203 protein-coding genes and 1 riboswitch (2 of these 204 only partly in view) are annotated in these 230,686 nt (G+C 45.7%); of the genes, 103 read left to right on the forward strand and 100 right to left on the reverse strand.

Going from position 1 to position 230,686, the window contains the following annotated elements; all coding sequences use genetic code 11:
• Positions 1–226, forward strand: the 3' end of a protein-coding gene (gene lldD, locus CBX98_RS11090; RefSeq protein ID WP_005383962.1) for an FMN-dependent L-lactate dehydrogenase LldD. 914 nt of this gene lie to the left of the window's left edge; the window shows 226 of its 1,140 coding nt (coding positions 915–1,140); its start codon lies beyond the left edge, outside the window; its stop codon occupies positions 224–226.
• 91 nt (positions 227–317) lie between these two features.
• On the opposite strand, the gene CBX98_RS11095 is transcribed toward lldD, so the two are convergent.
• Positions 318–665, reverse strand: coding sequence for a helix-turn-helix transcriptional regulator (locus tag CBX98_RS11095; RefSeq protein ID WP_005375109.1), 348 nt, complete (start codon positions 663–665; stop codon positions 318–320).
• Positions 666–965: 300 nt separating this feature from the next.
• Between CBX98_RS11095 and CBX98_RS11100 the strand changes: the two genes are divergently transcribed.
• Positions 966–2,069: a mechanosensitive ion channel family protein gene (locus tag CBX98_RS11100; RefSeq protein WP_046875767.1), complete on the forward strand. Its 1,104-nt coding sequence runs from the start codon at positions 966–968 to the stop codon at positions 2,067–2,069.
• Positions 2,070–2,141: 72 nt separating this feature from the next.
• Here CBX98_RS11100 and CBX98_RS11105 read toward each other — a convergent pair whose 3' ends face one another.
• From CBX98_RS11105 to CBX98_RS11155, 11 genes are all read right to left on the reverse strand, one after another.
• Complete coding sequence (locus tag CBX98_RS11105; protein WP_109169218.1) at positions 2,142–2,861, reverse strand: carbonic anhydrase; 720 nt, start codon at positions 2,859–2,861, stop codon at positions 2,142–2,144.
• A 141-nt stretch (positions 2,862–3,002) separates the two neighbouring features.
• Complete coding sequence (locus CBX98_RS11110) at positions 3,003–3,974, reverse strand: spore coat U domain-containing protein (RefSeq protein WP_046875766.1); 972 nt, start codon at positions 3,972–3,974, stop codon at positions 3,003–3,005.
• Positions 3,971–6,346 (reverse strand): fimbria/pilus outer membrane usher protein, encoded by a 2,376-nt coding sequence (locus CBX98_RS11115; protein ID WP_172605964.1) that lies wholly within the window; start codon positions 6,344–6,346, stop codon positions 3,971–3,973. The genes CBX98_RS11110 and CBX98_RS11115 overlap by 4 nt, the downstream gene beginning before the upstream one ends.
• A gap of 31 nt (positions 6,347–6,377) precedes the next feature.
• On the reverse strand, positions 6,378–7,136 hold the full coding sequence (locus CBX98_RS11120; RefSeq protein WP_109169221.1) for a molecular chaperone: 759 nt from the start codon (positions 7,134–7,136) through the stop codon (positions 6,378–6,380).
• 39 nt (positions 7,137–7,175) lie between these two features.
• Entirely contained in the window at positions 7,176–7,712 is a 537-nt protein-coding gene (locus CBX98_RS11125; RefSeq protein WP_225461341.1) for a spore coat U domain-containing protein, read from the reverse strand.
• Complete coding sequence (locus CBX98_RS11130) at positions 7,713–8,246, reverse strand: spore coat protein U domain-containing protein (protein WP_233059815.1); 534 nt, start codon at positions 8,244–8,246, stop codon at positions 7,713–7,715.
• A 377-nt stretch (positions 8,247–8,623) separates the two neighbouring features.
• Positions 8,624–9,655, reverse strand: a complete 1,032-nt coding sequence (gene tdh / locus CBX98_RS11135) for an L-threonine 3-dehydrogenase (RefSeq protein WP_005394871.1) — start codon at positions 9,653–9,655, stop codon at positions 8,624–8,626.
• Between the two features lie 44 nt (positions 9,656–9,699).
• A complete protein-coding gene (locus CBX98_RS11140) occupies positions 9,700–10,893 on the reverse strand; it encodes a glycine C-acetyltransferase (protein ID WP_005394869.1) in 1,194 nt (397 codons plus the stop codon).
• 212 nt (positions 10,894–11,105) lie between these two features.
• Positions 11,106–13,436, reverse strand: a complete 2,331-nt coding sequence (locus CBX98_RS11145) for a bifunctional diguanylate cyclase/phosphodiesterase (protein WP_109169222.1) — start codon at positions 13,434–13,436, stop codon at positions 11,106–11,108.
• Positions 13,433–14,365, reverse strand: a complete 933-nt coding sequence (locus CBX98_RS11150) for a transporter substrate-binding domain-containing protein (RefSeq protein ID WP_005394865.1) — start codon at positions 14,363–14,365, stop codon at positions 13,433–13,435. Before CBX98_RS11150 ends, CBX98_RS11145 begins: the two co-directional genes overlap by 4 nt.
• A gap of 62 nt (positions 14,366–14,427) precedes the next feature.
• Positions 14,428–15,837 (reverse strand): aminotransferase class V-fold PLP-dependent enzyme, encoded by a 1,410-nt coding sequence (locus tag CBX98_RS11155; protein ID WP_085342558.1) that lies wholly within the window; start codon positions 15,835–15,837, stop codon positions 14,428–14,430.
• 541 nt (positions 15,838–16,378) lie between these two features.
• On the opposite strand from CBX98_RS11155, the gene CBX98_RS11160 reads away from it, so the two are divergent.
• Positions 16,379–16,894 (forward strand): superoxide dismutase family protein, encoded by a 516-nt coding sequence (locus CBX98_RS11160; RefSeq protein WP_005394862.1) that lies wholly within the window; start codon positions 16,379–16,381, stop codon positions 16,892–16,894.
• A gap of 30 nt (positions 16,895–16,924) precedes the next feature.
• On the opposite strand, the gene CBX98_RS11165 is transcribed toward CBX98_RS11160, so the two are convergent.
• The 4 genes from CBX98_RS11165 to CBX98_RS11180 form a co-directional block, all read right to left on the reverse strand.
• On the reverse strand, positions 16,925–18,298 hold the full coding sequence (locus tag CBX98_RS11165; protein ID WP_109169223.1) for a HAMP domain-containing sensor histidine kinase: 1,374 nt from the start codon (positions 18,296–18,298) through the stop codon (positions 16,925–16,927).
• A 116-nt stretch (positions 18,299–18,414) separates the two neighbouring features.
• Complete coding sequence (locus tag CBX98_RS11170) at positions 18,415–19,146, reverse strand: response regulator transcription factor (RefSeq protein WP_006741967.1); 732 nt, start codon at positions 19,144–19,146, stop codon at positions 18,415–18,417.
• 146 nt (positions 19,147–19,292) lie between these two features.
• Complete coding sequence (locus tag CBX98_RS11175) at positions 19,293–19,988, reverse strand: spondin domain-containing protein (RefSeq protein WP_109169224.1); 696 nt, start codon at positions 19,986–19,988, stop codon at positions 19,293–19,295.
• 9 nt (positions 19,989–19,997) lie between these two features.
• Positions 19,998–20,681 carry a spondin domain-containing protein gene (locus CBX98_RS11180; RefSeq protein ID WP_109169225.1) on the reverse strand — a complete coding sequence of 228 codons (684 nt, stop codon included), beginning with the start codon at positions 20,679–20,681 and terminating at the stop codon, positions 19,998–20,000.
• A 551-nt stretch (positions 20,682–21,232) separates the two neighbouring features.
• Here CBX98_RS11180 and CBX98_RS11185 point away from each other — a divergent pair.
• The 3 genes from CBX98_RS11185 (at position 21,233) to CBX98_RS11195 (ending at position 23,127) form a co-directional block, all read left to right on the forward strand.
• A complete protein-coding gene (locus CBX98_RS11185) occupies positions 21,233–21,706 on the forward strand; it encodes a hypothetical protein (RefSeq protein ID WP_053808288.1) in 474 nt (157 codons plus the stop codon).
• Positions 21,707–21,783: 77 nt separating this feature from the next.
• Complete coding sequence (locus tag CBX98_RS11190; protein WP_042601221.1) at positions 21,784–22,713, forward strand: LysR family transcriptional regulator; 930 nt, start codon at positions 21,784–21,786, stop codon at positions 22,711–22,713.
• A 30-nt stretch (positions 22,714–22,743) separates the two neighbouring features.
• Positions 22,744–23,127, forward strand: coding sequence for a VOC family protein (locus CBX98_RS11195; protein ID WP_048625392.1), 384 nt, complete (start codon positions 22,744–22,746; stop codon positions 23,125–23,127).
• On the opposite strand, the gene CBX98_RS11200 is transcribed toward CBX98_RS11195, so the two are convergent.
• From CBX98_RS11200 to CBX98_RS11220, 5 genes are all read right to left on the reverse strand, one after another.
• Positions 23,107–23,472, reverse strand: a complete 366-nt coding sequence (locus tag CBX98_RS11200) for a hypothetical protein (protein WP_080619260.1) — start codon at positions 23,470–23,472, stop codon at positions 23,107–23,109. The two genes, CBX98_RS11195 and CBX98_RS11200, sit on opposite strands and share 21 nt — an antisense overlap.
• A gap of 176 nt (positions 23,473–23,648) precedes the next feature.
• Positions 23,649–24,038: a cytochrome b562 gene (locus tag CBX98_RS11205; RefSeq protein WP_005394852.1), complete on the reverse strand. Its 390-nt coding sequence runs from the start codon at positions 24,036–24,038 to the stop codon at positions 23,649–23,651.
• 155 nt (positions 24,039–24,193) lie between these two features.
• A complete protein-coding gene (locus tag CBX98_RS11210; RefSeq protein WP_170902869.1) occupies positions 24,194–24,946 on the reverse strand; it encodes a phosphatase in 753 nt (250 codons plus the stop codon).
• Between the two features lie 83 nt (positions 24,947–25,029).
• The gene (locus CBX98_RS11215) at positions 25,030–25,476 is read right to left on the reverse strand and encodes an SRPBCC domain-containing protein (protein WP_109169227.1); all 447 of its coding nucleotides are present in this window, start codon (positions 25,474–25,476) and stop codon (positions 25,030–25,032) included.
• A gap of 99 nt (positions 25,477–25,575) precedes the next feature.
• Positions 25,576–26,499, reverse strand: coding sequence for a DMT family transporter (locus CBX98_RS11220; protein ID WP_109169228.1), 924 nt, complete (start codon positions 26,497–26,499; stop codon positions 25,576–25,578).
• Between the two features lie 129 nt (positions 26,500–26,628).
• On the opposite strand from CBX98_RS11220, the gene CBX98_RS11225 reads away from it, so the two are divergent.
• Positions 26,629–27,519, forward strand: coding sequence for a LysR substrate-binding domain-containing protein (locus tag CBX98_RS11225; protein ID WP_109169229.1), 891 nt, complete (start codon positions 26,629–26,631; stop codon positions 27,517–27,519).
• A 125-nt stretch (positions 27,520–27,644) separates the two neighbouring features.
• On the forward strand, positions 27,645–28,658 hold the full coding sequence (locus tag CBX98_RS11230; protein ID WP_242446585.1) for a serine protease: 1,014 nt from the start codon (positions 27,645–27,647) through the stop codon (positions 28,656–28,658).
• A 4-nt stretch (positions 28,659–28,662) separates the two neighbouring features.
• Here the strand turns inward: CBX98_RS11230 and fliJ are convergent, their stop codons facing one another.
• From fliJ to CBX98_RS11270, 8 genes are read right to left on the reverse strand one after another with little or no spacing between them, the layout of a single operon-like run.
• The gene (fliJ, locus tag CBX98_RS11235; protein ID WP_005394844.1) at positions 28,663–29,103 is read right to left on the reverse strand and encodes a flagellar export protein FliJ; all 441 of its coding nucleotides are present in this window, start codon (positions 29,101–29,103) and stop codon (positions 28,663–28,665) included.
• A gap of 24 nt (positions 29,104–29,127) precedes the next feature.
• Positions 29,128–30,474, reverse strand: coding sequence for a flagellar protein export ATPase FliI (gene fliI / locus CBX98_RS11240; RefSeq protein ID WP_005394843.1), 1,347 nt, complete (start codon positions 30,472–30,474; stop codon positions 29,128–29,130).
• Entirely contained in the window at positions 30,467–31,222 is a 756-nt protein-coding gene (gene fliH / locus CBX98_RS11245) for a flagellar assembly protein FliH (protein ID WP_005394841.1), read from the reverse strand. The genes fliI and fliH overlap by 8 nt, the downstream gene beginning before the upstream one ends.
• A gap of 4 nt (positions 31,223–31,226) precedes the next feature.
• Positions 31,227–32,240: a flagellar motor switch protein FliG gene (locus CBX98_RS11250; RefSeq protein WP_005394839.1), complete on the reverse strand. Its 1,014-nt coding sequence runs from the start codon at positions 32,238–32,240 to the stop codon at positions 31,227–31,229.
• Entirely contained in the window at positions 32,209–33,957 is a 1,749-nt protein-coding gene (fliF, locus tag CBX98_RS11255; RefSeq protein WP_109169231.1) for a flagellar basal-body MS-ring/collar protein FliF, read from the reverse strand. The genes CBX98_RS11250 and fliF overlap by 32 nt, the downstream gene beginning before the upstream one ends.
• Positions 33,958–33,960: 3 nt before the next feature.
• Positions 33,961–34,317 carry a flagellar hook-basal body complex protein FliE gene (gene fliE / locus CBX98_RS11260; RefSeq protein WP_005375045.1) on the reverse strand — a complete coding sequence of 119 codons (357 nt, stop codon included), beginning with the start codon at positions 34,315–34,317 and terminating at the stop codon, positions 33,961–33,963.
• A 15-nt stretch (positions 34,318–34,332) separates the two neighbouring features.
• The gene (locus CBX98_RS11265) at positions 34,333–35,664 is read right to left on the reverse strand and encodes a sigma-54 dependent transcriptional regulator (protein WP_006741978.1); all 1,332 of its coding nucleotides are present in this window, start codon (positions 35,662–35,664) and stop codon (positions 34,333–34,335) included.
• Positions 35,664–36,683: an OmpA family protein gene (locus tag CBX98_RS11270; protein ID WP_109169232.1), complete on the reverse strand. Its 1,020-nt coding sequence runs from the start codon at positions 36,681–36,683 to the stop codon at positions 35,664–35,666. Before CBX98_RS11270 ends, CBX98_RS11265 begins: the two co-directional genes overlap by 1 nt.
• Before the next feature lie 384 nt (positions 36,684–37,067).
• Between CBX98_RS11270 and CBX98_RS11275 the strand changes: the two genes are divergently transcribed.
• The 9 genes from CBX98_RS11275 (at position 37,068) to lafA (ending at position 45,285) form a co-directional block, all read left to right on the forward strand.
• The gene (locus tag CBX98_RS11275) at positions 37,068–37,886 is read left to right on the forward strand and encodes a flagellar motor switch protein FliM (protein WP_005398043.1); all 819 of its coding nucleotides are present in this window, start codon (positions 37,068–37,070) and stop codon (positions 37,884–37,886) included.
• The gene (fliN, locus tag CBX98_RS11280) at positions 37,883–38,254 is read left to right on the forward strand and encodes a flagellar motor switch protein FliN (protein ID WP_005398044.1); all 372 of its coding nucleotides are present in this window, start codon (positions 37,883–37,885) and stop codon (positions 38,252–38,254) included. Before CBX98_RS11275 ends, fliN begins: the two co-directional genes overlap by 4 nt.
• Positions 38,255–38,272: 18 nt before the next feature.
• Positions 38,273–39,031, forward strand: coding sequence for a flagellar type III secretion system pore protein FliP (gene fliP / locus CBX98_RS11285; RefSeq protein ID WP_005398045.1), 759 nt, complete (start codon positions 38,273–38,275; stop codon positions 39,029–39,031).
• A 13-nt stretch (positions 39,032–39,044) separates the two neighbouring features.
• Complete coding sequence (gene fliQ / locus CBX98_RS11290) at positions 39,045–39,314, forward strand: flagellar biosynthesis protein FliQ (protein WP_005375036.1); 270 nt, start codon at positions 39,045–39,047, stop codon at positions 39,312–39,314.
• A complete protein-coding gene (gene fliR / locus CBX98_RS11295) occupies positions 39,314–40,090 on the forward strand; it encodes a flagellar biosynthetic protein FliR (RefSeq protein ID WP_006741982.1) in 777 nt (258 codons plus the stop codon). Before fliQ ends, fliR begins: the two co-directional genes overlap by 1 nt.
• Complete coding sequence (gene flhB / locus CBX98_RS11300) at positions 40,087–41,214, forward strand: flagellar biosynthesis protein FlhB (RefSeq protein WP_006741983.1); 1,128 nt, start codon at positions 40,087–40,089, stop codon at positions 41,212–41,214. The genes fliR and flhB overlap by 4 nt, the downstream gene beginning before the upstream one ends.
• Before the next feature lie 31 nt (positions 41,215–41,245).
• Positions 41,246–43,336, forward strand: a complete 2,091-nt coding sequence (gene flhA / locus CBX98_RS11305; protein ID WP_006741984.1) for a flagellar biosynthesis protein FlhA — start codon at positions 41,246–41,248, stop codon at positions 43,334–43,336.
• Positions 43,337–43,355: 19 nt separating this feature from the next.
• Complete coding sequence (locus tag CBX98_RS11310) at positions 43,356–44,126, forward strand: EAL domain-containing protein (protein ID WP_046875750.1); 771 nt, start codon at positions 43,356–43,358, stop codon at positions 44,124–44,126.
• Between the two features lie 304 nt (positions 44,127–44,430).
• Entirely contained in the window at positions 44,431–45,285 is an 855-nt protein-coding gene (gene lafA / locus CBX98_RS11315; protein WP_053807553.1) for a lateral flagellin LafA, read from the forward strand.
• Positions 45,286–45,344: 59 nt separating this feature from the next.
• Here the strand turns inward: lafA and CBX98_RS11320 are convergent, their stop codons facing one another.
• Entirely contained in the window at positions 45,345–45,632 is a 288-nt protein-coding gene (locus tag CBX98_RS11320; RefSeq protein ID WP_053807552.1) for a hypothetical protein, read from the reverse strand.
• A gap of 414 nt (positions 45,633–46,046) precedes the next feature.
• Here CBX98_RS11320 and fliD point away from each other — a divergent pair, with 414 nt between their 5' ends.
• From fliD to CBX98_RS26575, 9 genes are all read left to right on the forward strand, one after another.
• Entirely contained in the window at positions 46,047–47,384 is a 1,338-nt protein-coding gene (fliD, locus tag CBX98_RS11325; protein ID WP_109169233.1) for a flagellar filament capping protein FliD, read from the forward strand.
• Positions 47,385–47,403: 19 nt separating this feature from the next.
• Positions 47,404–47,790 carry a flagellar export chaperone FliS gene (fliS, locus tag CBX98_RS11330; RefSeq protein WP_005375014.1) on the forward strand — a complete coding sequence of 129 codons (387 nt, stop codon included), beginning with the start codon at positions 47,404–47,406 and terminating at the stop codon, positions 47,788–47,790.
• Positions 47,774–48,094 (forward strand): hypothetical protein, encoded by a 321-nt coding sequence (locus CBX98_RS11335; RefSeq protein WP_005398525.1) that lies wholly within the window; start codon positions 47,774–47,776, stop codon positions 48,092–48,094. The genes fliS and CBX98_RS11335 overlap by 17 nt, the downstream gene beginning before the upstream one ends.
• Complete coding sequence (locus CBX98_RS11340) at positions 48,091–49,164, forward strand: flagellar hook-length control protein FliK (protein WP_109169234.1); 1,074 nt, start codon at positions 48,091–48,093, stop codon at positions 49,162–49,164. Before CBX98_RS11335 ends, CBX98_RS11340 begins: the two co-directional genes overlap by 4 nt.
• A gap of 22 nt (positions 49,165–49,186) precedes the next feature.
• Positions 49,187–49,687: a flagellar basal body-associated FliL family protein gene (locus CBX98_RS11345; protein ID WP_005398533.1), complete on the forward strand. Its 501-nt coding sequence runs from the start codon at positions 49,187–49,189 to the stop codon at positions 49,685–49,687.
• Between the two features lie 12 nt (positions 49,688–49,699).
• On the forward strand, positions 49,700–50,428 hold the full coding sequence (locus CBX98_RS11350; protein ID WP_005396579.1) for a FliA/WhiG family RNA polymerase sigma factor: 729 nt from the start codon (positions 49,700–49,702) through the stop codon (positions 50,426–50,428).
• A gap of 10 nt (positions 50,429–50,438) precedes the next feature.
• Positions 50,439–51,296: a flagellar motor stator protein MotA gene (gene motA, locus CBX98_RS11355; protein WP_005396580.1), complete on the forward strand. Its 858-nt coding sequence runs from the start codon at positions 50,439–50,441 to the stop codon at positions 51,294–51,296.
• Positions 51,296–52,288, forward strand: coding sequence for a flagellar motor protein MotB (locus tag CBX98_RS11360; protein ID WP_005396581.1), 993 nt, complete (start codon positions 51,296–51,298; stop codon positions 52,286–52,288). Before motA ends, CBX98_RS11360 begins: the two co-directional genes overlap by 1 nt.
• 78 nt (positions 52,289–52,366) lie before the next feature.
• On the forward strand, positions 52,367–52,654 hold the full coding sequence (locus tag CBX98_RS26575) for a hypothetical protein (RefSeq protein WP_031780567.1): 288 nt from the start codon (positions 52,367–52,369) through the stop codon (positions 52,652–52,654).
• On the opposite strand, the gene CBX98_RS11370 is transcribed toward CBX98_RS26575, so the two are convergent.
• The 4 genes from CBX98_RS11370 to CBX98_RS11385 form a co-directional block, all read right to left on the reverse strand.
• On the reverse strand, positions 52,651–52,869 hold the full coding sequence (locus tag CBX98_RS11370; RefSeq protein WP_109169235.1) for a DUF6500 family protein: 219 nt from the start codon (positions 52,867–52,869) through the stop codon (positions 52,651–52,653). The two genes, CBX98_RS26575 and CBX98_RS11370, sit on opposite strands and share 4 nt — an antisense overlap.
• 10 nt (positions 52,870–52,879) lie before the next feature.
• On the reverse strand, positions 52,880–53,257 hold the full coding sequence (locus tag CBX98_RS11375) for a PH domain-containing protein (protein WP_005396583.1): 378 nt from the start codon (positions 53,255–53,257) through the stop codon (positions 52,880–52,882).
• 117 nt (positions 53,258–53,374) lie between these two features.
• Positions 53,375–53,590, reverse strand: coding sequence for a TIGR02450 family Trp-rich protein (locus tag CBX98_RS11380; protein ID WP_005396585.1), 216 nt, complete (start codon positions 53,588–53,590; stop codon positions 53,375–53,377).
• Between the two features lie 139 nt (positions 53,591–53,729).
• Positions 53,730–54,203 carry an HPP family protein gene (locus tag CBX98_RS11385; RefSeq protein WP_005462762.1) on the reverse strand — a complete coding sequence of 158 codons (474 nt, stop codon included), beginning with the start codon at positions 54,201–54,203 and terminating at the stop codon, positions 53,730–53,732.
• A 98-nt stretch (positions 54,204–54,301) separates the two neighbouring features.
• Here CBX98_RS11385 and CBX98_RS11390 point away from each other — a divergent pair, with 98 nt between their 5' ends.
• From CBX98_RS11390 to CBX98_RS11410, 4 genes are all read left to right on the forward strand, one after another.
• A complete protein-coding gene (locus tag CBX98_RS11390; RefSeq protein WP_065646206.1) occupies positions 54,302–54,847 on the forward strand; it encodes a TetR/AcrR family transcriptional regulator in 546 nt (181 codons plus the stop codon).
• Positions 54,848–54,945: 98 nt separating this feature from the next.
• Positions 54,946–55,383, forward strand: a complete 438-nt coding sequence (locus CBX98_RS11395; RefSeq protein WP_109169236.1) for a MerR family DNA-binding transcriptional regulator — start codon at positions 54,946–54,948, stop codon at positions 55,381–55,383.
• Positions 55,384–55,636: 253 nt separating this feature from the next.
• Positions 55,637–56,581 (forward strand): SDR family oxidoreductase, encoded by a 945-nt coding sequence (locus CBX98_RS11405; RefSeq protein WP_109169237.1) that lies wholly within the window; start codon positions 55,637–55,639, stop codon positions 56,579–56,581.
• 24 nt (positions 56,582–56,605) lie between these two features.
• Positions 56,606–57,688: a saccharopine dehydrogenase NADP-binding domain-containing protein gene (locus CBX98_RS11410; RefSeq protein WP_109169238.1), complete on the forward strand. Its 1,083-nt coding sequence runs from the start codon at positions 56,606–56,608 to the stop codon at positions 57,686–57,688.
• Positions 57,689–57,737: 49 nt separating this feature from the next.
• Here CBX98_RS11410 and CBX98_RS11415 read toward each other — a convergent pair whose 3' ends face one another.
• Both CBX98_RS11415 and CBX98_RS11420 read right to left on the reverse strand, forming a co-directional pair.
• A complete protein-coding gene (locus tag CBX98_RS11415) occupies positions 57,738–60,161 on the reverse strand; it encodes a formate C-acetyltransferase/glycerol dehydratase family glycyl radical enzyme (RefSeq protein WP_109169239.1) in 2,424 nt (807 codons plus the stop codon).
• A 2-nt stretch (positions 60,162–60,163) separates the two neighbouring features.
• Positions 60,164–61,093 (reverse strand): glycyl-radical enzyme activating protein, encoded by a 930-nt coding sequence (locus CBX98_RS11420; protein ID WP_109169240.1) that lies wholly within the window; start codon positions 61,091–61,093, stop codon positions 60,164–60,166.
• Between the two features lie 214 nt (positions 61,094–61,307).
• Between CBX98_RS11420 and CBX98_RS11425 the strand changes: the two genes are divergently transcribed.
• Both CBX98_RS11425 and CBX98_RS11430 read left to right on the forward strand, forming a co-directional pair.
• A complete protein-coding gene (locus CBX98_RS11425; protein ID WP_109169241.1) occupies positions 61,308–61,982 on the forward strand; it encodes a fructose-6-phosphate aldolase in 675 nt (224 codons plus the stop codon).
• A gap of 343 nt (positions 61,983–62,325) precedes the next feature.
• Positions 62,326–62,838: a DUF2799 domain-containing protein gene (locus tag CBX98_RS11430; RefSeq protein WP_053808269.1), complete on the forward strand. Its 513-nt coding sequence runs from the start codon at positions 62,326–62,328 to the stop codon at positions 62,836–62,838.
• 10 nt (positions 62,839–62,848) lie between these two features.
• Here the strand turns inward: CBX98_RS11430 and CBX98_RS11435 are convergent, their stop codons facing one another.
• Both CBX98_RS11435 and CBX98_RS11440 read right to left on the reverse strand, forming a co-directional pair.
• Complete coding sequence (locus tag CBX98_RS11435) at positions 62,849–63,304, reverse strand: GNAT family N-acetyltransferase (RefSeq protein WP_104972930.1); 456 nt, start codon at positions 63,302–63,304, stop codon at positions 62,849–62,851.
• A gap of 25 nt (positions 63,305–63,329) precedes the next feature.
• Positions 63,330–63,800: a GNAT family N-acetyltransferase gene (locus CBX98_RS11440; protein WP_005499894.1), complete on the reverse strand. Its 471-nt coding sequence runs from the start codon at positions 63,798–63,800 to the stop codon at positions 63,330–63,332.
• Positions 63,801–63,932: 132 nt separating this feature from the next.
• On the opposite strand from CBX98_RS11440, the gene CBX98_RS11445 reads away from it, so the two are divergent.
• From CBX98_RS11445 to CBX98_RS11495, 10 genes are all read left to right on the forward strand, one after another.
• A complete protein-coding gene (locus tag CBX98_RS11445; RefSeq protein WP_109169242.1) occupies positions 63,933–65,123 on the forward strand; it encodes an MFS transporter in 1,191 nt (396 codons plus the stop codon).
• On the forward strand, positions 65,098–66,066 hold the full coding sequence (gene yidZ / locus CBX98_RS11450; protein WP_005484231.1) for an HTH-type transcriptional regulator YidZ: 969 nt from the start codon (positions 65,098–65,100) through the stop codon (positions 66,064–66,066). The genes CBX98_RS11445 and yidZ overlap by 26 nt, the downstream gene beginning before the upstream one ends.
• Before the next feature lie 141 nt (positions 66,067–66,207).
• The gene (locus CBX98_RS11455; RefSeq protein WP_025587794.1) at positions 66,208–67,077 is read left to right on the forward strand and encodes a DMT family transporter; all 870 of its coding nucleotides are present in this window, start codon (positions 66,208–66,210) and stop codon (positions 67,075–67,077) included.
• A 388-nt stretch (positions 67,078–67,465) separates the two neighbouring features.
• On the forward strand, positions 67,466–69,640 hold the full coding sequence (locus tag CBX98_RS11465) for an FUSC family protein (protein WP_045607758.1): 2,175 nt from the start codon (positions 67,466–67,468) through the stop codon (positions 69,638–69,640).
• Between the two features lie 10 nt (positions 69,641–69,650).
• On the forward strand, positions 69,651–71,294 hold the full coding sequence (locus tag CBX98_RS11470; protein WP_109169243.1) for a TolC family protein: 1,644 nt from the start codon (positions 69,651–69,653) through the stop codon (positions 71,292–71,294).
• The gene (locus CBX98_RS11475; protein WP_085342527.1) at positions 71,294–71,497 is read left to right on the forward strand and encodes a DUF1656 domain-containing protein; all 204 of its coding nucleotides are present in this window, start codon (positions 71,294–71,296) and stop codon (positions 71,495–71,497) included. Before CBX98_RS11470 ends, CBX98_RS11475 begins: the two co-directional genes overlap by 1 nt.
• A 12-nt stretch (positions 71,498–71,509) precedes the next feature.
• Positions 71,510–72,400 carry an HlyD family secretion protein gene (locus tag CBX98_RS11480; RefSeq protein WP_006740779.1) on the forward strand — a complete coding sequence of 297 codons (891 nt, stop codon included), beginning with the start codon at positions 71,510–71,512 and terminating at the stop codon, positions 72,398–72,400.
• 16 nt (positions 72,401–72,416) lie between these two features.
• Positions 72,417–73,103, forward strand: a complete 687-nt coding sequence (locus tag CBX98_RS11485) for a potassium channel family protein (protein WP_005396612.1) — start codon at positions 72,417–72,419, stop codon at positions 73,101–73,103.
• Positions 73,096–74,244 carry an AI-2E family transporter gene (locus tag CBX98_RS11490; protein WP_005396613.1) on the forward strand — a complete coding sequence of 383 codons (1,149 nt, stop codon included), beginning with the start codon at positions 73,096–73,098 and terminating at the stop codon, positions 74,242–74,244. The genes CBX98_RS11485 and CBX98_RS11490 overlap by 8 nt, the downstream gene beginning before the upstream one ends.
• Before the next feature lie 216 nt (positions 74,245–74,460).
• On the forward strand, positions 74,461–75,132 hold the full coding sequence (locus tag CBX98_RS11495; RefSeq protein ID WP_048625417.1) for a DUF2057 domain-containing protein: 672 nt from the start codon (positions 74,461–74,463) through the stop codon (positions 75,130–75,132).
• A gap of 134 nt (positions 75,133–75,266) precedes the next feature.
• Here the strand turns inward: CBX98_RS11495 and CBX98_RS11500 are convergent, their stop codons facing one another.
• Positions 75,267–76,031, reverse strand: coding sequence for a ferredoxin--NADP reductase (locus CBX98_RS11500; protein WP_006740782.1), 765 nt, complete (start codon positions 76,029–76,031; stop codon positions 75,267–75,269).
• 210 nt (positions 76,032–76,241) lie between these two features.
• On the opposite strand from CBX98_RS11500, the gene CBX98_RS11505 reads away from it, so the two are divergent.
• On the forward strand, positions 76,242–76,694 hold the full coding sequence (locus tag CBX98_RS11505; RefSeq protein ID WP_005374933.1) for a thioesterase family protein: 453 nt from the start codon (positions 76,242–76,244) through the stop codon (positions 76,692–76,694).
• A gap of 1,024 nt (positions 76,695–77,718) precedes the next feature.
• Here CBX98_RS11505 and CBX98_RS11510 read toward each other — a convergent pair.
• Positions 77,719–77,937, reverse strand: coding sequence for a VF530 family protein (locus tag CBX98_RS11510; protein ID WP_029803152.1), 219 nt, complete (start codon positions 77,935–77,937; stop codon positions 77,719–77,721).
• Positions 77,938–78,069: 132 nt separating this feature from the next.
• Here CBX98_RS11510 and CBX98_RS11515 point away from each other — a divergent pair, with 132 nt between their 5' ends.
• On the forward strand, positions 78,070–78,993 hold the full coding sequence (locus tag CBX98_RS11515; RefSeq protein WP_029803151.1) for a LysR family transcriptional regulator: 924 nt from the start codon (positions 78,070–78,072) through the stop codon (positions 78,991–78,993).
• Here CBX98_RS11515 and CBX98_RS11520 read toward each other — a convergent pair.
• Together CBX98_RS11520 and nfsB are read right to left on the reverse strand one after the other, a co-directional pair.
• On the reverse strand, positions 78,990–79,280 hold the full coding sequence (locus CBX98_RS11520) for a putative quinol monooxygenase (protein ID WP_021822050.1): 291 nt from the start codon (positions 79,278–79,280) through the stop codon (positions 78,990–78,992). The genes CBX98_RS11515 and CBX98_RS11520 overlap by 4 nt on opposite strands.
• Positions 79,281–79,348: 68 nt before the next feature.
• The gene (gene nfsB, locus CBX98_RS11525) at positions 79,349–80,002 is read right to left on the reverse strand and encodes an oxygen-insensitive NAD(P)H nitroreductase (RefSeq protein WP_109169244.1); all 654 of its coding nucleotides are present in this window, start codon (positions 80,000–80,002) and stop codon (positions 79,349–79,351) included.
• A gap of 167 nt (positions 80,003–80,169) precedes the next feature.
• Here nfsB and CBX98_RS11530 point away from each other — a divergent pair, with 167 nt between their 5' ends.
• Positions 80,170–81,633: a helix-turn-helix transcriptional regulator gene (locus CBX98_RS11530; RefSeq protein ID WP_172605958.1), complete on the forward strand. Its 1,464-nt coding sequence runs from the start codon at positions 80,170–80,172 to the stop codon at positions 81,631–81,633.
• A 129-nt stretch (positions 81,634–81,762) separates the two neighbouring features.
• Entirely contained in the window at positions 81,763–84,420 is a 2,658-nt protein-coding gene (locus CBX98_RS11535) for an alpha-amylase family glycosyl hydrolase (protein ID WP_172605959.1), read from the forward strand.
• Positions 84,421–84,505: 85 nt separating this feature from the next.
• Here the strand turns inward: CBX98_RS11535 and CBX98_RS11540 are convergent, their stop codons facing one another.
• A complete protein-coding gene (locus CBX98_RS11540; protein WP_109169245.1) occupies positions 84,506–85,663 on the reverse strand; it encodes a D-alanyl-D-alanine carboxypeptidase family protein in 1,158 nt (385 codons plus the stop codon).
• A 210-nt stretch (positions 85,664–85,873) separates the two neighbouring features.
• Here CBX98_RS11540 and CBX98_RS11545 point away from each other — a divergent pair, with 210 nt between their 5' ends.
• Positions 85,874–87,169 (forward strand): alpha/beta fold hydrolase, encoded by a 1,296-nt coding sequence (locus tag CBX98_RS11545; protein ID WP_109169246.1) that lies wholly within the window; start codon positions 85,874–85,876, stop codon positions 87,167–87,169.
• A gap of 57 nt (positions 87,170–87,226) precedes the next feature.
• Here CBX98_RS11545 and CBX98_RS11550 read toward each other — a convergent pair whose 3' ends face one another.
• Positions 87,227–87,718, reverse strand: coding sequence for a GNAT family N-acetyltransferase (locus tag CBX98_RS11550; protein WP_109169247.1), 492 nt, complete (start codon positions 87,716–87,718; stop codon positions 87,227–87,229).
• A gap of 323 nt (positions 87,719–88,041) precedes the next feature.
• On the opposite strand from CBX98_RS11550, the gene CBX98_RS11555 reads away from it, so the two are divergent.
• Positions 88,042–89,022 (forward strand): rhodanese-related sulfurtransferase, encoded by a 981-nt coding sequence (locus tag CBX98_RS11555; protein WP_109169248.1) that lies wholly within the window; start codon positions 88,042–88,044, stop codon positions 89,020–89,022.
• Positions 89,023–89,092: 70 nt separating this feature from the next.
• Here the strand turns inward: CBX98_RS11555 and CBX98_RS11560 are convergent, their stop codons facing one another.
• Positions 89,093–89,398, reverse strand: a complete 306-nt coding sequence (locus CBX98_RS11560; RefSeq protein WP_109169249.1) for a DUF6482 family protein — start codon at positions 89,396–89,398, stop codon at positions 89,093–89,095.
• A gap of 108 nt (positions 89,399–89,506) precedes the next feature.
• Between CBX98_RS11560 and CBX98_RS11565 the strand changes: the two genes are divergently transcribed.
• The 3 genes from CBX98_RS11565 (at position 89,507) to gbpA (ending at position 93,511) form a co-directional block, all read left to right on the forward strand.
• Entirely contained in the window at positions 89,507–90,988 is a 1,482-nt protein-coding gene (locus tag CBX98_RS11565) for a deoxyribodipyrimidine photo-lyase (RefSeq protein ID WP_109169250.1), read from the forward strand.
• Positions 90,989–91,068: 80 nt separating this feature from the next.
• The gene (locus tag CBX98_RS11570) at positions 91,069–91,569 is read left to right on the forward strand and encodes a fasciclin domain-containing protein (RefSeq protein ID WP_046875719.1); all 501 of its coding nucleotides are present in this window, start codon (positions 91,069–91,071) and stop codon (positions 91,567–91,569) included.
• 272 nt (positions 91,570–91,841) lie between these two features.
• A riboswitch (cyclic di-GMP riboswitch) is annotated at positions 91,842–91,942 on the forward strand.
• Positions 91,943–92,047: 105 nt separating this feature from the next.
• On the forward strand, positions 92,048–93,511 hold the full coding sequence (gene gbpA, locus CBX98_RS11575) for an N-acetylglucosamine-binding protein GbpA (protein ID WP_109169251.1): 1,464 nt from the start codon (positions 92,048–92,050) through the stop codon (positions 93,509–93,511).
• Between the two features lie 53 nt (positions 93,512–93,564).
• On the opposite strand, the gene CBX98_RS11580 is transcribed toward gbpA, so the two are convergent.
• Positions 93,565–94,437 (reverse strand): patatin family protein, encoded by an 873-nt coding sequence (locus CBX98_RS11580; protein ID WP_048625429.1) that lies wholly within the window; start codon positions 94,435–94,437, stop codon positions 93,565–93,567.
• Positions 94,438–94,615: 178 nt separating this feature from the next.
• Positions 94,616–95,257 carry a MarC family protein gene (locus tag CBX98_RS11585; protein WP_046875716.1) on the reverse strand — a complete coding sequence of 214 codons (642 nt, stop codon included), beginning with the start codon at positions 95,255–95,257 and terminating at the stop codon, positions 94,616–94,618.
• Positions 95,258–95,452: 195 nt separating this feature from the next.
• Here CBX98_RS11585 and nfsA point away from each other — a divergent pair, with 195 nt between their 5' ends.
• Positions 95,453–96,175, forward strand: a complete 723-nt coding sequence (gene nfsA / locus CBX98_RS11590) for an oxygen-insensitive NADPH nitroreductase (RefSeq protein WP_109169252.1) — start codon at positions 95,453–95,455, stop codon at positions 96,173–96,175.
• Positions 96,176–96,244: 69 nt separating this feature from the next.
• Here nfsA and CBX98_RS11595 read toward each other — a convergent pair whose 3' ends face one another.
• Entirely contained in the window at positions 96,245–97,144 is a 900-nt protein-coding gene (locus CBX98_RS11595; RefSeq protein WP_074190350.1) for a hypothetical protein, read from the reverse strand.
• A gap of 458 nt (positions 97,145–97,602) precedes the next feature.
• Here CBX98_RS11595 and CBX98_RS11600 point away from each other — a divergent pair, with 458 nt between their 5' ends.
• From CBX98_RS11600 to CBX98_RS11620, 5 genes are all read left to right on the forward strand, one after another.
• Complete coding sequence (locus tag CBX98_RS11600) at positions 97,603–98,721, forward strand: polysaccharide export protein (protein ID WP_006740798.1); 1,119 nt, start codon at positions 97,603–97,605, stop codon at positions 98,719–98,721.
• A 130-nt stretch (positions 98,722–98,851) separates the two neighbouring features.
• On the forward strand, positions 98,852–99,292 hold the full coding sequence (locus CBX98_RS11605; RefSeq protein ID WP_031780663.1) for a phosphotyrosine protein phosphatase: 441 nt from the start codon (positions 98,852–98,854) through the stop codon (positions 99,290–99,292).
• Positions 99,293–99,347: 55 nt separating this feature from the next.
• On the forward strand, positions 99,348–101,513 hold the full coding sequence (locus tag CBX98_RS11610; RefSeq protein ID WP_109169253.1) for a polysaccharide biosynthesis tyrosine autokinase: 2,166 nt from the start codon (positions 99,348–99,350) through the stop codon (positions 101,511–101,513).
• 366 nt (positions 101,514–101,879) lie between these two features.
• On the forward strand, positions 101,880–103,145 hold the full coding sequence (locus CBX98_RS11615) for a DUF1835 domain-containing protein (protein ID WP_109169254.1): 1,266 nt from the start codon (positions 101,880–101,882) through the stop codon (positions 103,143–103,145).
• Positions 103,146–103,547: 402 nt separating this feature from the next.
• Positions 103,548–104,852 carry a dicarboxylate/amino acid:cation symporter gene (locus CBX98_RS11620; RefSeq protein WP_005397791.1) on the forward strand — a complete coding sequence of 435 codons (1,305 nt, stop codon included), beginning with the start codon at positions 103,548–103,550 and terminating at the stop codon, positions 104,850–104,852.
• Between the two features lie 104 nt (positions 104,853–104,956).
• Here CBX98_RS11620 and CBX98_RS11625 read toward each other — a convergent pair whose 3' ends face one another.
• The 4 genes from CBX98_RS11625 to CBX98_RS11640 all read right to left on the reverse strand — a co-directional run bounded on the left by CBX98_RS11625 (position 104,957) and on the right by CBX98_RS11640 (position 107,841).
• Positions 104,957–105,331 carry a YkvA family protein gene (locus tag CBX98_RS11625; protein WP_047009638.1) on the reverse strand — a complete coding sequence of 125 codons (375 nt, stop codon included), beginning with the start codon at positions 105,329–105,331 and terminating at the stop codon, positions 104,957–104,959.
• 171 nt (positions 105,332–105,502) lie between these two features.
• Positions 105,503–106,627, reverse strand: coding sequence for a M20 family metallopeptidase (locus tag CBX98_RS11630; RefSeq protein ID WP_109169255.1), 1,125 nt, complete (start codon positions 106,625–106,627; stop codon positions 105,503–105,505).
• A 9-nt stretch (positions 106,628–106,636) separates the two neighbouring features.
• Positions 106,637–107,104, reverse strand: coding sequence for a YjiG family protein (locus tag CBX98_RS11635; RefSeq protein WP_005458317.1), 468 nt, complete (start codon positions 107,102–107,104; stop codon positions 106,637–106,639).
• Positions 107,104–107,841, reverse strand: coding sequence for a nucleoside recognition domain-containing protein (locus CBX98_RS11640; RefSeq protein WP_109169256.1), 738 nt, complete (start codon positions 107,839–107,841; stop codon positions 107,104–107,106). Before CBX98_RS11640 ends, CBX98_RS11635 begins: the two co-directional genes overlap by 1 nt.
• Positions 107,842–108,289: 448 nt before the next feature.
• Here CBX98_RS11640 and CBX98_RS11645 point away from each other — a divergent pair, with 448 nt between their 5' ends.
• Both CBX98_RS11645 and CBX98_RS11650 read left to right on the forward strand, forming a co-directional pair.
• Positions 108,290–108,577 (forward strand): hypothetical protein, encoded by a 288-nt coding sequence (locus CBX98_RS11645; RefSeq protein ID WP_054866868.1) that lies wholly within the window; start codon positions 108,290–108,292, stop codon positions 108,575–108,577.
• A 96-nt stretch (positions 108,578–108,673) separates the two neighbouring features.
• Positions 108,674–109,390 carry a DsbA family protein gene (locus tag CBX98_RS11650; protein ID WP_006740805.1) on the forward strand — a complete coding sequence of 239 codons (717 nt, stop codon included), beginning with the start codon at positions 108,674–108,676 and terminating at the stop codon, positions 109,388–109,390.
• A 67-nt stretch (positions 109,391–109,457) separates the two neighbouring features.
• Here CBX98_RS11650 and CBX98_RS11655 read toward each other — a convergent pair whose 3' ends face one another.
• The 5 genes from CBX98_RS11655 to CBX98_RS11675 form a co-directional block, all read right to left on the reverse strand.
• On the reverse strand, positions 109,458–111,518 hold the full coding sequence (locus tag CBX98_RS11655; protein ID WP_109169257.1) for an alpha-amylase: 2,061 nt from the start codon (positions 111,516–111,518) through the stop codon (positions 109,458–109,460).
• 180 nt (positions 111,519–111,698) lie between these two features.
• Complete coding sequence (gene mtgA / locus CBX98_RS11660) at positions 111,699–112,376, reverse strand: monofunctional biosynthetic peptidoglycan transglycosylase (protein WP_109169258.1); 678 nt, start codon at positions 112,374–112,376, stop codon at positions 111,699–111,701.
• A gap of 151 nt (positions 112,377–112,527) precedes the next feature.
• Positions 112,528–114,723: a 1,4-alpha-glucan branching protein GlgB gene (gene glgB / locus CBX98_RS11665; RefSeq protein ID WP_242446586.1), complete on the reverse strand. Its 2,196-nt coding sequence runs from the start codon at positions 114,721–114,723 to the stop codon at positions 112,528–112,530.
• Between the two features lie 282 nt (positions 114,724–115,005).
• Positions 115,006–117,186 carry a 4-alpha-glucanotransferase gene (gene malQ, locus CBX98_RS11670; protein WP_005396760.1) on the reverse strand — a complete coding sequence of 727 codons (2,181 nt, stop codon included), beginning with the start codon at positions 117,184–117,186 and terminating at the stop codon, positions 115,006–115,008.
• A gap of 117 nt (positions 117,187–117,303) precedes the next feature.
• Positions 117,304–119,757: a glycogen/starch/alpha-glucan phosphorylase gene (locus CBX98_RS11675; protein ID WP_005396762.1), complete on the reverse strand. Its 2,454-nt coding sequence runs from the start codon at positions 119,755–119,757 to the stop codon at positions 117,304–117,306.
• Between the two features lie 734 nt (positions 119,758–120,491).
• Here CBX98_RS11675 and malT point away from each other — a divergent pair.
• The 7 genes from malT to sstT all read left to right on the forward strand — a co-directional run bounded on the left by malT (position 120,492) and on the right by sstT (position 129,224).
• Positions 120,492–123,200: an HTH-type transcriptional regulator MalT gene (gene malT / locus CBX98_RS11685; RefSeq protein ID WP_109169259.1), complete on the forward strand. Its 2,709-nt coding sequence runs from the start codon at positions 120,492–120,494 to the stop codon at positions 123,198–123,200.
• A gap of 580 nt (positions 123,201–123,780) precedes the next feature.
• Positions 123,781–124,698, forward strand: coding sequence for a DUF368 domain-containing protein (locus tag CBX98_RS11690; RefSeq protein WP_031780580.1), 918 nt, complete (start codon positions 123,781–123,783; stop codon positions 124,696–124,698).
• Between the two features lie 251 nt (positions 124,699–124,949).
• On the forward strand, positions 124,950–125,375 hold the full coding sequence (locus CBX98_RS11695) for a hypothetical protein (RefSeq protein ID WP_048625440.1): 426 nt from the start codon (positions 124,950–124,952) through the stop codon (positions 125,373–125,375).
• A gap of 9 nt (positions 125,376–125,384) precedes the next feature.
• On the forward strand, positions 125,385–125,999 hold the full coding sequence (locus CBX98_RS11700; protein WP_109169260.1) for an SCO family protein: 615 nt from the start codon (positions 125,385–125,387) through the stop codon (positions 125,997–125,999).
• The gene (locus CBX98_RS11705) at positions 125,989–126,297 is read left to right on the forward strand and encodes a PTS transporter subunit EIIB (protein ID WP_006740813.1); all 309 of its coding nucleotides are present in this window, start codon (positions 125,989–125,991) and stop codon (positions 126,295–126,297) included. The genes CBX98_RS11700 and CBX98_RS11705 overlap by 11 nt, the downstream gene beginning before the upstream one ends.
• A 275-nt stretch (positions 126,298–126,572) precedes the next feature.
• Positions 126,573–127,649 carry a ribosome small subunit-dependent GTPase A gene (gene rsgA / locus CBX98_RS11710; RefSeq protein ID WP_109169261.1) on the forward strand — a complete coding sequence of 359 codons (1,077 nt, stop codon included), beginning with the start codon at positions 126,573–126,575 and terminating at the stop codon, positions 127,647–127,649.
• Between the two features lie 357 nt (positions 127,650–128,006).
• Positions 128,007–129,224, forward strand: coding sequence for a serine/threonine transporter SstT (gene sstT / locus CBX98_RS11715; protein WP_005396770.1), 1,218 nt, complete (start codon positions 128,007–128,009; stop codon positions 129,222–129,224).
• A 72-nt stretch (positions 129,225–129,296) separates the two neighbouring features.
• Here the strand turns inward: sstT and pdxY are convergent, their stop codons facing one another.
• From pdxY to CBX98_RS11745, 6 genes are all read right to left on the reverse strand, one after another.
• Positions 129,297–130,166 carry a pyridoxal kinase PdxY gene (pdxY, locus tag CBX98_RS11720; protein WP_109169262.1) on the reverse strand — a complete coding sequence of 290 codons (870 nt, stop codon included), beginning with the start codon at positions 130,164–130,166 and terminating at the stop codon, positions 129,297–129,299.
• A gap of 101 nt (positions 130,167–130,267) precedes the next feature.
• On the reverse strand, positions 130,268–130,456 hold the full coding sequence (locus tag CBX98_RS11725) for an AbrB/MazE/SpoVT family DNA-binding domain-containing protein (RefSeq protein ID WP_005396772.1): 189 nt from the start codon (positions 130,454–130,456) through the stop codon (positions 130,268–130,270).
• A 147-nt stretch (positions 130,457–130,603) separates the two neighbouring features.
• Positions 130,604–131,914, reverse strand: a complete 1,311-nt coding sequence (gene potE, locus CBX98_RS11730; RefSeq protein WP_005396773.1) for a putrescine-ornithine antiporter — start codon at positions 131,912–131,914, stop codon at positions 130,604–130,606.
• A gap of 61 nt (positions 131,915–131,975) precedes the next feature.
• Complete coding sequence (gene speF, locus CBX98_RS11735; protein WP_031780582.1) at positions 131,976–134,156, reverse strand: ornithine decarboxylase SpeF; 2,181 nt, start codon at positions 134,154–134,156, stop codon at positions 131,976–131,978.
• A gap of 409 nt (positions 134,157–134,565) precedes the next feature.
• Positions 134,566–135,012, reverse strand: a complete 447-nt coding sequence (locus tag CBX98_RS11740; RefSeq protein WP_031780583.1) for a helix-turn-helix transcriptional regulator — start codon at positions 135,010–135,012, stop codon at positions 134,566–134,568.
• A gap of 551 nt (positions 135,013–135,563) precedes the next feature.
• Positions 135,564–136,760, reverse strand: coding sequence for an SEL1-like repeat protein (locus tag CBX98_RS11745; protein ID WP_046875696.1), 1,197 nt, complete (start codon positions 136,758–136,760; stop codon positions 135,564–135,566).
• A 546-nt stretch (positions 136,761–137,306) separates the two neighbouring features.
• On the opposite strand from CBX98_RS11745, the gene pulA reads away from it, so the two are divergent.
• Entirely contained in the window at positions 137,307–141,296 is a 3,990-nt protein-coding gene (gene pulA, locus CBX98_RS11750) for a pullulanase-type alpha-1,6-glucosidase (RefSeq protein ID WP_109169263.1), read from the forward strand.
• Positions 141,297–141,401: 105 nt separating this feature from the next.
• On the opposite strand, the gene CBX98_RS11755 is transcribed toward pulA, so the two are convergent.
• The 5 genes from CBX98_RS11755 to CBX98_RS11775 all read right to left on the reverse strand — a co-directional run bounded on the left by CBX98_RS11755 (position 141,402) and on the right by CBX98_RS11775 (position 148,081).
• Positions 141,402–143,018, reverse strand: a complete 1,617-nt coding sequence (locus CBX98_RS11755) for an endonuclease (protein WP_109169264.1) — start codon at positions 143,016–143,018, stop codon at positions 141,402–141,404.
• Positions 143,019–143,349: 331 nt separating this feature from the next.
• A complete protein-coding gene (locus tag CBX98_RS11760) occupies positions 143,350–144,963 on the reverse strand; it encodes an alpha-amylase family glycosyl hydrolase (protein WP_109169265.1) in 1,614 nt (537 codons plus the stop codon).
• Positions 144,964–145,052: 89 nt separating this feature from the next.
• A complete protein-coding gene (locus CBX98_RS11765) occupies positions 145,053–145,559 on the reverse strand; it encodes a hypothetical protein (protein ID WP_006740821.1) in 507 nt (168 codons plus the stop codon).
• 340 nt (positions 145,560–145,899) lie between these two features.
• Positions 145,900–146,709 (reverse strand): MalM family protein, encoded by an 810-nt coding sequence (locus CBX98_RS11770; protein ID WP_005398230.1) that lies wholly within the window; start codon positions 146,707–146,709, stop codon positions 145,900–145,902.
• Positions 146,710–146,809: 100 nt separating this feature from the next.
• Complete coding sequence (locus CBX98_RS11775; RefSeq protein ID WP_006740823.1) at positions 146,810–148,081, reverse strand: maltoporin; 1,272 nt, start codon at positions 148,079–148,081, stop codon at positions 146,810–146,812.
• Positions 148,082–148,527: 446 nt separating this feature from the next.
• On the opposite strand from CBX98_RS11775, the gene glgX reads away from it, so the two are divergent.
• From glgX to CBX98_RS11795, 4 genes are all read left to right on the forward strand, one after another.
• The gene (gene glgX / locus CBX98_RS11780; RefSeq protein WP_109169266.1) at positions 148,528–150,498 is read left to right on the forward strand and encodes a glycogen debranching protein GlgX; all 1,971 of its coding nucleotides are present in this window, start codon (positions 148,528–148,530) and stop codon (positions 150,496–150,498) included.
• Positions 150,499–150,658: 160 nt separating this feature from the next.
• Entirely contained in the window at positions 150,659–151,303 is a 645-nt protein-coding gene (locus CBX98_RS11785; RefSeq protein WP_109169267.1) for a recombinase family protein, read from the forward strand.
• Positions 151,300–152,484 (forward strand): multidrug effflux MFS transporter, encoded by a 1,185-nt coding sequence (locus CBX98_RS11790; protein WP_109169268.1) that lies wholly within the window; start codon positions 151,300–151,302, stop codon positions 152,482–152,484. Before CBX98_RS11785 ends, CBX98_RS11790 begins: the two co-directional genes overlap by 4 nt.
• Before the next feature lie 79 nt (positions 152,485–152,563).
• Positions 152,564–153,208 carry an START domain-containing protein gene (locus CBX98_RS11795; protein ID WP_172605960.1) on the forward strand — a complete coding sequence of 215 codons (645 nt, stop codon included), beginning with the start codon at positions 152,564–152,566 and terminating at the stop codon, positions 153,206–153,208.
• A gap of 16 nt (positions 153,209–153,224) precedes the next feature.
• On the opposite strand, the gene CBX98_RS11800 is transcribed toward CBX98_RS11795, so the two are convergent.
• Positions 153,225–153,434: a DUF3955 domain-containing protein gene (locus CBX98_RS11800; RefSeq protein ID WP_006740828.1), complete on the reverse strand. Its 210-nt coding sequence runs from the start codon at positions 153,432–153,434 to the stop codon at positions 153,225–153,227.
• 506 nt (positions 153,435–153,940) lie between these two features.
• Here CBX98_RS11800 and CBX98_RS11805 point away from each other — a divergent pair.
• Positions 153,941–156,187, forward strand: coding sequence for a CehA/McbA family metallohydrolase (locus CBX98_RS11805; RefSeq protein WP_109169269.1), 2,247 nt, complete (start codon positions 153,941–153,943; stop codon positions 156,185–156,187).
• 91 nt (positions 156,188–156,278) lie between these two features.
• Here CBX98_RS11805 and CBX98_RS11810 read toward each other — a convergent pair whose 3' ends face one another.
• Positions 156,279–158,033 (reverse strand): hypothetical protein, encoded by a 1,755-nt coding sequence (locus tag CBX98_RS11810; RefSeq protein WP_172605961.1) that lies wholly within the window; start codon positions 158,031–158,033, stop codon positions 156,279–156,281.
• Between the two features lie 428 nt (positions 158,034–158,461).
• On the opposite strand from CBX98_RS11810, the gene CBX98_RS11815 reads away from it, so the two are divergent.
• Both CBX98_RS11815 and CBX98_RS11820 read left to right on the forward strand, forming a co-directional pair.
• Entirely contained in the window at positions 158,462–159,415 is a 954-nt protein-coding gene (locus CBX98_RS11815) for a M23 family metallopeptidase (RefSeq protein WP_005395595.1), read from the forward strand.
• Complete coding sequence (locus tag CBX98_RS11820) at positions 159,319–159,771, forward strand: polymer-forming cytoskeletal protein (RefSeq protein ID WP_074190324.1); 453 nt, start codon at positions 159,319–159,321, stop codon at positions 159,769–159,771. The genes CBX98_RS11815 and CBX98_RS11820 overlap by 97 nt, the downstream gene beginning before the upstream one ends.
• A gap of 88 nt (positions 159,772–159,859) precedes the next feature.
• On the opposite strand, the gene CBX98_RS11825 is transcribed toward CBX98_RS11820, so the two are convergent.
• Positions 159,860–162,610: a M16 family metallopeptidase gene (locus CBX98_RS11825; RefSeq protein ID WP_109169270.1), complete on the reverse strand. Its 2,751-nt coding sequence runs from the start codon at positions 162,608–162,610 to the stop codon at positions 159,860–159,862.
• Between the two features lie 364 nt (positions 162,611–162,974).
• On the opposite strand from CBX98_RS11825, the gene CBX98_RS11830 reads away from it, so the two are divergent.
• Positions 162,975–164,861 (forward strand): methyl-accepting chemotaxis protein, encoded by a 1,887-nt coding sequence (locus tag CBX98_RS11830; RefSeq protein WP_109169271.1) that lies wholly within the window; start codon positions 162,975–162,977, stop codon positions 164,859–164,861.
• A 113-nt stretch (positions 164,862–164,974) separates the two neighbouring features.
• On the opposite strand, the gene fecE is transcribed toward CBX98_RS11830, so the two are convergent.
• The 6 genes from fecE to CBX98_RS11860 form a co-directional block, all read right to left on the reverse strand.
• Complete coding sequence (gene fecE / locus CBX98_RS11835; protein WP_109169272.1) at positions 164,975–165,739, reverse strand: Fe(3+) dicitrate ABC transporter ATP-binding protein FecE; 765 nt, start codon at positions 165,737–165,739, stop codon at positions 164,975–164,977.
• Positions 165,740–165,741: 2 nt separating this feature from the next.
• Complete coding sequence (locus CBX98_RS11840) at positions 165,742–166,713, reverse strand: iron chelate uptake ABC transporter family permease subunit (protein WP_042762716.1); 972 nt, start codon at positions 166,711–166,713, stop codon at positions 165,742–165,744.
• On the reverse strand, positions 166,710–167,747 hold the full coding sequence (locus tag CBX98_RS11845; protein ID WP_109169273.1) for an iron chelate uptake ABC transporter family permease subunit: 1,038 nt from the start codon (positions 167,745–167,747) through the stop codon (positions 166,710–166,712). The genes CBX98_RS11840 and CBX98_RS11845 overlap by 4 nt, the downstream gene beginning before the upstream one ends.
• Complete coding sequence (locus CBX98_RS11850) at positions 167,744–168,667, reverse strand: Fe(3+) dicitrate ABC transporter substrate-binding protein FecB (protein ID WP_109169274.1); 924 nt, start codon at positions 168,665–168,667, stop codon at positions 167,744–167,746. The genes CBX98_RS11845 and CBX98_RS11850 overlap by 4 nt, the downstream gene beginning before the upstream one ends.
• A gap of 100 nt (positions 168,668–168,767) precedes the next feature.
• The gene (gene pvuA / locus CBX98_RS11855; protein WP_109169275.1) at positions 168,768–170,906 is read right to left on the reverse strand and encodes a TonB-dependent siderophore vibrioferrin receptor PvuA; all 2,139 of its coding nucleotides are present in this window, start codon (positions 170,904–170,906) and stop codon (positions 168,768–168,770) included.
• A 122-nt stretch (positions 170,907–171,028) separates the two neighbouring features.
• Entirely contained in the window at positions 171,029–173,065 is a 2,037-nt protein-coding gene (locus CBX98_RS11860; RefSeq protein ID WP_109169276.1) for a TonB-dependent siderophore receptor, read from the reverse strand.
• A 250-nt stretch (positions 173,066–173,315) separates the two neighbouring features.
• Here CBX98_RS11860 and CBX98_RS11865 point away from each other — a divergent pair, with 250 nt between their 5' ends.
• Genes CBX98_RS11865 through CBX98_RS11885 form a run of 5 tightly spaced genes read left to right on the forward strand, consistent with a single transcriptional unit; the run spans position 173,316 to position 180,564 of the window.
• Positions 173,316–174,527, forward strand: coding sequence for a hypothetical protein (locus CBX98_RS11865; protein WP_109169277.1), 1,212 nt, complete (start codon positions 173,316–173,318; stop codon positions 174,525–174,527).
• Positions 174,524–176,356 carry an IucA/IucC family protein gene (locus CBX98_RS11870; protein WP_109169278.1) on the forward strand — a complete coding sequence of 611 codons (1,833 nt, stop codon included), beginning with the start codon at positions 174,524–174,526 and terminating at the stop codon, positions 176,354–176,356. The genes CBX98_RS11865 and CBX98_RS11870 overlap by 4 nt, the downstream gene beginning before the upstream one ends.
• A 6-nt stretch (positions 176,357–176,362) precedes the next feature.
• The gene (locus CBX98_RS11875; protein WP_109169279.1) at positions 176,363–177,568 is read left to right on the forward strand and encodes an MFS transporter; all 1,206 of its coding nucleotides are present in this window, start codon (positions 176,363–176,365) and stop codon (positions 177,566–177,568) included.
• Positions 177,540–179,369, forward strand: coding sequence for an IucA/IucC family protein (locus CBX98_RS11880; RefSeq protein ID WP_109169280.1), 1,830 nt, complete (start codon positions 177,540–177,542; stop codon positions 179,367–179,369). Before CBX98_RS11875 ends, CBX98_RS11880 begins: the two co-directional genes overlap by 29 nt.
• The gene (locus tag CBX98_RS11885) at positions 179,362–180,564 is read left to right on the forward strand and encodes a type III PLP-dependent enzyme (RefSeq protein ID WP_109169281.1); all 1,203 of its coding nucleotides are present in this window, start codon (positions 179,362–179,364) and stop codon (positions 180,562–180,564) included. The genes CBX98_RS11880 and CBX98_RS11885 overlap by 8 nt, the downstream gene beginning before the upstream one ends.
• A gap of 73 nt (positions 180,565–180,637) precedes the next feature.
• Here the strand turns inward: CBX98_RS11885 and CBX98_RS11890 are convergent, their stop codons facing one another.
• From CBX98_RS11890 to CBX98_RS11900, 3 genes are read right to left on the reverse strand one after another with little or no spacing between them, the layout of a single operon-like run.
• Positions 180,638–181,882, reverse strand: a complete 1,245-nt coding sequence (locus CBX98_RS11890; protein ID WP_109169282.1) for an ABC transporter substrate-binding protein — start codon at positions 181,880–181,882, stop codon at positions 180,638–180,640.
• A gap of 2 nt (positions 181,883–181,884) precedes the next feature.
• The gene (locus tag CBX98_RS11895) at positions 181,885–183,315 is read right to left on the reverse strand and encodes a HAMP domain-containing sensor histidine kinase (protein WP_109169283.1); all 1,431 of its coding nucleotides are present in this window, start codon (positions 183,313–183,315) and stop codon (positions 181,885–181,887) included.
• A complete protein-coding gene (locus tag CBX98_RS11900; protein ID WP_109169284.1) occupies positions 183,305–184,012 on the reverse strand; it encodes a response regulator transcription factor in 708 nt (235 codons plus the stop codon). Before CBX98_RS11900 ends, CBX98_RS11895 begins: the two co-directional genes overlap by 11 nt.
• Before the next feature lie 253 nt (positions 184,013–184,265).
• Here CBX98_RS11900 and ptsG point away from each other — a divergent pair, with 253 nt between their 5' ends.
• Positions 184,266–185,708, forward strand: coding sequence for a glucose-specific PTS transporter subunit IIBC (gene ptsG / locus CBX98_RS11910; protein ID WP_109169285.1), 1,443 nt, complete (start codon positions 184,266–184,268; stop codon positions 185,706–185,708).
• 95 nt (positions 185,709–185,803) lie between these two features.
• Here the strand turns inward: ptsG and CBX98_RS11915 are convergent, their stop codons facing one another.
• Entirely contained in the window at positions 185,804–186,250 is a 447-nt protein-coding gene (locus CBX98_RS11915) for a DUF302 domain-containing protein (RefSeq protein ID WP_053808215.1), read from the reverse strand.
• Positions 186,251–186,477: 227 nt separating this feature from the next.
• Here CBX98_RS11915 and CBX98_RS11920 point away from each other — a divergent pair, with 227 nt between their 5' ends.
• The 3 genes from CBX98_RS11920 to CBX98_RS11930 all read left to right on the forward strand — a co-directional run bounded on the left by CBX98_RS11920 (position 186,478) and on the right by CBX98_RS11930 (position 190,140).
• Positions 186,478–188,469 carry a U32 family peptidase gene (locus CBX98_RS11920; protein ID WP_109169286.1) on the forward strand — a complete coding sequence of 664 codons (1,992 nt, stop codon included), beginning with the start codon at positions 186,478–186,480 and terminating at the stop codon, positions 188,467–188,469.
• Positions 188,470–188,621: 152 nt separating this feature from the next.
• A complete protein-coding gene (locus CBX98_RS11925; protein ID WP_053808213.1) occupies positions 188,622–189,266 on the forward strand; it encodes a class I SAM-dependent methyltransferase in 645 nt (214 codons plus the stop codon).
• Positions 189,256–190,140: a hypothetical protein gene (locus CBX98_RS11930; protein ID WP_006740853.1), complete on the forward strand. Its 885-nt coding sequence runs from the start codon at positions 189,256–189,258 to the stop codon at positions 190,138–190,140. The genes CBX98_RS11925 and CBX98_RS11930 overlap by 11 nt, the downstream gene beginning before the upstream one ends.
• Positions 190,141–190,160: 20 nt before the next feature.
• Here the strand turns inward: CBX98_RS11930 and CBX98_RS11935 are convergent, their stop codons facing one another.
• Both CBX98_RS11935 and CBX98_RS11940 read right to left on the reverse strand, forming a co-directional pair.
• On the reverse strand, positions 190,161–191,162 hold the full coding sequence (locus tag CBX98_RS11935) for a glycosyltransferase family 2 protein (protein ID WP_109169287.1): 1,002 nt from the start codon (positions 191,160–191,162) through the stop codon (positions 190,161–190,163).
• A 39-nt stretch (positions 191,163–191,201) separates the two neighbouring features.
• Positions 191,202–192,923 carry a glycosyltransferase family 39 protein gene (locus CBX98_RS11940; RefSeq protein WP_109169288.1) on the reverse strand — a complete coding sequence of 574 codons (1,722 nt, stop codon included), beginning with the start codon at positions 192,921–192,923 and terminating at the stop codon, positions 191,202–191,204.
• A 304-nt stretch (positions 192,924–193,227) separates the two neighbouring features.
• On the opposite strand from CBX98_RS11940, the gene CBX98_RS11950 reads away from it, so the two are divergent.
• The 5 genes from CBX98_RS11950 to CBX98_RS11970 all read left to right on the forward strand — a co-directional run bounded on the left by CBX98_RS11950 (position 193,228) and on the right by CBX98_RS11970 (position 199,118).
• Positions 193,228–193,473, forward strand: coding sequence for a DUF3297 family protein (locus tag CBX98_RS11950; protein WP_005374689.1), 246 nt, complete (start codon positions 193,228–193,230; stop codon positions 193,471–193,473).
• Between the two features lie 226 nt (positions 193,474–193,699).
• Entirely contained in the window at positions 193,700–194,434 is a 735-nt protein-coding gene (locus tag CBX98_RS11955; RefSeq protein WP_109169289.1) for an ABC transporter ATP-binding protein, read from the forward strand.
• Positions 194,421–196,931, forward strand: coding sequence for an ABC transporter permease (locus tag CBX98_RS11960; protein WP_109169290.1), 2,511 nt, complete (start codon positions 194,421–194,423; stop codon positions 196,929–196,931). Before CBX98_RS11955 ends, CBX98_RS11960 begins: the two co-directional genes overlap by 14 nt.
• A complete protein-coding gene (locus tag CBX98_RS11965; protein ID WP_109169291.1) occupies positions 196,931–198,040 on the forward strand; it encodes a lipocalin-like domain-containing protein in 1,110 nt (369 codons plus the stop codon). The genes CBX98_RS11960 and CBX98_RS11965 overlap by 1 nt, the downstream gene beginning before the upstream one ends.
• Positions 198,041–198,218: 178 nt before the next feature.
• On the forward strand, positions 198,219–199,118 hold the full coding sequence (locus CBX98_RS11970; protein ID WP_109169292.1) for an AraC family transcriptional regulator: 900 nt from the start codon (positions 198,219–198,221) through the stop codon (positions 199,116–199,118).
• A 59-nt stretch (positions 199,119–199,177) separates the two neighbouring features.
• On the opposite strand, the gene CBX98_RS11975 is transcribed toward CBX98_RS11970, so the two are convergent.
• Positions 199,178–199,600 (reverse strand): organic hydroperoxide resistance protein, encoded by a 423-nt coding sequence (locus CBX98_RS11975; protein ID WP_042600226.1) that lies wholly within the window; start codon positions 199,598–199,600, stop codon positions 199,178–199,180.
• A gap of 137 nt (positions 199,601–199,737) precedes the next feature.
• Here CBX98_RS11975 and CBX98_RS11980 point away from each other — a divergent pair, with 137 nt between their 5' ends.
• The 4 genes from CBX98_RS11980 (at position 199,738) to CBX98_RS11995 (ending at position 204,129) form a co-directional block, all read left to right on the forward strand.
• Positions 199,738–200,196: a MarR family transcriptional regulator gene (locus CBX98_RS11980; protein WP_005395543.1), complete on the forward strand. Its 459-nt coding sequence runs from the start codon at positions 199,738–199,740 to the stop codon at positions 200,194–200,196.
• Between the two features lie 303 nt (positions 200,197–200,499).
• A complete protein-coding gene (gene ahpC, locus CBX98_RS11985) occupies positions 200,500–201,057 on the forward strand; it encodes an alkyl hydroperoxide reductase subunit C (protein WP_005395542.1) in 558 nt (185 codons plus the stop codon).
• A gap of 157 nt (positions 201,058–201,214) precedes the next feature.
• The gene (ahpF, locus tag CBX98_RS11990) at positions 201,215–202,783 is read left to right on the forward strand and encodes an alkyl hydroperoxide reductase subunit F (RefSeq protein ID WP_109169293.1); all 1,569 of its coding nucleotides are present in this window, start codon (positions 201,215–201,217) and stop codon (positions 202,781–202,783) included.
• Between the two features lie 926 nt (positions 202,784–203,709).
• A complete protein-coding gene (locus CBX98_RS11995) occupies positions 203,710–204,129 on the forward strand; it encodes a VOC family protein (protein ID WP_109169294.1) in 420 nt (139 codons plus the stop codon).
• A 77-nt stretch (positions 204,130–204,206) separates the two neighbouring features.
• On the opposite strand, the gene CBX98_RS12000 is transcribed toward CBX98_RS11995, so the two are convergent.
• Together CBX98_RS12000 and CBX98_RS12005 are read right to left on the reverse strand one after the other, a co-directional pair.
• Positions 204,207–204,746, reverse strand: coding sequence for a CAP domain-containing protein (locus tag CBX98_RS12000; RefSeq protein ID WP_172605962.1), 540 nt, complete (start codon positions 204,744–204,746; stop codon positions 204,207–204,209).
• 127 nt (positions 204,747–204,873) lie between these two features.
• Positions 204,874–205,830, reverse strand: coding sequence for a LysR family transcriptional regulator (locus tag CBX98_RS12005; RefSeq protein ID WP_109169296.1), 957 nt, complete (start codon positions 205,828–205,830; stop codon positions 204,874–204,876).
• A gap of 126 nt (positions 205,831–205,956) precedes the next feature.
• Here CBX98_RS12005 and CBX98_RS12015 point away from each other — a divergent pair, with 126 nt between their 5' ends.
• The 3 genes from CBX98_RS12015 (at position 205,957) to CBX98_RS12025 (ending at position 208,077) form a co-directional block, all read left to right on the forward strand.
• On the forward strand, positions 205,957–206,643 hold the full coding sequence (locus tag CBX98_RS12015; protein WP_109169297.1) for a DJ-1/PfpI family protein: 687 nt from the start codon (positions 205,957–205,959) through the stop codon (positions 206,641–206,643).
• A gap of 84 nt (positions 206,644–206,727) precedes the next feature.
• Positions 206,728–207,213 (forward strand): sigma-70 family RNA polymerase sigma factor, encoded by a 486-nt coding sequence (locus tag CBX98_RS12020; protein WP_012842407.1) that lies wholly within the window; start codon positions 206,728–206,730, stop codon positions 207,211–207,213.
• 168 nt (positions 207,214–207,381) lie between these two features.
• Positions 207,382–208,077 carry a VC0807 family protein gene (locus CBX98_RS12025; RefSeq protein ID WP_046875662.1) on the forward strand — a complete coding sequence of 232 codons (696 nt, stop codon included), beginning with the start codon at positions 207,382–207,384 and terminating at the stop codon, positions 208,075–208,077.
• 73 nt (positions 208,078–208,150) lie between these two features.
• Here the strand turns inward: CBX98_RS12025 and CBX98_RS12030 are convergent, their stop codons facing one another.
• Together CBX98_RS12030 and CBX98_RS12035 are read right to left on the reverse strand one after the other, a co-directional pair.
• Positions 208,151–209,143, reverse strand: coding sequence for a zinc-dependent alcohol dehydrogenase family protein (locus CBX98_RS12030; RefSeq protein WP_109169298.1), 993 nt, complete (start codon positions 209,141–209,143; stop codon positions 208,151–208,153).
• A gap of 88 nt (positions 209,144–209,231) precedes the next feature.
• The gene (locus tag CBX98_RS12035) at positions 209,232–210,047 is read right to left on the reverse strand and encodes a helix-turn-helix transcriptional regulator (protein ID WP_046876128.1); all 816 of its coding nucleotides are present in this window, start codon (positions 210,045–210,047) and stop codon (positions 209,232–209,234) included.
• A gap of 111 nt (positions 210,048–210,158) precedes the next feature.
• Here CBX98_RS12035 and CBX98_RS12040 point away from each other — a divergent pair, with 111 nt between their 5' ends.
• Positions 210,159–210,851, forward strand: coding sequence for an MOSC domain-containing protein (locus tag CBX98_RS12040; protein WP_109169300.1), 693 nt, complete (start codon positions 210,159–210,161; stop codon positions 210,849–210,851).
• 48 nt (positions 210,852–210,899) lie between these two features.
• On the opposite strand, the gene CBX98_RS12045 is transcribed toward CBX98_RS12040, so the two are convergent.
• The 4 genes from CBX98_RS12045 to CBX98_RS12060 form a co-directional block, all read right to left on the reverse strand.
• The gene (locus tag CBX98_RS12045; RefSeq protein WP_109169301.1) at positions 210,900–211,400 is read right to left on the reverse strand and encodes a cupin domain-containing protein; all 501 of its coding nucleotides are present in this window, start codon (positions 211,398–211,400) and stop codon (positions 210,900–210,902) included.
• 43 nt (positions 211,401–211,443) lie between these two features.
• Positions 211,444–212,160, reverse strand: coding sequence for a carboxymuconolactone decarboxylase family protein (locus CBX98_RS12050; RefSeq protein ID WP_109169302.1), 717 nt, complete (start codon positions 212,158–212,160; stop codon positions 211,444–211,446).
• 106 nt (positions 212,161–212,266) lie between these two features.
• Positions 212,267–212,617 carry a cyclophilin-like fold protein gene (locus CBX98_RS12055; RefSeq protein WP_109169303.1) on the reverse strand — a complete coding sequence of 117 codons (351 nt, stop codon included), beginning with the start codon at positions 212,615–212,617 and terminating at the stop codon, positions 212,267–212,269.
• A gap of 152 nt (positions 212,618–212,769) precedes the next feature.
• A complete protein-coding gene (locus CBX98_RS12060; RefSeq protein ID WP_081442386.1) occupies positions 212,770–213,219 on the reverse strand; it encodes a cupin domain-containing protein in 450 nt (149 codons plus the stop codon).
• 466 nt (positions 213,220–213,685) lie between these two features.
• Here CBX98_RS12060 and CBX98_RS12065 point away from each other — a divergent pair, with 466 nt between their 5' ends.
• Positions 213,686–214,609: an AraC family transcriptional regulator gene (locus CBX98_RS12065; RefSeq protein WP_005392187.1), complete on the forward strand. Its 924-nt coding sequence runs from the start codon at positions 213,686–213,688 to the stop codon at positions 214,607–214,609.
• Positions 214,610–214,739: 130 nt separating this feature from the next.
• Here CBX98_RS12065 and CBX98_RS12070 read toward each other — a convergent pair whose 3' ends face one another.
• Positions 214,740–215,741 carry an arginine deiminase-related protein gene (locus tag CBX98_RS12070; protein ID WP_109169304.1) on the reverse strand — a complete coding sequence of 334 codons (1,002 nt, stop codon included), beginning with the start codon at positions 215,739–215,741 and terminating at the stop codon, positions 214,740–214,742.
• Positions 215,742–216,144: 403 nt separating this feature from the next.
• Here CBX98_RS12070 and CBX98_RS12075 point away from each other — a divergent pair, with 403 nt between their 5' ends.
• A complete protein-coding gene (locus tag CBX98_RS12075) occupies positions 216,145–217,995 on the forward strand; it encodes an ABC transporter ATP-binding protein (protein ID WP_104972120.1) in 1,851 nt (616 codons plus the stop codon).
• 591 nt (positions 217,996–218,586) lie between these two features.
• Positions 218,587–219,294: a hypothetical protein gene (locus CBX98_RS12080; protein ID WP_005392172.1), complete on the forward strand. Its 708-nt coding sequence runs from the start codon at positions 218,587–218,589 to the stop codon at positions 219,292–219,294.
• A 124-nt stretch (positions 219,295–219,418) separates the two neighbouring features.
• Here CBX98_RS12080 and CBX98_RS12085 read toward each other — a convergent pair whose 3' ends face one another.
• Both CBX98_RS12085 and CBX98_RS12090 read right to left on the reverse strand, forming a co-directional pair.
• A complete protein-coding gene (locus tag CBX98_RS12085) occupies positions 219,419–219,895 on the reverse strand; it encodes an Lrp/AsnC ligand binding domain-containing protein (RefSeq protein ID WP_006740877.1) in 477 nt (158 codons plus the stop codon).
• A 294-nt stretch (positions 219,896–220,189) separates the two neighbouring features.
• Entirely contained in the window at positions 220,190–220,438 is a 249-nt protein-coding gene (locus CBX98_RS12090; protein ID WP_012842405.1) for a hypothetical protein, read from the reverse strand.
• Positions 220,439–220,822: 384 nt separating this feature from the next.
• Between CBX98_RS12090 and CBX98_RS12095 the strand changes: the two genes are divergently transcribed.
• On the forward strand, positions 220,823–221,377 hold the full coding sequence (locus CBX98_RS12095) for a GNAT family N-acetyltransferase (RefSeq protein WP_065645217.1): 555 nt from the start codon (positions 220,823–220,825) through the stop codon (positions 221,375–221,377).
• 58 nt (positions 221,378–221,435) lie between these two features.
• On the opposite strand, the gene CBX98_RS12100 is transcribed toward CBX98_RS12095, so the two are convergent.
• A complete protein-coding gene (locus CBX98_RS12100) occupies positions 221,436–221,675 on the reverse strand; it encodes an RNA-binding protein (RefSeq protein ID WP_005392166.1) in 240 nt (79 codons plus the stop codon).
• Positions 221,676–221,857: 182 nt separating this feature from the next.
• Between CBX98_RS12100 and CBX98_RS12105 the strand changes: the two genes are divergently transcribed.
• On the forward strand, positions 221,858–222,391 hold the full coding sequence (locus tag CBX98_RS12105) for a GNAT family N-acetyltransferase (protein WP_109169305.1): 534 nt from the start codon (positions 221,858–221,860) through the stop codon (positions 222,389–222,391).
• A gap of 123 nt (positions 222,392–222,514) precedes the next feature.
• Here CBX98_RS12105 and putP read toward each other — a convergent pair whose 3' ends face one another.
• From putP to CBX98_RS12125, 4 genes are all read right to left on the reverse strand, one after another.
• On the reverse strand, positions 222,515–224,008 hold the full coding sequence (putP, locus tag CBX98_RS12110; RefSeq protein WP_109169306.1) for a sodium/proline symporter PutP: 1,494 nt from the start codon (positions 224,006–224,008) through the stop codon (positions 222,515–222,517).
• Positions 224,009–224,144: 136 nt separating this feature from the next.
• Complete coding sequence (locus tag CBX98_RS12115) at positions 224,145–224,852, reverse strand: 1-pyrroline-5-carboxylate dehydrogenase (RefSeq protein ID WP_006740880.1); 708 nt, start codon at positions 224,850–224,852, stop codon at positions 224,145–224,147.
• A gap of 11 nt (positions 224,853–224,863) precedes the next feature.
• Positions 224,864–227,995, reverse strand: coding sequence for a bifunctional proline dehydrogenase/L-glutamate gamma-semialdehyde dehydrogenase PutA (gene putA, locus CBX98_RS12120; protein WP_006740881.1), 3,132 nt, complete (start codon positions 227,993–227,995; stop codon positions 224,864–224,866).
• A 406-nt stretch (positions 227,996–228,401) separates the two neighbouring features.
• Positions 228,402–229,214, reverse strand: a complete 813-nt coding sequence (locus CBX98_RS12125) for an AraC family transcriptional regulator (protein WP_005392148.1) — start codon at positions 229,212–229,214, stop codon at positions 228,402–228,404.
• Positions 229,215–230,188: 974 nt separating this feature from the next.
• On the opposite strand from CBX98_RS12125, the gene CBX98_RS12130 reads away from it, so the two are divergent.
• Positions 230,189–230,686, forward strand: partial view of a helix-turn-helix transcriptional regulator gene (locus CBX98_RS12130; RefSeq protein WP_005392144.1) — the 5' portion only. It continues 222 nt past the right edge of the window; 498 of the gene's 720 nt are visible here — the first part of the coding sequence; the start codon lies at positions 230,189–230,191; the stop codon falls past the right edge of the window.

Here is a 230,686-nt window from a genome sequence, read left to right on the forward strand (position 1 = left end):
AGACTCTGGTATTCGTACTGGTCTTGATGTGGTTCGTATGCTCGCGCTGGGTGCTGACTGCACACTGCTTGGTCGTTCATTTGTGTACGCATTGGCTGCACAAGGCGGCGCAGGCGTTGAAAACCTACTGGATCTGTACGATAAAGAAATGCGTGTAGCTATGACGCTGACAGGCGCGAAGTCTATCGCGGATCTTTCTCGCGATTCGCTAGTGAAAATCCCATAATCTTTTCAGGCGATTAAAAACAGAAACGAAAAAACGAGCCACAATTGGCTCGTTTTTTATTGCTCTTCAACCCGATAATTTGACGAGCAAGCTAGCTTACTTGGTGAACGTACTCGATCACGACTTGGTTTCCGTCGATAAACACGTTACTGATATCGCCATCCACCGTCACACGATTTTGTAAATAAACGGTACCAGATGCAGATAGATCACGCTCCGTCAAAGACGGAATCACCTGACCAGGACGTACATGTAGCTGCTCGCATAGCTGTTTTACAAAACCTAGCGTCAGTGGAGAATTACCACGTAACAAGCCAGAAAACTCGTGTAGACTCAAACCAAGGCGCTTCGCCATTTCCATTTGAGTGATGTGCATTTTGGCTTTTTGTGACATCCAGATGTCGTAGAGCGCGTTTCGATCCAGCTCTGTAAATTCCATATCTGCCTCCGCTAATTCAAGAGCCAATACACTCTCACACTTACTTAAGATAAATGTTAGCGATAAGTCAGAGAAGTTATAATTGATCGTTCAAATATCAACGCATATCGGAGATGATGAAGCTCCGCGCACGAATGGAACGGCGGCTCATCACCCAGTTTCGACCACTCACTTTTCACCTCACGAACTAGCCTACCTCAGGCGATTTAAACATAAGTAAATGATTTAAAGGAAATCACTGGGGTGAAGGAGTAATATCTGCTACCTTTCCTTCCATGGTTCACTAGAAAGAAGTTACATATGTCACAGTGGTTTACCGATTTGCAAAGCTATATTGAAACATCTCATCAAGATTGGAGTGGGAGTGTCCTTTTCATTACACTCGCCAGCTTTATTGCTTGGATAGCTTGGCGACTGATCCGCTCTCGTCTCGCAGTACTAGTAGAGAAAACCCCTTTCCACTGGGATGACATGTTGCTTGACGCGCTAAAAGCGCCAGTCAGTACACTCATTTGGTGTTGGCCTGCAACCGTCTCTATCGGCATCATATTAGAGAGTGAGCTCAACGATAAAATAAACTGGTTAAGCACGCTGAAACTGATTTTGGTGATCAGTATCTTCGTCTGGACCGTTATGCGACTCATTACCAATGTTGAAGAGTACGTCCTAGAACAAAAAAACCGAGATGAAACCACAGTGCAAGCGATAGCTAAAGTCGCGCGCTTGTTCTTTATTACCGTCGGAATTCTCACTGTGATGCAGGCGTTTGGCTTGTCACTGTCAGGATTGCTCACCTTTGGTGGTGTCGGTGGTTTAATCGTTGGTTTAGCGGCGAAAGATCTGCTGTCAAACTTCTTTGGTGGCCTTATGATCTACTTCGATCGTCCGTTTAAAGTTGGCGACTGGATCCGCTCTCCAGATCGCCAAATTGAAGGTACGGTAGAGCGAATTGGCTGGAGAATGACCATCATACGAACTTTCGACAAGCGCCCTCTTTATGTGCCAAACTCTGTGTTTAGCAACATAGTCGTAGAAAACCCATCTCGCATGCTAAACCGACGCATCTACGAAAAAATTGGACTTCGTTACGACGACGCCGAAAAAATGCCGCAAATCATTACAGCGGTGAAAGAGATGCTTAAGAATCACAAAGATATTGATGCACGCCAAACGCTTATCGTCAACTTCGATACGTTCGGTCCATCGTCACTGCATTTCTTCATTTATACCTTCACAAAAACCGTGAATTGGGTGAGATACCATGAGGTTAAACAGGATGTTCTTCTTCAAGTAATTAACATCATTAAAGAACACGAAGCAGATATCGCCTTCCCAACTCAAACACTCAAGCTCGACCCAGTTCAAATGATAAAAGCTGAAGAGCAAGAAGATCACGGCTTCTAATTTCCACCAATACCCAATAACAAAGCCCGCTTTATTCAAGCGGGCTTTTTCATTTTTATTTGCTTGGATTGGTTAGTGTTGCATTAACACCATACGAGCATTCAATGGTTGGATAGGACGATTGTTTTTCCCCATCACTTTCGTAAACGCTTTAATCTGCTCAAGGGAAATGGTTTGTGCTTCTTTCATCACTAACCAACGTACCCCTTCAGAGCATGGTGGTGTCGTTAGTGAGCCATTAAAGCGATAATACGCTTTGTCTTTTGGAAGCAACGCATCCGCTTCAAATGGCAATTTAATCTCTACACCTTGATCTTTACTTGGTATGTTTGCTAGTAACTTCGCTAAATCTGGGTTCGCTTTTCCGGATTGAAAAAACACGGCCACAACCGCCAAATGGCCAGTTGTATCAGCATGCACAAAGTGCGCTTCTAATGGGTATTCTTTGCCATCCACATGGTTTTCTGACGGGGTATGGAAGTGGAACTGCTTTAACGTGAATGCATTGCCATCAATCAACAGTGTGTTGTCACCCTCTAGGCTGGTTTGCAGGGTGTGGCCGTTATTGAGCAATGAGATTGCTTTGCCATGGTAGTCGAACTGCAATTTGTCTAACTTCGCTTCTGCTGCGGAGACAATATTAATTGGACTTTGGTTTTGACCTTTGGAACATTCAGACGCAAACTCGCCCCAATGCTCAGGCCCGTGACTCCCCTCGTAACCCCAGCTTGCTGCGTAAGCTGTTCCTGTAAATACCAACGCCAAACCTAGTGCTGCCAGTGACTTCTTCATAGTTTTCCTTATTCCTTCAAGTTAAATGTTGTGAAAACAAAACCATACTAATCGCACAGAATTAAGCGGGAATAGAGTGAAAACTATGATTACAAAAGTTTTTTGGAATAGATGCCTCTAGTTATGCAATTGATATGATGCTCAAAATTGAACATCAACGATTATCGAGTCGGTATAAGTGCCAGCTGGTGGGGTGGTTTGGCTTGTTATTATCTCTGCGCGATAATTGAAGTTCTGCGGAGTGATGCCATCGGGAATGGTGTCACCCGTATCCACATCGCTCTGTTCACGACGTTCAGAACCAGTACCCCCCCACCGCTCAGTCGATGAGGATTTATAGATTTCATACTCCAAATAGTTACCGCCAGATGCCATGCGTCGTTGGCCTCCGGAGGCATTCACACCGTCGTTTAAACCAATGGTAAAAGCACTGTTCTTGGTGCAGGTTAATGATATAACCTGACTGACAGGGTCAAAACCTGCCACCAATGGTGATGAACCAAAATTAATATCTGGCGCCGTGATCATACAATCGGGAGTGACTTCCAACTCTACCGTAATCAAGCTTTGTGCATTGCCTGTTTCTCGCCCAAGACATACGCCTCCAACTCCAATTCCTGAGCAATAATTCCAAATCCAAGACACCGTAATTTGGTCTCGATAAGTCCCTGCTGAGAGATTACTACCAGCTCCTGTCCGGGCATAAAGCGGAAATTCAGCTTGAGTGCCAAATAAACCTAGTAAATCGAGCAGCCCAATTTCAAAAAAATTGTAAGTTTGGCCAAAAATGTACTCTTGCGAAAGGCTTGGGTCTCCAAAAATCTGATAGCTAAGTTCCGAGCTGATATCCGCCGCATTAAGCAACCGCCCATCGTTAGTGCTGTTAAACGTTGCAGACACATAATCGCCACTCAACAAAGAAACAAGTGTAGAAAAGTCACACGTTATCCCAGCATGAGGCTGGGCTGAGCTCTGTTGCTGAATAGTTGAAACGGTAAACGAGGAAACGCTTCCAAATTGAATCAAAGGCGTCGGCGCAGTGAGCTCACAAGCCATGTTACCGGACGATATAAAAAGAAGAAAAAACCAAAGATAACGAGAATACCGACTCATAATTGTACCTCTGCTTTTTGCTCTTTCGTGCAGACTTGTTTACCTAATGTCTGTATTTTCTCGCTCCGTGTTTGATAGAGTCCCGTTATAAATACTTTACATGGTGGAAAGCCTTCGGGGTAAAAGATAATGTACTCACCTACATTACGCCCCTCAAAATACGTTACTCCATCCCAACCAATTTGCCCAACCACTCCAGTATCTGATTGACCATAAGTTCCTAACGGCAAGTAGGCGTCATTTTCATCAACAACCTCCATACTTAACGCAACTTGCAAAGCTATTGGGAACTCGAGCAAATAGCCATACCCAGAATGTATCGACGCGTATTGTTCTGTTGTTGGGAAAAAAGCATTGGCAGGTAATCTAAGCGGATCAATTTCATATTTTGCGGTGTAATATGCCATTGCCCACGGTACAAGTAAGTAACCGTCATCATCAGTCAATCCAACGACTTGATTCTCATATTTGACGGGCACACCTTCAAAACCGCTAGTACTGACAACAGCGAAACTATCATACACATTATTTGCAGGGAATATTTCACCATCGAGTGACGCAACCGAACCCGACATTTCGGCAAAATAATCGTAATTACCACTCGTCCCGTTTAAGCCCGCTCGGAACTCCGCCCAAGAGGCTCGGTAAGTAACATCGGCCTGCTTTCTATTGTCAGGCTTTTCATTAATATCATGCGCTAAGTTGATTCCCCAACCACCTCGAATCGGCGCAAGTCGACTAACACTAGCACGGCCACTAAGATGACCATCGCTTTCACGCTTCATGGTTAATCCCGCGCTACCAGAGAAAGCGCTCAAAGGTAATGAGAATTGTGCTAACGTAACTGCCTCCCCACCTATGCTCCGATTAAACGATAATGACATGTTGATATCGAACGGAAGCGAGCGGCTGTAAGTTACATTAAGTATTCTCGATCGAGAGTCGGTTTGCTGAACATCAAAGTATCCCCCTGATAACGAACCCCACTCATTCAGCCGGGCGCCAACATTTATCTGAGAGACATGCCGAGACAAATTCTCTCGCTCGTTAGTGTTGTCACTTCTCAAGTTCTCTGGTGCTTGGGAAAGCGTGTAAAATCCCTCGCTCTCAACTTGGGTACGAGCGGAAAAGCTAAACATTCGAGATTGATAACTATAACCAACTGAATAGGAACTCGCTCTCTGCTCATAATTGCTAAACCTTACCGCCCCATCAATCGTTCCCATATTGAATAGGTTGGTAACAAAACCGACTCCCGCAACAATTAAGTCATCTTTCGCTTCGGTTTGTGCCTCCAACGTTAGCCAGTTTGTCATTCCGTGCCTCGCAGCTGCGACAACAGCACCATCGCCATAGTCATTTGAAGCGTTGCCATAGTTTCGGCGTAAAGCACCAAAACTAGCGTTGTAAGAGGTATAGTTAGCCTTCAGCAAGTTAGCTGAAAGGAAAAATGGACTGGTCATTGCAGTCCGCCTTCCCTGGGCATCCGTTGCAATCACTGTCGCTTCACCAGCTCCCGATACCATTGGAATATCATTGATAACAAACGGTCCCGGCCCCACAAACATTGAATCGGTTTTTAATCCGTTTACAAATAAATCTAACGTCGTGGGAGCAGTTACTTCGCCATAAAATGCAGGTAAAGGTGCGGTAACCACATCTGGACGCATAGAGAAGTCATGTGAGAGTTGAATACCAGCCATTCGAACTGGTTGACTCCACGCAAGGGGCCTCACAATGTAATCCCCTACTTCAAAGCGCAATCGACGACTTTGATCAACATATTCGTACCTCGTGTCGAAGCGTGTATATTTATTACTTTGTTGCGCTTGAACGTCTCGATGAAGGTTAGATTTAAATATTCCCGTCGTAGAAAGTACGCCGAATTCAGAAAAGGCTCTCAATTCGTGGTTAATAGATACTTCTTTTTGACTACTTTCGTGATCATAAACACCAAACATACTGTAATTAAATAACCCACCAGTTCCGAATTTAGCGGGGGAAAAACGCCTCCTGTTCTGCGCAGAAAAGCGTTGCATCGGCAACCAATTCGGAGGCACTGTGATTGATAATTGCAGTGACGATTGCAAATAATCGACCTCTACACCCGATATTGATGTTATGTCTAACTTCTCTTGCGTCCCAGGTAATACATCCGCGACCACGCCAGCAGACAGTAAATCGTCTCTATACACGAAGTAACGCTCGCCTTTACGTTCAACATCCGCGATTAAACCAGTCGGTCGTTGATTAATTACTAGTTCTAACGACAAATGAATATTTTCAAAGTTCTCATAAGAAAAGTTTTCAGGACTAGGTAACTGCGATAAATGGGTCACTACGTTGTCGCACCAACCCACGCCAGGCGTCATACTGGTAAATAAACAAGATAGATATAAAATCTTATTCATTTTGTTCGAGTGGAATAACGTAACGCTTACCTTCAATATCCGCCTTTACTTTTATATTTTTCATATTGGAGTAAGAAATAGGCCACGTTTTATATTGCTCAGGTAATATATACCCTGCTAACCCTTTCGAAACGATAAAAGGCGATTGGTTTGGCGCGGTCACTGCTAGGTTGACTAATCTGACATAGTGATTACTGGTGTTTTCTATATGAATAAGGTTCTTATCTTTACTCTTTATAATCTTTGCCTGTAGTCCGCTCCAAACTTCATTTGTTCCTTGGGATTGTCTTTTCATCCCTTTACCGTACATAAACAATGGTATGGAATATCTCATTCTCACTTTTACTGCCAGATCATTTTCTTTATTTTCATCTTGAGGCCCTTTAGCTGGCGGGAGTTCATCGATGATAATACGATATGCGTACTCTTTATTCGAAAGCGCTCCATCTTGATTTAATATACGAATAAGTTGCTTGGCACCAGGTGCAATTTTCACAAAAGGAGGCGTAGCTATCAGTTGTCGTTGCTGCGCATATGTATCCTGCCCATCCTTCTGCCCCCACTGAAAAATACGAACCTGCAAATAAAAATCTTCAGTGCCTTGATTAACCATCCAAATTGATGTCGCATTCGATTCAGAAGATATTTTAGGGTAAATAGGCCAAATAAGGAGAGAATTAGCATAGGCCTGTGAAGTTAACGTTGATAAGAAAATAGTGACGAAAACCAGTCTTTTTATTATTAAATCCATTTAATTTCTCCGAAGGTTATCATTTCTTCGAAACAGCGCTTACCACTCAAGCGTTAAGGTAAGAGTATCTGTATAAATACCAGCGATTTCATTTCCATTTAATATCGCCTTTGCCCAAATTGGCACCTGAATGTTGTCAGGGTCTTCATTAGTTCCAACAGAATAGGGGGTATCAATGTCTAATACTTGAGAGTGTTCTGCATCTTCAAATAATAAATAATCCACCGTACTCGACTTTTCTGTGTGCTTCAGCTTGCGTACCCCTAGCGAAGCGTTCAAACCACCGTCAATCTTAATATTCATGGCTATGCCAGGGGTACAACTTAACGTAAGCCCACCGTTGTAGGTGATGCTGCCTTCTACTTCCGCAGCATAAATAGCAGAATGTTCACCAAAGTTTAACTCTCCTATTGTTCCAATTTGAGTGTTACTCTCTTCTGTCAGCGCACCATTGATCAGACATCCCGTATCAATGGTCGCTGACACTTGGAAAGTTTCACTCTGCGCTGCAAAAATAGGATAGGAAAAAGTGGCACAGGCGGTGAATAAAAATGCTTTGAGTAATATAGAGTTCACTTACCAACTCAGAGTTACGTTTAGTGTATCAACATAATTTCCTGCGACGCTGCTGGTACCGTATGCCGTGGCGTACAAATTAATGGTCTCTGAATCAACACCATTAAATGTAGAGAGTGCTATAGGGTTACTCGAGGTAAACTGGGTAGAACGATCTGAATCAGTGAAGAGAGTGTAATCCACAAACTCGGATCCGTTGGTCATTGCGTGATTACCTGTCGTCGAACTGGGATCGTTGGCACCACTGACTAAAGAGAAAGTAGGCGTGACTCCATTGCTGCAAAGTATTTCGATCCCCGTACCACCTTCCCCAGTCAAGACTGCTTCTTGCTCAGTAAAAATGGCCGGAACGTCACCAAAATTTAATGAGCCAAAACCAATATTACTGGAACCGTTCACCGCATTGTTGCCATTAATGACACAGCCTTCCACTAAATTGATCGAAACGTCTATCGTACCGCTAATTGTCTCTGCCCTCGTTTGTAAGCTCAACACTGTAAATAACAAGGGAATAATCAAACAAAAAATTTTCATATGAAGCTCCATTTCTATCTCTGTGAACTCTATACAGATGATTGTATTATTAGTTATAGCTCAACAAATAAAACAAAGTGCATATCAAGATTAAAAAGATAAAAAGAAGTCAGTTCATTGTAGTTGTCAAAAGAAAAGCAGTGCTTTAAACCGAGATATTCTTTTAGGTTGGAATATAAAACCACCAATTAACCATATTAAATAAAAGGTCTTTAGTGTGTTCTGCATACGTTGAAACACGAAGAAGGCAGTTTTTTCTGAATTAGACAGCTTTTAGAAACGAAAAGAGACAGGGTGTGAGCTAAATAATAAAAAATCTAAGCGTTTAAAAAACGAAAAAAAACGCCCCTTTCGGAGCGCTTTCTTATTTGAGCAGATTATTCCCAATCAAGGATAACTTTGCCAGACATGCCTGAACGCATGACATCGAAGCCTTCTTGGAAGTCATCAATCTTGTAGTGGTGCGTGATAATTGGTGATAGATCCAAACCAGATTGAATCAGTGAAGCCATCTTGTACCATGTTTCGAACATTTCACGACCATAGATGCCTTTGATAACTAGGCCTTTGAAGATCACTTGGTTCCAATCAATGCCCATATCTGATGGTGGAATACCGAGTAATGCAATACGGCCACCGTGGTTCATTGTGGTTAGCATTGAGTTGAATGCCGCTGGGTTACCAGACATTTCTAGGCCTACGTCAAAGCCTTCTGTCATGCCTAGTTCAGCCATTACATCTTCAAGCTTCTCTTCAGCAACATTTACTGCGCGTGTTACACCCATTTTACGAGCTAGCTCTAAACGGTACTCGTTTACGTCTGTGATAACCACATGACGAGCGCCGACGTGTTTCGCAACTGCAGCGGCCATGATGCCGATTGGGCCAGCACCAGTGATGAGCACGTCTTCGCCGACTAGATCGAAAGAAAGCGCAGTGTGTACCGCGTTACCGAACGGGTCGAAGATCGATGCTAGATCGTCAGAAATCTCGTCAGGGATCTTAAACGCGTTAAATGCAGGAATCACTAGGTATTCTGCAAATGCGCCTTCACGGTTTACACCCACACCGATCGTGTTGCGACACAAGTGAGTACGACCGCCACGACAGTTACGGCAGTGACCACAAGTGATGTGACCTTCACCAGATACGCGGTCACCGATTTCAAAGCCACGAACTTCCTGACCAATCGCAACCACTTCACCCACGTATTCGTGACCGACAACCATAGGCACTGGAATTGTCTTTTGTGACCATTCGTCCCAGTTGTAGATGTGTACGTCTGTACCACAGATAGCGGTTTTCTTAATTTTGATCAGAATATCGTTATGGCCAACTTCAGGTTTATCAACCTCAGTCATCCAGATGCCTTCTTCAGGCTTTAGCTTTGATAATGCTTTAATTTTCATAATGTAACCTTAATTAAAGGCCCTATTATCTAGGACCTAGAGTCTTAAATAAGACCCATGTCCTTACCAACTTCGATGAACGCATCAATTGCACGATCTAGCTGCTCACGAGAATGCGCTGCTGACATTTGAGTACGGATACGCGCTTGGCCTTTTGGTACCACAGGGAATGAGAAGCCGATTACGTAGATGCCTTTCTCTAGTGCTCGCTCAGCAAATTCTGCTGCCACTTTCGCATCACCTAGCATGATTGGAATGATCGCATGGTCAGCGCCGCCCATTGTGAAACCAGCAGCTTCCATACGTGCGCGGAAGTGTGCTGCGTTTTCCCATAGACGGTCACGTAGGTCACCGCTCTCTTCTAGTAGATCTAGAACGCGGATAGAAGCGCTTACGATTGCTGGTGCAACAGAGTTAGAGAATAGGTATGGACGAGAACGCTGACGTAGCCAGTCAATCACTTCCGCTTTACCAGACGTGTAACCGCCTGAAGCGCCACCCATTGCTTTACCTAGCGTACCTGTAATGATGTCGATACGGTCAACCACGTTGTGGTATTCGTGCGTACCTGCACCCGTTTTACCCATGAAGCCAACCGCGTGAGAGTCATCAACCATGGTCAGTGCGCCGTATTTTTCAGCTAGGTCACAAATAGCCGGAAGGTTCGCCACTACGCCATCCATTGAGAACACACCGTCAGTAACGATAAGAATGTGGCGTGCGCCTGCTTCTTTCGCAGCAATCAGTTGTTGCTCTAGCTCTTCCATGTTGTTGTTTGAGTAACGGAAGCGCATTGCTTTACATAGACGAACACCGTCGATGATTGACGCGTGGTTTAGTGCGTCTGAAATAATTGCGTCTTCTTTACCGAGAATGGTTTCAAACAGACCTGCGTTTGCATCGAAGCAAGAGGTGTAAAGAATCGTATCTTCTTTACCTAGGAACTTAGACAACTTCTGCTCAAGCTCTTTGTGGATGTCTTGAGTACCACAGATGAAACGTACTGAAGCCATACCAAAGCCGTGTTCGTCCATACCCGCTTTACCCGCTTCAATTAGCGCAGGATGGTTAGCAAGACCAAGGTAGTTGTTTGCACAGAAGTTTAATACTTCTTCACCGGTAGAGATTTTAACAGCCGCTTGCTGCTGAGACGTGATTACGCGCTCTGATTTGTAAAGACCTTCAGCCTTCACTTCTTCAATTTGCTGCTGAATCTGTTGGTAGAATGCAGAAGACATTTAAAATTCCTTCCTGGTTATTTTGGCGAGTATTTACTCGTTTAGAATTAGGTTGAGCCTTTATGTGACGGGCATCACGGGCTATCACTCATCAATTAATTGTAGTGTAATTCAAGGAAGGAAGAAGGATTATCCCTTAAGGTGGAAAAGCATTAATGAATCCAAGGCACGAATTCAATTAATGCTTTCCTATAATATTGTAATAAAAGGAGTTATAGCCCAGTTGGTTGTTTAAGTAGTGCTTCAAAGTCTTTGGCTGGTAACGGGCGGCTATAGTGGAAACCTTGCCCGAACTCACAGTTTAAGTCTTTTAGATAATCGACATGACGCTGTTCTTCAATGCCTTCAGCAACAATCTTAAGGTTCAGCGCTTTCGCCATTGCAATGATCACGTTGACGAGCTCACGATCGGAGTCGTTTTCGAACATATTTTGCATAAAGCTGCGATCAATCTTAAGGCGATCGAACGGAAATTTCTGTAAGTAACTCAACGCAGAATAGCCAGTACCAAAGTCATCGATGGTAAGCTTAGTGCCTAACGCTCTTAAGTTATTGAGCATGTCTAATAGCTCTGAGTCGTGGTTAAAGAGAAGGCTCTCTGTCACCTCAATATCGAACTTATCTGATGGAAGACCAGATTCCTTAAGGCTGTTCTTAATAAACGCAAGTAAGCGATCACAATACCTAAATTGAACACTGGAGAAATTCACAGAAACAAACAGCGGCGTCAGACTTTGCCATTGCGCCGCTTGGCGGCACGCTTGCTGGATAGCGAATTCACCAATTTGATGAATCAAGCCATTTTTCTCAGCAATAGAGATAAACTCTTCAGGATTTACGAATCCGTACTTCTCATCATTCCAACGCATTAACGCTTCTGCGCCAACAATTTTACCACTGCTCAGATCAATAATAGGTTGATAATACAACTCTAGTAATTGGCTGGAGATGGCATTTCTTAGTCGATTTTCCAAATCCAAATAGCGTTGCAAGTCTTGGTTCATATTGTGGTTATAAAAGCAGAAGGCATCGCGTCCATCTTGCTTCACGCGATACATCGCCATGTCAGCACAGGCGAGGAGCTGCTCGGCATTATCTCCATCATCCGGAAATACAGACATTCCGACGCTGCTACTCAAGAAGAACTCATGGTTGTTCCATACAAATGGATCGTTAAACGCCGAAAGCACGCTTGAAGCAACGCGCTTCGCGGTGTCATTATCAGGCAAGTCAGGAATCACTAATAAAAACTCATCCCCACCAATTCTCGCCAATAAGTCTGTTTTTCTCGCGACTTGATGCAGTCGTTGAGCACTAAGTTTAAGGATCTCGTCGCCAACAAAGTGACCCATTGAATCGTTAATCTGCTTAAAGTGGTCTAAATCAATAAACATGACCAATACTTTTGAACCACTACGTGACGCTCTAATCAACTCCAAAGCCAGTCTCTCAGAACCGTAGCTGCGATTAGGCAAGTTAGTCAACGTATCGTATTTAGCTTGGAAGGCGAGTTCTTTTTCAGACGCTTTTCGGCGTTCAATTTCGTTAGTTAGTTTTTGGTTCTGTTGAGAAAGAATGTCTTTTCGCTTTTTCTCTTCTTCAAGTTTAATTTTCAATTCAATTCTATTATTGTTTGTAATGAACGCATAACACAGCGCAATAACAACCATAACAGCAAGAATACTCAAACCGAGAATGAAGATCCGTGATGTGAAAATATCTCGCTCACTCAAAGGCTCAAACCAAGCCATAAGTTTGAAGTGATGTTTTTCAACAGGCACTTCAAAATATATCTTTCCATCAACGGCTTCAGATATTAAATAATTCTCATCTTTATTATGAGAAGACGTTTTATTTATTGTATCCCATACGACCATCTCAACGTCTTTTATTTTGAGCACCAGCCGGCTATAACTGTCTTCGTGCTCTTGATTAGTGAGCTGATCAATAACAATGTTTTTATTGAGATCTGCAATTAGAAAGGCAACTGGCTTTCCAGAGAACTTAACTTGCTTAATGACTTGAATACGCACGTCGTCGTTATATCGAGTTGCACAAACCTCTTCGGGATGCCCATGTTGAGTCATTAAGGTTTGGATATCCATCTTATGCTCTATGTTGTCTTCAGAGCCCGTCGTGACAATCGTTGTGCCATCACTTCCTACCAGTGTGAGCTTTTTATAGATTTGGCTGTTATTAATTAACTTACCATCTATCTTTTCATCGAAACGACGCTTCAAGTTAATTAAACTCGCTCCTAATCCGTACTCCATTGACATGCCAGAGGCTAAATTAGCAAAGAAGGTTTGTACTGTTTTATCTGTAGATAAATTATCAACATCTTCACTAGCAATGGTAAATAAATTATCGAGTGTGCTTGCGTAGCTTTTTACTTTTAAACCGAGTTCCCTATGTTGGGATTCTTTTAATTTATTTTGCCCCAAACTTGTCACAACAATAAGCATAGCTAAATAAATAGAGACTAATATTGCGCTTATTGCAATAAATTTTTTACTGGATATTTTTTTAACGGCCTTTTTCATCGGGTTTTCTTACTATCTTCTATGAAGTAATCGTTATAAAAGTAGTAAATAGATGGATAGTATTTTTTTACTAATTTTTCGTAGGTTCCATCTTTCTTTATTGAATCTAAATAACGATCAAATGCTTTGCGTAATTCCGGCGAGTTTTTCCGGAATGCAACAGCCATTTTCTGATTTTCGGATACTGGACCAATGACTTTTATTTCACCTGGCCATTTTTCTAATGCAATTAACGTATCGGCGACGTCTAGTAATGTGCTTTCCGCATCATTTTTCATTATCGCTGGCACCATCTCATTCAGAAGACGAGCCCCATCAGGCAGTATGACTTTTGCGCCTGTGTCATATAAGTCATAAAGGTTAGGGTCCAAGCAAGAGTGCTCCAACGCCAACACTTCGCGACCATGAATAAGCTGCTTGACGGTTTTTACATCTTCATCAACCGACCCACTGGGTTTAATCGGACTCAGCGTGGAATCTGTTCTGGAAACTAACCAAACGCCTGACGGGAAGTAATCTTGTGAAAAGTCTAAAACTTCAGAACGCCAGTCAAGAATGGTAACGCCATTTGCGATCAAGTCCCCCTCGATTGGAACACTTTCTCCCACGACGGCTTGCTTATTATGGTATTGAACATCTTGGCCCGTCAGCTTACCGACCATATCGCTCCACTGAGCTGGAACATATTGGTACTTAACGCCCAACGACTTGGCAAAGCCTTTTACTATCTCTACATCTAAGCCAGTCAAGGTTTCCACTTCACCTTGTTCAATATAAGAAACGAAGTTAGCGTACGGCACACCAATATGGCGCAACACTCCGCGATCACGGATCTGTTGTAAGTCGTCTGACCAAGCGGAAGAGGACATAACAGAGGCCGCCATAAGCGCCATCGCCGCTAAAGTTCTTTTGAATGTTTTGACTGACATAATAATATCCTTACCTTTCACAAAGCGCCCAATCATGGGCGCTTGAGTGATAAACAACGATGTTAGAACGACGAGTAATACAAATTCGTCATCGCCACCACGAGCCCTTCAACATCCTGCTCGTCATGGAACAAGTGCGTGGAGATACGGAGTGCGTAAGTATCAAAGTCATCATCTTTATGCAGCTTAAAGCTGGTTGTTCGAATGATGTAGCCATATTCTTCACGCAGACGATCTCTGAATTCAGTCAATATGTCTTCATTCGTCACATCAGAGAATGGGTTAACTGTGGTTAAGCCACTCGTTAAACCTTCCACGTTTGGTGAGTACATTTGGGCTTGTGGCAAGTACTCTTGAAGTAAGGTTTTACACAAACTACCAAGACTTAGAACACGTTCCTCAATGCGGTCACGGCCAATCTCATCCCACATTTTACAGCTATCAACTAACGCTTGTTTCGCAGGATAGTTGTCGTTCCCGATGTACTGCATCTGTAACTGCTTGCCTAAGTAATCCGCATGAGAAAGTGAAGAGTTGATCAACCACAACGGGTTATCACGATCACTCCAATACTCATTCAAGCGATTGGCGTTATCACGTACGTACAAAATACCGGTTGCGCCAGGACCACACTGCCATTTGTGGCCAGAACCTGCATAGAAATCACAATCCATATCATGGAAATCGAGGTCAAACATACCGACAGTATGCGCTCCATCTACAAGCGTAGGCACACCATATTCTCTCGCTAAAGCACAAATGGCTTTGGCTGGTAACGCCGTTCCCGTTTTATAGGTGATATGAGAGAACATGATGAGGCGAACGTTTTGATGCGCATCAAGCGCGTCGCGGAAAGCTTGGATGTAATCTTGTTCAGAAACGTCTTCAGTACCGGTAAATACTGGTAGTTGAATTTCAACAACATCGACGCCAAAACGATGTTTTGCGACGTTCATCGGTGATGTTGCAGCCATATGCTCATGGTGCGTCGTTAGAATCACATCGCCTGGTTCAAAGTGTAAGCCGTTAATGATCGAACATAGACCATCAGTAGTATTGCGGCTGAGAATGATTTCTTCTGGGTTAGCACCAAAGCCAGGCGCTACTTCTTGAACCATCTCAGAGACATAAGGCCAAGAGCCAAATTTGCCCTTCATATCCCAAGGATACTTAGCCACCAACTTGTTGTTATGCTCATAATCTTGAAGAACTTGTCTTGGCATAGAACCCGTTGTGCCAATGTTCATGTAAGTCGTACGTTTATCCAAAACGAACTGTCGTTGCACTTTACGCCAAAAGCGCTTATCGTGTTTTCTACCTAGCCCGCGGCTGCTCCAATCAATTTTCTGTTCTCGTGCTTGAACTGCGCCCGAGAAAGCGGAAGCACTCACACCAGCAACAACAGCTCCTGTTGCGCCTTTCAGAAAATTACGGCGGCTGCTATTAGTCTGAATAGATTCCTTGTCTTTCATCTTTTTCAATCCTTGTCGGAAATTAGCCATATTATTAATTTTAAGTGCGTAACTATCTGTTACTAAAACATTATTACCCATTAAAACCAGAGTTTAATTTTTTCCTCTGCCATTAAGTGACTTTAGTTCCAATTTTTTATCTTATTTGATGATATAAGCAACAGTTTGACCACAAACCTATAAACAACCATATTCACATTAAAATATTCATTAAATTGATTATTTTTTATAGAAGACAATTCCGACAACTTCTTTATAAAACAATTATGAGCTTTGTTATAAAGTCATTAAAAATTTAACTTTGCGTTAATTTAAAAATATTCAGGCTATTTTTTGATTGACGTCTATTCTTTTTATATCTGAACAATCTCAATATGTTAAGTCTTAATAAAGGAGAACTGGTTTCGCAGATAGATACCAGTTTAAGACCATAGAGTGAGACACATCACTCTCTGACATAAACCCACCGCTCAACAGACATAAGGAAGAGAAGTTTTCACTAATATGTGCTTGAGCGTACAACCAAAAAGAAGGAAGTCCCATGTTAAAAGGATTGCTATGCATTTCAGTTGCTGCCACTCTCGTAGCCGCTCCTAACGTACTTGCGCAGACTGTCGCGATGACCGATCTCAACAGCAAGAAGAGCGCTGGCACCATTGAGATTTCACAAAGTGACTATGGCGTGGTATTTATGCCTCAGTTATCAGGTTTGTCATCAGGGGTGCACGGTTTCCATGTTCACACCAATCCATCGTGCGATAGCGCGGAGAAGAATGGCAAAACCGTCCTTGGCGGTGCAGCAGGTGGTCACTATGACCCCAGCAACACAGGGAAACATGGCTACCCTTGGACCGATGACAATCATTTAGGCGACCTGCCTCCACTCTACGTGGACATGGATGGCAATGCCAATCAGCCCGTTGTCGCGCCTCGCCTAAAATTATCAGATTTAAAAGGTCGAGCATTAATGATTCATGCTGGTGGTGACAATCATTCCGACCATCCTGCTAAATTAGGCGGCGGCGGTGCGCGCGTTGTATGTGGCGTTATTAAGTAGTCATTCGATAAGCCAAATTCGCGCTTCTCCTCAAGTAGCGAGAAGTGCGAATTTTTGTTGATACTCAGTGTCCGTCTCACACGTCTCTAAGTAGCTGTGGTGCAACATTAAAATTGACTGCACTATCTTTGTACCAATTCCTAATGCGCCCCCGACGGCATCTTTATCAATTCGATTGACAAAAGTGAACAGGATTCGCGACTTATCCTCACTCAAATGCGCTTGGCAATGCACTTCCGAGCCGATTGGGCTGTGGCGCAACGCATTTTCAAGCAGGTTCAATACCAACCGCTCTAAGAGTCCTTTGTCACCCACAGTTTGGATCTTGCTATCCATATCCACTTTCAACACCACTTCTTTACGAGAAAACTGGCTCTGCATCGTCTCGGCACATTCTGCCATCAATGCGCCAAGATCTATGGGGCGGTACTCGTAGTTTGGCATTGGTTCCTCTTTACGCGTGGCGTCTAATAAAGAATGTAATTGAGTTGAGAGCTTCTCACAATTTCGGAACGCGACATCAATCAGCAGATCGGATTCCGGATGCTGCAAACGCCACGTTTCCAAATAACCAAGCACACTCGATAACGGCGTTTTTAAATCATGACTGAGCTGCAACAAGCTCTGACGACGATGAGAAGACTGATACTCCAACTGTAAAAACTGCTGCTGAATGTGCTTCGCCATCATCTGATAAGAGTGCGCAATCGGCACGAGCTCCGGCACTTGGTGAGTAAAGTCAGGTTGCAGGTGAAAATCATGTTCAGCTTGCTGTTGAAGTTGCTTGGTCACACGCTCAATCGGGTTCAACAGGCTACGTTTGACCAGCACATAAGCCCCGAGAGCAAAGCCTAAAATGGACACTAAGACCAATCCTGCCAGCGCGATGTAAGGGGTATCGACTTGCGCATTGGCAATGGCGTCATGTCGGGTACTGCCAATCACCACATAGAGATAACCGACCGTAGAGCCTAATTCCTCTATCGCCGCAACAGAAAACACTTTGTGTTCACCGCGATTACGAGGATCTTCGCCTAAGATGGGAAGCGGTTCGTTATTTAAGAATTGCTGAATGGGGTTCAGATCCACCGAGTCCATAAGCTTTGCCCCATCTGGCGCAGCATGGGTGGTGATATTGCCTTGGCTATCGAGGAAATAGATTTCAAAATCAGGGCCGATCAGCATGAGGGTATGAAAGATCGACTTTAGCGCTTTAGGGTTGTAATCCGTCCCGATCATCAGCGGATTATCATCACGCATGTGGCTGGCTAGCTCTTTGTGCAAACTTTGCTTAGTGCGTAACTCGATGGTTTCTTTTTGCCAATTGTAAGTCAGTGCAATCACCACCGCCGCGAGGCAGAACCACAAGCTAGTAAATACTACCAAGCGAGATTTGAAGCTCATCTTATCGCCTCCTTAAACAGCGATGTTTTTGAAACACCCGTGATGATTAAAAAATGACGGTGAAAACAACTGCCAACCTACTGTCTTGGCTTGATGTTTTGACTTGCTTTTTTGCATTAGTGCCTTGGTTGAAACTTATACCCTACACCCCACACGGTTTGGATGAAGTGATGATCAGAATCAGACAAAGACAACTTGCTGCGTAAACGGTTTATGGTGCTACACACCGTGTGGTGATAACCAGAATGACTGGTGTTCCAAACGTGATCGAGCAATTCATCTTTACTGTAGACTCTGCCCGGACGAGTCGCGAGAAACTGCAGCAAAGTAAACTCTGTCGCGGTAAGAGTGACATCTTTGTCATTGAGGGATACTTGATGCAACTCCGGAATGATTCTCAGCGGGCCAAAATCCATCGCATCGTCGAGGACCTCATTTGCGACCTTTGCTTCTGCGGTTTGGCTGACTCGGCGTAGCACGTTTCGCACTCGTGCTTGGAATTCTAGTACGCTAAATGGCTTAGTGATGTAATCATCAACGCCCGCTTCTAAGCCGTCAACCTTGTCCATTTCACCGTCTCTGGCTGTCAGCATGAGCACTGGGCTCCAATCTTGTTGCTGACGCAAATAATGGCAGATATCTAGACCATCACCATCTGGTAAACCTCGGTCAAGGATCAATAAATCAAAGGGTTGTTGCTGATATTGCGCTTTAGCATCGGCGACATTTGTTGCTCGCGACACTTGGTGTCCTTGAAACTTAAGATGCATCTGAACCAGTTCTGCCAAATCATCGTCATCTTCCACCAACAAGATGTTAGCGACTAAATTGATTGCCTGTTGTTCCATGGTCCTTTCCTTGCCTTCGAGTATCCTCACTTTGCACATGACCGGAACAAATTAGAAATTCTTTCAAAAAAGGTTCCGATGACGCCATGAGGGATAAAGCGCTCGGCTACAAGCGCTTTGGAAAGGAGACGTCATCGGAGCCTGTGTTACTCGACTCGAGTGATGGTGACTTTCGCACCTGGGTTCAAGAAACGATGGTTCGCAGAGAGTGCTGAGTTTGCTAATCCGTCACCTTGGCTAACTACCCCCGCATGGAAGGCAACGACATCATTGCTGTCATTACGAGCGGCATTGAAGCCCTCACCGCCACCTGCTGGGCCCGGAATGGTTGCGGCAAGTTCATCGTTCAGTTCCGTGCCAGAATCCCAAACGTTCATGCTCATTTCGTAGCTTTCACCTACTGCGAGCGATTTGAGCGATAGCCCCGTTTCGCCAACAAAGGCATCGTTGGTATTCACGAACATAGACGCCACAGACAAGTAACCGTAACGACTTGGGTCAACCGTGATAGTGACTTCGTCCGATGCACCCGGCAACACCAATCCATTGCCCGAAATACCTTGGTAAATACTGTCATTGCTGTTCATCAACTCAATCAGCTCAGCGTTACTACCGCCTTCGGCAAGGTGCTCAAGTTCAACAGATGCGGCTTGTCCAATTTCAAACAATTGGTAGTCACCATTGTGAGTGAGTACCGCAAGCGGAGACATTGGTTGATTCGCAGTCAAGTTCGCCACGTTGACGGTGTAGCGGTACGATTTCACTATGTCGTTATCATCATCGCTTGGACAACCGGCGAGCAAACCGACTGAAGCTGCTACGAGTAAGATTCTGACTTTCATACATCCCCCTTACTTCACAACGATTGTGATGGTTGCAACTGGGTTTAACCAACGATGGCTGCTGCTATCTAGGTCACTGATGCCGCCGGTTGGATCGCTATCACCAAGGTTACCCGGATGCACGTGAACTTTGTCGTTAGTTACTGTTGCTTCAACGCCTGTGCCGCCAGTACCAAAGGTAATGAAAGGTGGGTTTGGCATGCTAGACGCAAGTTCATCGTTCGCTTCTGTACCAGCATCATAACTTCTTAGTGTTGCTCGGTATGTACCCGCTTCAGTTGGGATTTTCCAGCTGTCTAGCCCCACAAAACCATCATTGGTTGGCAGCAACATCGCGCTAAGAGAAAGATAACCATGGTCACCACTGTCCATGGTGAAAGTGGTTGCAACGCCTGGGTTTAAAATACCGCTTGCTGGGTTTTCTACCACAACCCCACCCGCATTACCGATGAGGCTTGCAAGGCCAGAGATATCACCACCTTCTGCCATTGCTTCTAGTTCTGGCGTTGCTGCTTGACCCGTTCTGAACATTTGAAGGTCGGAGCCATGTGCAGCAACAATAAGTGGCGTAAAGTAGATGCCTTTGGTTGCGTTTGTCACGGTGATTTCCAATTCCGCCGCATTCACTGATGCAGAGCCTAGTGCCATAGCGACTGAAGTCATGACGAGTCCGAGTTGGGTACGTTTTTTCATTGTGATTCCATCCTTTAATGAGGGTTGAACTACCCAAGCCCATCTGTACGGCTTTACTTCTTTGTTCGTGACTTGAGTAGGTTAAGCATTACGTTTCGAACGTTTTGCGTTCTTGCCTCTAAGAATGACGAGCAAATCTATCAGCAACTTCATCGAATTCTCATAAAATTCTCACAAGTTCTGTTCGAATTCTGTCAGCAGCACTTTTTTATTTATACTCAAGTAACCTCGAGATGCTTGGCTCAGCGAGAATGACTTGGTTTGAAGGCGAGGCAACAATTTGAAGATCTAGTGGTTCTAAATCGAAAATTGTTAACGAAGCATGCGAACCAAGGCAACTCGCCCTTCGGGAGCGTGTCACTGAAGCAATTTCTTCGTCAAACAACTTGGAAAGAGCTCGCTATTCCGCTTCGTTGTTTTCCTTAAACTTGAATCAGTGATAACGCTCTGAACCATGTATCTTGAAGTCACTTGAGTATATTCAGGTATTTACACTTCGCGCTTTCCCCTCCTACAATGCGATATTCCCTGTTTAAATCACGATTCTCACCATGATTCATAACGTTCTGTCTGCCTACTATGGCGAAATCTACGGCATCGCTTTTTTCAACCACTACTTGAGCCATTACGCCCAAAGTGAACAACAAACACTGTGGCAAACCTTGATTGAAGTGGAAGAACTCACCGCAGAAAAGCTCAAACCTGTACTGCTGACAAATGGCATGGATATCGAAAGTCGACACCAAGAGATGCTGGATAAAGGCTTGGCAGATGCAACCAAGTGGATTGGTTTACCATGGCAAGAGTTGGTGGCGACTCTTCTGAAATGGGTGGAGCCTTATGAGGTCAAATATCGAGAGTGGCATGAAGAAGTGAAAGCTTCAAAACAGTATTCAATCGCTGAGCGAGAAGCTATCGAATTGATTGCAGACCACGAAACGGCCATTTATCACTGTTGGCAGCAATACCATACTGGTGAATCTGGCTTGCCTGCACTCAATGCATTTTTGGCAAAATATCGTTAAAGCGAGACGGTGACACTTGAACCTCGTGAAACCGTACCAGACAATATCGTTATTCCGCTGCGCAGAACTGAACAATTATGGTTAATCCAAAACTCATTGCCCTACTTCCTGATCTTGCTTCGTTTATCTTGGTGGTAAACGAAGGCAGTTTTACCGCTGCAGCCAAACAACTCGGCGTGACGCCATCGGCTTTAAGTAAGTTGATCACACGGTTGGAACAAGCCCTCTCGGTCAAACTGTTTGAGCGCACGACTCGTAAGTTGATCATCACTCAAGCAGGACAAAAGGTTTACGACCAAAGCATCGCAATGGTGAATGCCGCCCAGCAAGCCGTTGAGCTATCTGCGGAAGATCATGCCGAGCCAACAGGCGCACTCACAGTGGCAGCCCCCGAAGCATTTCTTAATTCGGTGCTTCAACCGTTTGTGTTGCCATTCCTAGAACGTTATCCAAATATACAGCTTAAGCTGCGTGCAGCAGATGGTGAGATCGATCTGTTCCGCCAAGGTATTGATGTCGCGTTTAAGCTCACCGACAAACCCGATGAGAATTTGGTACTCAAAGAGATCAGCAAGACCAATCTTGTCTTATGTGCCTCTCCAGATTACCTCACCAAACACGGTATGCCTGAGCATCCGACTGAGCTTGAGCAGCACGATTGTATTTACCTTGCCGAAAACGACAAAGACAACATCTGGTCGTTCTTTAAAGAGGAAGCATTCCACTCCATTGCAGTGAGCGGGCGTTACGCCGTCAACCATTCTCAAATGCGCTTGAACGGGGTTAAGTCTGGCTTGGGAATTGGGATCTTCCATGACTTCGTGATCAAAGACGCGTTAGAGCAAGGAGAAGTGGTAGAGGTGCTACCGGACTGGATGATCAAGAGTAACTACCACGGTGCTATCGCGATGCAGTATGCGCAAACCAAATACATGCCTGCTCGTCTGCGCGTGTTTATCGACTTCGTTAAGGAGCATTTAGTCTCCGAGGACACTAACCATGCTTGAGGATACTAACCATGTTTGAAGAGGCTAACCATGTTTAATGCCATTCATCACGTCGCGATCATTTGCAGTGATTATCCAAGGTCAAAACGCTTTTACACCGAATTGTTAGGGCTAAAAGTCATTGCTGAAAATTATCGTGAAGCCAGAGACTCCTACAAGCTTGACCTCGCTTTACCTGACGGTAGCCAAGTTGAACTATTTAGCTTTCCGGACGCACCAGAGAGACCGAGCTTTCCTGAAGCTCAGGGGTTACGCCACCTTGCTTTTCAAGTGGATGATGTCGAGCATGTTAAAGAATATTTAGAGACGAGAGAAATTGAGGTAGAGCCCATTCGCATCGATGAATTTACAGGCAAAGCGTTTACCTTTTTCAAAGATCCAGATGGCTTGCCGCTAGAAGTTTATCAACGCTAACTTTGGTGGGGCACGAGGAACTGGCGTTTCAAATCGTACACTTAGAGCCAAAAAAGTGTAGCTTTCAGAAATGACCAAGCTCAGTTGTGGAAGTATTGGTGTAGTTGGAAGTGAATCATGATGAAAGGTCGAGAAGTGGCTAAAAGGACAAGGTTTGCCTTTATGGCTGACGGCATTGTCACTTTCTTCGATTTGAACCAATTCAAAACCATTAAGCGTACATAGCGTCGCCCACACGCCCATGCTGTTACCATGAGCATTGATAACAGGCATCAGCGTCACTAGCACCCAACTTAGAGCACTAGCAAATAGCATGGAGCGATAAAAAGGAATTAATCTACGCATAACGGTGACTTAACAAATTTAATTCAGCGTAACTAATTCTGAGTGCTAGCTCAAAAACAGGATCAATAAGTGGTTGCCACCTCACAGCTTTTCTTCAATAACGCAATTGACAGACACAAAAAAGCCCACCAAAACGGCAGGCTATTTTCATATTCTATTGTCAGCTTTTATCGCGATTAGCCGAACAGCTTACTCCAAATACTTGGGTTACGCTTGTCGTGGTATTCTTCACGTAGGCTATCAATTTCACGTAATTGTGCTTTCGCGTCTTGCAGGTTACCAGCGTCTAAGTCTGCCTCAATCTTGTCTAACGTTACCGTTAGTTTATTAAAGCCTTCTAAGTAGGTATCGAATTTCTCTGGTGGATAGTTGCCGCGCTTAGATTGCTCGACGATTGCTTGCAAGCTATCAATTGCAGACTTCATGGTTTCAACATCCGACGCTTCTGCCGCCTGTTTGAATTCCATCTTCATCTGCTTCATGTTTTGTTTTAAATCAACCGCTTCTGCCATTGCGTATGTTGAGCCAAACGCAATCGCACACCCTAGGACTAAAGGACGTAACATTTTCACTTCTCCATTTATAGTGCCGAATTCTGTGTCGGCTTTATTTACCCAAGTAACCCACGCCATAAAAGGCGACAAACTAGCTTAGTTGAGTATTTCCGGGTCGCAGTGTAAAGCAATCTTACGCCAGGTGCATACCTAAAATGTAATCAAGTTTATGCGTTGCGAATGTCGTCATACTCTGGAATTGGCTTACGGCCTCTCAGAGCTAAGAAAGACAAAAACTGCTGAGCGGTGTGAGTAATCACTTTTTTGCTATCGATACCCACTCTATCCATTAGCTCTCCAACCAAATCCAGATTACCAACATCATGACAGAAATGTGCATCACTTCCCGTTGTGAAGAAGACACCGAGATCTTTACCGATTTGTGCAATCTCGTGGCAACGGTCTACGCTACCCACTCGGCTATTCCCTTTTAGCGTGGTGTTATTGATTTCAATCGCAACATTATGCTCTTTCGCGCACGTTAAAACGGCCTGAAAATCAAAGTCGAAATTTGGATTCCCAAGATGGCCAAGCGCATCAATACGACCGTTTTGAATCACATTAATGAGCGCTTCCGTATGAGTTTCTTTGTTTGCAGGACGAAAAACAGGCTCATGGAAACTTGCAATAACCCAATCTAGGTTACGATCGACACTCAGCGGAATATCGATGTCGCCTTCGGTATTAAGAATGTTGGATTCCACACCCCGAATGATCGCGATACCGTCTAAAAATCGAGGCAGGATTTTTTGGTTGGAGAAAAACCAGTAATGCGGCGCGCCCGGCATTGATTCTGCGTGATCGGTCGTACAGAACATATCCAAGCCGTTCTCTTTCGCCAATTTTGCATTTTCAATCAAGGTGCTGTACGCATGACCACTGGCGTACGTATGTGTATGGGTATCAACTTTAAATTCCATCATCCACTCTCTTAGGTGCGCTATCTTGCGTGCTATTGTATACCTACACGTGACGTACCGTCAGCCTAAGATGAGTATTAGACTTAAGCTTGCTCCTCACTGATGGCTTTTATTAGGGGCAACGCTTTTTCCCATCCGTGATTAAACATAGAAACAAAGTCGCTGTGCGTATGAATGGTGACATTGAGTAACAAACGATCACTATTGGTGTCGATCTGATAGATCTCTCGTGATCCAATCCACTTAGATGCTAAATCCCCATCCAATTGCTGCCTATTATCCGGATTAAAAATGGCAATGTGATGAAATTCAAGACGCTGTTGCGGTTGCACGATATCGATAGTAGCTCGCGTTCCGCCCATATCGGGATCAAAAAAAGTGATGTCTTGCCCTTCTTCCCATATCCCATCAAATTGAGACTGGGGTGAGAAAACCTGTGCCCAGCGTTTGTATAACTCAGCATCGGTTAGCACTTCCCACACCCGTTGCGGTGTAGCTGAAATCTCAACGTAATAATTTAGCGTAAGCATTATTTCTCTCCCTGAACCTTTCTTGACGCTAGTTCATTGTCAGAAAAAATCAAACCACACCTCTGATTTGTCTAACTTAATCCTCTATTTTCCGACAGGCTAAGAAGTTCTCGCTTGTAACCTACCACCACGATGCGCCGTAAAGCGAACCCAACATGTGTTCAGTATGGTTGCGAGCACGATTAAACTCATCCCGATAATTTGGCTTTGAGTCATTTGGTCATCGAAAAACGCACTCTGCCAAACCGCGGTGAACAGTAGGTTAGTAAAAATAAGTGGTGCAAGTTGAGAGCCGCTGCTTGCCAGTTGATACGCTTTGGAGCGGAAAACTTGGGTGTTAATGATCATCAGGGACATCACACCGAGCCACAGCATATTAGAAGAAACAGTAGATTCCATCACATTGGCTTTGAGGAAAACATCGATGTCGTTAAACAACGTTAGCGGTAACAGAAATACGGCAGCAAACCCAAACGCCCAAAAGTTGATTTCTAATGGCGACATATCAGTTTTACTCACTTTATATAGCGTAAGCTGAGAGCCGGAATTGAAGAGTCCACCAGCTAGACCGAGTAATAAATCCGAGCGCCAAGTAAACTCCCCACCAACTCCCGCCAACATAACCACTCCAGTAAACGCCATTGCTAAAGCCGCCAATGTTGAAACGCGAATGTGGCCTCCCATAAACAGCTTTTCAACCAAAGGAATAAATAATGGGCCAGTGGCAAACAATACCACCCCTTCTACCAGCGTTAACGTTTGTAATGACGCGATGAAACACAACTGTGATAAGCCGATACAGAAGGCGCGAAGCAAAATCGGTTTTAACGTCCCAGCTTTAGGAAAGGTAAGATTTTTGAAACGAAGTAAGACAAGCAAAATAAGTGCAGGAGCCAAAAAGCGTAAGAAACTAAACAGTGTGACGGAAAGTTCACCTGTCAACTGCTTTGCTAACAACCCAGTAACAGATAAGCTTAACGTAGACATCAGCATGAAAAGGATAGATTTATTTACTGCATTCATTCGATACTCCTTAATATGTGAAGTATTTTATGAGATATCACTTATTGTAAATAGCGAGTAATATTAACCATTAATGTAAGAAAAACTTACAGGTTAACTTATCTCTCATCATGTTATGGTTTCTAAAATATGCGTAAATTAGTCCCTCTAAAATCCATCTATGCATTTGTCGCCGTGGCGGAATCTGGCAGCATGACAGAAGCAGCGCAGATATTAAGTGTGAGTCATTCGGCGGTGAGTCAGGCGATAAAATCACTGGAGACTCAGGTCAACAAACCTCTGTTTGATCGCGTAGGCAGACAAGTTCAACTTAATGCTGACGGTAAAAAATATTATCGAAAGGTTGCGCCAGCTTTAGAACAAATTGTCGATGCCACAGAAGCGCTAATCCAAGACCAAAACTTGCAACGTATTACGCTTAATATGGTGAATTCCTTGGCGCTGCATTGGTGGATTCCGCGAATGTCTAGTTTGCAGGACTTTGCTCCGCATTTAGACGTTCGTTTATCAAACCTGTCTGGCAGGTTTAATCTAGAGCAAGAAGGTATCGACGCAGCCCTCGTGCATGGAAACACCGAGGAATGGCAAGATTATTACTGTGAAAAGCTCAGTGAAGATGAACTGGTTTTGGTGTGTAGCCCTGAATTGATAGCTAAGACGAATGACTCAAATATCGCTCAACTGTTAAAGCAGTATCCCATCATTGAAGTCACTAACGAACGAAGAAAAAATGACTGGAACGTGTGGCAGAATGCGACTGGCATCCTGCGACCTAAAAGCAAAAAACCAATCACTTTTAATATGTCGATACAAGCCGTGCAGGCGACGACTCGTCGTTTAGGCTTATTGGTGACTCATCGCTTGTTTGTGAAAGATGACATCAAATATGGCCAGTTAATCGAGCTGGGTAAACCCGTCATTAATCCTAACCAACAGTTTTACTTTGTTTGCCCACCACACAAGCTAAAGCTGGAATCGTTTCACCTTCTGCGCTCGTGGTTGCAACAATCATTCAATTAAAGAAACCTTTTGTTAAGCACATTCATTGAAAAATTAGTATAAAGTTAGAAAGAGCACTTTTCATCCAAGGATGGTTTATGAAGCGGTATCAAATATGGTTAAGCGTACTCTGCCTCGCAGTACCCATGAGTGCAGTCGCTGAAAGTGAAGACGCTCATTCAGAGCAAGGTATATCAACGGCAATCATAGGCGGCCAGCAAGCCACTCAAAATCAATTGCCCTTTTTCGCACGACTCATTCTACACAAAACTGGCGCTAATCAATTTGCCAACATCTGTGGCGGAACTGTTGTTAATGACCGCTTCATTTTAACCGCCGCTCATTGTGTAGAGCCGAGTGTTTTTTCTGACGGATGGACAATCAATGATCTGCGAGTCTTAGTAAAAAACCCGACAATGAACGATGTGTTTGTTGATGAATTCAAAGATGTTCGCTCTATCACTATCCATCCAAATTACGAGCCTAGTGATTTATGGATTAATGATATCGCCGTACTTGAACTTACCCACCCGATCACCGACAACGTTCAATCTATTACGTTGCCGCAAGATTTTGGTGATTACAGCAGCAAATCGGTTTATCAGATATTCGGTTTAGGGCAAACCTCGACCAACGATGAAAATGGACCAAACTATTTGCGATGGGCGGAAGTAAAACCACTCACCGATGCGCAATGTGCTTCTTTAGTGACCGGGTTTAATGCTCAAGAAAGCTTATGTGCCAATGGGTTTCCTGAGCGCAGTTATACCGGTATTTGCAGCGGTGACTCTGGTGGCCCTCTCACCTATCAAGACAACAACGGAATGTATCAACAAATCGGTATTGTAAGCTATGGTTCTTCTGTTTGTGAATCCGCTGCGATTCCGAGTGTGTTTACTGAGGTTCTAAATTACACAACATGGATTGAAGCCCAAACCAGCTCGGGAGTGAAGACTCGTTACAATGCTCTCTTAGCAAGCACAGAAGATTATCATAGTGAAGGTGATTCCGGCTTTGAACCAGAAGATACCAACACATCTGGCTTTGAGGATAATGGCAGTAGTGGTGGCGCACTTGGCGCAGGGATGATCATACTTGGAGGCTGGTTTGGTTGGCTAAGACGCCGCAGAAATTATTCGCGCTCCAAAGAGCTTCGATAAGACATCATAATATCTTGCGCTTAACACGAGAGTTGATGATGTCTTCTATTATTTTTTGCTCTTTTTTCGCTTTTTCATAATTTTGCTTAGTACGCCATCGTTCGAGCACTTTTTCTAACCCTTGAACACGAGCGTGTTTGTGCTCCAGCGTTTTTTGTACAGACGCACATTCCGCTTGCATGACGGCTTGTTCATGCTCATGGTGGCGAAGCATTTTTTGCAGCATTTGATCGACACGATTAAAGTTCATCAGTGCTGCGCTTGTCAGTGTTGGAACAGTTCTGGTTGATTGTCCCGCATGGCCTTTCAATGCTGACAATTGTTCCAACTGCATTGAAAGATGGGAGTGACGTTGACGCATGGCATCAAGTTGTTGACCCACACGATCACGTTGCTTTTCTTCCATTTGTTGCAGCTTACCCACTGCTTTTAACTTGGATTTCATTTCAACGATACCACTCCCATTTGGTTAAGCACTTTGAAAAAGCTGCGCAAGCTCGGTCAAACTGGTTGGGTAATCCACTGACTCATTGGCGGCTTGTTGTAAATACGCACGTAAGTTTGGATACATAGCAACAGATTGATCTAATTCAGGATCTTGCCCCGGTTGATAGCCTCCTAACGGCAACAGTTCTTTCACCTGAAGATAGTTGGAGTACATCTGGCGGAAATTATTCGCGATCGTGCTATGCGCCTCCTGTGTACAGGTACTCATACAACGGCTAATAGACGCATTAATATCAATGGCAGGATAGTGCCCTTGCTCGGCAAGTTGACGCGATAATACAACATGCCCATCTAAGATAGCACGCGCAGAATCCACGACAGGATCTTGCTGGTCGTCCCCTTCCGCCAACACGGTATAAATTGCGGTTAGGCTGCCGTGCTGATTTTCACTGTTGCCCGCACGCTCGAGGAGTTGCGGTAACACGCTGAAGACAGAGGGCGGATAACCGCGAGATGCCGGGGGCTCGCCCAACGACAGAGCGATTTCACGCTGTGCCATGGCGTATCGAGTGAGAGAGTCCATCAACAACAGAACATCTTTGCCTTGGTCTCGAAAATACTCGGAAACGCGATGACAAAGCAGTGTCGCTCTTAACCTCATCAGCGGGGATTCATCAGCAGGAGCTGCGATGATAATCGCCTTCTTGCGCGCCTCTGGGGTTAAGTTTCGTTCGATGAACTCGCGTACCTCTCGGCCTCGCTCACCAATAAGACCGACCACAATCACATCGGCTTCGGTGTTTTTGGTGATCATCCCCATTAAAACACTTTTACCGACACCACTGCCCGCCATTAAGCCAATGCGTTGCCCTTTTCCGACGGTCAAGAGTCCATTGATTGCGCGCACCCCAACGTTGAGTGGGGTATCAACAGGACGTCGCTTCAATGGGTTAATCGGTTTTGGTTCAAGTGAAACACGATCTCCCCCTTTTAGCGGTGCCCCGTCGTCCAACGGCTCACCTAAACCATTCAGCACTCGCCCTAACCACTGAGCACTTAACTGCACGGTACTGTCACCGTCCAGAGGAATGACTTTCGCACCAGCAAATAAGCCACCTAAGCGCCGAATAGGCATTAAGTAAGCAATAGTGTGCTCAAAGCCCACCACTTGCGCTTCGATCATGTCGCCTTCTGCGGTTTCTACGAGACAGCGCTGCTCCAGTTTAAACCGGCACCCAACGGCTTGTAACATTAAGCCGTTTACTTTAATCAAACGCCCTGTCACGCGAGCAACAGGGATTGAATCGAGCGAAGCCAATGCTTCGCTCAAACGCTCACTCAATAGCTCATGGCTTAAGGTATTACTCATGCTCTGATTCTACCTGCGGAATACTAACTTCATCCAAAAGGTGTTGTTTTACATTGTCCATACAGGCTTCTAAACGAGAGTCGCAACTTGCATCCGCCTCTGCATCATCGGTCACTAGTTGGCAGCCACCAATCGGAAGTTCCGTATTAGCCACCAGTTTCCAAGATTGTGGTAGATCAGCATTAATGTGAGTAATTCGTTCTAAATCCTGCGGATTTAAATGCACGGTTACGGTTTCCGCTTTGCCTGGCATGGCAGACAATGTCTCATCCACCAAGGCAAGGATCTGTTGAGGCATTAAAGTGAGCTCAGCACGAATCACTTGCTGAGCCACTTTTTGTACCAGCTCACAAATCATATGACGTTGCTGTTGCTCTTTTTCGTCTTGCCAACGAGACAGCGCATGAAAGAGCTCGTTCACGGGTTTCGCCGCCTCTAGAAAGCTCTGTTTTCCTGACTGCTCACCAGACACAAAGCCTTTTTGGAAGCCTTCTTTTTGCCCATCTAACAGACCTTGTTGCTTACCCTGCTCGATACCTTGACGTAAGCCTTCTTCATGACCTTGTTGTAAACCTTGTTGAAAACCGGCTTCAAGCTGCTGTTGAATATCAACTTGCGGCTCTTGCCAACCTTGGTTATCTAGCCCGAATTCGTCTTCTATAGCCTTAGGCTGCGCCAAAGGCGGAAAACGGTGCAAACGGTATCCACTCGGCGGCAGTCGCATCGTACTTGATTTTGTCTCTACCATGACGTTACTCCACCGTTGGCTCTTCATAAAGAAGCAACTGAACTTCACCAGATTCATCCAACTCACGCACCATTTGCATGATGTCTTGACGCGCTTTTTGAACACGACTTAGCGCAACAGCCCCGCGCGCTTCCATATCGTCTTCCAGTGCTTTCACCATACGCTGAGGCATAGAACGTTTAATGGCTTGCTGTAACGTAATTTCTGAACCTTTAAGTGCAACCGCCCACAATTCTAGTGGGATCTGCTGCACCAGCATGTCCATGGTTTCTTCACGCTGACGACCAAGAACCATAAAGTCGAACATATTCTCTTCAATGGCATTAACGACATCTTCATCATGCAACTTCAGCATTTCCATCAACGACCCGCGATCACCTTCAAAGCGGTTAATGATGTCAGCAGCTTGCTTGACACCAGATAGCGGTGTGCTTTGGCTTGCAGATACTTTTTCAATGCAGCGCTCAACGAGCTCATGCAAATCAATAGCAACTTGATGATCGATGTCTTGCAGCTGAGCAATTCGGAACAAGATTTCGTCATGGTAATCTTGTGGCAGGTGCTTCAACACCGCTGAAGAGCTATCGGCTGGCAAATACGCAAGAAAAATCGCTTGCATTTGCGGGTGCTCATTCACAATGAAACGAGCAAGCGTTTCTGCTTCCACCCACTGTAAGCGCTGCATATTGTTGCGAATTTCATCACCATACAGCGTATTCAGCAGCCCTTTTGCCAAATCATTACCCAATGCTTTACGTAGCGTATTGGACAAATATTCTTTAGAAGCTCCACGAATGCCACTGTGCTCACGAAAGTCTTCAAAGAAAGTTTGAATAACGCCGCGAGCGGAATCGCTCTTAATGCCATTCAACTTCGCCATTGCACGAGTCACCCGCTGGGTTTCATCACGGCTAAAGTGCTGTAAAACCTTCGCAGCGGCATCCTCGCCCATGCCTAATAGCACGAGCGCGGTTTGTTCTACATAACTAAGCGTCTGCTTTGATGGAACTGTGTTCATTGATGTTTACCCATTGTTTCAGTATTTCGGCTACGCGCTCTGGCTCTTCATTGGCAATAAGCTGTAGGTGTTTCAATTGAATCTCTAGTGGCGAACCGGCTGGAGGCAGCATGTCGCTGTTTACATCTAAACCGGAAGAGGCTGAGATACCTTTTTCTGATAGACGACGATCAAGCACTTCTTCATGCTCACGCTCTTCACGCGTTTGCAGGTTGTCGTAATCAGGTTCTTCTTGCGGCTCTGCAAAGTCTAACTCTGGTACTGGCTTATCAACGCCAGTGAGGTGCATGATCAATGGGCGTAGTACGAAGAAGATCATCGCTAAGCCTAACAAACCACCGATAACGTAACGTATTGGCTGCTGTACTGTAGGGTCTTGCCACCACGGCAGAGCAGGAGGCGCATCAATTTCAATTGGAGTGAAGTTGAAACTCATCAAGCTTAAGCTGTCACCTCGTGCCGCAGAAATACCGACAGCATCCATGATCATATTTGAAATCTGCTCTTTATCTGCTTCACTCCAAGCAACACCATCCGGAGAGGCTTTCGAGTTCAACAGTACCGACACGCTCATTTTCTCAATTTGACCTTGTTGGTATTGAGTACGACGAACACTACTCCCCACTGCATACTGACGGTTTACTTCAGAGCGTGCGTTGGTGTTTTGGCTATCGTTCGTTTCTACTTCTTCACCAGTTACCGGCGGTTGGTTGCTTAGAGAACCTGGTACGCCTAGCGCGATTTGGTCAACTGAGTTGTTGTGAATGGTGTGCTCGTTACGTACGACAGGTGCGTTATCCAAAATCTCTTGCGTTTCTTCAACTTGGCTAAAGTCCATATCAGCAGCGACTTGCACACGGAAGTTACTCGGACCCACAATTGGCGTAAGCATGTCTGCTGCGCGTTGAATGATCTGCTTCTCAACGTTCTTTTGATATTCAAGGTATTTTGCATTGACTTTACCTGCTTCCGCCGAAGCAACATCTGCACTGAGTAAACGGCCATATTGGTCGATAACAGATACAAATTCAGGCTTCATCGCCGTCACGCTACCAACCACTAAGTTGATGATTGCTTCAACTTGCTCAGACTTGAGGTCTTCGCCAGGTTTCAGCTCAAGCATCACTGACGCTGAAGGGTTCTCGCTGTTTTGACGAACAAATAAGGTTTGACGAGGAATAGCTAAGTGAACACGCGCATTCGCCACAGAATTCAGAGACATGATAGTGCGTACTAACTCACCTTCTAAACCATGACGGTAACGCGCCGTTTCCATAAATTGGCTTGTACCGAGAGAGCTGTCTTCTTTAAGCGAATCCAAACCTGTCGGCAGTTTGGCTTTAACACCTTTTGACGCAAGCAACATGCGAACTTTCGCAACTTCGCCTTCTGGCACAAGAACTTGGCCATTTTGCTCTTGCATACGGTAGCTCACACCTTCACTTTCTAATACCGAGACAATCTCTCCGATATCAAAACGTTCTTGTTGGCTATACAGTGGACGGAAGCTTTGTGAGGAACTCCAAAGAGCGACCACAATGATTGCCGCAACAATCGCAGCGAGTACGGCAGATAACACTAGGTTTCTCTGGCTACTCGACCAGATTTGCTTCAGCTTCGTTGTTACATCGTCCATGCTATTCGCACTAGAAAATGTCTGTGCTGAGCCGGAGGTCATGGCTGTATTTCCGGCGACTTGGGGGGTTAGTTCTGACATGAATTACACCGGCATCTTCATAATATCTTCAAATGAGGTCACGACTTTGTTGCGCACTTGCATCAAAGCATTAAATGATAAGCTGGCTTTTTGGCTAGCGACCATCGCACCAACTAGGTCATCACTTTTTCCTGTTTCTACGGCCGTCATTTTTTGACTAGCCACTGATTGATGTTGATTCACTGTATCCAACACATTTGTCATCGCTTGTGAGAACGATAATGGTGCGTTTAGTGATTGTTGATCTAAAGGATTTGCACTCACGATAAACTCTGGCGGCTGCACTTGTGCCTGCATCGCCTGCATTTTTGACAACATAAGTTGCTCTGCCGAGACCGCATGAGTAGGTTGACTTGCCATCTATTTTTTCTCCTATTAGGCAGCCGAGCCTAGTGCCGACTGTAAATCAATACCATGTTCTCGCATGGCTGCGAGTTTGTAGCGTAGCGCTCGAGTAGAGACTCCAAGCGCGTTTGCGGTTTTCGTTCGGTTTCCACCAAACTGACGTAATTTTTCTAAAATAAATTGATATTCGGCCTGCTTCTTCGCTTCTACATGACCAAAGCTTGAAGCTGGCTCAGCGGATGGAACTGGCGCAACAAGTTCAATAGGCAGCATCAGATCATGGGCAGTAATGTAGTCACCATGACGCATGACCAATGCACGCTGAATGACATTTTCCAACTCGCGAATATTACCTGGCCAGTGATACTGACTCAGCGCACTGATCGCATCTTGGGATAGATGACAGCGACTGCTATCTTGATACTTTTCAATAAAGAATTGGCTGATCGGTAAAATGTCTTCTTTTCTTTCACGCAAAGGAGGCCAGTGCAGAGGCAAAACATCCAATCGGTAATAAAGGTCTTCACGGAATGTGCCTTTTTGAACTTCTTCCCGTAAGTCTTTATTGGTTGCCGCAATAACACGAATATCAAGCTTCACCGCCTTGTGGCTACCTACGCGTTCCACTTCACGCTCTTGAAGAACGCGTAATAACTTGGCTTGAACTGCAGGGGACATTTCTCCGATTTCATCTAGCAAAATCGTCCCGCCATTCGCTTCTTCAAACTTACCGCTTTGAGAGTTAGTCGCTCCTGTGAAGGCACCTTTTACATGACCAAATAGAACCGCTTCTAGCATCGACTCTGGAATGGCGGCGCAGTTAACCGCCACAAATGGACCATCAATACGTGGAGAGTGCTCATGCACATATCGAGCCAGCACTTCTTTACCCGTTCCCGATTCGCCTGTAATTAACACACTGGCGCTGGTGCAAGCGGCACGATGCGCCAATTGCAGTACCTGTTTGCTTCGCCAAGATTCCGCAACAATGTTGGCCATTGGCTTACCTAGCGCTTCAACGCGCTTCAGTAAATTGAGCAGCTGATTCGCTTCAAATGGGCGTAATAGATAATCGGTTGCTCCCGATTTCATCGTCTCAGCCGCCAAGATTCCCTGCTCTTGATCGACAATAGCGATAACAACACCAGAGTTACGTTGCTTTTGGTGGCAAGCAACAAACTCGCGGACACACATGTCCGGTAAAGTAGAGCTCACAAGAGTAATTTCTGCTCGCTCTTCAAGTAATGCGCCTCGGCCAGTACGAGTGTGTTTTGCGGTGTAACCTGCATTTTGCAACACATCCAATACTGGTTGAGCAAGAGCTTCATTCGGCTCAACCAACAAAATTTTCGTTTTCGTCATCATTGAACCTTAACTTTCGTTTGTTGATTTTGTTGTTGTACATCAGGGTGGTGTTTCACTGCCGTTCGCTCGTTATCTCTCACTAGGCGCAACGTTACGCGTCGATTTTTCGCTTGGCCCTTCGTCGAACTATTGCTGGCAATTGGGTAACGAGAACCATGCGCTCTTGTTTCGAGCATCGATTTATCAATACCAAGTTCAACTAAGGCCTCGGCAACTTGCTCTGCTCTAGTACGCGATACTGAAAGGTTCGCCAAACTAGAACCAACGTTATCGGTGTGGCCATCAATTAGAATCTTGGTCACACGATCATCAACAGATACATAGCTATTTAGCGCTGCGAGCGTTTCTTGCTGCTTACGACTGAGCGCCTTCTGACCAAAGTCAAAAGACAGAACAAGATTTCGTGCCTCTGAAAACGAAAGCTTAGGCAAACGCGCTCGACAGGCATTAAATGACTTGAGCGCGTTTTGAATTTGAATAGTCGGAATTACAATCTCTGACAAAGAGGAAGCATCACTTCCCTTTAGTGACAACGTCACCCAATTACCAGTAGCAATTAAATCCATGAGTTCATCAGCACCTTTGCTGAAGACAAATCGTTGGGATGGCTTAGTAAAATCAAGGGTGGCAAACTCTTTTCTATAAAGCTCACCAGACCAAGGAGCACTTTGACTTATTAGAGCAATCGTTTTCCATTTATTATTTTCATAATGTATATCGGAAATAAAATAAGTTTTATTGTTAGGTTCCGAACGGAAATAAAACTTCCCATACGGCGTGCTTGAGTGCAATAAGTTGCATTCAAAGTTGTTTCCTTTATATGTCCACTTTGAAAGGTCCATGGGGATGGTCACAACCTCACCTGAATATGTCACCTTAGACACTAGCAAACTGACAAAAATAAATATTTTACAATTTATTAAACCGTTAGGGTTCATGTATATCTTACAATTCCATGACCTTATCAATTTAATTAAATATGCCACTAAGCCGTGATAACTGGCATAGCTAATCATGTTAATTACCTATTCTGAATATTGAAACTGGTTACAAAATACTCACAAGAGCATGGCCAAACCTTTGAAATCAAGATTTAAGCTTTAAAAACAATGTCTTATATTTTAATTATCTAAATTAGCCGTTACACCATGAAGATGGTTTTAAAAAGTTAATAACAACTAAAAACGCTTAATATTTTTATATTTTCTTATTAAGCAATTTATAAAGGAAACTAACCCTTTTTAAATTTTATTAAAAGATTAAGACTATATGCTCAAGGCAACATGTGAACTAAAGTCACAATCTTAGAGTTTGAAACTAAAAGATCATTAAAATTTCTGTGTAGACTACACGCCATTAAGTTAAAACAGTTTCGATTGTTAACGCACGGTAAAATATAAATGGAAAATAGAGTTAGCGAGCCTATTTCTGATATTCAACTACTTGATGTAGAATTATTAGGCAAACCTATTCATATCATTCGTGAAAAGCTTGAAGGCTTGATTTCAGAGTCTTGTTCCAGCCTTACGATTGAATTACAAAATTGGCTCAGTACGAGTAAAGTGGAAGCTAGCTTAACCTCTGTAGACTTGCATCGCTTTACACCAATAAAAATGGATAAAGACCAAACGTCAACCTATCAACACCAAGAGGGCGGCATGGTATTTGTTCATGGAGATGCTCACACGTTAATAAAACTGGCGGATCGGTTCTATGGTGCCAGCACTGAGCGTTCAGCAACAACACTGACAGCAAGTGACCTCCGCCTACAAGAGAGAATCAGTCGTATCATTATTGGTTGGCTTGCACCAGGTGAGATGTGGGAAATGGGTGAGTACGAAGCGCCCCGAGGGATTGGGATTAACGTGCAGTTAAACATCGCGTTTGACGATCACCAAGGCTCAATTCATCTCAAACTAGATAGCCACCTTATTCAAACACTGATCGAGCAGCTTGAACTGCAGCCCGATACGGATTTGTACCAACCATTCTGTCGCTCTTTAGAGGCAACGCCTGTTCGACTGAATGTTGTTTTAAGTAAAAAGAAGATGCCGTTGAGCGACGTTGTAGGCTTACAACCTAACGATATTTTACCAATTGAGCTTCTTAATACGGTTCCAGTCAGCATTGGTAACCAATCTTTATTTACAGGTCGTATTGCTGAGCAAGACGGCCAACTTGTTTTGATCTTTAACCCTGATAAGGAACCGCAGCGATGAGCGAAGCGCCAGAAACGAATGCATTCGACGCAGAAGAATTGAACTTTGACGACTTTCAATTAGAAGACTTTGAAGCTGAAAGTACGCTCCAACAAGAACCAGCAACTGCGGAACGTGATCTTAGCTTTTTCAAAAGTATTCCCGTCACTGTCACGCTGGAAGTTGCAAGCAAAGAAATCCCACTTGGGGACTTAATGAAAGCCGGAGAAGGCACGGTTATCGAACTTGAAAAGCTCAATGGTGAGCCTTTAGACGTAAAGGTAAACGGCTCTCTAATGGGTCACGCTGAAGTCGTCGTTGTTAATGATAAGTACGGACTTCGTCTGATCGATGTACATGACTCTGCATTGAGTGGCGTTGGTCAATAATCTTAGGTAGGCATCACAATGAAAAATCTGAGCGCTTGGCACCGTTGGTTACCTCTTTTGGTACTGGTGTCACTTTTGTTTGCTTTCCCAACCATGGCGGCAGACAACGGCTTAACTATCTTGTCCGTTTCTGATGGCGACACACAGCAAGAATACAGCGTTAAATTGCAAATTCTGTTGTTGATGACGGCGCTCAGTTTTCTTCCAGCATTCATTCTGATGGCAACGAGCTTTACTCGGATTATCGTCGTCCTCGCGATTTTGCGCCAAGCCCTTGGTCTTCAACAAAGTCCTCCTAACCGCGTATTGGTTGGGATTGCTTTGGCATTGACCTTGCTGATCATGCGACCTGTTTGGAGCGATATTCATGAAAATGCATTTCAACCGTATGACAATGGTGAAATCACGCTAATACAAGCATTCTCTGTAGCAGAGAAACCAGTGAGAGAATTCATGCTGGCACAAACTCATCAAAGCTCTCTTGAGCAAATGCTGCGTATTGCCAATGAACCACTCGACCAAAACGTTGAGGATATTTCTTTTGCGGTTGTCTTGCCTGCGTTTGTCATCAGTGAACTAAAAACCGCCTTTCAAATTGGCTTTATGCTCTTCATCCCCTTCTTAGTTATCGACTTGGTTGTCGCCAGTGTGCTCATGGCAATGGGTATGATGATGCTATCGCCTTTGATTGTTTCACTCCCTTTTAAACTGGTAGTGTTTGTACTCGTGGATGGCTGGGCAATGACGGTTGGCACATTATCTGCCAGTTTCGGTTAAATAGGAGCATGCTATGACCCCTGAACTAACCGTAACGTTATTTTCCGATGCAGTATGGCTGATCATTTTAATGGTTGCGGTACTGGTTGTTCCTGGCTTAATTGTCGGTTTGTGTATCGCCGTTTTCCAGGCCGCCACACAAATCAACGAGCAAACACTCAGCTTTTTACCACGTTTGCTCGTTACGCTATTGATGGTGATTTTTGCGGGTCATTGGATGCTCCGAAAAATCATGGAACTGTTTGATTTCTTATTCCACAACATACCGGGGATGATTGGCTAATGGCCATCACATTTGCAGAGCTCTCAGCGATACTCGGTCAACTCTGGTGGCCGTTTTTTCGTGTGGGAGCTGTATTTATTTCGATGCCCTTCTTTGGTGATGCAATCATTCCCGTTTGGATCCGTACCTTACTGGCACTTTCGATCGTCGTGATTACCGCACCATTGATGCCACCAATGCCACAAGTCGAATTATTCTCCATGACGTCTCTATTCCTTGCTTTTGAGCAAGCGATTTGGGGCGTGATGTTTGGGCTAATTTTGCACATGCTCTTTAACGTTTTCACCATGCTTGGTCAGGTCGTTTCTCTGCAAATGGGATTGGGTATGGCAATGATGAATGATCCTATCAACGGACTTTCTGTCGCCATTTTGGGCCGTATATTTCTTATATTTTCAACCTTGTTATTTCTCGCGCTAGAAGGACACTTGCTCGTCATTGATATCGTGATTCAAAGTTTTGTCGTGTGGCCGGTCGGTTCTGGCATCACATCGCTTTCTCTGCAAGGCGTTGTAAATATTTTCGGTTGGATGTTTGCCTCAGCTTTAGCACTAGCGTTGCCTGCTATTGTTTCAATGCTCTTAGCCAACATCAGTTTTGGTGTGATGAATCGCGCCGCCCCCTCACTCAACGTGTATGCATTAGGTTTTCCAATGACGATGCTTCTTGGCCTGTTCAGCGTATTAATTTCAGTATCTGGTGTGCCGGGTCGCTACACCGCGCTTGTGCACGACACCATCAGACACTTGAGTAACTTTATGTTGGGGGGCGCATGAGCGATCAATCGTCTCAGGACAAAACTGAAAAAGCCTCGCCGCAGAAAGTAAAAAAAGCACGTCAGGAAGGACAAATTCCTCGTGCTAAAGAGTTTACTACTGCAGTGATATTTCTAGCGGTGGCGCTCTACTTTTACTCTCAGCTCAATAGCATTTGGGAAAGTATGTCAGGCATTTTTCGCTACAACATGATGCTGACGCGAGCCGACTTAGAAAACCCGAAACAGCTTGTCGAGCAATTGGGACAAAGTTTAGCGGTAATCATCGACATGCTATTGCCGTTGTTTACCGTCATTATTATCGTGACCTGTGGTAGCAGCCTTGTACTAGGCGGTTGGATGTTCCGTCCGGCGAACGTTATGCCAAAGCTGAGCAAAATTAATCCTTTAAGTGGGATAAAGCGCATTTTTTCGACACGCTCAGTGGTTGAGCTCTTAAAGTCCACATTCAAAGTAGCCGTTATTTTCGGCATCTTATATGGCTATTTAGACAACCACTTACAGCCTCTGCTAGGTATGCAAAACTTACCTTTAAGCCAAGGCTTTTCCCTCGTGATGTCTATTCTCTTTGAAGGCTTATTGTTGATGGGGTTTGCGTTGTTGTTATTTGGTGTTGTAGACATTCCCTACCAACGTTGGGAGCACCTAAAAGAGCTGCGTATGACCAAACAAGAGCTGAAGGAGGAATTCAAGAACAACGAAGGCCGCCCAGAAGTAAAGCAGCGAATCCGTCAAATTCAACAGCAGTTTGCACGCCGTAAAATCGATAAGATGGTACCAACGGCTGACGTGATCATCACTAACCCAACTCACTACGCTGTCGCTCTGAAGTACGAACCTTCACTTTCTGATGCTCCATTTGTGGTTGCAAAAGGCGTAGACGAAACAGCCATGCACATTCAACGAATCGCCCGAGAAAACAAGGTGGAGATCATCAACTCACCACCGTTGACTCGTTCGATCTATCACACCACGGCGATTGAACAAGCAATCCCAAGCCAACTGTACATTGCCGTGGCACATATTCTTACTTACGTTTTGCAATTGAAAGCCTTCCGTAAAGGTGAAGGAAAAGAGCCAACTCCTTTGCCTCATTTTTCGATTCCAAAACATTTGCAGCACTGATTAACCCGCGTTTATCCAAGGACACGAAAGTATGCTTAACCGGTTAAAACAACTTCAAACATCAACCAAAGGCTACATTGGCATTCCAATTGTCTTGCTAATGATTTTGGCAATGGTGATTTTACCTTTGCCTCCCCTGCTATTGGATGCGTTGTTTACCTTCAATATCGTCTTGGCAATCCTAGTATTGCTGGTCAGCACTACCGCAAAGCGACCATTAGACTTCTCAGTTTTTCCAACGATTTTGTTAGTCGCGACATTATTACGTCTTACACTGAACGTCGCTTCCACACGAATCGTACTCCTAGAAGGACATAATGGGGGGGATGCGGCAGGTAAAGTCATCCAAGCGTTCGGTGAAGTCGTTATTGGCGGTAACTACGTCGTTGGTATGGTGGTGTTTGTTATCTTGATGATCATCAACTTCGTCGTAATTACCAAAGGGGGCGAACGTATCTCTGAGGTGTCAGCGCGCTTTACTTTGGATGCCTTACCGGGCAAACAGATGGCGATTGATGCCGACTTAAATGCCGGTCTTATCGATCAGGAAACCGCTCGATTGCGTCGTAAAGAAGTCGCTAACGAAGCCGATTTCCATGGCTCGATGGACGGTGCCTCAAAGTTTGTGCGAGGCGATGCTATCGCTGGTTTGCTGATTCTGTTTATCAACATCATTGGTGGTATCAGCATCGGCGTCTTTGAGCATGGACTCGCAGCATCTGACGCCTTTAAAACATACGCACTACTTACAATCGGTGATGGCTTAGTAGCTCAAATTCCGTCACTTCTATTGGCAACGGCTGCAGCGATTATCGTTACGCGAATTAATGATAGCGATAATGGCATGTCGGAAACCATGCAAAAACAATTGCTGGCAACCCCGGCGACACTGTTTACCGTCGCAGGCATCATGGCTGTGATAGGCATGGTACCAGGCATGCCACATTTGGCCTTTTTTGCTTTCGCGGGTGCTTTAGCTTTCGCGGGTTGGCGTCAAACGAAAAAGCCCGTGCAAGACTCCCAAATCGAGGAGGTCGAAGCACTTTCACAAGCCATGCAAGAGGACGATACACCACTTACGTGGGAAGACATTCCTCATGTTCAAACGTTGTCGCTTTCCCTGGGTTACCGTCTCGTCCACCTAGTCAACAAAGAACAAGGTGCACCTTTATCACAGCGTATTCGCGGTGTGCGCCGTAACCTATCTGAACAAGTCGGCTTTTTATTACCAGAGGTGCGCATTCGAGACAACCTAAGCCTTAAGCCGAATCAGTATACAATTTCTCTCAATGGCGAAGTGATCGAACAAGGCTTTATCGAGCCAGAACGTTTGATGGCGATTGCAGTCGGCGAAACGTACGGTGAAGTAGATGGTATTTTGGGCAGTGATCCTGCTTACCAATTACCAGCAGTGTGGATTGAACATCAAGACAAAGCGAAAGCGCTGAACATGGGTTATCAAGTGGTCGATGATGGCACGGTCATCGCGACTCATATTAGCAAGATAATGAAAACAAACCTTGCTGAGTTGTTTACGCACGACGATGTTGAAGCCATGACGCAACGTTTGACACAGCAAGCACCGAAGTTAGCCGAAGCCCTAGCCGCGGCACTTAACCCTGCGCAGCAACTCAAAGTATATCGCCAGTTGTTACTAGACCAAGTGCCACTAAAAGATATTCGTACGATTGCTAACACGATGCTGGAGTCCGCGGAAAACACTAAAGACCCGATTTTACTGGCATCTGATGTGCGTTGCGCACTAAAACGCACGCTCGTAAACCTGATTGCGGGACAGAAAAACGAATTAAATGTCTATGCTCTCTCTGATGAACTAGAACAAATGCTACTGACTTCGCTACAACAAGCACAATCTTCTGGTACAGTAATGTTAGACAGCTTCCCAATTGAGCCAAATATTCTTGGTCAGTTCCAACAAAACTTGCCACTGATAAGACAACAGCTCAAACAACAGGGATTACCTCCGATTCTTCTCGTTATGCCTCAGTTACGTCCACTTCTGGCTCGTTACGCACGCACATTTACGCAAGGACTGGCAGTATTGTCTTACAACGAAATTCCAGAAAACAAACAAATCAATGTGGTAGGAAACCTTGGTTAATCTTATTTCAACACATGCGATGTACGAACATTTGGTTGGTCTCGCAGTACAACATATCGTCACGGATGACGATCAATTAGTATTTGATGCTTTAAAGCACAATGACATTCAACACGCGTGCCAAGCCATTCGCGAGACTCAATCAGGCGAGGTAGAATTCCAACACCTGACGTTGAGATTTGGCACGCGTGGCGAACAAAGCGTCTATCAATTCGAACTCTCTGAACAAATGCAGTACTGCCTAGATTTGTTCAGCCTTTATCTCGCATTGCGACAAACACAGTTTCAGCTAGAAGCCTTTCACCCCGACTTAATCAGTAACGTCGTCGTGCCGATAAGAATTGACGCATTACTATGGGAACCAGGCATATACTTTCTCGAACAGATGATTCAGTTTCACTCTTCCGCTTTTCAACATGTGATTCCTTCTCTTCAAGCAGACAAAACGCTATGCGCCTATGATAAAGTCTCAGCGCTGATAGAGAAGTTAAGAGAAAACGCCTACTCACTTTGGTTTGAAGTCGCGACATCACAAGTGAACTTCGAACGAGTCGCTGACTTTAGCCCCGACATGATCAAACTATCGGTCACATTAGAGGATAAAGAAGAAAGACATGCTTTCCTACCGATTGCTAAGTTCTTAAGAAAGCACAAATACCCTTGGGTAGCCGGGCGGGTAGCGAGCCAAACAGAGCTAAACCGCTATCGCTTGTTAGGGGCCAATTATTACTTTGGTTATTTCAGTGACATCCCGACCTCCCTCTCTTTTCAATCTTTTGGTGAGGAATGACAGAATTTTAACTATTAATCTTTATAAAACAGCGCGAATTATTCGCGCTGTTTTTTTATTTATAACGAAGAACGACAATATTGATAGATGACTGCTTCCCTGATTAAGTCAGGCTTATTCAGGTTATTTGATGTTATATCTGTATTTTCATGGAATACAAGTCACTAAAAATCATCAATTTTGATCTTTTTTAGGAATTTTTTAATTTTCAAATTAATCATTAAAGCTGACCGACCGCCTCTAGTTAGTGACTAGGGAATATCCCGAGGCCTGAAAGATATAGTGACTAACTAAGGAGACTAAGATGGCTTTATCAATGCACACTAACTACGCATCGCTTGTAACTCAAAACACTCTGAACAACACAAGCGGTCTTCTAAACACCGCAATGGAACGTCTAAGCACAGGCTACCGTGTAAACTCAGCTGCAGATGACGCTGCTGGTCTTCAAATTGCTAACCGTCTAGAAGCACAAACGCGTGGTATGTCAGTAGCAATGCGTAACGCTCAAGACGGCATCTCTATGATGCAAACAGCTGAAGGCGCAATGGATGAGATGACTAACATCACATACCGTATGAACGACCTAGCAACACAGTCTTTGAACGGTTCAAACAGCGATAAAGACCGCGCGGCAATGGACGCAGAATTTAAACAGCTTACAGCTGAACTAAAGAACATCGTGGACAACACCTCTTTTGGTGGCCAAAAACTACTAGCAACTGGTGGTGGTTTTGAAGCTGGTGCAGTTACCTTCCAAATCGGTGCTTCTTCTGCTGAAACTCTAGATGTTGACGCATCTGCAAGCATCCAGAAAGTTGCAGCGACTCTTGCTGACGCAGCAATCACAGACGGTATCGGTGATACAACTAAAGCGAAAGCAGCTCTTGATAAAATCAGTGGCGCAGCTGGTCTAGTGGAAGATATCGGTGCTACTCGTGCTCAATTTGGTGCGAACATCAACCGTCTTGAGCACACTATGACTAACCTGGGTAACATGGTTGAGAATACTTCTGCTGCTAAAGGCCGTATCATGGACGCAGATTTCGCTGTAGAATCTTCAAACATGACTAAGAACCAAATGCTAATGCAAGCTGGTACGACAGTTCTGTCTCAAACTAACCAGCTACCTGGTATGGCAATGTCTCTACTTCGTTAATAACGAACTAGAAATAAAATATACCAAAATAAAAAGCCTCCCTATGGGAGGCTTTTTTATCACCTGCGAATATAAATATAGCTTTTATTCCCACGTTGCTCTTCCGGTACTCTAAAACCTATTTTCCGCATTATATTATGAAGCACTTTATTAAATAGCTCCAACTCAACTGTCTCGCTTCCCTGTCCTTGCTGATATGTTTTCAACTCAGGGAACTTGGATATCGCTTCTTGTAGGATACTTGCTAGTTCATCTGAATTAATATTTTGTTTGCTCAGTAACTTAGCACTAATAAACGTTTCGTAAGATCGAGCACATTTCATCAGTCGCAAAACAAATTCATTCATTTCTGCCGTTCTTATCTAAGTGTTAAACTAACGTTGGAAAAATATCTTCAAACACCAAATACATACCAAGTTAAAGATACCAAAAAGCGACATCCCACTATGTAGGAATAGTCCCAATAAAATAGCAGGAAGAACCTAAAATACCGCACTATTGATAGTTTACTTAAACTCCCTCCCCCCTAAAGTGGATTAAATAATTTAGTTTTTTAGTCGCCTTGTCTTATAAGGAAACACTAGATGTTTTCTAGAGGAAGGCGGAACACACTAGGTGGAAAATCTACTTCCTCTCAAATCCAGATAACATCGTAAGCTTATGTTTTAAAAGCCCATTTCAATTGGGCACGTATCTTGCGATAAGACATATATTCCAGGCATAGAGTTACGCCAATTACCGATGAGAGAGGGAATAAGCTCGTGAGTTCATTAGATCCAATATCCATGGCAACTAAGTTGGCTACGTACGACGTTCAACCATTTAAACAGCGCTATCAGCTACAAGCCGATAAATACCAATCTCAGTTATCTGCCTTGGGCAAAGTTGAAAGTGCAATGCGTGAGTTCCGAACTGCTCTCAAAGAGATGAACAGCAGTACTAGCAGCATCATTAAAAACTCAACAAGCATTTCTCAAGAAGGTTACTTTACAGCTAATGCTGACGCAAAAGCGCTATCCGGTAGCTACCAGATTTTCGTTGAACAAGTTGCAACATCACATCAAGTCTCTACAGACATGCCTGCAGACCTTGACGCCACTACAGAGGTTCCGACTTCAGGAACTCTCGAATTCACCATCAACGGTGAAACGATGACACTTGATCTATCAACAGTCGATACCGACGGTGATGGTACAGCAACAATAAGTGACTTAGCGACTGCAATTAATAACGACAGCGATAACCCAGGTGTAAATGCAACCTTAGTGCGCTCAAACGGCCAGACTCACTTTATGCTTTCAAGCACTGAAACTGGTGTTGCTAACCAAATCAACGTATCGGCGTCTGGTACTGGCCAAGCCTGGTTTGAAGATGCATTCACAAACCTCAATCAGATAAGTGCTCCACAGGATGCTGTGATTTGGTTAGGAGCAGAAGGAACTGGGCTAAAACTAACAAACTCAAGCAATACGTTTGAAGGTGTTATCGATGGCGTAGATATTACCGTTACCAAGGCTCAAACCTCAGGAGAAACCGCTATTGGTTTAGGTATCGGAGCTGACGACGAAGCAACAAAAGAGCAGCTCAATAAGTTCGTAGAAGCCTACAACACATTGATATCTGCGATTGATGAGCACACGCAAATCGGCGGCGAAGATAAAAAGCGAGGCGCTCTGGCAAGCGATCCAACTATGCGTTCGATTGAAAGCCAGTTAACCAGCCTGGTTCGAGGTGAGCACGGCGGCATGCGCTTGAGCGAAATCGGTGTGACATTGGACCGCAATGGCAAAATGAAAGTGGACCAAGAAAAGTTTGCCGAGGCACAAAAAAACAACGGTGCGGGCTTGGAAGCGATGTTCAATGGCGACGGCGCTTTACTCGACTCTATTGATGCTATGGTCGAACCATTCCTCAAATTCTCTTCTGGAGCGTTCAAATCTCGTAAAGAATCGCTACAAGCAAACATTGATCGCATCTCAGATAAACAAACTACTTTAGAGCGTAAATACGACATGTCGTACAAGCGTTACCTAAAACAGTTCACTCAAATGAATACATTAATGACCCAAATGAACCAAACCATGTCAATGTTTGGCTAAGGCTTTAGGAGAATATCTCATGCTTATGGACTCTGGCTATGACTCGTACCAACAAGTCGATCTCGACGCGCAAGCGGCAGCAGCGAACCCACACCAATTAGTCATTATGTTGATCGATGGCTTACTTGATGAAGTTGAACGTATTCGTGGCCATTTGGCTGCGAATCGCTTGGCTGAGAAAGGTAACGGAATCAACAAATGCATGAACATCTTGATTGGGCTCACAAGCGCTCTAGATGATGAGAATGGTGGCGAAATTGCTGAAAATTTACGCCAGCTGTATGACTTCTGCCAAGTTGAGCTTTATTACGCCAGCGTGCAGAACGATGCGAATCGCTTGGTTAATGTCGAGCGTGTAATGGGTAATATTCGTGAAGGTTGGATGAATTTTGGACAACAAGCATAAAGTGTCGCCAGAGCGATTTCGTCATTTATCTCAGCTCATCCAATTCGCTACAAAAACAGCAGATTGGCATGCGCTTAAGCGCTATGACTTGCAGTTGCGAGAGCTATTGATCAGTCACAAACCTTTTTTGAAGGATCCTAAGCTTGCACCTGAAATTCAACGTGCCAAAACCGTTCATGCTGATGCATTCGCTAGATTAGAAAAGTCGAAGAACGAGTTAGAAAAAGAGATGAACATGGTCAATGACCATCAAGAGCGCGCTATGGCCTATCAATTAGCGATGACCATGGAGCTAACTCAATGATCGTATCTCCTTCAACTCAAATATCCGGCAATTCATCACCTGGCCATGAAGGCAACATAAAACAAGCAAGAGCTGTACACGGTTTTTCTCATAACCCTATGACTGAGCATAGCCAGTATGACGGCCAAGGTTTCGCCTCAGCTTCAACCGTGCCGAGTTTTCATCTTACCGCTCCAGCTTTGGACAGCGAAGAAAAGGCGTATGATCGTGGTTCGGATGCTGACGAACACTCGGCTTCTGAAGCAGATGCTCACCTGACAAGTACACTGGGTTCAACAGAATCACCTGATCTTGCTATGCAAGCTCAGGCTCTAACCCAGAGTATGCTCACTATGGCCGAAAAGCAGCCGGGTCAGTTCGGAAAAACTCCGCCTTTAGCGGTAGCTAACGACGTTAAGTCTACAACACAAGACTCAAATAACGCCTTGCTAAACACCTCTCCAAAGCAACAAGAGGTGCAACAAAGCCAACCGATGTCATCGAACTCGCGTCTATCAATCTCCAGTGCCGACTTTCAGACCCTATTGAGTCAACCAGCTCAAGGGCAACCAACGGCCTCACCACTCCAAGGACAAACACCAACGCCACAAGCCCCAAACACCGCCGTTGCCACGAGTCATATTCAAACTCAAGGCTCTGAGTGGGCGGCTGTGCGCGTTGACACCAGTGCTGGGAAATGGGGAGAGCAAATGATGCAAGTTCTGCATGACCGTGTGACTCTTCAAGCGCAACAAAATGTACAAGAAGCCAAAATCCGCCTCGACCCACCGGATTTAGGTAAGCTGGATTTACTTGTACGCGTTGAAGGCGACCGACTAAGCGTGCACATCAATGCCAATGCAGCCGCAACACGAGAAGCTTTAATGCAAGTGTCTGAGCGTCTACGCACAGAACTGCAAGAGCAGAACTTCGTCCATGTCGATGTCAACGTGGGCTCTGATCAAAGTCAGAGTCGCAATGACCAACATACAAATGAAGAAGACGCCACTATTTTCGCAGCACGAGAATCTGGTGCATTCCAAACTACAACAACAAACTATTCAGAACACTGGCTGAACACTCAAGCCTAGTTAATCCTCGAGGAAAAAGGTTATGACCAAACAACAAATGATCGCCCTGTTTATCGCCATGATCATCACCAGCGCCCTCGTTTCGGCCGCCACGATTATGGGCGGAATCTGGTACTTAAACAAACACGCTCAAGAGTCACCTGACTCTGGTTCCTTGATCGATGATTCTCCATTGTCATTTTTAGTCACAGAAGAACCGACAAGCAAAGGTCCTAGCTTCCATCCTTTAGACAAAGTCGTTTTAACCGTAAAAGGTAAAAAGCAAACTCACTTTGTCATGCTAGAACTAGCAATTGAAACACGCCGTCCTGAGCGTATCAAAGACATTGATGAATACATGCCAATGGTACAAAACTCATTATTAAAATTGTTTAGCGACAAAACATTTGATGAGTTACAGCAAGCGGGTGCCATTGATATTCTGCAAAACGAAGTAAAACAAACGCTTTTACTGGCTTTTGCTAAGACAGACATCGTTCGCGAAATCGACGATGTTTTGTTGACTAAATATGTTGTGCAATAACGGAGCACAACCATGTTAGACATGAATATACAAGACACCTATACCACAGAAGAGGAAGTGACGACGCCATCACGCCCAATTGACGAAAATGCACTGCTGCAACGTCATCAAGTTATGGTGAAACGCGTCGTTAACCAGCTACGTGTTCATGCAACTTCTCACTGTAGTATTGAAGATATGCAGCAAATTGGCCTTATCGCTCTAGTTGAAGCTGGACGCCGATACGGCGATGTTGACGATCCTCATTTCCCTGCCTTTGCCGTGTGTCGCGTTCGAGGTGCAATTTTAGACGAATTGCGCCGGCTAGATTGGCGCTCACGTAAAACTCGCCAACAGGCTCACGAACTCAACGACGTGACTCGAGATCTCACACGCTCTTTAGGTCGGATGCCTACGGATGCAGAAATCATCCAAGCCTTGGGGACGAATGAGCAGGACTATTACAACCGCCAAAATGCCGCCCTTGCGGGAGAGATGCAAAGCCTTGACCAACTGATGGAAAGCAGTGGTGATAGCTATATTGGCGGGCAATATGATGGCATGGAACATGAGCATATTCGTCGTAGTTTAGATAGCGCTTTAGGCAAATTGCCGAAGCGTGATCAATTGCTGCTTACTCTGTTCTATCAACATGAACTCAACTTACACGAAATAGCTCTGGTATTGGATCTGACACCACCTCGTATATGTCAGCTTCACAAACAAGCGCTGAAACAACTCAACCAATTAATGTCCTCTTAGGAGTCACAAGATGCAAAAGTTTTTTGGAGTCCTCACTATCCTGGTGTGCGTCTTCGGTGGATACATGTGGGCCGGCGGTAACTTAGGCGCTATCTGGCAACCAGCCGAATTCCTTATCATCATTGGCGCTGCTGCTGGTTCTTTGATCATCGGTAACCCACCTCACGTACTGAAAGAAATGCGTCGCCAAGTGCCTGCGACCATCAAAGGCCCGACAGAAGAGCATGAGTACTACATGGAATTAATGGCGCTGCTCAATAACTTGCTCGAGACAGCGCGCAACCGTGGTTATAAGTTCCTCGACTCTCACATTGAGTCGCCAGAACAGAGCTCTATGTTTCTCGCTTACCCGACGATTGCTGAGGATCATCGCCTAATTTCTTTCATTACTGATAATTTACGTTTAATGGCAATGGGACAAATGTCGCCTCATGAATTAGAGGGACTGCTAGAGCAAGAAATTGAAGCTATCCAAAACGAAATGCTTTTGCCTTCACGCTCATTACAGCGTACAGCAGAAGCACTACCTGGCTTCGGTATTCTTGCAGCAGTTGGTGGCATCATTATCACCATGCAGGCCATTGATGGCTCAATCGCTATGATTGGTTATCACGTTGCAGCAGCTCTCGTAGGTACATTCATTGGTATTTTCGGTTGTTACTGTGGTTTAGACCCACTAAGTAACGCCATGGCTCAGCGAGTAAAACGTAATATGACTGCTTTTGAATGCGTACGCGCAACCTTGGTTGCCTACGTAGCGAAGAAGCCGACATTGCTCGCCATCGACGCTGGTCGTAAACATATTCAGCTAGACATCAAACCAACATTCAACCAAATGGAGAAGTGGTTAGCTGAACAGGAGGGATAATGCAAAAACAAGAGCATGTAGTGTTCAAACGTGCCAAAGCACACAGCCATGATGAACCTCATGGCGGCGCGTGGAAAGTCGCGTTTGCTGACTTCATGATCGCCCTAATGGCGCTGTTTCTTGTGCTTTGGGTTATGCAGGTGGTAGACAAAGAAGAGCGTAAAGCAATTGTCGCCCACTTACATAGCTCAAGCGTATTCGACAAGAGTTACGGTAATCCATTTGATACTTCACAAAGTATCTCTCCTATTGACTTGGCACAGGACTCTTCTGTGCCAAGTAAACACAATTCCAACCACGTGGTAAGCTCATACTTTCGAGGTGACGGCGATGGGCCAGAAATCGACTCGTTGATTCCTGGTAACTTCGATACTCAGGAGCAACTTGCAGCGCTGGCGAAAGTCATTGAACGAATGACCGCTCAGATTAACGCACAAGGAAATGTCAACGTCACCGTGACCCCACAAGGCCTACGTATCGTCCTTCAAGATGATTACAAACAGCATATGTTCAGTCGTGGTGGCGCAGAGCTGACCCCTTTCTTCGAAGACTTATTACTTGCACTTGCGCCTGTATTTCAGCGTGTGAACAACCCACTGATCATCAGCGGACATACGGATGCGATTCCATTTAAAAAACGCTTTGGTCGTCAATCAAACTGGGCGTTATCTGCATCTCGAGCTGATGTCGCAAGAAATACGCTGGTTGAAGGTGGCATGCCGGATGATCGCGTCATGCAGGTCACAGGCATGTCGGATAGAGCACTGCTTAACCCTGATGAACCAGATTCAAGCGAAAACCGTCGTATCGAGCTGTTCGTTTTAACGACGCCAGCAGCCAAAGTACTCGAAACTCTTTTTGGTAACCACCAAGAAAGTGAACTGCAAAAAGCGAAAGATAAAGCCGAATTTAACCAACCAGTCATTCGACAAGAAGTCATCAATTACTCGGGTGATACGGCCACCAACGAAGTAAATATTCAAGAATTATAACCTCAAAAGGTCACCTCGCCTGATGGTGACCTTTCTAACTGAAACCTCTGTTACTGTGACTTTTTAGTTGAGTTCTATATGCACATAACACCATCCGAAAACAAAAAACGCGATCTGTTGAAGAAGGCCTTTTTATGGTTAATTGTCTTCGACTACCTTTTATTGGCGTTTTTCTTAACTCAGCTGTCCAGTTTAACGCTTAACAGTGGGACCATGATTAGTATGCTGCTCGTCGTCTACAACGTCTTACTCGTTTCTCTGTGCTTTCAAAGAACCAATAAACAGGATTCTTATATTATCTACCCTGTTTTATCCGCGACGTTGTTGGCATTTGTCTGCTTTCTTTATTTCTTTTTTTTAATTTAGATACCAGACTCCACCATTGACTTTATTTTTACTGCTTTTTCGAAGTGGTCGAGCCGATGGGTCTGAATCCACCACGTAGCCGCCTCCATCAACCGCTCTGGATCATCATTTTTGTTGGCGAAAAACGCATAAAATGAGAGCCCAACCTGCTCACCTTTGCTTGCGATCTTTTTGTCACAGACCTCTATTATTTTGTCTCTCAGTGAAGCTCTCATTTCTATTCCCTTACGCTAGTACATACTCACTAACCATACGGTTGAAAGAAATCAAATCAAACGAGCCTTTAATTTCAAAACGTACTCTTCCCACCTCACTCATGAAGAACTCAATTTCACAGTCTAAGTCAAAGGTACCAGACGTCTCGATAGAAAATGCATTGATCTTGCTATAAGGCAGCGACGTGTAATCCACTTTTGAGCCCGTAATCCCTTGCACATTCGCCGCAATCACTCGCTTGTTGGTAAACACCACTTGGTCGCGAACCGTTTTAAAGCCCGCAAATACCGACTCGCCATCAATAAGAAACTTGTGAAAATCTTCCCTAACTTTTGATACCTCAATGGGTTTAAGCTTAAACACTGATGAATTGTCGAAATCGATCATAGTCATTCCTTTTTAGTTGATAGCGAACAAACTCAACGTAGCAGATACACAGACCGTTGCCTATCAGCTAAGTACCATCTTTCGATTTCAAACCTAGGAAAAATTCAACAAAGTGCATTACTTCCAGCCCTGCCGCCATAGCTCTGGGTCTTTCAGCTCTTGCCAGTTCATCTCTTGCTCACGTTTACTCATGACTGCCTCAATGACACATTTCACAACATTACCTTCTTCATCCAGTTCCATTTCTGTTACGACAAAGTGCTTCTCTTTATTTTTAGGTGACGTCGCCGTCCATTTGCTGTGCAATAGCTTCTTGGGGTGAATTTTATTCATAGTGGTATACCAATTTAACTAGCATCTTTATGTATACGACTGAATACCAAGAGAGAATCAGATTTTATTTTTAAGCATCCACGAAAAGAAAAAGCCGCAAAAGAGGTCATCCCCCAATGCGGCCTTACTTGCAACCCAATTAGGTCTTTTGACCGTTCAAACGAGGGTTTAAGTACTGACTCTGTAGCAACTGCAACGCCTTACCAACCAGCACAATCACTACCGCGCCAATCAATACGGGCGTGAACAGAAAACTCCACCCCTGCCCAGATGCCATGATCAAGATAGGATTTGCGCCCGCAGGTGGATGCGTTGTCTTCGTAATCAGCATTGCTGACACTCCTAACCCAGTCGCAATCGCGAGGGTGATTGGCGTGATCTCAACATATTGGCTAAACGCAATACCGATAGATGCCGTAATGAAGTGACCAATGATCACATTTTTTGGTTGAGCGAGAGGGCTGCTAGGCACCCCAAACACCAACACCGCCGTAGCACCAAATGGCGCCATGAGAAGTACAACCTCAGTAAGAGACACCTCGGCGTAAGACAACACACCAATAGCCAATGTCGCACCAAGCCCCGCGACCAACGATAAAATTAAATTATTCATAAACACCTCAAAGTAGACCGAATTGTCTACAAATTAAAATAGACAAACCTGTCTACCTTTGTCAATATGTGTTTGTAGAACTTTTTGAGGACGTAGTTATGAACAAAAAGAAACAGTTATTGATCGACACCGCGTTGTCGCTGTTTTACAAACAGGGCATCAACTCCATTGGCATCAATGAAGTCCTTAAAGTATCTGGCGTGGCTAAACGCACGCTGTACAGCCATTTTGAAAGCAAAGAAGCGCTCATCCTTGCCGCACTAGAACAACGCCACCAAATCTTCATGGCGTGGCTAGAGGAGAAACTGTCATCAGCACAATCGAGCACAGACGTGATCGACCAGTTGTTTACCGCGCTTAACGGCTGGTTTCATGGTTCTGAGGAAAAATTGGGCGAGTTTCGCGGCTGTTTTTTCATCAACACGTCCGCCGAATTCAGTGACGACCGCGGCGAGATTGCAACGTATTGCCGCCACCATAAACAACAGGTTCGTGAGCTAATTCAACGCTATCTCAAATCAGACAACACATCATTACTCAATGCCATTTGCATCATGAAAGAAGGTGCCATCACCACCGCTTACATGACAAAAGAGTACGACGACGTCACAAAGAAATGCGTGGAAATTTTGCATAAGCTGTAACGGTAAGAAAGCAAGAAACGAATCGACCGAGCACCAAACTGGCGAGAATATTCAGAAATGGTAAGGTTATTTTATCCACCTAATGAGACACGCTTGATATGAAAATTGGCGAACTGGCGCAAAAAACTGGCCTTGCTCCCTCGCGTATTCGATTTTACGAGCGCATCGGGCTGCTAAAAACCGTGACCCGTAAAGCCAACGGGTACCGCGAGTATCCGCAAGAAGCATTAATGATTCTGGACATGATCACAACGGGTCAGCAAGCTGGATTCAGTTTGGATGAACTAAGTGCGTTACTGCCATCCGACCTTTCTAACTGGGATCATCATCAGTTATTGACAACCTTGCAGCAAAAAATCCAAGAGCTCGACGAGCTTGAGCGAAAAATTGCGCAGAGTAAAAGCAAGTTAAAAGAAGTACTTAAAGAGATTGAAGCTAAGCCAGATGACATGGACTGTGCAATGAATGCAAAACGCGTCATGTCTCAACTTGGTCAAACGATTCTGACCAAAGAAAATCCCTCAAATAAAAAATAAGACCGTCACCAAATCAAAGCAATGTTAACAAGCGAAGCTTTACTCTTGATGTTGGGTTAAAGATTCGCCAATTCCCCTGCCCGCCACTAAATTGAGTCTGTCAAAACCATTCGCCCTTAGCTCAGGTGTGCCATCTCCTTGTTTCTATACTCAATAAAAAATCAATCCAATTTATCCTCAAAATGTGGGTTGACCTTAAACCTAACTTTAACGTTAGGATGAATATCAAAGTAACACAGCAGGAGATTGGTGAATGCAAACGATATTGGGTGCAAGTGGGCAAATTGGCCGTGAGCTGGCATTAAGCCTAAAACGAGACTTTACGAGCGACATCCGATTGGTGAGCCGCAATCCGCATCGAGTCAACGAGACGGATCAACTGGTAAAAGCGGACTTGCTCGACGCGAAACAAACATCAGATGCCGTAAAAGGTTCTAGTATCGTTTACCTTACTGCAGGGCTACCAATGGATACTCAACTGTGGGTGGAACAGTGGCCAACAATGATGCGTAATGTCATCGCCGCATGTAAAACTCATCAAGCAAAGCTTGTTTACTTTGATAATACCTACATGTACCCGCAAACGGATACGCCTCAACAAGAAGATGCACCATTTCAACCCAATGGAGAAAAAGGTCGAATTCGTGCGGTCATTACTGACATGCTGCTAGAATCGATGAATCAAGGAGAAATCGAAGCCGTTATCTGTCGTGCTCCGGAGTTTTACGGCCCGGGGAAAACGCAAAGCATCACTAATTCCGCCATTATCGATAATCTACTTAACCAAAAGAGCGCAAAAGTGTTTTTACGTGATGACACCAAACGCAGCTTAATTTATACGCCAGACGCAAGCCGAGCCATGGCGCTAATTGGGAATACGCCCGATGCTTACGGACAAACTTGGCATTTGCCTTGCGATGATCGTCGACTGACGTATCGGGAGTTTATCGCTGTTGCAGCAAAGGTTTTTAACGTTCAGCCGAAATACAAAGTCATCAAGCGCTGGCAATTGTGGCTAGCTGGGCGATTTAATCAAACCATTCGAGATGCTGCCGAGCTTTTGCCTCGCTACGAATCTGACAACCTTTTTGTTTCGGATAAGTTTCAGACTCGTTTTCCAGATTTTCAAATCACCACATTCGAACAAGGCTTGACCACAATTCAACAAGAAAAAGCCAATGACCAGAAACCTCTTTAAGCAGGCATTGATAGGAGCTTTTTGATGAAAGATAACACACCGGCATCATCCCCAGATCGTTGGATCATATACGGAGCCAATGGTTATACAGGCGAGTTGATTGCGAGAGAGGCCGTAAAACGGGGTCACCACCCAATCCTTGCAGGTAGAAGTTTAGAGAAAGTACAAAGCCTAGCGGCTGAACTAGGGCTGCAAAGTCTTGCTTTTTCTCTTGAGGATAAAAGCAGCGCAGTCCAACACATTTCGGGTTCATCACTGGTATTAAACTGCGCAGGACCCTTTTCTTCGACGGCAAAACCGATGATGAAAGCGTGCCTAGAAGCAGGCGCACATTACCTCGATATTACAGGTGAGATCTCTGTATTTGAGTTTGCACAAACGCTGCAATCACAAGCAAAGGAAGCTGGTGTCGTATTGTGCTCCGGTGTTGGTTTTGATGTTATTCCAACGGATTGCATTGCAGCCACATTGAAAGCTGCGCTACCAGATGCAACACACTTGTCTCTCGGTTTTGACTCTCGCTCTGGTTTTTCTCCGGGCACGGCGAAAACGTCTGTCGAAGGTTTGGCTCAAGGCGGAAAAGTGCGACTTAACGGAAAAATCACCACCGTTCCGCTAGCGTATAAAGTTCGTAACATTGATTTTGGTGACGGCGAAAAACTTGCGATGACCATTCCGTGGGGCGATGTTTCAACCGCCTATTACACCACGGGGATTGAGAATATTGATGTTTTTATTCCCGGATCGCCGAACATGATAAAAAACGCTAAACGAGCGAATTGGGTTCGCCCCCTTCTCGGCATAACCTGGGTACAAAACCTCATAAAAAGCCGTATTGAAAGAATCGTAAAAGGACCAAATGAGGAGCAAAGAAACCAATTACCCACATGTGTGTGGGGTAAAGCAAGCAACAAACTCGGACAAAGCAAAACAGCACGAGTACAAACGGCCAATGGCTACAGCTTAACCGTAACGGGATCTCTGGCGATTGTAGAACACCTGCTACATACAAAGCCTGAAGCCGGTGTATACACCCCCTCTAAGCTCATGGGCTCCAATTTTGTGTCGCAGCTTCCCGGCTCTAGTGGCATAACCATTGAAGAGTAAACAAAAAGGCACCAATCGGTGCCTTCTGCATTAACAGGGGTTGAGACCATCACAACTCGTGTTCGGTACGGGCGATGATGTCATCCTGCGCGTCTGGTGACAGCGCGGTAAAGAAGGCTGAATAGCCCGCAACTCGTACGACAAGGTCACGATATTGCTCAGGGTTCTTCTTCGCTGCCAGCAAGGTTTTACGAGAGACGATGTTGTACTGCACGTGCCAACCTTTGTGGTGATTAAAGAAGGTACGAATCAGCATCGATAGCTTGAGCTTATCCCCTTCTGAAGCGACAGCCGCTGGGCTTAACTTCTGGTTAAGCAGCACACCACCCAAGATTTTATTGGCTTGAATTTTACCGACAGAGTTGTACACCGCCGTTGGTCCCAAACGGTCAGAGCCCGATGCTGGACTTGCGCCTTCCGCCAGTGGCGTTTTCGCTTTTCGACCATCTGGTGTTGCCATCGTGGATGCGCCAAATGGCACGTTGGCAGAGATGCTCGATGTTCCCGCGTAGTAGCCACCACCAATTGGTCCGCGCCCATGACGTGTGTTGACAAATTGCGCCAACTCATCGATATAAACTTGGTAAGCATCAGCCAGCAATTGGTCGACATAATCGTCGTCATTGCCGTATTTTGGAGCGAAGTTGATTAAGCGTTGGCGAAGTTGTTCGTTCTCAATACCATCGAAGTCTTCTTCTAATGCTTTTGCCAGTTCCGTTTGGCTGATTTGTGCTTCTTCAAACACCAAATGTTTGATCGCCGCCAAACTGTTACCCAAATTGGCGATACCCACTTGCAGGCCAGATACCCAATCGTATTTCGCTCCGCCTTCTTTTACTGTTTTACCACGCGCCAAACAGTCATCCACCAGCGATGAGCAGAAAATATCTTGCGCTTGCTGCTCAAGCACGCTGTCTACTACGGTATCGATCTCAATCGATTTACGTGTGTAGTAGCGAATTTGCTCCGCCCAAGAAGCGGTGACTTGCTCAAAGCTCTCGAAGTTACCTTTTGCTAGCGACTTATCATGCGGCAAGAAGGCTTTGCCCGTCGTTGCATCCACACCTTCGTTAAGCGCAGCCAGTAAAATACGCGCAAAGTTAATGAAGCTCATGCCCGTGCAACGGTAACCCCACTTGCCTGGAACAGCGGTTTCAATACAGCCAATAGACGCGTAGTTGTAAGCGTCTTCTTTCTCGACACCTAGCTTGATGAATTCTGGAATGACGATTTCATCGTTGTTGAATGCAGGCATACCGAATCCGCATTTGATCACTTCAATACAGCCCATCAAGAACTCTTGATTCAGACCTTCATGATAGCGAACACTCAAGTTCGGTTGCGTGGAACGTAGCTGACCACAAGACTCCAAAATCGCCCAAGATAGCGGATTTACGGCGTCTTCAGGTTCTCCATTCTCATTCAGCTTTTGTCCACCGATACAGACGTTTTGATACAACGGAGAACCTGCCGATGCTTTTGAGTGCGCACCAGAGCGAATCTTGTTTACTTCAAGCAATTTCAACCAACAGCTTTGCAATAACTCAAGGGCGAACGCTTTGTTCATCGTGCCACTTTCAAGATCACGCACGTAGTAGTCGTTTAGGAACTGGTCCATCCGACCGAATGAAACAGAGTGGCCATTCGATTCTATTTGCAGCATCAACTGCACAAAATAGCTCAGTTGCAGAGCTTGCCAGAAGTTGGTTGGCGCATGGAAAGCCACATGACGACAGTTTTCTGCGATTGTCTCCAGTTCTGCTTTCCTCTCTGGTCGAGTTTCGTTTTGTGCCATTTCCAGAGCGAGATCGGCGTAACTCACCATGTGCTCCTGAATCGCAAGCAAGACAATTTCGACGGACTTATAAAACTGCTCTTTCTTTAACCCTTCATACGTCGACACGTCGTTATTAGCGCGATGCTGGCGAACCTCATCCAATAGACCGTTCATACCGATCTTCAGGATTTTTTCGTTATCCACTGCAAGGTGCGCGTCGCCCGAAGTCATGTTGCCCTCGGCTTTAATGATAGTGCTGGCTAGGATCTCTTGTTGCTCGTCGGTAAAAAGTCCATAGCAGCGATCTTGAACCGTTTTACCGCGCCAGTATGGCGTAATGGCGTGAATGCTTTGTTTGTCTTCTTCACTTACCGCAAAACCAGCCCCAGGTCGGTCGGCCAGTTCGTCGATTTCCGCTTCAATCCAACGCACCGTGTATTCAGGGAAGATCGGCGCAGCGCGTACTTTGCTCGCTTGGTTACCGACAATCAGCTCGTCGTGCTTAATCCAAATGGTACGAGTGCGTAAGTGCTCTTGTAACGCCAACGCTCGTTGCACAATCACAGGTTTGTCTTCATTTGCCTGATACGCTCGAGTATAAGCCTCTGCGCGCTCAGTACAGATAGGCGGCGTTACGATGTTGACCAGTGCCGATTTGTGGGCTTTGATTCGCTCTGGAAGGGTATGTAGGTCCATGGTTAACCTCTAACAATCACGTTAAGTTGAGTATGTTCGCTTGCGTATTGCATTGCGTTTTCTAGCAGTTCTGGATTATTTAATGGTTTGTCAGAACACTCGTAAGGCATATCGAGCAAACGGTATTTATTGATGCCGAGGGTGTGATACGGCAGCAAGTGAAGTTCTTGGCAGCTTTCTAATGAAGCTGCGAAATCAATGATCGCTTTGAGCTCATCAATGGTGTCATTGAAGCCCGGCACAACCGGAATACGAATCACAATGCGTTTCGCAATCGGTGCCAGTTTTCTAAAATTGTCTTTGATGCGTTTTAACGATCCCTTCGCCCAGCAGAGAAACTTTTCTTCGTCGGTGTGTTTAAGATCCGCTAACCAGCAATCAATATACGGCGCGACTTTTTCTACGTTTTTCCACGGAACATGCATGCACGACTCCACCGCCGTAGACACATGGTTTTGATGCAAACGTTCGGCAAGTTCTGCCACAAGACTTGGCTGCATCAGCGGCTCTCCACCAGAAAATGTCACGCCACCTTGGCTTTGATCGTAGAAAGGTTTGTCTTTCATCAACACTTCAAACAGTTCGTCCGATTTCGCCGCTTCTCCACATATGCTGAGCGCTTGTGTTGGACATACGTTTCGCAGCGCAATGATCTGCGCTTCTCTCATGGCTTTTCGATTGATGATGATTTGATCGTCAATGCGTCGGATACCATCGCTTGCCATGTCGCCGTTTACGGTTTGCTTATAAGCCGACACACAAAGCTGGCAGTCCGCCATACAACTGCGCTCATCAAACAGCAGAGAGTGCTTTTCACTGCGGCTTTCTGGGTTTTGGCACCAAGGACAGGACAGACTGCATCCCTTCAGAAACAGAATGGTGCGAATACCATCACCATCGTGGGTCGAGAACCTCTGAATATTGAAATACATTACTGTCCGCCTCTTGGTTTGCTCTTCTACTTTTCACGCTTTTCTTTTGCTGAAAGCTTCACTTGATGATGAAATATTGACACTTAACTTTCACTTTGTGAAATTATTATAGTTTCAATTGAAATTACAATTGATCAAAATCAAGATCTCAGCGGATTGTCAGATCTATAGTGATCCCATCATCAAAACGAAGATTTTGTATAAGGTAGAACCCATGATCGAACTCTATTTAGATACTGCTGACGTGGCAGAAGTAAATCGCTTTAACCAATGCCTACCTCTGAAAGGGGTAACAACAAATCCAAGTATTTTGGCGAAATCAAAACAAGGCTTGAACCAAACCTTAGCTGACATGCAAGAAGCGTTAGGGGGCACACCCCGTTTCCATGCTCAAGTGGTGAGCACAACTGTAGAAGGCATGGTGGAAGAAGCACGCCAAATCCATGAATTACCCTATGATATGGTCGTCAAAGTGCCAGCAACCGAAACGGGCTTAGCGGCAATTAAGTTAATGAAAAAAGAGGGAATTCAAGTGCTCGCCACTGCTATTTACTCTGCTCAGCAAGGTTTCCTTGCGGCATTGTGCGGCGCTGACTATCTTGCGCCTTATGTGAACCGTATTGATGCGATGAACGGAAACGGTGTAGAAGTGGTCGCAGACCTGCAATTGCTACTGGATCACAACCAACTGCCTGCAAAAATTTTGGCAGCGAGTTTTAAAAATACCCAACAAGCGATGGAAGTGATGAAGTTGGGCATTGAAGCGATCACCTTGCCTGTCGATGTGGCCGCGCAGATGTTTTCTCATCCAGCAGTTCAGCCGGCTGTCGATCAATTTGATAAAGACTGGAAATCCGCGTTTGGCAACAAACTTTCATTTGAAAGTTAAGCATAAATTTATCGAAAGTCCCGTTCCTCCTCGATCGAGGGGCTTTTGATATGGGAATCTCTGAGAAAAAGTAACATTCGCGCAGGCAACTGTTTGTAGATGCGGCTTACGAAGAGATTCCCAGCCCACTAGTCTCACCTCTCCCTTCACGCAAAGCACTCTATTCGTAACATCACTACTGACGAACAACGCTCGTTCCACAAGCAAAAAATTTTTGCTTCAAGCCGATAAACTCACAAGCGCAACGCATCAATAACTCGGTAATTATTAATTTTATCTATTGGAAATGAACACTGTTCATTTATAATCAGCGAACCTAACGCAGTAACAAGGAATCCACTTCATGAAACGCATTGCGCTTCTCTTTGCCATATTTGCATTACTTTCTGGTTGTAGCAGCATGTCGCCAGAACAATGCCAAACCGCAGACTGGTATCGCGTCGGCTACCAAGATGGCCGCTCAGGCAACAACCCAAACATTTTGTACGAATACATTAAAGACTGTCGCGAAGCAGGCGTAACGCCAAATCACGTTGAGTGGCAAGACGGTTTTGATAAAGGCACCATTCTTTACTGTTCGCCAGACAATGGTTACACGGTGGGTGTAGAAGGAAAAACCTACTATGGCGTTTGCTCTAACGATCTTTTCCTTAAAAACTATCAGTTAGGTCATCAAGAATATCAGCGTCAACAACGCATTAACGCATTAGATGCGGAGATATCACGCCTTGATCATCAATTGGATGCAAACTTAGATAAAGACAACGCGAAGCGTATTAGAGAGAGAAGAAAACAACTGGCGCGTGAGCGTGCATCACTCATCTCGCCAGGAGCTAATTACTACTTTAACTTTTAGTCGCGACGGGCTACAACGCTAGGGTCATAAAGCGGCTGTTTGGATCAGGTTGATAGTCGCCAAACGGCTCGCAGTACGCGAAGCCATATTTTTCATATAGGCGATGCGCGGGTTCAAAAAATGCCATCGACCCAGTTTCTAAACTTAGACGTTGTATCCCCTGATGTTTCGCTTGCTCAATCACGTGATTGAGTAAGCGGGATGCCACGCCCTGTTTTCTCGCCGATGGCGTCGTACGCATCGATTTCAACTCTGCGTGACCATCTTCTAGTTGGCTCATTGCCACACATCCCAATAGCAGCTCACCATCCCAGCCCGTCCAAAACGTGATTGAAGGCAACTTCAACTTGCTTACATCTAACGCATGCACGCTCTCTGGTGGTGATGTAGCGTACATGTCCTGTAAATGCTCTTCCAACAACGCAAGCACCTGCGGCCGTTCTAAATCGTCAATTTCAATTCTCATATACCCATCCTTGGTGTTTTCCTAGTTAAAGCGGTTGTCTCATAATGTGCTGCGGTCCAACGGGGCCGCCGTGGTAAAGCTCATTGGTATCTTCAAACCCTGATTTTAAATAGCACTGATAAGCAGGTATGTTGCGGCAATTCACGGTGAGATAAAGCGCATCAAACTCGGGATAATGGCGTTTGGCGAAATCGGCAAACTGTTGAATGGCTTGCTTGGCGATGCCTTTGCCTTGATGACGGTGATCCACCAGCAAAGCACGCACGCCTAAACTGTTTTTCGGGCAAAAATCGTATTTCTCGCTGTAAGCTGCATCAAATAGAAAAAAGCCAACCACGTCATCGTCTGCCAAAATCAGATGCGGAAGCTCTGTGGGTTCAAGACGTGTAAGCATTTCACCCACATCCGCGACCGTAAACTGCGATTGCTCTTCTAGCACGCTAAGTTCGCAAGTTTGTTCATGTCGCTCAGGCGAATACTTTTCAATGGTAATCATAATCTTCCTTGTTGTTTTTATGCTCAATTCATACAGGGTATGTCGTAAATAGAAATACCTAGTGTCGTATTTCCCACTCGCAGGCAAACGTTTAGCACTCTATTATCCTCGCCATTCGATAGAGAGGTTTCCATGTCCCGTTTTTTACTTTGTAGTTTTGCACTCGTTTTACTCTACCCTACTGCCATTGATTTGTATCTTGTTGGTTTGCCTCAAATTGCGTCAGATCTCAACGCCAGTGAATCTCAGTTGCATATTGCGTTTTCGATCTATTTAGCTGGCATGGCTACCACCATGTTATTCGCGGGGAAAATTGCAGACTCTGTGGGACGAAAACCTGTTGCCGTCGTCGGCGCGATGATCTTCGTGCTCGCGTCTTTTCTCGGCGGGATGGCTGAGCAACCAAACGCTTTCTTGATTGCTCGCTTTTGCCAAGGCATCGGGGCTGGATCTTGCTATGTCGTCGCGTTCGCGATTTTACGCGACACGTTAGACGATGAACGCCGCGCGAAAGTATTGTCGATGCTCAATGGCATCACCTGTATCATTCCAGTGATCGCACCCGTGATTGGTCACTTGATTATGCTGAAATTTCCTTGGCCGAGTTTGTTTACCACGATGGCAGGAATGGGCATTCTCGTCAGTGTATTGGCCATTTTTGTTCTCAAGGAATCACTACCCAGCCAACAAAGTGAAGAACAGACAGCGCCAGAGAGCCATCAAGAGACTTTCTTCGAGCGATTTTTTATCAGTAGGCTGATCATTACTGCACTTGGAGTGACCACCATTCTGACCTTTGTTAACGCTTCACCAATTGTCGTGATGAGCATGCTTGGTTTTGATCGCGGTGGCTATTCTTCCATCATGGCAGGGACTGCGACGATCAGTATGTTGATTTCATTCTCGGCGCCATTGGCATTGGGGATTTTTAAGCAGCGAACTTTAATGATGACCTCTCAAGTATTGCTCGCTTGTGCAGCCATCGTGCTCAGTGCTGCCCATTTCCATGATGGACAATCTCATTACTATGTGTTCGGACTTGGGCTGATTTGCGCTGGCTTCGCTTGTGGCTTTGGCGTGGCCATGAGCCAAGCGCTCAGCCCATTCTCTCAACAAGCTGGCGTGGCGAGCTCACTACTGGGCATTGCTCAAGTTTGTAGTTCCGCGTTTTATATTTGGTTTATGGGTTTCATCGGCGTTAGTGCACTGAATATGTTGGTGTTTATCTTAGTGTTAGGTAGCGTAATCAGCCTTGCTCTAATACTATTGATTCCAAAGCCTGTTCACGATATCCATTATGAAGAAATCCCTAGCGCGACTTGATTTAAACTTACTGTTCACTCTGCAATTATTGCTGCAAGAGCAAAGCGTCTCGAAAGCCTCGAAAAAGCTGAACGTTACGCCCTCTACCGTAAGTAAGTCGCTCAACAAACTTCGTCATTGGTTCGATGATCCTTTGTTTGTCAAAACACCTAAAGGTCTTGCGCCAACGCCTTTGGCGCAAAGCATGGAGCAAGATCTAGCAGAATGGCTGCAAATTGGCAGCCAGATTGCAGAAAAACGCAGCGATATTACGCCTAAAGGAGTGCGTTTTGATATCACGATTGAGTCGCCATTAGTGCTCACGGTGCTGGACAGACTCATCGTCGCTATCCACCAGCGATACCCTGAAGCGAAAGTAAAAACCAGTAACTGGGATTACGATTCACTCGACGCCATCATTCGAGGCGAGGCGGATATCGGTTTTACCGGCCGAGAAAGTCACCCGAGATCGAAAGAGTCGTTGGATCTTCTGCCGTATTTCTTGGATTTTGAGATTCTATTTTATGACCTGCCGATGGTGTATTTACATAAAGATCATCCGGCATTACAGCAAGAGTGGAATCTCGAGACCTTTCTGAGCTACCAACACATCAATATTGTTTGGGAAAAAAGTGAAACTTGGGCGTTGGATGAAGTGTTAACGGAACTAGGGCTACAGCGCTCTATCGGGCTGACGATGTCCAACTTTGAGCAATCCCTTTTTATGGCAGCACAGCCGACGCATGGCATGATCACCACCGCGCCGCACTATTGCAAAAGCTACACAGAAAAGCTGCATCTCGATTTGGTGTGCTTGCCAATTCCGTTAGACCAAACTCAACAAGACAAGTTACTGATTCCATTTACCATGATTTGGCATAAACGCAATGCGTACAATCCCAAATTGCTATGGTTGAAAAACACCATCAAGTCATTGTACGAACAACCATCCCTACCACAGTAACACTCAGGCTAAGGTCAGGTTTTCTCTGGTGATTTTTGATGATTTTCTCGCTCTGATGGCTATAACTAATCACTTTATCAACTAATGAAAAAGGTCGTTTGACGCTACACTCAATCCATATTTCTGCGTTAAGGGCCAAGGATGTCGACCTTTTTACTCACTGCTATTACGATGCTGGCGTTCGCCGCCAATTCATTATTGTGCCGACTTGCATTGGCCGAAGGGTTGATTGATGCAGGAAGCTTCACTCTCGTTCGATTGATATCTGGCGCGATTACCTTAATCGCATTGCTTGTCGTGAGAGGTCAGTGGAAAACCGATCGGCCAACTTCTCGCTTTCGCTTTTTTGCTGGCGTGGCGTTATTTGGTTACGCTGCCCTTTTCTCTTTCGCGTACTTACAACTGGCGACAGGAACCGGTGCTTTGCTTTTGTTTGGTGCCGTGCAACTGACTTTACTGGCCATCTATTGGTGGCAAGGTGAGCGCTTTCAGTTTCTCGAAATCATCGGTATCGGCCTTTCGATTGTTGGCTTTGTTTGGTTAATGTTGCCATCTGCCACTCGCCCCGACATCAGTTCTGCACTTCTCATGTTGATTTCTGGCGTTTGTTGGGCTGCGTTTACTGCGCTCGGCAAACAAGCGCCTTCTCCAAGTAGTGGCATCACATGGGGGTTTATCGCTGCATCTATGATTGGCATACTCCTATCACCGTTGATGCTGTCCTCAATTTATCTCTCTTTGAGCGGAATCTTGCTCGCTATCACGTCTGGCGCCATTGCATCTGGCCTTGGGTATACGCTTTGGTATCAAGTCATGCGTAAGCTCTCTTTACTTCAAGCCGCCGTCAGCCAACTTTCCGTGCCAGCCATTGCTTTGCTACTAGGTACCGTCGTACTCCACGAACCTCTTTCGCTGCATACACTTTTAACCAGTGGCATCATTCTTGGTGGTATCGCTTTGGTTTTTTTATCTCGATCCAAAAAAACAAGCGAACAATCGGCAAGCCGATAAAAAATAATAACTTTCCCTCTCAAATACCCATTCATCATCTATGCTTTTTAAAGCAGCAAAGCTCATTGCAGATGGTACGAGTGGCCTGCTTTAGTATCAGGCGAAGGATATAAGGTGAGAATTGGCTCGCACAACACGACGATTTTGTTTCAAAAGTGAGAATTGTCACAGATCGCGATTTTGCTCGTTTTAGGCGTTTCGTCAATAACGCCAAGGGCTAGCACGAGATCGAGCCAAATACGCACTTTGTGTTTTGACAAAGGGTTTACAAAGCACACTTTTTCACCCGCTATATTCCGCCCCCCGAATTTATTCAGAACAAGATTCTGATTATTCACATAAGAAATTCATCAACTTATAACGATAAGCCTGAGCAAACTTTGACACTATGAACGACAAAATAAAATTCGCTATTAAAGTATCGCTTAGCCTGACTCTGGCTTATCTGATCCCGTTTGCCATGGGTTGGCCGCAAGCATCGACGGCCGCAACCACAGTGATGCTGATTGCATCCACAGGCAGTCGTCGTGAATCCCTCGCCAAAGGTACCTTACGTGTGTTCGGTACGTTGGTTGGCGCCGTCGTTGGCTTGTTACTGGTGGGATTATTTGCTCAAGACCGCTTGCTGTACATGCTGAGCGTGTCGGTTGTGGTCTCTTTCATTTTTTACTTCCGTAATGCCTACCAAAAAGATCCAACGCTACTCATGCTGACCGGCGTCATGACGCTGATGATGTCCAATGGCGGTGACGCAGAAGGTGCGTTTCTTTATGGCGTTGACCGCGCTTATATGACGGTGTTTGGGGTGGTGGTTTACACACTCGTGGGGACTTTCTTATTCCCGACCAAAACAGAACAAAACCTAAGACAACTCATCGAACAACTCAACCAAGCACAACGCGCGCTGTTCACCGCTGTCTTGCAAAATTTCGAGCAAAAATCGGCAGGGCAAGTTTCTCCTCAAGAAGAGGGAGAAGAAAACCCAGAAGCAGAAGAGCCACAACCTAACGTGGATTCTCTTATCGAACAGATGTTTGCCGCCCAAAATGCGCTCGAACAGCGTTTTGCCACAGTCAGTGTGGAATGCAGCGACGTGTCGGCCTACATGAAAGAGTGGCGCTTGGCGGTTCATTTGAACAAGCAAGTAACGCAACAATTGACCGTTGCGGCGCACAGCCACTTTAGCCACCAGCAAGACCGTGAAAGCATCAGCAACTTTGATCAAGCCGTTGCGGAAATTGACGCGCTGTTTGATACCTGCCAACAAGTCTGGGACGAAAAAGAGCCTGCTTTTCGTGCTCAAGAATTCAAAGTCGAATACAACCAAGCGTTACTTGAAGACGCGGCGCACCTAGAGAAAGGCTCTGCGCTTATGCTGGGGCACCTCTTGGGGCTCATGCATCAAAACTTGTCGCGTTTAGCGGAGAGCATTAGCTGCATTGACTCTGTGACGAACAATGTCTCCTTTGACGTGCCACTGCCGAAACCGAAAGGCAAGTTTCTATGGTGGGACGCAGAAAACTTTAAAACCGCGGTCAAAACCTTTGTCACTTATTGGGTTGCAGGACTGATTTGGATTTATTTCAATCCACCAGGCGGCTACTCGTTCGTGGTCTTCTCGACCATGTTTATGTCTTTACTGTCGTTCGTGCCTGTGCACCCGATTTTGCTGCTTGTGCTGTTCACTTTCGGCTTCTTGTTCGCGGTGCCTTCTTACGTCTTCATTCTTCCCCAATTGGATCTCGGGTTAGAGCTTGGCCTATTCATCTTTATCTACACCTTTATCGGCTTTTATCTGTTCAACGGGCCAGTGACGATTTTCTACATGGTGGGCTTGTTTGTTCTCGGTTTAGATAACAACATGTTCTATCACTTCGGGATCCTCATGACGATCATGCTGCTGTTCTACATGGTGGTATTCATGATCATTTTCGCGCACTACTTCCCGTTTAGCTCACGACCAGAACACCTCTTTTTGACCATAAAAGAGCGCTATTTTAGGCACACTCGGGATCTGTTTGACTCCTATCAGAAGCAGTCCAGCTCGATTATCACGCCGCTCAAACGGGCCTTGCACTTGGTGACGCTCAACGTTTCATCGAAAAAGCTCAAGGTGTGGGGTTCGAAAATCAACCACAAACACTTTGACAAAACCACGCCAGAAGCGATTGGCGCGTTTAGCAAAGCGTGTGATGTACTCAGTAATCACATCAACATCTTAATGGCCGCCGAGAAAAAGTTGATGACCAATCCGCTGATTACTCAGCTTCGCCAACAACACCGCGATTCCATCATTCCTTTGATGGCGGGCGCTTTAGCCAGCCACCAAGCAACACAAGAACTCGACTCCGTATTCGACCAATACAGTCAGGATTACCAAACATTCGAAGATAAACTGGAAGATTTTTTTAGTGAGTTGGATTTATCTGACTACGCTTATTCAGAGATAGCCGGTTTTTATATCTTGCTGAATTTAAAACGGAACGTGTTCGAAGCAATCAAGCATTGCAAGCAAACCTATGAGGATATCGATTGGGTGAACTTACAACAGAAGCGTTTTTAAAGGTGGGGATATGATGCTTCCAAAACTAACCAAACCAAGCCTCGCCATACTTTCTTTGCTCGGACTCAGTGCGTGTACCACCGTAGGACCAGACTATGTCCATCCACCGCAAACGCCATTGCCAAGTGACTGGTCGGTGCAAAAAGCAGCCAAAGATACGCAGCAATCAGAGCAACAGCTACAACAATGGTGGCAGCAATTTAATGACTCAACTCTTAATCACCTGGTTGAGTTGGCGAGCAAACAAAACCTCGATTTAGAAGCTGCAGGGCTACGAATTGTCCAAGCACGTTCATTGCTTGGCATTTCGACGGGCTTGCAATACCCACAAGTTCAAACCGTGTCAGGAAACCTAGCGCGTGCCTACGTAAATGATCAGGGCGTGAATAACGCCACTTTGTCGTTTGATGCAGCTTGGGAAATGGATGTTTGGGGCAAGTATGCTCGCGGTATTGAGTCAGCAGAAGCGGGTTATTACGCATCCATCGCATCGTATCACGACATAATGGTCACCATCACCGCAGAAGTGGCGCGTAACTACATTAACTATCGCACGTTCCAAGAGCGCATTTTGCTGTCTCGTCGCAACATCGAGATTCAAGAGCGTGTCGTCCGCATTACACAGGTGCAGTTCGACTCTGGCAACGTTACAGAATTGGACGTTCAACAGGCGAAAAACCAACTATATACCACCAAAGCGGCATTACCGAGTCTCGAAGTCGCGATGAAACAATCACGTACCGCGTTGGCGTTATTACTAGGTGCATTACCGGAAGAAGTAGACGAGCTGCTGCAATCAGATGGAATGCATAAGCAAATTGCTGACTACGAAAAACAGTTCAAATCGACAGGCAGAAAATCGGCGTTATCGGGCACCGACGAGCGCTCCATTGTGCCGCGTCCACCGCTGTTGGATACCCAAGTGGATGCGAACTTAGTGATGCGCCGCCCGGATTTACAAGTCTCTGAGATGCAAGCTCGCGCGCAGAGTGCGCAAATTGGCGTGGCGGAAACCGCTCTTTACCCAAGCTTTTCACTGTTCGGCTCCATCGGTATCGACAGTACGGTTCCCGATGGCAGCAGTTTCAGTTTTAGCGATTCGCTCACCATGGTGGTTGGCCCAACGTTCAGTTGGAATATTTTCCAATACGGACGCGTGAAAAATAACATTCGTTTCGAAGATGCTCGCTTCCAAGAAACGCTGACCAACTACAACAAAAAAGTGCTGCAAGCCGTTAATGAAGTCACCAATGCAATCGAAGCGTATGACCTGTATTTACAGCAAAAAGATTTACGCTTGCAATCAGTCAACTCTTCCATTCGTGCATTCAACATCTCCATGACGCAGTACGAAAACGGCCAAATCTCTTTTGAACGTCTGCTCAACTCGGTAGAGAAAATGACCCGTGCGGAAGACAGCTACGCAACGATCAAAGGGAACGTCGCGAACCAAGTTGTCGCGCTCTACAAAGCCCTCGGTGGAGGCTGGCAAACCCAAACAGGCAAACCCTTCCTCAGTGAATCTATTGCCAAGCCAATGACAGAACGTACTGACTGGGATGGTTATTTAAATGAAGAAAACCGCGTATTGCCGCCTTTGCGCCTCGAAACTCCGGCTGAGAACAGTGATGAAAACAAAACGGAGGATCTCTAATGCCTCATGAACTTTCTTTGGGAGACATTTACTTTTCTCCCACGTTACTGGTGCTCTTTCTCGCCGTCACGGCAACGTGGATAACGGTGATGATATTGAACAAGACACGTCTGTCTCGCTTCATTGCTTTTCCGTCTCTGACGTTTATTGCCATCATGGTCGGTTATGTGGTGGCCATCGACAGCTTTTATATTCAATTTTAGGTGCCAAACAAGATGAAAAAACTATTCGTAATCGCACTCAATCTTGTCATTCTTGGTGGCGCAGCTTGGCTCGGCTATCAAAAATTTGAAGAGTATTTTAATAACCCTTGGACACGCGACGGCCAAGTGCGCGCGAACGTCATCAAAGTAGCTCCTCGTGTATCAGGCCCAATTGTAAATGTCGCGGTGCAAGACAACCAAGAAGTGAAAACAGGCGATTTACTGTTTGAAATCGACCCTGCGACTTACGAAGTTGCTTTGTCTCAAGCCGAAGTGGCACTAGAACGCGCCATTGTTAGCTCTCGCGGTAAAAAAATCGAATACGACCGCCTTAAAGATATTCGCGCCAAAGACCGCGGCGCGGTTTCTCATAAGGATCTGATTCGTCGTGAAATCGCTTACGAAGAATCGCTACTGCAAATCAAATCTGCAGAAGAGCAATTAAAATCAGCGCGCCTTAACCTCAGCTTTACCAAAGTTTATGCGACCGTCGATGGTTTTGTGTCTAACCTCGATATTCGAAACGGTACGCAAGCGGTCGCAAACCAGCCACTGCTGGCGCTGATCGACAAGAACAGTTTCTGGGTGTTTGGTTTCTTCCGTGAAAACCAACTCGCGCAAATCGAACCTGGCAGCCAAGCACGCGTCACTTTGATGTCTCACCCAGACACGCCAATTGACGCAACGGTTGACTCTATCGGTTGGGGTATTGCGCCGAAAGACGGCACGGTCGGCTACAACCTTCTTCCAAACGTGAACCCTGTATTTCAGTGGATTCGCTTAGCACAACGTATTCCGGTGCGAATCTCAATCCAAGAACTTCCAGAAGATGTTGATCTTCGATTCGGGCTTTCTGCGTCCATCATGGTGATGAAAGATTCATCGGCAGAAAATGAACAGTAACTAAGTGAGAAGAACCATGGTCATTGGTAAAAAACTCAAAAACATTAATGAAGAAAACAACTTCTTCTATCTAACTTTAGCGCTGGTGATTTTGTTGCTAGGGAGTGCGATGGCACAAGTGGTGGGTGAAGGGACGATTGAACACATACTGCAGGCGTTCACGGTTCTCACGTTCATTGTCTGTTTTGCCAGCCTTCGCTTCGACAAAATGTGGTCTCGTTTCCTCTATACCCTGTTTGGCGTTTGGGTTCTTGTGATTGTTATCAAGACCGTTTTCAACATCCGAGAGATGAATGTAGTGATGCTTGCCCTCACCTTCGCATTCTTTTTCGGCACTTTTAAATCCATCGCAAGGCAGATTCTTTTCACTGGCCACGTCAATAGCAACAAAGTCATTGGCTCAGTCGCGCTTTTCTTACTGCTTGGTCTGATGTGGGCAATTGCCTATCTCATTCTTCTAGAGTTCTCGCCAACCTCATTCACTGGGATGGAAGCCATTTCTTGGGGGCAGAATTTCTCTAATGCGGCGTATTTTAGTTTCGTCACCTTAACCACGCTTGGTTATGGCGATATCAGCCCTCTAACGCCATTGGCTCAAGTCGTGGTGTATTTAGAGGCCATTACAGGTGTGTTCTATATGGCGATTGTTGTTTCAAGTCTCGTCAGTTCTAACATTGATCATCAGGTAAACAAAAATGGATAAACAATCGGTAAAAATCGACAGTAAGCTTTTCATCAGTAATATGGTGGAGTCAGCAATACGCATTGGCTTGATCTTCGTCTTGCTGATGTTTACGTACGACATCATCAAACCCTTCATTCTTCCCGTTATTTGGGGTGCAATTATAGCCGTCGCTTTAATGCCACTTACAAAAAAGCTGGAGCGTGCATATGGCGGTCGCAGAGGCCTGGCAGCCACGACGATTGCTTTACTTGGTATTGCACTCTTAGTCACACCACTTGTTATGGTGTCAGGTTCCATTGTGGATGGTGCAACGCATGCGCTTGAAGTATTGCAAAACGGGCAAGTGAAGATCCCAGGTCCAAAACCTTCCGTTGCGGATTGGCCTGTCGTAGGTGATAAGCTCTATGAGGTGTGGACCCTATTCGCGACTAACCTTGAACAAGCGATTCAAACCTTTATGCCGCAGATAAAGTCCGCGCTCACTTCTTTGCTAGGCACACTTGGCGGTGTATTGGGCAGTTTACTGCTTTCAATCTTGTCACTTGCGATTGCAGCAGGTTTTATGACGTACTCTGAATCTGCAGCATCAGGGCTAAGAACCATCGCTATTCGTACCGCTGGTGAAAACGCTAAAAGCTGGACCACGCTTATCGCAGCAACCATTAAAAGCGTACTGCTTGGCGTAGTCGGTGTCGCGGCGATTCAAGCCCTATTGATCGGTGCTGGTTTCTTTGTATTTGGCGTTCCAGCAGCTGGTTTGCTCACTCTGATTCTGATGATCTTGTGTATCGCTCAGCTACCAGCGCTGCTTGCCGTACTACCAGTGATCGGCTTTATGTACATGACTCAAGATACAACGACAGCCACCATGTTTACTGTCTGGGTAGTAGTTGCAGCTCTTTCTGAAAACCTGTTCAAACCAATGTTAATGGGACGTGGCGTCGACGTGCCAATGCCTGTGATTCTGCTCGGTGCCATCGGTGGTATGCTTTTCTACGGCATCGTTGGTCTGTTCTTAGGTGCTGTTATCCTGGCGATTTGGTATGAGTTATTTGTTTGGTGGTTGAGCATTGAGAAAGCACAACAGCAAGAAGAAATGGCAGAACAACAAGACGCTTCTGATGACCAATCAGAGCCTGGACACGGTGCTGGCATATAATAAATCAATAAGTTAGAAAGAAATTTAATCTATAACTTATGATATCAAACCGCTCTATTGCAGCGGTTTGATTCTATTTGGATCACAGTTTCCCCGTAATAAATGCGATAAAAATGACGTTCTTGTTAAATTTTCATACTTCTTACGCTTGGGAGTTGCAATCGGGCAATGAACGATGCACTCTCGATGACCACTAATTTGCTTAGGATAAAAACAATGAAATTGATCAAGCCTTTAACTTGTGCGCTTGCTCTCGCAATGAGTGGCATGGCATTCGCAGATGTAACCGTGAGTGTTCCTGACAACGTTTCAGTATTAGCGGCTAACGGTGAAAAAGCAGACCTTTCGGGTGGTTTTTTCGCCTCGGAAAGAACACTAACGTTACCTGATGGCGTTAACCAAGTCGTATTTCGCTTCGCCCCTTACTTTAACCAAGGCAATGACCGTTTAAGTGTTGAAAGCGATGTTATCGTTACACGATTTGACGCTGCCAATGCCGAGCTGACGCTACAAATGCCAGAATACCGCAACCTTCGCGATGCGGAAGAAAAGATCAAGGACTTAGATTGGAAACTGGTTGATGATTCAGGCAACACCGTCGCCGTTGAGCAAGACAAATTGATCAAACCGGGTATGCAAATCGGTCGTGATTACGTGCGTGAAGTGGAAAGCTACAACAAAACAGGCGGCGTTGCTGCTATCGCTGTTGCTGGTGCAGCCGTTGCTCAACCAGTCACACTACCAGCAAAGATTCCTGAAGATATGCAACAAGCAAGAGCGACTGCGGTTAAATCAGATTCGACAGCAGAAGAGATGCTGCACTTCTGGTACCAAAAAGCAGACGCAGAAACCAAAGCTCGCTTTAAAGCGTACGTTAATCAACAATAAGTCTGATTGACTCTATCGATATTAAAAAAGCCACTTCATGTGGCTTTTTTGATCGAACAAGCTAGGACGTTTGAACGACTTTGGTATTGGTGATCATCATGTGTTCAATATGGTTATATCAATTTAACCAAACGCTACCAGTAACGCTCATAGATGATATTGCCTCCTGTTTTAGGACGATACTTTTCCAACCCAAGATCTTGTAAGACTGGCAAGGTATCTTTGATCATCTGCGGGTTCCCACACATCATGACAAAACTACTTTGAGCAGAGAATGGCACATCAGCAGCGTTGGACAGTCTACCCGATTCGATGAGTTCGGGAATTCGACCTTGTAACTGGCCATCCACCACTTCCCTACTGACTATCGGGATGTACTTTAATCTGCCTTCATATCGTTGCTGTAGTTGCTCAATCAGATATTTGTAGACCAGATCTTTTTCGTAGCGAACCGCATGAACAAGCACAATTCGCTCATTATGGGGTGGTAAGTTTATATCATCCAGTAGCGATAAAAACGGTCCAATACCTGTACCTGTAGATAGCAGCCACAGATCATGAGCCTGTTTAGGAATAGAGTCGTGGATTAAGTCACCATGTGCGGTCTCACCAACATAAATACTATCACCAGATTTAAGCTTTTGGAGCCTTGGGGAAAGTTGTCCTTGAGGGTCCGCTACTATTAGGAACTCCAACCAATCGAACTGTTCGCTTGGTGCATTAACCACAGAGTAAGCACGGCTGATCGGCTTGCCCTCATCATCTAGCAAAGCAAGCTTGGTGAACTGGCCGGCTTTAAAGGTAAGAGGCGCGCCTGAGACCCTTAAACTGAACAGCTCGCCAGTCCAGTCAATGCGTTTTTCCACCTTGGCTAGATTGAAACCTTTCAGCTCAGTCATGAGACACCTCCTATTTGGTTACTCTTAGTTAAACTTACGCCTTCAACTCGATTATGTAAAGTTTCTAGTTTACATAATAAGATTGCCATTTCATTTCACATTTTAAAAACAATTTTATTACATATTAAATGATTACATCTAGAATAAATGCTCAAAGTGATAAGTCGCGTCGCAATTTGTGGCAAAGCAGATGAAAAAGGAGCACTAAAAATGGACACACTGTTAAAAGACTTTCCCGTTATCACAGAGATCAAAGTCGCATGGGGTGAAATGGATGCTCTGCAACACGTCAATAACGTGGTCTATTTTCGCTACTTCGAGACAGCGCGTTTAGATTACTTCAACAAAATTAATCTGCTAGTCGACCTGCAAACCTCGCAAATTGGACCAGTACTCAGCGAAACGCAATGCCGCTACAAGCTGCCTGTCACTTACCCAGACACGTTATTAGTCGGCTCGCGCGTGATCGACATGCAAGAAGATCGCATCACGATGGAATACCAAGTGCTGAGTAAGAAGTGGGGTAAGATTGCGACCATCGCGACCGCTACTGGTGTGATGTTTGATTTTAAGAACAACGTAAAAGCGGCGATTCCAGACCACGTTCGCCAGTCGATTTTAGACTTGGAGGGAACTGTGGGTAGCACGCATCATTTAGAGTAGCAAGAAACGAGAGATTAAAGGCGAGACTCCCCCGACAGCGCTTCTTCATCGCTGTCGGGAATAACGTAGGGCTAATCTTCTAGACTACGCGATAAGAGAACTAGCGTCATTCTAGCGAGCCAAAGCGAGACTAAGAATCTACTTACCGCTTGCTGCAGACCCTAGAGCGATGAATAAACTCAATACAATCTGAGAGTAGATTCTGAATCACGCTCGTTCCTCGCTGTTCAGAATGACGGTTCGAGTTTAGCTCTGACCTCTATAAAACCATCTAAAAAGCTATTCCAGAGAAGCCTAAGTGACCATCCGGAATCTCTCCTTAAATGTAACAGCAGAGCTACTCTTCCAGCCTACGCGATAAGAAAAGCTGCGTCATTCTAGCAAGCCAAAGCGCGACGAAGAATCTACATACCGCTTGCTGCAGGCCATAGAGCTATGAATAAACTCAATACAATCTGAGGGTAGATTCTGAATCACGCTCGTTCCTCTCTGTTCAGAATGACGAACCTCGTTTAGGTTCTGACTCTAAAACACTATCTAAAAAAACATCCCGGACGAGCACAAGCGAGTCATTCGGAATCTCGCTTTAGACGTAATAGCAGAGCTACTCTTCCAGCCCACACGATAAGAAAAGTGGCGTCATTCTAGCGAGCCAAGGCGAGACTAAGAATCTACTTACCGTTTGCTGCAGGCCATAGAGCTATGAATAAACTCAATACAATCTGAGGGTAGATTCTGAATCACGCTTTAGACGTAACAGCAGAGCCATTCTTAAAGCCCACACGATAAGAAAAGTGACGTCATTCTAGCGAGCCAAGGCGAGACTAAGAATCTACTTACCGTTTGCTGCAGGCCATAGAGCTATGAATAAACTCAATACAATCTGAGGGTAGATTCTGAATCACGCTTTAGACGTAACAGCAGAGCCACTCTTAAAGCCCACACGATAAGAAAAGTGACGTCATTCTAGCGAGCCAAGGCGAGACTAAGAATCTATTACCGCTTGCTGCAGGCCATAGAGTGATTAGCAGAACGTCTCGATGTATAGCGCTTCCACCTTATCTCTTGCCCATTGCGTTTTACGCAAAAACTTCAGCGAAGATTTGATCGACGGATCTTTCTTAAAACAGTTCACTCGAACGCGCTCATACATGCCATTCCAACCAAAGTGTTCAACTAGTCGGGTGACGATTTTTTCTAAACTCAACCCGTGAAGTGGGTTGTTCGGCTGCTGTTGGTTCATGCTATTGATCCGGTAAAGTGAAGTTGCGCGCTAATCTAACCCAAACTCGCCGTGCAACCTAATGTTTTAACCTTGAATTGCCGTGCGACTCTCCCCTATAGTAACCCAAACTTCTTAAAAACCCTTTTCATTATGAAAGCCCTCAACGACCTCAATATTTTTGTCGAAACAGCGCGCCAAGGCAGCTTTTCAAAAGCTGCTAATAGCATGGACATGACACCTGCCGCCATTAGCGCATCGATTAAGCGTCTTGAAGGGCAAATCGGTTTCCCGCTGTTTGTGCGTTCCACCCGAAGCCTGCGTTTAACCTCAGAGGGCGAACTATTTTTAGACAAAACCACGCAAGCGTTGGCAACATTGCAAGAGGGGTTGGATCAGATCTCAAGTGCACGTGGCGAGTTATCTGGTCAACTGCACATTACTGCGCCCTCCGATTTTGGTCGCAATATGTTGCTCGATTGGGTGGATGAGTTCATCGATCTCTACCCAAATGTTTCCATCAAACTAGAGCTGTCCGATAGCTTGACGGATATGTACACCAAGCCTGTCGATATTGCGATTCGCTATGGCGAACCGGCCGACTCCAATCTGGTCGTGTTGGCTTTGTGTGGGTCAAACGAGCGGATCTTATGTGCATCGCCAGAGTACGTCGCCACACATCCAGAACTCACCTCTCCTGCCGATTTAACGCAACACAACTGTTTGTGCTATATGGTCGCGGATTCGGTCTACAACAAATGGACGCTCACGCGTGACGGCGAGAAAGAACAAGTCGTGGTCAGCGGTAACTTGATGAGCAACGATAGTGACTTGCCACATCGGTTAGCGCTCAAAGGCAAAGGCATTGCGAATAAGTCGTTGATGGACATCAGCCGAGACTTAATCGAGGGAAGATTGGTGCGAGTGTTACCAGAGTGGGATTGCGGCCCAGTGCCGCTCTACATGGTGTGCGCCGATCGTCGATTATTGACGCCAACGATTCGGACTTTCCGCGACTTTATCCAACAAAAATGCTGCCAGCAACGCGCCAACGTGCTGGCAACTTTCTGTCATTAGGCGATAAATCGAAGAGGACGAATCTGGGTATATTCAACCCAATCGTTCTCTTCTAATGTTTCAAGAAACGTCGCCATGTGCGGACTTTGCAAATGCTTATCCAAGGCCTCTTGCGATGCCCAAATTTCTTGGAACATAAATAGGCCTTCAACTTTTTCGTCGAGATACAACTCGTATTGGCAACAGCCTTCTTCTTTGCGAGTTGGCTCTAGTAAACCAGCAAGCAAATTCACCACCTGATCCTTACTGTCTGGATAGGCTTTCACTTCTGCAACTAAGTGGATCATCGTTTTATCACTCTTTGCGATTTATATATTGATTGCGAGATTCTACATAACCTGCAAGTAAGCTCGAATTAGATCTCGGTGAATACGGTTTCTGCGTCCCAGCGAGACTTTGGCGTTTTCGCGTTGAAGTCATCTTCCGCGTGGTAGCCAAGCGGCACGATCACAACGCTGGTGTAACCTTTTTCACGCAAGCCAAATTCTTCATCCAGCACTTTGGGATCAAACCCTTCAATTGGCACTGCATCGATTTCTAGCGTCGAAGCACCCAGCAACAACGTACCCACGTTGAGGTAAACTTGTTTCTCCATCCAATGATTCGCATCTTTCAGATCAAAGCGGTGCATGTTCACAAAGTAGCCACGACCACCACGCACAGCCGCTTTCGCTTCTTCGGTTGGGAATCGGCCATCTTTTTCTTCTTGCGCCATTAGCGCTTCAATGTAGTCGTTATCAATGCCTGTTTTCGCACAAAACACCAATACGTGAGAAGCGTTGAGAATCTTCGCCGCGTTAAACGCGTAGTTCTCTTGCGCCGCTTTAGCGATGCGCTGTTTGCCTTCTTCTGTGCTTGCCAGAATGAAATGCCAAGGTTGAGAGTTCACACTCGATGGACTAAAACGAATCAGCTCTTTAACTGCGTCGATTTTTTCTTGAGGTAGCTTGCGCGTTGGGTCAAACACTTTCGTTGAGTAACGAGATTTTGCAGCTTGTACGATATCCATGAGGTTCTCCAATTAATGAGTTTAAGCTGAGTAACAGCATAAACTCATGAGATAAAGGGAAAAACCGATTTCGATTAAAAACATTTTCAAAATAAATTTGAAAATAAAACGATAAGAAAGGCTTTGAGCGTTCTCACTGAACTTCTTCATCCTTTCAGCAATAATGCATGTTTGCTCGCAACCGAACTCAACTCATGCTGCCTCAAGATAACGTTATTACATCCTTTCTGTGCAAAAAGCTTGGTCACAATCATCTGCGAATTGCCGGCGAATATTGGCACATTGAGAAGTTGGTTGCCTTGCAATGCATGATGTTGAAGGAAGCGCCTGACCTCCAAGAAGGGCTGCTTTGGTGGAGTAAAAGTGTCTCATTATTCGACCGCCGTTTGTACGTCACATTTCAACATGGTGATGCCCAAATCCATCTGCAAGTCGAATGCAGAACGGCCAATATGCCAAATTGGGCGGAGTCGGTGTTTGGCTTGCTCAAAATGCAATTGGAAATGCTTGAGCTAAGCGAATCAATACAGGTACAAGTTCACGCCAACAATCCACTCGCGGCCGATATTTTTCTAGAGGAAACGCGAGATTCTAAAACGAGTTCAAGCGTGTTTGAACTGGTGAAACATGTTTATTTGCTGCTTTCTCACCAGCCCATTGAGCAACCCGAATTGCTGAGTGTTTTGAACGCCTTGTTCATCAAAAACAGTAATTACGCGCTCAAATTAGAGCAAGCGGCAAGGCAACTGGGCGTCTCCAAACGCACCTTGCAACGTCGACTGCAAGAGAAGCAAATGAGCTACTCTCAATGCGTTGATTTCGCTAAAAGAAAGCAAGCACTCACTTTGCTTGCCGACACCCAACTCACAACGCAGCAAATAGCCTATCAACTTGGTTATGAAGAACCTTCGAACTTTCACCGCACTTTTCGTCGTTGGTATCCGTTTTCACCCATGCAGTATCGCCAACAATGTTTGGATAACCGAACTCAGCTAAATCAGCAACCGATCCGCTTGTACTACGCCAAAGCCAATACCTTCGACGATAACCATATCGACCAACCTGTCGGCAAAATCTGGATGGAAGTGGACAATATTGCTTTTGAGAAAGTGGTCTCGGTAGAATGCCGTGACCGTGATGGCGCATGGCGGCGCTATCCCGCCTTCTTCGAGCGTTTTTTAAGTCATGGCATCGAACTATGGGCAACGACTGAACTTCCGGTGGCGCATCCCCTTACCTTTCGCCTGTGTTATGAAGTCGATGGGGAACGTTACATTGAGAATAACCACCAGCGTGATTATGTGGTTTCTAAGGGGCTTTTAATTGGCGCAACGGAATACATTGTCCCGACTCGGCAGCTTATTAATATTGGGGCGCAATACACGCTCTTTATCGAACTGGCATGCCGACTTGAAAACGTTGCGAGGATTGACTGTTACGTCGATGATGACCCCACACCTCACGCGATGCGCTTGACCCAACACTCGCTACATTATGCTTGTTGGGTGCTGCAATTATCGCTCACTCAAACTGCAAAGCAGTGCCGTTTCCGCCTTTATGATGAATCCGACAACGAGCTCGCGAAAGAGCATTACCCGATACAATATCCTATTGTGCAACCGCTCAATTAAAACTGTCGGTCAGATCAAAATCGTCTCTTCGTGACATCATTCCACGTCTTTTTTGGCGTGAAATGACACTCTCAATTTCAAACCTTTGCTTTATCGTTTCTGCATTGCTGCATAACGGAGGCAAAAACTGTGTTTGAAACTCTACCTAACCCAATGAATAAAATAAAAATACTTCCTTTCGCGATCGCTCTTGCTCTTTCTGGCTGTGGAAGCGACGAAACCACACCAATCGATACAGGCAGCCACGTGGCATCTCCTGATTGGCAAGATCAAATCATTTACTTCCTGATGATCGACCGTTTTAACGACGGCGACAGCGCTCTTAATGATCAAGGGCAAAACGAATTCGATCCAACTTCGGATAAAAAATTCAGCGGCGGCGACCTCGTTGGCGTGAGTGATAAGTTAAGCTACATCGAAGATCTCGGTGCCACATCGATCTGGATTACTCCGCCAGTTGCTAACCAATGGTGGGATGCGGAGCAAAACTACGGCGGCTACCACGGGTACTGGGCGCGCGATTTCCAAAAAGTGGATGAGCACTTCGGCGACCTAGAAAGCTACCAAGCGTTAGCACGCGAAGTGCATGCGCGTAACATGTTCTTAATTCAGGACATCGTGACCAACCATGTAGGCAACTTCTTTACCTACGATGATCCTTACAGTTATGATCCAAGCCTACCTTGCCAAGGTTTCCGTTTGATTGAAAATGCACTACCCGCCGGGCAAGAGCTGCCGTCCCCCCTCAACATGAACGAGTGTAAAACAGACGGCACAGGCAGCTACCACTGGACGCCAACCATCACCGACCACAACGATCCGGTACAAGAAAAAACCTGGCAGCTCTCTGATTTGGATGACCTTAATACGTCCGGGCCTGAAGTACGCGCTTATCTAAAAGAGAGCTACCGAAAATGGATTCGCGAAGTCGGCGTCGACGGATTCCGTATCGATACGGTGAAGTTTGTTGAACACGATTTCTGGAACGATTTCCTACACGCCGACGATGGTGTGATGACGCAAGCGGTTGATACCGGTCGTGACAACTTCCTCACTTTTGGTGAAGTATTCGAAACATCTACGCCATACAACACCGAAGGCGAAGAGAAGATGCTGACTTACATCGGTGAAAGTGGCTCACCGAAACAGCTAACCTCGGTACTGAACTTCCCATTGCAAGCGACCATGACGCGCGTATTTGCATCAGGACAACCGACCGACTATTTACGTTTCCGTCTTGAGAAAATGATGGAGATGTTCCCAAATCCATACATCATGCCGAACTTCATTGATAATCACGACATGCCGCGTTTTCTGTCGCAAGGTAGCGTGAATGACATGAAACAAGCACTGATCACCATGATGAGCGTGCCGGGTATTCCTGTGATTTACCAAGGTACAGAACAGGCGATGTCAGCGGCGCGCGATGCGATGTTTGCTGGCGGCTACCGTGAAGACGGCGACTACGTAGACTCATTCGACCAAAACAGCGAGATGTACTTGTTCATCCAAGAGCTTGCTAAGTTACGTACCGAGAACAAAGTCATGACACGCGGCGAAATGAAAGTGATTGGCAGCGATAAAGCCGGCGCCGGTGTGTTCGCTTTTACCCGAACGTTGGATAACGACGAAGTCTTAGTGGTAATGAACACATCGAATTCCCCGATGTTGATGAACCAACTCGATGTAGAGCAAGCGGGCGGCACTGTTTTCCAACAACAAATCATGTCGAACTGGGCAGACGCTCCGGAGAAGCTAATCGCAGATGAAAACGGTCACATAACCCTTGAGCTACCAGCCAAATCTGCCGTGATTTACTCGAAAACTAACGACACCCAATCGGTAGATACACCAGACCTCAACATCCAACTAGCGCAGGATTGGGAAGGGCAAACCATCACAGATGACATCGTGATTGCTGGTACTGCTAATGCAAACGAGAAGTTGAACCTCGTCGTCGATGGTAACTTGGAAACAGCGCAAACCATTACTGTAGGTGCTGATGGTCAGTTTAGTGTCACGCTGTCGACTCGTCACTTTGCGATTGGCGAACAACAGCATCGCTTTGCAATTTATTCCACCGAGAAAAAAGCAGGCATCGAGGACGTGAATTTTGTCTCGAACCTAAGCTGGTCAAGCTCGCCGGATGACACCATTGATGATGCGGGCGATGCACAAGACGGCATGGGCGGTCCAAACGGTAACTACTCATTACCAACCGATCCAACGTTCGACAAAGACAACAGCCAACTCGCAATCAACAAGGCAGAAGTGTTTACCGTTGGCAGTAACGTACGTTTGACCTTCACTATGGACAAAATCACCGACACTTGGTTGCCACCAAACGGCTTCGACCACGTGGGTTTCACCATCTTTATTGATTTACCTGAAGAAACCGCAACCAACTTGTCTGAGCTACCGAAGATCAACGCTTCTATGCCAAACGGAACCTGGAGTCGCAATGCGGTTGTTTTTGGCTGGCAAAGCTCGATTTACAACACCAAAGGAGCAAATGCGACGACATGGGGAGAAGCCGTAACGCCAGCACCAACAGTGACAGTAGACAAAGCCAACAACACCATTTCGATGGACTTTGCTAGCGATGCACTAGGCCGCCCAGAGTCGCTCGATGGTATCCGCTTCTATGTCACGACTTGGGACTTAGACGGCCTTTCAGCAACTTACCGTCCGCTAGAACAAAACAAAGGCCCTTGGAACTTCTCCGGTGGCGCATCGGATGAAAGTAAGATTTGGGACGATTTACCAATCATCACCTTGTCGGAATAAACCGTTAAATAAGACACCGCCCAGCGTTTAGCTGGGCGGGTCATCAACCAAAGAATGCAGAAAGACACTTCTGCTCGTTTTTATTCTAGTTAAAGAATGATTTCACCCACAGCACCAAACTGTCCCAAAGCTGACCAAACCACGAGCCCTCTTCTACCGATTGGCTGCTGACCAAGGGATAACTCGCCACGGTACTGTCATCGCTTTTCCAAACGACCTTACCAATCTCATCTCCTTGCGCGAGCGGCGCAATCAACGGTTCATTTAACACCACACTCTTATCAAGCCCAGCCGTCATAGAACGAGGCAGAGTGAGATAGGTATCTTTGGCGAAGATCGCCTCAACTTGATTGGCATTTCCCTTCCAAACGCGAACTGTAGACTCAACCTGCCCTTGTTTGGCAACTTGTTTGGTGTCATAAAAACGAAAACCATAACTGAGTAAATTCTTGGATTGGCTCGTTCGAGCCTGCTTACTTGGCGTGCCCATCACTACCGAAATCAACCGCATTTTCCCTTCTTTGGCGGAGCTCACCAAACTGTATCCCGCATTGCTGGTGTAACCGGTTTTGCCCCCGTCGACATCAATGGAATTGTCCCACAGTAATTTATTGCGATTGTACTGCGTAATGTCGTTCCACTTGAAGACTTTCTCACTATATAGCGCATACACAGCGGGAACGTCGTTGATGATCGACTGCATGAGTTTTGCCATATCGGTGGGTGAGGTTTGGATGCCTTCACTATCGAGACCATGGGAGTTTACAAAATAAGTGTCTTGCAGCCCTAACTTCTCAGCCCAACCATTCATCAAGGCGACAAAGCCGCGTTCACTGCCAGCAACGTGCTCAGCCAGTGCAACGCACGCGTCATTACCCGATTGGATGATCACGCCGCGCATTAAGTTCGCAACACTAATTTCATCTTTCGGTTTGATGAACATTTTAGAAGAACCGGGAAACTTGGCCGACCACGCGTTTTCGCTCACGGTGACAACATCATCCCATTTCAAACGCCCCGCTTCGATTTCTTGTCCAACGACGTAAGCGGTCATCAACTTGGTTAAACTAGCCGGAGCAAGGCCTGCTCGCCCGTTATGCTCGGCAATAATGACACCGGATTGAAAGTCCATTAATACGTAGCCTTTTGCCTGTAACTGAGGTGGGTTGGGCGTAACAACGGCAAAAGTAGGTACGCTTATTAAACAAGTCACAATAATCCATCGAGCTAGTGACACTTTCATCCGACTTCCTCCATGCTCTCACTTTGTCGCAACTCTATTGAGCATAGCTCACTCAACCAGTTGCACCAGTCGCTAATCGTTTCATTTTCTTGAACTTACATTGATTTGACCAAGGTATAGAACTGACGAAGCGATTTGGAAATAGCATTGGTTCTTCACGCCATTCGCAGTAAAGTAGCGCTACCTCTCAATAAGGAAATAAAGATAACAATGAACGCTCAATCATTTATCGACGCAGGATTGCATTACACTCCCCACAGTTTTACCGTTCCTCTGGATTACCAAGACGTGAGTAAAGGCACCATTGAAGTCTTCGCTCGTGCGGTTTGCCTAGTTGGCGATGAAGAATCGACCAAACCTTGGTTGGTTTACTTTCAGGGCGGGCCAGGCTTTCCCTCTCCGCGTCAAAACGGCAATAACGGCTGGGTAAAACGCGCGCTGCAAGAGTACCGAGTTTTGCTTCTCGACCAGCGCGGTACGGGCAATAGTTCGGTGATTAATCATCAGACTCTGGCTCATTTCACGCCGCAGAAGCAGGCCGAGTACTTGAGCCACTTCCGAGCGGATAACATCGTGCGCGACGCGGAGTACATTCGTGAGCAATTTGGCGTCGAAAAATGGGCGATCTTAGGTCAAAGCTTTGGTGGTTTTTGCTCCCTCACCTATTTGTCTTTGTTCCCAGACAGCTTGCTACAAAGCTACATCACGGGTGGCGTGCCATCAGTCTCGCGTCATGCCGACGATGTGTATGACGCTACCTTCAAACGTACCATGGAGAAAAACCAAGCGTTCTTCCAGCAATTCCCAAAAGCGCAACAACTTTGCCAAAACATTGCGAATCACTTGCTGGAAAATGAAGAGTACCTACCAAATGGTCAACGCTTCACGGTGGAGCAATTTCAGCAAATCGGTATCAACTTTGGTGTGAGTGATACTTTCTTGCCAACTTACTATTGGCTAGAAAGTGCATTGATTGAAGTGAACGGCAAACAACAACTTCGTTATGAGTTCTTGAACGATATGTTGGCGCAGCAAAACTTCCAAACCAACCCGATTTACGCCATTTTGCATGAATCGATTTATTGCCAAGGCTTTGCGTCGAATTGGAGTGCTCACCGTGTTCGCCAAAGCCGTTCAGAGTTTAATTATGAACCTGGCAAGCCATTTTACTTTACGGGGGAAATGGTCTTCCCATGGATGTTCGACCAATACGTCAACCTCAAGCCACTAAAAGACGCCGCAGAAATATTAGCCGTGAAAGAAGATTGGGCTGCGCTGTACGATCAAACACAATTGGCTCAAAACAAAGTGCCTGTCAGTTGCGCCGTTTACGCCGATGATATGTTTGTTGAAATGGATATCAGCCGAGAGACGCTCGCGTTAATACCAAATTCAAAAGCGTGGATCACCAACGAGTACGAGCACAACGGTTTGCGTGCCGACGGTGAGCGCGTTTTAGATAAGTTAATTGCGATGGGGAATCAAACCGCCGCTAATTTGAAATAAATACTATAAAACGCCTCTTCTAGAGGTAAGAGGCGTTTTATTCCTACCATCTTGTTTTCACGAATCTTTTACGCGCTTGGTCATACGCTTCGTCATCACCCGGTAACCCATTTTATGATAGAAATCCTCACCTTCATGGTTAAATGACGCCACGGTTAAGCCGATTTCTTCTATTCCTTGAGCACACAAATCACTTTCCATCTTGTCCATCAGCGATAAACCTATTCCTAGGTTTCGATAGCTCTCTGAAACAATAAGCTCATTAATAAAGCCAACGCGTTTTTCTGGTGAAATCAGCGACTGAACGTTACGAACCGAGCCAGAGATAAAACCGACGACCTTTCTTTGCGAGCAAGCAATAAAAGCGCTCACGCTCCCATCAAAATACTTTTCGAAGGTGCCATATGATTCTCTTAGTTGCGCCAATTCCTTGGGTGGACGATAGAAGTTCGGTTCAGCTTCATAGTGCGATGTATCGAGTTCAACGAGTAATTGTTTGAGCAAGGGAGCATCTTCTTCCCTCAGCCGCCTGATATAAAACTGCTGCATGTCCTTTCCTTGCCAACTGATCCGATTATTATTTTGTAGCTCTTGCGCACAACTTTAATGAAGAGCCGAAGAAGGAATCACAGTACAAATTTAAACCAAAAGTGTCGAGTTCAACTTACCTTGTTCTCTACAATTTATGCTTATAATTTGAACACATAGCGATTTTACCCGCGTGACGCTTTGCCGCATCAAAACACCGCTACATCCTGCCTAGCCATAATATCCGCATAATTTGTCCGTATTTCCGACTAATTTAGTCAGGTATACTTCGTGCCGCTAAAATTTTAAGGTCGTTGACCACCTGTATTTTTAAAGGAAACCTCATGAGTCAGTATGTAGTTTGTGCGCTGTACAAGTTTGTTGAGCTGAATAACTATCAAGAACTACGCGAGCCATTACTTGCGTTGATGGAAAAACACCATATTCGCGGAACATTACTGCTGGCAAGTGAGGGCATCAACGGCACTGTTGCCTCTGATCGTGCAGGTATTGATACGCTACTGGAGTGGCTAAACAACGAGCCTCGTTTGACAGGCACCGTATACAAAGAGTCGTATTCTGAGACCCAGCCATTCAATCGCACCAAAGTGAAACTGAAAAAAGAGATCGTAACATTGGGTGTCGAAGGCATCGACCCTCGCCACGTAGTGGGTACTTACGTGAAACCTCAAGAGTGGAACGATCTTATTGCTGATCCTGAAGTGTTTGTTGTCGATACACGTAATGATTACGAAATCGAGATCGGCACATTCAAAGGCGCTGTAAACCCAAATACTGAAACCTTTCGTGAATTCCCAGACTATGTAAAAGAAAACATGGACCCGGAAAAGCATAAGAAAGTGGCGATGTTCTGTACCGGTGGCATCCGCTGTGAGAAATCAACTGCTTACATGAAAGAACAGGGCTTTGATGAGGTCTACCACTTAGAAGGCGGCATTCTTAAATATCTTGAAGAAGTTCCTCAAGAAGAGAGCATGTGGGAAGGTGACTGCTACGTTTTTGATGGCCGTGTTGCAGTAAACCACCAGCTAGAGAAAGCCGATTACGATTTGTGTAACGCTTGTCGATTACCGATCACAGAAGAAGACAAGCAGTCTGAATTGTTTGAGCAAGGCGTGAGCTGCCCGAAATGTCACGGCACGCACTCAGAAGAACAAATTGCTCGATTCCGCGAACGTGAAAAACAAATTGTTCTTGCAGAACAGCGAGGCGAGCAGCATGTTGGTGGCGAAAGTGCCAAGCAAAGAGAAGCTCGACGTGCCGCTAAGTACGCACAAAAAGACGCTCAGCGTAAACAAGACTAAGCTCGACTCTAATTCTATTTTAAGCGAGCTGCCGTAAGGTGGCTCGCTTTTACTATGCACCGACACTCTTTCAATACAGTTTTGTATCCCTCACCAAAACCTCTAGTCGATTGTCTCTTTTGCCTTCGGGTAGCCCCACCATCTCGTCATAAGCACTTTTATGTACTAAAACCTGCTTATTTGCTTTGATATTCTTGCACTTCTTTTGCATCTCGATAAGGGAATGAGCCCTCAAAAAGATACCGTTGTCATCAGTGATGAATTGCGCTTTCCCATCAACTACGACAGATGCTTGATACAATGCGAGATCAAGCGAGTGAATGATCAATTTATCTACGTAGAAGAACTTTTCTAACTTACTCAGTGGTATCGACATATCTCACCTCCTTGTGAGCAACCTCTACGTTTTAATGAACAAAACCGATCATTAGGTGAGATCTCTTCGGATCATTTGCGTACAACATCGGAAACAAAGAGGATTCCGATGCAAACAATCAATGTCGTGTGGTTAAAACGAGATTTAAGACTGACTGACCACCAGCCCTTAACACAAGCATTGTCGTCAAAGCACCCAACGGTACTTTTATATATTGTTGAACCGTTGCTGTTAAACAACCCTCACTATTCTGAGCGTCACTGGCGATTTGTTTGGCAATCATTGCAAGACATGAATAAGACGCTCAAAGCCTATGGACACCGCATCACGGTTCTGTTTGGCGATGCCTTAGCATGTTTTCAATCAATTCAAATGCAGTATCAAATCAACGCTGTGTTTTCTCATCAGGAAATAGGGCTCAATTGCACCTTTGAGCGAGATAAGCAAGTTGCCGCTTGGCTGCATGAGCAGAACATCACGTGGTTTGAGTTCGAGCACGGTGCTGTTATTAGAGGAGCAAAAGACCGGCAGGGTTGGGACAAACATTGGGATTTGGTCATGAGAGCCTCCATAAGCCCTCTTGAGCTGCAAACCAACTTGTTGCATTCATTGGATGCAGAATCACTCGGCTGCGCGTTTTCGCCACCTTCATCCTGGCTATCAAAATGCAAAGGAATGCAAACGGGAGGAAGCCAACTCGCTTGGAAAACACTGGAGGACTTTTTCAATCGTCGAGGTCGTGATTACTATCGAAGCATTTCTAGTCCCACAGCCTCACGTACAGCCTGTACTCGCCTTTCTCCATACCTCGCTTGGGGTAATATATCCTTGCGTGAAGTTTGTCAGTACCTATTGAAACACTGGCAAGTTGTTGGGTTTCGTCGCAGCTTAATTGCGTTGTCTTCACGGCTGCATTGGCACTGCCATTTCATACAGAAATTCGAGTCGGAATACGACATGGAGTTTTACTGTGTTAACCGGGCTTACGAATCGTTGATTAAACAAAGTAGCACTTTCGATGAAGAAAAGTTAGCAGCATGGAAATCTGGATATACTGGCATACCTTTGATCGATGCCTGTATGCGCTGTTTGCATCAGACTGGCTATATAAACTTTCGCATGCGCGCCATGCTGGTTAGTTTTCTCACTCATCACATGAACATGGATTGGCGAACTGGCGTGACGCATTTAGCGCAACTATTCCTCGACTTTGAGCCTGGTATTCATTACCCACAATTCCAAATGCAAGCCGGGGTAACTGGGACCAATACAATCCGGATTTACAACCCGGTTAAGCAAGCCCAAGAACATGACCCTGATGGCGCGTTCATCTATAAATGGGTGCCTGAATTGCAAATGGTCCCCACCCCACTATTGTTCGAGCCCTGGACAATGACACAGATGGAAACCGTCATGTACCACTTGAAACCGGATAGCCGTTACCTAGCGCCTATTGTCGACCTAAATAGCGCAGCTAAAGACGCAAGGGAGCGTCTATGGGCATGGCGGAAACGGGCCGATGTAAAACAAGAAGGCAAACGGATTTTAACGCGACACGTGAGGCCATCGAAAGAAAGCAGGGCTCGTTGATCATCTTTTCATTTAGATGCGTACAAACGAAGACATTCTCTAGGGAAACCGTTGTACCCCCAACTCGTAAGGAACACATTATGTTTAAACGTATCTTGGTTATCACGGCTACATTGATGGCGACTTTATCTTTTATGCTTCCCGTCAAGGCTCATGAGCATGGCATGATGAAGGCTGATATTGTCGACGTTGCCACTGAAAACGGCTCTTTCAATACACTTGTCGCTGCAGTGAAAGCGGCTGATCTAGTCGATACACTCAAAGGAGAAGGCCCATTTACTGTTTTTGCACCAACGGATGACGCTTTTGCAAAACTGCCTGACGGTACAATCGATATGCTCTTAATGCCGGAAAACAAAGACAAGTTAGTATCCATTTTGACTTATCACGTCGTCCCAGGGAAAGTAATGGCTGCCGATGTTGTTAAGCTGGACAAAGCAACTACGGTTCAGGGGCAAGACGTGATGATTAAAACCATGGGCGACAAAGTAATGGTCAACGATGCAAATGTAATGGCAACCGATGTGAAAGCTAAAAACGGCGTCATTCATGTTATTGATACCGTCATTATGCCTAAATAACATGATTCAGAGGGCGGTATATTCCGCCCTTTAAATGGTGCTTCTTCTATCCTTAATACTGCCCCTTCCCACCTTCGACCCAACAACCAATCACTCATTCACTCCAGCTATAGAAAAGACAAAAACAACATGAAAACCAATGCCTTAGAAACAAAACAGCACAATATCAATGAGGTTGGCGTACCGTTACCTTTCAATTTGAGAACATGATTCCATGTCAGTGTCGTTTACTTTTCCACATGTAAATTCTTGAGCTAAATTTTGGCTGCTCAATCACATTTCGGCAAACCACTCGAAAGGGTGGGACGCAAAGCTTCCGGTCTGTCAGCATTCCATCATCAAAAGTAATGCTCATGATAGCGGGGTTGCCATGTTGCAACACTACATTATCCAAAGTATGGATTCATGCAGCGTTGCTTCATGCTCAGCATGCGCCGAGGTGTGACATTAATTTGTCAGCCATAACAGAGGACATGTGATGAAATCCTTCCCAACCAAATCCGTACTTGCATTAGCACTTGCAAGCATTAGCTCAAGTGCTGCGGCTCACGGCTACGTATCAGAAACCAATGATGGTGTCGCTGCAAGTCGCGCGGCACTATGTAAGTATCCAACACCTGATACTAACGAAAAAAATAATAACTGCGGTGCCATTCAATACGAGCCACAAAGTGTTGAAGGTCCTGATGGTTTTCCACAAACAGGGCCTCGCGATGGAAAAATAGCAAGTGCTGAAACCGCTCTAGCTGCCGCTCTTGATGAACAAACTGCCGACCGCTGGATGAAACGTCCTATTCAATCAGGTACACAGACTTTTGAATGGACATTTACCGCTAACCATGTGACGCGTGACTGGAAATATTACATCACCAAACCTGATTGGAACCCAAATGCCTCACTATCACGCGACTCGTTTGATCTGACTCCTTTCTGTGTAGTCGATGGCAATATGGTTCAACCTCCAAAACAGGTGAGCCATCAATGTAATGTGCCTACGCGCGAGGGGTATCACGTCATTCTGGCGGTATGGGATGTTGGCGACACAGCGGCTTCATTTTATAACGTGATCGATGTGAAATTTGATGGCGACAGTCCAGTCATTCCAGATTGGACGCAAGGCGGTCAAATTATTCCGACGATGGGTTTAAATGTTGGAGATTCGGTTTATACGCGCGTATTTGATCAGGCGGGTGAAAACATAGCTTATCGAACCGAGCTAGAAATTACCGATGCAGTCATGGGCAAAGCGAAAAACTGGTCTTACGCTCTAGCAACGAAGATCAACCAAGAGCAAACTAAACTGCAAGCGGGACAGTATGCCGAGGATAAATTCACTCCTGTTTATGGTACTAATCCGGTGTATCTGCAAGCTAATAGCGGCCTTGAGCGTGTAGAAGTCGGCTACAAGATAGAAACTCCCGTTCCAGAGTACTCACTCACAGTAGATGGCTTAGCAGACGAGTATATCATTGAGTCAACACCGACAACGTTGGATCTGACACTCACTGCTAAAGGCGATTTAAACGCAGAACTCACCGTGTACAATCACCACCGTGAGCCACTTGCAAGCTGGGCAGACGAAATGAAAGACGGCTCGGTGGAGGCAGTATCGCTCGCTTTAAGCAAATCAGAGCCTGGTCACCATATGCTCGTGACTCGTATTAAAGACAAAGATGGCAACTTGGTGGATCAGCAAACGCTCGACTTTCACTTAAAAGAAGAGTCAGTAACGCCACCACCATCTGGCGAGTACGATTTTGTCTTCCCTGAAGGGCTATCTAGCTACACAGCGGGCACAAAAGTGCTTGCAAGCGACGGTGCCATTTACCAATGTAAACCCTTCCCATACTCTGGTTACTGTGTACAGTGGAAAGAAAGCGCAAACCAATACGAACCAGGAACAGGTTCACACTGGGAAATGGCTTGGGACAAAGTCAACTAAATCGCCCTTTGAACGTTAAGTAAAAAGAGCCTCGCTATGAGGCTCTTTCATTATCAAACGCAAAAATGGCAGTTTTCCCGATCTAAACCATGAACACCTGACAAATTGGCCAAATGAGCCCGCCCTTCGATCAGCCCCATTTCATAACCTTCCAATAGAACGTTTTGTCGCATTGATAAGCGCTGAACAGGAAAATTATCTGGTGGTGCAATCACTCTGACATGCGTTCCCGGTGGAGGGTTACGAATAAATTCCAACGATTGATTGTAGTTATCTGCACGTCTTAACATCGCGTCCGCCATTTTAGGATGTTCGGCAAATAACTTCTTCATCAGCCATGTGGTTTTTACTGGCTTCTTGGCATAATTTAGCGGGTGAGAAAGCACAACGGTTATGTCGCGAGCCCCGCGACGATAAGCCTCACGCACCGGGATAGAATCTGCAACCCCACCATCGGTATAGCAGCCTCCAGAAAAGCAAGGGGTGTGCTTGTATGCAATGGGTAACGCTGTTGTCGCTTCAATCGCATGATGAAAATTATCACGCGTCACGCGATAATAGTCTGCCTGTCCTGTATCTACATTCGTCGTCGCTGCCAGAAAAGGAATACCATTAAACAGTTTATTTTCATCGACGGGATACAAACGATTAGACTCTTCAAACAGCCACTTCACATCAATGAGATCCCCACCTTTAACGAATCGAGTCGGATCAAAAAAGCGTTTACTCGTTGCCAGCTTAGTAATGACATTAATGCTGCGATGTGGATAGTCGGTCAAATAACCAATCAAGTTTGATGCGCCAGCAGATACACCAATGGCAAAATCAAACGGTTTATAACTCTGCTCTAAAAACGCATCTAGCACTCCGCTTGCAAAGACACCTCGCATCGCGCCACCTTCCACTACAATTGCTTTTGTTGCCATATTTCCCCCATTATTCTTGCCAAAAGAGTAATGAAATTCGTGCAATCAAAACAATTGAATATTCTTATTATTGAAATAGGTGAAGTCTATTTATTTCTTTCTTAGAAAGTGAAAACTAAAATTCAAAAAATCCACACCAGCTAGAAATGTAGGTGTGGATTTAGAGAGATGGAGACGCCTATGAGAAAACAGTTTTATAGGCTTCGCCCGCGCCATCAATAAACATTTGAGTACCGATAACCGCTAGGATTAAGCCCATCATTTTCGTCACGACGTTCAGAGCACTCGGTCCAACTGCTTTGACCAATTTGTCTCCAAATAAAAACAGTATATAGGTAATAACACACAACACAGCAAAAGAAACGATGGTAATAATGGTTTGATCAAAACCACCCGCCGTAGCAAAGTTCATCGCGGTAGCAATCGTTCCAGGCCCTGCTAATATCGGCATTGCAAGTGGAGAAACGGCAATGCTCAACGCCGCCTGCTGCTGCGCTGGAGAATACGCTTTCTCTTTAGTTTTCTGATGCGTCGAATCACCTTGAAGCATATTAAAACCGATCAAAAACACCAAGATACCGCCCGTTATTCGCAAGGCGTACAGCGTGATACCAAACAAATCAAAAATTAATTTACCGGCGATCGAAAATATCGCAATGATGACAAATGCAATAAAAACCGAACGAAGCGCCATGGAACGCACGGTTTCTCTATCCTCATCAGCCGTTAAACTCAAAAAGATAGGAATATTGGCGATGGGGTTCATGATCGCAAAGAAGCCCATAAACACCGTGACTGTATGAACGATGAGTTCTTTCATATTTTCCACTGCAGTTAAATTGTTGATTCTAAAAACAGTATATACGCTCTCAAGCAGAACGAGTGATGTATTCTCTATTCATCTTCACACTTATGCGCTAAGCATTGTTTTTCTTTTGAGATAGTTTACCGACTCATCAAATATCGCTAAGGTGAAGCTTCAGCCTTTACATGTAACAGGGGATGTTAAGTCACCATGAACAGTACGATACAAACAATTCTCAATCACCGCTCAATTCGAAAGTTCACCTCACAACATATTGAGAGCGAACAATTAGAAACGATTCTACAAGCTGGCCTTGCGGCGTCTTCATCAAGTATGTTGCAAGTCGTCTCAATTATCCGCGTTACCGATAAAGAAAAGCGTACGCTATTGGCACAATATGCGGGGAATCAAGGGTACGTTGAAAGCGCGGCTGAGTTTTTGGTGTTTTGCATTGATTACCAGCGCCACGCCAGCATCAATCCTGATGTTCAAGCTGATTTCACCGAGTTAACACTTATCGGTGCTGTTGATTCTGGCATCATGGCACAAAACTGCTTACTTGCAGCAGAGTCTATGGGACTAGGAGGCGTGTATATTGGTGGCTTACGAAACAATGCTCAAAAAGTCGACGAGTTATTAGGCTTACCTAAAAATACAGCCATTTTATTTGGTATGTGTCTAGGTCATCCAGATCAAGCCCCTGAAGTTAAGCCACGTCTACCTGCTCATGTCGTGGTGCACGAGAATCAATATCAAGACCTAAATTTGGATGATATTCAGGCTTATGACCAAACCATGCAAAACTACTATGCAAACCGTTCGAGCAATCAAAAACAAAGCACTTGGTCACAAGAAGTCACCAGTAAACTAGCTGGCGAATCACGTCCGCACATCCTACCTTACTTAAACAGTAAAGGGCTCACTAAAAGGTGATGAACACAGTACGATAGGATCAAAAAAGGCCTCTGAAGAGGCCTTTAGAATTTATCAGCAAAAACTCGCTTAGTTACCGCCTGTCGCGCCAGTACCATCTCCAGGTTGTGGTTCTGGTTTAATTGGCTTACCAGGTTTCGCTTCAGGAATGGTAGGAACAGTTGGTTTAATTTGATCTACAGGTTTACCTTCAGCGATATCTTTTTCAACCTGCTCAACAACGTTCTTTGTATCTTCTTCAGAAATCTCTACGTAAATCACGTCATCAGAACCCGCACTAGCTTTAGGGTAATGTGGATTTTTCGCAATCACTTCTTCGGTAATCGATTTTGCAGCAACTGCTACAGCTTCAGGTGCAGCTGTTGGGTTTGCTTTAATGATATCCGATACAACGTTCGCTGTAGCAACTAACTTCGTAGCAAGTGCACTATTACCGCCTTCACTTTGAAGATCTTCAACTACTGACTCTGTATCACGAAGGATTTCATCAACCGTTTTACCACTTGCATTGATATCAATACCTAAGTTCTCGAATACTTTTTCGGCGATATCAGAAGAGTAAACCTCACCTTCTTTCAAAGAGTTAGAAACCAAAGTCGTAAATGGAGAGCCTGTTACTAATGAATCCGCCTGCGCTAAGCCTTGAGGGATTTTGTAGTCAGATGTAATAGGTTTGCCATTTGATGCGTCTTTACTCTCATCAGTATGCGTCAATACGAAAGCACAGTCACCTGGCGCATTTACGACATTGATATTTTCAAAACGCGCTTCACCAACCATACCTTCATAGTTTGTTGTCTTTTCAATCGCGTCGTATGTTTCACCACCACATACAGCTTGAACCTTCATGCCGATAACAGCTGGGTCATAAGCCTGAACCGAGTATCTTTTTACCTCAGGGTCGCTGTCACTACCACAACCTGCTAGTAGGACTGCTGCCACACTTGCCGTTAAAAGTTTGATTTTCAAAATTAGCTCCAATATTTGTTGTTATATCCGACCGCAACAGGAAGCATAACGGCAGTTGCATATGGTGTAAATAGTATACATACAACTTTGGCATGAGTTTTTTCACATTCCCGCCTGTTTACTTGTGCAAAATCATGCATTCATCTCAATAACGTTAAATAGACACAATTTTGTCATGTATTCGTCAGTATTTTTTTAAGTATCTTGTTGCCTTTATTGCAACCAGATGGATAATAGTTGACTATTTTTTGTGGGTCAGATTTTTACACCTTCATTAATGAAACTAAGAGCTCTAAGTCGCTAGCAGCCATTTGGAGTGTTTATTACACAAATAATTCTGAATGGACTCGCTTTCTAAAGGCTTAAAACTGCAGTAAATCGTCAACATTGATGAAATGCAGTTCAATTAGAATGAACCAATTTCAGTCGGCAAACTTTCTTTCGGTAGTTATAAACCAATGAACACATTTAATAAATTTTTGGGGATATCAGTACTTCCTATCCTTCTTACAGGGTGTACTCTGCCTGGTAGCCACCTTTCGGTCAGTGACAAAACAGTAATGAGCACTGAATCGAGTGATATAGAATCGCAGGTTACGGTTTATCCTTTAACTTTGGAGCGAGTGACCTCTTTAAATTCAATAGATCCTTTTTCAAAGCCAAATCCAGAGTTAGATATTGAAATCGCCAAGTATGAATACGAAGTAGGGCCTGGTGATATCTTAAATATTACTATTTGGGACCACCCAGAGCTCACGATCCCAGCTGGCTCATATCGTAGTTCAGCCGAAGCAGGTAACTGGGTGCACTCAGATGGCACGATCTTCTACCCTTACATTGGCGTTGTACACGTTGAAGGTAAAAACGTTCGCCAAATTCGTGCAGACATTGCCAACCGTCTTGCAAAATACATTGAGAGCCCGCAAGTCGATGTAAGCGTTGCAGCTTTTCGTTCTAAAAAGACTTATGTGACTGGCGAAGTGAACAAGCCAGGGCAACAACCAATCACAAACATTCCTCTTACACTTCTTGATGCCGTGAATAGAGCAGGCGGACTGGCAGCCGAAGCCGATTGGCGTAATGCAACACTGACGCGAAACGGTGTGGTTGAAAATGTCTCTTTATACGCTCTGATGCAACAAGGCGACTTAACTCAAAACCGTCTTCTAAAGCCCGGTGATATTGTTCATATTCCCCGTAACGATGCACAAAAAGTATTTGTTATGGGCGAAGTTAACGATCCGAAGCTACTCAAAATTGATCGCAGCGGTATGAGCCTTACTGAGGCTCTAAGTAGCGTTGGTGGTATTAATGAAATCTCCGCCGATGCCACTGGCGTTTTCGTCATCAGACGTTCAAAAGAAGAAGCTAAAATGGCGGACATCTATCAGTTAGATGTTTCTGATGCTTCTGCTTTGGTGATTGGAACAGAGTTTGATCTCAACCCATACGACATAGTCTATGTAACAGCCGCGCCTGTTAGCCGTTGGAACCGCGTTATTGCTCAACTTGTTCCAACCATTTCCGGCTTTAACGAATTAACCGAAGGTGTACTACGAGTACGCACTTGGCCGTAAAAACGACGTGCCGCAAGAAAGTTATCTCTTGCGGCATGCATTCAATAGTTACGTAGCTCAATTGTGCAATATAAAGAAGCAAGCACTCCAGTTGGGATCATAGGCATACAATTTAAAATAGGGTAAGCATTTGTTTTCTAATATTCTTGTCGTCTGTGTAGGTAATATTTGCCGCTCTCCAACAGGAGAGCGGCTTTTGCAGTCTTTACTACCAAACAAACATGTCGCGTCAGCGGGAATCGCGGTGGATAAAAGTCATTTAACAGGAAAAGCTGCTGATGATATGGCAACCACCATCGCGAACGAACATGGCGTAAGCTTAGATGGACACGAAGCACGACAATTAACACCTGAGCTTTGCGCTCAATACGATCTGATATTGGTTATGGAAAAAGGTCATTTAGAAGCCTTAACCAAAGTCGCTCCTGAGGCACGAGGCAAAACGATGCTGTTTGGACAATGGATAAGTGAAAAAAACATTCCTGATCCATACAGACAAAGTAGAGAAGCCTTCGAACATGCTTATACGCTTATAGAAAAAGCAGCAAAAGCGTGGTCTCAAAAACTATAAGCCGCAAGGCTAAATATATAAACGCCAATGGCAAGGTATTTAAGAAGTTAAAGTAATGACAACACAAACTATTAAGCAATCACGTCAAGCCGACGATGAGATCGATTTGGGAAAGTTATTTGGGATCATTCTTGATGCCAAATGGCTCATTCTATGTACCGTAGTCCTATTTTCAATTATAGGCGTCGGCGTTGCCATTCTATCAACACCTATCTACAAAGCTGACGCTCTTATCCAAATTGAAAGTAAGAGCTCCGGTGGTATTTCAGCGATGGTTGGTGATATGGGAGAGCTGTTTTCAGCAGAGTCATCAGCGACAACAGAAATTGAGATCATTAAATCTCGTATGATTTTGGGTGGTACCGTTGATAAGTTCAACTTAACCACGGTCGTCTCTCCGAATTACATGCCTATCGTCGGTAAGGGCTTAGCTCGACTGCAAGGCGAACAAATCAGTCTGAGCGTTTCACGATTTAATACCCCTTATTACGCAGTTGGAATTCCTCTAACTCTCGAAGTTATTGATTCTGAAAAACAGACGTTCAGACTTATAGAAGATGACAATAACGTCATTTTAGAAGGTAAGGTTGGCGAGCTCATTGAAAAGAACGGCTATCAATTCTTAGCTACAGAAATGATAGCGCAAGACGGCGCATCGTTTACCGTGAGTAAAGTCAGCAAATTAGATGCAATTAATAAACTTCAAGAAAACTTATCGATAAGCGAACGTGGTAAGCAAACCGGGATTATTTCTTTAAGCTTCTCTGGTGAAGATCGCGCTAAGATTCAAGCTATCTTGAACGACATTAGCCAGAACTACTTCTTGCAAAACGTTCAAAGAAACTCAGCAGAGGCAGAGCAAAGTCTCGAGTTCTTGAAAGGTCACCTTCCAGACATCAAAACAAAACTGACCGCTTCTGAAGACGTTTTAAATCGATTCCGTCAAGAAAATGAATCTATCGACTTAGGCCTTGAAGCTCAATCAACGCTGAAAGTGATGGTTGAATTAGAAGCGCAGTTAAATGAGCTTACATTCAAAGAGAGTGAAATCAGCCAGCGCTTTACACAAGATCACCCGGCTTATAAGTCTCTGCTTGATAAACGTGAGACGCTACTCAAAGAGAAAGAGCGTCTTAATAAACAAGTTCAAAAGTTACCGAAAACACAGCGTGAAGTTCTACGCATGACGCGCGATGTAGAAGTAAACCAACAAATCTACATCCAGCTATTGAACAAGGTTCAAGAGCTCAACATCATTAAAGCAGGAACCGTTGGCAACGTTCGAATCTTAGATAACGCTCAATCGTTCTCTAAGCCAATCAAGCCGAAAAAAGCGCTTATCGTTGTGCTAGCAACACTGCTTGGCGGCATGGCAGGCGTGGCTTTCGTATTAATTCGTGCGGCATTCCACCGTGGTGTAGAAACACCAGATCAAATTGAGCAGATTGGTATGCCTGTTTACGCTAGCGTTCCAAAATCTATTCAACAACTGGAATTTGCAAACAAGCTTAAACGAAACAAAGGCAGCAACGATGAGCTAGTCCTTCTTGCTGAAGCTAACCCGGCCGATCTTTCCATCGAGGCCCTGCGTAGTCTTCGTACTAGCCTGCACTTTGCGATGATGGAAGCGAAGAACAATGTTCTTATGATTTCAGGTCCAGCACCATCTATCGGTAAAACGTTCGTATCGACAAACTTTGCAGCCGTCGCTGCGAAAACAGGTCAGAAAGTACTGCTTATCGATGCAGATATGCGTAAAGGTTATTTGCAGCAATGTTTTGGTTTACGTTGGGATAACGGCCTTTCTGATTATTTGAGCGGCAAGACATCCCATAGCAATATCATTAAATCAACATCCATCGACAATCTAGATGTGGTTACTCGTGGCCAAGTACCACCAAACCCGTCAGAGCTTTTGATGCATCCTCGCTTTAAGAGCTTTGTTGACGAAATGTCGGCGCAGTACGATCTTGTGATCATCGATACGCCGCCTGTACTCGCGGTTACCGACCCAAGCATTGTTGGTGCAATCGCAGGAACAACACTGATGGTAGCTCGTTTTGATCAAACGACTTTGAAGGAAATTGAAGTCGCACAAGGCCGCTTTGAACAATCCGGCGTGGAAGTAAAAGGCGTGATTCTAAACGCCGTAGAAAAGAAAGCGTCAAACTCATACGGATATGGTTACGGTTACTATAACTACGCTTACAAGAGCGAGTAATTAATATCTACATGTATTACAAAGCCCTGCTAGACCTAGCAGGGCTTTTTTATTACTGGATCCTGTAATGCATATCTACTAGAAAACGGATGGTCGTTCACATCTACATAGGCATTGGCTGTCAAACTATTCAGCACTTCTTTAATGGGGCTGATATTTTGTGATGCGGTTCTCTCATGAATAGTTGCATGATGGATTGTGAAACCCTACTATCAGTTTGCTCACGCCTAAAGCCCCCAACACTCGCGGAAAGAACTTGGTTCACGGCAACTCTTCCACCCTGCTCTGTATAGCAGGAACAATCTGTTTTTACCTTCTTTTTAGCTTCTATTTAGGCGAGTGTGGAAGAGATAAGAAAGGTGAAAAATGAACTCTACAAATAGCTTCTTAATCAACATTAACCAACAAAAATCCGTTGCTAAAAAAAGGCTCAAAGCTATACGTCAACACGATGATGAGATGTTGGATCGAGTTAAGCGATTTCACTCCAAACCAGAATCATTAGCTCCCAATACAATTCAATTAGCTGACGTTCAACATTCGCTAGCCAGAGAATTAGGTTTACCAAGTTGGAGTAAATTAAAAGCGCATGTCGAAGAGTTAGAAGCTCACAAAGACGCCATCAAAAAACACTTCCCTCCTCTTGATAGCGAACTAAAAACGCTCCATGTCCGCTGTGGGCATGATATTCAGCAACGGCTTAAAGACAGCGGATTCGAGGGGACATTTTTAGCCCTGATAGATCCGCTTTGTATGGGTCCAATCCCAGCAACACCACAAAACTTCCTTGCCATTCGTGCCCAATATGTCGTAGAGACTCTGCTGCCCGTGATGAAGCGTGAGGATTCAGTGCAAGATATTGTCAAATTTGAGCAAGCTAATATTGATACGCTGCTCAGTGATACATTTGAACGAATCGTCTTTTGGGTCGAACATGACAGCTATGACCAATTAATGCTGCTTCGTGCCCTAACGTTGTTAGAGAATGTAGAAAACAAGGTGATAGAGATCATTGAGTTGAACCAGTTCCCTAGCACTGAGCGATTCATCGGTTTGGGGCAGTTGCCTAAAGAGGCTATTCGCGCTTGTTGGCAATACCGTAAACCCGTGACAGCCAAATTATTCAGTCAGGCTAAACATTCCTGGCACGCTGTCACATCACCGACACCCATCTCTATGGTTAATTTGATCGAGCAGCATGATCTAGATTGCTTACCCAATATGCTCAACGTGCTAATACGCCATATGCAAGAGTTACCTCATTCACAAACAGGATTAAGCTTGACTCAGCAGATTGCATTAGAGGTCCTAAGTTCTCAAAATCGTTCAATTCTCATCAAAGATTGGTTTGAGCAATATCAACAACGTGAACCTCTACCTTACTTGGGCGATGTGATGTTTTACGCCTTACTCCTCCCTCTAGCACAATGTCAAACGCCTTTAATCACGATTGAGTCACGTGAAAGGGACTGGTGGGAACAGAGCGTCCATATCACTGAGGCTGGTCAGCATTGTTTGGAAGGCTTCATGCTAGCGAAGCAATGCTATTGGGTTGGGGGTATTAGCAATACCAATCAGAATAATTGGAGTTGGGATCACCTCCAATTATCTACATTGACCAACCATCATTGATTCAGCGGATAGGTAACATAAGCAGGGGCATAGACGGCTCGTTAGCCCCTTGTGTTCAGCCCAATACAAAAACAGTCAAAAAGAGACGGCTTCTAGCCTGAATAAAATCTAGATAGTTATGCAAGAGCAACACTCCTTAAAGGTAATATGCACTCCATTTACTACCAAAAATAAATGTAAACACTCCTTCTTATCGGTTGTATGTTCGATAAAAGTGTTAAAATACAAACTTTTCGACCAGTCAAATAGTTAAGATTTGGTTAAAACTCTATTTTTATTAGTGATAAAGTTCACATCTATTAACCATTTAGAGGATTATTCTTTCGTATTTTCTCACTCCACTGCTACTCTGCTCGCCGCTTTGAAGTGAACTCAAGGTGCATAACTATAAGGAGTGTTCTCATGAATACCAAGAAACCGATGTCGCTAACCAGCCGCGTAATTTTGGGTATGGTAGCGGGTATCTTGACAGGATTTGCAATTCGCACACTTTTTGCCGGCAACGGATTTGTCGACGCATACATTGTTAATGGATTATTTGAAGTTGGTGGACAGATCTTCGTCGCCAGCTTAAAAATGCTCGTAGTCCCTCTAGTGTTTGTTTCACTAGTTTGTGGTACTAGCTCCCTCAAAGACCTTTCTACACTGGGTCGCATGGGTGGTAAAACCCTCGCTTTCTACGTTACAACAACGGCTATCGCGATTACGCTTGCTCTAACTATGGGTACTCTGTTCCAGCCAGGTGCTGGCGCTGACCTAACCGCAGCAAGTTCATTCAAATCAGCAGAAGCACCATCTTTGGGTCAGGTGATCATCGATATGTTCCCAACCAACCCTATCAGTGCAATGGCTGAAGGTAAAACCCTGCAAGTTATTGTTTTCGCAGTGCTATTTGGTATTGCGATCAGCGCAGCAGGCAAACCTGGTGAACGTATTGCAGCGTTCTTCTCTGATCTGAATGAAGTGATCATGAAACTGGTAGCGATTTTGATGAACTTAGCGCCTTATGGTGTGTTCTTCTTAATGGCGAAGCTATTTACTGGTCTTGGTCTGGGCGCGATCGTCAATCTGGCAGAGTACTTCTTAGTACTGGCGGGTACACTTGTCCTACACGGTCTAGTTACTTACAGCTTAATGTTAAAAGGTTTCACCGGTCTAAACCCAATTACGTTCCTACGTAAGATGGAAGACGCGATCATGTTTGCTTTCTCGACCGCATCATCAAACGCGACGATTCCAGTGACAATGGAAACGGCTAAGCACCGTATGGGGGTTGAGAACCGCGTATCATCGTTCACAGTACCACTTGGTGCAACCGTGAATATGGACGGTACGGCGATCATGCAAGGTGTAGCAACCGCCTTTATTGCTCAAGCCTTCAATATTGATTTAACTATGGGCGATTACCTCATGGTAATCATGACAGCTACATTAGCATCTATCGGTACTGCGGGTGTCCCTGGTGTTGGCCTTGTAATGCTAGCCATGGTATTGAACCAAGTTGGTCTGCCTCTTGAAGGTATCGCGCTCATCATGGGTGTTGACCGTCTTCTTGATATGATTCGTACCGCGGTAAACATCACTGGTGACAGTGCAGTTACCGTCATTGTCGCAAAATCAGAAGGGGCATTGGATGAAGCTCGCTTCAACGATCCAATGGCAGGCGTAGCCGAAGAAGAAGTGCATCTTAAACGCGCTGACGCCTAAATCGTTCTACGATTACCATTCTGAAATTATATAGTCCTGTCTAAAAGAAAGCCCCGATGGAAACATCGGGGCTTTTGTTTTCTCCGCGTCTAGAAACGCTCTTTCTAATCCGCCATCGAATTCAGTTTTTCTCTGGCTTGTTCTTCGTGTTCTTTAGTAATGGCATTGCCGACTGAGTTAGCGGCTAAGGTAAGCGCTGCCATGTCATCGGTAAAGCCGACGCCTGCTAACACATCTGGCACCATATCGGTTGGTAATACAAAGTAAGCCAATGCGCCACCTAAAATCGCCTTATGGCGAACGGCGGTGTTGGAATCTGTCATCGCGAGCCATGATTTTATGCCCATTACGGCAATTTCTTCACCCGCTTTCTTAACCGACCCTTTCATTTTTCGCCAGAAGGTTTTCTCATCTGGCGCTTGCATCGTTTGATCTTTGGCGTCTTTCGGCGCCGATTTTACAGACATTGTTGTGCTCATCGTTGCCTCCGAAATTTATGACTGTGGTCAACATATTAATAAATCGAACCTGAACGCAAGATTAATAACAAGAAATGATAGTAAAGTGAAACAAAAACACAGATAGAAAAATCCCCAAACCGAAGTCCGGGGATTATTGTCTTGGGAACCAAGCTTTAGAAGCAGAATGCCTTATTGAGCAATCTTCTCCAGTACACGCATCAGCATTTTGATACGTGGTTCGATAGACTCAAGCAACAAGTACTCTTGGTCACTGTGGAAACCTGCACCGATAGGTCCTAGACCATCCAAAGTTGGAATGCCAAGAATTGCCGTATTGTTTGCATCAGAGCCGCCACCCACTTCTTTCCAGTTGATGTCGATAGCCAGTTCACTTGCGGCTTCTTCAACTAATGCTATCAGACTTTCAGTTTGCGCGCTTGGCACCATAGAAGGTTTGTAAGCTTCACGAACCAACTCGATGCTAACGCCATCAACAAATGGTGTCTCCAGCATGCCGTTTAGCTTGCTATCGACATCATCGTACTCATCGTTATTCCAGAAACGCACATCCACGATCGCTTCAGCGTGCTCAGGGACGATGTTTGCGCCGTTACCGCCAGACACAATACCCACGTTTAATGTGGTACCAGATTCGAAGTTCGTCATGGCATTGATTGCGAGAATCCAGTTCGCCATCTCGGTAATTGCACTGCGGCCATTTTCTGGCTCGTTGCCAGCGTGGGCCGCCACGCCGTTAAACGTGATTTTGTAACGCGCCATGCCTTTGCGCGCTTTGACTAAACCGCCGTCTGCACGTGCTGCTTCTGCCACCAATACGTTCTTCGCGTTTTTTGCAACAGATTGAATCCAGTCGACCGAATCTAACGATCCGGTTTCTTCGTCTGGGTTCATGCAGATACAAATCGACAGTTTATCCAACACCGCTTGGTCGAGGTTACGCATCGCGTACACAATATTCAGCAAGCCAGATTTCATGTCCGAGACACCCGGACCGTACGCTTTTTCAGCGTCTTGAGACATAGGACGTAACTCTGCGGTACCGACAGGGAACACTGTGTCCATGTGACCAATCAGCATCACGTCAACTTGCTCAGCTTCAGGCTTGTTTCGAACTTCAAGACCGATACCCGCTCTGCCACAGTCGATGCGTTTTACGCTCCAACCTGACATCGCTTGGTACTTCTCTTCAAATTGAGAAGCGATGAACTCAATGCCATCAGTGGTGTACGTGCCACAATCGACATTGATGAGAGGACGAAGTTCTTCGAGATATTCATTGAGAGAAAACTGCATGATTGCCCCCTAAACAAACAAGTTCATGACTAGCATTGCGCCAAATGCGTTCAATACGGAAATCGCAATCATAATTGGGATATAACGACCTTCAGTACCGATAGGTCCCATAATTCGCCCCATGTACTGAACCTGTGAGCCCATTAGGTAAATTGCAGGTGCAAGAATCGCAATGTGCGTACCGTTCAAGATGCCTTGGTCAAACAATGTGATAACCACGCCAACTGCGCCGCCCATCGACATCCAAGCACCAATCAGCACCGCAGCCGCTTCACCTGGCAAACCAAAAACCGCCATTACTGGAGAAAATACCGAGCCCATCAAATCCAACGCGCCAGTAATCTGCAACGCTTTAATGATGACAAACGCCATAAGAACGTTAGGCACGGTTGATGTTGTCGCAATAACCCAGCCTTTTTTAGCGCCTTCAACGAAAATATCCGTCACCATCGGCTTACTTACTTTTACGTCACTCATTACGCCGTCTCCTCTTTTAAGTTCTCAGATTTGTTTTGCTCTTGCTTGTCTTCTTTACCTTCTGTGATGTTTAGGTAGATACGGAATAAGTTCGCGCCCACAATTTTAAACAAGAACATCACCACAACCGCCAAACCAATAGAAGACGTTACGGCAAGCGAACCATCCGCCATCGTCAGCGTAAACAGCACCGCCCCTGAGGAGAAAAAGTTAACAATGGTGGCACCAGCGGTGAACTGGAACATAGTGAACACATCGGTTTCGCGTTTGGTAAGATGGCCTTCATCTTTAAGCTGACGAGTCATCGCCGCACCTGCGTCGGTACTTTGCAGCGAAGCGATAAGAGCCAAACCAGAGTTACCTGGGATGCCCATTAGAGGACGTAGAAGAGGAGTAAGAAGCTTACGAGCTGCTTCAAGCGCACCATAGTGCTCAAGTACATTGATCATACCCAGTGCGAACATAACGGTAGGAATCAAAGTAAGTGCAAAAATGAAACCGTCACGTGCACCGCTACCACCAGTACCACGAAGCGACGTTGTTGCAACTTGCACACCGTCAGCCGTTTCGGTAACACCATAAGCCACCTTGCCGAAAGAGCCATTCAACGTGGTGAAATCAAATACGCCATACCATTCGTTCGATTGCATGAGACCAGAGAAGAAGACGACCGCAAACGCCAGTGCAACGTAACACCCCAGCGTAACCTTGCGCTCGGCTTGAACAGGATTTTTCATAACATTACCTACACATGTGGGACAGGACACATATGTTCACCCGAATAATGTGCTAGAGAGATGATCAAAATCAATCCGCCTGCCGAACATTCTGGCGACTCAGTTATGAAGTTTTGTTTTATGATTTTAATCACATTTGAAAGATAATAAAAATTTGTGCTAACAATTAGGTATATTAATCTATACCGATGCCTCTGGACTTCTTCATCAATCAGACCAATGATTCCAACGAATATTGCTTTCTACAACATTCATGACGTACTTCATGCTTTGGCATTGAGGCGATATCGATTAACTCGAAAGTAACATTCCATAATGAAATTTAGGTTAGGATTGTCCGGTCATATGCAAACGGCATAAACCAGAATCAACAGGACTAAGCAGCCCATTGTTACGCTCACAACCTAAAATAGCCAAGTGGACACTCGCCCTCGTGTTTTGGGTGGTGATGGTATGTTTAAGCCAAAACTCCGGCTTCTCGAAAAGCTGCCCTAAGGCTCACCAAATACAGAGTCAGCAAGATGAAAGCGTGAATTTATCACCATCTTGCGACCTTTCAGAGAAGCTAGTTCAAGCGTACCAACACCAGTTGGACCATATTCTTATTCCATTTTTTCTGTTTGCTTTGATTGTGGCGCTGCCGATGGCATCCACAGCAATTCATTATCTGGAATACACAGAACCGATACCGGAAAAGTGTCGGGTTCACCTAAAACTTTGTGTGTTTAGAGAATAAACCTAGCAAGGCGAGAGACCTTCTCGCCTGACTTTTGTACGTATTTTATTCACTTCACATAACAAACAACGAAATCTAAAAGTTTTAGGAAATATTATGACATTCACTCGTACACTTTTGACGTTAATGATGGCTATCGTACCTGCCGTATCTTTCGCATCAGAAAAGACCGCAGAACAAAAGCTAGAGGAAGTTACTCAGATACTAAAAGAGAATCCTCAAATTCTTGATTCATTACACCAAAACCTTCAAGAGTACATTGCGTATCAACAGTCATTTGGAGATACCTTGAAGGAGGTTCGTCACTATCTAAGTGATGGCAAACATTCCTCTTTTGGAGCTGAAAACCCTGAGTTAACCATTATTAACGTAACGGACTACAGTTGCCCTTTTTGTAAACGTTTAGAAGGAGAACTGGTCAAAGTTGGTAAGGAATACCCGCAGATAAAAGTGCTTAACCTCAATGTCTCTTTTAAAGAACAATACGAGAAAAACGGCTACAACTCGGCAAGTTACGCATTAAATGTTTGGCAAAACCAGCGAGATAAGTACGAACAAGTGCATGAGTTATTGGTGAAAAAACCGGGCGCACATGATGCACGCTCGTTAAAGCAAATCGCGAAGAAAACAGGGACAGAAGCGCAGCTTGTCGACGACAAAGAGACCAAAGCGCTGCTTGATAAGAACTATCAGTATTTCACGCAACTTGGTTTACGCGGCACGCCTGCGTTGATCATTAATGATCAAGTCATTCCTGGCTATGTGCCGTTTGACGAGCTAGAAAAAGTCATCGACCAAGAACTGGCGAACTAAAACAACAAAGCCCTTCCTTGATAACTCAAGGAAGGGCTTTTTATTTATCGACATAAAGAGCGTTTAGTTACTTATTACGTCCTACAAACGCCACGACGACTTTGTCATTGCCAAGCGAACGAGAGAACACATACGCGCCTTCTTGTTCAATCACTTCGTGCTGACCCGCACCAATCGCTGGGTGCGCTTGACGAAACTGACCAAGGGTTTGCCAATGTTTCAGCAGCGCTTGCTTCTCATCCGATAGTTTCCATACCATGTCAGAGCGTGTGCCTTGGTGGAAATCATCCGCGTAAGGGCCAATGTTACGACCCACTTCATCACCATAATAAACCTGAACCGCACCTGGGCTAAGAAGCAATGCGTTCGCCGCGTTACGTTGCATGCCGTAATCTTTAAAACGTGAGAAAAACAACTCCGTATCGTGAGAAGACATGTAACTGACTGGGTTAAAGTCTTTCTCGTTCGCGATAGTTTCCGCATAGCTTTGGTAAGTGTCTGCCATTTGGCTAAAGCACGCCGCGCCTTTGTCTAGCTTCTTCTGCATATCGAAGTTGATCAACGCGTCAAAACCATCATCGAAATAAGGGCTGCGATACGCGGTGTGTCCCCAGACTTCGCCCATCATCCAGAACGGCTGACCTGATTTGCCATTTTCTTTACGCCACTGCTCTAGGCTGTTCGATGCCTCTTCTTTCAAGCGTTTCCACACATCACCTTCAACGTGTTTCACCGTATCGACGCGATAGCCATCAATGCCAAAGCGTTTCACCCAATCAGTTTGCCACTCAATTAGATAATCCGAGACGGTGTAATTGTCACGCGCCTTTACGCGAGTACCAGGGTTATCCAATAACCATTGCGCTGGCTTCACGGTTTTGTCTGATTCGGTGATAAAGTCAGGCAAACCCGCCAATGACATAGTGATATCACTGCTACCCGGAGCTGGGTATCCCGGTAGACCTGTTCTTACCCAGTCACCGCCCCACCATTTCGACCAGTTAGGACTCTGATAATCAATATTCTGGTGATAGCTATGCCAATTTTCACCCGCTTTTGGTTGCCAGTCGCCCCATTTCTTGGGCAGATCGGCATTAGGCTTTAACACATCGATACCGTCGAACTGTAGATCCGCCAATGTTGAGTAACCAGAATGGTTGATAACCGCATCCATCAAGACTTTGAGGCCTCGTTTGTGCGCCTCTTCCACCAGCGTTTTTAAATCTTCTTCGTTACCGAAGTTCTCATCAATCTTGGTGAAATCGCGCGTCCAGTAGCCGTGGTATGCATAAAACGGAAATGAACCACTATCGCCACCACCGACAAAGCCGTGCACTTGCTCAACGATTGGCGACAACCAAATCGCGTCTGTACCTAGGCTCTTAATGTAATCCAGTTTCTCAATCACGCCTTTAAGGTCACCGCCGTGGAAAGTACCTATCTCTTCTTTGCCGTCTTTTTTGCGACCATAACTGTTGTCGTTACTTGCGTCTGCGTTGTTGAAACGGTCGACCATCACGAAGTAAATGTTGGCATTGCGATAATCAAATGGCACCGCTTCTTTGGTTTTCTGTACAGGCTCTAAAAGCACTAGGCCGCCAGAGTCTTTGCTTGGCGTCAGCGATACTTGCTGATCTTTCACTTCAACCATTTGCCCCGAGTAAGCATCTCGCAACTTGGTGCCATCCGGGAAACTATCACCTAACGCAATAGTGACTTCTCCGCCTTGGTAAACCTCACATTGCACTTGTGGGATTGGGCGTTTGAACTCTGTCTTGGTGGCTTTCTTGGGTTCGCGCTTAAAGCGCAGTGTTTTCGCTTCCGCATCAAAAGCGAAAGAGTAATCGCCGGTAAAACGGATTTTTAACGGTAGTTCCGTTGGCTTACCGCAGTTCAGCGCAAGAGGTTTGTTGAACTTCACTTTCTGACCATCGGGTGCAACGCAGTCACCTTCAACGCCCGTGATTTTTAGCGTGTATCCGTCTTTGGTTAGAGGCACAACCAAAGGCTGTTCTGCACTTAGTGGGAAGTCACGGCTGTTGGTCGTGGTAGAAATGGTGATGTTAGGCTCGGCGATGGCACTTGCCGACGCAAGCAGTAAAGTAGTGGTAATCAGGTTCAGTTTCATCGTTCAGTCCATTGGCAGCACATGGTAACCATGCACATTTATTAGTTTTATTCACACTAATTGTGCCTAGATAAGAAACTGAACACATCATTCTAACTGCCTACGCCCCAAAGGTTGTGACGCTTCACATTTTATTGATATAGGGGCGTAGTTCTATTTAAACACAATGGATTGAGGGACTTAAAGTTGCACGCTGCCAAGATTGCTCATTTGGTTCATCGCCCATCTTGTGCGGCGAGCAGTGTAATCACTTTGTGGATAGACTTTGATTCGATATGGGTTTGGCAACACCACGGCTAAACGCGCTGCTTGCCACTTCGAGAGTTGCTTTGCACTGACACCAAAATAATTCTGCGCCGCCGCTTCAGCGCCGTAAATACCGGGACCAAATTCAACCACATTTAGATACACTTCGAGAATGCGCTCTTTGCTCCACATCAGCTCCATTAGCAAGGCAAAGTAAAGCTCGTAAGCCTTGCGAGCGTAGGAGTGAGAAGGAAACAAAAACACATTTTTCGCAGCTTGTTGGGTAATGGTGCTCGCGCCTCTCGACGGACCATTATCACCGGCCTCGGCAATCACGTCGAATAGCGATTCGAAGTCCAATCCATAGTGATGAGGGAATTTTTGGTCTTCGGTCGCAATCACCGCTAACTGCATATTTTTTGAAATACGCGACAAGGGTACCCATTCGTGTTGGCTGCTGTCTGGATAGTTCTTTGGTGGCACAACAATGCGGCTTAACTTCCATCCCCATATTGGCGGATCGACATATTTCACCACACCAACCAAAACGATTGGGGCGATCAGTAATATCAACACCATTTTAAATAGAAATGACTTAAGCCTTTTCAACATGTGTGGCTCCCCAATGCATTAGCGATTGATGATAAACAAACCAGCGAGCTTGCCTGATTCAATCAGGAACAACAAGTTTTCGAGGTAAAAAATAGGTCAAAAAAAGCCCGATTTACAATGTAAAACGGGCTTAGAATTTGATTAGACTGAATTATTTATTCAGCTTGTAGAACACGGTTGAAAGTGGTGGTAAACGAAGCTCAAGTGATTGAGGCAGTGATTCACTTTCGACTTTTTCCGTTTTCACACTGGTCTGCACTTTAAAATCGCTGCCGCCGTATTTGCTGTCGTCCGTGTTCAGCAGTAGTTCGTATTGACCTGCATTTGGAACGCCTAAACGAAAACGCTCGTGTGGTACGGGCGTAAAGTTGGTGATGATCAAAATACGCTCACCTTCTTTACTGATACGCTCGTGCGCTAGGATACTCGCATCCGCTTCGTCTTGTAGACGCCACTCAAAACCAGCAGGAACACAATCTTGATCGTGCATCGCCGCTTCATTGCGGTACAAGTGGTTCAAATCGCGCATCAGCTTTTGAACGCCTTGATGACGTTCGTATTCCAGCAAGAACCATTGCAACTGATCATCGTGGTTCCACTCCGCCGTTTGGCCGATTTCCGCGCCCATGAAGTTCAGCTTTTTGCCCGGTTGACCATACATGTAACCGTAGTATGCACGTAGGTTTGCGGTTTGCTGCCATTCATCGCCCGGCATCTTGTTATGGATAGAGCCTTTGCCGTACACCACCTCATCGTGAGAGAGAGACAAGACGTAGTTTTCGCTGTGCGCATAAACCAACGGGAATGTGATGGTATTGTGGTGGTATTTGCGGTGAACAGGATCTTCTTTGATGTATGAAAGACTGTCGTGCATCCACCCCATATTCCACTTGAAGCCAAAACCTAAACCACCCATAAAGGTTGGCGCAGACACCCCCGGAAACGCCGTTGACTCTTCCGCAATCGTCATAGCATTCGGGAAGTGCTTGTACACTTCTTCGTTCATCCATTTTAAGGTTGCGATTGCGTCGTAGTTTTCGTTGCCACCGTCGACGTTCGGTACCCACTGATCGTGGCTACGTGAATAATCGAGATAGAGCATCGACGCGACTGCGTCCACGCGAATGCCATCAATATGGAATTGTTCAAACCAGTACAGCGCATTCGATACAAGGAAGCGACGCACATGTTCACGACCTAAATCGTAGATGTACGAATTCCAATCTTGGTGCCAACCGCGACGTGGGTCCGGGTCGTGGAACAGCGGTGTGCCGTCAAAGTTTGCTAAACCGTGGTCATCCGATGGGAAATGCGCCGGAACCCAATCCAGCACCACACCGATACCAGCTTGGTGACATGCATCCACGAAGAATTTGAAATCATCAGGAGAGCCGTAACGGCTAGTTGGCGCAAATAAGCCAACGGGTTGATAGCCCCATGAACCGTAGAATGGATGCTCAGAAACAGGCATCAGCTCAACGTGGGTGTAGCCCATATCCACAAGGTATGGCACCAACTGCTCCGCGAGTTCGCGGTAGTTGAGGAAATCACCTTTCTCGTCGCGCTTCCATGATCCAGCATGCAGCTCATAAAACGATAACGCTTCATCACGCTTTTGTGTCACTGCGCGGTTTTGCCATTTTGCATCTTGCCATTGGTAACGCTTGTGATCGTAAGTAATGGACGCGAACGATGGGTACTGCTCAGAGTAAAAACCCCAAGGGTCTTGTTTGTGTGGCAGCCCTTCCCCATTTGGCCCTTTGAGCTCAAATTTGTACTGAACGCCTTCTTCTAAGCCAGGAATGAACAAACCCCAAATGCCATAATCTAAACGTTGCATTGGGTGACGACGACCGTCCCATTGGTTGAAGCACCCCACAAGGCTAACAGCCGATGCATGCGGTGCGTAGACAAGGAAGCGAACACCGGAGATGTTTTCACCGCCACGTTCTAGCGTGACAAAGTGTGCGCCCATATAGTGATACATGTCTTTGGGCGTATGCAGATGCTCGTACTCTTGGTAAATATTGTGGTACTGGTACGGGTCATCAATAATTTGTTCAACACCATTCCAATCGACCGCCAAACGGTAGTGGGTCAGGTGTAAATCGCGTTGCTCTTTTAAGATGAAACCGCTGTCACCATCACGCTCAAGCGCCACGCGAGGTTCGCCATTAACAAGCAGTTCAACCTTGTTTGCGCCCGGCATCCACACTCGCAGCGATCCTTCGCCATCATCAATGAATGGCCCCAACGCCGAAAATGGGTCTGAGTAAGCCGCCTCAGCAAGCAGTTCATATGCGCGTTCGTGTTGTTTCTTTATTTTCTTGGTTTTGGTGGTTTTCAAATCTTTCTCCCTAGAGCCAATATCCTTTTCAAGACCAGAAATCTGAATCAAACATCGGTTTCTCCACAGCCAACGTTGTGAACTCACAAAAGACTTCGCTTAAAACATGTATGCATCAAGCGATGTCAAAAACAAAAAATGCCCGCTATTGTCGCGGGCATAATAACGGTACTTCATCCTAACGGATTGTGTTTTCGGAATGAGTGACCTAGACGGAACTTTCGTACCTCTGAGCTAACAAAATTGGTAATCCGCTCATTCATCTACGTCACTCTACGCATCTTATTTGCTCGCCTGTGCGCGAACTTCAGTGAGGCGTTTAGAAATGCGATTCACATCTTCACGGCTGAAGATTTCATCTAGGTTCATCGACAGCTTACGACGCCAGTTTGGATACTCATCCACCGTGCCAGGAATGTTGACCGGTTGATCCATTTCTAGCCAGTCTTCAAGCTGAACGCTAAGCAGTGCAGAGTCACCCGCTGCCACGTGCAGTTGCAGCGCTTCGCTTAGGTACGAGTCCATCGGTACGTACTGAGCATCATGACCAATGCCTTCTGGCAAATAGCCGTGCCAGCGAACGCTGTCTAAGATGCCTTGCTTGCACTTCAAGCGATCAGCAAATAAGCCTTCCAACTGTTTTTCATCTGGGTACAGGCCAATCTCACGACCCATTTTCAAATCATCGCAGTGCCAGAAACCACGCAGGGTTGGCATGTCATGCGTACACAGTGCCGCCATCGATTGCTCTGCGTAGTGCTTCGGAGAAATGAACCCACCGTCTTCTTTCGAAGTTTCGAAGAAGAATACTTTGTATGAGTGCACACCTGCATCGCGTAGGATATCGACGATTTCATCTGGCACAGTACCCAAGTCTTCACCAATCACTGAACACTGATGACGGTGTGACTCAAGCGCTAGGATTGCGAGCATGTCTTCCACTGGGTAGTACAGATACGCACCTTCTGTCGCCTTCTCACCTTTTGGAATCCACCATAAACGAAGTAGACCAAGTACGTGGTCGATACGCAATGCACCACAGTGCTTCATGTTGGCACGTAACAACTTGATGTATGCGTCGTAGCCAGTCGCTTCTAAAACTTGAGGGTTAAGCGGTGGCAGACCCCAGTTTTGACCCAGAGGACCAAGTACATCCGGCGGCGCACCGATGCTGGCGTCCAACACTAAGTTACCGTCGTCGGCCCAAGTTTCACTGCCTGAGTCGGCAACACCGACAGCAAGGTCACGGTACAAGCCCACAGCCATGCCTTTTTCTTCTGCCAGTGACTGCGCTTCTTTGATTTGATCGTCTGCGATCCACTGTAGGTACATGTACAAGTGAACGCGGTCTTGGTTGTCTTTGATGTATTTCTGAGTACCGGCTGCGTCGAATGTGCGGTATTTCTCAGGGAATACAGGCCAACCCCACATGTTTGAATCTTCTGCGTGTAAATCAGCATGAAGCGCATCGAATGCAGCTTGGTGTAACAAGCTGTCGCCACCTTTTTCTACAAAGTCCAAGAATGCACGAGCGCGGTCGGTGTTTTTGTCTAAATGGCGAGCTTTAAACTCACTAAACAGCAGCGGAAGAACGCTCATTTTCAGTTGCGAAACTTCTGTGTAGTTCACCCAATGAGAGTCACGTGCTTTTTGTAGACGCTGTTGAAACTCTGCACTGCCAACACGTTGCTGAGCTTCAGCACTCAGTGCGAATTCAGGTACAGAACTTACGTCGATGTACATGATATTCAACCAACGACGAGAAGACGGGCTGTATGGGCTCGCGCCTTCTGGGTTCGCTGGGAACAGTGAGTGAATCGGGTTCAAACCAATGAAGTCACCGCCACGAGAAGCGATATCGCTCACCAACTGTTTTAGGTCACCAAAATCACCGATACCCCAGTTGTGCTGAGTACGCAGTGTGTAAAGCTGGATACTAGGACCCCATAGCTTTTTATGTTGGTTTAGATCGTCTTGTTTGAAACACGCTTTCGGCGTGATGATCAATGACATCTCGTAAGGCGTTTTACGACGCTTACGGCTGACAATCAATTTGTGATAACCCCAAGCCAAGTTCTTTGGCAATGCAAACACTAGAGGGCCACCCTCAGCACGCTCATCACGAACAATTTGGGACTGAAGATAGCCTTCAAGTACCTCTCCTTGTTCTGTTTCTAAACGCCAGCTGAATTCACTCTCACGAGCACTCGTACCTAGGTTTAGTTCCACTTCGACTGGTTCGCCGTCGCGTAAAACAAGAACAGGGGCTAGTACGTCTTTTTTATGTTTCTTTTCAGCAGAAGCCAATAGTTTTTCATCGCTGCTAGTATCGTAGCCAAGCGAAGCGAGCAAGCGGCGTAGCGTCTCCTCAGACACTTTTGCCTCATCTCCCCAAGCACTGACATAGCTATCAGCCAATCTCGCCATTTCCGCGACTTTCTTTAATGCTGTTTGTTCTTTCATCGCTTTCTCCGAAGGTAATACCAACACCTTCCATGTAGGGTTTTATTGTTATCAATAACTTCTTTTGGAAAATGACCAAAGGTAGCGCTTGGCTACCTTGGTCTTAACTCTGTTCTATTAACGGTGAACCGCTTTTAGTTTCCAGATGTTGTTCACATAGTCGCGAATTGAGCGATCTGAGGTGAACTTGCCGACAAGGGCGGTATTAAGAATGGCTTTCTTCGCCCAACCAGCTTGGTCTTTGTATTGTTCGCTCATGTCTTCGTGCGCTTTCACGTAAGATGCGAAGTCCGCAAGACATAAGTACGGGTCACCGCCGTCTAGTAGGCTGTCGTACGTTGCACGCAGTAAGCCTGGTTGACCTGGAGTGAATTCTTCACCCAGTAGTAGGTCCATAGACGCTTTGAGTAGGTGATCCGCATTGTAGTAATCAAATGGGTTGTAACCTTGAGCTTTCAGCGCTTTCACACCTTCAACGTCTAGACCGAAGATGTAGATGTTCTCATCGCCTACTTCTTCACGAATCTCAACGTTAGCACCATCCATCGTACCGATCGTTAGGGCACCGTTAAGCGCCATCTTCATGTTACCAGTACCTGATGCTTCTTTACCCGCAAGTGAAATTTGTTGTGATACGTCCGCCGCAGGAATAATAATTTCAGCCATGCTCACACGGTAATCAGGAATGAAGACCACTTTCAGCTTGTTGCCGATGCGAGGGTCGTTGTTCACTTTCTCAGCAATCTTGTTAATAGCGAAAATGATTTCTTTCGCTAGGTGGTAACCCGGTGCCGCTTTCGCTGCGAAGAACACAACGCGAGGCACACATTCGAAGCCTGGTTCGTTAATAATGCGATGGTACAGAGACAGTACGTGTAGAAGGTCTAAGTGCTGACGCTTGTACTCGTGCAGACGCTTGATTTGAACATCGAAGATCGCATTAGTATCGAGTTCGATACCCATGTTCTCTTTCACCCAGTTAGCTAGGCGTTCTTTGTTCTCTTTCTTCACTGCCATGAATTCTTTCTGGAATTTCTCGTCAGTGGCGTACTTAGCGATGCCTTCTAGTTGCTCTAGTTTCGCTGGCCATTCTGGACCGACTTTCTCTGTGATTAGCTTAGAAAGACCTGGGTTACAGAACTTCAACCAACGACGTGGCGTAATACCGTTCGTTACGTTGTGTAGACGTGTTGGGTACATTTCGTGGAACTCTGGGAACAGGTCTTTCTTAACCAATTCAGAGTGAAGTGCCGCTACACCGTTTACTGCGTAAGAGCCAATTACACATAGGTTTGCCATGCGAACCATGCGGTGGAAACCTTCTTCGATGATAGAAAGCTTCTGTTGTTTCGCAACATCACCCGGCCACATTGCACGTACGTCTTGTAGGAAGCGGTGGTTGATCTCGTAAATGATCTCCATGTGACGTGGTAGTAGGTGCTGAATTAGCGACTCTGGCCATGTCTCTAGTGCTTCTGGAAGTAGCGTGTGGTTTGTGTACGCGAATGTTTGAGAGCTGATTTCCCAAGCCGCTTCCCAAGTTAGACCTTTTTCGTCCATCAGGATGCGCATTAGCTCAGGAATCGCAATCGTTGGGTGCGTATCGTTAAGCTGGATAGTCTCTTGCTTCGGTAGATCCGCTAGCGAGTAGCCAGCTGCTTCGTGGCGACGTAGGATGTCACGTACAGACGCAGCTGAGTGGAAGTACTGTTGCATTAGACGAAGTGTTTTACCTTTCTCGTGGTTGTCATTCGGGTAAAGCACTTTAGTGATGTTGCCTGCGTCGATCAGTGCGTGCTGCGCTTCGAAGTAGTCACCGTTGTTAAAACTTGCTAGCGAGAATGGTGCAATTGCCTGACATTCCCAAAGACGTAGCGGGTAAACCGTGTCTGATTCGTAACCTACGATTGGTAGATCCCAAGGCATTGCTCTTACAGACATGCCAGGAACCCATTTGCGAACTTCTTTACCGTTCTCGTTAACTACTTCAACGTGACCGTAGAAACCGATCTCTTGAGCAAGTTCTGGACGAGCAATTTCCCAAGGGTAGCCTTCTACACCACGCCATGCGTCAGGTGCTTCTTGCTGGCGACCATCTTTAAAAGACTGTTTGAACAAACCGTATTCGTAGTGCAAGCCGTAACCGACGGTTGGGAATTCTTGCGCCGCACATGAATCCATGAAACATGCCGCTAGACGACCAAGACCACCGTTACCCAATGATGGGTCACGTTCTTCTTCTAGCAGGTCAGTTAGGTTGTAACCCAGTTCAGCCATTGCTTCTGTTACTTGTTCGTACAGACCCATGCTGATTAGGTTGTTACCCGTCAAACGACCGATAAGGAACTCTAGAGAAAGGTAGTTAACGCTCTTCGCACTTTTAATGCGTGGATCTTCTTCAGTAGCAAGCAAATCTAAAGTAGTGAACTCAGCCAGTGCATGACCCATTGCTAGGTACCAAGCGCGGCTGTCTGCGTTTTCAATCGTGTGAGCGTAAGTTACAGATAGGTGTTTCTTTACGCTTTCTTGGAACGACTTCTTGTCAAATTGTTTTTGTTGAGTAGGTTTCATTACGAAATTCTCACGTCTTTTGGTAATTCATCTGCCATACATCGTGCATTTACCTCTGTGAATAAACATCCTCCTAATTCTCCTCCTTTGAAGGAGGAGGGCTGAGGGCGTAGAGGGGGTACCATTGCTAGGTTAGTGATCCAAATCTCAACAAAGTGAACTTTGCTCTAGTTCTTAGTGATTTTGATCACAATGGAATATGAGAAAGGTTAAAACCCGTTCATGACGCTTTTTATAGCCCACTCATCTGATGATGTGAAAATTGCAATATTGGTCACATTAACTTGGTTAACATGGAAGGATTTTTCATAATCGATGTGCAACGAGATCTTAATACACTCGACACAAAAGATATTTAAGTGACAATAATCACAAATAAAGGGCGTAGTTGATGGTAAATCCATCAACCCTTGAGAATTAGGAAGTGGATCAAAGTAACGGACATTTCTGATGTCGTAACATCCCACACGGCTCACAGGATTGTACGCTTTTTATACAAACTAGAATTAGGCGGTGTGAGTTATTTCTAGTTTTCGCTAGCTTTTATATCTAAGTGACCGTATGGAATGGTTTTTCAGACGGATGCAAGCCCCAACAAGAGGCGACATTAACCGCATTCAAGCAGTTTTTGATGCTGATGGCATCATTCAGTAAGACGAAGCTTTCGAGGGGGCCTTACTGAAATGATCACGTCGCAATCACTTGGGTATACATAAATAAGGACATAATTACTAATGTGGATTCCATCTAAGCTTACTCGACCAGGACGCCTGCACAATGCCATCGTGCGCCCACGAGTGTTGGACTTACTACAGCAAGCGCCTTACTACAAATTGGTTTTATTCCGCTCCCCAGCAGGTTACGGAAAAACCACCATGGCAGCGCAGTGGCTATCCGATAAACCAAACGTCGGTTGGTACAGCATTGATGACAGCGATAACGACGGCTTTCGCTTTGTAAATTACCTGCTTCAAGCATTAAACAAAGCCACCAACTTCAGTTGCTCTAACGCACAAAAACTGGCGGAAAAACGCCAGATCTCTTCTCTACGTTCTTTATTCAGCGAAGTATTCGCGGAAATGGCTGATTTTCATCAAGAGTGCTACGTGGTGCTAGATGACTATCACTTGATCACCAACGATGAAATCCATGAATCCATGCGTTTCTTCTTAAAACACATGCCAGACAACCTCACCGTTGTGGTAACAAGTCGTGCAGCGCCGCCTCTGGGTACTGCAAACTTACGTGTTCGTGATTTAATGATCGAAATAGGCAACGAGATGTTGGCGTTCGATACCGAAGAAACGACTCGCTTCTTTAATCAGCGTATTGCCGATGGCATCGACGAAGACATGGCAAACAACCTCAGAACCTATGTGGAAGGTTGGCCATCGGCGATGCAGTTGATCGCGTTACAAGCGCAACATCAAAACCGTACATTGGCGCAAACCGTAGAGTCAGTATCACAGTTCAATCACGCGCATTTGTGGGATTACCTGGTCGAAGAAGTATTTGACCTACTCGATCACGAAACTCGTCATTTCTTGATGCAAGTTTCCGTGCTTGACCACTTCAATGATGAGTTGGTGTTTGCCCTCACCCAACGCGAAGATGCGCTTGGTTTGATCGAATCATTAAACCGCTACGGCTTATTCATCTACCCACTCGAAGGGGAGCAAAACTGGTTCCGATTCCATAACTTATTTGGCGAGTTTTTGTCTCATGAGCGCCAAGCGCGTATTCCTCAGCAAGAAAAAGATCTTCACCGCAATGCAGCTGTTGCCTGGTTACAACAAAAAGCACCGCACCAAGCGATTCACCATGCACAAAAGTCGAACGATAAAGACTTGGTGGTAGAAATTCTAAACGAATTCGGCTGGAAGATGTTTAACCAAGGCGAGCTCAGCACACTGGAAAGCTCAATTAATAAGTTGGATGCTGAGCTTCTGTTCAGCCACCCAAAACTTACGATGCTCCGAGCTTGGTTGGCTCAAAGTCAGCATCGTTATAACCAAGTAGGCCACCTGCTTGAAGAAGCGGAAGAGGAGCATAAAAAGCGTAACATTGAGTTAGATATTCATTATCAAGGTCAAGCAAACGCGCTGCTTGCTCAAGTAGCTATCAACAGCAACCAACCAGAGAAAGCACTCGAATTAGCGGAGCTAGCACTTAGCCAACTTGATAACACGATTTACCGTAGCCGCATTGTGGCAACTTCGGTTGTTGGCGAAGTTAACCACGTGCTAGGTAAACTCGACCGCGCGTTACCGATGATGCAACAAACCGAAAAATTGGCGCGTCAGTACCAAGTTTACCACCAAGCGTTATGGGCGATTTTACAACAAAGCGAGATTTTGATTGCGCAAGGTTACGTACAAGCCGCCTTTGAGCTGCAAGATTCCGCATTCCGCCTGATTGAAGATCAGCAACTTCAACATGTTCCTCTGCACGAGTTTTTGCTGCGTATTCGAGCGCAAGTGCTTTGGTGCTGGAACCGACTTGATGAAGCAGAAGAATGTGCCTACCGAGGTCTGCAAATTCTCGAAAACCATTCGCCAAGTAAGCACTTACACAGCTACTCGATGCTGGCGCGTATTGCGGTTGGCCGTGGCGAGCTAGACAAAGCCGGTAAATTCATTGAGCACATTCAACATTTGATGAAGCAGTCGACTTACCACGTAGATTGGACAGCAAACGCTTCACTATCGTTGATCCTGTTTTGGCAAGCGCGCGGGAATACCGATGCAATGCAAGAATGGCTCAACACTGCAGTTCGTCCTGAATCGGCATGCAACCACTTTTCACAATTGCAATGGCGCAACATTGCACGAGCGCACATCAACTTAGGTCAATATACCGAAGCGCGCGCAGCATTAGATTTCCTCCAAAGTGAAGCTCGTCGAACCAACCTAATCACAGATACTAATCGCAACTTAGTGGTCGAAGCGGTGTTTGCTGCTCGCCAAAAAGACGAAGAGCAAGCAAAAGCTTTGCTAAAAGAAGCGTTAGTGATGACAAACCAGACGGGGATGGTAGGTAATTTCCTCATTGATGGCGCCACCATTGGCGGGCTACTGGAGAAGTTAAGCCTCCGCCATGAGCTAGGCGATCTAGAACGTCACCGCGCTCAACAATTGATGAAGGATATTTCCTCCAATCAGCGCAGCCGCTCTATTCACTTTGATGAAGACTTCATTGAGAAGCTGGTAAACCACCCTAACGTACCGGAACTAGTTCGCACAAGCCCACTGACTCAACGTGAGTGGCAGGTGCTTGGTTTGATTTATTCTGGTTTCAGTAATGAGCAAATCGCGCAAGAGCTTGATGTGGCAGGCACCACGATTAAAACCCACATTCGCAACTTGTACCAAAAGCTCAATATCGCCAATCGTAAAGAGGCCATTGTGACAGCTGAAAATTTACTCCAGTTGATGGGGTACTGATCAGTTCAAGAAAACAGATTAAAACCTAAAGTGAAATACAAGGGGTTGGCGTGATGCGTCAGCCCTTTTTTATGAGTCTAGAACGAGGAAAATGCAATTTGCAAAGCACGTAAGTAACGTTGTTCATATAAAAAAATAGCCAACCGCAATAATCGCGATTGGCTTATATTTAGTGTGAACAAATTGTATTCACTAACAACGTCAGTTGGCTAGGTGACCCTCGGCTTAAGAAGGGTCGAGCAGTATTATGCATTAATCATGCCAAAATGCAAAGACTTATTTTTGGGCACAGGATCTCATATAAAGTGAATTTGCCTATATAAAATATAGCAAAACGCAAATTCAATTATCAAATTGCATTTGCATAATGCAACAAACGTAGCCATTGATAGTACAGTTAATCATCTCAATAATGTAAACCAAACATTAAGATATCGTTGCATTAGAATCACCTCATAACCTGTAACAAAAATAAGCAATTACTTGGATATAAAACCCAGTAGCTACAGCACTATTTCATACTTTTTTCGTCGCAATGTTTGTATACTCTGTGCCATCGAAACGACTTAGCATTAGAGCAATGAACTACTTAATTACTTTCTTCAAAGGAATCGCCATGGGCGCAGCAGATGTTGTTCCTGGCGTATCAGGCGGCACCATCGCGTTTATCACCGGCATTTACGATACGCTGCTTGAGAGCATTCGACGCATTAACCCATCACTTTTCTCTATTTGGCGAAAAAAAGGGGTTAAAGCCGCCTTTAATCACATCAACGGTTTCTTCCTTATCGCTCTGTTTGCCGGTATTTTCACCAGCATTGCTACGCTAGCAAAGTTGATCACTTGGCTTCTTGACACACACCCGATCCCACTTTGGTCATTTTTCTTTGGTCTGATTTTGGTATCGGTCTATCACATTATTCGTCAGGTTGAACAACGTGATCTTATCCGCTTTGTGACTCTACTTGTTGGTGTCGGGTTTGCTTACAGCATCACCGTGCTTAAACCTCTGCACATGGAACCAACGGCCATTAACACATTGTTCGCTGGGGCTATCGCGATTTGCGCGATGATCTTACCGGGCATCTCTGGCAGCTTTATCTTGTTATTGATTGGGATGTATGCGCCAGTATTAGCCGCCGTGAAAGGCTTCCAAGTCGATACATTGGCGCTGTTTTTGTCAGGTTGTGTGATTGGTTTGCTGTCCTTTTCGCATCTATTGTCGTGGTTACTACGCAAGTTCCGCGATTTCACTCTGATGTTTTTGACTGGATTAATGATTGGTACGTTGCCAAAGATTTGGCCTTGGAAAGAAACCATCACTTGGCGCACCAATTCAAAGGGTGAGCAAGTGCCCTTGCTACAGCACAACCTATCACCATTTGAATTTGAACACGTGACGTCACAACCTTCTCAGTTAGTGCTTGCCGTTGTGATGATGCTTGCTGCCATTGTGCTGGTTTTGAGCCTCGAAAAATTTGCAGATTCAGACAAGTAACTGCGGTATCGAATCAATACGGAATCAACAAACAAGAACGGAGCCAATTGGCTTCGTTCTTGTTTGTTGGCAAAGAGAAAATCATCGCAATTGAAAATCTTTATGGGCTTGATTCAACAACCCCTACACCGCGCGGTTATTTTGATCTCTGTCATCGAGGCACAACGCACAATTTATCTAGGCCACGAGTTGGCGAATGACGCTTCTGTGCTACGATGCAGGTAATGTTAAGTGATAAATGCTGAACCTTAATGAAAGTGTTACAAATCGCCGCTGTTTCAGCCGCACTGGTTGCGGGATTTTATGCCCCAACTTTACTAAAAAGCTTTTCTTCATCCACTCCGATCAAACCGATAGATGAGTATTGCTTTCTCTCTACTGCCTCGTGCGTTCAAGAGAATGTTACGATGACGCTCAACGCAGATACTGCTCAACCCTTGGTCCCTACTACTCTGAATGTTGAGTGGCACACAAGCGATGCTGAGCAACTCGTCCTAAGCCTTTCAGGAAGAGAAATGGAGATGGGAGAACCCAAGTTTTTACTGAAGCAAGTCGCTCCCGGTCGATATCAAGGTGACATCATTCTGCCGGTTTGCACTCAAGACGCCATGACCTGGGTTGGTGAACTCAGTGATGGAGAGAGTACCGTTTACCCTGCTATAAAAATGCAAAGATAAGGAATCGTTATGAGCCGCAATTGGTCCCTATTTCTCGTAGTTGCTTTCGCCCTCGGGTTTGGCGTAAAAAGCTATTTAGATAATCAGAAAACGAAGCCAGAGCAAGTGGATAGTTCCACCTCTCAACAAACGGTATTGTTTGGGGAAAATAACCAAGCCGTCAATATCTTCGATGTGAATGACCCTCGCATTCGAGTCGTCTATTTTGGTTTTACTCGCTGCCCAGATGTTTGCCCAACTTCGCTTGCTATGCTGGCAGGAGCCCTAAATCAGATCGATGAAGCGCAAAAAGCGCAACTGCGCCCAATGTTCATTTCTTTAGATCCAGAGCGTGATGAGGCCGATGCCTCGGCGAAATATGCCCATTACTTCCATCCAATGATTGAAGGCCTATCGGCACCGCTTGATGTAACCACACCTTTGGCACACAACTATGGTGTTATTTTCCGCAAAACCGAATTGGAAGGCTCGGAGCTCAAATACACGCTTGATCACAGCTCTTACTTTTACTTCTTGAAGCCGGATGGCACGTTAATCACCAAGGTACCGCATACACTCTCGCCGGCACCGATTGTTGACGCCATTTCAAAACTGACGACTGAAGGCTCCTCAAATGACAGTTAAGTCAGTGCTGAAACAGTTTTTCAGTTTCCTAACTCAAACCAACCCCAATGTCGAACAAGACGTCGATACGATCATTGACGCCATTGGGGGGATAGAAAACCTGCTAGAAACTGGAGCATGCGCGACTCGGCTACGTCTTACCCTCAGAACGACGTCCATCATAGATAAAAATGCACTCAAAAATCATGGTGCACATGGCGTCGTGATACTGGATGAGCGTCATGTCCAAATCATATACGGCTTAAAAGCCAACACGTATTCGCAGGTAATGGAAGAGCGCATCAACAAACAAAGCTAATATTTTCGCAGTATAGCTACCCTCTAAGAAAAAGGGCGGCTATACTCTCTTGGCTTAATTAATTCACTTACTTATTAACCAACGAAGAGGACACATGATGATTGTATTGAATAACACTAACTGGGCATCGCAAGGGTAACCCTAACCGCACCTATTACGTGGCATAGCCACAACTCCCCTTCTCTGCCCGGTCTTCACCGGGGTCAACTCTATCCGAATTAGACCCTAATGCGATTTGTATTAAGGCGCTTTTTTGCGTCTGGGATAATTCAACAATGAATCAAACACATACTTTTTGTGACACATTAATTTCAACTTCAAACCCACTAAAACGATTGGGTTGGAAACCTTTTTTTCAGCAACAACTGACACTAGACGATTACGACGACACTATCTTTGCACGTGTGATTACGCATCACCGAAGTGGTTACCTATTGGCGACAGAAACGGGGCAAGTCCACCTCAATGCCCACCACGCTCTACCCAATATGACCGTCGGAGACTGGGTTATCTTAAATGACGATCAGCAATTTGTTCGCTTACTGGATCGCTTGAGCCTCTTTAGCCGCAAAGCAGCAGGCAGCAAAGTGACAGAGCAGCTCATCGCAGCCAATGTGGATACCGTTTTTATCGTCTGTTCCCTTAACGACGACTTCAATTTAAGTCGTATTGAACGCTATCTCGCCTTGGCTCATGAAGCCGAAGTCGAACCCGTCATCGTCCTTTCCAAAGCCGATTTGTGTGACAACATTGATGAACTAAAAAGCCAAGTACAGAAGCTCGACCCTCTATTAGTCATAGAGACAGTCAACGGCTTAGAAACAGAGAGTGCTTCTAAACTCATGAGCTGGTGCGAAGAAGGACAAACCGTCGCTTTTATCGGTTCTTCAGGCGTTGGCAAATCAACTCTTGTGAATGCATTACTCGGGCAGCAAGAACAGGCGACTGGGCATATTCGTGAAGACGATAGCAAAGGGCGACATACAACCACATCGCGCTCTATCCATCTATTACCTGATGGCGGCATCTTGATTGATACTCCGGGAATGCGCGAGCTTCAACTAGCAGACTGCGAAGTGGGCCTCAGTGAGGCATTTTCTGACATTGAGGTTCTCGCTCAGCGTTGTCGCTTTGGTGATTGCCAGCATCAAACTGAGCCGGGTTGCGCAGTTCAAGCTGCGATTGAAAATGGCAAACTGGAGGTTCGTCGTTTCAATAACTATCAAAAACTATTGCGAGAACAAGCCTTTAACGGCGCGACTTTGGCAGAACAACGAGCTCAAAGTCGACAGTTCGGGAAACTCACTCGAAATGCCATGAGTGATAAGCGCAGGCGCCAACAAAGTTATTGATTTGTTACGTTTGAGTTGTCAATAAAATCAAAGGAGACGAAAGTCTCCTTTTTAACAACTTTATTAAAAACCATTACTCATAACTAATGATAATTTTCAACATAAAAATCTTATTTAAATAACATTGAGCAAACATTTAATCCAAAAACAAACTAAAACTAGACACAAAATATTACCAAGCTAAGATATGTGATATTCAGCAAGAAAATGGCTGAATTTATAAAAACAGGATAATTGATAATCATGTGTCTTAGTGACCAGAAGCAATGCTCACCCCTTGCAATACAAGGGCATTATCGCCGTGTAATGATGGACTATTGCCCTGCTCGCTCTGGCATAAAATTGCAGGAATGATGTATGCAACACAACAGCCTCGTTGCCCGATTTGCTCGTGGTAACCTCGTCGTCCAGATCCTTGTCGGTATTGTCTTTGGTATTTTGCTCGCCACAATTTCCCCAAGCCATGCCGAAAGTGCAGGATTAATTGGTAGCCTTTTTGTTGGTGCTCTTAAAGCGATCGCGCCAATCCTTGTGTTTATTTTGGTTGCCGCTTCAATTGCGAACCAAAAGAAAAACCAGCACACGTACATGCGTCCAATCGTTGTACTGTACCTGATGGGTACGTTCTTCGCGGCGCTATCAGCAGTGGTTCTAAGCTTCCTTTTCCCGACCAATTTAACGCTTGTCACCGGCGCTGAAGGTGCAACGCCGCCTCAAGGTATTGCTGAAATTCTACGCACACTGTTGTTTAAACTGGTCGACAACCCAGTAAATGCACTAGTAGAAGCAAACTACATTGGCATTCTTGCTTGGGGTGTGGGTCTGGGTCTTGCGCTACACCACGCATCTGCAACAACGAAAGCCGTGTTTGAAGATCTCAGCCACAGCGTGTCTCACATTGTTCGCTTTATCATTCGTCTTGCACCATTTGGTATCTTTGGTCTGGTTGCTTCAACGTTCGCAACAACAGGCTTTAGCGCACTAGCAAGCTACGCACACCTTCTGGCGGTTCTTCTTGGCGCAATGATGATCATCGCACTCGTTGTAAACCCAGCGATCGTGTTCGTTAAAACTAAGCAAAACCCTTACCCACTTGTATTCCGTTGCCTACGTGAAAGTGGTGTAACCGCGTTCTTCACTCGTTCAAGTGCGGCGAATATCCCAGTAAACATGGCATTATGTGAGAAGCTAAAACTGGACGAAGATACGTACTCAGTATCTATCCCACTAGGTGCGACCATTAACATGGCTGGTGCTGCAATCACTATCACAACGCTAACGCTTGCAGCTGTGCACACTATGGGTATTGAAGTTGATCTACTGACTGCGCTACTGCTCAGTATTGTGGCTGCGGTTTCTGCATGTGGCGCATCAGGTGTTGCAGGTGGCTCGCTACTACTTATCCCACTTGCGTGTGGTCTGTTTGGTATCTCAAACGACGTAGCAATGCAGGTTGTAGCGGTTGGCTTCATCATCGGCGTGATTCAAGACTCTGCTGAAACTGCACTAAACAGTTCAACAGACGTTGTCTTCACAGCAGCAGTTTGTAAATCAGAACAGCAAAAAGCTCAGTAAGACTGACAGAATAAATAGAAAGGGGAGCCGATGATGGCTCCCCTTTTTTATATACTAATTATTTGCGCTCAATTACGCGGTGGCCAGAGCCACCTCTTCAATTGAGAAATGCTTACTTGGCTCAACAAACTCTTGCTGTGCCGCGATAGTTTGCAGCTCCCACTCCCCTGCATGGTAAGTGGCGCTTAATACCCCGTAGCACGCGTCATGGCAGTGTTGGAAAGCTTGCTTAGGAGACCACCCCTTCAATAATCCAGCGGTGAAGATAGCCGAAATAAGGTCGCCTACACCCACAGGTTGTTTGACAAACTCAAACTGAGGGCGCTTCGCTAAGTAAATGCCTTCTTGCGTTGCCAGTAACATGTTGAAGCTGCCATTCTCTAGGCAGTAAAGGTGCTTCACTAGCACTATTTTTGGACCTTTCGCTAGTGCACGTTGGCATGCCGTGATCGCATCGTCTAACGAGTGGATTTCCATCTCTGCAAATTGGCTTAGCTCGAACTGGTTAGGCACGATCACATCTGCCATTGGCATCAAACGAGTCAGAAGATTTTCAGCAATACCCGGAGCTACAATGCAGCCTTTGTCTGGCGCGCCCATCACAGGGTCGCAAACATAAAGTGCCTTCGGGTTCGCTTGCTTCACCTTCGTCACGGTTTCTTCAACAGCAAGGCACTGCTCTGCGCTGCCTTGGTAGCCCGTCAACACCGCTTGGCACTTTTCCAGTGCACCGATGTTACTAAGACCACGCACTAACTCGCTGATGTCTTCAGCCGCAAACGCTCGCCCAGTCCAACCTTCTTGATACTGCGTGTGGTTAGAAAATTGAACGGTATGAATCGGCCATACTTCGAAGCCCATGCGTTGCATTGGGAAAACGGCACTGCTGTTACCAGCATGACCAAAAGAAACATGAGATTGTATAGAGAGGATACCTTGCATAGTACCTTACCTCTTATTGTTGTTATCGATAGTTCAAAGACAGCGGCAAGCGCCAGTTTTGCGAAACCAGTAGTGTATCCGACAAACTAAGATTCTCTAACTCAATTCTCGTTAACTTCTTCAGAGTAAGTTGGAGCGCTGGTTTTCAACACCATCTTCTTGATTTCCATTTTGTCTTTATTCAGTGCGATTTCTAGGGTATCTCCTTCCCTTATCCCGAGTTGAGTCAGGATTACGCTTGGAATGACTACGGCGGTATCGTCACCGATTTTAACAGGTTGACTTATCATCTTTCGTCCTCCAAATGTCGAAAATGAGTTTTCACATCATTGGATATTTATTCCCAAGAGCCTTGTTCTGACTTGGGCTTGGCATAAGCGCCTAAAAACAAAGAGCCTTCCACACCGCGTTTGGGAAGGCTCTTTCATTATTATTTTTTAATTTGCTAAAGGCTCATGCTTGGCAGCAATCAGACCGTAAGCACTCCAGCCTAGGAAGGTGACAATTGAGCCCCACATCATCGCTTCGTAGCCAGAACCATATAGCGCGTAGAAGCTGTATAGGGAACCAATCAGAGCGATAATGTTGGTGGTTTTCATCTCGCGCTCTGGCACGTGCGCCACTTGCTGCATGATGAAAATTGCGCCCATACATAGGATGTAAGGAATAACGTTCGTTACTACCGCTAGGTTAACCAGCGCTTCGAACTGCTCGTTCAGCGTTGGAGAAATAGTCATTAAAGACAGCACCGATTGGATAACCGTGATGGCCACCATACCTTTGATTGGCGTACCACGTTTGTCCACTTGAGAGAACAATTTAGGGAAGAAGCCCGCATCAGAAGATGATTTGAACACTGACGCGATAGTGAACTGCCAACCTAATAGAGAACCCGCACAAGCCAATACCGCCATACCAGCAACCGCTTTACCTGCTGCTGAGCCAAGCATCACAGACCATACGGTTGAGAATGGTGCGGTAGAAGCGGCAAGCTCAGAGTTTGCAACGATACCAGAACAGATGTTTGTCGATACAATGTAAACCACCGCAGCAATCAACGTACCGCCCAATACTGCGATTGGTACATTCTTCTCTGGGTTTTCTACCGCTTCTGAGTTCGCACATGCCGATTCAAGACCAAGAAACGCCCATAGTGTCATGGCAATAGAAGCACTCACAGCTTCACCAAATGGTAGGTGGTGTGGGTTCCAAGCTTCTATGTACATGGTTGGGTTAAACCAGAACCAACCAACAATACCTAGCGAACATACCGGTAGGATCACACCCCATACCGTGAAGGTACCGATTTGACCTGTGATTTTCGCACCACCGAAGTTAGCGAAAGTACAAATCCAAAGAATGGCGATGGTATACAAACAGGTTTCGACCGGAGATAGGGTCACTTCAAAAAATGCGGAGCCGTAACCCACACAGGTAATCGCGATCGCAATATTCGCAATAAGGAGCGACAAACCGTAAGTCCAGCCCGCCATAAACGCACCCGATTTACCGAATGCGTAAGACGCGTAACCGTTCATACCGCCGTCACGTTTACTAAAGCGACCACATTTTGCAAACACATAAGCCAACGCCAAAGAGCCCGCTGCCGTGATCAGCCAAGATAACACAGAAATGGTGCCCACTTGCGCCAGTTTACTTGGCAGCATAATGATACCGGAGCCAGCCATGTTGATGAACGTCAGAATGGTTAACTGCACCACCGACATTTTTTTAGTTTCAGTACTCATAAATTATTCTCCACGAATAAGCGGTTCGCACCGACGCCGGAGCGTGGTGCGAACGGGTAGATTAATCTTTTAGGACATAGCAATGTGCGGTAGTGCGACCGTCGACATCTTCAAGATACACACCTTGAATTTCTGGCGCGAAGCCTGGGAATCGGTTGATGCCTTCTTCTAGAGATAAGAAGTAATCCACCACCTGTTGAGTCCAGATTTCACCAGTGATCACACAGATAATGCCTGGAGGGTAAGGCAGTGCACCTTCGGCGGCTACGCGGCCGACGGCCTCTTTAAGTGGTAGGTAATCGCATTCACCGCGGAAGTATTTACGTGTTGCCACGTCTGGTTTGTGAACCATTTGTGGGAAGTATTCACTGCGGAACATCGCTTTTTGTAGCTGTTTCACGTTCAGCTCTTTGTACATGTCATGCATTTCCTGACATAGCTGACGGATGGTGTAACCACGGTAGCGCTCTTTGTTCGCTTCGTAGACGCCTGGTAGCACGATACTGAGAGGTGCATCATCACGAATGAATTTTTCAAATCGGTTGATTTGCGCGACAAGGTGACGGATCTTACCCATATCTTCAGCAGGAGTGAGTAGGAACAAGATGGAGTTCAAGTCACACTTCTCAGGGATGATGCCGTTTTCTCGAAGGAAGTTCGCCAATAGCGTTGCCGGAATACCGAAATCTGCGTAGCTGCCGTCTTCTGCAATACCTGCCGTGGTTAGCAACAATTTACATGGGTCAACAAAGTATTGACCTTCGCCATAACCTTCAAACTTGTGCCAGTTTGCATCTGGCTCGAACATGAAGAACTTCTTGTTGGTCGCGATCACATCAGTGTCGTAACTGCCCCAAGGTTGACCTTCAATTTCATTTGGAATGAACGGACGAATTAACTCACAACTTTTGAGAATTTCTTTACGCGCTTCGATACCGGTCTTAACCGCGTCGCTCCATAAACGTAAGCCTGCTTCACCATCGTGGATCTTCGCGTTCACATCCAATGCAGCAAACAACGCATAGAAAGGAGATGTCGATGCGTGCATCATAAACGCGTTGTTAAAGCGTTTGTGATTGCAGTAACGAGCTTGGCCTTTGATATGGCGGTCTTTTTTGTGGATTTGCGACGTTTGAGAGAAGCCAGCTTGTTGCTTGTGAACAGACTGAGTCACGATCACACCCGCATCTTCTGGTTTCAGATCCAGTAGCAGTGGCGAACAGTCTTTCATCATAGGGATGAACTGCTCATAGCCTACCCATGCCGAGTCAAACAAGATGTAGTCACAAAGGTGGCCAATCTTATCCATGACGTAACGAGCGTTATAAATTGTACCGTCGTAAGTACCCAACTGGATGATGGCCAGGCGGAACGGACGTTCATCTCGTGCACGCTCTGGAGATACTTTCGCGATTTGAGCACGAATGTACTCTTCATCGAAACAGTGCTCATCCATACCACCAATGAAGCCCCAAGGGTTACGCGCTGTTTCTAGATAAACTGGCATACCACCCGCTTGGATTAACGCGCCGTGGTGATTCGACTTGTGGTTATTGCGGTCGAACAATACCAAATCGCCTTCAGTTACTAGCGCGTTACACACCACTTTGTTTGAAGCAGAAGTACCGTTGAGTACGAAGTAAGTTTTGTCCGCGTTAAATACTTTTGCAGCGTGTGCTTGCGCTTGGTGTGCAGAACCTTCGTGGATCAGTAAGTCACCTAAGTCCACGTCCGCGTTACACAAGTCGCTACGGAATAGGTTTTCGCCAAAGAAATCGTAGAATTGTTTACCAGCAGGGTGTTTTTTGAAGAACTGACCACCTTGGTGCCCTGGACAGTCAAACGCCGAGTTACCCATCTCAACGTAGTGCGTTAATTGCTTGAAGAAAGGAGGGAGCAGACGACACTCATATTTAGTCACGGCTTCATTAATTTGACGGCAGTAGTAATCGATAGATTGTCTTTCTAAATCAATAACCCCCGTTAACCAAACGTAATCTTCTGCCGAAACTGGAGTTTCATCGGTCACTAAGAAAACAGGAATTCCGTACCCTGTTTCCGAAATCATTCTGTGCAGACCCGCTTTAATGTCTGCTGACGTAATAATAGCTGCACCAACGTCGGTTAATTCAACTTGTTCTAAAGGCAGTAAGTGACGATTAAATTGTTCATCTAAAGATTCAGCTAATAAGCTAAAGTCTTCAGGCATGTAATTACTAACACCTATAATTAAACGTTTCATTTGAAATATCTCTTTTTTGTTCTTTAAAAATGACAAGGACAGATATTACAAACGAAATATTTATTTAAAATTCAAATTACAAATTTCGTGATTAAATTTTCATATTTAAAAGACTTATTTTATCGAATTAAAATTTAGAGACTTTCATCACTTTCCAATTTCTATCTCAATGATATTGAAACGCACCTAAAAGGAAAGATCCTTCAATAATTATGTGACAACGCCCATTATTAAAAAGAAGGTTATTATAAGAAAATAAAGTTTTGAGATTTCCATCACTATATAATAAGTTAAATTATATTATTGCAGTTTAAAACACCTCGATTTTAACCAAATTTAAACACATAATAAAAAAGCCATCAACACATGTATTGATGGCTCTTTACTTTGGATATAAAGAAAAAACAACTTAATTGAATAAATGGCTATCTAGCTTGACTCCACCATTCGACCATTGCTGATAACGCTTTACAGACATGCCTGACGAGTACATGGTATGTTTACAATCCATACACTCAACAAAATACAACCCACTCATTCCTGCCATAACGTGCAACCTTCGGCTATCGCAGCGCTTGCAGGACAGGCGCTTTACTTTGGTGTTGACGTCAATACGCCGAGCAAAGTTTAACGTTTCGTGAGAGCATAAAGCGTCAACTGCACTATCTTTAAAAGGATGCTCACTAAGTAAATAATTAATGGCGTAATCGTACACCGGGGGGATTGAAGATTTTCCACTTTCAATATTACTTATCTTAGCAACGGAAACGCCTAATAAAGAAGCGAACTCAGCCTTGCTGTACTCTAAGATAAATCTTGAAGAGATGAATTTATCTGCACTAATGATTCTCAACATACACAAATCTCTAATAGAAATAAAAACAGAGCAAACTAATTCGCTCCATTTCTGCTGAAACATGTAATGAAAAAGTTACTTCCTAGTGTAATTCTGCATATTATCTATGCTATTTTATTTTGTACGTCATCTTGCGCCTAATTAATTATAAAATCAATAATCCATGCCTAAATATAAAAACACAATTTAAGATTTATAATACAATTTTTAATTTACATTATTAGATAAAGTAATGAATACTATTCACCTATTACTCTGGGCATCAAGTATTGCTCTTCAATCATTATTACTATCAATTGAAGAGACTTGATTTGAGCCCAACAGGAGAAGTAGATAAAGAGGGAAACCCCTCTATTTGAAGATAAACATATCCCACCTTAGCGAAGTACTAAAAATGTGTTGAAAAATCGCATAAATAGTATGCAATTCAGTAAATAAATCGCTTAGATAAGTTTACAGTCTGTAGTTGTGATCGACAGAGATACTGAGACAGGAAGGCAAAAGAAAAGCAAAAAAAAAGCCTCACTTATGAGGCTTATGGATAAGATAAATTATGGTTGAAGGAAATTCTGCGTGAAATCGAGCGCCTCTTTAGAGAGCTTTTTTTCGGTAGACGATGTGGTTGTCTGTCCTTCCGTCGTTGCTGTGGTCATGTCTGGCTGGAAGTTCGGCGCCGATGCTTCATCCCATGCGTTAGCATCGTCTTTATTTTCGTCACTCAACACCGCGTTAAGTTCCTCCTCTGCAGGAAAATACGCTTCGCGTTTGTACACCTTGTTCAGCGCCCGAATAATGGAATGCTTTCTTACCATCCCTGACGCCAGCTTTCTTTGCAACGGTTTCGCTATAGATTGCAATCCAACGACGACGTCAACACCAATATTGGTCGCCACTTCGTCACGCAACGTACGCGCTGGCTGATACCCCATATTGGCAGCAAGAAACAGCCAAACATAAGCAATCGCATTGCCTGTTTTACCTTTGTCCTTCCACGCTTCGCCAGCATGATACATCGCCTCGGCGCTGCCACCTTCTGCGGCCCTTTCAAGCCAATAGCAGCCTTTGACCATGCTTTTTTCTGTACCAACACCATTTAGGTAACATAAGCCAACTTGGATCTTTCCGTCCGCACTGTCTTTTTCAGCCGCTTTCATAAACCAATAAAGTGCATCTGCACTGCGTCCTGCACTATTGTCTGGTGAAAGTTGCCACTCACCCATGTAAAGCATGGCATCAATGCAGCCTTCCTCGGCTGCGGTTTCAATCAGTTGGTTACCTTTGGGAATATTTTTTTCCGTTCCGCGACCAAAAACCAACGCTTTGCCTGTCGCAAATTTCGCTTCGGTATCCCCTTCCATTCCGGCAATGGCGGTACGCCAAAAGTTTGCCTGCTCTTTTAAAATCACATCTTCACGCATGCGCTCACTCAGGCGAACAATACCGTACATTCCCGTCACGTTGTCCAACTTAGCGGCTTTATCATACCAATACAGCGCTTGACGAATGTTGTCCTTCTCGGCTTCTTTCGCTAGAAATAAAATGGTGGGGATATGCCCGGTTTCTGCTTTGAACTCACGCTCTTTACGCTCTTGCTCTCGCGCTTTTTGCATCGCCTTTCGATAAGCGGCTTCGCGAGCTTTCCTCTCTGCCTCGAGTCTCTGTTTCCGCATCGACAACGAGATCATCCACACAAATATCAGGACGAGTGAAAGGCCAGTTGCCGCAATGGCAATGCCCATACTACTCATAAATAGCCTCTTTTGGTTTCAGGGCCCAATTCATCTCCCTCTCAGGGAAATATTAAGATTACGCGCCGACATAACGCCGACTACCTTCATTATATAACGACCACTTAGCGAAAATCTGAAGCTTGCCAATACTTAATGGCGGTATTTTATGCAATATCACTGCAACTTATTTTTAATTGAAAAATATCACTGTGATTTTTATAGAACTTAGTCACGGTTTTGGGGCTGAGATATTCTCCTCCCCTATCATCCCCCCTTGCTCCTCCTATAAAAATTTACATTTTAATGATGTGCAGAAGCTCTCACTATGCGTCTGTTTTATTATTTAATTTGTGAACAAAATCGACTGTGACAGAAAATTTTCACTTGTAAAAAACTTAACTGCCTGCTCTCACATTTTGCTGATGATTCAGTGTATTAGCATCTAGTTGAACATTTCCTTTTTCGGCATCTGCCTTTCTAGCGTGTGCGAAACCTTCTTGATGACTGAGTCAGCGAAGGCAGCGCGCAGCTCAATATCAATTCAATAACAATGGATTTGTAAACGTGGACAATAAGACATTTAAATTATCAACAATTGCCAAAACCGTACTGCCTTTGATTTCCGTCGCAGTCATCAGCGGTTGTGGTAGTGATAGCACGAACGAAGATACGACGAACCCAGGCTCAGGCTTGTACCCTGCGGGAGAGAACGAGGTCGTCATTTATTACAAACGCGATGTGGCGTCCGCTTCAACGGCCAGCGACTACGAAGGTTGGGGCTTGCACCTGTGGAACGGTGAAGGCTGTACCAGCACAGATTTAGACGCAATGGGCATTCCTGGCACAGGAACGGATTGGTCGGCACCGCATCCATTCGATGGCATCAACGACACCTACGGTGCTTACTACGTACTGAAAGTGAACCCAGATGCCTCTGACCCACACGAATGCATGAACTTCATTCTGCACAAAGGTGATGAGAAAGCATTCGGCAGTGCAAACTCAAAAGTGGAGCTGACGAAAATCGGCGAATCTAAAGGGTTGTTTGGCTTCCACGGCAGCAGTGAGCTTTACTACGAGCCAATCGAAGAACGCCCTGTTGATATTGATGGTCAAAAAGCGCATTGGCTAGATGCCAACACCATCGCGTGGGAAGCGGCGGCCAATGCGGATTCCATGAAGCTGTTCTACAGCCTCAGCAACGACATTAAAATGGATGAAGACAAGCAAATCTCCGGTGGCACGGCGGTTGAGTTGACGAAAGCAGGTGATTTATCTGATGGTCTGAAATCACGCTTCCGTCACCTTGCTAGCCTCCAAGCTGCAGGCATTGATGTCGATGACGCGACTCTACGCACGATCCTGAAATCACAAATCGTTATGATAGCTTACAACGCAAATGGTGACGTCATTTCTGCAACTGAAGTGCAAAAGCCGGGCGTTCTCGATGCAGTATTTGCCGATTCCAAGGCAGGTAACGCGATTGGTCAAGAACTCGGCGCAATTGTGGAAGGCGGTGCCGCAACCTTCAAACTATGGGCACCAACTGCCCAAGATGTTGATCTGATAATCTACGATGAAAACTTAGCAGAAGAAGCGACCGTTGCCATGACGGAAGACCCAGCAACAGGTATCTGGGTTTCTGAGGCACAAAGCAACGTTGTCAACAAATACTATCGCTACCAAGTTAAGGTATACCACCCAACAACTGGCGTCGTTGAAACGCGTTTGGTAACAGACCCATATTCAATGAGCTTGTCTAAGAACTCACGATACTCGCAAGTGGTTGATTTAGATGATCCAAGCTTAATGCCTCAAGATTGGAAAAACTACGCACGCCCAACGGTTAAAAAAGACGAAGACCACGTCCTTTACGAGTCACACATTCGTGATTTCAGCTTTAACGACAGCAAAGGCACACCAAGTCTTGATGGCAAATATCTGGCGCTTACAGAACCTGAGCGTGAGTCTGTATCTCACTTACAAGCTTTAAAAGATGCTGGCCTAACAACGCTGCATATCCTGCCAGCATTTGATATTGCAACCGTGGATGAAGACGCTGACCAGCGAGTCGATATCACCGACACCGTGGGTAAGCTTTGTGGCATCAAGCCAGAAGCCTCCATTTGTGAGACCGAAGATGACGGCAAAGTGATTGAAGAGGTATTAAATAGCTACGACCCAACAACGGGCAAAGCACAAGCGTTGATGAACGATCTTCGCATGCTAGACAGCTTCAACTGGGGTTACGACCCATACCACTACACCGTGCCAGAAGGCAGTTATGCGACCGATCCTAACGGGTCTAAGCGTATTCTTGAGTTCCGCGAAATGGTTCAAGCGACGCATAAAATGGATCTGAAACTGGTCATGGACGTGGTGTACAACCACACAAATGCATCTGGTGTGAACGAAAAATCAGTACTGGATAAGATTGTCCCTGGGTACTACCACCGCCTAAACGTCAACACTGGCGGCGTAGAAAACTCAACCTGTTGTGATAACACCGCCACCGAGAACTTGATGATGGGTAAACTAATGGTTGACTCATTGATGGTATGGGCGGATGACTATAAAGTCGATGGTTTCCGTTTTGACCTTATGGGCCACCAGCCGAAAGATGTCATGGTCTACGCACTTGAAAAAGTCCGTGAAATTGATCCGAATACTTTGTTCTACGGCGAAGGCTGGGACTTCGGTGAAGTTGCGCAAAACGCTCGCTTCGATCAAGCAACACAAGTCAACATGGCGGGGACAGAAATCGGTACTTTCTCTGATCGTCTGCGTGACGCAGTTCGTGGCGGAAGCCCGTTTGATGGCGGTGTAGATTCTGAAGGTAAGCACCCACTTCGCTTCAACCAAGGCTTTGGTAACGCCGCTTACCCGAACGAAGAAACTAAAACTGATGCAGAATCTGTGAATGGCCGCCTACACAACCAAGATCTGGTTCGTCTAGGTATGGCTGGTAACTTAGCTGACTACGTCCTTCTGGATTACAAAGGCGAAACCAAACTTGGTAAGAATGTTGATTACAATGGTGCTCCAGCAGGCTACACAAAAGTGCCATCAGAGAACATTTCCTACGTGTCTAAGCACGATAACCAAACGCTGTGGGACAACAACGCTTACAAGATTGCGACAGGTACTTCATCTGCTGAACGCGCACGAATGCAGTCTGTATCACTATCAACGGTGATGCTAGGTCAAGGTATTCCGTTCATTCACATGGGTTCTGAGCTATTGCGCTCTAAGTCAATGCAGCGTGACTCGTACGATTCTGGTGACTGGTTCAACCGTGTATTCTTCGATGGAAGCGACAATAACTGGAACGTTGGTCTACCACGTGAAGACAAAGACGGTGCAAACTGGGAGTTGATCAAAACCATCGTCGGTGACAGCACGGCGAAACCAGACTCAACGGACATCGAGCTGACTAAGCAACAATTCCTAGAGCTACTAAAAATCCGCAGTACAAGCGAACTGTTCCGCTTAGACACCGCGCAAGAAGTGATGAACCGTGTTGACTTCCGCAACGTAGGGAAAGACCAAGTGGAAGGCTTGATTGTGATGTCTATCGACGATGGCACATCAGCAGGTGCCGATTTGGATTCGAACTACGATGCGATCGTGGCCGTTGTGAACTCAACATCAACTGAGAAATCTTTCAAAGTTGCTGGCGCTACTGGTTTCAAGCTGCATGAAGTTCAACAAAACTCTGCGGATGACATCGTGAAAGGTGCAAGCTTCGCCAATGAAACATTCACAGTGCCAGCACTGACAACAGCGGTATTCGTACAGCCACAAGACGGCGCGCAAGGTGCAGGCCTACCAGTAAACACGGACAATAAAGACGTATCGAGCATTCCTCCTTACGGCGAAACTGTGGTTTACGTCAAAGGCACCATGAACGAGTGGTCAGATAGCAGTGACTGGGCGATGACCTTTATTGGCAACGGCATGTACTCTGTAACTGGCGTTCTTGAAGCAGGTGAACACGAGTTCAAATTTGCGGACTCAGGATGGGCAAATCCAAACATCGGTTGTGATGCTGCGGATTTGGCTTCTGGCTCACTAGACTTAGGCTCTGCGGGAAACTGTACGTTGTCTGTCGCTGAAACTGGTAAGTACAACTTCACTCTGAACGCGTTACATGTTCAAGATGAAAGCGTAGAAAAACCTGTCGTTTCAGTGACGAAGTCAGCAGATGCACCAACATTCGGTGAAACAGCACTTTACCTACGTGGTACTATCACCACATGGGATACGCCAGCGCAAGACTCCACTGCGAAGTTCAGCTATGTAGCAAATGACGTTTACTCGCTAGACATTGACCTAGCGGCGGGCAACTACGAGATGAAAGTTGCGAGCGCAGACTGGGCAGCAGACACCAACTTCGGTGGCGAAGGCAGTGTTGAGCTTGGTAAAGCGCTAACGATGGAAGTCGGTGGCGGTAGTGCAAACCTCAAAATTGCGATTGCAGAAGCGGGAAATTACAACTTCCACTTCAACGCGGCTGACAAGTCGGCGCCAATCGTGACGGTAACGAAAAACTAGTTTCATTTAAAAACATCCGTAATGAAAAAGGGGAAGCATCGCGCTTCCCCTTTGTTTTGTTGGTGTCACTATCACTAAATGGTGGATACCAAAATCAAGAAGGTGTTAGTTTCCCCAAATCTGTTCAACAAACTCTGGGTGATCAACGAATGGATTGCGATTGCCCTGAAAATCAAACACTTGTTGATTGCGGTTTTGTTCTTTTTCACTAACAGGATCATTTTTGTGCCAACGTTTCAGCATGTTTAACATCCAAGGTTCAAAAACCGTTGAACTTGAACCATCAAGGACAGCATCCGCATTGCTTGAATTGCCTTCCCAGTTACCTACAACATTTTCATAGCGGGTTGCCATGTAGAAATAGGCACGAGCAAAGTCGCCTTTAAACTCATCGATCGGCTCAAACACCGTACCGGAATAACCTAGGCCTGTGCTTGCTTGACCAAGTTTAGAACCATTACTAGACACGTACGTCGCGGTGCCCACTTCACCAAATGGCCAGTTACTGCGCTTCGCATTCACATAGCCATCGGTCGCAAACAAATGGTGACCATCTGAGTTCATCGGTTCAACTTTACCGCCAAACCAGCTTTTCGGGAACGAGTGTTCACGATTGTAGCAATCCCCTTCTTGGCTATATTGACCACATTGGTCTGTCACTTTCGTGAAGCTGATAGCATCACTGCCCGCAGGTTTCTCTGAATACATATCGAGAATAGAGCCATCATTTTCGTAATAGCGATCAATATCAGCATCTTTTACCAAGGTCCACACCGCAGAATAACCTCGGCTAGTGTGGTTGTTGATGATGTTAAACAGCGCCGTTTTTAGAGCGTAGCCCGTCTTGCCAGACGCCGCTTGGTAGTAACCATCAACCACTGGTGGGGTCGTGGTTGAGCCACCTAACGTAAAGTCGGTGGTTTCGCTTTTCGCAAATTCAGCGCCAGAGGCAAGCGTATTATCCCCCACCTTCAACGCGTAAGACCCCGAACCATTGCCACAGCAAATGCCGTCGCCATAGCTGTCTTGAATCGTAAATTGGTAGTTACCATCGGCTAAACACATGGTCTTTTCAATAGTGGTTGACGACTCATACCCCTGACCAGAGAAAAGCACTTGCGCTTGGCTATTTTTCAACTCCCAGCTAGTTTCTGAGCCATAGTTGTCCGTCGTGAGTGTAAGAACCACTTCATGATCGCTACAATTTTCTACAGGAGGTTGTGTACTTGTCTCGGTCGGTTGAAAATTATCGACGTAGACAACTTCTGAGCCATCAAACCCGGCCTCATCATAAAAACGCAACCCGACATTGATGGTCTTGTTCGAACTCGCAGTATAGTTATGCGCCAGCTCTTGCCACTGGTTTACCTGCTGCGGATCTGAGTAATTGTGATAACCATCAACCACCAGACGTGCTTTTACATTTCCTTCGGTGTGATAAACCGAGACAGAAAACGGATAGGTTTTCCCTTGCTCCACATTAATGGTTTGCAAAAGGTCAGTGTTGCTTTGGGTACCTGTATTCACGACGACTTGAGCAGCCAGGCCGCCCGATTTGATTTGTTCGCTGCTTGGCGACACCGCGATGCCAGCGTCAATCACTGACCACTGCGTAGGCGCACTGCCATTCCACTGTTCAAAGTCACCATTGAGAATTTGGCTATATGCAAGCGGAGAGCTAATAACAGCAAGAAGACAGAGGGGTTTCGTTATGGATTTCATTATACTTTTCCATTAGTTATGTAAATCCCAAACACGATAAACATATTAGTAAGGCATAAGTAATCCTTCGGTCACACTTTTACGTTGCACAAGTGTTAATTTACTTTTTAATGTGCAGCTTATCTCACAAATATCTACCTGCCGAAAACAAACGCCAATGCAAAAAGCGAAGCAACCTGTTGGCTACATCGTTGGAAAACCATTAAGGGAAAAGTAAAACGGACGGAAAAAAGCCAAGTGTGCGCCTATGGGGGTCAGCAACAACACTTGGCTTGTGTATGAGAAAAGCTTCTGGTCAGCTCAACTGATGAGCGGTGATTCTGGATACTTCCTAGGGTGTAACCGCAAAGAATCGACCTTGTAATGGCGACATCGGAATTTGATATTGACCATTGCTTGGCGTAATTTTTTCATTCGTGAGCAGATCCACCAACTCACCAGTACTAACACTTTCCTGATTAAGAATAATTGTTCTCGCGCTTTTCGAAGTGTTTAGCGCAAACAGTACTTTGTCTGTACCAGATTGTTTCAAGTCCACATAACTGCCGTTACTCGCAACTAAATTCGTGCGTGACCCCTGATACAATGCTGGGTGCGCACTGCGCATTGTCATCAGCAATTTCACGTAAGCTTTGAGATCGGCTTGGTTTGCGTCAAGTGTCGCCGTCACACCTTCAATTTTTGCACTGCTACGCGCAACGTGATCATCACACAAACCTTGAATGGCGCAGGTGTTGTTGTCTTCTTTTGCGGCAAAACCATCCACTTGATCCCCGATTTCATCACCGTAGTACAACGTGATTGGCCCGGTGTACGCCGCTTGGAAAGCAAACGCGGCTTTATGGCGTAACCAATATTCTACATCATTCACATCCGCCAAGTTTCCGCGCTGTAACAAGTCACCAAAGCGCACTAAATCATGGTTGCCGATCATCAAATTCGGCTGCGCATGTGTTGGATATTGGTTGTGTGTGCTGTAACCGTTGTCTAGCCAATCCACACCGCGACCACCCACGCCACTCTCATTCACGGCCAAAGTTTCAACGATGCGATAGCGCATAGGAAAATCAAATGCAGAGCACAGTGCCGGATCGCTGTTCGATCCATACGCCTCATTCGCGATCTCAGACTCCCCTTTCCAAATCTCTGCCACCATGTAACCCAACGGATTCACTTGTTCGCCTTTGCTATTGGTGTACGTGACACCTTGCGAGGCTTCATCGACGGCTTTACGAAGTTGTGTCCAAGCGTCTGTCGGAACTTGATAGGCTTGATCTAAACGCCAGCCGTCAATCTTGAGCTCTTTGATCCAATACGTCGCCACTTCTTTGTAGAAATCGAGACTGGCCGGATAATCAACCGGGTTGCTTGATCCAGATGGCAGCAAACCGGAAGGTGAGGGTTTGATCAAGCCATCTTTGTGATGACCAAATACGCCATCAAAAAATACGTATAAGCCGCGTTTGTGTGCTTCTTCGACTAGAGTTTTCGCGGTCGCTAAATCACCAAATTTGGGGTCAATCTTAAAGTAATCTGTCGCAAAATATCCCGTGGCATCCAAACGATCGGCCCAGTGATCTTGTCCTGCGATCGCTTCAGACTCAAAAATCGGCGTCAACCAAATCGCGTTCATCCCTAAATCTTGGATGTAATCAAGTGAATCAATCACCCCTTGCAAATCGCCATTATGATGACTGGTGCCATAGCCCGTACCGTGACCAATGCTCGCATCGCCATCCACAAAACTCTCGACCATGATTTGATAAGTACGAAGTTGGTTACTTTGCGCCATGACATTGGTTTGGCAAGCATAGCTGGTATCCGGTAGCGGCGTGCTGCTATTAGTATCGCCACCACCAGAAGAATTACACGCAGATAAAGCCCCAATCACACTCAAGGCTAAAAGCGATTGGCCAAATAGTTTTTTATATCGTACGTTGCGCATTAAACTCTCCCAAATAAAATTAACCCCAACATGTTTCCCATGCAGGGGTTAATAAATAAAAAATAAACTTTAAATAACTGAATGTAATATTATTGGCACTTATTTACCATAACATGAAGCGGTTTGCCTTTTCCTTCAAATTGAAGGCTCCAGACATATTTACCATCTTCTTTAATATCAACTGAAGTATCTGTACCGTAACCACCAAATGTTAGTGGTGTTAATTCACCAACGTTCATTCGATTCCCTTTAGCGGTAAATTGTGGGAACCACAACTCGGTCGCATACTGCATTTTGTAGGAACCTACTTTTTCTTGAACTACAGCTTGGTAGAAGTTATTCCCTTTGTAGGTGTATTGACGTTGAGGCACGTGTTTCCAGTCGGAATCCGCAAACGTACCCACCACAAACAGTGGTTTAGAAATTGGTCCTTTCGCCGTGCTATCTGGGTTGTCACACGCTTTCATGAAAGCAACCACTTCGTCTTGAGACATATTCACAACTGGCTCTGCGGCCGCTTCTGGTTCTGCAGTCGATTGACAACCCACTAAGGCAACAAGTAGGGCAGCAGCAAGAGAGGTCTTCATCATGTTCATTTCACGTAATTCCTTTTTAGTATATCCAAAGCAAAATAAACTCAACGTTTAAAATAAATATTAATCGTTATTAAAATAAATATTAATCGTTATTAAAATGGAAATATCAAACGCTAAATAAATATCGTCGGATTGCGAATTTAAATTACTTCGAGAAGTTTATTTATTTCCTAAATACAAAAAATAAGTTAGGAACTGTCAATAATTATTGATCTAACCAATATAAAAAACAAAACAATAAAAATAATTATGTGAATAAGATAACTCTATGTAGGGGTATTTTTTATTGGTTTATATTCTATGAAAAAAGGCCAGCATTTTGCTGGCCTTTTATATTCAATTATTTTTTATTTACGGCTTTCACAAACACTTGTTGCGCACCTTCAATACCCAGTTCTTTTGCTTCATCGAGCAAGGTGAGTGCTTTCGGAATATCGTTCGCTGCCACTGCCGCTTCAATTGAGCTGTGGTAGTAGCTAGTGAGATCCGTACCTTGAGGAATGTTGTCGTTTTTCGCAACAATCTTGGTATTCACGATATCATTTGCGGATACCGACAAACGGAACTGACCCAGTGGGCTGTGTTTCGCTAAAGGGTCTGCAATATCTGGCGGCTGAGTGTGGCGCGCCATGGCGAAGGCTTTTGCAGGATGCAGAACTTGCGTACTGCCTTTTAGATCAGCGGAAGTCGTGTACACCAATACATGCAGATCGTTACCTGTCATGTCTGGAATCACATTGAGATCAAGTACGAATTTATCGTTGTCCAACAGTTTTGCTGGTTCGTACTTAAACTTTGAGAAATCTGCTTGGTAAATGGTTTCTCCTGCCGAGTTCATCACTGCGACATTAGGAGCATAAAATTGAAGTTCTTTACTTACGAATGTCTCTAATTTGATATCGAGACTGCCACGGTTGCCCGGAAGAGCAAACGCTGCAATAGCGCCAGCACTGTTACCATCCAACAGCATTTGGCTTTTATCAGTCAAAGCGAATTCAGTAACCACAGGTACATCAACCGTTACCCATTGAATATCACCCGATTGAGTGATCACTTGTTGCTGACCTTTTGGACTCATCTCTACTTGTTCTACGGACGCACAACCAGTAGCCAACATGCCCAGCAGTACGGGAGCAAGCCATTTTTTCATTACTGTCTACCTCGACTCTTTATTGTTTTTTAAATAAATACAGCCAGATAAGTTCTGGCTGTATCATTCTAGGACAATTTAGGACTTAGTGGTTAGATGATTACCACCAAGCTTCAGCTTGTACACCGAATTGGAACGTATCGTCTGAACGACCGTTGTCAAATGTGTTAGAGTTGTCTTCTTTGTCAGCCGTTAGGTAAGAAGCGTAAACACGGATTTCAGGACGAGCCCAGAAGCTAGAACCAGCAGACCATGCTTGAGCAACAGTTAGCTTACCGTATTTGTTTTCGTCGCCGTCGTTATCATCGATAGCGTAACCAGCTTCGAAGATAGTTTTGTGGTTGTCATCCCATTTGTACATTGGACGAACTACAACAGACATTGTTTCCCACTTGTCTTGGCCAGCCCACATGTCTTCACCAACACCGTAAACTAACTGGTGACCCATTTCCCAGCTGTCACCCATGCCGATTACACCCCAGTTGATTAGGCGGTAACCAGATGCACCGTTATCAGCTTCTGCGCCGTACCAGCTACCGTCGCCGTAGAATGCCATTGTTTTTGAGTAGCCTTCAGTACCGTACTGAAGCACTGTTTTGTTGAAACCAGCGTCTAGACCTTGAGTCAATTCTGCTGTGAACATTACGCCGTTTTTCGCATCTTTAGTGCCGTTTGGCGCAGCGTCAGTTTCGTTAAGGATTGCGTAGTTCAAGCCCATTTCTAGAGAACCGTTGTCCCATAGAGGAAGACCTGCATAACGTACGTCTAGAGTGTTAACGTTTGTATCGCCGCCATCGTTACCTGGATCTGCGATATCGCCACGGTCGTTACGAACCCAAGCGAAAGAAACTTTACCTGGACCAGCTTCGATACCTTCAACACCAGCGCCCGCGCCAGAGATGTTCCAGTAGTAGAAGTCAGAGATATGAATGTCGTGACGTTGGTAGTAGCGCTTACCAGCCCAAAGTGTTGCTTCTGGAGCAAAGTTTAGTAGGCCTTTAGCTTGAACGTTGAATTGACGTAGTGCGAATTGTGCATCGTCAACACATTTCACTTCGCCGTTATCCAAACCACAGTTAGCAGAAGTGCTTTCCCAGTCGTTTGAACCATTAGAAGTCATTGCAACCATAGAGTCTACGTAGAACGTTTTGCCGTTGTTGTTGTAAACTTCTTTACCTAGTTGAATCTCGCCGTAGATATCGCTTTCATTACCTAGACGACCGATCTTGTTCTTTTCGAATGTTAATTGTTGACCACCGTCAGCGTTCACGCCAACGCCAGCACGCATGTAACCGTGGAAATCCACTGCGAACGCAGAACCAGCAGCTAAAGTTGCAGCCACAGCAGCAGCAATTGCACTTACTTTTTTCATTCTTAACTCCATTAAGGGTATTTATAATTCTGTCTTCCCTGCTCACTCTTTTAGGTGAATATAGGCAGTAAAAACACACCTAAAGAAAGAGAGGTAAGATGGGAACGAATCCCCGTTTGTTTCAACAGTTATGAGATTACCCGAGGCGTACAAGGATGACTTCCTCCGCCCCAAACTAATTTAGGGGGGATGAGAAGGGAGTAGAAAATTTACCGAATGGTGTTTTTTCGAGTCAGATCACCAATCTAGGGAGGAATTAGTAAGTTTATTCGGTTTTGAGCCGCTACAAAGTGATAGCCATTTCATATTTTTGACTCTAAGCCGTCACATAAAGTAATTAAATTACATGAATATTTTTATATTTAGGGTGGTTGACCTTAGTAAGACAAAGTTTTTAACTTATAGTTTCCTAAAGGTAGCAATAAATATTAAATAAAGTATCTCCGATGACACGACTTCTCTCTCGCCCTTACCCCTTGGGTGCAACTGTAAATAAAGAAGGTTGTAACTTCTCTATTCACGCACCAGGGAATAAAGACATAAAACTCGCCCTGTTTGCAGACGATGGCAGTTACGCGCTTCATGATTTACCGAATGAATACGCTGGCGTACGTCATACTTTTATTCCGGATATTAAGCCGGGGCAAAAATACGGTTACCTTGTCTCCCACAAGGAAGAGCCACTATTAATTTCTGACCCTTACGCAAAGTCAATTGATAAAGCCCTCCACTACCACCCTCCCTACTCTCCAGCCAAAAGTTTCGATATGCCGAAGTGCATCGTTATCGAAGATGATTTTGACTGGCAAGATACGGATCATCCGCGTATACCCAGAGAAGAGATGGTGTTGTTTGAGACACACGTCAAAGGGCTTACCCAACTTCACCCAGAAGTTGAGGACAAGCTGAAGGGGCGCTATTTAGGTCTTGCATCACCTAAAATGCTGGCCTTTTATGAACAGCAAAACATCAACACGCTGCAATTGCTACCTGTCGCTGCGTGTATGCATGAGCCTCACCTACTAGAGATGGAAAAGGTCAACTATTGGGGGTACAACCCTTATCTCTTTATGGTGCCTGATCCGCGCTATGCAGAAAAAGACGCCGTCACAGAGCTCAAAACAACGATTCGAGAACTGCACAAAAACGGCATCGAAGTGATTCTCGACGTAGTTTACAACCACACCGCAGAGGGGGGGGAAGGGCCTACAATTTTCAACCTGAAAGCGCTCGATTCCCGTTTTTACATCAAACATGGCAACCACTTCGCAAATTACACTGGTTGTGGCAACACGGTCGATCTCACCTATCAACCCGCTTTAAACCTTGTAATGGATACATTGCGCTACTGGGTTAGCGAATTTAAAGTCGATGGCTTCCGTTTTGACTTGGCTGCAACGTTAGGTCGACAGGGCGATGATTACAACCCAGAAGCAGCTTTCTTTAAAGCCGTCGCGCAAGACCCAATTTTGCGTGAAACCAAATTGATTGCCGAACCTTGGGATATTGGTCCAAATGGCTACCAAGTGGGTAACTTTCCATTTGGCTGGAACGAGTGTAATGACAAACTGCGTGATATTTCCCGCAGTTTTTGGCGCGGAGATCAAGGCTATTTAAAAGAGTTTGCCACTCGATTAATGGGCTCTCGTGACATTTATAGTGCAGCGAACTGGCCATACAAACTCACGGTGAATTACATCACGTATCACGATGGCTTCACACTGCAAGATTTAGTGTCTTACAAGCACAAACATAACGAAGCTAATGGCGAAGAAAATCGCGACGGCCACGGTGACAATCGCTCAGAAAACTACGGTGTCGAAGGCGAGACGGAAAACCTGATGATCATCGCCACGCGTGAGAAGCAAAAACGCAACCTTATTGCCAGCTTGCTGTTTGCTTTTGGAATCCCACACATCCTCACTGCTGACGTGCTATCTCACACCCAAGGCGGTAACAATAATGCCTATTGCCAAGATAACGAAACCAGTTGGCTTAACTGGGGAGAAACGGAGCGTAAGCAACATTTCAAAACGTGGATGTCACAAATGGTCGCCAACCGAAATCAATACATGGTGCCATTTATCCGAGCTTTCAGTGGCGAAAACCGCAATAACAACCGCATTTTCTGGCGCCGAACAGACGGTCGCTTAATGGAGCATGATGATTGGAACCGTTTAAGCTCTGTCGCACTTCACCTTGGCATCGGTAAAGAAGGACAAGAGCTGGTCTATCTCATCAACCAAACTAACGCCACAGCGCGCTTTAAGCTCCCTAATGAGCGAAAGCAAGAATGGGTAACGATCTGCGACACAAACGTACGTAACCTCAATCCAGGACATGCTGAAGGCGAGGTTTTGCTATCACCTACTTCGATGGTAATTTTGCATTACCAACCGAAATCAGAGCAATCATAGAACAATAACCCGGAAAGCTTACATACACGACTTTAATAGTAAAAGACCCGAAGTCCGTTAACGACTTCGGGTCCATTTAGTGTTGTAAGCATTAATGAACCTTTGTATATTTATGAGCTATTACAGTATATGAACCAAATTAAAAAGGCGTATAGTCCATATGGCTACTTATCTTTACACACGTTACTCGCCAAAGAATCGAGCTTATCAAGAGCACCTCGGTGTCTTAAAAGCGTTCGTGCCTGACGCCCAACATTTTGAGGATAAGGTTCGCGGTTGCATGCCTCCAGCAGAACGAGAAGCTTTCCAACAGCTACTCAATATCGTCAAAGCAGGTGATACGATTGTGCTCTGGTGGCTAACGGCATTTGGTCGAGATTTTAGTCAGGCGTTAAATACAATAAAAGTATTACTAGCAAAAGGGGTCACACTGAAAACCGTTTGTGAACCACTCACATTTGAACCGGATTCTGTTCAAACTCAAACGCTACTCACCGTGTTATCTGGATATGGAAAAGTGCAGACTGAACATCGCCTGTTTGCCGCAGAGCAAGGACGGCAAGCCATTAAAGATCAACCAGATTTGTGGAAACAGAAATTTCGCGGACGCCCAGCAGACAAAACTAAACACCAACAGATCGCAACGTTGCTGTTAGAAGGCTATACGTTGAAGAGTGTTTCGGAGCAGTGTGATGTCAGCCTATCTACCGTAAAACGCGTCAAATCTAAGTTAAATGAAGTTGATGATGAAGGCTGCCTCAGAACACGAAAGCAAAGAGGTTATTCTGATGGTGATCCATCATGAGTCGCCCAATCAACTTTCGCACTATCTTACTCGCCTGTCTTATTATCAGTGTTGGCCAATTGAGCATGGGGCTTGTTATGCCCTCTTTGCCATGGATCGCAAAAGACTTTTCTATCTCCCTTGATCAAGCCCAACTGCTCGTGAGTATTTACTTACTCGGCTTTGGTCCCTCTCAGTTCATTTACGGTCCGGTATCGGATGCTTTGGGTCGAAAAAAAGTGCTGCTGACGGGCTTGCTCATCGCGATGTCTGGTCTATTAATGATCATTTTCCTCAGTGACACCTTCACAGGCATGGTGATGGGGCGTTTTCTACAAGGCTTAGGAACTGGGTGCTGCGCGGTACTCGCGAGAGCATCGACTCGGGATAGATTTAGCGGTGATGAGCTCCCTGTCGCCATGTCTTATATCGCTATGGCAGCTTCGATCACGCCACTCATTGCGCCTGTGATTGGCGGCTTTATCAACTTCCACTTTGGTTGGAGTATGGTGTTCATTTCACTGCTAGGTTATGTCTCACTCGCTTGGGTAATCATCGCCTTTAAGTTTACAGAAACCATAGCAAAACGATCTGTTATTCCATCACCACGCAACATGCTTTTCCAGTATCGAGACTTGGTGACGTCACGTTACTTTATGAGTTTTGCCAGCATCAGTTGGTTAAACTTCAGCCTGATGATAACGACCGTGTCCGTGATGCCATTTATCATGCAAGACCAAATTGGCATGACATCCGATCAATACGCAATGTGGGCACTCATTCCCGCTTTAGGTATGTTAGGCGGCACCACGATTTGTAACCGAGTAAGGCCAATTATCGGCAACAAAAGAATGCTACTTTGTAGTCCATTCCTGCATCTCAGTGCTGCAATATGGTTGTTCTTCTGCTCGGTAGAACCGCTGTATTTAATGTTGGGCCAGCTATTAATGATCTTAGGTAACGGCATTGCTCTACCTTGCGCGCAAGCCATGGTAATGCAACCCTACAAAAAGCAGGCTGGTGCTGCAGCAGCCATGTCTGGAGGTGGACAAATGATCGTATCCTCATTGGTCAGCTTAACATTGGTACAGCTTGGTTTAAGCCAAGCCTGGCATCTATCAATCGTTATTGTGGTGTTTGCAGCAATAACGCTCACCAATATTCAACGAGGTTTTGGAGCAGAGCAACCTTCAGAACAGTAACGAAAAGACTTACTATTGTCCTTATAATTAAGAACACATCGTATAAGCTTTAACTAAGAATAAGTTGGCGGGTACTAACATGATGTTGCATTTACGAATTGGCGCGCTACTACTCGCCACTTTTATATCCGCTGGCACCGCCGCGAAAGCCAACGAGTACTGGCAATTTGATAGTGACGATAACGGAATCACTATCTACTCTCGAGAGCATACCGACGGTTTAGTTGAGATTCGTGCTCGGATGTTCACACCCACCAGCTATGGCGCATTTTTAACGCTATTGGAAGATAGTGACAATATCCCGAACTGGATTGACAATGCCAGTCATAGCCGGGTTTTAAATCAAATATCAGCCACCGAAAACATCGTTTATACCCGATTTACGGCACCATGGCCTGCAAAAAATCGTGATATGCTCACCTACTCTAAATATTGGGTCGATGAACTTGGGTTCACGATAAAAATCAAAAGCGCACCAGACTCATATCTTGCTGAACAAAAGGGCTATGTTCGCATTCGTTCGGTTGATGCAACTTGGGAATTACAAAAGCTCACTAATGGCACGACACTCATTGACTACAAAGCGTTTGCTGACCCCGGAGGCCTTTTGCCAATCTGGCTAATCAACAAACTATCAAAACAAAGTGCACGAGCAACATTTAGTAACCTAAGAAAAGAGTTACCAAAATATCAGCAATACTCCCATCCTCAGATAAAGGAGTAAACTTCACGTTTGCTCTTTAATTACGATTACGGTGTTTGAAAAAAGTGCCCACAAAAGAGGCGAAGGCTAACCCCAAAAAGAGCCAAAACAAAGGGATAAACCCAAATGACTCTACTAATAAGCCATTTTCATCTACGTAAGAGCCCTGAGCGTGGTACGCAATTAAACATGCCACACCACTCAAAAACAAAACTATGCTCAGTTTATATTTACGAATAAACCCCATCTAAACCTCAAGCAATCAATTGATATGTCTTCGACATATTGCCACCGTATATAGTTCACTCAAAAAACATAGTGTCTCTATGTTTGCTCCAATCTTTATTAGAGGTCTTTTAGTCAGAGACAAGATAAAAACCCAAACATAAAGAATAAAAAGTCAAATTTAACTCAAAATATTATATGCGTTCTCAGAACTATCTTGACCTTTTTTCTCACATATACAGTGTAATTGTTATCATTTTGTTTGCTCAATGCTGCCAAAAATCGTTCACATCTCTCCCAAAATAATTAGTGTTCTAAATATTTTTATTACTCTACGCAAAAACAAGCCAAACAACAAAAAAAACTTTAAAATCAAAACTTAAGGTTTAAAAATCAATTGTAAAACAATAATAACAACGAGTTAACCTCTTCATCTCTTTCGCTTTTTTAATTGAACGTCTAATCAAGTTAACGCACAATGCCATCGACAACTCACATAATAAATCATGAAAAAAAGGAAGTGTCTTCATGCATAATTTTTCAAAAAGTGCAGTGGCAACTTTAATCTCTGGCCTTTTGCTTGGAACTTCAGCGCATGCGGGAGTGAGTATCACACAGGGAAAGACCACGATCCCCGATGGCGAAGCTACACACGCTCAAGACATTACCGTTCAAAACGAACATGTCGCCTTCGCTCTCGCTGTTGAATCCGCACCACCATGGGGCGTACCGCGAGGAACATTGGTCGATTTGGCAGCAGTAAAGGATGGTAAAGTAGATCTTGACCGGGTTGCCTTTGCTGACTTCATTCCTAACAGCTGGTCCGCATGGCCGAATGATCGCAAGTCCATTGAAATTATCGAAGACAGCGACAATAAAGCGGTCATCAAAGTGAGCCGCAACTTCGATAACGTTGATATCACAACGTGGTATACGCTCGCTTCTGGATCTGACTCAATTGCGCTTAAAACGGTCATGACCAACCAAGGTAAAAAAGATCTCGCGTTAGAATCAGGGCACACCATTTGGCCAGACACTGGCTACCAATTTGCCGTGCCGGGGTTGGAAGGGAAAGAAGAATCCATGGCCGACAATGCCCTCGCCGATCGCATGGTCGCTTATGATCGAGACTGGGCCTTTGCACTTCATGCTCCTTATTTTGATCGCGTCAAATACAATGGTCGTGACATGTACCTAGGGCATACCTTGAAAGCAGGTGAAAGCCGCACTTTCCAATCCCGATTACAAGTGGTTCCAAATGGAGACATGGCCCCCATTGTCAAGGCAGAAGCTGACCGATTAGGACAAGCGACAGGCATCATCAACGGCCAATTACGCGCAGATAATGGTCGTGTTCCTGAAGATGCCATCGTGATGATCAAAAAAGAAGGACAACCCTATGCCTGGACATTGGCCAAAGATGGCCAGTACAGCATAGCGCTGCCAGAGGGTGAGTACCAAATCTACGGCACAGCGACTGGTCACGCAAACAGCAAGCTGCAATCGATTCAAGTGGCGAGAAATAACGAGCAAACACTCGATTTTACGTCGCTAAAACGCCCTGCAACTCTCTCACTTCAAGTTGAAGAGGCAACATCAGGTCTGGCCAAAGATGCGAGAATCACCATTCTTGAAGGTCAAGCGCCACCGGTTGAATTTTTAGGTAAACGCACCTTCTTTACCGATCTGCTGCCTGCAGGTCATGCGGAGCTAAAACTGGCACCCGGTCAATACAAATTAGGTATCAACTCTGGTGGAGGCTTTACAGCTAAAACCCAAACATTAGACGTAACCCTAACATCCGGTAAAACGACGAAGCAACGAGTAGAAGTGCCTCAAGTGACGTTTCCTAACCGTCAGCATTGGTATGGCGCAGATTTACACCATCATGGCAACGTGTTGGAAGGCGTTACCCCGCCAGAAATTGTTGTGCGTGCTCAATTGGCAACGGATCTTGACCTGACTTTCATTAGCGATCATGACTCAACCATTAACCACCAAACGTTTGCAGAACTATCTGCGAAACGTGGCGTGCCTTTTATTCCGTCGATCGAAGTTTCGCCATCATGGGGACATATGAATCCATTTCCTATCGATAATGGCGCCGAGCTAACGGTCGATCCTGGCACTGCTGACGTTCACACGTTACTTGACGCCGTACATGAGATGGGGGCTGAAGTCGTACCGATGAACCATCCATACAACGATTATGGCTACTTTACGAATATCGCTAAAAATGCAGTTCCTGGTGGTAAAACGGATCGTTTCGACCTTATGGAGCTTAATGCGCGCGTAGACAATGAACCAACGTTGAAGAAAGCACATAAACTCTGGGATCAAGGTGAAGCAATGTACTTTACGGCGGGAACCGACACCCACGATGCGTGGAACCAACTCACGGGGCAGATTCGAATGATGGCAAGAGTCGATGGCGAGCTAACGCCGTCGAAGTTTGCGCAAGCACTTAAAGCCGGCCATGGCTACGCAACACAAGGCCCTATTCTTTATCCGCAAAACATTATGTTTGGTGAAACAGCAACAGCTGGAGATACGTGGGATATCCACGTCGTTGCAGCCGATGGTCTAAAAGAAATTCGATTGATCGGTAAAGGCGGCAAAGTGCTGAATACCCTGACGATTAACCCGAAAGTTGATACTCAACGCATAGAGCTGTCGCTACCTATACCTAGCGACGCAGAGGGATGGATAAGTTTAGAAGTCGAAGATAAAGACGGCAGCACGGCCTGGAGTAACCCTGTTTGGTTGCAGTCATAGTCTTGATGGAAGTCCGACTCGATGGTAAACAAACCTGAGTTCGACGATGAAATAAAGGCGGCACTGCGCCGCCTTTTTTCTACTCGATGTTTTACTGCTGTGCAACCGCCACGGGTTTGGTCGCACCACGGTAATCAAACTCAAAACCAATACCTTGATCTGTTACATCCATCGTCATACCACCAACAAGCTCGCCTTGTAAGCTTTTCATAACATCATCAGGTAACGGCTCACCAGTCACGGCTGACGCACTTTCCAACACTTCCAAAATGCGTTCTGAATCGAAGTCAAAACTGAACAAGCCATTTGGAGAAAGTGGTTGTGCCATCACTTCTTTGCTCGCGTCTTCGGCATTCTCACCACTGTAGAGCGTAAAATGGTTTTCGTTTAAGCGAGCAAACACATCCATCTTCAAGCCTGTGTGCATTTCTAGCAGGTCACTGACATTAACTGGCTGGTTATCCGGCTGAATTTGTAATTGAGCAAGTTCAGGGACAAACATTTGCGCGGTTTGAATCAGCATCATTGGATCATTGGCAGATAGAGACAACATACCATCTAGCTGGCTAAATACTTCACCGTGCTGAGCATTAGTGTCAACGTGGATATCAAACATCTGCAGGCTTAATCCTTTCAGGCCGTTAACCATGCCGGAGCCCATGCTCACAGCTGCGGCTGGGTTTTGGCCACCCATCTCTTGCTGCATTTGAGTCAATAAAGAGCATTGGTACTGAGGCTGAGTCAAGTCGCTCCAAATCTGACCAATCGATGGCGCTAGCGTATTAATGTCTAAACCAAGCGCCATGCTAAAGAAGCTCTTATCATTGTTCGATTCTGCCAAAACGCCACGAATCGACTTAAGCGCATCTAGAATCACTTTATTTTTCGATTCAACAACAAAAGCACCTTTAATGAATGCCTGCTCGCCTTTCAACTTGTATTCCGCAAATGCGACGGATTGAGGCCAGTTTTCTGCAACTTGAGTAAGTTCAGTATGACAGGCTGGTGAACGCATCTCCTGAATAGTCGGCTCAGGATCAATGGCATCCAGCATGCTGACTTGACGCGCAAAGATATTGCCATCTTTCGTCGTCAAACCTTTAACCAATTCACGGTGATCAAAGTAACCGAAAGAGTTATTGTTTTCTCCGTATTTAGCCTGCAACGCCGCTAGGCGTCCACTCTCCGCAATGTTTTGACTTGGTGACTCAAGTCCCAATGCCATTTTAAGCGGGTTTTGAACACCCAGTTGCGGAATATCAACCGTTAACGTAAGTACGTTGTCAACCACAGCAACAACCAAGCCAATGCCATCTTGCGGGTCAACCGAATCTGTCATCTCGTAACGACGAAACTCAACCTCACCGAGTTTAACCAGCTCGTGCTTAGCACCGCTCATCTGCTCTTCGTGATCCAATGTTTTCCATAACGCGGCAGGGTCTTCAATCTTCAATTTGTACACTGGTACCATACCGATTGTGTACAACACAGGATTAATGTTTTCTCCGGTACCTAAGTAGGCTTTTAACGTTTCTGGCGATGCAGCGCTCTCCAGATATCCATCAAACAAGTTAACGGCAAACTGTTGCTGTGGAGAAAGTGGTTCATCGGCAAAAAGTTCAGCAATCGAGCCTTGGTTAGCCGTGCCAAATGCATTCATGTATTTATAATGATTAAAAGGTTCCGTCTGATACGTTACCATGAGCGAATCCGCAGGAACTTGCGAAAGTAGTGATACTGAATCACTCGGGGTAGTATTGTTTTGGTACAGGTAGCCAGCGCCCCCTGCAGCTGCGACCACTGCTGTAGCCAATAGTAGTTTTTTCACGACCAACTCCGTTGTCATAGTTATGTGTTCCTAAGCGAAATATCACGCTTAGGTTTAAAGCCTTTGAATAGCACTTTTATATCGACCGCTATCATAAACAAGTTATCGATATAATGAATGTCGGTTTGATAAATTATCCAACATTTATAAGGTAAACCGTGAAGTAAGTTGAATTGCGTGAGGATGCTATTGGCAATATTCACAATCTAATTTCTCGGATAACCACCTTACAAATCAAAATCTTCAGTTCAATAAAGCGATTTGGAGTAACTACGACCAAAAGCGCTAGGATATTAAATCTTTATTGAGTCTTTTATCTAATATCTGAAAACGCCTCACGGCCTGACACTTCTTTCCAGTTTGCCTCTAGCGGTCCCCGTTCGTTTTCCTTACATTCCCATTAACTCAGTGACGAGACGTATACCAGATACGAGCAGTAGAAGACGATGAAAGACCAGTTGACGATCTCTATATCAACCATCAATGGCTCCAGACATTGGTACTTCAGTAAAAGGATGCAACGCAATCTAAAAACGTTTTTATGCTTTTTTGTCATTGCTCTGGCCGCAACCGCGATCTTAATTCATCACTTGTACACTCGCGTCGATAATGCCGCGTTAAAACAAGCTGAATTGACAGAACATTCGCGCACTATGGGTGAAGAGCTCAGCACACTGAAAGCATTAAAATCCGAGCTGGAAAGTGATCTCTCAGAGCGAGAAGAACGAGTACAACTTGTTTCGGAGCGTTTGGGAGAGTTAGAGAAAGTCCTTGGAGTTGGAGAACATACTACCACGGATAATTTGGATGCCCGACTTGATGCGGCGGCGATTACGTCGAACGTTCGCATGGTGTTGTTAAACCAAATACCAAGCGGGTCTCCGGTCGGTAAAGCGCGGCTCTCTTCTCGCTTCGGTAAGCGCATTCATCCGGTGACAAAAGTCGCTAAGATGCATCGCGGGCTCGATTTTGCCGTGAATACCGGTACTAAGGTTTATGCCCCAGCAGATGGGGTTGTGGAAGTCACCCGCCGCAGCAATAAAGGCTCTGGTAACTTCCTCAGGCTGCAACATTCTTTCGGTTTTTCGAGTTCTTATTCGCACTTGAAAAAGTTCAAAGTAAAAAGCGGTCAGTTCGTCAAAAAAGGGCAACTGATTGCAATTTCCGGCAACAGTGGGCTCTCTTCTGGCCCTCACCTTCACTACGAGGTGCGTTTTGTTGGGCGAGCACTGAATCCGAAGCCATTTGTCGATTGGAGCCTCAATGATTTCGAAGACATTTTTACTAAGGAGCGAAGAATACGATGGGAATCTTTAATCAAAACCGTGGAACAACGAGTAGCTCAGCAGCTTCAACTCTCATCGCCAAAGGCTGTGCTGTTAGCGGAGAACTCAAAGTAGAAAACGATGTCCAGATTGATGGCATCGTCGATGGCCAAATTAATGTAGAAGGCACTCTCGTCGTTGCAGAAAGCGGCCGAGTAAACGGTGAGATCTACGCTAAACAACTGATCATCAATGGCATGATGGATGGTAACTGTCACGCAGAACACATTCAAGTACTTGCCAAGGGACGTGTAAGTGGGAGGATCTGGAGTAATAACCTCAGCATCGAACCTGGTGGTAAATTCTTTGGTGAAGCGGCCGAATTACCTGAAAAGGAAGTGGTGACACTGAAAGGGAAAACTCAAGAAAACGCCAGCACGAAAGAAAACAATACCAACAATGAAAAGCGACCTGCGCGTAAATCAGCGTAAACTCTTTGGTTAAAGTGCATAAAAAAGACGGCTTTCACGCCGTCTTTTTTATTACTAGAGACACGAGCTTCGTCAGAAGCTACAGTGATTATTCGGCCGGGTTTAAAATCATCACCGAGCGCTTTGCTTGTGGACCAAAAGCCGCTCTCGCATGCGCTTTCACTTCTTCTAATGTCACACTCTTAGCCGCTTTTTCAACGTCAAGTAACACATCGACGCCGTAATCATGCACCAAGTAGCGTGTATACGACCATGCGCGCTGAGCAGGGTTATCATCTAATCCTTGCATCGCTACCGCCAATTGCTTCGCTGCCGTATCCACTTCTTTTTGCGTGATGTTCGAAGCTAAGTCATCAAACATTTTGCCTAACTTGCTATCTAAAACTGCCACGTCTTCGGGCTCAACTTGAGATTCCAAGAGCCAATCAGAGATTGGTTCGCGATCTTGCGTCACAGTGTAAATATTTGGGCTGTAATCGAGACTAGACTCTTCTCGAACAATATCCAAGACACGCGCATTACTGATACGTTGCAAAATATCTTCGATAACCGTATCCCTTGCCGTACGTTGGTAATCGTTCGTGTTAGTCAAACGCATTACATACAAGGATGAAGGTTCATGACCATCCGCAACGACTGTTCGCGCCGGCACGTCGGTGTTGAACGCAACATGGTAATCAATCGAACGACTCGGTTTCATCTCGATGGAGGCCACATACTTACGCAAGAGTGGCGTAATTTCTTCCGGCTCGACATTGGCCACAATGACCATCTTAAAACCATCATTAGTTTTGAAAAGTTGCTCATGCACCGCCAGTATCTGCTCGGAAGTCACTTGTTCAACATCATCACTGGACACTATACGATGACGACTACCTGGCAAATAAGAATTGCCGTTTGCTTTTTGAATCAGTTTTCCCATCGGTGATTCAAAAAAAGCACCGCTCTGCTGCTTAAACTCTTGCTTCGCTGCCGCCATCTGGCGCTCGTCGACTTTAATCTCCGTCGCTAGATTGTATAGTCCATTCAACGCGTAAGTTAAATGCGTTGTTGGCGCGGTAATTTGTGAACCGTGACTGGTCGCATCAAGAATCGCGCTAAGCGCAATGTTATTTTTGCGTAAGTAACTGTCTAACTCTGAACCAGAAAATGCCCCTAACCCACTGCGTATCGCCGTCGTTGCAGCGATTTCATACGCAGCATATAACGCTGGATCAACGGCGGCTTTACCGCCTTGGCTAGCATAGTAAATATAAGCTCGGCCACCCGCTTTGGCATCTTTTTGGAACCACACTTCGACACCGTTTGATAGCGTATAAACTTGAAAGCCACCCGCTTCCTGACGCATGCTGGTGATGGTACCTTCTTGAGTAGGCTGTAAGAATCCATCCACTTTGTCATACATCTCTAACGGTTTTTCGCCAGTTTGGAGGTAGGCGCTGTATAGATCGGTAAATACATCATTGAACTGAGCTGACGTTTCACTTTTCCCCAACCCAATCACAAAGATTGGTTGCTCAGACAACAAGGCATTCAATTGCGTGTTAATGCTCTCTAGATTCTCGTTGTTGATGAATTCAGACAAACTCTGGGCGTAACTCTCTTTTGATTGACTCACACTGCCTTGGTCAATTTGGAAAACGCGCGCTTCTGCATAACTGTTTGGCTTACGTTGGTCCCAGTCTGAATCAATATTTGCGAGCTCACCTTGCCAATTTGACATGATGCTCTCTAACTCAGATTGCGTCGCACCATAATCTCTCAGTGACGCCAACGTGCTGATGAAAGTTTGATGCATTTGTTCACGACGCTCAGGCGCAAACGAAATACCTGCCGACATCATGCGCTGGTAGTTGGAGTAGTAAGGCTGGGCATAAGCATACTGAAAAGGTTCAGCGGCATCATTAAGTACACGAATCAGACGTTGTTGAATTAGCTGTGTTGCGACTTCATCACGCCACACTTGATGCTGTTGTTCAATCGTAGTGCTGCCACTTAGACCACGCTCAATCACTAAATGAAGGCTTGGTGATTCCATCGTGTTACTTGGCAAGATTCGGTTTTGGTTGTTCACTCGAATATCGCGGCGCTTCTCTATTACGGTATCCGACGTGCTTTCCCAGTTCGAGAATTTGTTTTTGATAATATTGGACAGTGAATCCACGTCGATATTACCGGTCACAACCAACTCGGCATTTTGTGGTTGGTACCACTTGTCGTAAAACGCTTTTAGCTTGCTTGATGAGGCATTTTGAATCGCTTCGCGAGTACCAATTGGGTCGTGTTCACCATACATAGTGCCTTCAATCGACGATTGATAAGCATGCATAGAAAAGGACTTATCATCCGGGTTAGCACGTCGCCATTCACCAAGGATCACCCCTTTTTCTTTCTCTACTTGTTCAGGAGCAAACTGAAGTCCGTTTCCGATATCTCTCATCCACTTCAGGGCATCTTCCAGCTTTGTATTATTGGCAAGATCAAGTTGGTAAGAAGTTTGCTGATAAGTGGTAAAGGCGTTGATATCGGCACCAAAGCTACCACCAGATTGCTCGAAAAGTTTAACAACGTCGTTGCCGGTAAAATGCGTGCTGCCATTAAACGCCATGTGCTCAACAAAGTGAGCGTAACCTTTTTGATTGGTTTCTTCTTGGAATGAGCCGACATTCAGAACCAAACGGACCGATACTTCTTGGTCTTTTGTTGGGTAAAGATGGTATTTCATACCGTTCGATAACTGGTCGACATGCCAATTGGCGTCAGGCTGAATCGGCGTCGATTGTTGTGTCAGAGCACACCCTGACAGTAATAACGCGGGGACTAACAATATACTGCGCATAACTATTGCCCATAACAATGATTAAGCCGATCAATATAATCCTCGTTCGATGACCTTCACATTTTTAATGGATTATTTACCACTCAAACGTGATGCAAATCACCTTTTAATGAAATCAATTATCATTTACAAAAATAGACATATCCTTACTTTACAAATAGATAAATAACACAACTTAAAAGCCTTTTTCTTATTTGATGTAAAACTCAAAATCGCGACATGGAGTCAGTATTTATTTTGAGCAATAAAATATAATTATTGAACAGATTCGAATCTGACTTTCTGCTGCATATTCAACGGCTCGGTGAGTCCTGATGAGAATAAAAACACAACAACTATTATTCAAAGATCTATTATTCGCTTTATGTTCAAAAATCTATCATTAAAAAACAAACTGGCAATCTCTGCCAGTGCTGCCATCATTCTCGGGGGAGTGCTGGTAGAAGGGCTGTCTTTTCGAGATTCATTAAACAGACTGGATGTCGAAGTCGCGCAACGACTAGAAAGCACCAGCGCATCTTACAATCAATACGTAAAGGACTGGTTACTCTCAAAAGAGCGAGCACTGACGTCACTCTCTTCCGATTCAGAGAAGCGTTCTCTAGTTACGCACTTGAAACAAGTCCGAGACTCTGGCGCGTTTGATAACGTCTTTCTCGCTTACCCAGACGGCTCACAAGACAACGCCAATGGGGTGGTTTTGCCACCAGGTAATAACGACCCACGCAAATGGGGTTGGTACACCAACGCCATTGCCAATCCATCGAAAGTCTTTATGGATAACCCAACCGTCGCAGCGGCCACGGGGGCCAACGTCGTGTCGCTTGGTAAAGCCCTGCAACTACATGGTCAAACCGTCGTTCTGGGTGCTGACGTCGAGATCGGTGATATTCTGAACAGCCTCAACCAAGTTATCCTACCGGGTGAAGGCTATATGTTTATTGCCAATGAACAGGGCAATATTTTCACCCATAACGACGGTAAGCTGCTGAATCAACCTGTTAGCAAGCTGGGCCTAAACAACAGCGATATTACCTCTGCTGCACGTTCCGGTACAGAGCGTCGCGTCTCGATTAACAACACCGAATATGTGGTTTACGCGCGCCAAATTGAGGGCACCAAACTCACAACGGTCACAGTGTTAGATCAAAACTCGTTAGTTGCCCCTCTCTACGAAGCCGTTTGGGATCAAATCATCGCAACCACTATCGTCGTCGTCATCTGTGTGGCTTTGTTTAACCTGCTATGTAACATCTTGTTCCGTCCGCTCTACAATGTTTCGAATGCGCTCGCGCAAATCGCCAACGGTAGCGGCGACCTGACTCAACGCATCAAAGTAGAAAACCGTGACGAAGTTGGTGAACTGGCTGAAAACTTCAACCAGTTCGTTGAAAGTTTGCAGCAACTTATTGGTCACATTCGTCACCAAGCGGAAGAACTGGGCCAACAATCGGAGCTGAGCACGACTCGCGCGAATCAATCGGTTTCTGATCTGAACCATCAGCAACAAGAAATCACTATGGTGGCGACCGCTGTGACTGAAATGGCATCGGCAACGCAAGAGATTGCAGCGCATGCAGAGCAGACGGCTAAAGCCGCTCAAGACTCTTCAGCGAGCACACAAAATGGTCATGAATTGGTGATCAACTCCAAGTCGTCCATCAACAATTTGTCTTCTGAAGTCAACCAAGCGAGCGTTGTCATCGGCGAGCTAAACCAGCACGCACAAGACATCTCAACCGTGCTATCGACCATTCGAGACATTGCAGAGCAAACCAACCTACTTGCGCTTAATGCGGCAATTGAAGCGGCACGTGCAGGTGAACAGGGTCGCGGTTTTGCCGTCGTTGCTGACGAGGTTCGCGTGTTATCACAACGCACTCACACCTCAACCGAAGAGATTCGCTCGACAATAGAAACCTTGCAGCAAACCACACAACGCGCTGTAACCATCATGGATAAAAGCTCTCAGCTCGCACAAGGCTCGGTGGAAGATGCCGATCGCGCAGCACTGGCTCTGGATGAAATCAACGCCGCCGTTGCGCTGATCAGCGATATGGCTACGCAAATTGCCACCGCAGCTGAAGAACAAACTCACGTAACCAATGAAATCACGCAAAACGTCACGTCAATTAAAGATGTGACCGATCAGTTGGTGGTTAGCGCAGCAGAATCGATGAATCAATCTGCTGAGTTGAAATCGCAGGCAGAAGATCTCAACTCGAAAGTGGCGACGTTTAAACTGGCTTAAACGGTCAAATCTACAACACTCTCTAAAACAACAAACCCCGCTAGCAAATTTATTACTAGCGGGGTTTATTTTTTATGACGCTGCGTTTTTATCGCGGAAAGTGTTGGGACGATTTACACCGCCACACACATCGGCGTGCCTGAGATTGGGTCATTAAATACTCTGGCTTGTAAATCAAACACCGATGCCAACATGCCTTCTGTCAGTACCTCTTGCGGCGTTCCCTGCGTAACTAGCTGACCTTTTTCCAACACCACCAAATGATCGCAGTAACGGCACGCTTGGTTTAGATCGTGCAGCACCACCACCACGGTTTTGCCTTTGTCGTTCATCTGCCTCATCAGCTTCATCAGCTCAACTTGATGGGAGAGATCCAGATAAGTGGTAGGCTCGTCGAGCATCACTACGTCAGTATCTTGCGCCATCACCATTGCAATCCACGCTCTTTGTCGTTGACCGCCAGACAGCGATTCAACCGGCTTGTCAGCAAACTCAATCACGCCAGTATCTTGCATTGCTTGCTCGACCAAGGCGTTGTCTTGTTGACTTAACCGACCCCAATGAGAGAGATAAGGCGAGCGGCCATATTCGACCAGTTTTCTGACTGTAATACCTTCAGGACTGACAAGAATCTGCGGCAGCAAAGACAACGAGCGTGCCAAGCGTTTATCACCGTAGCTGCTTAGTGGTTTGTCGTCATACAACACTTGGCCGGACGCTGGTTTATTGATGCGTACCAAGGTTTTTAATAGTGTCGACTTACCGCAACCATTTGGGCCAACAAGCGCGGTAATTTTACCTTGAGGAATCGACAAAGAGAGATCCGGAATGATGGTCTGTTTACCGTACGCGACGGATAAATTCTGCGTTCGTAACATGCTTACCAACCTCGATAACGATACAAAAGAAAAATGAAATATGGTGCGCCAATAACAGAAGTCAGCACTCCCGCTGGCAGCTCAATCGGCGGCTGTAAGCCTCTCGCTAGACCATCGGCGCAAATCACCAACAGCGCGCCAAGGGTTGCAGAAGCAGGAATCAATAACTTGTGGTTGTGACCAAACAACAAACGCGCAAGATGCGGCGCAAGCAGGCCAACAAAGCTGATCGTGCCGGCCACAGACACGCTGATGCTCGCCAGCAGCACCGCAGCAATCAACGCAAGAATTTGGATCTGTCTTGGTTTCGTGCCAAGTGTAGTGGCACTTTCTTCTCCCAGTCCCATCACATCTAACCGCCATGCCAGCCAAAACGCCAATGGCAGTAGCAGCATTAGAGCACTCCAAATAAACGGCACTTGTTGCCAGTTTCGTCCCCACAAACTGCCCGTTAACCACACCATCGCCGTGTTGATTTCGATAGGGTGCACAATCAGAAGAAAGTCGATACCGCTGGCTAAAAATGCGCTGACAGCAACACCAATCAGCGCCAAACGCGCAGGTGTTGGCTTCGACCAATAAGCCAGCACAGCAATAAAGCCTGCGGCAAGCAAGCCTCCCGCCATGGCGACCATCGGCAACATTGCCACTGGCGCATTCGGGTACAACACCAAGCAAGCGGTAGCCGCCAGCCCTGCCCCTGCGCTTATCCCCATCAAATCTGGGGAGGCAAGTGGATTACGGATGACGCCTTGAACTAAGATGCCAGACAGCCCCAACCCAGCGCCCACGCCAATGGCGAGCAACATTCTCGGCAATCGATATTGGTGAATCACAAAGTCCGAATCAGAAAAAGAAAACAGCAATGCAAAAACCTGTTGAGCCGACAGATTCGCCGCGCCAACAAACAGCGTCAGAGAAGACGCAATCAGCAACAATCCAAGCAGTGCCATCAGTTTGGTTTGATTCATCATGATGATTTCCTCATTGCAATTGCGATAAAGCAAGGTGTGCCCAACAGCGCGGTAATCACGCCCACCGGCGTTTCGCCCGGAAAGGCAATCGCGCGAGACAAAGCATCTGACCACGTCACCAATGCCGCGCCACACAAAGCGGAAACCGGAATGAGAATGTGATAATTGTGACCAACAATCGGGCGAACCAAGTGCGGCACTAACAACCCGACAAAGCCAATGGGCCCAGCAATCGCTACGCTAGTACCCGCCAACAGCACAACCGATAAACCGCTGATTAATCGCGTAAGACGAATGTTACCACCCAGGCCGACAGCAACTTCGTCCCCTAGCGCGAGTAAATTTAAGTTCCGCGCTAAGCCCATGGCGAGCACCAAACCTAAAGTCGCAAAAGGCCACAGTTGCTGCCACTGCTGAGATTCCACCGCAGAGAGTGAACCCGTTAACCAATGCAACACGCTGTAAGCCATGTCATCCGCCAAAATTACCGACGCACGAGTTAACCCTATCAGCAGCGCACTGATGGCAATGCCCGCCAACACCAAACGCAACGGGTGAGAACGCGCAGAGAAAAAACCACCCAACAACATGACCGCACCACCACTTAGTAGCGCGCCGAATACTGCGTTGATGATTGGGTTCAATTGACTAAAGAATGGTACGCCGATGGAGGCCAAGGCCATAAAACACGCCGCACCAGCATTAATGCCGAGAATGGATGGCGACGCCAAAGGGTTGCGAGTTAACCCTTGCATCAGCACACCGGATACCGCAAGCGAAGCACCAATCAATAACCCAGCATAGGTGCGAGGAGCGCGCAACGTCGCAAGAATTTGATGCAGCATATTGCCCTCATCAAACGCAAACCAATAGCTTGTCAGGTCATTAACACTCAAGGAAAAGTTAGACCAGCCAATCATTGAGGCGGTATAGCCTGACAGCGTACACAACGCCATAGCACAGACAAACAAGCTCGCTTTCCAATGCGATTTGCTAACCGAAGACGCGCTTTCTGAGCTTATCGCCGCACTCATGAGCGCTCCAATAACGCTTCAAGGTTGCGAGCAATTTCTTCCGCAGCCAACATGCCGCGATTTAATGACCACAGCTCCGGAGAAACTTCTACCAGTTGCTGCTTTTTCGCCGCAGTTAACAGCTTAAATAATGGATTTTTGCGCCATTCATCCACGATATTTGGTTGAGAGTAAAGTCCAACGAGTAACCAATCAGGGTTGGTTTTTAGTAAAAGTTCGAAGCTGGTTGGGATATACGCATTGCGCTCAGATGGAGCCAGCGGGCTTTGGATGCCTAGAGTGCTCAAAACGCCTCCAGCGTAAGAAACCCGGCTATGCAGCCACATCCCTTTGTCGGAAACCACACCAAACTGAATGGTTTCTTGTGTCGAAAAATGCTGTTTGAACTCCGCCATGGTCTGTTTGTGCTGCTCAATTCGTTGTGTCATTTGCGCTTGTTTGCCAATTGCCACGCCGATTTTGTGTGCGGATTCGAGATTTTCTTGATATGTCTCACCACGGCTTTTTAGCAGCAAAGTTGGCGCAATTCGCTGCAAATCTTGATAAATCGCGCGATGACGTTCGGCATCGGCAATGATCAAATCAGGCTTGAGCACCGCAATCGCCTCTAAACTCGGTTGTGAGCGCATGCCGACCGATTGCCAAGGCTCAATCTTGGCACGAACAGCAGGAATGACTCGTGTGGCATCGTTGTCATCGGCAACGCCTACCGGTGAGACATCGACTGCCGCTAATGCATCGACAAACGAAAATTCTAAAACCACAATACGTTGTGGTATCGCTTCTAGCTCAAAAGTGCCTTGCTCATCTTGCACGCTGCGCGCCTGAGAAAATGCGCTAAATGACATCAAAGCTGAGCTCAACAGCATCAACAAAACGGTTGAAAAGTATTTGATCGTAAATTGTTTTTTATTTTTCATCTTGCTTTTTCCAGTGCTAAGAGTTTTCCAGTACCTAAGATCGGCAAAGTCGCCAAGGTAAATTGGCGACTTTTCTTTTCAAACTCGGTGAACGAAACGCTTAAAACTGATAGTTCAGATCCAGCGTGTAGGAGCGCCCCGGAGCTGGGTACCGACCAACTGGGCTTGTATCAATCCCGCGGAAGTAATACTCCTCGTCAAACAAGTTGTTCACCGCAACATTCATGCGTAACTTGCCTTTGTCGTCTTTGTATAAATCCGTCCCCAAGTTGAAGTTCCACACCATGTAAGACGGCACCTTACCTTTTGCGCCTGTTGCGTCTTCGGCACTGGTGTTGGCGTTATCGGTATACGAATCACTGAAGTAGAAGCCCGATAGCGTGGTGTCCATGCCGTAAAACGCGTAGGTTGCATCCCAACCAAGCTGATGCTTAGAGGTGTAAGGCAGTTGATTACCTTTATTCTCACCTTCTTCTTCAAGCGTAGCGTCTAGATAGTTGTAGCTTGCGCCTAAACTCAGTGCAGGTAGTGCTTCAGGCACGTAACGAGCAGAAAGCTCTATGCCTTGGTGAAGTGTTTTTCCGATGTTATCGAAGGTCTGCGTTGAGCTTTGCCATTGCAATTGATCTTCAAAGTCGATGCGATAAAGTGCAGCGTTAAAGCTGGTCGCATCTTGGGTGTAACGCGCGCCGACTTCGTAGTTCCAAGCCAGTTCGCTACCTTCTTCACCCAAACCTCGGATGTAGGCAATTTGTGGCGCACGAAGTGATTTTTGCGCGTTCGCATACGTCACCCACTGGTCAGTTAAGTTGTATGCCACCGTCAAACCTGGCAACCATTCCGTCACGGTGTTGTCTGCCGTTTGTTTTTTACCACGATCGGTAAACGTCATTCGAACCGACTCAACACGCAACCCAGGCGTTACCTTCAATGTATCATTGAACAAACCAATTTCGTTGCTAACGTATCCAGCAAACGCGTCCGTATCTAGATGCCAATCACGCGGAACGCTGGTTGCACCACCGGCGATTGGAGTCTGAGTGAGTTTGTAGTCAATGTCTTCATTAACATAACGGGTACCCACGATCCAGTTTTGAGTAACGGATTTACCTTCGCCAAAGTACATCGCCATTTTTGGCTCTATACCATACACGGTAAATTCACGTGGAGAGGTACGAACGTCCGTCGCTGGCAGAGCCGGATCCGCCCAATGGCCACCCGCGCTGTTAAAGCCCCACTTGAAAAGACGCTCTGACTTATGGCCAAACGTTAGCACTTCTAGCTCAGCACTGTCGGCAAATGGCAAATCGTGAATGTACTTAACACTCCAGCGTGTCGACTTACCTTCATAATCATCGTAAGGACGTTTCGATTGGTGACGATCTTGTTCGTAGTCTTGTGGCGAAAGTGCGCCCGGCATTTGCGTTTCAGCATCGTAACGTTGCAGGAATGCTTGAATCTCTTGAGCATCACTCAGTAGCCACTGTGCTTTAGCTTGAAAGTTCTTCACGTCCGTATCGGAATGTTCACGGAAGCTTTCGCCTTTTAGGAAGTTACCTTCCAACTGCAGCGCGAATGTGTCGCTTAACCAGCCACCCGTGCGTAGGTAAAAATCATTCAGCGGCGCATCACCACCGTCAAACACGGTAAGGCGGTTGCTGATTTCAGTTTGCCAAGTGTGTGGAATCGGTTTGGTCACTAGGTTGATCACACCACCGACGTTGTTTGGACCGTACTGCACTGCGGCACCACCGCGTACAATGTCAATACGATCAAGCATCGACAGCGTTGCTGGGAAGATAGACTGACCAGTATGACCGTAAGGCGCGAGCGTTAGCGGCACACCATCCATCAAGAACTGAGCATGACCACTGCGGCTTGCTTTCAAACCACGTACGGAAATGTTAGGCAATACGCCTGTTCCGCTTTCATCCTGAACTTTAATACCCGGCACGCGCTGTAGCGCATTATCAATCGAACCCGCTGCGGTTTTCTCAATTTGATCACGGGTAATGACGGTACGAGCACCTGGGTACTCTTTGACGTCTTCAATGTCAGAGTTGCCAATCACGCTGCCAGTGACAACCACCGTTTCCATCACGGTGGTTTCGTTTTTTGCGGCAGGAGCGGCAACCGCGCTCATGGAGGTGGCAGAAGCGATAGCAATCGCGAGCACACTGTAAGTGGTAGACAAACCAGCACGTACACGCACTTTACCATCCAAATTCTGGTAAGACATTAAGGTCTCCTTTGCGAGAAATTGAGCCTCGGGCAGAACATTTCCCGTAGGCTCTCGGGGCTAAAACATCCTCAATAAGAGGCAAAAAATCGGCTAACGTGCGCCAACTACGCACAACAAGCCTAGAACTGGTATCCGTAGCTAAGCATGAACTCGGCTGGTGCGCCGTAGCCAATCTGGTTTAGGCCAGACGTGCCGTTTGTTGCGCCAAGAATGTATTTCTCATCCAAAATGTTGTAAGCGTTCGCTTGGATCTTGTGACGACCAGTGGTGTACGCCGCCATCAAATCCACCGTGGTGTAATCGCCAAGTGCGACGGCTTCGTCGTTACCTGCATAACGGTCGCCCACGTATTTCACGCCGCCACCCAAACGCCAGTTGTCATCCAATTGGTAAGTGCTCCAAAGGGAGAACAAGTGGTCTGACACATCATTCGGCTTTTTACCTGTGGCTTTGTCTTCTGCGTCCAAGTAGCTGTAACCAACAGAGATATCCCACTGTTTGGTGATTTGTCCGCGAGCTTCTAGCTCAATGCCTTGGTGACGTACTTCAATTTTGTCGATGACATCGCCGTCTACGTTGGTTTGTGGCTGCTCTTGGTCGATCTGGAACAGTGCCGCATTCAACATTAATGCGTTATCCAGCAGGTACGCTTTCGCCCCCACTTCTTTTAGGTCTGTATGGAAGAATTCCGCCAACTTTGGATTGATGTAGATGCCTGCGTACGGCAACTGCCAAGAGCGCGCTAAACTGGCGTAAACGGATGTGTCGTAATTGATGCGGTATACCAAACCAGCGCGATAGCTGACTTTGTCATCGTCCAATTTTTCCTTTCCTGCGCCCGCTTTTTGCTGTTCGAGATCCATCGAGTCGTAACGCACATTACCGATCACAGAAAGGTCGCCCCACGTGTACACATCTTGTACGTACACACCCGTGGTTGTGGTGGTATTGTCACGGAATGGTTTGAAGCCCGGATCGGGTGTTGGGCCCACAACTGGGTTGTAGATATTTTGCGGAGGAAGCGTTTTGTCACTTGCCAACGTCAGGTCGATATCAATTTGGTTGAAATCTGCACCCACCATCAATTGATTGTCCCTGGTTTCCCAAACCAACTCAGATTGCAAAGTGGTCGTAGTACGTGGATCGTAACCAAAGTTGTTAACGGTTTGAGACACTTCATTACCCGTCACTTTGCCCTGACGCGTGCCTTTTTGCTCAAGTTCGATATGGTTGAACGCCGCTCGGTTGTTCCATACCCATTGATCATTCAGACGCCATTCGTAATCCACCGCAATACGGAGACTGTCTGACTCCTGATAGTCGTTTGTGCCGCCAAAGTAAGTACTTACTGGTAAATCAACTGGCTTGCCATTTTTTGATGGCACACCACGATATGGCACTAGTTCTTGATGGGCGTATTCCACGTCAATATCAATGGTGTGACCATCCGCTGGTAGCACACGAATGGTCGGTGCAATGAAGAAATCGTTTGAATCAACATGATCAACGTACGAGTCGGCTTGACGGTATTCCAAGTTAATACGCCCGTTGACCTTATCTGAAAACGCCATTGAGCTGTCGACCTGACCGACATACTGGTTGTTGCTGCCTACACTACCGTTTACGTGAGTAAAATTCTCACCGTTAGCGCGTTTCGTCACCAAGTTGATGATGCCCCCAGCCGAACCACGGCCATACAAAGCACCCGCAGGGCCTTTGACAATTTCAACGCGTTCAACGTTCGCTAAGCTGCGGTAAGACTGCAACGTACCGTCATCTCGCAAGCCATCACGGTACATATCGTTGAGTGAATCAAAACCACGGATCATGAACTGATCGCGGCTGCCTTCGCCCAAGGTGTTATTGACCCCGGCTACCCCATCTAGCGCATCCACTAAACGCACCGCGCCTCGGTCTTGCATTTCTGTTTTCGTTACTACGGATACCGCTTGTGGCACATCAAGCCATTCCACATCGGTTTTGGTGCCTGATTGAGGCATGTGTTCAGCATAACCTTCGTACTGATGCCCGAAGACTTGAATCGTTTCAGTTGCTGATGAGGTTGAGTTCGTCTCTTCTGAAGCCACTGCGCTTGGTGCTACTAGTGAAGAACCAATCGCGACCGCCAAGGGGGTCAGGGTCAATAATTTATTCATTCCATAATTCCGTTTAGTTGTTATAAAGCCAACGGATGGAAATAAGAACAAATATTATTTCTATTTGCAATGTTAATTTTATGCTCTATATTTATTTACCCTAAAAACACAACTAACAACAAAAAAAACCAAACATAATAACAATAAACACTAAAACTTCTGCCCTCCGTCTCGCGAGAGGCACATTGGAAGACGACCGTGAGCGACTTTATCAACGTTAGAAGAAAATGTTAGAAAATTAGGAAAGCTCATGAAATCTACGATGATTATCGTAAGTCATGTCGTTAACGATGCAGTCACTCACGGCTTCGTGCCTGCAGCTAAAGCGATGGACCTTCACGTCGTTCTTATCACCGACCATAAGCTCAGCCATTTAGAGCTGGCGAGTCGTGATAGTCACTTTAATCCGGATACCATTCTAGAATGTGATGTCTTCAACCCATTAGAACTCATCGAAACCATCACGGAGCATGAATTAAAGCCAGACGCTATTTTCAGCAATAGTGATCACTTACAAACTTCCACCGCCATCTGCGCGCAATTTTTTGGCCTCCCATCCAAAGATTGGTCTGTCACGTTAAAAGCCAAAAACAAACACTTAACTCGACAAGTGTTAAATGAAAAAGCCCTACCCAACACACAAAGCTGTTTGCTGCACCGCCATTCGAATGTGGCATTAGGCATGGCCTTTCCTGTCGTAGCAAAACCCAAAGAAGGCGTGGCAAGTTTAGATGTGCAGCGCTGTGACTCCCAAAGCGAGCTCGACGCATACTGCGATGCGTTTTGGCAAAAACACCCAAACGCCGCCATTCTGGTGGAGCAGTTTCTTCAAGGGCCGTTGGTTACGCTAGAAACTTTAGGAGATGGTGAGCGCCTTATCGCCGTGGGCGGTTTTGATGTGTCGCTCTCTGAGCCGCCTTACTTTATCGAAACGGCCGCAGACTGGAACGGACCAAACGGCATTGCTCACCGAGAAGCTTGCGTGGCTCAACTGAAAGCGTTTGGCGTTGGTTTTGGTGTTTGCCACAGCGAATTTATTATCACTGAAAACGGCCCAGTCCTAGTGGAAATTAACTACCGCAGCATTGGAGATGGTCGCGAATTCTTGCTCAACAATCTCGCTCACTTCGGTTGGTTTAGCACGATTTTAGGTCTGCATTTAGGCCGAAGATTGGACGGCGATTACCAAATTCATGGGTCAGCGCACGTGCACTACGTAGTTGCGGAACACAGTGGTGTGATTGATGGAGATTCGACGTCGTTCATCCAACACGATGACGATATCATCACCCAGCAACAGGTACTAAAAACCGCTGGAGAACACTTCCAACAGAGTTATTCCAATAAGGATTATCTCGCCCGAATTTCGATTGTCTCACCATCAGGGCGAAACCTCGACCAAGCGCTGCAGAACGCGCTTAGCAATTTCGATCTAGCTCCGACTCGTGAGGTGGCAGCATGAATGACAACGCTTTGTATCTAACGCAACGATTGATCGACACTTGCTTACGCGAAGACATGTTTGGCATTTTGTCGAAAGCCAAGTTCAGTAGCGACGCGCCAAAAGGGGTAATTGTTCCTCAAGGCGAGCAAGTCTGGCTGATATTTGCCAACTCTGATTTCACGTTGTATTTACCCGTTGCGCCAACGTATTACATGCAGCACTGGCGCTACGGCCACGCCTATGACGAAACACCACAAGGTTGGTGGGTGGAGAAAAATAGCCAAGTCGAGCATCAACAACATTACAAAGAGTGGATTGCACTACTAACGACACTGGCGCATGAGAGCTCTCACGAATTGTTGGCGGGGTATCTTCAAGAACTGGAATGCGCAGAGAAACACAAAGCACTGTGTGACCAAGCGTTTCGTCACCACGCCGACCACATTTCTCAACCAATATCCGAGCTTGGTTCTTGGCATCAAAAACTGCTGCTTGCCGACCAGATCGCTTCTTACCTAGACCACCCGTACTATCCAACTGCGCGGGCGAAGTTTGGTCTGAGCGATGAAGACCTTGCTAAGTACGCGCCCGAGTTCGCACAAAACTTTGCTCTGCATTGGATTGCGATTGAAAAATCACTGGTGACATTAACCAGCGGACAACCTGATTGCTGGCCAACAATGGAGCAAGTGGGGCTTCCTGCTGATTTTGCACTGAGCCACGTACTGTTCCCTGCGCATCCGCTCACCCTTCGCTCTTTAGAAGCCTTACCCGAAGGCATGATAGAAGCGCCGTTTACGTACCTAGACGTGACGCCAACGCTTTCCGTTCGTACTGTGGTAGTCAACGACGCGCCGCATATTCACATCAAAGTTCCGCTGATCATGCGATCGCTAGGCACGAAAAACATTCGCTTAATCAAGCCTTCAACACTGTATGACGGCCACTGGTTTGAACGCCTACTCAGCCACCTTGAACAAACGGACGCAGACTTAAACACTCGCTTGTTCCATTGCAACGAAAAACACGGTGGACACGTCGGCGAGGATAAAACCTTCGCGTACATCGTACGTGAGTACCCACTTACTCATTGCGAAGACAAAGCGTTAGTTCCGGTTGCAGCACTGGCAAGCCCAATGCCTGACGACCGCTTGTTCTTAGAACATTTGGCGGAGCAGTACTATCAACAAGATACGCTGGCGTGGTTCCAAGATTACGTCGACCTTCTTTGCCAAGTGCACCTCACCTTGTGGCTTCGTTATGGCATCGCATTGGAGTCCAACCAGCAAAACGCCATCGTTGCATTTGATCAACAGGGCAAAATGACGCTCGCGATGAAAGACAACGACGCGGCGCGAATTTGGCCTGAGCGCTTCCACTTTGCTACAGAGCATGCTGCCCAAAAACACGTCGCAGGAACAACTCCCGTGGATTGTGATGAACTGCTCGACCAACGCATCAAAGTCGACAATGAATTGGCGCTCGGTCAGATGTTTACCACCATCACATTACAACTGGATATCGCAGCGATTGTAGAAGCCATGGCAGCGAAGGGCATTGCCTCTTCAGCATCGCTTTACGCCATCGTGGCCAAAAGCATTGCAGAGCAACTCAACCGACTAGAAAGCGGAGGGTTAGAGACAAAACTGGCACGCGAGCTACTGCAAGAGGCGCCTGATTTGTACGCCAAGTACTTGTTGAGTTCTGGTAGTTTGCTCTCGAAAGAAGCCTCCGGCGCGAGTGACATCAATAAGTTCTATGGTTTGTCGGCTCCGAACTTCTTGCTGCTTTCTAGCGAAGAAGCGCAGCGCGCCTACTTAGAAGCCATCAAAAAAAGCGTACGTTAAACGATTATGACCAAACTCATCTACAGTGTGTTGTTGTGCCACTTTATCGCTGCGTTTGCCGCGTTAGGTATGCCGCTATTTCTACCCGTCGTATTGCCAACGTTAGGCGCAAGCATTGATGCGGACTGGGCAGGGGTATTGTTTATCCTACCTACGTTTTGTACTGCGTTGGCGGCGCGATTTTGGGGCAACTTTGCCGATCGCTACGGTCGCCGCCGCTCACTCTTGCGTGCGCAACTTGGCCTTGCAGCAGGGTTTGCGCTGTGCGGCTTGGCAGACAACCTCGCCATGTTTGTGTTTGGTCTTATTGTTCAAGGAACCTTTGGTGGCACCATGGCCGCCTCGAACAGCTACTTATCTAGTCAAATTAAAGAAGCCAAAACACTCGGCAAGTCACTCAATAAAACCCAACTATCTGCTCGCTTGGCGCTGATCGTTGCGCCCATAGGGCTCGGCTGGAGCTTGTCAGAGACCGACCCACTCAACGCGTACCTGTGGTTATGCGTTTTGCCTTTGATTGCTATGGGCATCACGCTAACACTGCCAGCGGATAAACCCGCCGACCAAAACCTCGAAAAGCCAAACTCAGAATCTCAGCAAGAACAACCTGTTGCAAAGAAAAACGCAATGCATGCCATTCGCTGGATCTTCTTTGCTCAGTTCGGGTTTGCGTTTTCTATGGTGGTGACCTTTCCTTATTTCTCGCCGTTTGTGCAGCAATATGGCATCACTCACCACGCATGGATCGGTTTTTTGTACGCACTGCCGCATGGCGTCTATCTGTTGCTGGCAGGCAAAATCCACGTGTTGTCAGATGGGTTGAATCGCCATCAACCGCTGCGCACGTTGTGGCTCGGGTTTGCATTGCTTGCCGTGAGCTCTGCCTTGCATTTGATTGCGTCCGAAACCGCACTCATTGCTGCGAGAATTATCTTCGGCATCGCGATGGTGTGTTGCTATCACGGATTGCATCAGCATCTTGCGAGCAATCTGGATCGCAAACTCAGTGGCAAAGTATTTTCTCGCTTTGATGCCATGTCCAAATGGGGTGGCGTGGCAGCGGGATTTTGCGCTTCTTTCATTTCTAGCTTGGGGCTACTTGAGGTTCCTTTCCTACTTTCTGCGATAGTCAGCGTAATCACCTTGATCGCGCTGGTTCTCCATTCAAAATTTGGAAATCAACATGTTACAAACTCAATCCTCTCAGACTAGCGAGTTGCGCGCGCATGATGTGCAGCTCAATCGGGAGAAGGCCCAACTCAACACGATTATGGGTGTTCTTAATTGTTACTTACGTGAATTTGCGCTACCGAATCAACAAGTGGAATGGCACTACCAATCGACATCGCTACCCCAAACGTTAAAACGCAACTATTCCGCCAAGCAACGGGTAGCCGTTCATCTTTCTCAACAAAATGGCGTGCTGGTTTTACCGATTCACTACGCGAGCAAACTGGGCAAAATCAAATTAGCAGAACTGCCTTGGGCAAAAATGCCGGGATCTGGTTGGGCGAAATCGGATGCCACGCAAACTCTTACGCTTTTGCTTAACTATCTCAAGCAGGTGTTGACGATCCCGTTTAACCATGAGCTGATCGAACAACTGGAAAATAGCGTGCTGGTTACCGAGCAGTTTCTCAACGTCGCGCCCAAATCGCATCACAACGAGTTTATCGCTTCGGAACAATCTCTGATTTGGGGGCATACTTTCCATCCGACCCCGAAAGGTCGTTCGGGCGTCACCATGGATGATCTCTTGGCGTTTTCTCCAGAAGTCGGCGCGCAAGTCCCGTTGTACTGGTTTGAAGTGGATACGTCCTTACTTGATGTGCTGAGTTCCGACGGAGACGCTAACCCTGCGCAGCGCATGCTACAACAGCTCGCGCCACAACACGCCACCAGCAATGGGAAGACCCTCTACCCTTGCCATCCTTGGGAAAGCTACACCATTTTGAGCAACCCAAGCGTGAAGCGTGCCATTGAACAAGGCAAGATCACGCCACTGGGTTTAGGTGGTGAAAAGATGCAGCCGACCTCTTCAGTTCGTACCCTCTACCACCCAGATATGGACTGGTTTGCGAAATTCTCCATCAACGTACGATTAACCAATTGCGTGCGTAAAAACGCGTGGTACGAACTCGACAGCGCCGTGCAGCTCACGTCGATTCTCAAACCGATTCGAGAAAACGAACAGCTGCACAACCCTGTATTTAAAGTGATGACAGAGCCTTACGCCACCACATTAAATCTAGAAAGTGTCGCTGAGCGTAATTGGGATGACAACACCAAAGCGCGCGAATCGTTTGGGATTTTGTATCGCGAAAATTTCTCGCTGAGCGAAGTCGATATCTTAAAACCAACCCTCGCTGGCGCTCTGTTTGCTTACGACAAAAACGGCAACAGTTGCATTGCTCAACGCCTTAAAAACAAAGCGCGTACTACGCAAAATCGCTATTCCGACATCGCGACACTGTGGTTTGAACGCTATTTGCATTGCCTAATTCCGGGCGTGTTTAATTACTACTTCAAACACGGGGTGGCGTTTGAGCCGCATTTGCAAAACACCTTGATTGGCTTTGAGCAAGAGATGCCGTGTTGTGTTTGGATTCGTGATTTGGAAGGCACTAAATTACTGCCAGAGTTCTGGCCAGCAGAAACATTAACTGATTTGTCTGAACGCGCGCGACAATCGGTTTACTACAGTCGCGAACAAGGCTGGAATCGCATCGGATACTGCACCTTTATCAACAACATCAGCGAAGCGATTTTCTTCATCGCAGAAGGTGATGAGCCACTAGAGCAAACGCTGTGGAATGCGGTGCAAAGTGCCATTGTGCGTTGGCAATCAGTGAATGGAAAACAGCCGGAACTAGAAGCGTTGCTGAATGGCGGTCACTTCCCAAGCAAAAATAATTTCACCACGCGTTTGATGCAAAAAGCCGATAAGGAGTCGGGCTATACCCAAGTCGCCGCGCCTTGGCAGCAACACGAAAAAGGAGCGCAACATGTCTAATTCACTCTCCCTACCGACACGCGTTAGCCAGCAAGTTCACACGCTCGCACAGCAGCAAAATCAACCTTTGTGCGCGTACGTGTATGACCTAAAAGCCTTAGGAGAACACATCAAACAACTGCGTCACGTTTTGCCGAAAAATGTCGAGCTATTTTACGCAGCCAAAGCCAATCCATCAGGCCCTATTCTCAAAACGCTCGCGCCGTATGTCGATGGTTTTGAAGCGGCATCTGGCGGGGAGTTGACACACCTCCACCAGCAACAACTCGATAAGCCATTGATCTTCGGTGGCCCAGGAAAAATGCCAAGTGAATTGCAACAAGCGATTGAGCTGGATGTTGATGCAATTCATGTCGAAAGCCTCACCGAGCTGCAACGCATTGGAGCAATAACCGAGCGCCTCAACCGCCCTGCTTCGATCTTTTTGCGTATGAACATTGATATTGGCGACATCACGCTCAGCAAGTTGGCGATGGGCGGCAAGCCGACTCCTTTTGGTTTGGACGAGTCCGAACTGAGTAATGCTTTAATGTTGCTGCGCGATTTCCCGCAAGTGTCACTGAAAGGTTTCCATTTTCACTTGATGTCGCATCAGCTTGATGTTGAACGTCACTTAGCGTTAATGCAGCGCTATTTCCAAGTCGTGAAAACGTGGCAACAAGAGTTTGAACTCGGTGAGCTGATGATCAACTTGGGCGGCGGCATGGGCATCAACTACCAAAACCCTGAGCAACACTTTCCGTGGATGGAGTTTTGCGACAAGTTGGAATTCCTCATCGCTAAAGAGCAAGTGCAAGATTGGACACTGCGTTTTGAATGCGGACGTTTCATCACGGCGGCATGTGGTTATTACGTGATGGAAGTACTGAATATTAAGCAAAATCTTGGCGAAAACTTTGTCATCGCGCGCGGAGGAACCCACCATTTCCGCACGCCAGCAGCGCAGAGCCATGATCATCCATTCGTCATCCTGAAAAGCGAGCAACACCATGAGATTTCTCACCCAATTCAGCATGCACAAGCAACTTTTGTCGGCCAGCTTTGTACGCCCAAAGATGTGCTGGCACGCAATCAACACGTCGCCCACGTCGATATTGGTGATTACGTTGTGTTTACCTTAGCGGGCGCGTATGCGTGGAACATCTCCCATCAAAACTTCTTGATGCATGAACCACCGATCTTCCACTATTTTTAAACGGCATACTTCGCTTTACTCAAGCCCCAATCATTGGGGCTTTTTTATTCCACTCGGCACAAATTCATTGCCATTAACCGCTTTGCGAAATAGCAATAATGCGTTTTATCAGCTCGTCGGGTTCCATCTTGGGATTGCGGTAAAAACGGAAGATTTCCGAGTTTATCGCTTGCTGAGCAACCGGATTGACCGCCATCGAATCAATCATACTCGGCACAGCGAGGTTGTGTTTAACGCCGTAGTGAAAGTCTTGATATGACTGGACCTGACACGGATTAAAATCGCTGATGTCGATATCGGTACGTACCGGAATCGAGCCTTTTACCTTATTGAACTTAGCTTGAAACTCGACGTCTGCCAGCGCGCTTGCGGTTTGCTGAGCAGCCTCGGCAGAAAACGACTTGCTCGACATAAACACCAAGCTGTCCATGTTGTAGAGGAATACACCATCGCTGTCAGGCGTTGGGTAACAGCCGACCTCTTGCGGGACTGAGACTTGATTGGCGAGCAGCTCACCCAAAATCCAATCTCCACCGATTTGAAACAGCGCTTGACCGTCGGCTAGCGCTTGGGTCGCCGTATCCCACTTACTGTCGGGTAATTGGTTGTCTATCAACAAACTCAGGCGGCGAAATTGCGTCAGAGCTTGACGCAGTGTATCGCTGTCGATGCTGTCGCGTTCTAGTTTAACCATAGCATTGGTGTAGAACTCAACGCCGCCAGTGGAGATCACTAAGTTCTCGAAAAGTTGGGCGACTTGCCACGGCTGCTCACCGACCGCGATCGGCACGATGCCATTTTGCTTCGCAAGCTCCATGGCGGCGAACATTTCTTGCCAATTTTTCGGCGCGGAAAGATTCAGTTGTTTAAGCAGCTTGTGGTTGACCCACAACCAGTTCAAACGGTGCAGCGTAAGTGGCAGGGCGATATAGCCGTTTTGTGTTTTATTGATTTCGATAGACAGCGGGTAGAGCACCTCGTCCCAGAGCTGCTCATCGGCAACCACGTTGACGTTGTGCAAAATACCGATGGCATCCCACGCTTTAATACTTGGCCCTTCGATTTGCGCGAAGCTCGGTGGATTGCCCGCCAGCGCGCGAGCTTGCAGTACCGTCATCGCGCTGTCGCCACCACCGCCTAACACCGGGCTTTGCAGCAGCTCTATATCGTGCCGTTTTAGCTGAGCTTTAAGTGTTTGCAGCGCTTGCTGTTCGCCGTCAGAAGTCCACCAATGTAAAAACTCTACCCCTTGTGGCGACTCAGCGTGAGCGACGCAAGGGGCGAGCAACAGTGGGAACAAGAATGCCAGTTTGTTCATAGTCAGTCTCTCGGGAAAGTCAGCGTGGCGCAGAGGCCGCCAAACTGAGAATGGCTCAGCAACAAGTTGCCGCCATGAGCCTTTGCAATGCTCTGTGAAATGGTTAACCCCAGCCCACTGCCTTCTTTATCGTTGCTAGCGCGGAAGTATGGCTGGCAGAGCTTTTCAAGTAATAAATCGTCAACACCGCCACCGTGATCTTCAATTTCAATCTGGATCGACTCTGGGCTTTCACTCAGCGTAATATCTGCTTGATTGCCGTATTTGAGCGCGTTATCGACCAGATTCTGAATGCAGCGCTTAATCGCTAACGGTTTACCAGCAAAGTGGGTGCGGATTTCACCGTGGATGCGAATTGTGTCCGGCGCATCGGCGATATTGGCGGAAATGTGCTGAATCAGTTGGGTGAAATTGATCGGCTCGATTTCCTCGTGGATATCGGTCTCTTTAATGCATTGCAATGCGCCTTTAACCATCAAATCTAGGTCGTTACTCAGGCGGATAAAGCGTTCTCGGTCGGCGTCGTCATCCAGCATTTCCGCCCGTAGTTTTAGGCAAGCAATCGGCGTTTTCAGATCGTGTGAAATGGCACTGAACAGCATCTCGCGGTCTTTAATGTGGCTGTCGATGCGTCGGTTCATTTTATTAAACGCACGTACCGCCGCTTTCAGTTCGTTACTGCCTCGTTCAAAAACTTCGGGCACGTCTAATCGGCTCGACATCAGGGTTGCGGCTTTTGCCAGCTCTCGAATGGGTTGAATCTCTTTGCGAACGATAAACCAGGTGCACAGCAACAACATTAGCGCGGATAGCAATAGTGTCAGCCATTGGCGCAGCTCAAAATAGTTAGTCTCTAGGTTGATGTAAGGCGCGGGTAGCACCGCCGCGAGATAAAACCATTCGTTCTGCGCGACTTCGACCTGCATCACCAGAATGGGTGGATTGAGGTCACCAAACGAAAGCGAATAATGCGCCCACAATAGCGGCAGTTCGTCGATAGGTAGCTCGTTGTTGAATACTTTGAGTTTGTCGCGCTGGGTGAACTCCACCTCGATATTAGGAATGCCGCTCAGCTCGCTTTCTAATACCTCGCGAACTTGGTTGATGACCAACGTTTTGCGTTCGCTCTCCGGCAGCGGGTCGACGTCAATCTGGTGATTGTTGAGTGAGACGAAAAAGCGTGTGCCGCCCATATTGCGTAGTTGATTGAGCACCAAGTGGCGGTATTCCGAAGGAAGGGTTTGAAAGAAGGCGATGGTGGAAGAAGCGCTCAGCGCTAAGCTTTTGACTGTGGTGGTCAGGCCTTCTTTATCGCGTTCGCTGGCGTGTTGATACCAGATAATCCCGGATAATACCTGCGCCAGAATGATCACCAGCAACAAGAACACACTGGTACGAACGACCAGTGAGCCCGTCCAGCGTTTAATTCTCATAATGCACGTCCGTGGTCAGCATGTAGCCTTTATTGCGCACCGTTAGGATCAGCGAGCGGTCTTTATCTTCAAGGTGATGACGCAAGCGGCTGATCTGCACGTCAATGCCGCGTTCAAACGGGTCGGCATCGCGTCCCCAGATCTCGCGCGCAATGTCATCGCGAGACAATATTGATTGCGCGTGGTTGACGAACAAACCGAGCAGCGACAAATCCGCGCCACTAAGTTGCTTAACTTCGCGGCGAGCAACGTGGGTCAGTTGCCGGGTTACGGTATCTAACAACCAATCGTCAAAACGCACTTTACGCGTCAGTTTGCTATTGGCGGTCGTTTGGCTGCGTCTCAGAATCGTTTTGATGCGCGCGAGCAGTTCACGCGGACTGAATGATTTGGTGATGTAGTCATCAGCGCCCATTTCGAGCCCTGCGACTCGGTCGGCTTCTTCAGTGACGGCGGTCAGCATGATGATCGGGATATCGGAATTTTTGCGCAGTTTCTGGCACAGGGTAAAGCCGTCTTCACCGGGCATCATAATATCGAGGATGATCAAATCGGGATGGTGATCGTTGAGCAGTTGCCACATCACGCCGCCGTTTTCCGCGCAAAGCACTTCAAACCCTGCGCGGCCAAGGTAATCCGACAACGCTTCGCGAAGGTCGAGGTTGTCATCGACGACCAGTATCTGCTTGTTTTCCATCCTACTTTCCCTGTGCCTGCCCCTGAGTTTGGCGCTGGCCAATATGATGCATTCTTATACGCCCATGCACAATCGAGCCGATTACAATTTTCACTTCTCGGTGTAAGAGATTTGTAAGCGGCCACTTACAAACTGATTGCCTTTTGTAACCTTAGGCGCCGCCTTGCTCGCTATGATCATCCTGACCTTACGTGAAACAACATGACCTGAAGGAATCAGGCCCTACAACACTGGCATTCGTCAGGAGGAAACCATGTTTGCAAGTATATTTGGACAACTACAAAAAATAGGGCGGTCGTTGATGCTGCCTGTGGCGGTGTTACCGGTAGCCGGCTTGATGCTGGGTATTGGTAACGCGGGTTTTGCGTTTATTCCAGACGCGGTCAACAAAGTGATGCTCGCCGCCGGTGAAGGCGTGTTCGGCAACATGCAGTTGATGTTTGCGGTCGGAGTGGCGCTCGGGTTATCAAAAGGCAATGACGGTGCGGCTGCGCTCGCTGGCTTAGTTGGCCTAATTATTATGAACGCATCGCTCGGTATCGTGACTGGTCTGCGCGGCCTAGAAACTGACGCCACCATCATGAGCGTTGAGACGCTACAAACCGGGGTGTTTGGCGGCATCTTTATCGGTGCGGTCGCGGCAATCATGTACAACCGCTTCTACAACATCAAACTGCCGGAATATTTGGGCTTTTTCGCGGGTAAGCGATTTGTGCCCATTGTCACCGGTCTATCGGCGATCGTCGTTGGTGCGATTCTCGCGTTTGCATGGCCACCTGTCGGACAACTTCTTGATGCATTCTCTCATTGGGCAGCGTACCAAAACCCTGTACTCGCGTGGGCGGTTTATGGCGCGGGCGAACGTTCATTACTCCCGGTTGGTTTGCATCACATCTGGAATGCGCCGTTCTTCTTTGAAGTCGGCAGCTATGTAGACCCAGAAACAGGCAAAGAGTTTACTGGTGAGCTCACTCGCTTCTTCGCAGGCGATAAAACCGCGGGTTATCTGTCTGGTGGCTTTATGTACTCCATGTGGGCGCTCCCAGCAGCGGCACTGGCGATTTACCACTGCGCGTCTCCAGAGCGTAAGAAAATCGTCGGCGGTTTGATGATGTCTGCGGCGTTGACCTCTTGGTTGACTGGTATCACAGAGCCAATCGAATTTACCTTCCTATTCGTCGCGCCAGTGCTGTACGTGATCCATATTTTCCTAACTGGTATCGCGTTTGCAATCACCGCATTTTTGGAAATCAAACACAGTACGGACTTTGCGCACGGTGCGATCCAGTTCTTCCTTTACTACCCAATGTCGACCAACGCGTGGATGTTCATCATCATCGGTCCAATCTGGGCGACGCTGTACTACGGCTTGTTCCGTTTCCTAATTGTAAAGTTGGATCTGAAAACGCCGGGTCGCGAAACTGACATTGCAGAAGTGAAGATTGCCGGACAACCTGATGAAATTGCGGTGGATGTAGTGGCTGCATTGGGCGGCAAAGCCAATATTAAGTCAGTCGATGCGTGTATCACCCGTCTGCGTGTCTCAGTAAAAGACATTGCCAACGTTGATGTTGCTAAGCTAAAAGCGCTCGGCGCGCGAGATGTGTTAGTGATTGGCGACAGTTTACAAGCGATTTTCGGTACGCAGTCTGACTCAATTAAGTCAGAGGTGCACAGCGTACTCGCCACCTCCTGATCTTACCTCCCCCAATCTAGGTAAGATTTGCCAACCTCCTTGTGAGGTTGGCTTTTTCGTTTTCGGAGTAAAAAAAGCGAAGCCAATAACCAGTCCTACTTCGCCGCCGCGTTGGTTAAATTGCCCAGCACGCCGCTGATTTTGTTCAATACCTCGTCGCAGCCTTCAATATGATGGCGCTGTTTTAAATACATCGGATCGTTGTAAGCTAACCACGTTTTGCCTTCATCATCTTCATACACCAACACTTTTTGGGGTAAATCGAGCGCCACTTCCTGCGCACAGATCATCAGTGGCGTGCCCACTTTAGGGTTTCCAAACACGATAACTTCGGTTGGTCGCAACGTCATATCGACTTTCGTGGCATTCTCTTGATGGTTAATGCGCGCAAAGACGTTCAACCCTTTTTCTTGCGCGATAGCGACAAATTTATCCGCCGTATCTTTTGCTGAATGCGTGCTCGCAACGGTTACCACACCCTCACCAGCTAACGCACTCAATGACGTCAACGCCACGACCAACCCGATGATTACTTTTTTCATTTGTCGTCCCTTCCTCTCTCTGAGTCGAAAACTAAATATAGAAAAACCAAGTGTAGGAAAACTATAGAAGTCAGATTCCGCTATCGCGAACTGCACTCTACCCACTCAAGAGTCGACCGTGTAACACGGATTAATTGATTCAGATTAATAAAGCATTAACTAGCTGAGCATCAAAAGCGTGAAATACGTAACATTTGCAGCCTATTTTAGTAAGACAGAGAAAAGTAGTGACACGCGATCAATTTGAGTTATTAGCACCCGGTGGTGATTTAGATTCCATCAAAGCCGCCATTGCCGCTGGCGCCGATGCAATTTACTGTGGGCTCGACCGCTTCAATGCTCGTAACCGAGCGACCAACCTCACCTTAGATAACTTAAATGGCGTGTTAACGTTAGCCCACCAGCACAGCTGTAAGATTTTCCTAACGTTGAATGTGCTGATTTTAGAAAGTGAAATTCCAGCGATTGTTCGCTTACTCAGCCAACTGAACACCACCAAAATCGATGGCGTGATCGTGCAAGATCTCGGTCTGGCCTACATTCTCAAACATCACTTCCCCGATTTGGATGTGCACGCTTCAACGCAACTGAACACGCATAACGAAGGCCAGATCCTCTTTCTCAACCAGCTCACCGCAAGCCGAGTAAACTTATCTCGCGAACTTAACATCGATGAAATAAAACATCTGGCGCAATTTGGTCGCGAGCACAACGTAATGATGGAAGTGTTTGTCCACGGCTCATACTGCATCGGATTCTCCGGAATTTGCTATATCAGTTCCGCTCGCAATGGTGCATCAGGTAACCGTGGACGCTGCAGCCAACCTTGTCGCGAACAGTACGAAACGACCAAAACGGGCAACAACTACCCACTCAATATGAAAGACAATTCCGCCTTTGGGGACTTGAAAGCGCTTGCCGATGCTGGCGTGTATTCATTAAAAGTGGAAGGACGAATCAAGAAATCGCACTACGTCTATACCGTGGTCGACAATTGGCGTAAGCAAATAGATCGCTTCTGCGATGGTGTCGAGTTGTCGAATGATACCACTGAGTTGTACACGGTATTTAACCGCGATTTCTCCAACGCATTTTTGCAAGGCGACTTTGGTAAAGCGATGTATATCGACAACCCTCGCGATCACGCCGTCAAACACTTCTCGAAGATCTACAAATGTGAATCCGCCAATGATGTACAAGGCGTGAAGAAAAAGCTCTACGACGATAAAACCGCGATCATTGAGAAAGTGGCAGAGCAAACTAAGTCGTTCGATGTCACTTCGACACAAGTATCCGGCAGCAGCTTGAAAGGGTCGATTGATGTGCCAACTCTGCCAGCGTTACCTCAACCAGAACCTCGCCAAGGTGCGCCAAAATTATCGGTTCTGATCTCGTCAGCACAAGAAGCCATGCTGTGCGAATACCACGACATTGATGTTTACTATCAATTGCCAATGGGATTGTCTGGCGAACTGAGCGCGATGATAGAATTGTTCCAAGCCAACCCAATGCTCAAACCTTGGTTCCCTGCCATTTTGATTGGCGAAAACTACCAAGCCGCGCGCGTATTTTTGGAAACCATCCAACCTGAGTTGTCGATCACCAACAACTCAGGCGTCAGCATGATCGCAAAAGAGCTCAGCTTAGGCTGGGTGGCAGGCCCACAAATGAACACGGTGAACTCATACGCGTTTAAATGCCTTCAAGACGAGTTCGCGGCAAGTGGCGCGTTTATTTCTAACGAGCTGAATATGAAGCAGATGCGCCAGATAAAGCGCCCGCAAAACATGCGCTGCTTCTACAGCATTTATCATCCAAATACCCTACTCACGAGCCGCCAATGTTTGTTCCAACAAACCGAAGGATGCCGCAAGATTAAGGTCAACAAAGGTTGTTTGAAACGCTGTGATAAACGTACGTCTATCATCAACTTAAAAGACAATCCGTATGTGGTGCAAAAACAAAAAGGCAGCCACAATTCGATCTACAGCGAACACAACATCTTAAACCTGCAAGTGCTGCACGATCTGCCGCAATTGTTTACCGATGTGTTGATCGATCTGCGTGATATCCAGACCGAGACGAAAGTCTCAGCAAGCAAACCTGAGTTGATTGACGCGTTCTTAGCTCTACTTGAAGAACACAGCGAACAAACCGTCCAAACGCTGAATGCCATGATTCAACCAACAGCCAACGCGCAGTATTTAAAGGGGTTGTAGAATTTTTCTAACGAGGCAAACAAAACACTAAATTATCCTACACTCTACTAGAGGGAAGCGTAACGCTTTGTAAGTCAGATGGTTGGCTGAAGAACATAGTTCATCAATAGAAGAACTTCCTGGCCATTTGAGATAATTTATTTGAGTACGCCATGAAAATATCTAAAGGTATCGAAGAGCAGGGGATCCCTGTCGGAAACTATTACGACAAATACAATACTCAGAACCCCATCGCCAGAAAAATGATGAGCAATTTCGATCATCATTTATCGCAACTGGTTGATATGGTCACACCAAAGTCGATACACGAAATCGGCTGCGGAGAAGGAGTCTGGGCACTTAAATGGCATCAACAAGGGATCCGTGTGAAAGGGAGTGACTTCTCCCAACAAGTGATTCAACTAGCAAGAGACAATGCCCAAGCACACAACTTGGAAGACATTTTGTTTGAACAAAAAAGTGTGTATGACGTTGCTAGAAAGACTGATTCTGCTGACCTTGTTGTTTGTTGTGAGGTCTTGGAACACCTAGAGCATCCCGAGCAAGCACTAGCAACATTGCAAGATCTCGATACTGACTATTACATTTTTAGTGTGCCAAGAGAGCCGTTGTGGTGTGCGTTAAACATGGCAAGAGGTAAATATTTAAACAGTTGGGGCAATACTCCCGGACATATCCAACACTGGTCCAAGAATGCCTTTCTGACTTTGCTCAATCAACACTTTGAGATTCTCGAAGTACGCTCTCCCATTCCTTGGACCATGGTTTTATGCCAGCGTGTGAATCATGAAACATAATAAGAGTAAATTCATATTAAGTTGGGTTGGGCGAATCATTACTATTTTTTCCATCGCCTTTGTATTAATCAAGCTCTCTACATACTCGCAGCAACTGAATATTCAGGATATTCCCTCTTACTCCTATCTGGTATTTATTTTTTGCATAGGCCTCTACGCCTTTGGCAATTATGTTCTTTCTATGGCGTGGCGACTTTTAGTCGCGAACAGTGAATATACTTTGTCTGCATCAACTGCCATTTGGGTGTTTGGCGGATCTCAAATTGCTAAGTATCTACCTGGAAACATTTTCCAATTCGCTAGCCGACAAGTAATTGGCGTACAACACGGAATTAAGAATAATGTATTACTGAAATCGACCTTATGGGAAATAGGGTTGATGGGTATTGCGGCTGGTTCGTTCGGCGTCTTTCTGCTGAATGAGTACTTCCCTAGTTTAATGGGGTACGAGATGACTTTATTCGCTGGACTTATCGTGATCACCGGATCAATATTAAGCTTGATAGCCAGTCGCAATTACCTAAAAGCTTGTGGGCTTTATCTCTGCTTTTTTTTGGTATCGGGCGGCATTTTCTCACTCATATTTTTTACGCTAAACGACAATCTAACTCCAACTTTAGAGACATTTTTACAAACATCTTGTTACTTCATCATCGCATGGTTAATAGGGTTTGCCACCCCAGGTTCTCCTGCAGGGTTGGGTGTCCGAGAGGCTGTTTTAATCACACTTCTAGATTCGCCGAGTATTGAAGATACACTCTTAGTTGCCGTCCTTGTTTCCAGAATCGTCACGGTTCTAGGGGATATGTTGTTCTTCGCTATCTCGAGTTTATTTAGGCCTAAGCAAGCCGTATCAAATAACTCACTTCTTTAAAGTATCGAGGTAACTCGCTATTACTCTCCAGATCGTTTTCGCTTGGTTTCAAACTGATAAGTGGGCAACTTTTCCTGATGCTCCAGCTTTTCTTCCAATACCTCAATTCGGTGCAATATTTTTTCGGTCAGCTTTCGATTGAACCCTATTAGATCGGCCACCAACCCCATCAATAAAGTGATGAAACCCAAGATAAGTAGCGTTGACCCCAAGACCAATGACTGAATATGGCCATCTCCCGCTCCATTTAAAAAGAAATACAGGAATCGCATAATGGGAATCACACCACAAATCATCGCCACCGAGCCAATAAACAAAAACACTTGCAGAGGTCGATACATGGTATAAACCCTGACCAAGGTAGAGAGCGACATTTTTAGAAACTGCGGAATGCTCTTAAACAGACGGGACTCTCGCGTTTTTTCATTAGTTCGGATTGGCACCGAAACCACACCAATCCTTTTTGCACTTGCTTGAATCAACATTTCTATTGTGTAGCTAAAATCCGATACGATATTAAGTTGTTGTGCCGCACTTCTCGATATTGCGCGAAAACCACTCACAGCATCTTTAACATCCAATCCCGTCGCTTTGGCAATAATAAAGCTCCCCGACACTTGTAAACATCGTTTAAATACAGAGAAATGTGTATTGCTATACCCTCCTCGGTCACCAACAACAATTTCTGCTTTGTGCTCGATAATAGGCTTAACCAAGTGCGGAATATCGGCCCCATTATATTGATTATCGCCATCGGTGTTCACAATGATATCAGCATGAAGACGAAGGCACTCCTCAATCCCTCTTCGAAATGAGTAAGCAAGCCCCTTATTGCCCTGGTTAGTAATAATGTGCTCAACACCACACTTGCGTGCGACTTCTGAAGTACCATCCGTAGAACCATCATCGATGATTAGAACCTCTATCTTAGCGATACCATCAACGCGCTTTGGTATTGAGCGAATAACATCAGCAATATTGTCCGCTTCGTTAAAGCACGGAATTTGAACAATTAACTTCATGCTTGCTCCTCATGTTCTGAATCAACATTACTGTGCGTATTAGAAGCCGGTAAATAACCTCTGCTTCTCTTCAAGATTGCGAGGTCGGTACAGGTTATCTCCCCAACGCAGAACGACTTTACCTGGCTCTTTCGACACTAATTCATAGACCCCCCGCGCCAAGTACCGTGCTTGACCTGCCAACCAAACCTTGCCATTAATCAGAAGACTATTGCTAGCTTCAAGCGTATATACGCCCTCGATGTTGACCTTAACTTCCCGACTAAGAGAGTTGGGCGTCAGTTCAAACGTCTTTCCTGCAACATACAGATGCGACCAATGATGAATGTAGTTCTGCCTTAACGCTTGAATATCTTGCCTTAATAGCCCTTTATCGGTTTTGTCAGGGCCAAACACATCTAAATAGTGCGAATTAACCAGTACAAAAGCCGGATTGTCTTGCTCTATTGCATTGCGAATAACGGGGATGTTTCTCGCAATATAATCTTCGTAACCCCACGTACTCATGAAAAAACCTTGTTTTGAAAAAGTCGGAACCATGGAGCATCGATCAATATAAGCAACAGGCTGAGGAAAGATTTTATGTACTTCATCAAGAAACTGACGCTGGTAGGCCAAGTTGCTTTTTATCGGTAAAACAAAACCATTCACCACAATGGATACCGCAAACAAGCAGGGAACAATAAAATTAAAAAATTGTGCAACTCTTGCGTTAGTGAAATTCTGGATACCAACCCAAGCCACAGCAAACAAAGCACTCACTGGAGCAAGCATAAAAGCGTAATAGTATGGGAAAGCGTTGCGATAAAAGAGCAAAGTGAAGAGTAATAAACTTAGGCACAAAAACTTAATCGATGACTCCCGGCTTAATAGCTTTTGCGAAAAACACGCATAAACAGCAGTACCAATACCAATGAAAAGAGCTAACCAATACCATGAGTTCGTCGAAACTGAATGAACAAAGTAAAACAATCGAGGAAAAAGCTCGCGCTGGTTTAGTGTCTTATCCGCAGCACCGAACATCGTTCCTGCATCACCAACCGAACTCGCTCCATGTATAGAGAAGTAATGCCAACTGTATAGCATCGCAAAGGCAACCAGTATTGCGACTCCATACATGAGAACTTGCCTAAAATAACGCTTACGATTTCGCGACCAATAAAGCGAGGTTAAAACTATGCCTATAAAAGTCGGGATATACAGAGCGGTCTTTAAAGTGACGAGCAAGGCGACAGCCGTAAGGACACCAGCAAGAATGGATACACGCCAAGAAAATGTTGTACTAAACACATAATACAGCGCCGCCATAATCATACATGTCGCGATAGGATCAGTACGAAAACTGGCCCCCATACGAACATTATAAACAAAAGAAAAATAGGCAAGCACCGCAAAAAGTGCCGCCGATTTGTTGCAGTACAATCGACATAACTTGTATAGATAAAATCCCGTGAGTAATTGAAAGAACACCATAACGACTCTCGCCACAATGATCTGGTCAACATCGTTATCTGATACACCACTCAGCCAAGTAAAGAAGTGAATGTGAAAGGTTTGGAAACTATTAATCACCTCGCCGTTAATAAACCGATGCACAAAAGATAGGTAATAAAACTCGTCCCAATTTACTTCGTAATTAAACGCAACAAAAAACCGAGCGATTACAGCTACTACGATTAGAATACAAAGAAAAATAGAAGTGCTAGAGGTAGTATCTCTATCCGATAAATGACGTTTATTAACCTGTTCAACAGTTTCCATTCACCCTTCCTTGTTAATCGTTTCTCGACTAGTGGCCTGCCCTGAGACATTAAGTTGTATGAATAAGGTTAGAACTGCCAGTAATGAGTATAGTCATGATTCAAAACCAAATAAGGGGTGGCAGGAGAAGTTTCGAGAGCAAAACACCTTTGAGCAACGAGACCGTGTTTTTATTCCACACTTTGAAAGCGGGAAACTTTGCATTATTTCAAAAGGCTTTAGTATTAAGTCTCTCAACATATCTTGAACACTCACTGTGCACTGACTACAATGGCGCACTTTTTACGGAATTTAGGTCACAAACATGACAGATACAGCTAAACCAGCTCTACCAGATCGCCTAGCGGGTAACCCACGTAGCCCATTCTTCATCAAAGAATGCTTCGAGCACCAAATCGGTATTCGTATCAACGGCCAAGAGCGTACTGACGTAGAAGAATACTGCATCAGCGAAGGTTGGGTAAAAATTGCTTCTCCTAAAGCAAAAGACCGTTTCGGTAACCCAATGCTAATCAAGCTTAAAGGCGAAGTTGAAGCGTACTACGTGTAAGCTGACCAAGCTGAATTTCTTTGAAAGCTCGAGTCTTACTCGGGCTTTTTTAATGCCTGTCATATCCCTTCCTCATTTAATCTCTTCCCTCTTCTTTTCAGTACAAGTTATTAAGAAATCGATGTAAATCGCTGTTTTTATCTGATTGTTGTCTAAAGTTTCTAAAGAACGAACTGCAATAGCCATTGCCAAAAGAAACGACACCTTTTGATTGTAGGGAGAGGAAATGGAAAGCCCACTTGTCACACTCAAACACGCCAGCAAAAGCTTTGTCGATGGCAAAGAGACACATCGCGTGTTGGAAGGCGTCGACTTTACGTTGAACACAGGAGCGAGTGTTGCGCTGACGGGCGCCAGTGGTAGCGGCAAAAGTACCTTACTCAATGTCATCGCTGGCTTTGAGCCGCTTTCCGAAGGTGAGTTGTGGTTAGATGGCGATAACACGGTGGCTTGGAAAGACCCACAATGGAGCCGCTTCCGCCATCAAAAACTCGGGGTTATTTTTCAGCAATTCAACCTCTTAACACCTCTTAACGTAAAGAAAAACATCGCCTTTCCTCTCAATTTGAATCAACAGAAATGGAATGACTGGTGCGATTATCTGGTCGAAACGTTAGGCATCAGCCAGCTTCTCGACAGGCATATTTCTGCTCTTTCAGGCGGTCAACAACAACGCGTCGCGATTGCCCGTGCACTTGCCCACAAACCCAAACTTCTGCTTGCCGATGAACCCACAGGAAACCTTGACCAAAAAGCGGGCTTAGAAGTGATGAAACTGTTGAATGAAATCACCACCCAAGGCAATACCGCTGTGCTCTTGGTGACCCACAGCCCTGAGTGTGCCGAGTTCATGCAAACCCAATTACGTTTAAAAGATGGGCGTTTGAAGGATGGTCGTTTGCAAAGCGGACTGACGCAAAATCAGAGCGATGTAAATGAGCAACATCATGAAGCAAGCTAAGCAACCAAACACCAGATTCACTCATACTCGACTCGCCCTGAATCTGTTTGCGGCGCACTATCGGCAGGCACCACTGCAAGCCGCCGCGATTCTGATCGGTATTGTGCTGGCTGTGACCTTGTTTGTTGCGGTGCAAGCCATCAACCTCAATGCCAAGCGCAGTTATGCTGAGTCTACCGAGCAGCTTAGCGCACAAGCTCAGAACTTAATTATTCCACCAGCAGGGCAAAACTATCTGCCCGAATCGCTCTACTTCACCCTTAGACAAAACGGACTCAGTGCAGCGCTACCTATAATCGAAGGGAGAGTGAGAGACGAACAAGGGCGTCGCTGGTCAGTACAAGGTAGCGAGTTGATTGCCGCCATCTCTTCACGTTCTCGCTATTCATCAGAAAACCAGCAGAACGTATCTTTGTTCGACAGTGCTTTACCTTTACCAGAGCTTTTGGCTGGCAAGCCGATCGTGATGATGAGCCAATCTCAACATCAAAACTTAGGAGAGGTAGAAACCCTAACTTTAGACGACATTCCAACCCAAGTGGTGGTATTACCCGATGATTGGCAGTTAGGTAGCCGAATGTTGATGGACATAGGCTTCGCCCAGCAACTGCTCAATAAACAAGGACAGCTCAGTTACATTGCGGTTTTCCATTCGGGTGATAAAGGGCATAAAGACACGCAAGCAAATTGGCAAAGCATCATTGGTGAGCAAGGACAATGGATTTCCAATAATCAAAGTACAGACCTTGGTTCGCTGACCGACAGCTTTCACCTCAATCTCACAGCAATGAGCTTACTTGCCTTTTTAGTCGGGCTGTTCATCGCTTACAACGGCGTAAAGTACAGCTTGCTGAAACGCAATCGGCTGTTAGTGCAGATTCAACAGGCGGGTGTTGCGCCGAGCATTGTGTTCTCTGCGCTGTTAGTTGAACTCACTATCCTCGTTACCATCGGCGCTTCCCTCGGTTTTGTGTTGGGCATGCAGCTTAGCCATTGGCTACATCCGACCGTAGCACTGACTTTAGAACAACTTTACGGCGCGACACTACTGCCCGGCACTTGGCAGTGGCAATGGTGGGCGCAAGCCCTGCTGCTCACGTTAGCCGCAACCCTGTTGGCGTGTTGGCAGCACTTTAAACAGCGAGTGCGCCAGCCGCTCTCCTCTCATGGTGGATTTTATCAAGCACCTGAAGCTTCTAACGAAAACCAATTGTTCGTGATAGGTGCTGTGTTGACGACTCTCGCACTCGCAGGGTTATGGCTGAGTGAGCATCACCGCTTTACCATGGCGTGGCTCGGCGTGCTTGTGGTGTCGATTCCTTTGTATCTACCCAAAACGCTCAGCGTCTTAGCTAATTGGTGTGAAAAACGCACCACTTCCGGTTTGATGCAGTATCTGTTTGCAGAGCTGCGTGAGCTGATTTCTCCGCTTTCTCTCGCCATGATGGCACTGCTACTCGCCGTTACAGCCAATATGGGGATGAATACGCTGGTGGGCAGTTTTGAATCCACCCTAAAACAGTGGCTAGAACAGAGGCTACATGCCGATATCTACGTAAGTCCTGCCCAAGGAGAAATCGCCAAGGTGGAGCGCGCGTTAGGGCAGTTCGACAAGGTTGAGACCGTCTATAAGCAATACTACGTCGACGATAACCTGCAAGGTTTACCGATTTTGCTTGGCACCAAAGACAAAGATACCTTAGAACAAACCATGGTGTTCAAATCGTATTTGGAGAACTTCTGGCAGCGTTTTTACCAAGGTGAGTTAGTCGCCATCAGTGAACCAACCGCGGTCAAACTGGGTTTGTCACTGGGTAGCGAGCTCACGCTTGATGCTGTTCCAAATAAGAACCTGCTTGTGGGCGCGATATTTCACGATTATGGCTCACCCAATGGTGAAGTGTTATTGGCACCCAAATTATGGCAAGAGAGTGCCTTTACCGACCTGCCAACAAGCCTTGGTATTAAAGTTTCGGGGGACCCACAAATCGTCTACGACCAACTGCGCGAGCAATTGAATCTGCATCCAAGTCAACTCTACGATCAGGCGCAAATCAAATCCATCGCGTTAGATATTTTCTCGCAGACCTTCGCCATTACGCGCGCACTCAACGGCGTGACTTTGATGGTCGCCGTGATTGGTTTGTTCAGTGCTTGTTTTATGTTGCTCGACGCGCGTAAAGCCGCCATTGCAAGGCTGTATGCACTTGGCGTCAGCCGTCGTAAATTAATGACCATGGTGGTCGGACAGATCGTCGCTCTGGTCAGTTTTACTCTGGTTATCGCCCTACCTTTAGGAGCCATGGTGGGTTATGTGCTGACAGACATCGTCACCTTGCGCGCTTTTGGTTGGAGCTTAAATTATCTGTGGAATTGGAGTGATGCGCTGAGCATTGCGGCGATCACCATCTTCGTGGCAGTGATTGCAACCTTGATTCCTCTGTGGCGATTGGTCAGTAAGCCTGTCGTGTCCAGTTTGCAGAGCGAGGTGTTGTGATGGTTCGATTAGCAAGCAAGCTTACTCTACTCATAAGCAGTCTGTTCCTATTTGGATGTGAAGATCCCCAACAAAAAAATATGGGCACGTTGCTAGGCAGTGGAGAAACACAAAGCGAGAGCAACCTATTCACACCCGTAGAAAAAGGGGTTGAACTCACCTTTCCTACCGATCATCAAGCGCACCCAAACTTTCGTCATGAATGGTGGTACTTAACCGCTAACTTAATTGATGAAGATGGCACTCCACTTGGCGTCCAGTGGACACAATTTCGCTTTGCTGCTGCGCCGCCAAAAGGCGAAGATGACGTGAGGAAAACCGAGTGGCAAACGCAGCAAATCTACATGGCGCACAGCGCGGTCACTACAACGGACAAACACTACGCCGATGAAAAATGGTCGCGCGACCAAGCCTCTCTCGCTGGCGTCGACACTTCACCATTTCGGGTTTACCTCGATGATTGGCAGTGGACTTCTTCAACCACCGACCTCTTCCCTGCCACATTGAAGGCGAACTCCGAACAGTTTGGCTATTCGCTGACGCTTACCAGCACTGCGCCTTATCAAAAGCAAGGCGAGCAAGGTTACAGTACCAAAAGTGGCGATGGTCAGGTGGCTTCGTATTACTACAGCCAACCGTTTATTGATGTCTCCGGTGAGGTCACTATCGACGGCAAAACCCATCAAGTGTCGGGCAAAGGTTGGATAGACCGAGAGTGGAGCTCGCAATTCTTACTCGACTCACAACAAGGCTGGGACTGGTTTGCTCTAAGGTTGAGTGACGACACCAGCTTGGTGGTGTTCCAATTGCGTGATTCCAAAACCGGATCAGCCAGTTACTCCAGCGCGAGGCTGATGCAGCACGATGGTTCTGGCATCGCCATTTCTCAAAAAGACATTCAGTTAGAGGCAACCAAGCAAACAGAAATCCAAGGGCGAAAGTATCCAACCGAGTGGCAAGTGTCGATTCCTAACCAGCAAATCGAGCTTACCGTTTCTGCTCTCAACCCGAACGCGAAAATGCCGCTTTCTGTGCCTTATTGGGAAGGTCCAGTGCGTATTGAGGGCTCTCATTCTGGGACTGGTTATATGGAGCTGACGGGATATTAAGCGCTCTGAACGGATTTCAATTACCGTTGAGAAGCCATCTTAAGAACCATCTCCTACCCGCAACAGAATGCATCACAATCAGAAATAAATGACTACGACGCATTTATTCAATACTAGCCTTGAATCCTTGCTTCGTTGCGGTACGCTTTGAGCAAATCAAACAAGGGTGGCCCCTCTCATGCGTGTCGATTATCACCAACGACTCGTTCCTGTTATTCGCTATCTGGAACAGCACTTTAACGATCCTCTCAATTTGCTCGAAGTGGCAGCGCTAGCCAACCTCTCTCCCTATCATTTTCACCGTACCTTTAAGGCGGTACAAGGCGAAACATTAGCCGACTTCATCCGACGTTTACGGCTAGAGGCGGCAGCAGACGACCTTTTCAAATCAAAGCAACCAGTGCTGAACATCGCGTTAGAGTACGGTTTTTCTAGTTCGCAAAGCCTAGCTAAAGCGTTTAAGCAGCATTATGGCGTAACACCAACCGCCTTTCGCGATTGTAAAAACTACCAGCAATTTTCTGAACTCGCGCGAAACAGCAAGATTGGACACGCACTGCGCAAGAATGGAAACGAACGAGCCCTAAGCGATTCATATACTGACTCTGAACTCACAACATGGAGCAACAATATGGAAACGCAAAACGTTGATAAAGCAAAATTGGCTTACATTCGCGTTAACGGCCCTTATGGCCAAGGTTATGAAGAACCATCAGGTCGCTTGTATCAATGGGCAGGAATGAAAGGTTTGGCGGGCAATACCTGTATCTTCATTTATCACGATAACCCAGAAATCACGCCAGACGAGAAGTGTCGTACTGACATCTGTCTAATGGTGCCAGAAGATACCGAAGTACCAAAAGGCATTGAGCTGCAAGACTTCCCCGGCGGTCAATATGCGGTGATGCGCCAGCAAATTACCGAATTCAGCCAATACCCTAAAGCATGGGATGATTTGATGAGCAAAGTGGTTGAATCTGGTATTGAAAACGACTGTCGACCTTGCTTCGAACTTTATCATAGCTACGATCCACAAACGCACCATGCAGACGTCAGCTTCTGCACTGCCATCAAATAATCGAAAAAAGCCTGCACGTTCGCAGGCTTTCCTTCTATTAGAAATAATGTCTAAATCGATTAGATCGCTTCGCCGTTTACTGTAACAGCAACATCAATATTGCCACGAACGGCGTTTGAGTATGGGCAAACTTGGTGTGCAATGCGCGTTAGCTCTAATGCTTGTTCTTGTGGCATATCTAGCTCTACCGCTAAGCTCACTGTTAGTGCAAAGCCGCCGTTATCGTTCGGACCAATGCCCACTTGCGCTGTTACGGGTGCACTTTTCAGGTTTACTTTACCTTCACGTGCTACGTGCAGAATCGCGTTAGAAAAACATGCTGAATAGCCCGCTGCGAAAAGCTGCTCAGGGTTAGTTGCTGCACCTGTGCCGCCCATTTCCTTCGGGTATGACAGCTCTAGATCGAGAAGACCGTCATCTGTTTTTACTTGACCATTACGACCAGCCAAAGCAGTAGCTTGAGTTTTGTATAGAGTAGTCATGCGATTGTCCTTCTTAACTTAAGTTGCGCACAATTTAATTGCCTGCAATCTTATATCGAAGTAAAGATCGTTTGCAACTATATTGTGCACAATTTATTTTGTTACTCTCTTTCTCTGTGAGCAGGTAGGCAACGCCAATGAGCCAGTGTTACACCGACAACACCATGACCAACGACGATAAACTCTTACTCGAAAACCAAGTTTGCTTCCCGCTCTATAGTGCAGCAAATGCGGTGATCCGAGCTTACCGCCCTTTGCTGGACGAACTTGATCTGACTTATTCGCAATACTTAGTGATGATGGTGTTGTGGGAGAAAGACGGTGCCAGTGTTAAAGAACTGGGCTCTCAACTGCATTTGGATTCAGGCACGCTCACGCCGCTGCTTAAACGATTAGAAACAAAAGGCTATGTAGAACGTGGTCGCAGTGACACCGATGAGCGCGTACGCGTACTCAACCTAACCGAGCAAGGTCGTGACCTCAAAGAGCAAGCCAAGTCAGTACCAAACGCTATGATGTGTAAAATCACGTTGGAGCTGGATGAAATGATCATGCTGAAGAAGTTGTGCGGCAAGGTGCTCGACAATCTGAACTAAAAAATAAAAGCATCAGCTTCCCCACTTCCTATTAGAAAGAGCCTGCCGAGATGCAGGTTCTTTCGATCTTAGCCAGACGATCTCTTAAAGGTCATCATCGGTATTCTCTATTACCACTCGGCCTTCATCTTCAATAAAGCCTATCAAAGCAAACTCACTTACATCGGTTTTCCCTATTAAGAAAGATAGGAAATGACTATCAATAGGATAGTTACAAGCGATTTTCCTTAAACACGTTCCAATGCGAATATACTTTCCGAAAGCAAGAACTGCTCACCCTAAAACATTCTGAGGAAAGTAAAAATGATTAATACAAAGATCAAACCATTTGCAGCTACAGCATACAAAAACGGCGAATTCGTTGAAGTAACAGAACAAGATGTTCTAGGCAAATGGGCTGTATTCTTCTTCTACCCAGCAGACTTCACATTCGTATGTCCGACAGAACTAGGTGACCTAGCAGACCACTACGAAGAGCTACAAAAACGCGGCGTTGAAGTGTACTCAGTATCAACAGACACACACTTCACTCACAAAGCTTGGCACGATAGCTCAGAAACAATCGGCAAGATCCAGTACTACATGCTTGGCGACCAAACAGGCAACATCACAAACAACTTCGGTGTGATGCGTGAAGGCCAAGGTCTTGCAGACCGTGCAACGTTCCTAATCGACCCAGAAGGTACTATCCAAGCAATGGAAATCACTGCTGAAGGTATCGGTCGTGACGCAGAAGACCTACTACGCAAAGTGAAAGCAGCTCAGTACGTAGCAGCACACCCAGGTGAAGTTTGCCCAGCGAAATGGAAAGAAGGCGAAGAGACGCTAGCTCCTTCTCTAGACCTAGTAGGCAAAATCTAAGCCACTGAATTTAAGCTCAATTTGACATGCTAATTGACGCTTAACTTAGAGAGCATTCCAGGTTAGATACCTTGACGACCTTCTGCCTGGTTTGCTCTCTCCCTACTGATTTTATCCAGAGTAACCACTCTTTTGTTTATTTAAGGTAACAACAACTATGTTAGACCAAGCGATCCAACAACAACTCAAACAATATCTGGCTAATGTAAAAGAAGACGTTCGTCTAGTGGTTAGTCTAGATGAAAGCAAAGCATCGAATGACATTCTGTCTCTGGCGAACCAAATCGCAGAGATGAGCGACTTTATCACCGTTGAACGTGACGACAACGCAAGCGCACGTAAACCAGTGATGACGGTGACCAACCCAGTAAAAGGCACAGCACTTCGCTTTGCTGGCCTACCAATGGGTCACGAATTTACCTCTCTGGTATTGGCATTGCTGCACTCTGGTGGTCACCCAATCAAACTAGAGCCGGAAGTGATTGAACAAATCGCAGCGCTAGATAAAGAGTTGGAAGTTGAAGTGTTCATTTCACTGTCGTGCCAAAACTGTCCAGACGTCGTTCAAGCGTTCAACATGATGGCGGCAATCAACCCGAAAGTGAAAGCAACCATGATCGACGGTGCACTCTTCCAAGATGAAGTGAAACAACGCGACATCATGGCCGTACCAAGCGTATTCGTGAACGGTGAGCTATTCGGCCAAGGTCGTATGTCTCTGACTGAAATCCTAAACAAAGTGGATGACGGCGCGAGCGAGAAAGCAGCCAAAGCACTGAGCGAAAAAGACCCATACGACGTGCTAGTTGTCGGCGGTGGCCCTGGTGGTAGTGCAGCAGCACTATACGCAGCGCGTAAAGGTATTCGCACTGGAGTTGTCGCTAAACGCTTCGGTGGTCAGGTGATGGACACCATGGCAATCGAGAACTTTATCTCGGTAAAACGTACTGAAGGTCCAAAACTGGCGACTGACCTAGCAGAGCACCTAAAAGAATATGACGTAGACGTCGTGACTGAGCAACAAGCGCAAAAACTGATGGGCGCAGCGCACACAGATGATGGCTTGATTCATATCCAACTTGAAAGCGGCGCAACGCTGAAAAGTAAGAGTGTCATCCTTAGCCCTGGTGCACGCTGGCGTGAAATGAACGTTCCGGGTGAGCAAGAGTACCGCAACAAAGGCGTCGCGTACTGCCCACACTGTGATGGTCCACTGTTCAAAGGTAAGAAAACTGCGGTTATCGGTGGTGGTAACTCAGGCATCGAAGCAGCTATCGACCTTGCTGGTATCGTAGAACACGTAACGGTTCTTGAATTCGCAGACGTACTTCGCGCAGACCAAGTGCTTATCGACAAAGCGAACTCACTACCAAACGTAGACATCATCACGATGGCGCAAACTACTGAAGTTGTGGGCGACGGTACTCGCGTAACAAGCTTGAAGTACAAAGACCGCAACACAGATGAAATCAAAGAGATTGAACTGTCAGGTATCTTTGTCCAAATCGGTCTAGTACCAAACACAGAATGGCTGAAAGATTCAGAAGTAGCGCTTTCTGAGCGCGGCGAAATTGAAGTTGGTAGCCGTGGTGAAACCAGCCTAGAAGGTGTCTTCGCAGCGGGTGACGCAACGACGGTTCCTTACAAACAGATCATCATTGCGATGGGTGAAGGTGCAAAAGCAAGCTTAGGCGCGTTTGACTACCTAATCCGTAAGCAAGGTTAATCTCCAATTTCTTGAGCACAAAGCGCACGGTGCGGTGTTTTCTTCCCCGGAAAACCAATCGGGGCACCGTGACAGCGATGAGTAACAAGAAATAAAATCAAAAAACCTAAAAGCCCAAAGACTTTGCCAGCAGATATTAACTATTAACTGCTGGCTTTTTTGGTTTTTGGGGAGGGGTGTAAGTACATCCCCCAGCACTCCGTGCTTAAGGTGGCAAGTTCTACAGTCACGGATAATTCAATTCACACCACCAGCATCAAAACGCGCTGCAAATAGATTCTGAATACTCGCTTAGGCTCCTTCAGAATGACGCTGTTCGTGTAGCGCTCTCTTCGCGTCATTCCCGCGAACCTAGGTGAGACTGGGAATCTACTCACAGTAAGCTTGAACGAAAGAAATTCACACACATAAACGTGAAGCATCAACGGTTAGAGAATTCATGAACATGCTCCTCCTCTCAGCCTCAAACCACCAACCCCACCTAACCTTCGCTTGTATCAAACTCTAAAGATCTCAACACTCCGAGCTCAAGGTGGCAAGTTCTACAATCGCGGATAATTCAATTCACACCACCAGTATCAAAACGCGCTGCAAATAGATTCTGAATACTCGCTTAGGCTCATTCAGAATGACGCTGTTCGTTTAGCGCTCTCTTCACGTCATTTCCGCGAACCTAGGTGAGACTGGGAATCTACTCATCACAAACTCGCTCGAAAATGATTAGCACGAACAAACAAAAGATGAAAGAGGGTTGCAAGCACCTAACCCAACTCATAGATTCAAAGTACCACCCCACCGAATCTCTCCATGTACCAAGCTCCAAAGACATCAACCCTAAAAAATTTTAAAAAAGCCCTTTACCTCGACTTAACTTGAGGTTTTAGCATGTTCATCGTTGGCTAGGAAATGACAAAAAGGAGCACATCATGATCCAACTAGAACATATTAATTTAGTCGTGAAAAACATCCCTGAAATGCTGAAGTTTTATCAAACTGCATTTCCACATTGGTACGTGCGTGATGAGGGGAAAGGCGAATGGAGTGGTAAGCCAAGAAACTGGCTACATTTTGGCGACGAGTATCAATACATTGCGATGAGTGACCACGGTGAAGGAGAGAACCGCGAGTTGGGCGGCCACCAAGTAGGGCTAGCGCATTTTGCTTATGTGACCAACAACGTCGATGCCATCATAAAAAGACTGACCAATGCAGGTTATCCGATTGCCCAACCTGGGGCTGATGAGCCATATCGCAAGAATGTGTATTTTGTTGACCCTGCAGGTTTTGAGATCGAATTCGTTGAATACCTGACGGATGATCCAAAACTTCGTAACCTGACAAGCTAAAAGAGACGTAAATAATAAAACGCCAGCAGATGGTTACTGCTGGCGTTTTAGTTTATCTATCAGGTTTCTTTATCGCATTAGCGCTGTTTGGCAAAAACCTGAGTCCAGTAATACCCGTAGCTTGCCGAGTGATTTTCGACAAGCGACGCGCCCATCTGATCAAAATCCGCACTCATGATATTGAGGCAGTGACCTTCGCTCGATAACCAAGCATTAACGACGGCGTAAATGGAACTTTGCCCTACGGCGACATTCTCACCAATAGCGCTCCAAGCATAGCCCGTTGCGTTGACTCGATCTGACAGCGTGCTGCCGTCAGAGCCTGTATGACTCATGAAATCGCTGTTCGCCATATCGCTCGAATGTCGATAAGCCGCGCTTTCCAAATCGTAGCTCCAAGTCAGGGCCCCAACAGGTGGCATGGTGGTTGCCCCACACTGCTGTGTAGTAGAGCGAGCACTGTTGACAGCTGCGAGCATCTGCTCGGCAAATGTGCCTTGTGACGATGTGGAACCTGTGTTTTGAGAGCCGCTGTCTACAGGTGCTGACGACTCCCCGTCGCCGCCACATGCGCTGAGAAGTAGAGCCAAAACTGGCACTAAGATCTTAGTTGGCATTGTCTTTCCTTTATGAGTGACGAAGAGCAAACTGCGCTTGTCGATAATAACGCCCAATAACCTAACAAAAACCCATAAAAGCACCATATGGCTTGGAGTGTTTTAACCAAAGACTCACATGAAGTTTTCAATCTCCTTGGTTCGGTTGGTAAATCGGCAACGTTTCAGCCCACGTATGGAATGGCGTTTCATCCATCTCCTGTATTGCTTGAGTGATAAAATCGATGAACACCCTCACTCGGGCGGGCACATATTCCCGGTTGGCATAGAGAAGATACACGCCATTTCCTGCTTGGCGCATACTCGGAAATATCGGCACTAAACGCCTCGCTTTGAGCCAATCTCTCGCGATAAAGTGAGGAATCTGAGTTAACCCTAAGCCTTCTGCGCAAAGCTCTGCCATGGATTCGCCGTCGTTTACAATAAAATTTCTCTCGGGGTTATACTCACTTGCACCGTCTGGTTCTGGCATCCGAATCGGCAACAGTTTCCCCGTTTGTTTAAAACGAAAACGAACCCAAGAATGGTCATTGAATACATCCGGGCCACTCGGAACACCATGCCGCGCTAAGTAATCCTGACTGCCACAAATAATAAAATCGATAGGACTCAGCTGGCGCACAATCAACTGGCTGTCCTGAACGACACCAGATCTAATCGACACATCAATCCCTTGCTCAATAATATCAACGTAGGCGTCATCGTAATGAATATCGATCGTGATGCTGGGGTAGCGGCGACAAAACTCTTTTAATAAAGGGCGAATGTAAAGGCGACCGTAAGAGACCGGCACATTAATCTTAAGCAGTCCTGAAAGCGCATCATTGTGGCTTTTCAATGAATCCTCACACGCCGTCAGTTCGTCCAGTACAAACCTAGCGGTATTTGCGTATCGACGACCGGCTTCTGTCAGACGGATCTGTCGCGTAGAACGTTGGAAAAGCTGTATTCCCAAGTCGCTTTCAAGACGATGGATGGCCTTACTCACCGTAGAAGGGTCTGTGCCATACGCTTTGGCGGCCGCAGCAAAACTGCCACCTTCTAAAGTGGCAATAAAAAATCGTAGGGACCGTATCTTATCCATAAAACTCGTGCACTCCATTCGTGAACTTTATTCACTTTAATAAAGACAAAGTGGCTCTTCAATCACCAATCAGCCCAAATATAATGAATCTCAATAACTTGATGCTCTGTTAGCGAGGAAAAAACAATGGGTAAAAATGGATTAAAGAATGCACTACAACTATTAATAGCGACCTTAGTCCTATTATTTGGGATGCTTCAAACGGCACATGCGGCGGATAAACGCATTGGCATTCTGGTTTACGACGGCGTACTGACCTCTGATGTTACTGCGCCTTTAGAGGTCTTTGGCGTCGCAAGTCGGCTGACTTGGTTTAGCGATTATGAAGTAGTCACTATTTCCGTCTCTGATCAGAAAACCATCACCACTGAAGAGGGATTAAAAATTGGTGTGGATGCTTGGATTGGCGATCAGCCGGAACTCGACGTGCTGGTTTTAACATCCAGCTACGACATGGATGCGCTAATCGAAAACAAGGATCTCATTCACTTTATTCAAACCACATCAAAGGCGGCAGATTGGATGGCAAGTAATTGCTCTGGTGCGTATCTATTGGCCGAGGCTGGCCTGTTAAACGGTAAGAAAGCGACGACATGGGCAGGAGGTGAAAGCGGATTACAAAAAGACTATCCAGCAGTTGATGTACAGGTCGACCAGAATTTTGTTGTTGATGAGGGTGTCATCACCTCAAACGGCAGCCTAGTTAGCTATCAAGCCGCCCTTAAATTGCTGCATCTCATGACTTCGGAATCTAAAGCTCAAGAAGTCGCAGACGCCCTTCAATACTCACGTTTTTCTACCCAGCCATTTTAAGCGGGCAAGGACGAAACCGCAGGTAACCTTTGAAGCTTCAGAGGTTACCTTGCTGCTCAGCTCTACACTTCTGATCTTAATCCTATGGAAAAACACAAACGATACGAAGCACTGACGAAGGAGCGATACCAAGATATCTATCGTCTCGCATATTGGCTATGCAAAGATCATCACCTTGCTGAAGATTTGGCGCAAGACACCTTCCTGAAAGCGTGGCGATTCTTTGATAACTTAAATGATCCCAATGCCGCGAAGCCTTGGCTCATCACCATTTTGCGTCGTGAGAATGCTCGGCGCTTTGATAAAAAGCAGTACGATTTTGTCGATATTGATGAGTGTGTAATACAGGCAAAAACCTACCCTGGCAGTGACCACGACATGGCACAAGATTGGCTTCAAAAACAAATGATGATTCTCGAACCCAAATACCGAGAGCCATTGGTCTTAAAACTCGTAGTCGGGTTTAATCATAATGAAATTGCTCAAGTATTAGAGCTTAATCACAACACCGTGGCGACTCGATTATTCAGAGCACGCAATCAGATCATTGCGCAGAGGGAGCGCGATTAAGACACAAAAAAAGTAGTCAATCATGTCAACTAACTGGCTATGCTCCGGTCTATTTCATAAGTCGTTACACAACTCGGCGCTTTAACGCTTTACATCAAGCGCGACTAGATGAACACTTCTCGTCAAAGTACAATAACAGCCGACATAGAGTAGAGTCAGTAAAACATTATGAGTAACACAACGGCGAAAAAGCCGAATCCCCTATTCGAGATTCTTTTTAACGTATTCATCCCTTCCTTTATCTTGATGAAGTTTAGCGGCGATGAACACCTAGGAACAGCAATGGCGCTGGTTGTCGCTTTGCTATTTCCTATCATTTACGGCGGTATGGACCTTGTCCGGAACAAGAAATTTAACTTTATTTCTGCACTTGGCTTTATCAGTGTTTTATTAACTGGCGGCATTGGCTTGTTAGAGCTCGATACACGTTGGTTAGCCTTGAAAGAAGCCCTGATCCCTGGCCTGATCGGTTTAGCGGTTTTGGGCTCAACGTTTACCCGCTACCCACTGATGCAGAAGTTAGTACTGAATGACACGGTATTGAATTTATCGCTGATTAACGAACGCTTGAAAGAGAACGGTCAATCAGAGGCATTTGAACGTTGTCTAATGTCATCAAACTATCTGTTTGCGAGTACTTTTGCGTTCTCATCCGCGATGAACTACTTCCTTGCGACTTGGATCGTGACCAGTCCTTCGGGCACGGCTGCCTTTAATGAAGAGTTGGGTAAGATGACGCTTTACAGCTACCCGATGATTGCAATTCCAAGTATGTTAATGATGTTCGGTATTTTTTATTACATTTGGCGTCAAGTACGTACGATGACATCGCTCGAAACAGAACAAATTTTCCATCTAAAATAGTCCCATCATTACAAATAACCCATCAAAAAAGGGAGGATTTTATCCTCCCTTTTCTCAACAGACTCACTGTAATTCATAGCGTCAAAATGATTTTTCCTGACACCGCCGATGAGCGTTGCTCAACCATTTCAATCGCAGTTTGAAAATCCTCTAGAGGCAGCTCAGACGCTACATTTAACTTTATATCGTTGGCAATAAAGTGGTCTAACATTTCAGCGAATACCGCCTTTCTCACGCTTTTACCTACCGATTCTTCCCAATACCGCAAAAAGAAGGTGCTAAAGTCGATGTTGTTGGTCTTCATCGATTCAAAAAACGCCGGCGTATAAGGCGCCAACGACAACGTTCCGTAGTTGATGTATTGACCGTTTTCTTTCAAGGTACGAATGAGATACGTGCCAGCCTCACCACCTATCGCATCCAAAGCGGCCGTTGGTTGTGGCAGTTTGCGCGTTTGCAGTTGCACGTGTAAGTCTTGCTTCGCGTCCAACACTGGAATCGTATCGTATGGATACTCGTCTGGCTTTGAAGTCACAGCAATCAGTGTAAAACCCAGTGAATGAGCAAGCTGGGCAAATATCTTACCGATCGCTGACCCTGCCGCATTGATGATCACCACATCACTTTTGTTCAACTTAGCCACTTTCGTGGTGATAACCCACGCGGTTAGCGCATTGATGTACAACTGGCAGGCATAGCCGTTATCCAAACTTTCAGGTAGCGGAAAAAGATTCTCAGGCGAAGCATCTATGCAGTATTGCCAAGTACCACTCATCGCCACCAACACTTTTTGCCCAACTTGAAGGCCAGTTTGACCAACAGCACTGACGTCCACCACACGCCCAACCGCTTCAAATCCCGGCACGCGAGGTGGTACGTGAACGCGGCGGTATTGCCCAACACCATAAATGGAAAGCAAGTCACTTGGGTTAATGTTTGTAGCTTCGAGCCTCACCCGAATCTTGCCCTGAACAAGCGGTTTGAGGGGCTCTTTTTCCAACGACAGCGACGTTTTGGGCTGACCAAAACAGAATTGATTCACTCGAGTATTTATCGTTGGTGCCATTGTTATTCATACCATGTAATTGAAATTAAAAAGGGACGTTTCGCGACTTCTTCTCAAAAGCATTAAGTGAAGTCGAAGCTCTGTATTTCTACCTGCGCGATGCGCCGTTCACTCTAAACTGTTGTGGCGTCATATCAAAATAGGCTTTAAATGCTTTGATGTAGGAGGAGTCGTTTTGATAACCCACTAGGTCTGCAATGGCTTGGATTGGCAACGATTCATCTAACAAAGAAAGCGAGTAAATCAGCCGAATTTGTTGCCGCCAAAGCAGAAATGAAGTGTTGAATTCCTTGGCAAACAACCGTGATAAAGTGCGCTCAGACGCCCCAATTTTCTCCCCCCACTCTTTTAGCGAACAGCTCAACGCGGGCTCGTCAGTCAGTTGCTCGAAAATCAGTTTGAGTCGTCTGTCTTGTGGCAGTAATAACTGAAATGTCTGCACGTTGCTTTTCAAAATTTGATCATGCAACACCGCCAGCAAATGCAGCACTTCTTCATGGCTTGTCTCATTTTCACACTGTCTGCGGATCTCTTGTAAAAGCTCATTTAAAAACGGCGTTAAAGCAATGGTTCTCACTTGTGGCTCGTACATTGCGCCAAACGCAGGGTTAAGGTAAATGCCAACAAAGATCGTGTTACTCAGAGCAATCGACTCGTGTTGAACACCCGCAGGAACAAATAACGCAGAAGTGTGCGGAACCAAATGCTGATAATGCTCCGTTTGCGTTTGCAATAACCCTTTGATAGGAAAGATGATTTGATGCCAAGTGTGTTGATGCAGCGCATCAATGTAACCTTTTGGCATGTCGATGGTTTTCACCAAAACAGGAGAATGGGGATTCGCGGCCATCATCTCATTGGAGGTCATGACGCCTGACTTCGAATCAATTTGGCGAGTTAGCATTGTTGATTGTCTTTTCATCCCTATTCCGACACAAGTTCACTAGGCTATCATGCTCCGCATCGCGAATGAAGGTAAACACTTTATCTCTCATTCAAATAATAAGGAGGTTACATGAAGAAAATCGGCGTCGTAAAAGCTGTGCTAGCAGGGAAAACCGTCCCTTATGCTCATGGAGCGCAAAGCGCTATCAACAAACAAGTGCTGCCTGAGCGCCAGCACGCAACAGAGCTCGGTTTTACCAGTGATGAGCAAGGCGATCCGCGCTTTCATGGTGGGATTCAAAAAGCGCTTCATATTTACCCAAGCGAACACTACCCAATCTGGCAACAACAATTAGGCGAAAGAACTATTTTCCAATCCGCTGGCGGCTTTGGCGAAAACATCAGCTCCGAGGGCGTCACCGAATCCACGATTTGCTTGAAAGATAAAATCCGTATCGGCTCAACACTACTGGAAGTGTCGCAAGGTCGCATGCCTTGTTGGAAACTTAACGTACGATTTGACCAACACGACATGGCGAGAAGACTGCAAGATACGCTTCGAACAGGCTGGTATTTCCGAGTATTGGAAGAAGGCGATATCGGTGCAGGTGACGAGATTATTCTGTGTGAAAGACCTTATCCTGAATGGCCACTGGCTCGCATCATGGGCGCGGTTTTCACTGGCTGTTTAGATAGAGAAGAACTCACTAAGCTGTCTGAACTGCCGTTAGTCGAATCTTGGGGCAAGTTGGTCGAGCGCCGTCTAGAAACTGGCGAAGTCGAGGATTGGGAAATGCGCTTGGTTGGCCCAACAAGACAATAAAAAACGCAGAGTAAAAGCTCTGCGCTCGCTATAAAAACGTGGCCTTTGTTATTGCTGTCCTGCTGCATACTGCTCATCGGTGACCTGCTCTTTCCAGATAACGTTTTCACCGTCTTTTGACGCCGTAACCACTAGGTGAGTCATTGGCGCATTTGGTGTTGCACCGTGCCAATGGTCGATACCAGGAGGACACCAGACACTATCACCAGCAGCAAATCGAATTACATGCCCATCACGCGTTCCTGTAAGTGCGGTACCGGAAGTGACGATCATGTGTTGTCCTGCAGGGTGAGTATGCCAAGCGGTTCGAGCTCCTGCATCAAAAGTGACATAGGCGGCGCTGTAGTTTGCAACTTCGTTTTCAGGAAACAACATCTCGACGTTAACTTTCCCGGTAAATAGGTTTTCAGGTCCTTGAAACGATTTCTGATCAGCAGAGCGATAAACTTGCTGCGAAGATGAGTTACCATCGGCTGCTTGAGCGATTGGAAGCATAAATCCCGTCGACAACAGCACAGACCAAATAAACAATGATGATTTATTTTTCATAAAACGAATTCCTTTCTAATTGATATGATTGGCCAAGTAATATTTATTTTTCCAAAACTGTTTTTAGGACCGATTGAGCATTGTTAGACACGCTTTCACCACAGCACTCACTTAATACAACAATAAATTCCTCTAACTCTTTAAGAGAAACATTGTTATTCATACTGATATTATAGTGAGCTGCTAATTGGCTATTAACACCGTTCATATTTGCTAATGCTGCAATCGTAGCAATTTCACGCTCTTTCCAAGTGAGCACATCGCGTTCAAAAATATCACCAAACAAATGTGCTTTTAAGTATTCATCAATTTGTGGAGAAAAATCGAATAGCGCGCCTTTTACTTCTGCACCAACAAGTTGTGTTTGGTTTTCAGCGCCAAATTCTAAGCTGGTTTTATCGTTAGGTAACGCGCTTGATTCTCGCCCTAAGATATCGGTAATACCTCGGCTTTTACGTTCATCCAACACTGTCATAAATGTTGCTAGTCCATTCAAACTGCGCGGAAATCCAGCATACGCGTACAACTGAGCCAGCACTTCTTTTATCTCGTTGACCGTTAGGCCTGCGTCTAACCCATCATTAAGGCTTTGTGTTAGTTTTTCTATTTCACCACTCGCAGTAAAAGCAGAAATAGGAATAATAGCTCGCTCTTTATCACTGAATATTTCTGATGCTGAAGCGATATTCGTTGTGCATAGCGTTGTCATAGTGAGCACCAATATTAATATTGATTTAACAGATTTGTTTAATGATTTCATATCAAAATTCCATTATGTAACGGTGTTCTAATCCATAGAAGTTCTAGAAATATATTTATTAGCGTTCTGATTTCTACATTAATAATTCACATTGTTAACTGGGTCATTAATTTACTTTTTCGATCGTGACACTGTTTGTTTCTTTCGAAATAAAGCAATGAATCCCATCATCGATTTGACCTAATTTAATTAACCCAGACGCGTAACCAAAGTCTTTATAAAAGATAACTAAATTTCCCCAAGGGGCGTAATAAGAGATGTCACCCGCTTTTGATTGAGTTCCAGAAGGTGCGCCTTCGCGAGTTAGCTTATTCGGTAAGTAAGCAATTTTCTCTGTATTTGCGTAGTCTTGTAGATCTAATGTTAGAGGCAATTGACGAACAAAATCGTCTGTACTCGCACTGCTCTTCAATGTGCCTAAAACACTGCAATCATCGAAAATAAAACGAATTTTCACTATATTTTCCTCCAATCCAGCGCTATTAACTTCTGCGTTTACAATGCAGGGGAACATCCAGGCACTACTCACCAAAACGCATCTCACCCACTGATTGAAACGGTATGCTTGTCTCATCGAGATTCCCTTTTCTCACTGAAAACTTGCTCGGGCTACTTTAGTTGCATGTACTCTTGATCAGAGACTGGTTCGCACCATTCATTACTTGCGCCTTCAGCCGGTATTTCTATTGCTACATGTGAGAACCAACTGTCTTTAGCTGCGCCATGCCAATGCTTAGTACCTGGCGCGATATGCACGACATCGCCAACATTCAACTCTTTTGCTGGTTGGCCAAATTCTTGATACCAACCTCGCCCTCCTGTCGCTAACAGAATCTGCCCACCTTCATGATGAATATGCCAAAAATTGCGACACCCTGGTTCAAACGTTACGTTCGCCACGATAAGACCAGGCTGATTGAGCAACGCCAGATAACTCGTACCGGTAAAGTAATCCGCATACGCTTCATTCTTTTCACCAAACTCGAAAATGCCTCGACCTTGAAATACACCGGCTTGCAGTACGTCAGGGATTTGAGTATTGCTTTTGTTATTCATCATGACTCCAAATAGTGTTCTTGAGTGCTTTCATCACCCTACAAACGTAAGGCATGGTCATTCACTCACCAAACCATAGGTTCACTGTATTGCGCTTTGATAGATGACCGTTAGCCTATTCTTTGCTAATACTTGCCCAATATTCCAAACCAATACAAAAGACAACCATACTTGAGGCCGGTTAGAAAAAACGGAATAAAAACTCATCTATACATAAGTATTTGACTATTAAATAATAAAATTCATGACAGACAATTGACCCGCTCAAAAACCAACCAGAAAGATCACTCTCTGATCGCTTAACCTCGAAATAGACACTTGCCCAATATTCTTTACTTAAAGAAATGAACTGTTATAACTATGCTTAATCAAGTCGCTTAATTGACTCCGAAGAAGCGTTAACTACAAAGACAGAAATCGCATGCCGTTAACACCGAACCTGAGGCCAACCAGAGGAGAGCACTGACTTATGCAAGAGGTACCGTCAAACACTTCGTCAACCCTGGCCAGTGCAATAGAAAAGCTTGCCAAGCACATTGAGAAATGGGCAAATGGCGCGAACCAATATGACACAGAAATTCCAGGATTAAGGTTCAGTCGCTGGGCAACCCCAACACCACCGACAAGCTACACCCACAACCCAAGTATTTGCTTAATTGCTCAAGGGAGAAAGCGCGTGTTGTTGGGTGAAGATAGCTTTGTTTACGATGCGAACCACTTTTTGATCTCCTCTGTCGACTTGCCGATTATCGCCAATATCATTGAAGCCAGTGAAGATAAACCTTATTTAGGGGTGATTATGGAGCTGGATCTGACTGAAATATCTCAACTTATTGTCGATAGTGAGCTGACGTTTAATCAAAGCAAAGAAGCACAAAAAGGCATAGCGGTTGGAGAGTTGTCGGAGCCATTACTTGACGCCTTTCTGCGTTTAATAGAGCTGCTGGATGAAGGACAAAGCATCAAAATTTTAGCGCCGATCATTAAACGAGAGATTTTTTATCGACTGTTAATCACCGAACAGGGCGCTCGTCTTAATCAAATCGTAACTGCAGGAAGTCACAGCCATCAAATCGCGAAGGCCATTGATTGGTTGAAGAATAATTTCGTAAAGCCGTTAAGTGTCAGTGAGTTAGCCGCCTACAGTGGCATGAGTAAATCGGCGTTTTATACCCACTTTCGTTCTATGACATCCATGACTCCACTGCAATTTCAAAAGAAATTAAGACTCAGCGAAGCTCGGCGTTTAATGCTGACAGAAAACCTCGATGCCATGGCGACTACGTTTAAAGTGGGTTACGAAAGCCCTTCTCAATTTAGCCGTGAATACAGCCGTTTATTTGGTGCGCCACCATCCAAAGACATCAAGTCTTTGCGCGAGAGTATGGGTTAAGCTCGGAATATCCTAGGAAGAAGCTATAAAGTGAAACCTTTAGCCTCGTACTGCCTCGAGGCTAAAGGTTTTATTATTTGGGAGAGAATGAACGTCACCTGCATTTGCAAGCAAAACTGCGCAATATTGTTTATAACACCGCTTGTCGACTAGGCAAAAATACCTCACCCAACATACAGCGAACCGAACCACCACCAATAGATTCTATGGTAGAAACGTCGAATGGCAGCAATTTACCGTGCGTCGCAAGTTGATTTCTTTGTGCAGGAGAGAAAGCATCGTATGCCGATTGCGACATCGCAATGACTTTGTCTCCATTGATGGTTTCCAACTGAAGAATGTTGCCACAGAAGTGGTTCATTTGCTCAATCGAAATAGAGATCACTTGCTTATCTTTAGCGAGAGACTTCATGACAAAACGACGCTCAAATTCTGGGATCACTTCGTCACAAATCACGCAGAACTGCTCACCCACAGCCATCATCACGTTGGTATGGTAAATAGGCGCACCAGATGGCAAACGAGTTTGGAAAGAGATCACTCGTTCATAGCCAATACGATCGGCGTAATCTTCTAAAACCAGACGATCACAACGTTGTGAGAGTGCGGCATAGACCGTTTTATTTAAGTGGTCAAAGACCATCACACCCGTGCTTTCTAAATACGCTTGCTCATCAAGATATTCAGTTAGGCTGCTACGTCGATGAACTTCTCGCCCAGCTTGCGCTAGTGCCGCCACAAGCGCATCGGGACGCACTTCTTTTTGACGGTTTTCACAGGCCATTGGAAAGGTGTACAACGTGCCATCTGGCGTAGTGCTAAACCAGTTGTTTGGAAATACCGCATCTGGCGTCGCAACATCTGAAGCTGGATAATCAAACTCAACAACTTGAACGCCCTCTTGACGCAGCGTAGCTACCATACTCGCGAACTCGGCCATCACTCTACGCGAGACTTCTTCTTGGCTGAGTGACACTTTATGTTGGAACTCATTATCTTGTGCGGTTTCTTCATTAAAACGAAACTCTTTCGGTGGCACCATCACTACGCAGTTTACGGTTTGGCGCTGAGCACTTTGCGTGCTTTCTTCTTTCCCATTAGCAAATTGGGTTACTGATTCGTGTAATAGCATCCAATACATTCCTTATCACTAGAATGGGGAAATTGTAAATTTATTGTTAACTTCAGTTTTGCTGTTTTCACAATTAATTTAATTATCTAGAAGTAATTTTCACTGCACTTAGCTTATTTCTCCCGAAATTTTATTGTCACTATGCAGGTTTAAGGTTTTATGGCATCGCGATGAACATGCGAAGAATTCATCATAAGAATCAGAACCATAGACAACCACACCCATAAACAACTAGTTACATTTAAAACACAATCGGTTAGACTATTTTTTCGCCCCTCTCGTCAATCCGTCTGCTTTCTCGAGGAGCAGCCAAAAACTCTTATACACGCGGCTTCGTCCAAAGCTACGTGAATCGATGGATTTAGCCACCCCAAATGGCACTGTTTTAACTTTAGGATGAGTTATGTTTAAACGATTTGAAGGCTTTACAGAGCCGTTCCCCAAATCCACACCGGATCAGCCTCCTTCAGGGATGCTCGCTTTTCTACGTTATTACACCCGCGGCTACGAAAAGCCTTTGATCATCATGTCTTTGATGGCCACGATTGTTGCTGTCGTTGAAGTTATGTTGTTTGGCGCGATGGGACAATTGGTTGATTGGTTGTCCACCAGCAATCCAGAAACGTTCTTACAAGACAATAAAGCAGATTTAATTTTCTACGGAACCTTATTGTTGGTTGTCATGCCCATTTTGGTGATCGTGTATTCGTTGCTCGTTCACCAAACATTATTGGGCAACTATCCAATGTCTATCCGCTGGCTTGCACACCGGTATTTGCTCAATCAAAGCTTAAACTTCTATCAAGATGATTTTGCAGGCCGAGTTGCAACTAAAGTCATGCAAACGTCACTAGCTGTGCGCGAAACCGTCATGAAAGCTATGGATGTGTTTGTTTATGTTACGGTTTACTTCACCAGTATGATCATCATGTTAGCGACAGCAGACTGGCGTTTGATGATCCCAATGATCGTCTGGCTGCTCGCTTACATCGCTATCCAAATCTATTTTGTCCCTAAGCTCAAAGACGTCGCTTCAGCGCAGGCCGATGCTCGTTCGACAATGACAGGACGCATCGTCGACAGCTATACCAATATTCAGACGGTCAAACTGTTTTCTCATAGCCAGCGCGAAACCCAATATGCTGAGCAAGGCATGAAGGGATTTTTGAATACGGTCTATCGTCAAATGCGCCTAGTGACCGGCTTTGACGTTGCTGTAGAGATCTCAAACTATATTTTGGTGTTTTCCGTTGCTGCTTTATCGATTTACCTGTGGTTGGATAGTGCCATCAGCGTTGGCGCGATTGCGATTGCTGTTAGCCTTGCATTACGCGTAAATGGTATGTCGATGTGGATCATGTGGGAAGTTGGCGCCCTCTTTGAAAATATGGGAACCGTAGTCGATGGAATGAAAACGCTCTCTAAGCCAATTGATATTAAAGATAAACCAGACGCAAAAGACTTAGTTGTCACTGAAGGTGGCATTCACTTTGATAACGTCAGCTTCCATTACGGTGAGAACAAAGGCGTGATTAGCCACCTCGATCTCAACATCAAACCAGGAGAGAAAGTCGGCTTGGTTGGGCGCTCCGGCGCCGGAAAATCAACTCTGGTCAACTTGTTACTTCGTTTCCACGATGTCGAAGACGGCAGCATTAAGATCGATGGACAGAACATCTCTGAAGTCACACAAGACTCTTTGCGTTCAAAGATCGGTATGGTGACCCAAGATACTTCTCTGCTGCACCGCTCTATTCGCGACAATATTTTGTATGGCAACCCAGATGCGACAGAAGAAGATTTGCTGAAAGCCACTAAGCAAGCGCATGCCCATGAGTTTATCGAAACACTGACCGACCCATTTGGCAACGTCGGATACGATGCGCAAGTTGGTGAGCGCGGAGTAAAACTATCTGGCGGCCAGCGTCAGCGTATCGCAATATCTCGTGTGCTACTCAAAGATGCACCATTGTTGGTACTGGATGAAGCAACATCGGCTCTGGATTCAGAAGTCGAAGCAGCGATTCAGGAAAGCTTGAATGAGTTAATGCAAGGAAAAACCGTTATTGCGATTGCGCACCGATTGTCGACCATCGCACAAATGGATCGCCTCATCGTGCTAGATAAAGGCAGTATTGTTGAACAAGGTTCTCACCAAGAGCTCATCGCGAACAACGGTATTTATGCCCAGCTTTGGGCGCATCAAACTGGCGGATTTATCGCTGAAGAGTTAGAAAATCAACACGTTTCTTAATTAGCGAGAAACCCAGTAAAAACGGCGCATGAAGCGTCGTTTTTCATTTTTATTGATAATCCTATACTCATATAGCCATTACAGTTTCTCATATATGAAACACCCTCCATGATAAAGCTCACATTTTTTCTGCTAATATACCGCCTCGTTGCGTATCCATTGCAATGAACACAATACAGAGTTTTGAGCCGTCTTCATTTGTCATTTCACTTTTTGAGAAACAGCTATACTCAATAGATGGCTTAGTTATTAGATTAACAATAAGGTAATTAGCTTATGTGTAAATGTGGTTCAATGCAGATCGTACAACTCAAACCAAGTTGGGCTGACAAGCTATTCGGCTACTCAGAAAGATGGAAATGCCAACTTTGTTGTAAGATCTACCGCATCTAAAATTAAAAATAGAATCTTAGTTTTTCTAAGAAAAAGCAGTGGCCCGACAGTAATTGTCGGGTTTTGTTTTTCTGCACATCCACTTTTATCCCTTCGCAACACGGTCACTCATCACGGCAAAACCTAGCATCTCAATGTGACTTAGGTATAGAATCAGGCCCACTTATTTATTCCGATATTCACATATAACTGGTCACTATGAACAAAAGTTTGCTAACGAATGTCCTCGCTATCGCTTTGATGGCTGGAGGTCATCAATTACAAAACGACTACCTTTGGTATGCGGGGTTGTTTGCGTTCTCAGGCGCCATCACTAACTGGCTTGCCATCCACATGCTGTTTGAAAAAGTGCCTGGATTATACGGTTCTGGCGTGATCCCCGCGCGATTTGAAGAGTTTAAACTGGCTATCAAAAACTTGATGATGGAGCAGTTCTTTACCGAAGCGAACATCGATCGATTCTTGAACAAAGAAATGGCGGGCGGTGTAAACATCGATCTTCAACCTGTGATTGAGAAAGTGGATTTAAACCCAGCGTTTGACTCTTTGGTAGAAGTGATCGAAGGCTCTCAATTTGGCGGCATGCTAGCAATGTTTGGCGGCGCGGAGGCATTACAACCTATGCGGCAGCCTTTCGTCGAAAAGATGCAAGAATCCATTATTGAGTTGAGCAAGAGCGATAACATCAAAGAAGCACTGAAAGAGCAGTTCGAATCTCCTGCTATGATGGATGAGATCAAGCAAAACATTGAAGGCATCATTGATCAGCGCTTGAGCGAGTTAACACCCGCACTGGTCAAAGAAATGGTGCAAAAAATGATTAAAGAACACCTTGGCTGGCTAGTCGTTTGGGGCGGTGTTTTTGGCGGTTTAATTGGTGTTATCAGCACCTTTATCGGCGCATAGTCGCTCACCGATTTATCAAAAAGGAGCTTCGGCTCCTTTTTTGATCTTGAAAAAGTAATACGCCAAGTCACGTTAAATAATATGCTCAACGCATAAGCGCTGCAGTCATAGACATCAGCCTCGCCTAACCAAGGAGCTCCGGGTTCACGCCAAATCCTGTTTTATGTTCTTCAATTACCACTTCACTACGAGTCTGGATCACGCCCGGAAGCGTGCCTAACTTACTCGACATAAACTCCTGATACGCTTTCATACTCTTAACACGAACCTTTATCATGGTATCGAAGTCCCCAGAGAGCGAATAACACTCTTCAATTTCCGGCATCAATTCGACGGCTTTCGCAAACTTTTCAAAAATGGAAAAACTGGTTTGGTCTAAGCGAATATGGATGAATACTTGCACATCCAACCCTAATTTTTCCGCATTCAGCTCAGCATGGTAGCCATTGATATACCCCTCTTTTTCTAGCCGCTTCACGCGGTCAGAACACGGCGAGGTCGTTAAGTTGATCTGCTTTGCGAGTTCAACAACTGGAATTCTGCCTCTTGAATGAAGCACTCTCAAAATGTGTAAATCAATCCGGTCCAATTGGTAACTCATTAACCACATCCTTGTAACCACTCAGGAAGCATCACATTAATCGTTGCTTAAACAATTGCAAACCATCAAATGCACAGCATGTGAAATTCAGCAGAGAATAATTCGAAAATAACTAAGGAAGGAAAGGGCTGCGATTACTGCCGCTCTCTCCATAACCGAGTATGAAGAACAAAAGTAATCTAGCGGCTCCCGTAGAGTCGCAAATTTGAAAGCGTGTGATACGCCTTTATAGATCTGGCGTGCGGGGCAAGCAAGCCGCCCTGTTTAGCTATTAATCATAGCTATCGCTCTGAATTAGAGAGCTGCCGACGTATGCCTGGTAGGATGAGGAATCACTTCTCCAATTGCACGATGATTACAGCATCGGCAGTAGTATTGTGGTTCCATCTCGTAGTAGTGTTCACCTGATACAAATTTCGCCATCAGCTGTGTAAAACTCACCACTTTACCTGTCAACGAATCAACGGGCTGTGGCTCGCAACGCTTCATGATCACTTTATGTTGCGTTGATTTTCTACAAGCTGCGCAATATATATCCGGCATTTCTCTTCTCCCTGTTTTTCAGTACTACTGACAATTGACATATTTTGTTCAAAATAATTCCACAATAAAAAAGCCCCTTTAATTTTTTGTGTCCTATCTTCAAAAAATTGGACGAAAGTATCAAAAAATTGAGACATTGGTCAGACCTCAACTTTTGTACCATTATTATGAACGAACGCGCTTATGTGTGTAATAATACGACACATCACACATAAGCAATTGTTGCTACTCGCTATTTCAATCTGCAATGATCAATTTTATGGCGTTTTAAATATGGCTTTCACTCACATTTTCGATTCAGGCATTACTTGGTTGTTTAAACATGCCTGATTTACAGTGTGAATCTGCAATTTCCACGATACTGACTCATCTCAAGGACGCACGATGACGCTTCAACCAACGCTCACGACACAAAGGCTTATTCTTCGACCATTTCATCCGACAGACAGCGCAACAGTCGCACGACTCGCAGGAGACAAGAGCATTGCAGATATGACGGCAAATATTCCTCATCCCTATGAAGAGCCGATGGCACAAGTTTGGATTAAGAGCCATGTTGGCGTATATCACCAACGTAGTGGGGTCATATATGCCATTACTCAACGTCAAGACGAAGCGTTAATTGGTGCTGTTAGTCTGCTAAACATCTCGGAGGGAGTCGGCACATTAGGGTATTGGCTTGGCGTCGATTATTGGGGGAATGGGTTTGCTCAAGAAGCGTCAATGGCTTTAATTCAGTTTGCCAGACCACATTTTGAGTTATCGGGCCTAAAAGCGATGCACTTGGTCGAAAACAGACAATCCCAATCAGTCATTCAAAAGTTGGGCATGACGTATATCGACAATCACATCATCAAAATGCAGGGAAAAGAACGAGAAGTCTGCGTATACCAGCAAATATTTTCGCCTCAAGTAACCGTAGCAACCTCTCAAAATTAAGGCACTAAAAAACCAGCCTCTCAGCTGGTTTTATCTTTCACCTTGAAAGGCAAAAATACTAGTCTTGTGCGACTTTCACACGAATCTTGCTCTTATGTACTGAAGACAGGTTTAGTGCCTCCAACGCCGCAACGGCTTCGGCTTCATCCGGCATGATCACAAAACCAAACCCTTTTGATAAACCCGTCTCTTGATCAAGCACGACGGTGCAAAGCTCAACTTTGCCGTAGTTTGAGAACAGAGTACGGATGTCTTGCTCTGTCGTCTCACGAGCTAAGTTTCTTACTAGAAGTTTCATATTAAACCATTTTATGTTTATAACGCCTCAATTCTCTCAGCTTCTCCCTTACAAACCAAGTGAATAATGTTCTTGCAAAGGCTAGATGTCTCTAAGTGTTTCTGTTTAAATGATTTTTAGTGATAACGCTCTGAATCCTGCATTACGAGACGATTGGAGTATAAAAGCCTAGGAGATTCGACATGGAAACCAAACGTTTAAAGCTCATCCCAGCTTGCTTGGAACGTGCAGAAGAAGCACATCAGGCCGTTGTTCGTAGCCAAAGAACGCTTGAAGTTTACCTGCCATGGGTACCTCACGTGCTCACTTTAGAAGCGATGATTGCAGGGACAGAGAAAGCTATCGCAAACTTTGAAAACTTCGAAGAAGAGTTGCGCTACTACCTAATCGACAAGGAAAGCGATCGTTTACTCGGCGCCATTGGGTTAATGATCCATGATCAAGAGATACCGGCATTTGAGATTGGCTATTGGCTTGATGATCGCGCGGTAGGCTACGGTTATATCTCTGAGGCGGTAGCGGCGATTGAAAACTATGCATTCGAAGCGTTGGACGCGAAAAGAATCGCGATTTTAGCCGATGCGAACAACCGCAAAAGTCGTGCGGTTGCTGAGCGCTGTGGGTATGAGTTTGAAGGTGAGCTACACAATGCTCGGCGTGCGTCTTCTGGCGAGCTGAGTAACACCGTCATTTACGCCAAAGTTCGTCGTGACTAACACACTCACAAAGAATAAAGCGACGTGAAAATCTGGCCTCAAGCAATCACCATTAACGTTTATTAAATTCAGATAAAACAAAGCCCGCTGTATAAGCGGGCTTTGTGTTCGTAAAGGAAGTAATTAGTCTAGTTCAACTAGTTTCTTCTCGTACGATTGATGTTGGTCTAATACGTCTTGCGCTGCACCGCCTGTCGCTTTGCTGATAACAACGATAGCAAGCGTAGAGAAGATGATGCCCGGTACGATTTCATATACATCAAACCAACCGCCAGTTAGCTGCTTCCAAACTACGATAGTGATACCACCAACAAGGATACCTGCTAGTGCGCCGTTACGGTTCATACCGCTCCAGTAAAGGCTAAGTACAACCGCAGGACCAAATGCCGCACCAAAACCAGCCCAAGCGTAAGATACAAGACCAAGTACTGAGCTATCAGGCGTCATCGCTAGGAATAGCGCAACAAGCGAAATAACGATAACACCTATACGACCAATCATTACGATTTCTTCAGAAGACGCTTCTGGCTTGAATACTTGCTTGTAGAAATCTTCTGCAAGCGCCGAAGATGAAACAAGGAGCTGTGAGTCAGCGGTACTCATTACCGCAGCTAGGATTGCTGCTAACAACATACCCGCAACGACAGGGTGGAATACTGCGTTAACCAATAGCATGAAGATCTTCTCGCCGTCTTCTAGTTGAGTACCCGGATGACCCGTAACCCAAACCAGACCAACAAGACCAACAAGCATTGCACCAACCATAGATAGTGCCGTCCAAATCACTGCGATACGACGTGCAGTCGTTAGATCTTTGTTTGAACGAGACGCTTTAAAACGCGCTAGGATGTGTGGCTGACCAAAGTAACCAAGGCCCCACGCCGCTAGAGAGATAATGGCAATCGCAGACAATGGTTCGCCTTTCGCGTCATTCCATAGCGTTGCAAGTTCTGGGTTGATGTCATGTAGATCAGAACTTAGCTGACCTAAACCACCGTCCATTACCGCTATAGGAACAATCATTAGCGCAGCCGCCATTAGCAGACCTTGCACTAAGTCAGTCCAAGATACCGCTAGGAAACCACCGAATAGTGTGTAAGAAACGACACACACCGTACCGATGATAACAGCGTAGGTGTAATCTAGACCGAATACCGTCTCAAACAGTTTGCCCCCTGCGACCAAACCTGAGCTGGTGTAGAAAAGGAAAAATAGAAGAATGAAAAACGCAGAGATTGTCTGGATCAGTTTCGACTTATCGTTGAAGCGACGTGACAGGAACTCTGGCAACGTTAACGCGTCAGTTTGGATACTGTAGGTGCGTAGGCGTTTTGCACTGATGAGCCAGTTTGCCCATGTACCAAGAAGTAGACCGCCGGCTAACCAGAAGGCCTCGATACCCGCAGCGTACGCATAGCCAGGCAAGCCTAGCAGCAACCAGCCACTCATATCTGAAGCACCTGCAGATAATGCAGCAGGCCACGGACCTAGGCTACGGCCACCTAGGAAGTAATCAGATGAATTGGAAGTCCTCTTATACGCGTAAACGCCAATAGCAACCATAATCAGTAAATACGCCACAAAAGTGGACGTGATAGCAAAGCTATTTTCTATCATTAGATAGTCCTCGTTATAATTATTTCCTTCCTTGCCTGCCCTGATATTTTACCGTCTCAGCAATACATCAGAGTATAAGAAACCAATCTGGACCGGCTCTCAGTCCAGTTACTCCAGATTGGTATCACAAGTCAGGTTAGTGAGTTTCGTTCCCCAACTCGAGTAGAGTCGCGTTACCACCCACCGCGGTAATATTTATCGTTCGAGTGCGCTCGGTAATGAAGCGCAACGAGAGATGAGGATCATGAGCCAATTTCGGTGACTCTAAATCCGTTTCAGAAACTAAGCCGACGATTGCACCGTCACGCTTAGCTAGTTGAAGATTGAGCGCATGCTCAACCTGTGAACGCCCAACATAACCCACACTACGTACATCGCTCTCAAGCAACGGGGCAGACGCATCGTACGCAACAACCTGGACTAAGTTAGATGGGAAGTTTGCCAACGCTACAGCTTGCTTAACCAGTTGGTTTAGCTCTGCATTGTCACTGCAAACGACCACACTGTTGCCTGCAATTAAGGCACAGGTGATCATCGCAAAAGCACTGTATAACGCATTATCAGCAGGCTCGATGTTGTTTTCACAAATCACCAAAGCCACACCGCGTCCTGCGGCATACAGTTCGTTAGTTTCCCCTGTAGGGCCAACTAACTGGTGAGTTTCTGCAAGAAGAGTTGATGCTTGTTGCAAGTGGTAAGAAACCACTTTGGCAACGGTAGACTGCTGCCCTTCTAATGCAGATTTAAATGCCAGAACATGCTCGCATTTGTAATCAAAATCAGTCAGATTCCACTGCTCCCACGCAGAGAATGCATCTTTAAAATAGGTGATCTGATGAACCATAATGCGACTCCTTATGCGTTTTCTGCTTGAGCAAGAAGATGTTGAGTAAAGCGGAATAGGTAGTGTGGACCACCAGCTTTCGGGCCAGTACCCGACAAGCCTTGACCACCAAACGGCTGTACGCCAACCACAGCACCAACTTGGTCTCGGTTGATGTAGCAGTTACCCACTCGAGCGTGTTTCTCAATCCAACGGTACGTGGTTTCGTTACGGCTATGGATACCCATCGTCAAGCCAAAACCCGTCTTGTTGATCTGCGCAACCACGTTCGGTAATTCAGAGGCTTTAAAGCGAACAATGTGCAAGATTGGACCAAATTGTTCTTCTTTCAGCACATCGATGCCCGAGATTTCAAACGCACTTGGTGAGACAAAGTCACCATGCTGGCACGATTCATCCAGCTGTAGCTGAGCGACTTTAGTCTGTGTTTTGCTCATTTGCTCAAGGTGAGCAAGGAGTTTTTGTTTTGCGTTGCTGTCGATAACCGGACCAACATCTGTTTTGTGTAGGTAAGGTAAACCAACATGCAGTTCATTCATCGCACCTTGAATCAGGTTGATCATACGGTCTGCAACATCTTCTTGTACAAATAGAACACGAAGGGCAGAACAACGCTGACCGGCAGATGCAAACGCTGAACGAATCACATCACGCACCACCTGCTCTGGCAATGCAGTACTGTCCACGATCATTGCGTTTTGACCACCTGTTTCCGCAATAAACGGAACCGGTTTCGCGCTGCGCTCCGCAAGCGTGACGTTAATGCGTTGCGCAGTTGCCGTTGAACCAGTGAATGCCACACCAGCAATGGCATCATGAGAAGTCAGTGCATGACCAATCTCAGCGCCGCGACCAGTAAGTAACTGAATCACACCAGCAGGGAAACCCGCATCAAGCATTAATTCAATAGCGCGAGCGGCAATTAGGCTTGTTTGCTCAGCAGGCTTGGCAACCACTGTGTTACCCGCAATCAGTGCTGCCGTTACCTGACCAAGGAAGATAGCCAGCGGGAAGTTCCAAGGGCTGATACACACAAACACACCAAGACCTTCACGGCTAGAAATGCGTTTCACACCATCGAAACCCTCTAGCTCAAATGGCTGTAGGTTTTGCGCTTGTTTCGCGTAATAACGACAGAAATCCACTGCTTCACGAACTTCATCAATACTATCGTGAATCGTCTTGCCCGCTTCTTTGTGACAAATCGCCACCAGCTCAGCCAGATTTTCTTCCATTAAGTCAGCAAGCTTTTCTAAACAAGCCGCTTTTTGCTCAACAGGAACACCTTTCCAATCAGAGAAAGCAGTTTGCGCCGCATCAATTGCAGCGGAAACATGATCAAGAGTTGCAAATGCCACCTTGCCGACTTCAATTCGGCGATCGTACGGTGCGGTGATGATCTCAGCCGCATTTTCCTTGATCATGCTTTCGGCAAAACGCTCACCATTGATCATCGGGCCTGCAACCCACTGATTGTCCATGAAGCTTTCTACTTGCGCTTCAAATGGCTTCGCCTCACTGTCGATATCAATGTTGACGCCGTATGAGTTCTTACGCTCAGGGAAGATGTCGGCAGGTAATGGGATCTTGTCGTTGTGTAGCGTGTCAAAACCCGTCAACACATCAACAGGGTGATGAGTCAACTCGTAAATCGGACAACGCGCATCAACCAGACGGTGTACAAACGAGCTGTTTGCGCCATTTTCCAGCAGACGACGAACCAAGTACGGAAGAAGATCAGCATGGCTACCGACAGGAGCGTAAATACGTACTGGCTGACCATACATTTCCATAACATGGTTATACAGTGAATCACCCATACCATGTAGACGCTGGAACTCGTACTCTTTGTGCTCAGCCATAACGGCGATTGCCGTCACCGTGTGGGCATTGTGGCTTGCAAATTGCGGGTAGATATTACCGCGAACACCTTCGCTAAGTAGGAAACGAGCACAAGCTAGGTACGCAACGTCCGTCGCTTCTTTGCGAGTGTATACCGGGTAATTAGCGTAACCTGCTTGTTGAGACCACTTGATTTCGCTGTCCCAGTACGCGCCTTTAACCAAACGCAGCGGAATAAGGTCACCCTGCTCTTTTGCGAGTGCGTTTAGCCACACCAAGACTGGTAGAGCACGTTTTGAGTAGGCTTGAATAACCAAACCAAACTTGCCCCAACCTTTCACAAGATCGCTACGGTACACTTTCTCAAATAGCTTCAGAGAAAGCTCAAGGCGATCCGCTTCTTCTGCATCGATTGTGATTGCAACGTCGACTTCAATTGCACGTTTCAATAGCTGCATTAGTGAGTCATACAACTCTGTCATTACACGTTCTTCATTTGCGACTTCGTAGCGCGGGTGTAATGCAGAAAGCTTGATGGAAATCGAAGGCGCAGGACTGGTGTCATTGCCGTAAGTCTCTCGACCTACCGCTTCGATCGCCATTAGGTAATCTTTGAAGTACTTGTTCGCGTCCGCTGTAGTTAACGCCGCCTCACCCAACATATCAAATGAGTAGGTGAAACCTTTGTCGCGCATTGGGCGACCATTCTTTTGCGCTTCTTCGATCGTACGACCACGAACAAACTGGTGACCCATGATCTTCATTGCCTGATACATGGCTTTACGAATCACAGGCTCAGAGAATTTATTTACCAGACGGTTTACAGCCTGACCTGGGCTCTGGGTGCCTTGCTCACCAAGACCAACCACTTTACCTGTTAGCATGAGGCCCCATGTTGATGCGTTAACAAACACAGAGTCAGAGTTTTTCAGGTGAGATTTCCAGTCTGCGACGCTCAACTTATCTTTAATCAAAGAATCTGCTGTCGCGGCATCTGGGATGCGCATTAATGCTTCTGCAAGACACATCAGCAAGATACCTTCTTGAGTATCTAAGCTGTATTCCAACAATAGAGCATCTATCATCTGGATTGACTTCTTATCGGCACGAATGGCTTCGATAAGTTGGGTCGTTTGGGTAGTGATCGCCGATTTTTCATCCTCTGTCGGCGTCGCTAGTGGCAATAGTTGCTCTAGCCATTGAGACTCGTCCACCATATATAATGGCGAGATCAGTGACCACAACTTATCAAGCGGCTGCCCGATAAATTCCGGTGTCAACACGTTCGTAGCTGTAAACATGTGTGTTCCTCAATCTCACTCCTCGAAAACCGCTTCGAGGATTATCAATGGCTGGCAGTGTATTTTGAGGCCGATAAGAATACTTGTCAAAAACTACGACATTTTTGCCAAAAACTCGCTTTTATAACAAAACATCCACATAGTCACATTCAAATAGGTAATATTTTGTGTTGTAAATTTTAATTTTTTCATTGCATTCACAACAAAATGTCAGGAATATCAATAAGATTTTTGTGAAGCGCTCGTTCTAAGAGAAAATGTAGGATCAAGTGGCATATCAGTCACACCAAAGGAAAGAGAATTTAACAAAACGAGAGATAGGTCACGTGAATAAAACACAAAAAAACCATGCATATTGCATGGTTTTATTCTGATTGCTGCTAATTTGACCTAAAAATACGCGTTGTTATCCAACTTGTTTTTTATAACGGGATGGCGAGATTCCCTGTAAGCGAGTAAAAGTATGAGTAAACGTACTCTGGCTTGAGAAACCAGTAAATTCGGCAATTTGCCCTAAAGAAAGGTGGCCTTGCTCGATTAATTCACGAGCCATGTCGATACGCTTTCCGAGAACATATTGATGAGGTGTAATCCCCATCTGCTCCTTAAACAAGCAATGGAACTGACTTTCCCCAAGAAACACTCGTCCCGCTAACTGAGCCACACTGATTTTATGGCTAAGGTGCTGCTCGATGTAGCGATCAATCGCCTCCAAATCAAAGCGTGACTCTTTTCGGCTAGTCTCAAATGCCGAGATATGGCGCTGCATCAGTGCAATCACAGTGTCGTTGCACGCACGACTTAACAGCAGATCATCCGGATGGTTTCGCATTTCCTGAACCAACATCTGTATCAGCTTCTGAATTTGACCGTCTAACTGAAAGTAGACATGGTCTCTCTCCAGATTATTGATTTTCTGCAGCATTTCAGGATCATCATTTGTCGGTTTTGGCATATTCAACACCAAAATATCCGATTGGTTAATAACGCCACCGAAAGCATGATCAGAGCATGCGGTTACCACACAACCTTGGCCAGGACCGACAAGATTACCTCGTCCACGCACTTCAAATTCGGCTTGTCCTTTTAAACCAATCACGATCTGTGTGTAAGAATGATCATGGCAATCCATATAAGACGGAAGTGTGATCAGTTCTGCTGGCTTAGGCAGCATAATCTCTTGATATGGCAGGGCTTTGGGGTTATCTGAATCACTCATTTTAAACAGTCGTCTTTACACGGTCAGCTTACGTCTTGGCATCATATACCTTCCTTGTTGGGTTGCAACTTTTCCCCAACTCAATCGCACAAGATCAAAACAGCATGATCAAGTTCGTTTACATGATCATAGTTCCGGAACGATGATCATGCGAGGTTAACTTACGGTCAATGAGCAACCAATTTTATTAACAAAAACGGATAGATAGAAGCACCTTACGTATACATAACCAATAGATATAAAGATCCTTGTTACCGAACAATCCGTTATTTGGTAGAACACTGCGGTTCAAAATAGATAAATCGCCTCATAAACAGATCAAAGCCACCTCTTGAAATCAACATAGAGGGATTTCCCCCCTTACTAATATGCTTCTGATTCAATACATTAGTCCTCGAGCTTTAAGATGCATACGATCTAAAGCTCTCGGTATCTCATTGATACCTCTAACTTACTTAGCAGACCCTCGCTAGGTAATTTAGAACCTCTTCTACACGTCGACAAGATTATATCTTGTGTTGCCAGCCCGTCTTCAGGCTGGCTTTTTTTTCGCTTCTCAACAATGAAAACAATGGCATAAGCTGATATTATAGCTTTCGTCTCACTGTCCCTCTCATATGACTTAGGCGCCGTTCTCCCTCTCGATGAGTGATATGAACGCCAACTAAATTACAACTGAGTTGTAGGAAGCATGATCAAGGACGATACGAGTTGTAAGCCGAACATCAGGCGGACATCCGTGAGCGCACATATCTGTAATGAAACAGACCATTTTCCCAATTAAATTCTTCGTTCAATTTCGTTGTTGTTTGTCGCTGTGTGACGAAAATATCGAACACCATGAACTTAATTGGATTGAGCGCCAATCAACGAACGTGTTCTAGCAACGTGACTGCCTACTTGGCAATGTCAATATTAACAACGCAACACAAACGTCTCTGTATTGGTAAAAGCAGTATGTAGTGAGTCCTTTTGTGAATATTTCAGTCGATACCATAGAACAATCCCTCCTTAAACAGCTACCAGGTTGTTGGGGATGCAAAGATAAAGATTCGGTATTCCGCTACGTAAATCAGGAATACGCAGAACTGTTGGGACACACGTCGCCCGAGGAGTGCGTCGGTAAAACTGATTTTGAGATGGCAAGCCCAACCACTGAATGTGCACAAGAATTTCAACGCCAAGATAAACACGTTATCGAAACTGGTGAGTCACTCAAAATTCTTGATATCCACCCTTATCCAGATGGCCGCTGGCGAGCGCATATCTTTACTAAAACACCGTGGCGAGATGACAATGGTAACATCGTAGGGACCATTTTCTACGGAAGAGAACTCACCGACACCGCCGTGATTGAAGTCGGGTATTGGGTTTGTCGTGCAATCAGCACCAACCCTAATCAGCAATCCATCTTTCGTTTCTCTGACTTACAGCCAAAACCAGAGAAGCTCACATGTCGCGAGCAAGAAACG

Origin of the sequence: Vibrio sp. T9 (genome assembly GCF_003123985.1) — a bacterium.
GTDB lineage: Bacteria > Pseudomonadota > Gammaproteobacteria > Enterobacterales > Vibrionaceae > Vibrio > Vibrio diabolicus.

Bases quoted from the DNA above. Each gene is read 5' to 3' on its own strand.
- CBX98_RS11510 (WP_029803152.1), bottom strand. From the start codon at position 77,937: ATGAACCAACAGCAGCCGAACAACCCACTTCACGGGTTGAGTTTAGAA.
- CBX98_RS11475 (WP_085342527.1), top strand. From the start codon at position 71,294: ATGCCTCATGAACTTTCTTTGGGAGACATTTACTTTTCTCCCACGTTA.
- tdh (WP_005394871.1), bottom strand. From the start codon at position 9,655: ATGAAAATTAAAGCATTATCAAAGCTAAAGCCTGAAGAAGGCATCTGG.
- CBX98_RS11205 (WP_005394852.1), bottom strand. From the start codon at position 24,038: ATGTTACGTCCTTTAGTCCTAGGGTGTGCGATTGCGTTTGGCTCAACA.
- CBX98_RS11870 (WP_109169278.1), top strand. From the start codon at position 174,524: ATGAATGACAACGCTTTGTATCTAACGCAACGATTGATCGACACTTGC.
- ahpC (WP_005395542.1), top strand. From the start codon at position 200,500: ATGATTAATACAAAGATCAAACCATTTGCAGCTACAGCATACAAAAAC.
- CBX98_RS12015 (WP_109169297.1), top strand. From the start codon at position 205,957: ATGGGTAAAAATGGATTAAAGAATGCACTACAACTATTAATAGCGACC.
- CBX98_RS11200 (WP_080619260.1), bottom strand. From the start codon at position 23,472: ATGCGTAGATTAATTCCTTTTTATCGCTCCATGCTATTTGCTAGTGCT.
- CBX98_RS11790 (WP_109169268.1), top strand. From the start codon at position 151,300: ATGAGTCGCCCAATCAACTTTCGCACTATCTTACTCGCCTGTCTTATT.
- CBX98_RS11155 (WP_085342558.1), bottom strand. From the start codon at position 15,837: ATGAAAGACAAGGAATCTATTCAGACTAATAGCAGCCGCCGTAATTTT.
- CBX98_RS12000 (WP_172605962.1), bottom strand. From the start codon at position 204,746: ATGCCAACTAAGATCTTAGTGCCAGTTTTGGCTCTACTTCTCAGCGCA.
- CBX98_RS12050 (WP_109169302.1), bottom strand. From the start codon at position 212,160: ATGAAATCATTAAACAAATCTGTTAAATCAATATTAATATTGGTGCTC.
- CBX98_RS11500 (WP_006740782.1), bottom strand. From the start codon at position 76,031: ATGACTGAGCTGAAAGGTTTCAATCTAGCCAAGGTGGAAAAACGCATT.
- CBX98_RS11865 (WP_109169277.1), top strand. From the start codon at position 173,316: ATGAAATCTACGATGATTATCGTAAGTCATGTCGTTAACGATGCAGTC.
- CBX98_RS11935 (WP_109169287.1), bottom strand. From the start codon at position 191,162: ATGAAGTTAATTGTTCAAATTCCGTGCTTTAACGAAGCGGACAATATT.
- CBX98_RS11970 (WP_109169292.1), top strand. From the start codon at position 198,219: ATGCGTGTCGATTATCACCAACGACTCGTTCCTGTTATTCGCTATCTG.
- CBX98_RS11320 (WP_053807552.1), bottom strand. From the start codon at position 45,632: ATGAATGAATTTGTTTTGCGACTGATGAAATGTGCTCGATCTTACGAA.
- CBX98_RS11545 (WP_109169246.1), top strand. From the start codon at position 85,874: ATGAACGCTCAATCATTTATCGACGCAGGATTGCATTACACTCCCCAC.
- CBX98_RS11860 (WP_109169276.1), bottom strand. From the start codon at position 173,065: ATGAATAAATTATTGACCCTGACCCCCTTGGCGGTCGCGATTGGTTCT.
- CBX98_RS11095 (WP_005375109.1), bottom strand. From the start codon at position 665: ATGGAATTTACAGAGCTGGATCGAAACGCGCTCTACGACATCTGGATG.
- fliI (WP_005394843.1), bottom strand. From the start codon at position 30,474: ATGAGTAATACCTTAAGCCATGAGCTATTGAGTGAGCGTTTGAGCGAA.
- CBX98_RS12115 (WP_006740880.1), bottom strand. From the start codon at position 224,852: ATGGTTCATCAGATCACCTATTTTAAAGATGCATTCTCTGCGTGGGAG.
- malT (WP_109169259.1), top strand. From the start codon at position 120,492: ATGTGGATTCCATCTAAGCTTACTCGACCAGGACGCCTGCACAATGCC.
- gbpA (WP_109169251.1), top strand. From the start codon at position 92,048: ATGAAATCCTTCCCAACCAAATCCGTACTTGCATTAGCACTTGCAAGC.
- fliP (WP_005398045.1), top strand. From the start codon at position 38,273: ATGAAAAATCTGAGCGCTTGGCACCGTTGGTTACCTCTTTTGGTACTG.
- CBX98_RS11655 (WP_109169257.1), bottom strand. From the start codon at position 111,518: ATGAAACTGAACCTGATTACCACTACTTTACTGCTTGCGTCGGCAAGT.
- CBX98_RS11485 (WP_005396612.1), top strand. From the start codon at position 72,417: ATGGTCATTGGTAAAAAACTCAAAAACATTAATGAAGAAAACAACTTC.
- CBX98_RS11360 (WP_005396581.1), top strand. From the start codon at position 51,296: ATGCAAAAACAAGAGCATGTAGTGTTCAAACGTGCCAAAGCACACAGC.
- CBX98_RS12100 (WP_005392166.1), bottom strand. From the start codon at position 221,675: ATGAAACTTCTAGTAAGAAACTTAGCTCGTGAGACGACAGAGCAAGAC.
- CBX98_RS11580 (WP_048625429.1), bottom strand. From the start codon at position 94,437: ATGGCAACAAAAGCAATTGTAGTGGAAGGTGGCGCGATGCGAGGTGTC.
- CBX98_RS11440 (WP_005499894.1), bottom strand. From the start codon at position 63,800: ATGATTACCATTGAAAAGTATTCGCCTGAGCGACATGAACAAACTTGC.
- CBX98_RS11760 (WP_109169265.1), bottom strand. From the start codon at position 144,963: ATGCGCAACGTACGATATAAAAAACTATTTGGCCAATCGCTTTTAGCC.
- CBX98_RS11225 (WP_109169229.1), top strand. From the start codon at position 26,629: ATGCGTAAATTAGTCCCTCTAAAATCCATCTATGCATTTGTCGCCGTG.
- CBX98_RS11495 (WP_048625417.1), top strand. From the start codon at position 74,461: ATGAAATTGATCAAGCCTTTAACTTGTGCGCTTGCTCTCGCAATGAGT.
- CBX98_RS11455 (WP_025587794.1), top strand. From the start codon at position 66,208: ATGTCGACCTTTTTACTCACTGCTATTACGATGCTGGCGTTCGCCGCC.
- CBX98_RS11745 (WP_046875696.1), bottom strand. From the start codon at position 136,760: ATGAGTAGTATGGGCATTGCCATTGCGGCAACTGGCCTTTCACTCGTC.
- CBX98_RS11380 (WP_005396585.1), bottom strand. From the start codon at position 53,590: ATGAATAAAATTCACCCCAAGAAGCTATTGCACAGCAAATGGACGGCG.
- CBX98_RS11630 (WP_109169255.1), bottom strand. From the start codon at position 106,627: ATGCAGTTTTCTCTCAATGAATATCTCGAAGAACTTCGTCCTCTCATC.
- CBX98_RS11100 (WP_046875767.1), top strand. From the start codon at position 966: ATGTCACAGTGGTTTACCGATTTGCAAAGCTATATTGAAACATCTCAT.
- CBX98_RS11885 (WP_109169281.1), top strand. From the start codon at position 179,362: ATGTCTAATTCACTCTCCCTACCGACACGCGTTAGCCAGCAAGTTCAC.
- flhA (WP_006741984.1), top strand. From the start codon at position 41,246: ATGCTTAACCGGTTAAAACAACTTCAAACATCAACCAAAGGCTACATT.
- CBX98_RS11345 (WP_005398533.1), top strand. From the start codon at position 49,187: ATGACCAAACAACAAATGATCGCCCTGTTTATCGCCATGATCATCACC.
- putA (WP_006740881.1), bottom strand. From the start codon at position 227,995: ATGTTTACAGCTACGAACGTGTTGACACCGGAATTTATCGGGCAGCCG.
- putP (WP_109169306.1), bottom strand. From the start codon at position 224,008: ATGATAGAAAATAGCTTTGCTATCACGTCCACTTTTGTGGCGTATTTA.
- CBX98_RS11470 (WP_109169243.1), top strand. From the start codon at position 69,651: ATGATGCTTCCAAAACTAACCAAACCAAGCCTCGCCATACTTTCTTTG.
- CBX98_RS11765 (WP_006740821.1), bottom strand. From the start codon at position 145,559: ATGAACATGATGAAGACCTCTCTTGCTGCTGCCCTACTTGTTGCCTTA.
- CBX98_RS11815 (WP_005395595.1), top strand. From the start codon at position 158,462: ATGAAAGACCAGTTGACGATCTCTATATCAACCATCAATGGCTCCAGA.
- CBX98_RS11405 (WP_109169237.1), top strand. From the start codon at position 55,637: ATGCAAACGATATTGGGTGCAAGTGGGCAAATTGGCCGTGAGCTGGCA.
- CBX98_RS11705 (WP_006740813.1), top strand. From the start codon at position 125,989: ATGACAGTTAAGTCAGTGCTGAAACAGTTTTTCAGTTTCCTAACTCAA.
- CBX98_RS11520 (WP_021822050.1), bottom strand. From the start codon at position 79,280: ATGATCCACTTAGTTGCAGAAGTGAAAGCCTATCCAGACAGTAAGGAT.
- malQ (WP_005396760.1), bottom strand. From the start codon at position 117,186: ATGAAAGAACAAACAGCATTAAAGAAAGTCGCGGAAATGGCGAGATTG.
- sstT (WP_005396770.1), top strand. From the start codon at position 128,007: ATGCAACACAACAGCCTCGTTGCCCGATTTGCTCGTGGTAACCTCGTC.
- CBX98_RS11175 (WP_109169224.1), bottom strand. From the start codon at position 19,988: ATGAAAGTCAGAATCTTACTCGTAGCAGCTTCAGTCGGTTTGCTCGCC.
- CBX98_RS12085 (WP_006740877.1), bottom strand. From the start codon at position 219,895: ATGAGTTACCAATTGGACCGGATTGATTTACACATTTTGAGAGTGCTT.
- CBX98_RS11980 (WP_005395543.1), top strand. From the start codon at position 199,738: ATGAGCCAGTGTTACACCGACAACACCATGACCAACGACGATAAACTC.
- CBX98_RS11395 (WP_109169236.1), top strand. From the start codon at position 54,946: ATGAAAATTGGCGAACTGGCGCAAAAAACTGGCCTTGCTCCCTCGCGT.
- nfsB (WP_109169244.1), bottom strand. From the start codon at position 80,002: ATGGATATCGTACAAGCTGCAAAATCTCGTTACTCAACGAAAGTGTTT.
- CBX98_RS26575 (WP_031780567.1), top strand. From the start codon at position 52,367: ATGCACATAACACCATCCGAAAACAAAAAACGCGATCTGTTGAAGAAG.
- CBX98_RS11965 (WP_109169291.1), top strand. From the start codon at position 196,931: ATGGTTCGATTAGCAAGCAAGCTTACTCTACTCATAAGCAGTCTGTTC.
- yidZ (WP_005484231.1), top strand. From the start codon at position 65,098: ATGAAGAAATCCCTAGCGCGACTTGATTTAAACTTACTGTTCACTCTG.
- CBX98_RS11190 (WP_042601221.1), top strand. From the start codon at position 21,784: ATGGTTAATCCAAAACTCATTGCCCTACTTCCTGATCTTGCTTCGTTT.
- CBX98_RS12005 (WP_109169296.1), bottom strand. From the start codon at position 205,830: ATGGATAAGATACGGTCCCTACGATTTTTTATTGCCACTTTAGAAGGT.
- CBX98_RS11795 (WP_172605960.1), top strand. From the start codon at position 152,564: ATGATGTTGCATTTACGAATTGGCGCGCTACTACTCGCCACTTTTATA.
- CBX98_RS11490 (WP_005396613.1), top strand. From the start codon at position 73,096: ATGGATAAACAATCGGTAAAAATCGACAGTAAGCTTTTCATCAGTAAT.
- CBX98_RS11115 (WP_172605964.1), bottom strand. From the start codon at position 6,346: ATGACGCCTGGCGTGGGTTGGTGCGACAACGTAGTGACCCATTTATCG.
- CBX98_RS11805 (WP_109169269.1), top strand. From the start codon at position 153,941: ATGCATAATTTTTCAAAAAGTGCAGTGGCAACTTTAATCTCTGGCCTT.
- CBX98_RS11215 (WP_109169227.1), bottom strand. From the start codon at position 25,476: ATGCTTACGCTAAATTATTACGTTGAGATTTCAGCTACACCGCAACGG.
- CBX98_RS11250 (WP_005394839.1), bottom strand. From the start codon at position 32,240: ATGAACACAGTTCCATCAAAGCAGACGCTTAGTTATGTAGAACAAACC.
- CBX98_RS11110 (WP_046875766.1), bottom strand. From the start codon at position 3,974: ATGAGTCGGTATTCTCGTTATCTTTGGTTTTTTCTTCTTTTTATATCG.
- CBX98_RS12035 (WP_046876128.1), bottom strand. From the start codon at position 210,047: ATGCTAACTCGCCAAATTGATTCGAAGTCAGGCGTCATGACCTCCAAT.
- CBX98_RS12070 (WP_109169304.1), bottom strand. From the start codon at position 215,741: ATGCTATTACACGAATCAGTAACCCAATTTGCTAATGGGAAAGAAGAA.
- CBX98_RS11270 (WP_109169232.1), bottom strand. From the start codon at position 36,683: ATGATTAGCTATGCCAGTTATCACGGCTTAGTGGCATATTTAATTAAA.
- CBX98_RS11540 (WP_109169245.1), bottom strand. From the start codon at position 85,663: ATGAAAGTGTCACTAGCTCGATGGATTATTGTGACTTGTTTAATAAGC.
- CBX98_RS11845 (WP_109169273.1), bottom strand. From the start codon at position 167,747: ATGAGTGCGGCGATAAGCTCAGAAAGCGCGTCTTCGGTTAGCAAATCG.
- CBX98_RS11445 (WP_109169242.1), top strand. From the start codon at position 63,933: ATGTCCCGTTTTTTACTTTGTAGTTTTGCACTCGTTTTACTCTACCCT.
- CBX98_RS11955 (WP_109169289.1), top strand. From the start codon at position 193,700: ATGGAAAGCCCACTTGTCACACTCAAACACGCCAGCAAAAGCTTTGTC.
- CBX98_RS11555 (WP_109169248.1), top strand. From the start codon at position 88,042: ATGAGTCAGTATGTAGTTTGTGCGCTGTACAAGTTTGTTGAGCTGAAT.
- CBX98_RS11165 (WP_109169223.1), bottom strand. From the start codon at position 18,298: ATGAGCTTCAAATCTCGCTTGGTAGTATTTACTAGCTTGTGGTTCTGC.
- CBX98_RS11230 (WP_242446585.1), top strand. From the start codon at position 27,645: ATGAGTGCAGTCGCTGAAAGTGAAGACGCTCATTCAGAGCAAGGTATA.
- CBX98_RS11350 (WP_005396579.1), top strand. From the start codon at position 49,700: ATGTTAGACATGAATATACAAGACACCTATACCACAGAAGAGGAAGTG.
- rsgA (WP_109169261.1), top strand. From the start codon at position 126,573: ATGAATCAAACACATACTTTTTGTGACACATTAATTTCAACTTCAAAC.
- CBX98_RS11185 (WP_053808288.1), top strand. From the start codon at position 21,233: ATGATTCATAACGTTCTGTCTGCCTACTATGGCGAAATCTACGGCATC.
- CBX98_RS11180 (WP_109169225.1), bottom strand. From the start codon at position 20,681: ATGAAAAAACGTACCCAACTCGGACTCGTCATGACTTCAGTCGCTATG.
- CBX98_RS11600 (WP_006740798.1), top strand. From the start codon at position 97,603: ATGAACACATTTAATAAATTTTTGGGGATATCAGTACTTCCTATCCTT.
- CBX98_RS11785 (WP_109169267.1), top strand. From the start codon at position 150,659: ATGGCTACTTATCTTTACACACGTTACTCGCCAAAGAATCGAGCTTAT.
- fliS (WP_005375014.1), top strand. From the start codon at position 47,404: ATGCTTATGGACTCTGGCTATGACTCGTACCAACAAGTCGATCTCGAC.
- CBX98_RS11370 (WP_109169235.1), bottom strand. From the start codon at position 52,869: ATGAGAGCTTCACTGAGAGACAAAATAATAGAGGTCTGTGACAAAAAG.
- speF (WP_031780582.1), bottom strand. From the start codon at position 134,156: ATGAAACGTTTAATTATAGGTGTTAGTAATTACATGCCTGAAGACTTT.
- CBX98_RS11850 (WP_109169274.1), bottom strand. From the start codon at position 168,667: ATGAAAAATAAAAAACAATTTACGATCAAATACTTTTCAACCGTTTTG.
- fliE (WP_005375045.1), bottom strand. From the start codon at position 34,317: ATGGCAAGTCAACCTACTCATGCGGTCTCGGCAGAGCAACTTATGTTG.
- CBX98_RS11160 (WP_005394862.1), top strand. From the start codon at position 16,379: ATGTTAAAAGGATTGCTATGCATTTCAGTTGCTGCCACTCTCGTAGCC.
- CBX98_RS11925 (WP_053808213.1), top strand. From the start codon at position 188,622: ATGAAAATATCTAAAGGTATCGAAGAGCAGGGGATCCCTGTCGGAAAC.
- CBX98_RS11800 (WP_006740828.1), bottom strand. From the start codon at position 153,434: ATGGGGTTTATTCGTAAATATAAACTGAGCATAGTTTTGTTTTTGAGT.
- mtgA (WP_109169258.1), bottom strand. From the start codon at position 112,376: ATGTTGAAAAGGCTTAAGTCATTTCTATTTAAAATGGTGTTGATATTA.
- CBX98_RS11120 (WP_109169221.1), bottom strand. From the start codon at position 7,136: ATGGATTTAATAATAAAAAGACTGGTTTTCGTCACTATTTTCTTATCA.
- CBX98_RS12045 (WP_109169301.1), bottom strand. From the start codon at position 211,400: ATGAAAAATAAATCATCATTGTTTATTTGGTCTGTGCTGTTGTCGACG.
- CBX98_RS11830 (WP_109169271.1), top strand. From the start codon at position 162,975: ATGTTCAAAAATCTATCATTAAAAAACAAACTGGCAATCTCTGCCAGT.
- CBX98_RS11675 (WP_005396762.1), bottom strand. From the start codon at position 119,757: ATGAAACCTACTCAACAAAAACAATTTGACAAGAAGTCGTTCCAAGAA.
- CBX98_RS11425 (WP_109169241.1), top strand. From the start codon at position 61,308: ATGATCGAACTCTATTTAGATACTGCTGACGTGGCAGAAGTAAATCGC.
- CBX98_RS11145 (WP_109169222.1), bottom strand. From the start codon at position 13,436: ATGAAAAAGGCCGTTAAAAAAATATCCAGTAAAAAATTTATTGCAATA.
- CBX98_RS11840 (WP_042762716.1), bottom strand. From the start codon at position 166,713: ATGATGAATCAAACCAAACTGATGGCACTGCTTGGATTGTTGCTGATT.
- CBX98_RS12040 (WP_109169300.1), top strand. From the start codon at position 210,159: ATGAAGAAAATCGGCGTCGTAAAAGCTGTGCTAGCAGGGAAAACCGTC.
- CBX98_RS11650 (WP_006740805.1), top strand. From the start codon at position 108,674: ATGACATTCACTCGTACACTTTTGACGTTAATGATGGCTATCGTACCT.
- CBX98_RS11895 (WP_109169283.1), bottom strand. From the start codon at position 183,315: ATGAGAATTAAACGCTGGACGGGCTCACTGGTCGTTCGTACCAGTGTG.
- ptsG (WP_109169285.1), top strand. From the start codon at position 184,266: ATGTTTGCAAGTATATTTGGACAACTACAAAAAATAGGGCGGTCGTTG.
- CBX98_RS11310 (WP_046875750.1), top strand. From the start codon at position 43,356: ATGTACGAACATTTGGTTGGTCTCGCAGTACAACATATCGTCACGGAT.
- motA (WP_005396580.1), top strand. From the start codon at position 50,439: ATGCAAAAGTTTTTTGGAGTCCTCACTATCCTGGTGTGCGTCTTCGGT.
- CBX98_RS11930 (WP_006740853.1), top strand. From the start codon at position 189,256: ATGAAACATAATAAGAGTAAATTCATATTAAGTTGGGTTGGGCGAATC.
- fliJ (WP_005394844.1), bottom strand. From the start codon at position 29,103: ATGAAATCCAAGTTAAAAGCAGTGGGTAAGCTGCAACAAATGGAAGAA.
- CBX98_RS11775 (WP_006740823.1), bottom strand. From the start codon at position 148,081: ATGAAAAAAGTAAGTGCAATTGCTGCTGCTGTGGCTGCAACTTTAGCT.
- CBX98_RS11530 (WP_172605958.1), top strand. From the start codon at position 80,170: ATGTTTGCTCGCAACCGAACTCAACTCATGCTGCCTCAAGATAACGTT.
- CBX98_RS12095 (WP_065645217.1), top strand. From the start codon at position 220,823: ATGACGCTTCAACCAACGCTCACGACACAAAGGCTTATTCTTCGACCA.
- CBX98_RS12080 (WP_005392172.1), top strand. From the start codon at position 218,587: ATGAACAAAAGTTTGCTAACGAATGTCCTCGCTATCGCTTTGATGGCT.
- CBX98_RS11645 (WP_054866868.1), top strand. From the start codon at position 108,290: ATGGTATGTTTAAGCCAAAACTCCGGCTTCTCGAAAAGCTGCCCTAAG.
- CBX98_RS11415 (WP_109169239.1), bottom strand. From the start codon at position 60,161: ATGGACCTACATACCCTTCCAGAGCGAATCAAAGCCCACAAATCGGCA.
- fliR (WP_006741982.1), top strand. From the start codon at position 39,314: ATGGCCATCACATTTGCAGAGCTCTCAGCGATACTCGGTCAACTCTGG.
- CBX98_RS11740 (WP_031780583.1), bottom strand. From the start codon at position 135,012: ATGTTGAGAATCATTAGTGCAGATAAATTCATCTCTTCAAGATTTATC.
- CBX98_RS12090 (WP_012842405.1), bottom strand. From the start codon at position 220,438: ATGCCGGATATATATTGCGCAGCTTGTAGAAAATCAACGCAACATAAA.
- fecE (WP_109169272.1), bottom strand. From the start codon at position 165,739: ATGTTACGAACGCAGAATTTATCCGTCGCGTACGGTAAACAGACCATC.
- CBX98_RS11615 (WP_109169254.1), top strand. From the start codon at position 101,880: ATGAACTCTACAAATAGCTTCTTAATCAACATTAACCAACAAAAATCC.
- CBX98_RS11220 (WP_109169228.1), bottom strand. From the start codon at position 26,499: ATGAATGCAGTAAATAAATCTATCCTTTTCATGCTGATGTCTACGTTA.
- CBX98_RS11150 (WP_005394865.1), bottom strand. From the start codon at position 14,365: ATGTCAGTCAAAACATTCAAAAGAACTTTAGCGGCGATGGCGCTTATG.
- CBX98_RS11900 (WP_109169284.1), bottom strand. From the start codon at position 184,012: ATGGAAAACAAGCAGATACTGGTCGTCGATGACAACCTCGACCTTCGC.
- CBX98_RS12060 (WP_081442386.1), bottom strand. From the start codon at position 213,219: ATGATGAATAACAAAAGCAATACTCAAATCCCTGACGTACTGCAAGCC.
- CBX98_RS11875 (WP_109169279.1), top strand. From the start codon at position 176,363: ATGACCAAACTCATCTACAGTGTGTTGTTGTGCCACTTTATCGCTGCG.
- fliQ (WP_005375036.1), top strand. From the start codon at position 39,045: ATGACCCCTGAACTAACCGTAACGTTATTTTCCGATGCAGTATGGCTG.
- fliN (WP_005398044.1), top strand. From the start codon at position 37,883: ATGAGCGAAGCGCCAGAAACGAATGCATTCGACGCAGAAGAATTGAAC.
- CBX98_RS11755 (WP_109169264.1), bottom strand. From the start codon at position 143,018: ATGAAATCCATAACGAAACCCCTCTGTCTTCTTGCTGTTATTAGCTCT.
- CBX98_RS11340 (WP_109169234.1), top strand. From the start codon at position 48,091: ATGATCGTATCTCCTTCAACTCAAATATCCGGCAATTCATCACCTGGC.
- flhB (WP_006741983.1), top strand. From the start codon at position 40,087: ATGAGCGATCAATCGTCTCAGGACAAAACTGAAAAAGCCTCGCCGCAG.
- CBX98_RS11480 (WP_006740779.1), top strand. From the start codon at position 71,510: ATGAAAAAACTATTCGTAATCGCACTCAATCTTGTCATTCTTGGTGGC.
- CBX98_RS11880 (WP_109169280.1), top strand. From the start codon at position 177,540: ATGTTACAAACTCAATCCTCTCAGACTAGCGAGTTGCGCGCGCATGAT.
- CBX98_RS11950 (WP_005374689.1), top strand. From the start codon at position 193,228: ATGACAGATACAGCTAAACCAGCTCTACCAGATCGCCTAGCGGGTAAC.
- lafA (WP_053807553.1), top strand. From the start codon at position 44,431: ATGGCTTTATCAATGCACACTAACTACGCATCGCTTGTAACTCAAAAC.
- CBX98_RS11410 (WP_109169238.1), top strand. From the start codon at position 56,606: ATGAAAGATAACACACCGGCATCATCCCCAGATCGTTGGATCATATAC.
- CBX98_RS11130 (WP_233059815.1), bottom strand. From the start codon at position 8,246: ATGAAAATTTTTTGTTTGATTATTCCCTTGTTATTTACAGTGTTGAGC.
- CBX98_RS11170 (WP_006741967.1), bottom strand. From the start codon at position 19,146: ATGGAACAACAGGCAATCAATTTAGTCGCTAACATCTTGTTGGTGGAA.
- fliF (WP_109169231.1), bottom strand. From the start codon at position 33,957: ATGTCAGAACTAACCCCCCAAGTCGCCGGAAATACAGCCATGACCTCC.
- CBX98_RS11505 (WP_005374933.1), top strand. From the start codon at position 76,242: ATGGACACACTGTTAAAAGACTTTCCCGTTATCACAGAGATCAAAGTC.
- nfsA (WP_109169252.1), top strand. From the start codon at position 95,453: ATGAACAGTACGATACAAACAATTCTCAATCACCGCTCAATTCGAAAG.
- CBX98_RS11430 (WP_053808269.1), top strand. From the start codon at position 62,326: ATGAAACGCATTGCGCTTCTCTTTGCCATATTTGCATTACTTTCTGGT.
- CBX98_RS12025 (WP_046875662.1), top strand. From the start codon at position 207,382: ATGAGTAACACAACGGCGAAAAAGCCGAATCCCCTATTCGAGATTCTT.
- CBX98_RS11635 (WP_005458317.1), bottom strand. From the start codon at position 107,104: ATGAGTGACGTAAAAGTAAGTAAGCCGATGGTGACGGATATTTTCGTT.
- CBX98_RS11560 (WP_109169249.1), bottom strand. From the start codon at position 89,398: ATGTCGATACCACTGAGTAAGTTAGAAAAGTTCTTCTACGTAGATAAA.
- CBX98_RS11465 (WP_045607758.1), top strand. From the start codon at position 67,466: ATGAACGACAAAATAAAATTCGCTATTAAAGTATCGCTTAGCCTGACT.
- CBX98_RS11640 (WP_109169256.1), bottom strand. From the start codon at position 107,841: ATGAAAAATCCTGTTCAAGCCGAGCGCAAGGTTACGCTGGGGTGTTAC.
- CBX98_RS11550 (WP_109169247.1), bottom strand. From the start codon at position 87,718: ATGCAGCAGTTTTATATCAGGCGGCTGAGGGAAGAAGATGCTCCCTTG.
- CBX98_RS11610 (WP_109169253.1), top strand. From the start codon at position 99,348: ATGACAACACAAACTATTAAGCAATCACGTCAAGCCGACGATGAGATC.
- fliH (WP_005394841.1), bottom strand. From the start codon at position 31,222: ATGGTAGAGACAAAATCAAGTACGATGCGACTGCCGCCGAGTGGATAC.
- CBX98_RS11700 (WP_109169260.1), top strand. From the start codon at position 125,385: ATGAGCCGCAATTGGTCCCTATTTCTCGTAGTTGCTTTCGCCCTCGGG.
- glgX (WP_109169266.1), top strand. From the start codon at position 148,528: ATGACACGACTTCTCTCTCGCCCTTACCCCTTGGGTGCAACTGTAAAT.
- CBX98_RS11585 (WP_046875716.1), bottom strand. From the start codon at position 95,257: ATGAAAGAACTCATCGTTCATACAGTCACGGTGTTTATGGGCTTCTTT.
- CBX98_RS11820 (WP_074190324.1), top strand. From the start codon at position 159,319: ATGGGAATCTTTAATCAAAACCGTGGAACAACGAGTAGCTCAGCAGCT.
- ahpF (WP_109169293.1), top strand. From the start codon at position 201,215: ATGTTAGACCAAGCGATCCAACAACAACTCAAACAATATCTGGCTAAT.
- CBX98_RS11960 (WP_109169290.1), top strand. From the start codon at position 194,421: ATGAAGCAAGCTAAGCAACCAAACACCAGATTCACTCATACTCGACTC.
- CBX98_RS11375 (WP_005396583.1), bottom strand. From the start codon at position 53,257: ATGATCGATTTCGACAATTCATCAGTGTTTAAGCTTAAACCCATTGAG.
- potE (WP_005396773.1), bottom strand. From the start codon at position 131,914: ATGAGTACTGAAACTAAAAAAATGTCGGTGGTGCAGTTAACCATTCTG.
- pdxY (WP_109169262.1), bottom strand. From the start codon at position 130,166: ATGCAAGGTATCCTCTCTATACAATCTCATGTTTCTTTTGGTCATGCT.
- CBX98_RS12105 (WP_109169305.1), top strand. From the start codon at position 221,858: ATGGAAACCAAACGTTTAAAGCTCATCCCAGCTTGCTTGGAACGTGCA.
- CBX98_RS11385 (WP_005462762.1), bottom strand. From the start codon at position 54,203: ATGAATAATTTAATTTTATCGTTGGTCGCGGGGCTTGGTGCGACATTG.
- CBX98_RS11695 (WP_048625440.1), top strand. From the start codon at position 124,950: ATGAAAGTGTTACAAATCGCCGCTGTTTCAGCCGCACTGGTTGCGGGA.
- CBX98_RS11210 (WP_170902869.1), bottom strand. From the start codon at position 24,946: ATGGAATTTAAAGTTGATACCCATACACATACGTACGCCAGTGGTCAT.
- CBX98_RS12125 (WP_005392148.1), bottom strand. From the start codon at position 229,214: ATGAGTGATTCAGATAACCCCAAAGCCCTGCCATATCAAGAGATTATG.
- CBX98_RS11105 (WP_109169218.1), bottom strand. From the start codon at position 2,861: ATGAAGAAGTCACTGGCAGCACTAGGTTTGGCGTTGGTATTTACAGGA.
- CBX98_RS11195 (WP_048625392.1), top strand. From the start codon at position 22,744: ATGTTTAATGCCATTCATCACGTCGCGATCATTTGCAGTGATTATCCA.
- CBX98_RS11770 (WP_005398230.1), bottom strand. From the start codon at position 146,709: ATGAAAAAATGGCTTGCTCCCGTACTGCTGGGCATGTTGGCTACTGGT.
- CBX98_RS12065 (WP_005392187.1), top strand. From the start codon at position 213,686: ATGCAAGAGGTACCGTCAAACACTTCGTCAACCCTGGCCAGTGCAATA.
- CBX98_RS11890 (WP_109169282.1), bottom strand. From the start codon at position 181,882: ATGAACAAACTGGCATTCTTGTTCCCACTGTTGCTCGCCCCTTGCGTC.
- CBX98_RS11825 (WP_109169270.1), bottom strand. From the start codon at position 162,610: ATGCGCAGTATATTGTTAGTCCCCGCGTTATTACTGTCAGGGTGTGCT.
- CBX98_RS11810 (WP_172605961.1), bottom strand. From the start codon at position 158,033: ATGACAACGGAGTTGGTCGTGAAAAAACTACTATTGGCTACAGCAGTG.
- CBX98_RS11390 (WP_065646206.1), top strand. From the start codon at position 54,302: ATGAACAAAAAGAAACAGTTATTGATCGACACCGCGTTGTCGCTGTTT.
- CBX98_RS11975 (WP_042600226.1), bottom strand. From the start codon at position 199,600: ATGACTACTCTATACAAAACTCAAGCTACTGCTTTGGCTGGTCGTAAT.
- CBX98_RS11940 (WP_109169288.1), bottom strand. From the start codon at position 192,923: ATGGAAACTGTTGAACAGGTTAATAAACGTCATTTATCGGATAGAGAT.
- CBX98_RS11515 (WP_029803151.1), top strand. From the start codon at position 78,070: ATGAAAGCCCTCAACGACCTCAATATTTTTGTCGAAACAGCGCGCCAA.
- CBX98_RS11995 (WP_109169294.1), top strand. From the start codon at position 203,710: ATGATCCAACTAGAACATATTAATTTAGTCGTGAAAAACATCCCTGAA.
- CBX98_RS11690 (WP_031780580.1), top strand. From the start codon at position 123,781: ATGAACTACTTAATTACTTTCTTCAAAGGAATCGCCATGGGCGCAGCA.
- CBX98_RS12030 (WP_109169298.1), bottom strand. From the start codon at position 209,143: ATGGCACCAACGATAAATACTCGAGTGAATCAATTCTGTTTTGGTCAG.
- CBX98_RS11265 (WP_006741978.1), bottom strand. From the start codon at position 35,664: ATGACGAAAACGAAAATTTTGTTGGTTGAGCCGAATGAAGCTCTTGCT.
- CBX98_RS12020 (WP_012842407.1), top strand. From the start codon at position 206,728: ATGGAAAAACACAAACGATACGAAGCACTGACGAAGGAGCGATACCAA.
- CBX98_RS11725 (WP_005396772.1), bottom strand. From the start codon at position 130,456: ATGATAAGTCAACCTGTTAAAATCGGTGACGATACCGCCGTAGTCATT.
- CBX98_RS11625 (WP_047009638.1), bottom strand. From the start codon at position 105,331: ATGAGCACAACAATGTCTGTAAAATCGGCGCCGAAAGACGCCAAAGAT.
- CBX98_RS11620 (WP_005397791.1), top strand. From the start codon at position 103,548: ATGAATACCAAGAAACCGATGTCGCTAACCAGCCGCGTAATTTTGGGT.
- CBX98_RS11915 (WP_053808215.1), bottom strand. From the start codon at position 186,250: ATGAAAAAAGTAATCATCGGGTTGGTCGTGGCGTTGACGTCATTGAGT.
- CBX98_RS11140 (WP_005394869.1), bottom strand. From the start codon at position 10,893: ATGTCTTCTGCATTCTACCAACAGATTCAGCAGCAAATTGAAGAAGTG.
- CBX98_RS11420 (WP_109169240.1), bottom strand. From the start codon at position 61,093: ATGTATTTCAATATTCAGAGGTTCTCGACCCACGATGGTGATGGTATT.
- CBX98_RS11565 (WP_109169250.1), top strand. From the start codon at position 89,507: ATGCAAACAATCAATGTCGTGTGGTTAAAACGAGATTTAAGACTGACT.
- pvuA (WP_109169275.1), bottom strand. From the start codon at position 170,906: ATGTCTTACCAGAATTTGGATGGTAAAGTGCGTGTACGTGCTGGTTTG.
- CBX98_RS11435 (WP_104972930.1), bottom strand. From the start codon at position 63,304: ATGAGAATTGAAATTGACGATTTAGAACGGCCGCAGGTGCTTGCGTTG.
- CBX98_RS11275 (WP_005398043.1), top strand. From the start codon at position 37,068: ATGGAAAATAGAGTTAGCGAGCCTATTTCTGATATTCAACTACTTGAT.
- CBX98_RS12075 (WP_104972120.1), top strand. From the start codon at position 216,145: ATGTTTAAACGATTTGAAGGCTTTACAGAGCCGTTCCCCAAATCCACA.
- CBX98_RS11570 (WP_046875719.1), top strand. From the start codon at position 91,069: ATGTTTAAACGTATCTTGGTTATCACGGCTACATTGATGGCGACTTTA.